A 230,686-nucleotide genomic window follows, 5' to 3' on the forward strand; every position below is an offset into this window, starting at 1 on the left:
TGAATTGCAGCCTTTGGCGGTTCCTACATAGCGCTCTGATAATTCAAAAGATTGAGATTACGGAGAAATTTATCTCTACAAATCAAGATCTTCCGTTCCGTCATAGATGTCCGACTTTTTATAAGCGTCATGAGCATGGCGCACGACAACCATAATCACGGCTGCTACCGGCAGCGCCAGCAACACCCCGGTAAATCCAAATAACTCACCACCCGCCAGAATCGCAAAAATGACCGCAACCGGGTGCAGGCCGATTCGGTCGCCCACCAGCAACGGCGTCAGCACCATGCCTTCGAGCGCCTGCCCTATGAGGAATACCGCAACAATGCCAATCATCGGGTACTGATCGCCGCCAAACTGAAACAACCCGGCAATTATCGCCGCGCCGATCCCAATCACGAACCCCATGTACGGGACGATGGCGGCGAGACCGGCAATCACGCCAATCAATAGCCCCAACTCCAGCCCGACCAACATCAAGCCCGCTGCGTAAATAAATCCCAAGGCGACCATGACCAACAACTGCCCGCGAATAAATGCGCCTAAGACTTCGTGGCATTCGCCGGCCAACTTGACGATTTGTCCTTCGCGATGACGCGGCAACAGGCTACGCACTTTTGCCATCATCACGTCCCAGTCACGCAACAGGTAGAAGCACACCACCGGGATCAGCACCAGATTGGTGAGCAACCCTATCAGCGCCAAGCTTGATGCAGTGGCTTGCGCCAGGACGACACCAACAATGTCGCCGGTCTGGCCCATGTGTTCCGAGATAGCGGACTTGACCTTATCGAACTTCCAGAAACCCTCCGCCAGACCCAACTTGGCCTGCGTCCACGGCAATGCCGTGTGCTGCAACCAATCGAGAATTTGCGGTGCAAGTTGATACAGTCGAAACAGTTGCTTGGCGAGCATGGGTACTAACACCAACAACAAAGTCATGAACACCAAGGTGAACAGCGTAAACACCACTACTACGCCCAGCGTGCGCGATAATCCGACGGTTTCCAGGCGATCGACCAAAGGGTCTGCCATGTACGCCAGAAGTAGCGCGATCAAAAACGGAGTCAGAATCGGGTGCAGCAAAAATACAAATACGCACAGCAGGGCAACCCCACCAATCCAGAACCAACGACGTGTATCAGCCATTACCGCCCCTTAACACCCGAGAATTAAAACGTTATGCAACATTCGTATCTACCAGCGGAAATTTAACTGCTGCGATGAGGACGACGGCTGTGCGGGCACAACAGGCGCTATTGCGCCAGCAACGACAGGCTGGATTGGTGCCAATGGCACTATCTCGCTGGCCGGAACTTCTTGTAACTTAGCCAGTGACAACTGTGACCGCAATTGGTCAGCACTGCCGCTAAGGTCATAGGTAATGGAATCCCCCTCCACGGTTTTCAGCTTCGCACCAAACGGATCCAGCAACCGGCCCAATTGCGCGTAGCGCTCCAGAGTCATGCCTTGCACGTGCAACACCAAACCGGTCGATATTCCGGGCTTGACCACAAAATGCGGGGCAAGGCGCTCGCTCACCGCTAGCATCACCGCGTCGGCCAATGCCGCGGTATCTACACCCGTGGCGGTGCCTTGCTCACGTTGTGACCCCAGCCATAGACGCCATACCCCCTGCCACTTCCCGTTATCTTCACGGGCATGCACGGCAAGCAAGGCATCAGCGCCGTATCGATCGGAGGCGGACTTTAAAGGAGCGGAGTCTGTGCCTTCGAGGTTCTTCGCGGTGGCGACAATTTGCTCACTCAAGTCAGCCAGTGGTAAACGTAGCGGCAGGCCACGGTGCTGCGCAGCGCGGCGCAGGGGTTCAGCCAACGCCTGTCCATCGCCAACCAAATTAGAACCGTCCGATGCATCGTTCAACCACCAGCCTAAAATGGTCGGGCGGTTAGTGCCCCACAATGGAAGGCCTGCTTTGCGTAACGAATTGTCGGCACTGACCGGGTCGAAATCCACCAGCAAGCTTTCCGGCGGGCCTGCTTCATAGCCATATTTGCTAATGATCTGCTGCGGATCTTTGCGCACCTCAGACAAACCGGCACTTTGCGCAGCCTTCGGGTCTCCGGTCAGGCGCAAAACCAGGGTTTCGAGGGCGCGCTGGGTCGCTTGCGTGCGCTCTTCAGGAGATTGCCCGGTAACCGGTTCGCGCACTTGGTACAGATTGCTGACGGTTTCGGCAAAGCCGGGCAGGCTGACAAGCGAGAGGCAGCTGGCAAACAGCAGCTTAGAAAAACACTGGGTAGGAAGACGCATTGAGGATTCCCGAAGGCCAAAAATGACAAAAAATTAAACGCATGAGACAACTAGTGCGGTTGAGACCACGCAGCAGGACGAATCATTCACAAATAATCATAGCCCCACCTTATACAGGCGCCGACGAACGAGCCAGCGCGAGTACATAGATGAATTATTTTCTTCTCAGAAGCCTGTCGGTCGGCCTAAGGATGGCCGCTGCTCTGTAAGCCTGATAAAATCGCGCGCCTTCACAGACTGACGAAGGCTGCGGCCCCTAAAATAAAGCGTTATCTTGCACGCATTGTTTTTTGAACGGCCCTGTTTCGCCAGTCGAATCCCCGAATCCCCCCTAAAGGCCTGGATTATGAGCAAGCAACCCTCCCTGAGCTACAAAGACGCCGGTGTAGACATCGACGCCGGTGAAGCATTGGTTGAGCGCATCAAAAGCGTTGCCAAGCGCACCAAGCGTCCGGAAGTCATGGGCGGCCTGGGTGGTTTCGGCGCCCTTTGCGAAATCCCGGCTGGGTACAAGCAACCGGTATTGGTTTCCGGCACAGATGGCGTGGGCACCAAGCTGCGTCTGGCGCTGAACCTCAATAAACACGACACCATCGGCATTGACCTCGTGGCGATGTGCGTCAACGATCTGATTGTATGTGGTGCCGAGCCGCTGTTCTTCCTTGATTACTACGCCACCGGCAAGCTAAACGTCGAAACGGCGACCCAAGTCGTGACCGGCATTGGCGCAGGCTGCGAACTGGCAGGTTGCTCGCTGGTAGGCGGCGAAACGGCTGAAATGCCAGGCATGTACGAAGGCGAAGATTACGATCTGGCCGGCTTCTGCGTTGGCGTTGTGGAAAAAGCCGACATCATCGATGGCTCGAAGGTCGCGGTTGGTGACGCACTGCTGGCCCTGCCGTCTTCCGGCCCGCACTCGAACGGCTACTCGCTGATCCGCAAGATTATCGAAGTCGCCGGTGCCGATATCGAAGCCATCCAGCTCGACGGCAAGCCGCTGACCGATCTGTTGATGGCGCCGACTCGTATCTACGTCAAGCAGTTGCTCAAGTTGATCAAGGACACAGGCGCAGTCAAGGCGATGGCGCATATCACGGGCGGCGGTCTGCTGGACAACATCCCGCGCGTATTGCCCAAGGGGACTCAGGCCGTGGTCGACGTTGCCAGCTGGCAACGTCCGGCGGTATTCGACTGGTTGCAACAGCAAGGCAATGTCGCTGAAACAGAAATGCACCGTGTCCTCAACTGCGGCGTTGGCATGGTCATCTGCGTTGCTCAAGAACACGTCGACATCGCATTGAACGTGCTGCGTGAAGCAGGAGAGCAGCCATGGGTTATTGGTCAGATCGCGAAAGCCGTTGAAGGCCAAGCGCAGGTCGAGTTAAAAAACCTCAAGGCACACTGATGTCAACGTGTGATGTGGTGGTGCTGTTATCCGGCACCGGCAGTAACTTGCAAGCCATGATCGACCGCCTCCAAGGCGTCGATCAACCGGCCAGGATCTGCGCGGTGATCTCCAACCGTGCAGATGCCTTCGGGCTGCAGCGCGCCAAAGCCGCAGGCATCGAAACCCGTGTTCTGGACCACACGGCATTTGAGTGTCGTGAGGCCTTCGATGCCGCACTGATCGAGTTGATTGACACCTTCGAACCTAAGCTCGTAGTACTGGCCGGCTTCATGCGAATCTTGAGCACCACGTTCGTTCGCCACTATCACGGCCGCTTGATCAATATTCACCCATCCCTGCTTCCACGCTATAAAGGCTTGCACACTCACCAGCGGGTATTGGAAGCTGGCGACAACGAGCACGGCTGCAGCGTGCATTTCGTGACGGAGGAACTCGATGGAGGTCCTCTGGTCGTACAGGCAGTCGTTTCGGTTAAGTCGGATGATTCAACCAGCAGCCTGGCGCTGCGCGTTCATGCTCAGGAACATGAAATTTATCCGCTAGCCATTCGCTGGTTTGCCGAAGGCCGATTGAGGCTTGGCGAACATGGCGTCTCGCTGGACGGCCAGTTACTTGAGGCCCGTGGCCACTTGATTCGAACTTAGGAGATACTATGCGTCGCGCTTTGCTGTTCGCTTTCGCCTTGCTCGCACTGCCTGCTGTTCAGGCCACTGACCTGCAACCCTACTCTGCTTCGTACACTGCTGACTGGAAGCAACTGCCCATTAGCGGCGGCACCGCTCAACGCAGCCTAGTAAAAAATGCCAATGACACTTGGACCTTGAGCTTCAAGGCTTCGATGATGATCGCTAGCCTGACTGAAGGCAGCACGCTGAAAATCGACAAAGACACGCTGCTACCTCAGACCTACAATTTTGAGCGCGGCGGCCTGGGTAAATCCAAGACCATTGAAATGAACTTCGACTGGGCGGCGAAAGTAATCAACGGCACAGACCGCGGCACCGCGTTCACCGTTCCGCTCAACCGCGGCATTCTCGACAAATCGACGTATCAGTTGGCATTGCAGAACGATGTCGCCGCGGGCAAAAAAAGCATGAGCTATCAGGTCGTCGATGGCGATGAGGTCGATACCTATGACTTCCGAGTGCTGGGCTCAGAAAAGGTTTCCACCAAGGCGGGCCAAGTTCAGGCAATCAAAGTTGAGCGCGTGCGTGATCCAACACAAAGCAAACGCACCACGGTGATGTGGTTCGCTAAAGATTGGGACTACCTGCTGGTCCGCTTGCAACAGGTTGAAACCGATGGCAAGGAATACAACATCATGCTGCAAGACGGGACTGTAAACGGCCGGACAGTCAAAGGCAGTTAATTGACTTGAAAACACGCGACTCCAGGGCCCCGCTTTTTAGCGGGGCTTTTTATGACCGCAACTTAAGCACATATTTAGAACATGCCGAAGGCTGACGATTCGTCAGGACCCCGGTGGATGGCTTAAACCGCTGAAGGTCATGCCGAGCTTATCGCGGCCTTCGGCAGCTCGCTAAATGTCCAGGGTTCGCCGCACAACAGCGCGGTGTCGAAAACGGGGCAGCATCTCCCACGTGACTTTGGCCGAAACTGACCGAGAGCTGTTTGAGTAAACTTTTCTTCATACTGACTTCTTCTGCCGCGCGCCCTTACATCGCGCGACCCAGAGCTATTTTTTCATTTTTTGCAAAGGTGAATTGCAAATAAAAGCTATTTACTTAGGCTGCTAACAAAATATATAAAAGACCCCTGCGACGCGTTGTCGCAGACATAAGTGTTAGGAGTCTTCTAGATGACCGTAAAAGTTACTGAACGCGACTTTTCCCACCTTTCCCATGAAAGCCAGGCCTCTGGCCAGCAGGTCTGGGATGTACATCAACAGGACTTGTTGGTTGGGATGTTCCATAACGAGACGGAAGCTCATCAATACAAAGCCGAGTTGGAAGACCTGGAAAGCCAGCGCACATCGTAAGACGTCATTTCGGAATCGCATTAAAAACAAAACCCGCCGCGGCGGGTTTCGTTTATTCGGCACAGAGGCTTACCACATCAGGTCATCAGGCACCTGATAAGCCGCGTACGGGTCATCCGCATCTGGCGCTTCCGTTGGCACGTTAAGCAATACAATTCGGCGTGGATCGCGCTCCTGAATCTTCAGCGCAGCTTCACGAGGGATAATCTCGTAAGCGCCCGCGTGATGAACGATGGCCAACGAACCTGCACTGAGCTTGTTACGCATCAAGGCATTGACCGAGATACGCTTGACCTTCTTATCGTCGACAAAGTTGTAATAGTCTTCGGTGGTCAGCTTCGGCAAGCGCGACACTTCGATCAACTGCTTGACCTGGGCGGCACGAGCTTTTTGCTCGACCTTCTCCTGCTGTTGACGATTGAGCTCCTGATCCCGCTTGGCCTTCTCAGCCATGACCTCCTGGGCCGCACGCTTCTGGGAATCATCAGCGTCTATCTGGCCCTTGTGCACCAGACGCTGTTCTTTCTGCTTATCTTTGCCGACCTGCTTGGCCTGCTTTTGATTGACCAAGCCTGCTTTGAGCAACTGATCGCGAAGGGAAATACTCATGGTGCGTTCTTTTCCTGACGTTTGGCTTCGCCCCACAGAGCGTCCAATTCTTCGAGGGTGCAATTTTCTATGGGACGGTGGGTTTCGCGCAATACCTGTTCGATGAATCGAAAGCGTCTTTCGAATTTAGCGTTGGCTGCACGCAAGGCCGTTTCTGGATCGATTTTGAGGTGACGGGCCAAGTTGACCACCGAAAACAGCAAATCGCCGATCTCTTCGGCAACCCCCTCGGTATCGTCATCAGCCATGGACTCCAGCACTTCGTCGAGCTCTTCGCGAACCTTGTCGAGCACCGGCAAGGCATCGGGCCAGTCGAATCCAACCTGGGCTGCGCGCTTCTGCAATTTTACCGACCGAGACAAAGCTGGCAATGCGTTTGGCACATCGTCCAGCAGCGATAATTGCTCCGGCGCCTCGGCCTTTTCCGCACGCTCTTGAGCCTTGATTTCTTCCCAGCGCTGTTTGACCTGGGCTTCGTCCAAGCGGGGAGCTTCCAGAGGCGCATATATATCGCCCGTGGGGAACACATGCGGATGACGACGTATCAGTTTGCGCGTAATGCTGTCGACCACACCGTCGAATTCGAAGCGACCTTCTTCACGGGCCAGCTGGCTGTAATACACCACCTGAAACAACAAATCGCCCAACTCGCCCTGTAAATGATCAAAGTCACCGCGCTCAATCGCATCGGCAACTTCATATGCTTCTTCCAGGGTATGCGGAACAATGCTGGCGTAAGTCTGTTTGATATCCCACGGACAGCCGAATTGCGGATCACGCAGTCGGGCCATGAGGTGCAGTAAGTCTTGGAGGTTATGCATGAACTTCCCTTCAGTTACTGCCTCAAGCGGCAATCTTCAAGCGGCAAGTTGAGGCTGTTTATTCCTTTCTTGCAGCTTAAAGCTTGCCACTTGATGCTGCTTTTAAGGCGTTCTGTTACGCCGGGTTTCGATGATGTTTGGCAACTGGGAAATTCGCCCCAGCAAACGCCCTAATGCGTCCAGCCCCGGAATCTCGATCGTCAGCGACATGAGTGCCGTGTTGTCTTCCTTGTTTGAACGGGTGTTGACCGCCAATACGTTGATCCGCTCGTTGAGCAGAACCTGGGAAACGTCACGCAGCAAACCGGAGCGATCGTAGGCGCGGATAACGATGTCCACCGGGTAAGTGAGCACTGGCACCGGCCCCCAACTGACCTGAATAATCCGCTCAGGCTCGCGGCCACCCAATTGCAGTACCGACGCACAATCCTGACGGTGAATGCTGACGCCACGGCCTTGTGTAATGTAACCGACGATCGCATCGCCAGGCAGTGGCTGGCAACAACCGGCCATTTGCGTCATCAGGTTGCCGACGCCCTGAATTTGAATATCACCGCGTTTGCCTGGCTTGTATCCGGTGGCCTTGCGGGGGATCAGTTCAATCTGTTCGTTGCCACGTTCCGGCTCGACTAACTGCTGCGCCAAGTTGACCAATTGCGCTAAACGCAGATCGCCAGCCCCCAGAGCGGCAAACATGTCATCGGCAATTTTCAGGTTGGCTTTTTCCGCCAACTTGTCGAAGTCCACTTGCGGCAGCGCCAGTCGCGCGAGTTCACGTTCAAGCAGTGTCTTACCAGCAGCGACGTTTTGATCGCGGGCCTGTAGTTTGAACCAGTGTACGATCTTGGCCCGCGCCCGAGACGTGGTGATGTAACCCAGGTTCGAGTTCAACCAATCACGACTCGGTGTTCCGTGTTTTCTGGTGATAATCTCGACCTGCTCACCAGTCTGCAGGCTGTAGTTGAGCGGCACGATGCGCCCGTTGATCTTCGCCCCGCGACAGTTATGGCCAATCTCGGTGTGCACCCGATAAGCGAAGTCCAGCGGCGTTGAGCCTCTGGGCAAGTCAATGGCGTGGCCATCCGGGGTGAACACATAAACCCGGTCCGGCTCGATATCGACCCGCAACTGGTCTGCCAAGCCACCGATATCGCCCAGCTCTTCATGCCACTCAAGAACCTGACGAAGCCAGGAGATTTTTTCCTCGTAATGATTTGACCCGGATTTGACGTCGGTACCTTTGTAGCGCCAGTGCGCGCAAACTCCCAGCTCCGCCTCCTCATGCATGGCGTGAGTGCGGATTTGCACTTCCAACACCTTACCTTCAGGGCCAATAACCGCCGTGTGCAGCGAGCGGTAGCCATTTTCCTTGGGGTTGGCGATATAGTCGTCGAATTCTTTGGGAATGTGCCGCCACAGCGTATGCACGATACCCAACGCGGTGTAGCAATCGCGCACCTCGGGTACCAGCACCCGTAACGCACGCACGTCATAGATCTGGCTGAATTCCAGCCCTTTGCGCTGCATTTTGCGCCAGATCGAATAAATGTGCTTGGCACGACCGCTAATGTTGGACTTCACACCGGTGGCCAGCAGCTCGTTTTCAAGTTGACCCATAACATCGCTGATAAACCGCTCGCGGTCGAGACGACGTTCATGGAGCAGTTTGGCAATCTGTTTGTACTGATCAGGCTCCAAGTAGCGGAATGACAGATCCTCCAACTCCCACTTGATGTGACCAATGCCTAAACGGTGAGCCAGCGGTGCATAAATATCGAATACTTCCCGGGCAACCCGGTTGCGCTTTTCCTCAGCAGCGTTTTTCACCGCACGAATAGCGCAAGTGCGTTCCGCTAGCTTGATCAGCGCAACACGTACGTCATCGACCATGGCCACAAGCATCTTGCGCAGGTTTTCTACCTGCGCTTGGCTGCCCAGTACCAAAGACTGACGAGGACTGAGACTGGCGCTGATTGCGGCCATACGCAGCACGCCGTCGATCAGTTTCGAGACCGTCGGGCCGAAGCGTTGGGTGACCTCTGGTAGTTGAATCTTGCCTTCACGCACCCCTCGGTAGATGACCGCAGCTATCAAGGAGTCTTGATCCAGTTTGAGGTCCGCGAGGATTTCGGCGATTTCCAGGCCAGCCTGAAAACTTGAGGTGCCTTCTGCCCAAAGATTTTTTGAGGCATTGTCTTGCTGCTCGGCATGACGGGCAAACTCGCACGCTTCCTTCAATGCTTGTCGGTCTAATGCGAGGTCGACGCTGACTACATGATCGAGCCATGCATCGAGATTGATACTGCCATCGGTGTTGATCGGCTGGTGCGCTCTCACCTGTACCATGTTGCTTACCTTCCCTACGGCGCGATGAAAAGCGCCTTTAGTCGCTGACCTTCTTGAGCAAACGCTCCCTGCTAGGCTGGCGGGGGCTGTGCGTTCGCGGGTCAGTCGGATTAAACGAGATTCCCTGTAGACGGTAGACTCATTTCCTTAAGCCGTACTGCTTACTTACTCGTCTCAAATAAAGCCATCGCCTCGACATGTGCCGTCTGCGGAAACATATCGAGGATACCGGCACGTTTTAATCGGTAGCCTTGCTTGATCAATTCGACAGTGTCGCGCGCTAAAGTTGCCGGGTTGCATGACACATAAAGCAACCGTTGGGCACCTAAAGTAGAAACCTTGCGCACGACCTCAAAAGCACCATCGCGCGGCGGGTCCAAGAGTACCGCAGAAAAACGCTCTGCGGCCCAGCTTGCGTCTGCCAGCGGTTGCGATAAATCCGACTGAACGAACATCACGTTATGCAGATCATTACTCACCGCATTGGCACAAGCCCGCTCCACCATGGTCGCAACACCTTCTACCGCCACCACTTGCCGGGCTTGTTTGGCCAGCGGTAAGGCAAAATTACCCAATCCACAGAACAGATCGAGAATACGCTCATCGGCCTTCGGTGCCAGCCATTCCATCGCCTGCGCAATCATCGCCGCGTTAACAGCAGCGTTGACCTGAATGAAGTCGCCAGGCCGGTACGCCAGCTGCAAATCCCACTGTTCGAGTCGATAGCCCAAAGCTTGCGTAGGGTCCACCGGTTGCGGCGCCCCCTCACCGTGCAACCACAGCTGCGATTGATGTGCAGCGCAAAACCTGTGCAACAACGCCAGATCTGCCTCGGCTAGCGGTGCAGTATGGCGTAACAACACGGCCGTCGATGAACCACTGAACAACTCAACGTGACCCAACACCTGAGGCTTGCTGAACTGCCGCAACATGGCCGGTAACTGCGCCATGATCGGCTGCAAAGCGTGTACCAACACCGGACATTCGTCGATACCCACGATGTCTTGACTCGATGCCGCACGGAACCCCACGTCCAATCGCTTTGTTTTAGCGTCCCAACGTACGGCGACTCGCGCCCGGCGACGGTAGGCAAACTCAGGACCGGTCAACGGCAGCGCCCACTCATCGGGCTCGACGCCCGCGACGCGGGTCAATTGCTCGGCGAGCATGCGCTGTTTGAGGGCAAGTTGTTCGTCATGGGATATATGCTGAACGCTGCAACCGCCACAACGACCGAAATGCACGCATGGGGCCAACCGGCGCATGGCGCTGGCTTGAAACACCCGTTCAGTGCGCGCTTCAACGACTTTGCCGTGAGCATTCAGCACACGGGCTTCCACTTCTTCTCCGGCCAGGCTACCGCTAACAAACCAGGTGCGGCCTTCAAAAAAAGCAATGCCACGGCCGTCATTAGCTAATCGCTCAATGGTCAGGCGTTGTTTTTTACCGGTAGGCACTTGCGGCGCTTTGGTGCCGCCAGTGGGCTGAAAACGAAGGCCACGTTCTTGCTTGGCCATCAGTTAGGTTCGTCGTAGACGCCGGTCGACAAGTAACGGTCGCCTCGGTCACAAATAATAGCGACCATGACCGCATTCTCGACTTCACGGGATAACCGCAACATGCCGGCCACCGCTCCGCCTGAAGACACACCGCAAAAAATCCCCTCCTCCCGAGCCAGCTTACGCATAACGTCTTCGGCTTCGGCCTGGGCCATATCGACAATCCGGTCCACGCGATCCGCTTGATAGATGCGCGGTAAATACTCTTGCGGCCAGCGCCGAATACCGGGGATCGACGCACCGTCCATGGGCTGCAAGCCGATGATCTGTACGTCGGGATTTTGCTCCTTGAGGTATCGGGAGACACCCATGATAGTGCCTGTCGTGCCCATGGAACTGATGAAGTGGGTAATGGTGCCACCCGTCTGCTGCCAGATTTCCGGGCCGGTGCTGGTGTAATGCGCTTCGGGGTTATCACCGTTTGCGAATTGATCAAGCACCTTGCCACGGCCTTCGGCCTGCATACGTTCAGCCAAGTCGCGGGCGCCTTCCATGCCCTGCTCCTTACTGACTAAAATTAACTCGGCGCCATAGGCAGTCATTGCAGCTTTACGCTCGGCGCTGGCGTTGCTCGGCATGATCAAAATCATCCGATAGCCTTTGATCGCAGCGGCCATGGCCAATGCGATGCCCGTATTGCCCGAGGTCGCTTCGATTAGCGTATCGCCCTGATGGATCTGCCCGCGTAGTTCGGCGCGGGTAATCATCGACAGCGCCGGGCGGTCTTTCACCGAGCCGGCGGGGTTGTTGCCCTCAAGCTTTAACAGCAGGGTGTTAGAGGTTTCACCGGCCAAACGTTGTAAACGCACCAGTGGGGTGTTGCCGACGCAATCGGCGATGGTTTGATACTGCAAGGTCATGGCGTTTTCGCAATCCAGACTGCGGGGCGCCTATCATAACGGCAAACGTCAAAACCCCATATCACGCAAAATGTGCGGCCTATAACTGAACGCTATAACGCAGCGTAGGTGCTCACTTTCTGTAGGGGATGCCCTAGCGTCTTCGCCGCCGCTCTGTCGCGCAACAAACGCAGGACAACTGTAGAAGCAGGCTTGTCTGCGAAAAGGTCCATCCATCGCGCCGCCGATGTCGACCTGAAACCTGGGTCGCCTGCATGGGTGCCGTCGTTGGCAAGCCACACACAGAGTTCGGCAAAGATTTGCCGAGATAGCGCGCAAGCAACTCGCTACACTGCGGTCTTGAACATGTTGGCTTGGATGCTGGAGAAATAGCGTGCTGAACAAGCTGGGTATTAAAGGCCGTGTATTGCTGTTAACCCTCGTTCCTGCCCTGCTGATGGCGGGGGTTCTTGGCGGTTACTTCACGTGGATGCAACTTTCGGACCTGCAAGCTCAGCTCATGCAGCGCGGCGAAATGATCGCCGAAGAGCTGGCACCGCTGGCCGCCCCTGCATTGGGCCGCAACGACCATGTGTTGCTCGAACGCATTGCGGGACAAGCTTTGGAAATCGGTGACGTGCGATCCGTCTCGTTTCTGGATGCAGACCGCACCTTGCTGTCCCATGCGGGGCCCAGCATGATCAATCAACAACCGGTTGGAAACAGCACACACTTGCTGCAACGCTCAGGCAACGACGCCACGCGATTTTTATTGCCGGTGTTTGGCCGCCAACGCCACCTGACGGGCGAGGTGATCCCCGCGGAGGCTGATCGCCTGCTGGGCTGGGTAGAACTTGAACTGTCCCATAACGGAACATTGCTAAGAGGCTATCGCAGCCTGTTCGCCAGCTTGTTATTGATCGCCACCGGCCTGATGCTGACCGCAATTGTAGCGTTGCGCATGAGCCGCACCATCAGCGTGCCCATTAACCGTATCAAAGTTGCCGTGGCGCAACTCAAGGACGGCAATCTGGAAGTCCGATTGCCCCCATTGGGCAGTTTGGAGCTAGACGAGCTAGCCTCGGGCATTAACCGCATGGCCGCCACCCTGCAAAATGCGCAGGAAGAACTGCAACACAGCATTGATCAGGCCACGGAAGACGTTCGGCAAAATCTGGAAACCATCGAAATCCAGAACATTGAACTGGACTTGGCGCGCAAAGAAGCACTGGAAGCAAGTCGGATCAAATCCGAATTTCTCGCCAACATGAGCCACGAGATTCGCACGCCACTCAACGGGATTCTCGGCTTCACTCATTTGCTGCAGAAAAGTGAGATGACTCCGCGTCAGCTGGACTATCTGGGCACCATCGAAAAATCCGCCGATAGCCTGCTGAGCATTATTAACGAGATTCTCGACTTTTCGAAAATCGAAGCTGGCAAGTTGGTCCTGGACAGCATTCCTTTCAATTTGCGTGATCTGCTCCAGGATACCCTGACCATTCTCGCCCCGGCCGCCCACGCCAAACAGCTGGAGCTGGTGAGTCTGGTTTACCGCGACACGCCTTTGGCGTTGCTGGGTGACCCGCTGCGACTCAAACAAATTCTCACAAACCTGGTCAGCAACGCGATTAAGTTCACTCGGGAAGGCACCATTGTCGCCCGCGCCATGCTCGAAGATGAGCAGGAAGACAGTGTACAACTGCGTATCAGCGTGCAAGACACCGGCATCGGCCTCTCCAGCCAGGACGTGCGTGCGCTGTTCCAGGCATTCAGCCAGGCGGACAACTCGCTGTCCCGACAGCCGGGCGGCACCGGACTCGGACTGGTGATTTCCAAGCGACTAATTGAACAAATGGGCGGAGAAATAGGCGTCGACAGTACGCCGGGTGAAGGGTCGGAATTCTGGATCAGCTTGAACCTGCCGAAAACTCGAGGCGATTTAGAGGACTTACCCTCTGCGCCGTTGTTAGGGCGGCGAGTCGCGGTGCTGGAAAATCACGAATTGGCGCGCCAGGCCTTGCAACATCAACTGGAAGATTGTGGCCTCGAAGCACTCACCTTCAGCAACCTCGAAAGCCTGATTAACGGCGTCACCGCCGCCCACGAAACGCCCCAAGGCATTGACTTGGCCGTCTTGGGCATCACTGCCCATGAATTGCCACCTGAGCGCTTGCGTCAGCATATTTGGGACTTGGAAAACTTGGGCTGCAAGGTTTTGGTGCTTTGCCCAACCACAGAGCAGGCACAGTTCCAGTTGGCCGTGCCCAATGCCCATAGTCAGCTGCAGGCCAAGCCCGCGTGTACGCGTAAATTACGTCGTGCCCTATCTGAATTGATCCAACCGCGACAGCAACGCAGCGATACCTCCGAGCCGTTATCGAGTCGGGCGCCGCGCCTGCTGTGTGTTGACGACAACCCGGCCAATCTGCTGTTAGTGCAAACGTTGCTCGAAGACATGGGCGCTAATGTTGTAGCGGTCGACAGCGGCTACGCAGCGGTATATGCCGTGCAGAAGGAGGCGTTCGACTTGGTGCTGATGGACGTACAAATGCCAGGCATGGACGGGCGCCAAGCCACTGAAGCGATTCGCGCCTGGGAGGTTGAGCGTCAGAGCACTTCGCTGCCGATTGTCGCTCTCACCGCCCACGCCATGGCGAATGAAAAGCGCGCATTGTTGCAAAGCGGTATGGACGACTACCTGACCAAGCCGATCAGTGAGCGGCAACTGGCGCAGGTGGTACTCAAATGGACAGGTCTCGCATTGCGCAACCAAGCGCCTGAGCGCACTAATGAAAACGCACGAAACGGTGTCGACCTGCATGTGCTGGACCATGAGGAAGGTTTGCGCCTGGCGGCGGGAAAAGCCGATCTAGCGGCAGACATGCTGGCCATGCTCCTTGCATCGCTGGACACCGACCGCGAAGCGATTCGCAACGCCCGGGAATCCAACGACAAATCGGCACTGATCGAACGTGTGCATCGACTACACGGTGCGACCCGTTACTGCGGGGTCCCGCAATTGCGCGCCGCGTGTCAACGCAGTGAAACCCTGCTAAAAAAAGACGCCCCCGAAGCCGACGCAGCCCTCGACGAACTGGCCATGGCGATCAATAGGCTGGCCATAGAAGCCCGCGTGAGCGCTTGATCCAAAGCAACAACCGCGTCAAATGAATCGGTTATACCTTGTGCCGAACGAAATACTTGTGTGGCTTGCCGACGAAGGCGGTTTATCAGGCAAATCTCATTAAGCCATTCGCAGGCAAGCCTGCTCCCACCATCGACCGGGTGCCTGCGAAAAAACATCATCGCCAATGAGGTTTAGTTATGCGCACGCTCGTCTTCAGCAGCCAGAACTATGATCGCGAAAGCTTTCTCGCCGCCACGTTACCCAGCGGCGTGGACCTGCACTTTCAACCTGCACGGCTGAACCTGGACACCGTTGCGCTGGCAGACCACCACCCGGTGGTGTGCGCATTCATCAATGATGACCTCAGTGCTCCGGTATTGGAGCAATTGGCCGCAGGCGGCACGCGCTTGATAGCCTTGCGCTCAGCAGGTTTCAACCACGTCGATTTACCGGCCGCGCAAAAGCTGGGCCTCAGCGTGGTGCGAGTTCCGGCGTATTCTCCCCATGCCGTGGCCGAACACGCCGTGGCTTTGATTCTGGCGTTGAATCGACACCTGCACCGCGCCTACAACCGTACCCGCGACGGGGACTTTAGCCTGCATGGGCTGACCGGATTCGACCTGGTGGGTAAAACGGTCGGCATCGTCGGAACAGGTCAGATTGGCGCAACCTTCGCCCGAATCATGGCCGGATTTGGCTGCACCCTGCTCGCCTATGACCCTTATCCAAATCCTGTCGTTATGGCACTGGGCGCCCGATACCTGAGCCTGCCGGAGTTGCTGGGGCAAGCACAGATCATCAGCCTGCATTGCCCGCTGACCCCTCAAAGCAAACATTTGATTAACAGCGCAACATTGGCGCAGGTGCAGCCCGGCGCCATGTTGATCAATACCGGTCGCGGCGCACTGGTCGACACGCCAGCCTTGATCGAAGCACTGAAAAGCGGGCAACTGGGTTACCTGGGGCTGGATGTCTATGAAGAAGAGGCAAAACTGTTCTTCGAAGATCGCTCTGATCAACCGTTGCAAGACGATGTGCTAGCGCGCCTGCTGACATTCCCTAACGTGATTATTACCGCGCATCAAGCGTTCTTGACCCGCGAGGCGTTGGGCGCTATTGCCCAAACAACCTTGGACAACATTGCCCGCTGGGCGGAGGGGTCACCACAGAATCTGGTAGAGGGCTAAAAACTGGTAGGATGCGCGCAGATTTGGAGGACCCATGGTCGAACACGATTTCCGCTACAGCCTGCTTAACCCACAACACACCTTGACCGAAGTCCGTGCACTGGCGCCAGGGCGTTATCAAGTCACCGGCAACGGCGGCTCGATTCACGCCGACGATGTTCTTTTGGTCACGCTTAAAGGCAGCAAGGAGTTGTCCATGCGCCTGACCGTTGAAAAGGTCCGGCACTTGATCAATCCTCGTGGCCAATGGGTCGCGGTGGCTCAAGGTCCGGCATTCGCAGAATTGGCGATCCACCAATGGCAGGTCAACTGCAACGGGTGCCAGGTCGAATTGAAGTTCGAGTTTGCAGTCGACGCCAAGCTGGGCACCAAAGCACAAAAACCGGCAGCCGCTGCTCGCATTGCCGAGTTGGGCTGGAAAACCGAGGGCGATAAGCACCTTTGCCGTAAATGCCAGGAGCAAGCCGCATGAGAGGGGCCGTTTTTCTTGGTTTACTTGGCAGCACGCTGTTGGGCTGCGTTGCCCAGCCTCCAGGCGTGCAGCAAGATCAGAGCTATTTACTGGAATGGATTGGCGACCGTCCTTTGGTCGACCGTAGCCACCTGACCATGACTTTAGGCAAAGATGGCCGCGCCTATGGCAACGCCGGCTGTAACCATTGGTTCGCGCCATACGCGCAAGAAGGCGAGAAGTTTCACTTTGGCATGGTTGGCAGCACCCGTAGAGTCTGCTCACCCGCGGTGATGGAGCAAGAACAACGCTTTCTCGACGCCCTGACCAAAGTTCAACGCTGGGACATTTCCCCTATCGAGCAACTGCGTCTTTGGCCCGAACAAGGCAAACCGCTGCGGTTCTGGTTGGAGGACAGCTGATTCAGCATTGCTTGGTCTGACGCCCTCGCGAACAAGTTCGCGAAGGCCATCTCGCGGTTTACCTGCCAAACATCTCACCCCTCGCCGCGCAACGCCGCTAACCGCTGGCTTACACCTGCCGCCGTCTGCTCACCCAACAACGTTTCGCGCACTTTGCCCTTGTCGTCGATGATGTAGGTCACTGGCAGCGCTTCGCTGTGGGGCAAGTCGTAATGATCCGCCGGATCTAGCGCCAGCACCGTGAATCCAATGCCCAGCGCAGCGCTGGCTGACTTCAAATCTTCGCCCTGCAAGCCATCAAAATTAACTCCGAAAACGCTGACATGCTGATCTTTAAGCTGCTTTGCCAACGCATTGAGCTCAGGAATCTCAGTGCGGCAGGGACCACACCACTCCGCCCAATAGTTAATAACTAACCAATGCTTATCGACCTGCTCGCTAGCGACCTTCTGCCCGTTCTGATCAGGCCCTAGATCCACGCCACATCCGCTAAGCAATACACTACCTAGAAGAGTCATTATTGCTACCCATTGCCTCGCCATATGATCTTCCTTCATCAAGGTATTCACGTTAACTGTGACCAATTAACGCCCCGGCCGCCAGCAAGGTTCAGGAGCGGACGCCACGTATGTAGAATAGCCGCCACCTTACGCAAGATGCGACCCGCCAATGACCGACATGACGCTTTATCACAACCCGCGCTGTTCGAAATCTCGCGGGGCGCTGGAATTGCTCGAAGCGCGCGGCCTCACGCCGACCATCATCCGCTACCTGGACACCCCCCCGGACGCCGCGCAGCTGCGCGATCTACTGCGCAAGCTGGGTCTGAGTGCGAGAGCATTACTGCGTACTGGCGAAGACGACTATAAAACCCTCAACCTGGTCGATTCCAGCCTGACCGACGAGCAGTTGATCGCAGCCATGGCCTCACATCCAAAATTGATCGAACGGCCGATTCTAGTGGTCGGTGATAAAGCAGCAATCGGCCGTCCGCCAGAACGCGTGTTGGAGATTCTCTTGTGATTGCGCCTTATATTTTGGTTTTGTACTACAGCCGCAATGGTTCAACCGGTGAGATGGCCCGGCAGATCGGCCGCGGTGTCGAGTTAGGCGGCATGGAAGCGCGATTGCGTACCGTGCCGGCGATTTCTTCCGAGATAGAGGCCGTTGCACCCAGCATTCCAGAGACGGGCGCGTTATACGCCAGCCTCGACGATCTGAAAAACTGCTCTGGTTTAGCACTGGGCAGCCCGACACGCTTCGGTAACATGGCCGCACCGCTGAAATACTTTATTGACGGCACCAGTACCTTGTGGCTGACCGGCGCGTTGGTGGGTAAACCGGCCAGTGTGTTCACCTCCACCGCCAGCCTGCACGGCGGCCAGGAAACAACGCTGATATCGATGCTGTTGCCGTTGCTGCACCATGGCATGCTCGTGGCCGGTTTGCCTTACAGCGAAGCCGCGCTGCTGGAAACCAACGGCGGCGGCACGCCCTATGGCGCCAGCCACCATGCCGGCGCCGACGGCAAACGCCCGCTGGACCCCCACGAAATAACCTTGTGTCGAGCCTTGGGCCAACGCTTGGCTAAAACCGCCTTACTGCTGGAGAGGCCACGTGGCTAAATCACCAAAAGTACTGCCTGCGCTGGAATGGCTGGAGCCACGGGTTCGATTGACACGGGTTGTCAGCCTGATCTGTTTTTTGGGTCTGATGCTGCTGCTAACGGGGTATTACCTGATCTTTGCCGACCTGCATGGTGCCCGTCCGTGGGTCATCCTGAGCATTGAGCTGGTGCCGTTGCTTCTGCTGTTACCCGGCATGCTCACGGGCAGTGCGCGTGGCCATTCGTGGACATGCTTTGTGGTCAATCTGTACTTCATCAAAGGTGCACTGGCGATTTATGACCCCCATCGCAACGTCTTCGGCGCACTTGAAATGCTCGCCAGCGTGGCCGTGTTCACCAGCGCGTTGCTGTACGTCAGGTGGCGCTTTCAGTACAACCGCAAGTTGGCGGGTGAAGGGGAGGCGTAATGTATTTGGCTCAGAGTGCGGTGATCAATGATTCACCGTATACGCCAGCATCATCGACAACTGACACATCGGCCGCCCACTTTCGGCGTGCCATTGATTGAAGGCGCCCTGCACCGCCGCCAAGTCTTTGAGGCTGGTGGGCACACGGTCGATGATGTCCTGAGCGTTGAGCCCGGCCACCATGTCGTAGGTCGGGATGAAGGTGTCTTTGCCCACCATCCGCAAAAAACTCGGCGCCGACATGCCGCCCAACTGATAGCCGTGTTTGGACAGATACTTCCACAGGCCAACAATATCGGTCACCGGCCAGTTAGCGATGAAGTTACCAAAGCTGCCGTGTTCTTTGCTGATGTCTAGAGTCATTTGGGCATTGCGTGGCACGCTCTTCAGTTTGCCCAAATGCCGAATGATCCGCGCATCTTGCATCAAACGCTCAAGGTGTTCGGCGCCCATCAAGACGACTTTCTCGGGATCGAAACGGAAGAATACTTCTTCGAATGTCGGCCACTTGGCGTCGACCAGACTGTGCTTTAGGCCTGCGCGAAAAACGCGCTGCGCCAATGCAGACAAATAACGGTCGTTGCCGATCTTGCGCAATTGCGAGGGGGTTCTAGGGTGCGGTAGATGCGCTTCAAGGGCAGCAGACGAGCCAAAGCGATTCAGGTTGTATTCAAGTAGCCATTTGTAATCGCGCATGCCGTTCCTAAAGGTTCGTAACGTTGACGAAGCGCGAAGCTGCGGTTTCATCGATACGCAGTTGAGTGAAATCGAACAGGTTACGGTCCGCCAGTTGCGACGGCTGGACGTTTTGTAGCGCCCGAAAAATACTCTCAGTACGTCCGGGAGTTTTGCTTTCCCATTCGGACAGCATGTCTTTGACTACTTGGCGCTGCAGGTGCTCTTGAGATCCGCAGAGGTTGCACGGGATGATCGGAAAATTCTTGAAGTCAGAAAATGCCTGAATGTCCTTTTCAGTGCAGTACGCCAACGGCCGAATCACCACGTTGCGACCATCATCAGCCCGTAGCTTGGGCGGCATAGCCTTGAGTGCACCGTTAAAGAACAGGTTCAGGAAGAAGGTTTCAATGATGTCATCGCGATGATGACCCAGCGCCATCTTTGTCGCGCCAATTTCGTCGGCATAGGTGTAAAGCGTCCCACGCCGCAGGCGTGAGCACAGCGAACAGGTGGTTTTACCTTCCGGGATCAGCTTCTTAACCACCGAATAAGTGTCTTTCTCGATGATATGGTACTCGACGCCCAGCTTCTCGAAATACTCAGGCAGCACGTGCTCGGGAAACCCCGGCTGCTTTTGATCCATGTTCACCGCAACGATGTCGAATGTGATCGGAGCGACTTTCTGAAAATGCATTAGCACATCGAGTAATGTGTAACTGTCTTTACCGCCCGACAGACACACCATCACCTTGTCGCCCTCTTCAATCATCTTGAAGTCAGCCACTGCTTCGCCAGCGAAGCGGCGTAGACGCTTCTGCACTTGATTGTGGTGAACGCACAGCATGCCCATGGTGTTGATATCTCTAATGATCACTCAAAAAAAGTACGCATTTTACGCGACACCTCTAATGGGCGCATGTGGGAATCGTCTTATCCGATATTTGGCTTTAGCCACTTGCGCTGAACTTACTCTCAGACCAGCCACTAAGTTACACACGGCTAAATAGCGTGTCGCGATTAACAGCATCGGTTAGAGCGCGAATTGCTCTAAAGAAGCGCTATTCGCGTCCCTATACTGCGACATAAGGTCGCACACGTTTTTTTGTATGAACGCCGGGCCCTATAACTGTCGAGCGCTTGGCTCGACGGGCGCTCCGCTGGGGGGCGACAGTAAATAATAATAAAAGGAGTAACAGTATGATGAATCACGTTTTGGGATTGTTTACCCATCCTGGTCGCGAGTGGCAACAAATACGCGGTGATAAAGAAGAATCCATCGGCCACATGTACTTGACTCACACGTTGATTCTGGCAGCGATTCCCGCTGTAGCCGCTTACATAGGCACTACACAAGTGGGCTGGGTCATTGGAAGTCGAGCGCCAGTGATGTTGACCCATGAAAGCGCACTATGGATGACCGTTATGTCCTACTTTGCCATGCTGGGAGGAGTGGCGGTCATGGGCGGTTTCATCCACTGGATGGCACGTACGTATGATGCCAATCCGAGCTTGTCTCGTTGCATCGCATTTGCAACCTATACTGCATCACCGCTGTTCGTCGGTGGACTGGCCGCAATTTATCCTCATATGTGGCTGGGAATGCTCATAGGATTGGCTGCGATCTGCTACACGGTCTATCTACTGTATGTTGGATTGCCAACCTTTATGAATATCCACGCCGATGAAGGCTTTATGTTTTCGACGTCAGTACTGGCCGTAGGCCTGGTGGTACTGGTCGCAATCATGGCGTTCACCGTCGTATTGTGGGGTATCGGTGTAGGCCCCGAATACACCAACTGATTTTAATCGCAAGCCCTCACGCACGGTGACGAGCCGCCTCTTTAGGCGGCTCGGCTATTTTTGATGACCATTGGGCAGCTTCAGTTTTCAGCGGACCGGAGCTTTACGGCATACTTGCCACCTCTGGAGAGCCATTAAGAATGCCCGAGCACATCACATCCCGTGTCGAGGTCTGTTATCAGCAAGCCGAAGCCTTTTTCAAGCGAACCTTTAAACGCCCGGTGGTCAGCCTAAAACTGCGTGGTCAAAAAGCCGGCGTGGCCCATTTGCATGAAAATTTGCTGCGCTTCAATCCCCAGCTTTACCGAGAAAACCGTGATGATTTTCTTAAGCAAACGGTGGCCCACGAAGTGGCACATCTGATCGCTCATCAGTTGTTCGGCGAACGTATTCAGCCCCATGGCGAAGAGTGGCAGCTGATCATGCGAGGGGTGTATGAGTTGCCGCCTAATCGCTGTCACACCTACGCCATCCAACGCCGTAGCGTCACTCGCTACATTTACCGCTGTCCCTGCGCCAACAACGATTTTGCGTTTTCCGCGCAACGTCATTCGCTGGTTCGCCAAGGCCGAAGGTATCTGTGTCGGCGCTGTCGCGAAACGTTAGTGTTCAGTGGTGAGATGCGGGTTGAGTGAGAGTGAGACTGACCGAAACCCGTACGTAAAAAACCCATCAAAGATGGGTTTTTTTTATTGCTTGGCTTACTGAGTGTTAAACAGTTTCGCGCGATGCAGCAGATGTCGGGATCTTACCTTCGGCCACACCCAAATCGTCTTCTGGACCGGTATTGGTGATGGGACGACCACCGGAAGCCAACTCAACTTGTAACTGGGTTTCGTCCAGCTCACCGACCCACTTGGCCACGACCAGTGTCGCTACGGCGTTACCAACCAGGTTGGTCAAGGCGCGGGCTTCTGACATGAAGCGGTCGATGCCGAGAATCAGCGCCAGACCGGCAACCGGCAAGGTGCCAACGGCAGACAGCGTTGCAGCCAACACGATAAAGCCGCTCCCGGTTACACCGGCGGCGCCTTTGGACGACAACAAAAGCACAACCAACAACGTGATCTGGTGAGTGATATCCATGTGGGTGTCAGTCGCCTGAGCGATGAACACGGCGGCCATGGTCAGATAAATCGCGGTGCCGTCAAGGTTGAACGAGTAACCCGTCGGAATGACAAGACCTACGACCGACTTCTTGGCGCCCAGGCGCTCCATCTTCACCAACATGCGCGGCAAGGCGGATTCCGAAGAAGAAGTGCCGAGCACAATCAGCAGTTCTTCACGGATGTAACGTATGACCTTGACAACACTGAAGCCGTGCGCACGAGCGATAGCGCCTAGTACGACCAATACGAACACTACGCAGGTGATATAGAAGCACAGCATCAACTGACCGAGCTGCACCAGCGAACCGACACCATAAGCCCCTATGGTGAAGGCCATTGCGCCAAATGCGCCCAGTGGGGCGAGCTTCATGATCATATTGATGATGTTGAACATCACGTGAGCAAAGCGATCAATGAAGTCCAGCAGCGGCTTGCCGTAGGCACCCAGGCGGTGCAGGGCGAAACCGAAGATCACCGAGAACATCAGCACTTGGAGGATATCGCCGGTGGCGAACGCACTGAAAATGGTGTTCGGGATGATGTTCAAGATAAAGCTGATAACGCTTTGATCTGCACCGGCAGCGACATAAGCCGCAACTTTGGAAGCATCGAGCGTTGCGACGTCGATGTGCATACCGGCACCCGGCTGCACCACGTTGACCACGACCAGACCTACAAGCAGGGCAATGGTGGACACAACTTCGAAGTACAGCAACGCGAAACCGCCGGTCTTGCCTACAGACTTCATGGTCTGCATGCCGGCAATACCGCTGACAACCGTACAAAAGATGATCGGGGCGATGATCATTTTGATCAGCTTGATGAACCCGTCACCCAGTGGCTTTAGTGCAACGCCGGTATGAGGGTAAAAATGACCGATTAGAACGCCGATAATTATCGCTACGATCACCTGAAAATACAGGGATTTATACAAGGGCTGACGAGTCGTCATTGCGAAGTTCCTCAGGAGCGCTGCGGGCATCATCCATCTGATGCGCGCGGCACTAAACCGCTTAACCCTCCTGCACTGGAGGGATTTGTTTTGGCGAGTTGCGGGGGCAGGCCGTTCGCAAACCTCTACGCCCTATCGCAAAGCGTGTGCCACCTTTTGAAAATGTCCTGCAAACCAATGAATTCTAGGCAAGTGTTGCCAGAGACCGCAGCTGTCGATTAAAACCGTGGCGGTTTTCCGCCGCTCGCTGCAAATATAGCACTCGCATTGGCGGATATCCGCCTCGGCCACCGCCAGAAATGAGTGATCCCCACGCTTAAGTTTACGTCGCGAGGGTGACTGGTAACGACGGAGCGATCAGAGGCATCGACTTGGCCAGCCGTGATTACTGCGGTCCATATTAAAGTGCAGGACTGTGTTTCTTTGTCTGCTGTTAACGGCACACCTCTAACAAGTTTTACTTGGCTAGAAACTGAATATAAAACGCCGCGCCACCTAATGGGGAGTCGCTCAAGGTTAAACGCGCGTTGTAGCTTTCGATGATGTCTTTGACCACTGCCAGGCCGATACCTTGGCCCGGGTTTTGTCGATCAAGGCGCTCCCCGCGTTGCAGAATTCGCGCCCGCTGACTTTCCGGGACACCAGGACCGTCGTCCTCGATGCACAGTTCATCGCCAATCGTTGATAGACGCAAGCTGATGCGCACCCGGCCGAGGCACAGGCGATAGGCGTTTTCCAACAGATTACCCAGCATTTCCAACAAAGCGCCCTGCTCCATCGGCACAAGGTAGTCGTCAGGCAGGTCCACAACCACATTTACCTGTTTGTCTCGATACACTTTTTCCAAGGTGTTACACAAGCTCTCCACCACTGGTCTAAGGCTGACGTGGTGGCGGACCAACCCACTTTTGCGCAAACTGGCGCGTTGTAATTGGTAGTCGATTTGCTGGCTCATGCGCTCAATCTGGGATTGCAAAATACGCGCTTGCTCCAAATCTTCAGGGCGCTTGGCAATGATTTCACTGACGCCTTGGAGCACCGCCAGCGGCGTCTTCAGACTGTGGGCCAGATCGCCAAGCGAGTCGCGATAACGGATGCGTTGCTCACGCTCGCTGAGCAGCAACCGGTTAAGAGAGCCCGTTAGGCGCAACAATTCTCGCGGGTGTTCTTCACTCAGGCTTTCGCGAGAGCCAGCCTCCACCTGGTCCAACTCCCGACTCAAGCCTTTCAACGCTTTCAGGCCCCAGGTCAAACCGGCCCAGAGCAACACTAGCAACACCAGCAACGCCGCGCCGAAGCCCAAGTAAAGCTTCTCTCGCAGGCCAGCGATGATCACCTGATATTCGCGAACCGGCTGCAAGGCAACGATACTGAAGGCAGCATCGCGCCCGCCCAACAGTTTGATTTCAACGTCGTAGACGAAAAATTCTTCACCATTGGGTTCTTTGATCTTGGCAAACTCGTTACCAGAGCCGTCGTACCGAGGGTGATAGTTGATGTTTTCGTCTTCGGTGGCCCGCGAACGCCAGACCAGCCGACCTTCCCGGTCGTATATATAGCCCAGCAGACGGCTGTCCGGCAGATTGAACTGCTCACCCGGCAACATCAACGGCATCATCAAATGGCCGTCTTCGATTCTGGCGGCGGAAATCAAGGTAGTGACATCTGACGCCAAGCGCTGCTCTATAGCGTCTTCCAATGCAATGCTGTAGGCACCTTGGAGCGCCGGTAATGTAGCGAGCATGAAAATCACGGCCAGCATCGCTGCCGCCAGCATCAATCGCACGCGCAGCGATCGAATCATTTACAGCGCTCTGTGAACAAGTATCCCAAGCCCCGCACGGTTTCGATGGGTCTGAAGCCTGACTTGCCTTCCAATTTGCGGCGTAGGCGACCGACCAGCACTTCGATCACGTTAGGATCGCGTTCGTCATCATCAGGATAGAGTTGCTCCATCAACCGCTCCTTGGCCACCACTTGCTGATGGTGACGCATCAGGTATTCGAGAATTCGATATTCGTAGGCTGTCAGGGGCAAAGGCTGCTCATCAAGGGACGCTTGCTTGCGATTTAAATCCAGCAGCAAAGGCCCGGCAGTAATGGTCGATTGAGTAAAACCACTGGAGCGGCGCAGCAGTGCATTAAGGCGTGCCTCCAGCTCTTCGAACTGGAACGGCTTAACCACGTAATCATCTGCACCTGCAGCGAGTCCTTCAACTTTGTCTTGCCAATTGCCTCGCGCCGTCAGAATCAAGATAGGAAACGCCTTACCTTGGGCGCGAAACTGGCGAATCAGGTCGAGTCCGCCCATACCGGGTAAACCCAGGTCGATTACCGCTAGGTCATGGTTGAACTGCTCTGCTTGGTACAACGCTTCTTCGGCATTGGCCACAGCTTCGACCACATGACCACTTTCGGTCAGGCGTGTCTGCAGGTGATGGCGTAGTAACGCCTCATCCTCTACCACCATCAGTTTCATGAGGCTCTCCCAGGCAAAATCATACCTCTCAAGACTTAGGCTAATTCAACAAAACTATGGTCCTGCGCCCAGGGCGCTGAGTTTGCGGGCTGAGCGTCAAATGTCCAGCAACAGTCTGGTTAACGTTTAAAAGATATACGTCTGGCGGTGCTTGGGATCGAAGCTGCCAAGCAACGCGGACTGATTCACCTTAGTACTGTTAAATGCCAGAAATGTACCGGGAGGTCGACTCCTCTCGCACAAGCGCATTTGGGACGCGTTCAGACTAATCACTGCGCCCTGAACCCATCCTGAACGTGCGCTGAACTTATCTGAAGCAACTCCGGCCCAAACTGTACGTAACGATCGTCTAGGCTGTTTGACGAAGCAAAGCCGGAATAGCGTTATAAAACCACAGGGGAATCAATCATGCGTTTCTGGACAGTGTTAGCAATGATGGGCTTGGCCAGCGTGGCCCAAGCCCAGGTAAAGACCGAAACCATTAACTATCAAAGCAGTGACGGCACCCAGCTTGTCGGTTATTACGCTTACGACGACGCGATCAAGGGTCAGCGCCCCGGCGTGCTGGTGGTACATGAATGGTGGGGGCTGAACGATTACGCCAAAGGTCGCGCTCGCGAGCTTGCCGCGCTGGGCTACAGTGCCATGGCTGTCGACATGTACGGCAAAGGTAAGCACACCGAACACCCTAAAGACGCCATGGCGTTCATGATGGAAGCGATGAATAACAGTACCGGCGCTGCTCAGCGCTTTGACGCCGGGCTTGCTCAGTTGAAAAAACAACCGCAGACCAACCCGGCAAAAATTGCCGCGATCGGTTACTGCTTCGGTGGTGGCGTGGTGCTGGATGCGGCCCGTCGTGGTGAGCCGTTGGTGGGCGTAGTAAGTTTCCACGGCATGCTGGCCACCAAGATACCGGCCACCTCTGGGAGCATCAGAACCAAGATTCTGGTTGAGCACGGCAATAACGACACCATGGTAACGCCGGACAGCGTCGTGGCCTTCAAGTCTGAAATGGACAAAGCCGGGGCAGATTACACATTCGTCGGTATCGATGGCGCTAAACATGGCTTCAGCAACCCTGATGCGGATCGTCTAGGCAAAGGCGATAACGCGCCGGACATCGCCTACGACAAAGCCGCAGACCAAAGTTCTTGGGCCGATATGCAGGCCTTCTTGAAGAAGGTGTTTGGTTAATTCTGTAGAGCCCACTTGTCGGCGAAAAGCTTGGTGCGGTCTGTCTGACACTCTGCTTCGTCAACAGGTTGGCTCTACAGATAGGTGACCTACCCAACTGGCCGCTGACACGGCAAAATGCCGAGCATGACTCAGCCTACGACGCTTCCCGCTTGTTGCCCCGCATTAATCACCCATTGGCCACTACCTAACGCCCTACCTGGGGTAGTGCTGGTCAGCGGAGTGTTTGATTCACTGCGCCTGTCGGAGGACGATTTCCAGCACTGCGCCATTGCCCCACCCGCGAGCATCCAGCGCTCCGTTGCCAAACGGCAGGCCGAATTTCTCGCCGGCCGTCTCTGCGCCCGGGAAGCGTTGCAGCAGCTGGACGGCCGCAATTACGTGCCTGCTATTGGCCAAGACCGCGCGCCTGTCTGGCCGAGTGACATCTGTGGGTCGATCACCCACAGCCACGGCTGGGCGGCGGCAGTGGTCGGGCAACGGCAGCATTGGCGGGGTTTGGGGCTGGATCTGGAAAATGTCCTCGACAGCGAACGCGCTCAACGTCTGGCCGGGGAGATTCTCACTGCTGATGAGCTACAGCGCATGGCCAAAGGCCCCGCCGAGCAGATTGCTTTGCTGGTAACCCTGACGTTTTCGGTGAAAGAAAGCCTGTTCAAAGCGCTCTACCCTCTGGTGCAAAAGCGCTTTTACTTCGAAGACGCTCAATTGTTGGAGTGGTCAACCGACGGCAGCGCTCGCCTGCGTTTGCTGATCGATTTGTCCAACGAATGGCGCAGCGGCAGGGAACTCGACGCCCAATTCAGCCTTCAGGACGGCCAACTGCTGAGCCTGATCAGCATCGCCGCAAATTGAATCAAGGTTTCCCCTGCTGACGGGGCCACGCAAGGCTGAAACAGGCACCGCCCAAGTTAGTACTTTTACCGATTAACGCCCGACCGCCGTGCCAGTGGATAATCCGCCGTACAATCGACAAGCCCAGCCCATGGCCCCCTGATGCTCGGGTACGACTGTCGTCCAGACGCATGAACGGTGTAAAAATTCTCTCCCAAGCGCTTTCAGGAACACCGGGGCCGTCGTCTTCAATATCGATGCGACAACGCAAATTCTCCACGTGATAACTCACACTGACCCTTGAGTCCGCATGGCGCATGGCGTTGCTCACCAGATTCTGCAGGGCGCGGTGCAGATAGCGCGGCTCAGCCTCGACCCAAACGCCGCCACCATCATCATCGGCTACTGCGAGGCATTGCCCGCGACTAACGGTGACGTTGGCGCGCAAGGGCGCCAACTCCGCGATCACTTGATTGACCAAGGCATCCAAATCAATGCGTTGGTAGTGCAAGGTAGGCGAACCTTGCTCAAGTCGAGCGTATGTCAGCATCTCGTCCACTAGCTTATCGAGGTCCTGAATGTCGTTGTCCATGCCGACTCGATATTTATCTCGTGCCTCTTCGGTAGTGGCTTCGCCAATCATCTCCAGGCCGAAACGCAAACGTGCCACCGGCGTACGTAATTCGTGGGAGACCGCGCGCACCAGCTCTCGCTGTATGGCCAATGAACGCTGCAAATGTTCAGCCATGCCGTTAAAAGCCGACGCTAATCGTCCGACCGAGTCCGCGCCCGACGATTGCACACGGGTTTCCAGGCTGCCTTTGGCGATCCGCGTAACGGCGGCTTCCAACCCCAGTAAACGCCGTTCGAGGCGACGCACTAACAAGTACACCACCAGACCGATCAGGCACAGGCCAAGAAAGCCAATCAACACCAGCAACTCAGGGGGATAGGGGTTCATCTGATACAGCGGGCCGATTTCCAGCACCCACGGCGTGTTGACCATGCCAGCGAACACGCGAATAGAATCGCCGCCCTTGCCCAACGCCATCACCGTGTCGCCTTCGTTGACCCGGCGCCGCTGATCGTCGTCGACATCAGCCTTGTCGAGACGAATCAGGCGCATATCAAAGCCAAAACCTTTTTCAGATTTCAGGGCGTCCAAACGCTGCGGTTGTTCTTCAACAGGAACCCGCACCAATTCGTCGATCAATAGGTAAATCGTCGCTCGGGCCAGTTGTTCACTGATTTGCTGCACTTCGCCGCTCAATACCAACGGCTCGGTATCACTGCTAATCAGACGATATACCTTGGCCGAGTGGGGCCCGGTCTGCTCGACCACCACTTGGCCCCGCAACAGGCGGCTTTGATCGCCGCTGTCGAGCTGTGTTTTATTGAGGCTTTGCAGCGCCAACGGAATCCCCATTAACCGCTGCCACGCAAACAATGCGCGCTGGCGATCAATGGCAATCATCGGCTTCAAGTTGTCGGCCATCAGCGTGAACGTACCGTGGGCCAGCTGCTCACGGTATTGCGAGCCGCGTACTTGATTGACCAAATTCAAGGTCAGAACACCCAGCAGGGCCACCAGCACCAACACGCCTAGCATGCCGCCATAAATACGCAGGAAGATTGAATTCATGGCGTCAGGGGTTCATCACGTAACACGTCGGGTCTTGCGCGGCTTCCGGCACGAACAAATAGCCTTTGCTGCGGATGGTTTTTATCAGACGCGGATGAATCGGGTCGTCGCCGATCTTTGGTCGAATCCGCGAGATACGCACATCAATAGACCGATCCTGGCCGTCGTAGCCAAACCCGCGCAGCGCGGTAAAAATTTCTTCCCGGGACAAAATGCGTCCAGCGTTAGCGACCAGAAGCCAGAGCAAGTCGAACTCAGCACTAGTCAATTCGATGCTGTTGTCACGCAGCCAAGCTTCGCGCAAAGCGTCATCGACAACTAGCGGCCCAAACACCAGGCGCCGTGGTTTTTCTTCGGATTTAAGTACCCATTCAGGTTCAAGCGCTTCGCTGCGCCGCAACAGCGCATGAATCCGCGCCAATAACACGCGCGGGTGCACCGGTTTGCAGACAAAATCGTCTGCACCCATGTCCAGGCCCAGTATTTGATCGGTGTCGTCGGTGCGCGCAGTAAGCATCAGGATAGGCCCGTCGTATTGATCGCGGACCCTTCGACAAATGCTCAAGCCGTCTTCCCCAGGCAACATTAGATCGAGAATGACCAAGTCGGGCTGCTCGGCAACGATGCGGGCCACTGCCAAGGCCCCATCACCTTCGATACTGACTCGCAGGCCATTGGACTGGAGGTAGTCACGGGTCAGTTCAGCCAGACGTTGATCGTCCTCGATGATCAGCACCTGCCAGGCTTCTTGCTCCACGGGTAACCTCTTCTGCCATTGTTCTTATTAATTGAGACAGCGTACGAATCTGACGTCAGAACGCCGGTTATCGAAGGCGAGTTTAGCAACACCTCGCGCTAAGCACACGACATGCCAATTTGCACTCCATATCGCTGTTTTATGTGATGAACTTCGCGCTCGCAAAAACCTGCTCAGGACCAAAAAAACAGTGACAGACGGTAGAGTCCAGCAGTTCTGCGGCTTACACGGGCTTTCCCGATTTCATACACGATTTACCCACAGATTTATCCACAGGGGCTCGTTGCAATTAAGCCCCAAAACGCATTATCTTGTAGCTCGGCGCGAAAAAAACCCTACATGTAGGGTTTACCACCTAAAACCAAACACAACTCAATCGAGAATTTCAAGCTATTTTCTTGCGTCAGTTTGGTTGATATTCAGCATTTTTCAGTAGGCAAAACCACTTGTGTGGATGTCAGCCGCTTTACCTCAACATTCGAGCCAATCGGCACACGTGTTGCAACAAATGACGAGCATTCTACATTCGATTTTTGGTAGCGGGCATTGATCCGAAACCTATGACTTCAAGGCCAGGGAATGGCAACAAAAGCCTTCCTTATCCGTTTTGAAGTCTTTGCAGCCGACGCTTGTCGGCTAACTGCCTCAAAACGGAACGGTGGGCACGTAATCAGTGCCCAAACAAACATAAAGAACGTGGAGACACCCATGCAAACAGACACAACTCGCGAGAATTCGCCGACCAATGCGCCGCATGCCGACCAGTCCCATCAGGATTTGTCCGCCACGGCTCCAGGTCAGCTGCGCGTGATCAAGCGCAACGGCACTGTCGTTCCTTATACCGATGACAAAATCACCGTCGCCATCACCAAAGCGTTCCTCGCAGTTGAAGGCGGCACCGCTGCTGCCTCGTCACGTATTCATGACACCGTCGCACGCCTGACCGAACAGGTCAGCACCACGTTCAAGCGTCGCATGCCTTCGGGCGGCACTATCCACATCGAAGAAATCCAGGATCAGGTCGAATTGGCCCTGATGCGCGCCGGCGAACAGAAAGTCGCCCGTGACTACGTGATCTACCGTGATTCTCGCGCTAAAGAGCGTGCCGTTCGCTCCACGGGTGAGCCGGTACAAGCTCACCCATCGATTCGCATTACCCGCGCCGACGGCAGTCTTGCTCCGCTGGACATGGGTCGCTTGAACACGATTGTCACCGAGGCCTGCGAAGGTCTGGCGGAAGTGGACGCGAACCTGATTCAAAGCGAAACCCTGAAAAACCTGTACGACGGCGTCGCGCTCAAAGACGTCAACACCGCCTTGGTGATGACTGCGCGCACCCTGGTAGAACGTGAGCCCAACTACTCGTTCGTCACCGCTCGCCTGCTGATGGACACCTTGCGTGCCGAAGGCTTGAGCTTCCTGGAAGTGGCCGACAGTGCTACTCACCACGAAATGGTCGACCTGTATGCCAAAGCACTACCGTCCTACATCGCCAAAGGCATTCAGTTCGATTTGCTGAACCCGATTCTGGCAACCTTCGACCTGGAGAAGCTGGGCAAGGCGATCAACCACGAGCGCGATCAGCAGTTCACCTACCTGGGCCTGCAAACCCTGTACGACCGTTACTTCATCCACAAGGATGGCGTGCGTTTCGAACTGCCGCAGATCTTCTTCATGCGCGTGGCCATGGGCCTGGCGATTGAAGAGAAGCAAAAAGAAGACCGTGCCATTGAGTTCTACAACCTGTTGTCGTCGTTCGACTACATGTCGTCGACCCCAACCTTGTTCAACGCCGGCACTCAGCGTCCACAGCTTTCCAGCTGCTACCTGACCACTGTTCCAGATGACCTGTCGGGCATTTATCACGCCATCCACGACAACGCCATGCTCTCCAAATTCGCGGGCGGTCTGGGTAACGACTGGACGCCGGTTCGTGCGCTGGGCTCTTACATCAAGGGCACCAACGGTAAATCCCAAGGCGTGGTGCCGTTCCTCAAAGTGGTTAACGACACCGCCGTTGCAGTTAACCAGGGCGGCAAACGCAAAGGCGCGGTCTGTGCCTACCTGGAAACCTGGCACATGGACATTGAAGAGTTCATCGAGCTACGCAAGAACACCGGTGATGATCGTCGTCGTACCCACGACATGAACACCGCCAACTGGATCCCTGACCTGTTCATGAAGCGCGTCTTCGATGACGGCCCGTGGACCCTGTTCTCGCCTTCCGAAGTACCGGATCTGCACGACCTGACCGGCAAGGCGTTCCAAGAGCGTTACGAGTACTACGAAGCGCTGACCCAGTACGGTAACAACATCAAGTTGTTCAAGACCATCCAAGCCAAAGATTTGTGGCGCAAGATGCTCTCAATGCTGTTCGAAACCGGCCACCCTTGGTTGACCTTCAAAGACCCGTGCAACCTGCGCAGCCCGCAGCAGCACGTCGGCGTAGTTCACAGCTCGAACCTGTGCACTGAAATCACCTTGAACACCAACAAGGACGAAATCGCCGTTTGCAACCTGGGCTCGATCAACCTGCCGAACCACATCGTTGACGGCAAGCTGGACACCACCAAACTCAAGCGCACCATCGACACCGCCGTTCGCATGCTCGATAACGTTATCGACATCAACTACTATTCAGTGCCGCAAGCCCGCAACTCGAACCTCAAGCACCGCCCGGTCGGCTTGGGCATCATGGGCTTCCAGGACGCGCTGTACCTGCAACACCTGCCGTATGGTTCCGACGCTGCCGTCGAGTTTGCCGACCGTTCCATGGAAGCTGTCAGCTACTACGCGATCCAGGCGTCTTGCGACTTGGCCGACGAGCGCGGCGCTTATGAGACGTTCCCGGGCTCACTGTGGTCCAAAGGCATTCTGCCGCTGGACTCGCAACAGATCCTGATCGAACAGCGTGGCCAGAAGTACATCGACGTTGACCTGAACGAAACCCTGGATTGGGCGCCAGTACGTGCCCGTGTGCAGAAAGGTATTCGTAACTCCAACATCATGGCCATCGCACCGACCGCGACCATCGCCAACATCACTGGCGTATCGCAGTCCATCGAACCGACGTATCAAAACCTGTACGTGAAATCGAACCTATCCGGCGAGTTCACCGTGATCAACCCGTACCTGGTTCGCGACCTTAAAGCTCGCAACCTGTGGGACTCGGTCATGATCAACGACCTGAAGTACTACGACGGCTCCGTACAGCAAATCGAACGCATCCCGCAGGAACTCAAAGAGCTGTATGCCACTGCGTTCGAAGTGGAAACCAAGTGGATCGTCGACGCGGCCAGCCGCCGTCAAAAGTGGATCGACCAGGCTCAATCACTGAACCTGTATATCGCTGGCGCATCAGGCAAGAAACTCGACGTGACCTACCGCATGGCTTGGTACCGCGGCCTGAAAACCACGTATTACCTCCGTGCCCTGGCCGCGACCAGCACCGAGAAATCGACCATCAGCACCAGCAAGCTCAACGCAGTGTCGAGCGGCAACCACGGTGACGACTCGATTCTGGCGGCACCAAAGCCGTCGGAATTCACCTCCGCCGGTCCAGCGCCAGTACCTAAGGCCTGCGCCATTGATGAGCCCGATTGCGAGGCTTGTCAGTAAGAAAAACGCTGAACCCACAGCTGGCTCCCCTGTAGGAGCCAACTTGTTGGCGAGCTTTACTGAACTGTAGGCTCGCGTAACAACCAACAAAATTTCATGCTTTTTGCGTGCAGCACCGTACCGCAAGCAACGCACCCCATGATCCACCGGCCAGTCCACCCGACTGACCCTCACGCAGGAGACGCATACCATGCTGAACTGGGATGAATTCCATAAAGAAGACGGCGAAACCGCCGCGCGCGCGACCAACGCCGGTCACGCCAACGAAGCCAACATGGACCGCCTCGACAGCGCCGGTGGCGCCGCCGCACTCGAAGCCCGTGCAGTCACCGCCAACGACTCGGCTGCGATCATTCGCGCCAAGGCCGCTCTGGACGGCCTCGACGTAGCCGAAGGTTTGGCTGAACTCGAAGGCGCCAGTGCCCGCGTTGCCGTTGACGAAAAAATGATGATCAACTGCCGCGCCGACCTGAACCAACTCGTGCCGTTCAAGTACGACTGGGCCTGGCAGAAATACCTCGACGGCTGCGCCAACCACTGGATGCCGCAAGAGGTCAACATGACCGCCGACATCGCCGTGTGGCGCGATCCGGAAGGCCTGACTGATGACGAGCGCCGCATCGTCATGCGCAACCTCGGCTTCTTCTCCACCGCCGACTCCTTGGTGGCCAACAACCTGGTACTGGCTGTTTATCGCCTGATCACCAACCCGGAATGCCGTCAGTACATCCTGCGCCAAGCGTTCGAAGAAGCGATCCACACCCACGCCTACCAGTACTGCATCGAGTCACTGGGCATGGACGAAGGCGAGATCTTCAACATGTACCACGAGATTCCATCGGTCGCCAAAAAGGCAGCCTGGGGCCTCAAGTACACCCGCTCGATCTCCGATCCTAAGTTCGAAACCGGCACCGTCGACACCGACAAAGAACTGCTGCGCAACCTGATCGCCTACTACTGCGTACTGGAAGGCATCTTCTTCTACTGCGGCTTCACCCAAATCCTCTCCATGGGCCGCCGCAACAAAATGACCGGCGTCGCCGAGCAGTTCCAATACATCCTGCGCGACGAGTCCATGCACCTGAACTTCGGCATCGACGTGATCAACCAGATCAAAATCGAAAACCCACACCTGTGGGACGCTGAGATGAAGGAAGAAGCGTCGCAGATGATTCTGCAGGGCACGCAGCTTGAGATCGAATACGCTCGCGACACCATGCCTCGCGGAGTATTGGGCATGAACGCGGCGATGATGGAAGACTATCTGAAGTTCATCGCGAACCGTCGTTTGAGCCAGATTGGTTTGAAGGAAGAGTATCCAGGGACGACTAACCCGTTCCCTTGGATGAGCGAGATTATGGATTTGAAGAAAGAGAAGAATTTCTTTGAGACTCGGGTTATTGAGTATCAGACGGGTGGGGCATTGAGCTGGGATTGATTTCTGGGGCTTAATTGCTTAGCTGATGTTTGAAATTGAAAAGCCAGGAGCGTGATGCTTCCTGGCTTTTTTGTTTGGGTTGTCCCGTCCTGATCAGGTGGCTTTGCGGGGACTGTGACCAACATCATAGAGTAGCTCTTAAACTGCTGCCAATAAGGCAGCAGTATTCAAGCACTTCAACTAGTTACCTAGTTCTTCGAAGCTCTTTACCCCGGGCCTCGTTAATAGCCAGACTTATGGAACTACCCTCCCCCGATACCCCTCAATCATCTCCTTCGAAATGTCCTCTTTAAAACAAAGCGGCGCATACCCACCCGGTCGGTTGTAAGCGCTACGTTTACCGCAACGGCTACCATTCTTCGCCGCATTGTAAGGGCACGGACAATTGCCGGGGTACGAAGCGATAGAGTCATTAATAAGAATTTGGACGATGGCTGAATCAGTCAGCCTCGCCTCTTTGCCTGACACAGAAAACGCGCCAAGCAGCGCCAGCATTGCTATGAAACCTATCCCTATTTTTCTCACGGCCTTTCCTTGCGTTCACGGAAGAAATATCAAATCTTCTACCATGATGCCTCAAGGCCATCGTTCAAAGTCGTATTATTATGTAGGCCATGACCTCCCATAGACACCGAATATTCCTACACGTATCGTCACGCTTGTATTCGATATCGGCGGCGTTATGACGAAGAAAGTTTCTGCCTTATGGACTGATGTAGAGCTTGAAGTGGCTGTGGATGCTTACCTCAGCATGCGACAGATGGAGAACGACGGTCGGCCATTTAACAAAACTGAAATCGGCCTGAAGCTGCGGGAAGGCGTGTTGTCTGCTCGAAGCAAATCAGCCATCGAATTGCGGATGCAGAATATTTCCAGTGTGATGGTCGGCTTGGGGCAACAGCGCATCAAAGGCTACGTGCCTGCGAAGAACGTGGGCGTGAACGTCAGCAGTAAGCTTCAAAAAATGCTTAACGATAAAGGTGTTTTCAGAGTAACTGGCGAGGTCGCGACAGCTAGTAATACGTCGATCGGTCAAAAATTCGAAGAATCCACGGCCGACTACCTGGACCCACCGCTGGGAATCAAACATCCAAAGCACTTTAACTCAACAGTCACCACATTTTCCCGTGACGATAAGGTTCGAGAGTGGGTGCTAACGCAAGCGAACGGCACGTGCGAAGGTTGCGGACAAAGTGCGCCGTTTTTAGGTGTGGACGGCAGGCCATTTCTGGAAGTACATCATGTTCATCCGCTCGCGATGGCGGGTAGCGACAGAATCGAGAACGCAGCAGCGCTTTGCCCAAATTGTCATCGTCGCTGCCATTTGGCTGAGGATAAAAATGCCTTTACCGAGTCGCTCTATGCACGGGTCAAGCGCCTCAAAGAAGAACGCCTTGACCTTGTGGTGAAGTGAGCATTTGTTCATTGCTGATGAACGATTTTTTCATTGGGTTTTTCTGGGTTTACAACTGCTGCGCAGTCAATCGCGAACACGTTCGTGCCCTGGTTTTGCGTTTGGCATAAAACCTGTGGAAGCCGCCGAAAGCTGCGATCGGCCGGGAACCGGGCGTCTGCTTTATCGCGACCTTCGGCAGCGCTCACAGGCGCGTTTAGCCTATGGCTACACCATGTGCCTCTGCCAACGGTTTCAAACCGCCGGTGAAGCCTTGTCCAATGGCTTTGAACTTGAACTCTTCGCCGGAACGGTACAGCTCGCCAAAGATCATCGCCGTTTCACTGGAGGCGTCTTCTGAAAGGTCGTAACGAGCGAGTTCTTTGCCGTCGGCTTTGTTCACCACGCGGATGAACGCGTTAGCGACTTGGCCGAAGTTTTGTTTACGCTGATCAGCCGAGTGGATGGTGACGGCGAACACCAGCTTTTTCACCGAAGCGGCCAGGCCACTGAGTTTGACTGTGACTTGTTCATCATCGCCTTCGCCCGCACCGGAGCGGTTGTCGCCCATATGTTCCACTGAACCGTCTGCGCTTTTTTTGTTGTTGTAGAAAATGAAGCTGGCGTCGTCGAGGACTTTTCCACTTTCGCCAACGATGAAGACCGACGCGTCCAGGTCGAACTCGGTGCCGTCGGTAACCCGCGGATCCCAGCCCAAACCTACGACAATCTCCGTAAGCCCAGGGGCTTCTTTGGACAGGGAAACGTTACCGCCTTTGTTCAGACTTACAGCCATCGCTAAATCCTTTTTGCTGATTGAATGTGTAGGTTAGAAGTTCATACCGTAAGAATTTGCCAAGGCTTTAAGGCCTCCGGCAAATCCTTGGCCGACTGCACGAAACTTCCATTCCGAGCCGTTGCGGTAAAGTTCGGCGAAGACCATTGCAGTCTCGACCGATGCATCTTCAGCGAGGTCATAACGAACAATTTCGGTGCTGGAAACGTCATTGACCACGCGGATAAACGAGCCGCTTACTTGACCAAAGTTTTGCTTACGGTCTTCAGCGTCGTGAATGGTGACGATGAACACGACCTTGTCGATATCTACTGAAAGGCGACTAAGATCGACAGTCAGGGACTCATCGTCACCCGCACCTTCGCCTGTGCGGTTATCACCGGTGTGTTCGACCGAACCGTCGACACTTTTCAGTTGATTGTAAAAAACAAAGTCTTTCTCGCTACGGACTTTACCGTTTGCACCCACCAATAGAGCGCTAGCGTCTAAATCAAACTCTTGGCCGTTGGTAGCCCGCGGATCCCAGCCCAACCCAACCAAAATTTTGGTCAAAGTCGGGTCCGTTTTTGATAACGAAAGGTTGCCGCCTTTTTGAAGAGTCAAAGCCATTTTTCATTTACTCCCTTTTTGATGTTTGGGCTTTTTTTCAACCTGCTCTGCCTTCCCGGGTAAGAGCACACTGGCTAAGAGACCGATAGCCAATACCACCATCACAACGAGCAAACTAGTGTTTGCATCAATGTTGTAGCCGTGGTCGAAAAGATGATTAGTTGCGTTCAGACCCAGCTTGGCTGCGATGAAAAACAGCAGGGCAATGACCGCTTTTTCTAGATGAACCAAATACCGTTTCAGTGCTTCAAGAACGAAGTACAGGGTGCGCAAACCCAGGATGGCGAACAGCATTGCGGAATACACAATCAGCGGTTCGCGGCTGACAGCGATCACAGCGGGTACCGAGTCGAAGGCAAACAAGACGTCTGAAATTTCGGCCACCACTAAGCAAAGGAACAATGGCGTAGCGAACAAGGTGCCCTTCGCTGCCAGCGTCATGCCTTTGTTTTCTGGCTTCTGTAATTCATGCTCAAGTTCATGCCGGCGAACGAAGAAGTTATTGCCGTGAAGTTTTGGCCATACCGGGAACAGTTTTTTCGCAAATCGGTAAGCCATGTGTTCCGAATAGTCCGGCTCTGCTTCTTCATCACCACCGCTTCTGAGCATCATGACCGCTGTCCAACCGACGATGACGGCGAAGGCAACTTCGACCCAAGGTCCAAAGGCGAGGAGCCCGGTACCGATAGCGACGAAGACCAAGCGAAAAATGATAGCGCCGATGATGCCCCAGTAGAGAACCCGGTGACGCAGACCATCAGGTACTTTGAACCATGCAAAAATCGCCATGAACACAAACAGATTGTCGACGCTCAGCACTTTTTCCAAGGCATAACCGGTGACGAATAGGCTGGCGATTGTTGGACCATGTTCGACGTATAGAAACCCTGCAAACCCAAGTGATATGAAGACCCAGAACACCGACCAGACGGCTGCCTGTGTAAGCGAAACAGGTTTGTTGCCTCGGTGAGAGAACATATCAATGAGCATTGCCGAGACAGCCAGACCAACAAAGACGGCTGTCGTCAGGGGTGGAAATCCAAGTGAAACGCTCTCCATCGAACTACATTCCTTACGGCCGAAAATTACAGATTGAAATCGGAGGGGCTCAAGCCCGATTCGTTACAAATGGTCCGACATTGCATATTTTTTAGGCCAATCGAACATGCTGAACCCCTGTGAGCTAGATCATGCGCGCAGCGCTCGGACGGCCAATCCCACCAAGTCATCGGCAGTACGGCCATTGGTGACCTCCCCGATGGTGGTGAAGTCCCAACCGGAAGCGGATCGAGTCAGGCAGGCCATCACCACGCCGGTGTGCTGACCTTTCTCAGAGAGATTGAAGCGCGCCAGTTCTTGCCCGTTTTCGGCGTTGAGAACCCGGCAGGTGGCGTTTTCGATGTTTTCGAAATTCTGTCCCGCGAATGAATTCACGGTGAATACCAGGTACTTTACGGTCGCTGGCAACTTATCTAGGTCCACGGCGATGGATTCATCATCCCCGTCTCCCTCGCCGGTGCGATTGTCGCCTGAGTGCCTGATGGAGCCGTCCTTGGATTGAAGCGCGCGGAACCAAACCAGATCGATGGGTTTTTTGTCCTCGTCAAGCACAATGCAGGACGCGTCCAAGTCGATTTCCTGGCTGGCCGTCCCTAATAGTTTTGAAAAAAACCCGGCTGGTTTCGCCGGATCCCAGCCGAGCCCAAGGGTGACTTGCTTGAGGTTGTTGCCGGCGGCTTTCTCAAGAGAGATGGTTTGATTCTTGTCCAAAGTAAGTGTCATGCGACGTTCCTTGTGATGGATCACTGCCCGTTCGAATCATTGGCTTGCTCCGGATATCCGGCTAGCAACCGCTCAAATATTCATGCTTTTGAGCCCCGGAAAACAGGTCTGAAAATCAGGGAAGTAACTCTCTCAGCGAACGGGTAATCGCGATGCCGGGCAAGTCCTCTTTCGGCCGTAAGATCGCTCCGCTACTTCTGTAGGAAAACAACCCATCCGTTGTAGCGAGCTTTAAAATACATATGCGGGGTTCATATGACGCGGGTCATAGACACCCTCATCCGGCACCCGTATCGTCGTCGACGAACTTCTAATATCAGAGCACCATGTCCAGAAAATCCTCGCTTTTTAATGATCTATTTTTTATCGCCAGTAAGCTTCCATGGTGGGTCAGCGTAGCCGTTGCGGTGAGTTCTTATGGCTACCTTCACTCCGTCGCGGCCGCACCTACGCCTCTTTATTCAGACTTAAAAAATTTAAATTCGATGGTCTTTAATACGGCTTTTAAAACGTTCGCCATGTTCGGCCAATACTTACTGCCGCTAATCTTCCTTGGCGGTGCAACGGCCTCGATTTTTGGCCGCCGTAAACGACGCAATCTACTGGCGGCGATGACCATGGCCGGTGGCAACGGCTTGGCCACTATCACTTGGCAGCAGTTCGAGTTATTGGTAGGTGAAGCGCTTCGGCATCAAGGATTTAGCGTGGTCGAAACCGGGGGAAACGGGCCCGACGGTGGTATTGATCTGATTGCGCACAAAGGTGGCGAAAAATACTTGGTGCAGTGCAAGCAATGGCGCTCATTGCAGGTAGGCGTACCGGTGGTTAGGGAGCTGTATGGAGCGATGGCAGCCGAAGGGGCGACGGGCGGATTTGTGATCACAAGCGGCCGATTTACCGGGCCCGCAAAACAGTTCGCTTCGGGACGAAATCTACGCCTTGTGGACGGGGAACAACTGAATAAATGGATCGCAGCAAGCAAACGTTCTGGACCAAAACCAACGTCGGCAGTGGTAGATGCGCAGCCGGGGCCATCGGGTGAAGCGGTGGTTGCAAGCGCGGCCAACGCTGTTCCGGCATCCAAAGCGCTGGTTACACCTGATGCACCCGCATGCCCACATTGCAAACAAAAGATGGTGACCAGGGTTGCCCGCAGTGGGGCCAATGTCGGCGGCGATTTTTGGGGATGCTCTGCTTATCCGAAGTGCCGCGGCATTCGGCCAATATTTAAGACATTGTGACGCGAAAGTTCGCGTGGTTATCACAAAAAAATGTTGGAGCGGGGCCGCAGCAGATTAGGACCGACAGCCTCACTCCCGACCTCAAATTCTGAATTGACGAACCAGCCCACCGAGGCGACTACCCAGTTCCGTCAGGCTCCTTGAAGTCTGTGCGCCGCTTTGTGCATCGCCCGCTACGACGTCTGCTGCTTGGGCGATCTGAGTCATGCTGCGACTCACTTCTTCGGCCACGGCAGTCTGTTCCTCCGATGCACTGGCGATCTGGGCGTTCATGTCATTGATGGTCTCGATCAACGCGCCGATGGCGTCCAGCGACACCCCGGCCTGGTTCGCCAGTTCACCTGTGGTTTTGCCGGTTTCACTTGAGCGACCCATGGCAACCACGGCGTCCAGCGTGCCTTTTTGCAGCAAGCTGATCATCTCGTGAATTTCTTGAGTGCTTTTTTGCGTGCGGCTGGCCAGGGCGCGAACTTCGTCGGCAACGACGGCGAACCCTCGACCGGCGTCGCCCGCGCGTGCGGCTTCAATAGCAGCGTTCAGGGCTAGCAAGTTGGTCTGTTCGGCGATGGATCGAATCACGTCCACTACGCTGGCAATCGACTGCACGTCGTTGCGCAGGTTGTCCAGCGATGAGCTACTTTGCCCGATATCGCCGATCAAGGAGTGGATGCTATGGATACTTTTACTCACGACGTCTTTCGCTTGCGCCCCCACTTCGCTGGTTTTCTTGGCGGCCTGCGAAGCACCCTGTGCGCTGACGGCGACCTGCTGAGCGGCGGCCGACATTTCATGGATGGCCGTGGCGACCTGATCCGTTTCCTGGCGCTGCTGATCCATGGCGTGCTCTGAGCGTTGCGCCTGGGATGACATATTGCCCACCAGCGACGTCAGTTGCTCTGTCATCTCCGCGATCTGGCGCACGAGGCCATGGACCTTTTCGACAAATAGATTAAACGAGTTTGCCAGTGCACCGAGCTCGTCGCTGCTGGTGACCGGCAGGCGGCGGGTCAGGTCACCATCACCTGCGGCGATGTCATCGAGGTTCTTTTTGATCGCGAGGACCGGTTTGACGATGCTGTTGCCTAACCACACGCCAATAACAGCAACCAGTAGCAGCAATCCCGCGGCAATGACCAGAATAAACGCGGTGTATGAGCCAATCCGGCCATGGCGGTCACTGGCAATGGTTTGGACCTGCACGGCGATATCGTCGAGGTTCACTTGGGTGCCAAAAACCAGATCCCACTTGTCCAGGTAAACGGTGTAGCCCAGCTTTGGCACTGGCTTGGCACTGCCTGGCGTCTGCCAGTCATAACGGAAATAATGAGTGCCCGACTTACCCGCCTCCACTAACCCACGGATAACATAAACGCCGTTGGCGTCCTGACTGTCGATAAAACTTTTGCCGATATCGAGGTCTTTGTCGGCCCAAAACACTCGAACACTTGCCGAGTTATAGCCGTAGAAGTAACTCTGCTTGTCATAAATCAACGTCCGAAGAACTTTTACGGCGTTGGCTCGCGCCTCAAGATCGCCGGGTTGCGATGCGTCGTAGATCGGTTGAATCGCCGCCATGGCGATTTCCAAATAATGTTTGAGTGAAACTTTTCGCTCCTCGATCAGCAGCGAGCGCGTCTGCTCAACCTCCTCGGACGCCAGCTTTTGCAGGACCACATAAGTGATGCAACTGATTACCGCGGCCAGTAACAGGCTCGGAATGATCGCAAGAAGGATAACTTTACTGCGTAAATTAAGCGCCACGAGGGGGTTCGCCTCAGTCAGGAGATAGTATTTTATAAGAAGGATTGTCCCCGTTTTTTATGAACGTAAATACGTCCGATACGGTTCTAATAAATAGGGAATTAGACAGGAGGTGAATAATGGTTCCAATCATAAAAGACCGGGTAGATAAGTCAACCAGCCATCATCTTAAGAATGATAAATCGAGCATAAAATTGTTGGAGGGACCCAAGGCCGCGACTCGACGGGAAACGGGGTAGCTAGTTAATGGATAACACCGCCGAAAGTTGCTCGACCAGCCCGTGGACTTTGGGCAACGTTTCGCGGCTGCGCGGCCAAGCCAAATACAGGGTCAACCCTTGCGTCGCGAAGTCGGGGAGAATCTCCACCAGCTCGCCGTTGTGCAACTGTTCTTTTATCAGCCAGGTCGCGAATTGTGCGATTCCGCTGCCCGCCATCACCGCCGAGACCAACGCTTCCGCATTTCCTACAACAATCCGGCCAGCGATGGGCCGAGACAGCGTTTTGCCGGCGCCGTCAGCAAAAAACCAAGGACTGCTACTGCCGTCTGCTTTGCCATATAAGACGCAAGCATGCTCGGCCAAATCCTCAATACTCCGCGGACGGCCACGTTGCGCAATATAAGCAGGAGATGCACAAAAAATGACCCGCTCGGTTCCCAAACCCCGATGGTTCAGCGCTCCGGGCCAAGCATCTGGACCCCCGAGGCGCACCGACAGGTCAATGCGCTCTTCAAGCAAATCGACAAAGCGATCCGTAAACGAGATGTACGCTCGCAGGTTAGGGTAGTGCTCGACGAAGGCCAAAATCAGCGGCATTACATGGAGCCGCCCGTAAGAAGTCGGCAGGTCTATACGTAAGTTGCCAGAAGGTTCGGCACGCTGGGCGGCCAGCTCGGTTTCGGCGTCTTCAAGATCTCCAAGGACTCGCGTGCACACGCTGTAGTAAGTCGTTCCCGCTTCTGTCAGCGCCAAACTACGAGTGGTGCGTTCAAACAGGCGCGTGCCAAGCCGCTCTTCTAACCGAGCGATTCCTTTGCTAACGGCCGAGTTGCTGAGGTTCAAACGTTCGGCGGCCCCCGTAAAACTGCCTGCGTTGGCAACCGCGACGAACATGGCGATGCCTTTGAGTCGTTCAGTCGTGGACATGGTGAGGGAGGGCTATTAGTGAACTGAATTCAACAGTGTACGGAAAAATGACCAGCGATAAGAATTTGATTCTTCAATAGGCTTTCAGCTCTTAATAAACCGGGTGTGTGACATGTCTTCTTTGGATTCGACCGTTTCGCCCACTGCCTTGAACGCCGCGAGCGAGGGCAGCGGTTTGGCGATCCTTATCCTGGCGCTGGCCGGATTCGTCATTGTGACCACCGAATTTTTAATCATCGGTTTGTTGCCCGGTCTGGCCCGCGACCTGCAAATTTCCATCTCCACGGCGGGGCTGCTGGTCACCCTTTTTGCGTTCACGGTGATGCTGTGCGGGCCACCCCTAACCGCGATGCTGTCGCATCTTGACCGCAAACGCATGTTTGTAGCCATCTTGTTGATATTTGCTGCCTCCAGCGCATTGGCTGCGCTTTCAAGCAATATTTGGGTGCTGGCATTGGCGCGGTTCATTCCGGCGTTAGCGCTTCCAGTGTTTTGGGGCACGGCCAGTGAAACCGCTGGGATGTTGGCCGGCCCAGAGCACGCTGGGCGCGCGGTATCACGCATCTACCTGGGTATTTCAGCCGCCATGTTATTTGGCATTCCATTGGGCACCCTGTTTTCCGAAGCGGTAGGCTGGCGTGGAGCGTTCTGGGGCTTGGCCATCCTTTCACTGGTGATGGCGCTGTTGTTGTGGGCGTACATGCCTAAAACGGCATCGACGCAAAAAGTTCGGCTCGCGGAACAAGTCAAGATTCTGGCCGACCCAACGTTCATTGCCCATCTGCTGCTGTCGATTCTGTTGTTCACTTCAATGTTCACGGCCTACACGTACCTGGCCGACACCTTGGAACGCGTCGCCGGTGTCGCTTCTGCGCAAGTGGGCTGGTGGCTGATGGGCTTCGGCGCGGTCGGGTTGATCGGGAATTGGCTGGGAGGACATTTCGTGGATCGCAGTCCGCTAGGCTCGACCTTGGTGTTTGCGCTGTTATTGGGTTTGGGCATGAGCGCAACCGTTCCGGCAGCAGGTTCGTTACCTTTTCTGGGTGTGGTGTTGCTGGTGTGGGGTATAGCCCATACCGCGCTGTTTCCTATTTGCCAGATTCGCGTTATGAAAGCGGCGCCGCAGGCTCAGGCACTGGCAGGTACGCTGAATGTCTCAGCGGCGAATGCAGGTATCGGGCTTGGTTCGATCATCGGCGGTCTCACCATAGAGCAATGGGGGCTGGGCACGATCGGTTATGTCGCGACGGCTGTCGCGGTGTTAGCGCTGATCATGGTCTGGGTCACGTCGCGACTCAGCGAACCCACTCCTGTTGATTTACCCTTTGTTCGTGGGGCTAGCAGGTTATAAATTGGCGGTTAAGTTATCCGAGCATAAAAACCAGTTGGGCATACTAAGTCGCACCGACAGCCTCACCGGCCTGCTCAACCATGGCACTTGGAAAGATCTGTTGCAGCTTGAGTACGGCACCTGCCAGGCAATGAACCGCTCGACTACTATTGCGCTGATTGATATCGACCATTTCAAAACAATTAATGATACCCACGGCCATATTGTCGGCGACAACGTACTCAAACAACTCAGTACCGAACTGGTTAAAAACCTGCGCGACACTGACCTCGCCGGACGTTATGGCGGCGACGAGTTCTGCATCCTTTTGCCCGACACATCTCTCATCCAAGCCACGGAAATCCTTGAACGCTTGCGCCAAACCGTCAACCACCACCATGACCCACTCACCCCCAGCCTGACCATGAGCTTGAGTATCGGCATCGCCGCCTATAAGCCTCACTTCAGTGATGCCGGCGCATGGCTTAACGAAGCTGACAAAGCCCTGTACGCCGCAAAAAGTACCGGGCGCAACAAGATCAACCTCGCGCCGGTTGAATCGATTGTATTTACGTGTGCCCTCGGCACTGAAATAGGTTGATGCCGCATTCCCGGGACGGGTGCATCATTCCTCATATATCGAGCTCGGATTGACACACTCAATAGTGACTATCTGTTCGGATAAAACCGGGGAATAACCCGAACACTTCCACGCCGTCTGAAGTTGCCTGGCCTATGGACACATCAACCCGTCGAGTTTGTTTCTCGGGAGTGCGTCGGTAGTTGACGAAGTGCTGGCCGTTGTCTTCGCTGAGGGCGTCTGGGGGGACGACGATAGCGCTGGGGTTTTGGTAGGTGATGATCGACAATCGGGCGCTCATGCCCAAACGGATGCGTTGTTGCTGCGGCGCGTTCAGGGGAGGCAAGGCAACGGCGAGTTCGTAAGAGGCTCCACTACCTTGCAGCTCGGACTGCAACACTTGTGACCCAACCGAGGTAATCGTGCCGTTGAGAAGGATGCCTGCAAAGCCGTCTCCGACGATGTCCACCGGCTGGCCTTCGCGCAGTTGGTTAATATCGCCCTCATCGACCTTGGCCACCACTTGCAACCGTTCCAGGTTGGCCAGTGCGAACAGCGGCTGACCCGGACTCACGCGGGCGCCTTGTTGCACGGGGCGGGCGTTGGTTTCAGCATCGTTGCCAGGCACACGAACAATGATTCCGGCGAAGGGCGCGCTGACGTCCCGTTGTGCTTCCAATGCCAACAACGCTTGATATTTTGCTGACGCATTGGCCAGTTGCATATCGGCGATCTGGCGATTCTCACCGAGGGCCTTTGCGCTCACATCCTTTAGCTCGGCGTGGGCCGCCTTCAGGTCCAGGCGCTGCGTCTGCGCCTGCTGGGTCAGGGCGTCGACTTCCATGCGCGGCACAATTCCGCGATCCAGCAGCACGCGGGTTTCTTTGAGTTTGCGTTCGGTGTCATCCAGGCTCAGTTGGCTGGTACTCACAGCCCTTCGCGCTCGCGCCATGTCCTGACCGTGAGCCCAATGCTGCAAATCCTGTACCGCTCGCCGGGCTTTGAGCTGCTCTGCCAGTGCGTCTCGCAATTGGATTTGCAACAGCGTGGTGTCGAGGCGCAGTAGCACCTGACCACGCTCGACACGCTGCCCCTCGACGACATTTTTCTCTGCCACGGTGCCGTCGAACGGTGCGGAAAGTGTCAGCAGCGACCCCGGCGCTATGCGCCCGACCATACCAATCCTTTGTACCAAAGGCGCTGTTGCAACGGGTAGCCAATGTCCTGTGTTTGCGGTCGCGGGTTGCGCACTTATGTACGCAAACAGGCCTAGGGCACTTATTAGCATGCTGCCAACAAGCCCTGCGGTTTTTAACGACCGATAGCGGTTAACGGGTCGATCAGTCATTCAGGGCTATCTCCCAGCTGTGCAACGTCATGCCCAGGCTTTCATCGAGCTGGGTTTGGGCGTTGAGGTAAGCAATTTGGGCGTTGAGCGTGGCGTTATCAGCCCGGCGCAAGTCCGCCTCGAAACTGAGCACCTGAAAGTTGCTGGAACGGCCGAGTTGCAGCTTGTCGCGCTCAATGTCCAGCTTGCGTTGCGAGAGTTGTCGAACCCGCTGGGCGATTTCGTATTGCCGCCATCGCGTGCTCATGTCGCGTATTCCGTTGCTGACGCTCTGCTCCAGCACTTGCCGAGCCTTGGCCCGCTCAATGGCGTGACTCTCCACCGCAACCTGCGCGGTCACCGCTCGCTGGCGGGCGGTCAGATCGCCGATGGGCATGCTCAACTGAATACCCGCGTAGCTGCGCCACGCCCTGTCAACATAGCGTTGCTTGGTACCTGGTCGATTACTTGACTGGCTCGCACCGCCGATTAGCGAAACGTCCCACAACCGTGAGTTCTGGGCGACGCGCAGGTTAATTTCGGCCTGCTCGCCGGCAATCATTAGTTGCAAGTACTTCGGTTGCTGGGCCTGCGCCACGCGCAGTGCCTGCTGTCGGTCCATCTCCAGGCGTTCGACCTTGAGCACTTCACTGGCTCTTAGCCGAGTGCCTTGGTCCAAGGCCAATAATTCCAGCAAAGCCAACCGACTTTGATCCAGTTGATTCGCGGTCTCTTCAACACCCAACTCTTGGCTGGCCAGATCCGCCTCGGTTTGCACACTTTCAAATTCGGCCATTCGCCCGGACGCAATCAGGGCCTTGTTAACCTCCAGCAATTGTCGAGAACGGGTCAAAGCAGTCTGGGCAATTCGCTGCTGTTCCTGGGCCTTCAATAACTCTCGGTAAGCCGAGACGATCTGGGTGACAGTTTGGGAAACCGTCGCTTTCAAAAGGAGCTGATTGTGCTGCTCGCTCAAGCGCGCCAAGCGAACAGGCGCGGTGACGATCTCGCGCCCCGCCCCCTTTAGCAGCGGTTGAACCACTTCGAATGCCAGGCCGTTATCCCGTTTCCGTCCATGTTGGTTGGCCTGATTGAAATGCTGAGTCCACGACAGACTGAACTGAGTTCCCCACTCATTGAGCAACTTCGCTGAGGGCGTCAGGCTGTAATCGCGATGACGATCCTCATGCCCACGGTTCGTCACGTATTTGCTGATGATCTCCGCTTGCGGTCTGAAAGCGTCTTGTACCACCCGCAGGTCGAATTTTTGAACCACACGCTGTAGATACGCGCTACGAATGCTGCGGTTATCGCGTAAACCCAGGTAAACAGCGTCTGCCAGAGTAAGGTCAACCGATAACGTGGACACTGATGCCGCGCTGACGAATGCCATACTTGGTTGCGCAGCGTGAACCTGGGTTGACCCGCTCACGCTATTGGGAGTCAATAAAGCCGCCAGTGAAACGACATGCACAAGGGCAGCAACAATCCACCAACGTTTGCACCCCAAAGCGCCATTAGTCTTGCACCGCTCACGCCGCCTCTGCCCATGCGAATTTATGAAAGGGAATCTTCCAGTCATTTGCAGGTTTTCATTTGCGCGCTCCCAGACTTGCCAACAGGCTTTCCGGCGTTTGCTCGGTGAAGATCACGCTCAGCGGCTTACTCAGTTTCAATGGACCGTAAAGCTTTTCTTCTCGGTCTAGATAGCTCTGCTGAACGTCGCGATACCCATCCTGATAAATGCTCTGTTCTATGGGCATCAATGCGTCAAAGTGTTCGAGCAAACCCCGAAATACCAATCGCCTTTCAACGGTGTGATAAGTGGTTGCGATCAATTTGATGAAATAGAGACTGTCCAGGGACCGAAGCGCCTCATTAGCCGCGTAACGCTCAGCAAGGTTAGAGCGACCTGAGTCGTCATAGACCAGGCAACACAACGCCTGCCTAGATAGGTCCGTGAACGGGTTTTCCGCGTAGGCCCTGCGATGATGCCTGGCCAGCGCAAATTCAACCGCTTGATCCGTCTGGGTCCGAGGCGTTGCGGGGTCAGGCTCGGGCAATGCCTGAATATAGGGGGCTTGGCGTCCCTGCTCGGCCACTTGGGTCGAGAATGCCGCGAACAGGCCTGCGGGACCGACAAGATCAGTGTGTAATTTGAGCCGTTGTTTTTTTGAAAGCAGTGCTTGTCGTGCAGCTAACTCCGAACAATCTAACGCCTCCCTTACTTCGGCAGTGCAGGGATGAATCTGCGGATGGGCGGCAACGCATACATCGGTATCGAACATTGAAACAGTCACGTGATTACTCCACTTTTTATTAACAAAGACTTCCAGGTCTTGTGTTTCGATTATTCATCCCGCAGCGCTACAACCGGTGATAACCGAGACGCTGAAATCGCGGGGTACAGTCCAAAAAACAAACCTGTGCATAGAGAGCTGCCCATGCCTAGTGGCAAAGACAACAATGAAAGGCTGAATGGCCAACCGGAAAACAGCGTAAAAACATAAGCCGCCGCCACGCCCAGCACCGCGCCGAGGATTGCCCCGGCGATAGACAGCGTGGTGGCTTCAAGCAGGAACAACGTGCGGATATCACGCGGGCGAGCCCCCAAGGCCATGCGCACTCCAATCTCGCGTCGCCGCTCGGAGACGTTCATCAGCATCACGTTCATCACCCCGACCCCGCCCACCAACAACGAGATACTTCCAAGCCCCGCCAGTAGCCAGGCGAAGGTCTCGGCCTGACGCCGAAGTCCCTCCAGCAGTTGTTGTGCAACTTGCACGTCCACCTGGCGACCGCCGAGCTGCGCGCTCAAAAGGGCCTTTAGCGCCTGGGCCGTAGTGTCTAAATCGATGTCAGGCTTGACCTTGGCCACGAGGTTGCCGATCTCGGCCGATGGCCTGAGACGCTGCATACCTTCAATGGGAATGAAAATGGACTCATCCGCAAGGATGGGCATCAGCGGGTTAGCCGTTTGGCTGCGGGCGATACCGATGACTTGATAAAGGTAATGGTCTATTTGCAGCGCGTCTCCCAGCTGCAACGGTTGGCCCTGGGCACGTAAATCTTCAGCAACCCGCGCCCCGACCACGACAAAGGTGCTGCGCTGATCGAAGGCTGAAATGAAACGCCCAACCTGCAATTCCAAACCCAGGATCTCGGCCAGCCCAGCAGTGGTCCCCACCAGACTCGCATCCAAATGCGCCGCGTCTCGCTTAATACGCACTGAATGTTGAATGATCGGTGCAACTTGGGAAATGCCTAGCACGTCCTGACGAATCCGCTGGGTATCCAGGGTTGGCGCAAGCAAGGGCTTCTTTTGCGCGGAAAATGGAAAGCTGACGACCAGCGTGTCGGTGCCCATGTCGTTGAACGTGCGCAAGGCGTCTTCGGCAGCATTGCGGCCGATGTTAAGCAATGCGATAACCGAGGCGCTACCCACTACGATGCCCAGCAGGGCGAGTAACGACCGTCGCCCAAGGGAGCGCAGACTGTCGATGCACTCAGCGAAGGCCTGTCGCCATGAGGTCGAGGAATGCGCTTCAAGATTAACCATGGGCACCATCCTCGTGCAGCTCGCCGTCGATCACTTGAATTCTTCGATCAAATGGTTTGGCCAGTTCAATGTCGTGGGTCACCATAACCAGCGTCACCCCATGCTCGCGATTGAGCCCCAGCAGCAACGCCATGATGTCTTTCGCGGTTTGGCTGTCCAAATTGCCGGTGGGCTCATCGGCCAACACTAAAGCTGGACGGCCCACCAAAGCACGGGCAATCGCAACCCGCTGACGCTGACCCCCGGACAAATCAGCGGGTTTACAGTCCACTCGGTCGGCAAGACCGACCAAGGCCAATTGTTCCCGCGCCAATAACCGGGCTTCACGACGCGGCAGACCGCGATAGCTCAGCGGCAACGCAACGTTATCGATGACGCTGAGCCGGGGTAGCAAATTGAAGGCCTGGAACACAAACCCTATCTCGCGATTTCGCAGGTAAGCCAGACGGTCAGCATCCGCGCTTTGAACGCACAACCCTGTGAAGGTCAACGCTCCGCAAGTAGGTTGTTCGAGTAATCCCAAGATATTCAAGAGTGTACTTTTACCCGATCCCGATGCCCCGACCAGCGCACACGTATGTCCACGCTTTATGACGAGATTAACGTTATTGAGTACTGTAACAACTTCCTGAGCTCGTCGATAACAGTGACTTACGCCGAATAACGAGAGCAACTCTGGCGTCTCCTTTGGAACGGCTTTTTGTATTAACATACTGTGCGAATTCACCAACCCAAGCCTACCCGCTCGCTAAAAATTAACTATGGATACTGAGTTTACCGCCGGCTGTCACCCATCAAAACTTAACCTTCCAAGGCACTAAATACATGACTGTCCCTGATAATAGGAGCAACGCGACTTTAGGCACAATCCTACAGATGTAGGGGGTATTACAATCAGCGCGACTTTTGTTTGCTCATATATTGGGCCATGAGTGCAGCGCGGGTTTTTGCTCCATTCTTTTTTAACAGCGAAGACACATGATCCCGGGCCGTGTAGTCACTAATACTGAGGGTTTCAGCGATTTGTTTGTTTGTTTTTCCGCACAACAACAGTGCCAGCACTTCGCGCTCTCGGCGTGTTAATCGCATAGCTCCATCCTTAATATGATCGATGTCCTACTTCCGTGTAGGAATTCTCTTACATGCCACACTTTTGCCGCTCAAACAGTAAATCGGCAACCACCTCATTTTATTTAGGCGAGAAATAATAATTATTCACCGGCAGATCATCGCGACCGAATACTTGAAACTGTTCTTACGCGACAACAGGCTTATGGTCAGAGCCGGACACCTTTTGCTGAAGAAACTTCCTACAATAAAATATCTTCGCTCTGTAAGCATTAAGAAAGAGCACCTACATGGCACCCACGTTGATGATGACTTTTTGCAGCGGCACCGATAAGCAGCCTTTAACCACTAGTTGTATAGACAGGCGGCACAATAAACTTCGCGAATGAGAATTACAATCATCTGTTACAAATAACGCGGCATCCCGTTCACGCCGTAACGTGTCTAAAAAAAGACTTGCACGCTGTCTATGACTAGCACCCTGTCCGGGCGACAAGCATAGGCCTTGGATTAGGCCGTCGATCAGCGAGGTGAACCGGCTGCCGCATCATCAACCTCCAGTGCCCGACGCAGGCCAAAGAAGCCAGCGGTCGCTAAACCAACTGCGCCCATGACCGCGCTATAGCCAACGCACACCCAAGGGCTCCACGGCATCAATGCAATCAACATCAACGGTGTGGTGCTGGCCCACAACGCATAAGCGATGTTGTAAGTGAAGGAAATACCGGAGACGCGAATGTGCGCCGGGAACAACCCAACCATCACGGATGGCACAACGCCCACTATGCCGCAGGCTAAACCGGCAATTGCATACGCCAGACCTACAGGCAGCCAGTTACCGACCAGGCTGGTGTACAAAACGCCGATGCCGAAGGGCAGCAACAGGCTATAGACGATAACGCTGCACCATGCGCCCAAGCGATCTACCAGCAGACCAGCTAGCACACAACCGATGTTGAGAAACACGATGCCCACAGCACTTAGCGCAAAGGTGTGGCTGGCACTCATGCCAAAGCGTTGCTGCATTACAGTGGGCGTAATCACCACTAACACCACAACCGCCGAGGTCAGTACGCAGGTCAGCAACACCGCTGGCAACAGCGCTTGACGGTGCTCGCGAAGTACGGCGCGCAGGGGAAATTCTCCCAGCGCTTCTCGCTGAGCCTGTAAAGCCATGAACACCGGGGTCTCGCTTAGCCAACGACGCAACCAAACACCGACTACCCCAAATATGCCGCCCAGCAAAAATGGAATGCGCCAGGCGAAATCGAGAATCTCGGCTTGACTGTAAGCCCGCGCCAACCAGGTCGCGACCAGCGCACCCAGTAAGTAGCCGAAGGTCAGACCTGCTTGCAAGACACCCAGCGCATAACCACGGTGGCCAGTTGGCGCGTGTTCAGCAACAAATACCCAAGCGCTAGGTACTTCGCCACCCACGGCTGCTCCCTGCAAGATACGAAACGCCAGCAAGATTAGCGGCGCCCAATAGCCAATCTGCGCATAGGTCGGCATGAGCCCAATCAATAGGCACGGCAGTGCCATCAACAGAATGCTCAAGCTGAATATTCGCTTGCGACCCAGGCGGTCCGCGAAGTGCGCCATCAGGATACCGCCCAATGGCCGCGCCAGATAACCGGTGACAAATATCCCGAAACTTTGCAGCAGACGCAGCCATTGCGGCATTTGCGGAGGGAAAAACAACTGACTCAGAGTCAGCGCGAAGAAGACAAAAATGATGAAGTCATAGATTTCCAACGCGCCGCCGAGCGCCGCCAAGCCCAGGGTTTTGTAGTCAGCCCTGGACAGCGACTGGGTGCGAGGTTGCTCAATAGCTGTCATGAAAAATCCGAAACAGGGGTACTTGAAACTGTCACAGGCATTGGCATGGGCACCCGGACGCAGACGCCCAGCATACCAAAAGCACAATGCCCGCAAAGCAAGCAGCGGCTAAACCCTTGGCTTCGAGGGAAGTTCTCTGATTAGTGCCTAAGTGGACTGCCTGCGATTGCGCCGCTACCCATCGACCCTCTGAGCCGCCGTTATCGGCCTTTTTATCTTTATTGCACAGTCGTGACAGCGACGACTGTGGCTGGGTCGGCATGATCGGGTTTTCCCATCGGGTGTGTCTTCGAGGTCAGCAATGGCCGAGGAAAGTCTGCGACTTCGTTTTAGCCCAGTGAGGCGCACCTGATAGGCGGCACGCCTTGGGCCCGTGATCAATTGCGTTTAGCGCGACGCTCGGCAACCTGCCCCAACACGGCGAGGTCCATGTGGCCTTCGTCGTGGGCCTGAGCATCCAGCAGGCTTTCGTGGACCAACTCGGCCATGGGCAGTGCAACTGAAACCCGCTCTGCCGCCGCCAATGCCAGCCCGACATCCTTGAGGCCCAGCGACGCTTTAAAGGCGGCGGGTTCATAGCGACGTTCAGCGATCAACGCGCCGTAGCCTTGATAGACCGGGCCGGGAAAAATGCTGCTGGAAATCAGCTCGATCAGCTTTGCCGACTCAATCCCGTATGCGCCCACCAACACCGCCGCTTCACCCATGGACTCGATGGCCGAGGCCAGCATGAAATTGACCGCGAGTTTCATCACATTCGCGCTGGCGGCTTTTTCGCCAAGCGCCCAGGTTTTGCGACCGATCAGGGCGAGCAGCGGTTGTACTTGCTCAATGGCCGACGCGGGGCCCGCCGCCAAAATATTCAGGTTGGCGCTGGCAGCTACATCTGGACGACCCATCACCGGCGCGGCGATATAGGCCACACCTTGGGCCTGGTGCAAAGTCGCCAGCTCTTCGGCAAACGCCACGGCAATGGTGGCCATATTGACGTGAATCAACGGCGCCTTGAGGCTTTTTAGCAGGCCGGAATCCAGCAATACCTCGCGTACGGCCTGGTCGTCTGCGAGCATGCTGAACACGATGTCTACCTCAAACGCCTGTCGCGGCTGACTCGCCGCTTTGGCCCCAAGCTCAACCAACTTTTGTACCGGCGCGGGTGAGCGGTTCCAAACCCATAGTTCGTGACCGCCTTTCAACAGATTGCTGGCCATGGCTTGGCCCATGTTGCCGAGTCCGACAAATCCAATTTTCATGTGTCTGCTCTCCGGTTGAAGAATAAAGTTCTAGTGCGACTAAAAAAATGCGACGAGGGTTGGACACTGGCGCGTAGATTAAACTCCCTGGCGACTTTTCAAGGAATATCGGAATGACCCCTTCCCTGCTGCTAGCTGTTCTTGCCTCCGGCTTCATATACGGCATCACACCCGGTCCAGGAGTATTGGCGGTGTTCGGCATTGGCGCCGCGCAAGGACGACGCGCCGGAGCGGCCTTTCTCAGCGGGCACTTGCTGGGCGATGTGGTCTGGTGCAGCACCGCTTTGGTTGCGATTGTCGGCGCCAAGGTTATCGGCAGTACCGCGTTCGACGTGCTTGGGATACTGAGCGGCATGTACCTGTTCTGGCTCGGCCTTCGTGCCCTTCGTGCCAAACGCAGTCAAAACCATCAGCCTCAAGCCGTGGCGCGTCAGCCGTTCTGGCATGGCGTAACCTTTGGCCTGACCAACCCCAAAGCGTATCCCGTCGCGGTGGCGACCTTTACTGCGTTGATTTCCAGCCGGGCCGAACTGCTGGACTGGTCGATGCTTCCGGGGATGATTCTGCTCAGTTTTGTAGGGGGAATTGCAGCGTACGCCATAGTCGTGGCCATCGTCGGTGCGCGGCATGTGCGAGCCGTGTATGTGCGCCATGAACTAGTAATTACCCGCGTTTGCGGCGTGATGTTCATTGGCTTCGCAATAAATGCGCTGGCGCATTCGGTGCCCGGTTTGCTGTCACGTTTCTCAACCCGATAAATTAAGCATGAGTTAAGCGAAAGAGATCAGTTTGGCTGTCGGAAAAAAATGCCTTCGCAGGCAAGCCTACCCCCGCAGGATTATAGGAGTTGGTTTGCCGATTAAAGTGTCTGTACAGCCAACTCACTGGTTAATCCAATCCAACCTTCAACAGTTCCCCATTCTGCTCGTCCGTCAGCACATACAAGTACCCATCCGGGCTCATCCTCACGTCGCGGATCCGCGCTTTTAATTCGCCTAACAATCGCTCTTCATGAACGATCCTGTCGCCAACGAATTGCAGGCGTATCAGTTCACGCGCCGCTAATGCGCCGATAAACAGGTTGTGATCCCAAGGCTTGAAATGATCCGAATCATAGAATGCCATGCCGCTGATAGCTGGGGATTTCTCCCAAACGTGCCTGGGCGCAACCGTACCCTCTGCTGTTTTACCCTTGGCCTGCGAGATGGGTAAACCGGAGTAATCCACGCCGTCGGTTGCGATAGGCCATCCGTAGTTTTTCCCGGCCTCGATTACATTGACTTCATCCCCACCTTTAGGCCCGTGCTCGTGGGTCCAGAGGGTACCGGTCCATGGGTTCAGTGCCGCGCCCTGTGGATTGCGGTGGCCGTAGGACCAAATTTCAGGCCGAACACCGGCTTGGCCTACGAACGGATTATCGTCCGGCACTCGACCATCCGGAAAAATCCTTACGACCTTGCCTTGCAGCTTGTCCAAGTCCTGAGCCGTTGGGCGGTTGTTATTTTCACCCAAGGTAACGAACAGGTAGCCGTCACGGTCGAAGACCATCCGAGAGCCGAAATGATTGCCTGTGGATAACTTCGGCTCCTGACGAAAGATCACCTTGAAATTCTCAAGCGACGTCATGTCCTGAGAGAGTCGACCACGGCCCACCGCAGTACCAGCTGTTCCCCCTTCGCCACCGCCTTCGGCGTACGACAAATAAACCAGTCGGTCATTGATGAAGTCCGGGGACACCACCACATCAAGCAATCCGCCCTGACCTTGAGCCCAGACTTTGGGCACGCCAGACAGCGGGGGCGAAAGCTTGCCGTCAACTGACACGATTCGCAGATTGCCTGGGCGTTCGGTGACCAAGATCCCTTGGCGGTTTGGCAAGAATGCAAGCGCCCACGGATGGTCTAGGCCCTTGGCTATTTGATCAACAGTGACCGTACCTAACTCGCTGTCAAACGTTTGAATCGGCCCAGCCGAAGCGGTGAGTGTTAACCCTAGCAACGTGCTGGCACAGACGGTGGCGAACAGGGTTTTACGCAATGAAAAAACAGTCGGAAGAACAATACGCAACATGAGCGATTCCTATCTATTCAGGTCTCTGCTTGGGGGGCTCGAAGGCGCCCCGGAAGGTAGCTGGCGAGATTGAGCGCCGTTGCCGATGCCGCCATTTTCAAGGGTTGGCGGCCGAGGGTTAGTCTGCGGGCTGATGCGATTCGACGGAATACTCGACGTAGTGCCCTGTCGACTATTAGGGTTGGCGCGGCGAATGGGGCTGTTGTACGGATTATTGTTGAACGTGCTGTTGCGGTTGGCCCCACCGGCTGGGGTATTTGCGCCAGCCTGAGCTAAACCGACCATGCCCATTCCTAACACCGCGCTGAGCGCAAACCTTGCAATACACCGCTTGAAACTCTCCATCACCTACCTTCTGTTCGAAATGGTAACGACAGAGGTTTGATAACAATTGTCGCGCTAAGTTGCGGCGCTAAGCCATCAACGTTGAGAATGAGCCTGGAAGGCAAACCCAGCCTAGTCCCGCCTGCACCGCAGCGCATTGCTTCACGACCACCCCGTGTTAATTTTTGCCCCGTTGGTGACGAACTCTCGCCACCGCCTCTATTAATTTGAAACACGTGTGCCGTTGTTAAGGCACTCTTTGTCGGTAAGTGCACAATTGTTCCAGACACGCTATTCGGCTACGCGGTAGGTTGTTGCAGGTACGTCCAAACGACGAGTAAAAACAGTTCGGATTGTGTGAGTTGGGCCCGACCCAAAACAGGAGAGATGGCACCCATGACACCGCGTAACTGGATCGATTTGAAGCAGGACGCGGAGTCCGGAATCGAGACTATTCGCGCTCACTTCGAGGGCCACGCCTACGATCCCCATTGGCATGACAGTTATCTGGTCGGTGTTACCGAACAAGGCGTCCAGCAATTCAACTGCCGACGGCAACGGCATCTGAGTACGCCGGGGCGAGTTTTTTTGCTGGAGCCGGGGGAAGTTCACGACGGCGATGCCCCTGCACCGGAAGGTTTCACCTACCGAACCTTATACCTTGACCCGCAATGGCTCGACCGTGAACTGCGCTCGCTGTTCGATGACACGCCTGAACACACCCAGCTAAGCTTCGCCGCCACGTTAGCGGACGATCCGCGTCTGGCTCTTGCCACCGCCAATGCATTCCAAGCCTTACACGGCCAAGAAATACGCATCGTGCGCCAGGCGGGGCTCGATACCCTGCTCGCGAGTCTCACGCACCATTTGCGCTGGCGCACGCAATTGTCCCTCGATCCGCGCCTACCACTAGTAGCCCACAAAGCCCGGGATTACCTGCACAGCCATATGAACCAAGACGTCGGCCTCGACGACTTGGCTCGCGTGGCCGGAGTAGACCGCTTTCGCCTCACCCGCGCGTTTAAGGCAGCGTTCGGATTAGCGCCTCACGCCTACCTGATCCAGCTGCGTCTAGCCAAAGCTCGGCGCCTGTTGGCAGCCGGACAAGCACCGGCCGAGGTTGCCGCAGCCTTGGGATTTGCGGATCAAAGTCACCTTGGTCGCTGGTTTCAGCGGGTCTACCGCATGACTCCGGCCGACTACCGTAAACGTTGCTCAAATCTTCCAGACTGAGGCTTTTAGGAAGGTAATGATTGCTCCACGATCAAACATTTCCGAGCCCCATCATGAGCCCTTTTTTACCCTTTATGCTGTTTGCCTTCGTTGCATCCATTACCCCCGGCCCTACCAATATTCTGGTGCTGACCAACAGTTCACGCTACGGCATGCTAGCGGTACTACCCATTGTATTTGGCGCCTGCACTGGCGCGGCAATGATCGTGATGATTGTGGGCATGGGGTTAGGTGATGTGTTGGTGCGTTACCACGGCGTGCAGACCGCCATGTCTTGGATTGGCATCGCTTGGTTAACGTATTTGGCATGGCAGATTTTCAGCAGCTCAGCGGTCATCGTTGAGTCCCGGGACGCTGCCAACGCCAGCCAACCAAAAGGCCCAAGCCTGGGAATGTTCGGCGGCGCCAGCCTGCAGTTGGTCAACCCCAAGACTTGGATGATGGCACTGGCGGTGGTCAGCGTATTTGCCGGTACCGAGGCTGATCGGACGACGCGGGTGCTCTACCTGTCGTTGGCGTTTTTCCTGATTTCCATTCCCTGCATGAGCGCTTGGGCGTACTTGGGCGCCCGCGCCGCGAGGTTTTGCACATCCGCACGCGCTATGCAGCGCTTCAACCAGACCATGGCCCTGTTGTTGCTGGCCTCAACCTGGTTGACGCTGTGGGTGTGAGTGGCCGCAACTCGGCGCGTTAGACGGGGGATTGCGGAAGGCTAATCGTAAAGGTGGTGCCCACATCTGGTGAGGACACCACGCGAACATCCCCCTGATGGGCGCGAGCGATCTCGCGAACAATGAACAGCCCGAGGCCCACGCTACGCATGTCGTCGCCACCTTTAACGCCGCGAATCATCGGTTCGAACAAATTGCCGAGCAATCGCGCTGGAATTGGCGTACCTCGATTGTGCACGGTAATCGTTACCCGTTCCGCTTCCGACGTAGAGGTGATCGCAACGGTCCCATCAGGGTCGCCATAGGTCATGGCGTTAGCCACCAAGTTGCCGATGGCTTGATACAGGCGATCACCATCAGCGACACACTGCCCTGAGCCGACATGCTGATGGCTCAAGGTGCGGCCGGAAAAGGTCATCGCTAATTCCTCCACGCAGTTGGCAACCACGGCATGCACATCGATGACCTGGGGTTTGACTACAATTCCCCGCCCAACCCGAGCTTGGGTAAAGTCCAGCAAGTCCTCGATCAGACGGTGCGCACGGTCTGCAGATTGGGTGACATGGCCCAAAATGCGAGTGCGCTTTTCATCTTCCTCATTGCAGGCCAGCAAGCCGGCAGCCATCTTTATCGCGGTTAGCGGATTACGCAGATCGTGGCTGACGATGCCCACCATCTGTTCGGCAAACGTCGCACGAATCTCAGCGTCCGCATGCGCCAGACGTAGACGATTTTGTGCCAAAGAAAGCGCCTGCTGCGCCTCAAGCTGTTGCAGTAGCCGCTCTTCGGCAAGCCTGCGTGCGGCGAGCAATTCACGCTCATATCGATTGCGGTCTTCGGCAACAAATATCGCTAGCTCATGAAAGAGCCCTTCGGGATGCTCTCGGCGCAATGCGTTGAGCATGGTGGGGATCGAGTGGCCGTTTTTATGGACCAAATCAAGTTTGACCTCGGCCACCGAACCCTGCATTTGCAACAGAGGCGCCCAATGGGTTTGGTGGAAAATCCGGCCGCCCATGCTCAGCAGCTCTTGAAAGCGCCGCCCGAGCACTTCGTCTCGATCGAAACCCACCCAACTGCAGAACGTTGAGTTCACCCGAACAATTACACCCGCCGTTGTCGTGAGCAGCAACCCGCATGCCGCGGTTTCCCACAACGAATCGCTGTCCGGCAGTGGCCCAAGCCCATCAGACATGGGCACGAGCTTCGAAAGGCATCAGGAATTCGTTCATAGCATCAATGCAAGCGCTGGGAGCACTTAAATGCGGGCAATGACCGACATTCTCGATCACCCGTAAAGTGCTATTGGGTAGAGTATGTTGCAGGTACTCACCGACTAAAAGCGGCGCAATAAAATCATCGCTACATTGAATAATCAGCGTCCGGGTGGTGAGTAGAGCAACGTCTTTACGGTTGTCCGAGGTAAAGGTCACACGGGCAAATTGTTTGGCAATTTCCGGATCGGTTCGGCAGAAGCTATTAGTTAGCTCCACGCCCAACTCAGGTTGCTCGGGCGCGCCCATAATGGCTGGGGCCATGGTGCTAGACCAACCAAGGTAATTGCTTTCCAGGGTGTCGAGCAACGAGTCGATGTCCGAGCGAGTAAAACCACCGGTGTAATCGCCATCGTTGATATAGCAAGGCGACGGGCCGACCATCACATGCCCGACAAAGAGCCCCGGTGCCCGCAGGTCGGCCAGAACCCCAATCATCGCACTCACCGAATGCCCTATATAAATTACGGGGCCGACACCCAGTTCATCAATGATCTCCAGCAGGTCACTCGCATAGCCGTCCAACGAGCTGTATTTATCTTGCCAATACGCCTCCAGTTGCGACGAGCCGCTGCCCACCAGATCGAACAGCACAACCTTGAATCTAGCTGCAAAAATCGGTGCCATAAAACGCCACATGTGCTGGTCACAGCCAAAACCGTGGGCAAAAACCAGTGTCACTGAGCCTTCCCCGGAGACCTGTACGTTATTGCGCTGTTGTACCGACATCCCCACCTCCAGAAAACCACTCTCACTCGACCCTGAAGCACAGAGGAAGTGCCCTTCAGGCGGTGACCAGTACTATTTTTATGAGACTCAAGCGTCATGAAGACGCTCACGTCATCGCACGCAAATGACACCTTAGACCATTTACAAGTATTCGTATGAGTGGATCTGACGAACGAGAAGGCAGTGCCCAGCTACTCGCCGATGTCTTCGTTCCATAGCTGAGGTTTGCTGGCGATAAAATCGCGCATCAGCTCGACACAGCTGTGATTATCTATTACATCGACTTGCACACCTCGTGAACGCAGCAGTTCTTCTTCGCCCATGAACGTTTGATTTTCACCGACCACTACTTTTGGAATCCCGTACAGAAGGATAGCGCCACTGCACATCGCGCAGGGCGACAACGTGGTGTACAGCACTGACTCTCTGTAGGTTTGAGCCGATTGACGACCCGCGTTTTCTAATGCGTCCATTTCACCGTGCTTGATCGCGCTGCCCTCCTGCACGCGCCGATTGTGCCCCCGACCAATAATCTGCCCGTTGTGCACAATAACCGAACCGATAGGAATACCACCCTCGGCCAGCCCTAATTGAGCTTCTTCAAGCGCCGCTTGCATAAATAGATCCATGGAAATCTCCTGACGCTGGAACGATGGCGTGGCTATTGGGATAACTTGGTCTGTGCACTGAGCAGCACTTGGGCGACGAAGGTTTTGAGCAACTCTGCCGATTTGGCTTTCATGCTCATCCCTACGTCTTTCTGTCTCGCCTGAAACTTGGTCGCCAATTCTTTAGGCACATCGTTCTGATTCAAGGTGCGCATCTCGCTGGGGCTAAACGATTCGCGATAGGCCGCCGCCAAGTTACGGTTCCACTGTTCCTGATAGATGGGCTGCAAACGTTGCAGCTCGTTTTGGACTAAGGTTTGCCCCTGAACCTTACCTACTTTCTGCAAAATACCAGCGAAAGTGGCAGTGCGTGAGGCAACTTGAAAGCCCAGCCAAGCGAGGCTATCGCCTAAATGGTGTTGCTGAACAAACACCAAGGCATTGTCATTGCTCTCGGTAGCCAACACGCTGCGCGGCGTATTCATGAGCAACACCGCCAACACCATGAGCATCAGATTAAAGACGCGCAGTACCGCGACTTTACGCGTCCCTGTCATTTCCCCTCCTCAGCCTTGGCAATAAGTGCAACCCAGCGTTGCCGAGTCATGCGGTAAATCTTTACGCCACGTCGATGATACTGACTGTGGATAAATATGTTGAAACCTAGCTTCTCGATGACATTCACCGAGGCGATATTTTCAGGTTCGACAATTGCGATCAATGAATCGACGCCTAACGTACCGAACGCATAATCTCGGGAGGCCATGGCAGCCTCGGTCGCCAATCCTTTACCCCAGAACTCGCGGCTCAAGCGATAGCCGATCTCTACTTCTTCGGCGCCCTCGACCGGCTCAGCGTTCAGACCGCAGAATCCGATAAAGGTCGTGGTCGCCCTATCAATAACTGCCCATGGGCCAAAATTATTGGCTTGGTAGGAAAAAACGCAACCCGCGACGAACTCTCGCGTTTCCTTTTCACTCATTACACCGCCAACTGAATGTCGCATGACCTGCGCGTCGCCCAAAATTGAGGCAAGCACCGGCACATCCTCGATTTTCAGTTCGCGAATCAGCAGCCTTTCTGTAAGGAGTTCAAACCCTGTCCTGCCCATCTACGCCTCGCTCTAAAAGCATGGGAAGGATTTACGCACAACATGTGCACACAAGCGAGTTTCAGGAAGCATGCGCTGCGGTCATCGATAGTGTTAAAAATAAATCTGTAGGAGCGCGGAGCCGTCCCAATCTACACGGTCGTAAACGGTTTACAGACTACCTCTAACCTTTTGCGCAACATCGGCCGGGACCCATGCAGTCCAGACTTCCGGGTGATCGCGCAGGAACGACTGGGCAACCGCATGCGGTTCCAAGCGTTTTTCGCTCATTTGGCCCAAGGTTTTGTTGAGCAGATCGATCGGCAAATCGACCTTCTGGAAAAACGCGACAAGGTCTGGGTATTTGGCGTGGAACGGCGCGGAGACACCAATGGCTAAATGCGCGTCCAAGGAGCGCGAGCCTTTGGGATTAGGGTTATTGGCATCGGACAAGGTTTTCCAGGCATCAGCATCAAACGGCGGCTCTTCAAGCTTCACCAGTTTGAAGCGACCAAGCAACGGCGTCGGCGACCAGTAATAGAACAGTACCGGTTTTGCGCGACGGATTGATGAGGTAACTTCGGCGTCCAATGCTGCACCGGAACCGGTGCGGAAGTTGACGTAGCTGTCGTTCAGGCCATAAGCCTTGAGCTTTTGAGTGTTGACAATTTCAGAGGTCCAGCCCGTAGGGCTGTTGAGGAAACGGCCTTGGGTTGGTGATTCAGGGTCACGAAAAACGTCTTTGTATTTCGGCAGGTCGGCCACTGATTTCAGGTCAGGCGCGACCGCTTTAATGCCGCGCTCGGCATCTCCCTTAATAACGTACTCCGGCACCCACCAGCCTTCCGTTGCACCTTTGACGGTATCACCAAGACCAAATACCTTGCCTTCAGCTTCCGCCTTGATCCATGCAGGGCTGCGCCCTGCCCATTCTTCACCAATGACCTGAACATCGTCCTTGGCCAACGCCGTTTCGAGACTGACGGTACTGCCCGGCAGGGTGTCGGTGGGGTAGCCGTAACCCTTTTCGACAATGGAGCGCAGGATTTCTGTGATCAAGCTACCGCTTTCCCATGTGATATCACCAAAATGAATAGGGGTCGTTTTTTCAACTGCATGCGCCGGCTGCGAGAGAATTCCCAACGCCAATACGGTGCTGCCCAGTAGATGTTTTATTGAAGTCATGGTCGTCTCTTGGTCATTGGGAGGCAGCGGGTAAATGCTTTGTTCATGCAGTGCTGACAGAACGCTGGCAAATACCCCACTCAACTGTTATCTGCGGATACGTCACGCTATTGATCTGTGACAACAAAAAAGTCGCTTTGACCTTGCTCGTCAGCGGTCAAGCAATACATCGACCCATTGCAGGGTTTTAGTCATTAGTGTGGGATTTTCAAGGGAAAGACTGCGCGGTTCAATGCAGAGTATTACCTTGAAATAATTGTTCCTCACATCCAGTCGACGTCAATTACGTAAGCGCTTACGTATTAATAATCCTGCTCAACTATTTTTTTAATTCTTAACATCATTAAAATCATTCTGAAATCAGACGCCGCAATCCCCATCTCTCGGCTTCGCGCCGGTAATCGAGCAGCACTTGATAATCAGCTTCCGTAGCCGGTAAAACTTCATGAATTGCTAATATGGCGGCGACCTCGGGTAGGTCTTGAAGTGCCAAATTCATCGCATTACGGATGCGCTCAGCCGCAACGGCATCGAGCGAAATAGCACAGATGTAAGGCAAGGTCGGACTGGTCGCGGTTTGGGCAAGTATCCGCAGACCATTAAGTTCGCAGCTGGCATCTCGGGCCAAATAGTCATAGGTCACGCCGTCTATGGCAGCCAGGTCTCCCCGTCCATCGCGCAGCCAACGCATGCTCTCCCGGTGACCGCCCGTCAGTGAAACCATCGAAAAGAAGCGCCCATCACGTTGAAGCGGCGCCAGGCGATGGCGCAGCAGGTTCATCCCGGAATTGGAATCTTGGTTATTGATTAGCCCATGACTGCCGCGAAACTGTTCGAGGTCGGCACGCGGATCATCGTCACGCACTAGCAAGAGGCTGCAATGGTTGCCGTCGGCACTGTGCGCAAGTCTGTAATCCGGGCGCCCAATCAACCGCACCTTGCCCCGTAACGAGGTCATCAGCGGATAGCCACAGGTCTGACTCAGGAGCAAATTGGGCGCCAACCACAATGCAATCTCGTGTTCAGCATCGTCTCCAATGACGTCGAGCCGTTGTAGGATTCTCGACAACCAAGCTTCACTGGCCTCTCGCAGCCGGTCCGGCGCGGTATACATTAACAGTGCTGCAAAGCCATGGGTCATGCTCAGGCCCCTAGTGGGTGCAATGGCGCCGCGAAATAATGTAAACCCATGAGTGATGGACTGAGAGCGGTAAAAAAGAAGCGGAGCCTGGGAGGCTCCGCACTGCTAAATCAAAGGCTGAACAACTGATCTCAGCTATCTTTCTTCGCCTTCTTGTCAGCGCGTTTTTCTACGAGGGTTTTCGCCGGTTTTTTCTTGTCAGCTTTCTTTGAATCCATACCTTTGGCCATGATGTGTACTCCGATGTGGGGAATCTGGGCTCAGTTATACACCTAATCTGACATCGCACCGACCCCCAATGCAGCGGGTTATGATGCAGCGCACACCAAACGGTCATTGCGGCTGAACCCACCTTTTTGATCTGCCACCCCTGCGCTATTGAGTATTATGCCTACTACCCTTTTCTGCGTGCTGCCCGAACCGGCCAGACCGTTACTGAACAAATTCTATCGAGACCACAAATCGCCAATGCGATCGCCCACGCAGGCACAGTTGTGGGTGGCGAAAAAACCCGAGATTGTTGGGGCGCTGTGCCTAACCGCCGTCGCAACCGGGCATTGGCTTACCGGATTGTTCGTAGCGCCGTCGCTGCGCGGGCAAAATATTGCAAGTGACTTAATTCAAGAGGCAGTGGCGCACGCGGTGGGACCGGTCTGGTTGTTTTGCAATCCTGGCCTCCTCAACCTCTATCAACGTGGCGGATTTCAACTCAACCCCTCACTGCCTGGGGCTTTGGCGGACCGTTTCGAGCGCTACTGCAGAACCAAATCTCTTATCGCCATGGGCAGGTCCAGCGGCCCGTTTTAGAAAGCAATCATGCTCATCGTTAAAAAGTGTAGTTGTGAGGCTAAATCTGCGTGTTAGCCTTTCGGCCAGTGGCCCTGAATTGGGCCAAACGACAAGGATTGGTATGAAATTTTCGCTTATCGCTTGCTCCCTCGCTGCTCTCCTGGGGCTTGGGCTCAATCAAGTTCAAGCTCAGACTTACGACATCCATGCCCCAGCCTCCACAGTCACTGCCGCGCAGTTTGCCAAAGTGCTCTCAGGATCTTGGCGCTTGCCAGAAAACAGTGCGCGTGATCAATACCGACACCCACAGCAAACCTTGCAGTTTTTTGGCTTGCGCGCCAATCAAACGCTGATTGAAATTACCCCTGGCAACGGCTGGTACAGTGAACTATTGGCACCGCTCCTCAAAGATAAAGGCCGCTACATTGCCGCTGTGCAATCGACCGCCACCGGGGACAATGCGCGCAAGGCGGCTGACCGACTAAAACAAAAATTTGCCGCAGACCCAACCCATTACCGCAAAGCGCAGATCGTCGAGTTCGATCCCCAGGCCCCGGTGTTTGGCAAGCCGGCTTCCGCCGACGCACTGCTGACATTCCGTAACGTGCACAACTGGGTCATGGCGGACGATGCGCCTGGGATGTTCAAAGGGTTCTATAACGTATTGAAACGGGGGGGCACCTTGGGCGTGGTCGACCACCGGGCCAACGAAGATGCATCGCAAGAATCGATTAAAGACAGTGGCTATTTACCCACCGCATACGTCGTAAAACTGGCTACCGATGCGGGGTTCGTGCTGGCGGGTAGCAGCGAAATCAATGCCAACCCCAAGGATACCAAGGACTATGCGCAGGGTGTCTGGACCTTGCCGCCGACGCTAACCATGGGTGATCAGGATCAGGACAAATATGTGGCCATCGGCGAATCTGACCGTCTTACCCTGCGTTTCATAAAGCCCGCTCACCCAAAAAAATTGACCGGCAGCGCCAAACCCTAGTCATTCGTCGGCATTTGGGTCCATGTCTGGAAACAGAACGTCCATATAGCCGAACTTGCTGAAGTCGGTGATTCTTGATGGATAAAGCCGACCGATCAGGTGATCGCATTCATGCTGCACCACGCGCGCGTGAAAACCGCGGGCGGTGCGCTGGATGGGTTGACCATTGGGGTCAAAGCCCTCGTAACGAATATGCTCGTAACGATCTACCATACCGCGTAAACCCGGCACTGACAGGCACCCTTCCCATCCCTCTTCCACCGTAGGGTTCAGCGGAGTGATCAGCGGATTAAGCAATACCGTTTGCGGTACTGCATCGGCTTCAGGGTAACGCTCGCTGTGTTCAAAACCAAAGATCACCAACTGTAGATCAACCCCAATCTGAGGCGCTGCCAAACCAACGCCGCCGACACTGTCCATCGTTTCGAACATGTCAGTGATCAGGGCGTGGAGTTCGGGCGTACCGAACATTGCCTCGGGAACCGGCGGGGCGATACGCAACAAGCGCTCGTCGCCCATTTTCAGAATTTCGTAAATCATAAAAACCTTATCTCTGGGCCAAGTACGTAATCGTGCCACATCAGGCCGACGATTCGTCAGCCTTCACACTGGCCGGTATCGAATTATGGTGCGCTATACCCGAAATATGTTTGGTCATTGGCCTTCGCTGAACGCCACCCCCGGCTTCTTTTTCTCCGGGGTTTTTGCCTTCCGCATGCATGTGCTCAATCACCGCATTCATCTCCGCGCCGAGTAATAGGACCGCCGCTGAAATATAGAAATACAGCAGTAGAACGATGATTGCTCCAATACTGCCGTACATAGCGTTGTAATCGGAAAACGTTTTCACGTAATACCCAAAGCCTAGCGAAGCAACAATCCAGACCACCACCGCCAATACCGAGCCTGCGGTAATGAACCGAAACTCCTGCTTAACGTCAGGCATAACGAAATACATCAGAGCCACCGCCACCATCAGCAACACGACGATTACCGGCCAGCGAAGGATAGTCCACAGCGTGACGATGAACTCCTGCATGCCGATTTGTCCGGCCAACCAACTCATAACTTGCGGCCCGGTGACCATGAGTCCGGCGGCAGCAAGCAACATCCCGGCGATGCCAATGGTGTACAAGATCGACAGCGGAAAACGCTTCCAGATCGGACGCCCTTCGGGAACGTCGTAGGCAGCGTTCATGGCGCTCATCATCAAGCGAACACCGGCCGACGCGGTCCATAATGCGATTACGATACCGATCGATAACAGTCCGCCCTTCGATTGCTGTAACTGATCGATCACGGGATTAACTTGATCAAGGGCTTGCGGTGGCAACACCAACTCTGATTGCAGTCGCAGCCAAGAGAAAAAATCCGGTAAATGCAGGAAACCAATCAGGGCAATCAAAAACAACAAGAATGGGAACAGCGAGAACAGCATCTGATAAGCCAGTGCCGACGCATAGGTCGACATTTCGTCATCCATAAACTCGTTGACGGTTCGCATTAACACCTTCCTCATGGGAAGGTCGCCGAGCTTTGGAAAAATCATGGTGTCTCCTTACGACTTATATCAAGCTGACTTCGCTATTGATCGACAAGCGCTTCAACTTCAAGCTTCCGTTCGAGGGCTGGCGTTTTACTTTAACGTAGCCTGGTTGGCGACCGTAAAGAGGTATCAAAATCTGTCAGCATTCACCTGACCCACATCTCAAGCACAAAAAACAACGGCCATACAAGATGGCCGTCGCGCTTAACAGTATCTAAAGCCCGAGATTTGCTTAGGCTTTATCGACACCCTTCTTCACGGCATCTTTAGCTTTGCCCACGGCTTGCTGGGTATCACCCTTGATTTCCTGGGCTTTTCCTTCAGATTTAAGTTTCGAATTGTCAGTGGCTTTGCCTACGCTTTGTTTGACGTTACCAACTGCTTCGTTGGCCATACCTTTGAATTTATCGCCCGTGCTGCTCATGGTAATTCTCCTTAAACCGAAAATAGGTGTCGTACGCTCGACATAACGATTGACGCGCTCTTTCTGACAGAGTTTCAAAAAAAATCTCGTCTGGGGGCTCCGTTCGTCGCCAGATTAATCAGGGCAAAACAACATCTTTTGCTCTCTGCCTGAAGGTTTAACTTTAAGTTTGCGCGGCAACCCCCGAGAATGCGCCACGCAGTTAGGCTATGGTCGTAAAGGTCATAGCGCTGAACACACGGATACACAGGAACGTTATGAAACTCGACAAAAAACTGGCCATCGCTCGCAGAAACCAAGAGCTGGGCGGTGCCGTGCTCGGTACTAACAACAGCCACTTCACCGCGCTCAACGCCAATAAAAACATCTGGTGGTTCGACCTGCGGATGAGTCGGCTACAAATCGGTCAGTACGAGTGGGTGCATTTACTGTTGCACACTCCAAGCACTGATCAGCTGCTGCACTTAAAAGTGCCGACGGTGTTTCTGCGCGACCACATGCACGGCTTGGTCGTTCGTAACAAAGATAAGCGCAACTGCACCGTTAGCCTGGAGCTCAGCGCGGACAAAGACTCGTTTTTAAAAGACGTGCGCCCTGATGGCGCAAACGTTCAGTTCGCGTCCTTCCTTCAAAAGTAACCCGCTCTCGGCCCGCAATTGGCGTGGCGGACTCCAATCTTTCTCGCTGCGCTGCCCAGTTTAGATATACCCGCGCATTTGCAGCTTGCGGGTTATCAGGTAGCCGCCCGTCCCTGCCAGCCCCGATGCAACCACCCCCCAAGCCAGATCCACTAGGGCCAACTGTGCTGGCCAACCTTGTAATGTGGCCCAATTAGTCAGGTCGTAAGTGGCGTACGCCATCAGCCCTAAAAACGCACTGCCGGCCGTTGCCCTGCCTGCCCGCTCGCGTTGCAAAGCGGGCATGACTCCGAACACCACGATGCCCACCGCGTAAAGCAGATAAAAAGCCAGTGCAGGGCCTAATACGGGTGTGTCGACCATTAAAGCGCCTAACCAAATTCGGTACTTCGGCCCCATGAGCAAGCCGAGCCAAATTCCATCGCACACAAGGAATACCAATAACGTGCTGACATAGGCGGTGAGGTATTTTTTCATTGAGGGTACCTGGACGGTTGGAGCGGCTGGGCGGGCAGATTATACCTGCAGAGTTAAGTAGACCTGTTCTGTCCTGAATTGATCCTCCCAACGGTAGGACTTTTCTTTCGATGCCAGAGTCATTGTTAGATAGCAGTCATGGAGAATTGGATATGAACAGCGACCAACCTTTGAAAGTCGACATCTGGAGCGACTATGTTTGTCCCTTTTGCTACCTGCAACTGTCGATAGTCGATCAGTTGCAGCAGGAATACGGGTCACGTATTACGGTGCAATGGCATGCGTTCGAGCTGCGTCCGGAACCGCTTGCAACACTCGATCCAGGCGCCGACTATCTGCGCGCCACGTGGCTGCAAGCCGTGTATCCAATGGCGCAAAAACGCAAGGTATTGATGAAGTTACCTCCCGTTCAACCGCGTAGCCGCAACGTTTTGGAAGCAGCAGCGTTCGCCAAAGCTCACGGTAAGTTCGAGAGTTTTCACAGAGAAGCGTTTCGAGCATTCTTCGAATTCGGGCGTAACATTGGCGACATTCCGGAGCTGCTTGACGTGGGCAGCCGTGCGGGTCTAGACCCTCAAGCGTTAGGTAGCGCTTTGTCGAATCATCATTACACCGATCAGATAGTCGCTGACGAAGGACTTGCCGATGAATTGGGGTTGCGCGCGGTGCCGGCTTTTTTGATTCGTCGAGCTGATCAGCCCTTAAGCGAGGCGGTGGTGCTGAACGGAACGATGAGTCTCGGCCCGTTCAAACGGGAGATCGACCGGCTTTGCGCGTAATCGATACCCGCTTGATTCGATGGGACGTACCGCACGCCGTCAGCTCATGGAGCCTTATATCAGTTCGATGCGATCCGCATGAATAACGATAAGACCCTGTTTGTACAATGCGCCAATCGCTTTCTTGAAGTTGCCTTTGCTGACGCCGAACAAACTGCTGATGACCTGTGGATCGCTTTTATCGCTGACAGGGAGCACGCCATTGTTGTCGCGCAACTTGGACAGGATCTTCGAATTCAAGCTACCGGCAGCTTCTTCACCGACCGGTTGCAGGCTCAGACTGATGTTGCCATCGGCGCGAATTTCTTTGATGAAGCCTTTTTCTTCTTTGCCGGGACGCAAAAACTTGAACACTTCGTTTTTGTGGATCAGGCCCCAGTGCTTGTTATTGATAATGGCCTTGAAGCCCATATCAGTCGCTTCAGCCACCAGCAAATTAACTTCCTGACCGACCTTGTAATCACCCGGCGTCTTGTCCAGGTAACGGTCTAGCCGAGCGGTTGCAGTGATGCGGCGTGTGTGTTTGTCCAGATAGACGTGGACCACGCAATACTCGCCCGCCTGCATCGTGCGTTTTTCTTCGGAATAAGGCAGCAGCAAATCCTTCGACAGACCCCAATCAAGGAAGATACCAATGCTGTTCACCTCTAGCACTTTCAAGCTGGCAAATTCACCGACTTGAACTTTAGGTTTTTCAGTGGTGGCAATCAGCTTATCGTCGCTGTCCAGATAAACGAAAACATTGAGCCAATCCTCATCTTCACTAGGGATATCTTTTGGGATGTAGCGGTTGGGCAGCAAAATTTCGCCGTCCTGTGCGCCGTCTAGATAGAGGCCAAAGTTGGTGTGTTTAACCACTTGCAGAGTGTTGTAGCGCCCGACTAAAGCCATATCCAAATACCCTAATTACGTGGACAGTATTCTACCCGACTTTGTCGGCTGTGTTCGGGGCGTCAGGAAAATCAAGGTTTTACCCATGGAGACCCAGACAATGGAAATCGAAACTTCATTCCACTCGTCAGGTCAGCCCAGGACGGTTGAGATTTGCGAATGATGTCTGGCGCGCGGCAGTGCATCAACTTCGTTGCAGAACAGCGGGTTAGCCGCTCAACACAACCGTAAAAAATCCAAGAAAAGACGGCAAAATTCACATTATTTTAGCGCTATATTTACCAAGCAATTGTCAAGCAATTCATATACAATTGCTGGCCGTATTAAATTTATATAGGTCCTTGGCAGCCATGCGTGTAAAAGCATCCAATTCAAAACCAAAGGCAGCTCCAGCCGTTGAGACCAGCGAGTCGATCAACGCACAGATTGCAGCTTTCTTGAAAACCGGTGGCGAAATCCAGCAGATCGCCAAAGGCGTCAGCGGCCAAACCTTCGGCCCCTCCAAGCAGATCACCCTCGGTAAAAAGTGATTTTTCTGCGCTTCAGATGTCGATCTCTAGGCGCTTTGACCTCAAAGCGCTAGGGCCATCGATCCCGCGCCACCCGACTCGCCCGTTTATGTTTGTCCCTCAGTGGAATCCAAAATGACTAAATGGATGATGTTCGGCGCGCTGCTATTTTTGGGTGGTTGCACACACCGCTGCGACAACACCACTAATTTCAATTCAAACAGTGATGACTCCCTGAGTGCCAGCCCCTGCCGAGCTCAATATTTGCTGTATCAAAACGATATGATCCAAGCGAAGTTGCTGGTCAGCGCAAGGGGAAATGAAAACACCGAGTTGGCCAAAGCATTGCTGCAACGCGCCGCCCATCAAGATCAAAGTGGTGAGGCTGAATTTTATCAGGCCGTATTATTGATCCGCGCAGAGCACAACCCTTCCGAGTCCAACGACTTGCTTGAGCAAGCAGCCCGGCGCAAACACCCCTTGGCGATTGCGTTGCTTGCACAACGGCTGACCCTCACCGATCCAAAACAAGCGGAACGATTGCGCGCGGAATATGCCGAACTGGATGTCGCCACCAGCGGTTACCCGTCATTCGAGCAAGCCCAGTTCGTCGCTAACGGCTTGATTGCGAAGACGGCAAGGTCAATGCCGTAAAAAAACGCCTGACTCACCTTAACGCAAGTCTGGCAGCGAGGAGCCCCTACTCATGCGTACGCCATCCCAGGTCGTCATCACACTCTTGATAACGGGTTTTCTGATGATGTCTGGATGCACTCGTGTCGGATTAGCCTATCGCCATTTGGACATCATTATTCCCTGGTCGATTAATGACTATTTAGGAATGACCTCGACTCAGAAACGCTGGCTAGATGATCGCCTTAAAGAGCACTTGCGCTGGCACTGCACTACTCAAATCCCCGATTATCTGATTTGGCTGGACCGCTTGCAGAAGATGGTCGAAACCAGACAGATAACCGAGCTCACGCTTAAGGCGCGTGCTGCCGAAGGCCGATTGGCAATAGAACATATCTCCAAGCAGGTTACGCCAACGGCAATTGAACTGCTTAGTCAGTTAGAAGACAAACAGGTACAAACTCTGCAAGAGGCGTTTGCCAACGACCTGCGTGAGCACAAAAAAGAGTTTGTGGACCTGCCGCTAGACAAGCAGATTATTGATCGGACGAAGAGAATGGAAAATCGCCTTGGCCCATGGATGGGTACGTTGACCGCCCCTCAGCACCAACGCGTAGTCGACTGGTCAGTGACGCTCGGCGAGCAGAATCAATTGTGGATCGATAACCGCACACATTGGCAAGGGCTGTTCATCGCAGCCGTTCAGCAACGAAAATCACCCGACTTCTCACAACGCGTCACGCCCTTGTTGCAGGATCGGGAGAGCTTCTGGACACCACAGTACCGCCAGGCATATGAGCATACCGAGCAAGCAGCAATCAGCTTACTGGTTGACCTCATGGCTCAAAGCACCCCCGATCAGCGCCAGCGCCTGACCGAGAAAATCTCTGACGTGCGCAACGACTTCGCCAATTTGAGTTGTCTGAAAGAGGCACCACAGCTAACGCAGTAGCCCATCACCTACCCCGTGGGGGCGCGCTTATCCGCGAGAAATGGCGATGCGGTGCAGGAATGTAAGACGGCCAGGCAACGGGTCGTGAGACAAGCGCGCCTACTCAAGCGATCTGAGCTTTAGATGCCACACTGTCGAAAGTATCCGGATCCAGCGCGTCGGCCTGTTCGTCCAGCACCTGACGCGGGTGGTCATTACCCGGAATGCTACTGTCCAGCAGGGCCAAAAGACTGGCACCACGCGGGGTCAGGATGAAATTTTCACCGCTACCACCCTCTTCTTCTGGGCGGGTTTCGATAAAGCCTCGCTTGAACAACAGTGACTCGTAATCAGCCGCCAACGCTTTGAGCTCATCCAGATTGCCGACCGGCGAGCCTTCCGCGTCCAGTGCAGCAGCGTGTTGCTCCGCATAAGCGCGCGGGGCGAAACTTTTGCCTGAACCATTTTGTACTTCGTGGAGCAGGCGCTCGATAAGACCCCAGTTATAGTCCGTCATGATTTTTTACCTCCATCCGCATGGGTAATGACCCGTGACCACTGGCCATCGGGTTGTGCACTCATGGGTGTGACTCGCTCCTGCGACGGCCGTTCAGCATCAACGACGTATGCGCGCGCTGAACTTTTGTCAGATCAAAACCCTCAATCTGATAAGCACCCAGAACAGAGGCAGACCATGAAGACCCTGCTGAGCATCACCACCGCTCTCGCGTTGCTGTCAGCCATTCCGGCATTGGCGTGCACGCCCGAGGAGGCCACAGCCAAACGTGCGCAACTGGCCGAGGAGATCCATAAACTAACGGAGCAAAACCCTGAGAAGGCTAAGGAAATGAATCAACAGCTTCAGGACATGAATTTGGACACCGCCAGCAAAGACCTGCCGGACAAATGCCAATTGATCGATCAGCGGCTCAAAGACCTGGAGACCGCAGCGAAGAAAGCGGACGGTTGACCTGCCATTCGCTTATAAAAAAACCGGCGCATTTTAAACGCGCCGGTTTTTTAGTCGCGAATTACTTATTCCGCAGCAGGCTCTTGCGGCTTACGTTTCTTCAACGGTGCTTTACCGTCTGCACTGACCAACGACAACGCATCGGTTTTTGGCCGGTTAGTGATCTTGCGTTTGGTCGGCGACTTGGCGCTGCCTTTTTTATCAGCCTTCTTGTCGCCGGCTTTAACCTTCTTCTTGACGCCAACAGCCTTGCCCGATGCCTTGACCTTCTTAGGTCCGCCGTAAGTGCCTTTGACTTCCTTGATGGTGCGACGCTCGAAGCTCTGCTTCAGGTAACGTTCGACGCTGGACATCAGGTTCCAGTCGCCATGGCAGATCAGGGAAATCGCCAGACCTTCGCCACCGGCACGACCGGTACGACCGATACGGTGTACATAATCGTCACCGCTGCGGGGCATGTCGAAGTTGATGACCATGTCCAGACCATCAACGTCCAGACCACGGGCTGCAACATCAGTCGCGACCAGGATCTTCACGCCGCCCTGCTTCAGACGATCGATGGCCAATTTGCGGTCTTTCTGGTCCTTGTCGCCGTGTAGCACGAACGCTTTATATTCCAGCGCCACCAGACGACCGTAAAGGCGATCGGCCATGGCACGGGTATTGGTGAAAATGATCGCTTTCTGGTAAGTCTCATTAGCCAAGAGCCAATGGACGATTTTTTCTTTATGACTATTGTGGTCAGCGGTGATGATTTGCTGACGGGTACCTGGGGCTAATTCACTGATGCTGTTGACCTGCAAGTGCTGCGGATCAGTCAGCACCCGACCAATCATTTCACGCAGACCGGCGCCACCGGTGGTCGCCGAGAACAGCAGGGTTTGCTGACGGTTTTTACATTCACCAGCCAAGCGTTCAACGTCTTCGGCAAACCCCATGTCCAGCATGCGATCCGCTTCGTCGAGAATCAGCAACTCGACTTGGGACAGATCCAGATTACCGGCATTGAGCTGCTCAAGCAGACGCCCCGGGGTACCGATCAAAATGTCCGGTACCTTACGCAGCATAGCGGCCTGGACTTTAAAGTCCTCACCGCCAGTGATCAGGCCGGATTTGATGAAAGTGAACTGAGAGAAACGCTCAACTTCCTTTAGGGTCTGCTGCGCGAGCTCGCGGGTGGGCAACAGGATCACGGCGCGGATATCTACGCGAACCTTGGCCGGGCCCATCAGGCGGTTAAGCATTGGCAATACGAAAGCCGCGGTTTTACCACTACCCGTTTGCGCAGTCACCCGCAGGTCACGCCCTTCGAGTGCCAGCGGAATGGCCGCTGCTTGCACAGGCGTGGGCTCGATAAAATTAAGCTCGGCCACGGCTTTAAGCAGGCGTTCGTGCAGGGCGAATTGGGAAAACACGGGTGTTACCTCGACGAAAAACAAAAAAACAGTCGCATAGATTAACGGTTTCGAGCGACGAGGCCGAGTTTCTTTACTGAAAGAACACTTCTTTGTTGCTAAACGAACCGTCTCGGCCACAAAAATGGGCGCTTAACCGTTCAAAACATCATGCCAAGCAATGCCCCTAAGAGAGCGTGATGCCGGGGAGGAGAAAGGTAGACATGATCACATCGATTAAAAACCGTGAATATTCGCTCCGAATCATCAAAAAATTGTTTTATTAAAAAGGGGGCATTACTCTCGTTAAAGCACCAAACATGCCCCGAACGTGGTTTATTTTGCTACGCAAGTCAGATTAATCCGGAGCTTTATAATACTGCGGGTGAATTTCGCCGAAGCGTCTACGCTCGCTTTCGCGGGGAGTTGCACCCGACGAGTGCGCGGCGACTCCGGGCCGTTGATGAACACCACGGTGCACTCGGCAGCGTTGTCGCCGTAGTTGTTCAGCTTAATGGAGCCCAAGTTGTAATCCGTGTCGTAGCTGGTGTAATCGATACTGACACCCGTGAGGTGTTTTTCTACGTCTATCGGGTACGCAAATGCAGTGATGGGCAGCAGTGCCAACAAAACACAACAGAACTTCTTCATTGGGCATTCTCCGTTTTTGAGGTGCCACTTTAGGGCAATAGGATCGAATCATGAAAGCGCCCCGCGTGACCCTTGATCAATGGCGCATATTACAAGCGGTGGTTGACCATGGCGGCTTCGCTCAAGCCGCCGAAGCCTTGCATCGTTCCCAGTCATCGGTGAGCTACACCGTAGCGCGTATGCAGGATCAGCTTGGCGTTCCGCTATTGCGCATCGAAGGCCGTAAAGCCGTGCTCACAGATGCAGGCGGGGTGCTGCTTCGCCGCTCCCGACAACTGGTCAAACAGGCCAGTCAGCTAGAAGACCTTGCACATCATATGGAGCAGGGCTGGGAAGCAGAAGTGCGACTGGTGGTCGACGCCGCTTACCCCAACGCGCGGTTGGTGCGTGCGCTAACGGCGTTCATGCCGCAAAGTCGGGGCTGCCGCGTGCGGTTGCGTGAGGAAGTGCTGTCCGGCGTGGAAGAAGTGCTACTTGAAGGGGTTGCTGACCTGGCCATCAGTGGCTTTAGTATTCCTGGAAATCTGGGCAGCGAGTTGAGCGCCGTGGAATTCGTCGCGGTAGCCCACCCGGAACATCCGTTGCACCAAATGCACCGCGAGCTGACATTTCAGGACTTGGAGAGCCAACTGCAAGTCGTGATTCGTGACTCCGGCCGCTCTCAACCCCGCGATGTTGGCTGGCTCGGGGCCGAACAACGCTGGACAGTCGGCAGCCTGGCAACCGCCGCAACATTCGTCAGCAGCGGTCTCGGATTTGCCTGGTTGCCACGGCACCTGATCGAACGTGAGCTTAAAGACAGTCTGCTCAAAGCCCTTCCACTCGACCAAGGCGGTAGTCGTCACCCAGTCTTTTACCTTTACGCGAACAAGGACAAACCATCAGGACCAGCGACGCAGATCCTCATTGATCTAATTCGTAATTTCGACACGGGGCCGCTGACTGCGGGGTTCCCCACACCGCTACAGGGTTGACCAGGAGATCACCATGGCCTTTTTTGAGCATGACGGTTGTTCGTTGCACTACGAAGAGTATGGCCAAGGTTCGCCACTGCTGTTGGTGCATGGACTGGGTTCCAGCTGCCTGGACTGGGAATACCAGATCCCGGTACTGTCCGCGCGTTACCGGGTCATCGCAATGGACGTACGCGGTCACGGGCGCTCGGACAAACCCAACGAGCGCTACAGCATCCCCGGCTTTAGCGCTGATCTAGAAGCGTTGATCGAGCATTTGCAGTTGGGACCGGTGCACTTGGTCGGACTGTCCATGGGCGCGATGATCGGTTTTCAACTGGCCGTCGATCAGCCGCAAATGCTCAAAAGCCTGTGTATCGTCAATAGTGGTCCGCAAGTCAAAATCAAATACGCCTCAGACCTGCTGCAATGGGCCAAGCGCTGGGGCTTGGGTCGCTTGCTGAGCATGCGGGTCATCGGCATAGGCCTGGGTAAGAACCTGTTTCCCAACCCCGAACAGGCTGATCTACGACGCAAAATTTCCGAGCGGTGGGCCAAAAACGACAAACGCGCTTACCTGGCGAGCTTTGATGCGATCGTCGGTTGGGGGGTAATGAGCAAGTTATCGCGCATCACTTGCCCGACGTTGGTCATCAGTGCCGATCACGACTACACACCCGTCGCCCTTAAGAAAATCTACGTTCGTTTAATCCGAGGCGCTCGATTGGTTGTGATCAACGATTCGCGCCATGCGACGCCACTGGATCAACCCGAGGTATTTAACCAAACGCTGCTCGAATTTCTCGACGCCGCAGAGGCTCCTTCCCACCCCTGATCACGCTATGGATAGGCGTCGTCATGCACCTATCCGTTACGACTAGCCGCCCGGCACTGTCCAAAAAAAACGAAACGTGCTTACCTTGTGCGCCTGATAACACCCCTGTGCATCGCTGTTGCCCAGTCAAAACCACTACCCGGGATTACTGACACATGTTGAAAAAAATCGCCTTTGCCGCTTGTTCGCTACTGTTTGCCGCCAACTTGATGGCTGCACAACCGACCGGCAAGCCTACTCATGTATTGCTGACCACCGACATGGGGCAGATCGAAATTGAGCTTGAAGACACTAAAGCGCCAATCAGCACCCGGAATTTCCTTGGCTACGTCGACAGCGGCTTCTACAGCAACACCATCTTTCACCGGGTCATCCCAGGGTTCATGATTCAGGGCGGTGGCTTTACCTCATCGATGATGCAAAAGCCGACCAAAGACCCGATTCAAAACGAAGCGGGTAACGGTCTGCATAATGTGCGGGGCACGATTGCCATGGCGCGTACATCGGATGTGAACTCGGCCACTAGCCAGTTTTTTATTAACCACCGTGACAACGATTCCCTGGACAGCACTCCAGGTCGTATCGGTTACGCCGTATTTGGCAAGGTGGTCAAGGGCATGGATGTGGTCGACATGATTGCGCAAACGCCAACTGGCACCAAACAAGGCATGCAGAACGTGCCTAACGTGCCAATACTGATCAAATCCGCTAAACGCATCGACTGAACAAATCCGCATCGAGCTGTGTGAAACCCGCGTGAGTAGACGTGGTTTCATTCGGTTGGATGAGGGCGTTTTCTACCTGTAAGGAGAGCCCGCTGCGGTGGGCGTCAGCCCCAATGTTTTATCGCCGCTTCGAGCAACTAATCGATATTTTCCGTGACGCCCCTACGGTGGCTCCTCCGAGTAAAGTCTTCTCGTTCTATGTCTACTACCTGCGACAGGTCTGGCCCAGCTTTGCGGCATTGCTTATCGTCGGGCTCATTGGTGCGCTGATCGAAGTGGCATTGTTCAGTTACCTGAGTCGCATTATCGACCTGGCCCAAGGCGTACCGGACCCAAACTTCTTTAGCGTGCACCGTAGTGAACTGATCTGGATGATGGTCGTGACGCTCTTGTTCCGTCCGATTTTTGTCGGCCTACACGACCTATTGGTTCATCAAACCATCAGCCCTGGCATGACCAGCATGATTCGCTGGCAAAACCACAGTTACGTTCTCAAGCAGAGCATCAACTTTTTCCAGAACGATTTCGCCGGACGCATTGCCCAGCGGATCATGCAGACTGGCAACTCGTTACGTGACTCGGCGGTGCAAGCGGTGGACGCGTTGTGGCATGTGTTGATCTACGCCATCGGCTCGCTGGTGCTATTCGCCGAAGCTGATTGGAGACTGATGATTCCGTTGCTGACGTGGATCGTTTTGTACATTCTGGCGTTGTGGTACTTCGTACCTCGGGTCAAAGAACGCTCGGTGGTGTCTTCAGAGGCGCGCTCCAAGCTAATGGGGCGCATTGTCGACGGCTACACCAACATCGCGACCCTCAAGCTGTTCGCGCACACCAATTTCGAGCAGCAATACGCCCGCGAAGCAATAAGCGAACAAACGGAAAAAACCCAACTCGCTGGCCGCGTAGTCACAGAGATGGACACGGTGATCACCAGTCTGAACGGCGTCTTGATTGTCACCACCACGGGGCTGGCTCTGTGGTTATGGACGCAATCCTCGATCACCGTAGGCGCCATCGCTTTGGCTACTGGGCTGGCGATTCGTATCGTCAACATGTCGGGATGGATCATGTGGGTGGTCAACGGCATTTTTGAAAACATCGGTATGGTACAGGACGGTCTAAAAACCATCGCCCAGCCCGTCAGTGTGACTGACCGCGATAAAGCGCCAAATCTGAATGTGGAGCGCGGCGGTGTGAAATTTGAAAACGTCGATTTCCACTACGGTAAAAGCAGCGGGATCATTGGCGGCTTGAATTTAAACATCAAGCCTGGGGAAAAAATTGGTTTGATTGGTCCGTCCGGGGCGGGGAAGTCAACACTGGTTAACCTGCTACTGCGTCTGTATGACCTGCAAGGTGGGCGAATCCTGATTGATGGGCAGGATATTTCGCACGTCGCACAGGAAAGCCTGCGTGAACGCGTCGGCATGATTACTCAGGACACCTCGTTGTTGCATCGATCAATCCGCGACAACTTGCTGTATGGCAAACCGGACGCCACCGATGCCGAGTTATGGGAGGCCGCTCGCAAAGCCCGGGCCGATGAATTTATTCCACTGCTGTCCGACGCCGAAGGCCGCACCGGCTTTGATGCCCATGTCGGCGAGCGCGGAGTGAAGCTGTCTGGCGGACAACGTCAGCGCATCGCCATCGCCCGGGTGTTGCTTAAGGACGCGCCGATTCTGATCATGGACGAGGCGACGTCAGCGCTGGACTCGGAAGTTGAAGCAGCGATCCAAGAGAGCCTTGAAACCTTAATGCAGGGCAAGACCGTCATCGCCATTGCGCACCGCCTGTCGACCATCGCCCGAATGGACCGCCTAGTGGTGTTGGAGATGGGACATATTGCTGAAAGCGGCACCCACGCTGAGCTGCTGGCCCACGGCGGTTTGTACGCACGACTGTGGCAACACCAGACGGGTGGGTTTGTCGGGATTGATTGATGCAGGAGCGTTTGCTTCCCGAATAAATTCGGTCCCACAGCAAAACAGCCGTGGGACCGAATTTATTCGGGAAAGCGTCTGACCAGACTCCCTACAAGCCTAAACCTGCCGATAGGGCAATGCCGCCCGAGCCTCTTCTGCGTAGGCCAAAATGCCAACCCGCTCTTGCTTGAGAAAGTCGCTAACCGCCGACTTCAATCCCGGATGCGCCAAATAATGCCAGGAGTGAGTGATAACCGGTTCAAACCCGCGAATCAGCTTGTGCTCACCCTGCGCCCCGGCATCAAAGCGCTGAAAGCCCTTGTCTATGGCGTACTCCATACCTTGGTAGAAACAGGTCTCGAAATGCAGGCGGTCGAATTCCGCCAAGCATCCCCAATACCGCCCGTAAAAGCTGTCACCGCCCACCAGGCTGAAGGCCATCGCCACCGGACGCGTGCCTTGTTTGGCAAGTACCACGCGAATCGCCTCGGGCATGCGTTGCGCCAATAGACTGAAGAATTCTCGGGTCAGGTATGGTGACTGCCGACGAACCGCATAGGTATTGGCATAGCAGGCGTAGATAAAATCCCACTGCACCTCGCTTAGTTGATGGCCTTCGAGCCATTCAAACTCAATACCCTGCCCCGCCACCTGTTCGCGCTCCTTGCGCATTTGCTTGCGCTTACGCGAACTCAAGGCATCCAGAAAATCCTGAAAGTCCCGGTACCCACGGTTTTGCCAATGAAACTGACAGCCCAAACGCTGCATCCAGCCGGGCTCCTGCGCCAGCAACGCGTCAGCCACCGGATCGGTGAAGTTGATATGAACGCTTGAGAGTTCTTCAATTTCGATGTAGCCAGGCAAGCTCTGCAACAGATCTATCGCGGCTTCAGGCGTAGCCGACAGTAATCGTGGCCCGCTCACCGGGCTGAACGGCACCGCCACCAACAGCTTGGGGTAATACGCGATGCCCGCACGCTCACAGGCTTCAGCCCAGCCATGATCGAACACGTACTCACCGTAGGAGTGCCACTTTCGATAGCCGGGCAACGCTGCAATCAGTTGCCCATCTTCGTAATGCAACAGATGCTCTGCACTCCAGCCCGAACGTGGCCCAAGGCTGCCGCTGTCTTCCAGGGCACTGAGAAACGCGTGCCGCAAAAAAGGTTGGCCGTTGGGCACCAAGGCGTCCCATAACGCCGGAGCCAGCGCCGATAAACTGTCCAAACGTTGTAACGGCATTAGCACTCTCCAAACATTATTGCCCGCACGCACAGCGAGTATCGCGCATTGACGCACCAAGCCGAAATAAACCGGGCACAAAAAAGTATGGTGCCGTCGCCGGATTAAAGCGTTGGGCTTACAACCCCTGCGGCATGACGCCTCGCGATCTCCTGAGTCAATTGACGCGCCAATTGGTTAATAGCTTCGGTACGTTCCTTTTGGATCAATTCTATTTGCTGCATATATTCACCAGTACGTAAGGTTGCCGACGCCCGCTCGTCTAGATCGTTAAGACGCTCGTGGAAGGGCGTCTGCACCGGTTCAAAGCGTGTGGCGTAACGCCTCTCCAAATACGCCATCCAAAAGTCTCGGGCTACCATCGCTTGCAAAAACCCCGGTCTCCTCTCCCAATACAAGACACGTTGTTCGGCAGCGTTGATCGCTTCCTCGGTGACCCCAGCCAGACTACTAAACAGCATGCCCCGTGGTTGAAGGGGTAAGTTCAGCCGTCGGGCCAATCCGACTCGATAAGCCAACCGGACCTCCGCCTCATCGAGCAGCGGATTGCTTGCCGACCTTATCTTAATATCGGAAAGAGCAAATCTCTCGACCTCGTCCAGTCGTTCCAGCCCCCTGGCCAGTTCGAATAATTCGGTTTCTTGCGCGCCGACCTGTGCCGACAACATAGCCTTGAAGACCAGCACCCGGATTTCCAGATTGTTGAACACTAACATCGAGCCATCGCTACAGGTTTCCGGGTGTGCCGCCAGGGCAAACAACTCATCACGCAAGGCGCCATGGGCAGTGGCCGCTTGCATGACAGTCCAGACACGTTGAGTCAGCCCTTGCTGGTCGCTGCCATAGTCGGCAGACGCGGTTAGATCAAATAACACTCTAAAAAAATCGTAACTTTCTGGCTCAGCTTGTAACTCATTCCAAATCAAAAACCTGGCGCTCCGGTCGGCACCCGGTAATTCCGCTAACCAGAAGGCTATCGGTGATACCTCACGTTCGACATGAATCCGCTCGTTGCTGAGCCCCATTATCCTTATAGCCTCGTCGCTGAATACACGCCGAGCTCGTTCACGGGTTTGTTCATTGATGGGATTATCGTGCAACTGAATTCGACTGAATATCTCATGCGAGTCATAAAATAAGTTCTCTGGAATATCAACGATTCGATTGTTCCGCGCATCTACAGCGGTTAAATAACCGCAGTCAACTAAACCTACGGGTAATGCGTCGACGCCGGTTCCTCGGATATTGAGTCTGGCCAGACGACGCATCCTACCCACTTCCAACAGGGGTCCAATCGGGCAGTGGTTTAAATCCAGGTTTCTCAAGTGGGTGAGACGTTGCAGCCGCATAACTGAAGCGGCATCCAGGATCAGGGGGTTATCGCGCAAAGACAAATGGTTCAGGCTAGTATTCAAGGTTATCGCTTCTGGAACCGACGTCAGCTCATTACCATGCATGTACAACTCGCGCAGGGTGCTGAATTGCCCTAGGAAGGCATTAGCCTCGCTGGTAGTGAGACCAAGACTGTTTACAAATAATGAACTGACATGATCGAAGCGCGCGGTTAATTGAGGAAGTACTCCCAACGACAGATGACTTAGGTACATCGTGTAACCGACAAACACTCCTTGCTCGGAGAAACGGTTTTCCGTCATCCGTTTCCAACAAAGTTTTATATGCCTGGCGGCGACACGCTTATCTTCCTCCACCGCAGCCTGAACGGTGCGGCCCCTGACACGCGATTCACTGGGCATCTCTACCCATTGATCAAGGGTAGTTTCTAGCTTTTGATATTCCGCTTCAAGTTCACGAATTTTTCCTTGGACATAGGCAGAACGCTCACTGTTAAGCCCCGTGAATTCTAAGCGTAATTCATCGATAAACGTTCGGACCTCAATGTCTGTCATTGCAGGAAACAGAGTTTTGACCGCCAATTGCGCCGAGTGATTTCTCGCACCGCATCCGAGCCTGGAAAACAATTGCCTAATTCTCCCGCTCATGGGATATCCAATGCGGCCGTCAGGTAGTTTATGCGGCCATTTGAGGCCGGGCTTAATGGCTTGCATACCCAAAGTGACAGCCACCTCGTCACGATGGGCAACTGCAACAGCGCCCAAAGCTTCGCGCAGCTCCGACTCTTCGTCCGCACTCGACAAGCCAATAGCCCTGCGCGAATCCGCGGGCAGCGCTTGCAGCAGGGCGCGATAAAAGGAGTCACCGCCACTTTGCGTAGCATTGCCCACACTGTCGAAGGCTTGATAACGCTCCCCGGATTTGAACTGCGCCCCAAATGTTGGACACCCATCCAACTACCGGGGTGTTTTTCATGGGTAAATATTCAACGCAGTTCAAGCGGTCCGCCATCAATGCTTTCCTTGAGCGCGGTCAAGGTTTTCGTCACATAGCCGCTCAATTTCAGATGGACCCTACGTTGCTCCGTCGTTGGGTGGCGGCCTACGAGCTGCACGGGGAAGCCAGCCTGCAGGGGCGTATGAAGGAACATGGTCCCGAGTTCAAACTGTCCGTTGTCCAGCACATGGAGCGTGAGAAGTTGTCATTTCGGCAAACGGCTGCGATTTTCAATCTGGGCAATTCAACGCAGATAGGCAGATGGCAGCAGCAATATTACAGTGGCGGCATCGAAGCCCTGACGTCAGGGAAAAAAGGCCCACGTAACGTTATGCCAAAGCCCCCCGCCAAGCCCCGCAAACCGGCAGTGCTCACCGACGAAGAGCGCGCCCACAAAGAGTTGCTCGACGAACTTCAGTACCTGCGCATGGAGAACGCCTACCTAAAAAAGTTAAAGGTGTTAGGCGAGGAGGCGATGAGGCGGGACAAAGAAGCGAAGAAAAAGCCTGGGTAGTCACTGAGCTGAGGAGCGATTTTCCAATCGACGCCCTGCTCAAGCTGGTCGGCTTGGCACGCAGTACTTACTACTATCAGGTCAAGGTACTGGCTGCCGGGGATAAATTTGCTCCGCTGAAAGCCTCTATTCAGACTATCCAGGACCAGCATAAGGGCCGCTATGGCTATCGCCGGATGACCGCCACGCTGCTCAAGGGCGGGTGGATAGTGAACAGCAAAACGGTACGCAGGCTGATGGCCGAACTAAACCTCAAGTGCACGGTGCGAGCCAAGAAGTATAAATCGTACAAAGGCCCTGAGGGGCAGGTAGCACCTAACACGTTGGCTCGGCAATTCGAGGCCGACCAGCCGAATGAGAAATGGGTGACCGACGTTACCGAGTTCAAGGTAGCCGGTGAAAAGCTCTACCTGTCGCCGATACTGGACTTGTACAACGGAGAGATCGTGGCGTACCAGACAGACACCAGCCCTCGCTACGCCTTGGTGGGCAACATGCTGGAAAAGGCGTTGAAGCGCTTGCCAGAGGGCGCCAAACCGATGGTGCACTCGGATCAGGGCTGGCAGTACCGCTACCACATCTACCGAAATCGTCTGGAAGAAATGAGCTTGGAACAGAGTATGTCGCGCAAGGGTAACTGCCATGACAATGCCACGATGGAGAGCTTTTTCGGCACACTGAAATCAGAGTTTTTCTACCGGGAGCGCTTCGACAGCGTTGCTCAGTTAGAGGCTGGACTGGATGAATACATCCATTACTACAACCACGAACGTATCAAAATGAAGCTCAACGGCTTGAGTCCAGTGGCATACAGAACTCAGGCCGCGTAGCTTATTCAATCACTGTCCAACATTTGGGGCGCAGTTCAATTTCACCAGTACCCAACGCAACGTCGCGGATGGGTCTCCCACGCTGTCGAGTAATTCACCGGAGAACGTGCTTTCGCGGATCTCAAGCGCCACATTTGCAGGCCAGCCAGGCAAACGTGAGAGCAAACGTAAGCCGACTGTATTGATGTCCGGGTGATCGACACCCTTGAAGTAAAACCCCTCGTTGACACGATTCAAGCGCACCTGCTGCTGATACTCGCGCGCCTGCTCTGCAATACGCAGTGGCAACCGCGACGAGGTATTCATTTGAGAAACTTCTTGGGCGCTGGCCGACTCGATAATTTCATTGGCCACGAGCGTAGGTATGGCTGGAAAATCTCGTTGGATCAGCTTTACTGGCGCGGCGTCAGAAAGTGACTGATGTCGGTAAACACTTTCATGCAAAGAGCGCCTTCGCTGGCCTGCGAGTTCGGCGAGTTGCCGGGCCAACCGGCTGCTTTGACTTTGTTCGCGGGTGTTGTATTCGCCTAATAGTGTCTCGATTTCTTCTGATTTGAGAGCCGTCAGAATAGACGTGATGACATCGTCGATTTGCCCTGGCAAATACCTAAGGTCAATCGAAGGCAACGCAGTCTCGGCGCTGCCAAAAACCTTGAGAACGGCGCCCTGTGCATCGAGCAAACGTACCGACCGCTGTTCAGGCCAGCCGGACAATATCGTCAGTAGTTCCACATAAGGATCAATGTGTGGGCACCTGATGTCATGGAGGTTGCCGCTGTTCATAGCCTCTATAAAACCATCGATTTGATTCTCAATCTGGAATCTAAGGATTGAATCACTCAACAAGGCAGGCGGCTTGAGGCTTTCCACATGAATCTGACGTAACAGCGCTTCATCCACTTGGGTGACCGCAAGAATACGGTCGATAGTGAGCTCGGACATTCCATCCAAAGCCGGATGCAATCGTTTGAATGCAGTGTGCACGTCCCAGCCCATTGGGTTCTCACCCTCATGGCGCCAAGCGCCAGTGTTGTTATGGCTGAGAACAGGCGAATAGGCGTTGGCGTCGATAGGGTGATGCAGACGCCATTTGTTTAACGCGGTATCGAATTTGACTTGATAAAGTTTGCCTGCCAAAGGCAAATAGTTTTTGCCATTGACCTCAACCCGCGCTTCCGCATTCGCCATCACCCAATTAGGTAAGGTTACGTCTTGCTGAAACGGGGCCAGATCGGGTTTCCACAGTCGAGTTTGGCCATTTTTCAGCTTTATTGGCACAAGGTGTTCTATAAATGCTGAAGGAACGCTTGCAACGGAGGCCGCGTTAGCACCAACCGCCATCGCACCCGCAAATGCAATATTTTCAGCGGCCTCGAAGAGATGAGTAAGGGCTTCATCAATTTCGCCGTCTTGCCAGTCGATAACTCCGACGAAGATATCGGACAATACTTGCTCTACCGCCACTACGGCCATCGCAGCACCCAGCACCGGAATAAAAAACGAGGCGATATTGAGCAAATCCATACCTGACGACTCAAAGGCCTGCAGCCTTCGCATGCGAGTTTTTTGATCCTCGTCATTGGTGGGAACTGCCAGTACCCGTGAATCTCCATACGTTTTGGTCAGCAGATGTTCATACAACATTTGGAACGGCGCCCCAGAGTGCGCAAACTTTTCCAGCGACATTTTGGCTTGCGGGTCGAATACTCGCTCGCGCAGACCGCTACTCAGGAGATTGCCATCCAATGGACGCAGCGGCTTAAGGCGCTCGTTAAGCCGTTGAAAAAACCGCTGGCTTTCGCCCAAACTGATGAAGCGCCTAAAATACTCCTGATAGGCTTCGCCCGAGAGTTTGCGGCGTAGCGCGTCAGTGAATGCCCTGAACGACACATACTCTTTGAGCGGATGGTCAGGCTCCCCTGGCATGTACACCACGCATGGCAAGGTGCCATCGTCTTTTTTGTCAGGCTCAATCAACAGGGCGCCAAATAACATACTCCCATGCTCGTCAATCGACTCCAGCAATCGCAACCAACAATGGCGCACCGGTTCCGCACCCCACATTGGCGTGCTTCCCGACGTGGTCAATGCCAACATCATTTCGTAGGCGGACTGAGAAATCTGGTTTTTCATCCGTGCGATATGAGCCAGAACTTGAACATTGTCTTGTTCGTTGCATTGAAACTTGCTTGCAACCTCAGACGCCAACTCCTCAGCCGATTGGCCTGGCAAAGCCGCCGGCTTGAAAATGCTGTCTAGATGGCGTTGATAACGGGCGCCTAAATCAAGGGTGCGGCACATCTGGGCAAATTTCGCGGCCTTGATATCGATAACTCCGGAATAGGTATAACGAAACCGTGGATAGCTGCCATTCACGCCGGTGCCCGTAACCAATTGCATTTGCAAGCCGTCATGAGGGAGTAACGCGGCACCGCGCTCAAATCCACCCTCTTGTACTTCGAACAACTCAAAGTTCTGCAGCGCGGCTTGAAGCAAACTTTGCCTGAACGGGCGACGTCGATCCACACCCAAGAACGTTTGACTGTGTACCGTTACCAAATCGTTCTCGTGCAGATCCAGACGAAGATCGAAGGTATCAATCAACGCCTTTTCCAGCAACGGCTCGGCAAAGGCTTTAACGGAAGATATTTTTTGTCGCAGTGGCTTAAGGTCGCGCCGTGAAAACAGGCTGAACAACTGACTTTTGCGCAATGCCGCCCTAAGTTCCGTAGAAGCGGCGCTGTACCAAACAGGCAGGCGACTTTTTACCAATGCATGGTTGGCTCGATGCTGCTTCCACGGTTCAAAAACATCATCGTCATGAGAAGTTGCAGGAGTAATGCTGGAGGTATCTGACATCGAAAATAGCCTTATTACAACTTAGGAAGTCGTTAAGGTTATGTTTTCGAAAGTGTGAACAAGCTATAACAAGATAGCACCCGGGCTTTTTATGTCCGGGTGCCGCTCAGCAGATTTTAATTAGTGTTTGCGCAAAATGACGCTGCCGATGGAGTACCCCGCGCCAAACGAACTGAGTACCGCCAGTGCGCCAGTCGGCAGGTCGTCTTGGTAGGTGTGAAACGCGATGACTGAACCCGCCGAACTGGTGTTGGCGTAAGTGTCGAGAATCACCGGCGCCTCTTGCACCGTAGCTTCGCGGCCCAGCAGCTTCTTCACGATCAAGTGATTCATGCTGAGGTTGGCCTGATGCAGCCAAAAACGCTTGATATCACCAACGTTCAGATTGTTTTCCTGCAGATGGGTAGCGATCAGCTCAGCGACCATGGGGCACACGTCGCGGAACACTTTGCGGCCTTCCTGCACAAACAGCTTGTCTGGCGCACCAATCCCTTCTTCCGCTGCCCGGTTGAGGAAGCCAAAGTTGTTGCGAATGGTGTTGGAGAATTTGGTCAACAGTTTGGTGCTGACAATATCGAACTGGTGGGGCGAAGTTGCCAGATCGGCTCGCTCAACCAGTACGGCAGTCGCCCCATCGCCAAAAATAAAGTGGCTGTCGCGGTCGCGAAAATTCAAATGACCTGTGCAGATTTCCGGGCTGATCACCAATATTGCACGGGCCTGACCCAGTTGCACGGTGTTGCACGCTTGTTGGATGCCGAACGTAGCTGAGGAACAGGCCACGTTCATATCGAAGCCGAAACCGTGAACACCCAGCGCTTCCTGAATTTCGATGGAGATCGCCGGGTAAGCACGTTGCAGGTTGGAGCAAGCAACGATCACACCGTCGATATCAGCAGCGGTCTTGCCAGCGCGCTGGAGCGCTTGTTCGGCGGCAGCGACACCCATCTGACAGAGGATTGACCACTCGTCATTGGAGCGTTCCGGCAATCGCGGGGCCATACGTTTTGGGTCGAGAATACCTTCCTTGTCCATAACGAAGCGACTTTTGATACCGGACGCCTTCTCGATGAAGGCCGCGTTAGACTCAGTCAAGGCTTGCAAGTCGCCACTTTCGATTGCGGCCGCGTTCTCGGAATTAAACAGTGCAACATAGGCATTAAACGACTGCACCAGCTCATCGTTGGAAATGCTGTTGGCTGGGGTAAAAAGACCAGTGCCACTGATGACGACGTTATACACGGTCGTTCCTCTCTTATTTGATCGTCGCGGACAACGACCTGCGGGTCATGAGCACTGGCACCAACGTACCAATGCAGAAATTAGGCGCGAAGTGTGCCATAACGGGCCGATTTCCGCGCTATCGAGGCGCATTAATGGCACAAAGTCCCCGACACCTATCAACTGTCGACCTGGCCCCACTGCTTGCTCAGTCGCTTATCGGAAATCGGCACTTTAGTGCCCAGTTGCTGAGCGAACAGCGACACCCGATATTCCTCCATCCACCAGCGATAGATCACCAACTCATCGTCACGTTTACCTTCCTGTGCATGCTTTCTGGCGCGGGTTTGATACTGGTCCCATAGCCCTGCGAGCTCGCCACTCCAGACGCGGTCTTTCTGCGCCTGAGTGGAAAGTTTTTCCAGGCGCATTTCGACGGACTTCAAATAACGCGGCAATTCCTTTAGCCACTGCATAGGGGTCTCGCGGACAAAGCCTGGATACACCAGATGACTCAGCTGGGATTTGATGTCATTGAGCGCCACGGCTTGGGCCAAGTCGATCTTGCCCTTGAAGCGCTTCTGCAAACCGTGCCACAGGGTCAGGATCTCCAGCGTCAGCTTCGCCAAACGCTCGGCGTGCTCGGTCCAGCCGCCGCGTTTGCGTTCTGCCAACCCTGCCAGCCCGGCACCATCGCGGGGCAGGTTGGCTTCGCCGTCAAGAATGCAGCTGTCGAGACTGGCGAGCAGAATGTCCTCAATCAAGCCATCGACCCGGCCTAGATCCCGATGCAGCAGCGCCAACTCGGTTTGTCCCGGCAACTTGCCGCGCAGAAATTTGGCCGGTTCGGCGAGCTGCTGTAGCAACAACCGCTGCAGGGCGCGGCGGTGTTGGAATTCGGCTTCGGCAGGTGTTGAGAACCGCCCTTCTTTGACCGTGCCCGACTCTTCAACCAACGCGGGGTAGACCGTCATCGACAGCCCGGCAATGTTCTGCTGAGTTTTTTGCGCTACCGGGGCGAAGACCTTGGCTTCCACCGGGAGCTGACTTTTGGCTGTCTGCGGCACGGCAAGCGCGGCTTGGCTGGCTTCGGCGAAGCGTGCCGTCAAGGCATCCAGTTCACGCCCTTCACCGAGGAATTTACCGTTGCCGTCGAGGATTTCCAGATTCATCTTCAGATGGTTTTCGAGCTGCTGAGCCGCCTCGCCCCACGCTTCGTCCGCCACCCGTGCGCCAGTCATGCGCAGCAATTCGCGGCCTAACGCTTGGGGCAACGAACCTTCGCCGAAGGTAATGCGCTCCAGCGCAGCCTTAATGAAGTCCGGCACCGGCACGAAATTTTTGCGGGTGGCTTTGGGCAGGTTGCGCACCAGTGCAATGCACTTGGTTTCCAGCAACCCCGGCACCAACCACTCCAGCCGCTCGGCGGGCAACATCGGCAGTAGCGGCGCAGGAACGCGCAACGTTACGCCGTCTCGGGGGTGGTTCGGCTCAAAGTGGTAACTCAACGCCAGTGTCAGGTCACCCAACCGCAGCGTGTCCGGGTAATACGCCGCTGTGATTTCGCTGGCTTCGCGGGCCAGCACGTCTTCCTCGCGCATGATCAATAGCTGAGGATTTTTTTGGCTTTCAACCTTGTACCAACTGTCGAAGGTCGCGGTTTGATGAATCTCTGCTGGAACACGTGCCTCGTAGAAGCTGAACAGCGTGTCTTCGTCGGCCAAGATGTCACGGCGACGGGCCTTGGCTTCCAACTCGTCAAGGGTCTCCAGCAGTCTGGTGTTGGCGGTCAGGCACTTGGCGCGAGATAGAATTTCACCGCGCACCAGGCCTTCGCGAATGAACAATTCCCGTGAAACCGCAGGGTCGATCGGGCCGTAGTGCACCGGCCGCCGAGCGACCACGATCAGGCCGAACAAGGTAATTTGCTCGAACGCGACCACCTGCCCGCGCTTTTTCTCCCAATGCGGCTCGAAATGATTTTTCTTGATCAAATGCCCGGCCAGCGGCTCGATCCAGTCCGCATCGATCTTGGCTACCATGCGCGCATACAACTTGGTGGTCTCGACCAACTCAGCGGCCATCAGCCATTGCGGGCGCTTCTTGCCCAACCCGGACGAGGGGTGAATCCAGAAACGCCGTTGCCGGGCGCCAAGGTAGTCACCCTCTTCGGCTTTCTGCCCGATCTGACTGAGCAAACCGGAGAGCACTGCCTTGTGCAGCTTGGCGTAATCGGCCGGTTCTTTGTTGACCGTGAGCTGCAAGTCGCGGCAGATCAGGCTCAACTGCCGATGAGAGTCGCGCCACTCGCGCAGGCGCAAGTAGTTCAGGAAGTTTTTTCGGCACCAGTTGCGTAGCGGGCTGGCGGTCAAGGCCAGGCGCTGCTCTTCAAAGCCGCGCCATAGATTGACCAGCCCGGCAAAGTCGGAATCGATGTCTTTCCATTGCGCATGGGCCTGATCGGCCGCCTGCTGCCGCTCAGGCGGACGTTCGCGGACGTCTTGCACGGACATAGCGCTGGCGACGATCAATATCTCTTGCAAGCTGCCTTGGTGGGCGGCTTCGAGCAACATGCGACCCATGCGCGGGTCCACCGGCAACCGCGCCAACTGGCGACCCAGCGGCGTCAGCTGGTTGTCGCGGTTGACCGCTGACAGCTCTTGCAGCAGGTTGAAACCGTCGGTAATGGCTTTGCCGTCAGGGGGTTCAATGAACGGGAAGTCGGTGATCTCGCCCAGACGCAAATGCAGCATTTGCAGGATCACGGCGGCGAGGTTGGTCCGCAAGATTTCCGGATCGGTGAATTGCGGCCGACCGTTGAAATCTTCTTCGCTGTACAAGCGTACGCACAAACCCGGCTCGACCCGGCCGCAACGGCCTTTGCGCTGGTTGGCGCTGGCCTGGGAAACGGCCTCGATCGGCAAGCGCTGAACTTTGGAGCGATAGCTGTAGCGACTGATCCGCGCTGTACCGCTGTCAATCACGTAACGAATGCCTGGCACGGTCAGCGAAGTTTCGGCCACGTTGGTCGCCAACACCACACGACGCCCCGGATGGGACTGAAATATTCGCTGTTGCTCGGCCGGCGACAGGCGTGCGTACAACGGCAAAATCTCGGTGTGGCGCAGTTGCGCCTTGCGCAGCATTTCTGCCGCGTCGCGGATTTCTCGCTCTCCGGGCAAAAATACCAGTACGTCGCCGGGACTTTTGCGCTCGCTGCGTTCGAAGTCTGCCAGCTCTTCCAGAGTCGCCAGAATCGCCTGATCGACAGTCAGGTCATCTTCAATCGCATTACCCTCCTCGTCCTGTTGCGAGGTCAGGGGGCGATACCAGGTGTCCACTGGGAACGTACGGCCAGAGACTTCGACAATCGGTGCATTGTCGAAATGCTCGGAGAAGCGCTGCAAGTCGATGGTCGCCGAGGTAATGATCAGCTTCAGGTCCGGGCGGCGCGGCAATAGGGTTTTCAAGTAGCCCAGCAAAAAATCGATGTTCAGGCTACGTTCGTGGGCTTCGTCGACGATGATCGTGTCGTAACGTTCCAGGTAGCGATCGTGCTGGGTTTCGGCCAGCAGGATGCCGTCGGTCATCAACTTGATCAGGGTGTTGCTGTCGCTTTGGTCTTCGAAACGGACCTGATAACCCACCAACGCGCCCAAGGGCGTACCGAGTTCTTCGGCCACCCGGCTGGCGACGCTGCGGGCGGCAATCCGACGCGGCTGTGTATGCCCAATCAAGCCATGCTGGCCGCGACCGATTTCCAGGCAAATCTTCGGCAACTGGGTGGTCTTACCCGAACCGGTTTCGCCGGCAATGATCAACACCTGATGCTTGAGCAGCGCCGCCTTGATTTCATCGCGCTTGGCGGCAATCGGTAGGCTGTCGTCATACCGAATCACCGGCAGACTTTCACGCCGCGCCGTGACCTGGGCGATAGAAGCTTGCGCACGCCCGGCCCATTGCGCCAGCTTGAGGTCATCAGGCTTCTTGCGCAGCTCATGCAACTGACGGCGCAAGCGATGACGATCAGAAATCATCGCGTGGTCGAGGTTTTTAAACAGTTGGTCGATAGAAGGCGATTCGTCGGTCATCAGGTGCGCAAAGTCTTTTGATGGTGCAAAGGCGAGGATTGTCGCAGATTTGAGGGGAGCAATGCAGTACGTCGCCGCGCTGTCGCGTTGCATGCAGTGGTTGGGAGAGCGGCGGCCTCGTTCGCGGGAGTTGCACGCATCTATAGAGGAATATTTGAAATTTGCAATGACCGCTCTTGGTCTACGGGCTTGCTCAGCTCCGACTTCTCGGCGACCGGCATGCTTTGCGCGATTGCGAACGCAATCTCAAATACCGTAAACCCAAGAATTAGAAAGCTTGCGCCGCTGGCGACCGCAAAGAGCTGCCATACAGCGAAGAGGATTCTGGTCAACACATCGTAGAGCCCCACCGTGCGGCTCGGATGCCTGAGGCGCCATAGCGACCAGATGACCACGACACTGCCCAGTAAGTTGGCAAAGAGCATCGCCGTGACGTCCAGCGTCGGCACCGAACGGTCGAGTGCCAAGGCCTCTGATAACGTTGCGAAGCCTTTGAGGCAAAGCGACGCCGTCCAGGGTGTAATGAAAGCCGTGGTGGCTATCAGGTCGTACCAGGCGCTAGCCCGAACGATGTTCAGATTTTGATTTGCGTTGATCATGGTCATCCCTCACAGTTTGGACCCGTAGGTTAAAGCCTGGAGTTAGGTCCAGAGTCAATGCGAGCATTTATGAGCATGAAAATTGGAGAGGTCGCAAAGCGCACGGGCGTTTCCTTAGACGCATTACGGTTTTATGAAGAGAAGGGGTTGATCCAGCCTCGGCGAACCGCGAATGGCTACCGACTATACTCGCAGGAAACTCTACAGCTGCTGGGGTATATCAAGCTGGCGCAACAGCTCGGTTTTTCCTTGGCGGAGATTGGCAAGAATATGCCGTTGCTTTGGAGCGACGAAGGTGCGTCCAAAGACCTGTTGGGGAAGTTGTTTGCGCAGAAAATCGCGTTGCTGGATGAGCGTGTCGCTCAAATCCAGGCTCTGCGCAATGCGCTAGCCGAACGGGCGGTGCAGGTATGTCCCCTGCTCGGTAACGGCATGAACAACGTGTCTTGAGCCCAAAGACACCAGCATGGCCACAATAGCCAAACTGGTTTCGCTAGCAAGTCAACGAAAAGCGCCAACATAGCAGTCAGTGCTTGTAAGTCAGGCTTTTTTATTTCACCTGTCCCACTATGTGCCATTAGGGTCAAACGCCCTCTGGTGGGGTTTTTGAGTACATATACTCCAATTGGACCGGTCGGTTAACAGAGGTACATGGGTTTCCCTATTTGAATATCCTCACCGCTACAGACCTCATTGGCAGCGCTTGGGGGTGTAAAGTCTAGACCTTACTTGGTCAAACCCAACTTTTTCAGTTCTTCAGCACGTAGTTCGCGACGCAGGATTTTGCCGACGTTTGTAGTCGGTAGTACGTCGCGAAATTCCAGCATTCTCGGCACTTTGTATGCAGTGACGTTGGCACGCATGTGCTCCGTAACCTGCTCTTTGGTCAGGCTCATGCCTGGCTTGACGACGATGAACATCTTGATCGCCTCGCCCGATTTTTCATCAGGTATACCAATGGCAGCGCACTGCAAGACCCCGGGCAGAAGGGCCAGCACGTCTTCCAGTTCGTTGGGGTAAACATTGAAACCGGAGATTAAAATCATGTCTTTTTTACGATCGACTATGCGCAGGTAGCCGTCCGGTTGGATGATCGCGATGTCACCGGTCTTCAGCCAACCGTCAGCGTCAAGCATTTCATCCGTAGCTTCTTTGCGCTGCCAATAACCCTTCATCACTTGCGGGCCTTTGACGCACAATTCACCAGTGGCACCCAGCGCCAGTTCGTTGCCGGCATCATCAATCACCTTGCACAGCGTTGATGGCACTGGAATACCGATGGTGCCAATCTGGATTTTCTGAATCGGATTGACCGTCGCCACCGGGCTGGTTTCAGTCATGCCATAACCTTCGCAAATCTCGCATCCGGTCACTTCCTTCCAACGCTCAGCCGCTGCTGATTGCAAGGCCATACCGCCAGACAAAGTGACTTTCAATGCGCAGAAGTCCAGCTTGCGAAACTCTTCGCTGTGACACAGGGCTACGAAGAGGGTATTAAGGCCAACGAATCCGCTGAACTTCCACTTTGACAGTTCCTTGACCATCGCCGACAGATCGCGCGGGTTGCTGATCAGGATGTTGTGATTGCCGATGAGCATCATCGCCATGCAATGAAAAGTGAACGCATAGATGTGGTAAAGCGGAAGCGGCGTAATCAGAATCTCGCAACCTTCGTTGAGGTTGGAGCCCATCAACGCCTTGCATTGCAGCATGTTCGCAATCAAGTTGCGGTGCGTCAGCATCGCGCCTTTAGCCACGCCAGTGGTACCGCCGGTGTATTGCAACACGGCAACATCATTAGCAGCAGGTGAGGCATCTTTAACCCGTAGGCCACGGCCCTTGCTCAGCACATCGTTGAATTTGATCGCCTTAGGCAAGTAGTACGCCGGGACCATTTTCTTCACGTACTTGATAACGCAGTTGATCAGCAGCCGTTTGAGTGGCGGCAACAGGTCAGCCACTTCGGTGATGATGACGTATTCGATTTTGGTCTTGGGCAGTACAGTCTCGGCCAGATGCGCCATGTTCGCCAAACACACCAACGCCTTGGCGCCAGAGTCGTTGAACTGGTGCTCCATCTCCCGCGCAGTGTAAAGCGGATTGGTGTTTACCACGATCAAGCCGGCGCGGATGGCTCCAAACACAGCGATCGGGTATTGCAACAGATTGGGCAGTTGCAAGGCGATACGATCACCTGGCTGTAGCGAGGTGTGCTGCTGCAGGTAGGCGGCAAACGCACCGGACAATTGGTACAGCTCACCGTATGTGATCGTCTTGCCTAAATTGCTGAAAGCGGGTTTGTCGGCGAACCGTTGGCATGACTGTTCCAACACCGCCTGGATGTTTGGATACTCGTCAGGATTGATCTGGGCAGCAATGCCAGACGGGTATTTATCCTTCCAAAAATTTTCGATCATGGAAGCCGACTCCTCAACGACAGCGAATTCTACACACCGCTTTAATGCAGTGATTTTTTGTTTGGGTTACAGGTTTTTTTGCTTACGGATAGGTCAAAAAGCGGGCCGAGAGTACCAGCTTTGCCAGGTGCCGCCTAGAGCCAAGTCAGGCCCGCACAGTCATAAAAGTGACCGATGATCATGTATCGGTCACATTTAGATCGGATGGTTTGTTAGGTATACGGGAGGATTACATAGCATCAAAAAAGAGATCATTGCATTAAAACTGCTCCCTAAGGCCGTTCTTATCCCATGGGAGCAGCGCACAGACCAATACTTTAAGCGAAGGGATGAATCAGGCGATATCCCGAAGCTCTCGGCGCAGGATCTTTCCTACTGGCGTCATGGGCAATGACTCACGTAACACAATTTGCTTTGGCACCTTATAACCGGTGAAATTTTCTTTGCAGTAAGCTTTCAGTTCCTCAATGCTGACGCCCATCTCTCGGGCCACTACGAATAATTTCACCGCCTCACCGGTGCGGTCATCCGGAATACCAATGACTGCGCAGTTGGCGACTTTCGGGTGAGCCATTACCACATCTTCGATTTCATTCGGGTACACATTGAAGCCCGAGACAATGATCATGTCTTTCTTGCGATCAACAATGCGCACAAATCCGTCCAATTCGATGACCGCGATGTCACCGGTTTTTAACCAACCTTCAGCGTCAAATACCTCAGCAGTAGCGTCGGCACGATGCCAATAGCCCTTCATCACCTGCGGACCTTTGATGCACAGTTCGCCGCGCTCACCCAAGCCCAACTCTAATCCGCTGTCATCGATGACTTTAAATGCAGTGCCAGGCACTGGAAAACCGACCGTACCCAACCGGGCCTTGTCACCATGCGGGTTAGTCGAGGCAACTGGAGAAGTTTCGGTCAAGCCATAACCTTCAACGATCCCGCACCCGGTCAATTGCTGCCAGCGTTCGGCGGTGGCCTTGACCAGCGCGGTGCCCCCTGAGTTGGTTAACTTCAAGTTGGAGAAGTCCAGGTTCTTAAATTCAGGGTGATCCATTAGCGCCACGAACAGCGTATTCAGCCCGATCACCGCCGAGAAACGCCAGTTCTTCAGTTCTTTGATAAAGCCACCAATGTCCCGCGGATTGGTGATCAGCACGTTGTGATTGCCGGTAACCATCATGCACATGCAGTTCGCTGTAAAAGCGTAGATGTGATAAAGCGGCAGCGGCGCAATCATTACCTCTTGGCCTTCCTTGAACATCGGGGCGCCATCTGGCCCGTGCTGCAAGAAGCAGGCATGCACCTGCTGCATGTTCGCGACCAAATTGCCATGACTGAGCATTGCGCCTTTTGGCAAACCGGTGGTACCCCCGGTGTACTGCAGCACGGCGATGTCGTCGAGGCTGCGCTTGACGCTTTTTAGCGGGTGACCACGCCCTAGTTTCAGCACACTTTTAAACGAGATGGCCTGAGGCAGATTAAACGCCGGGACCATTTTCTTGACCTTATCGACGATGGTATTGACCAACCAGCCTTTAGCCGCCGATTGCATATCGCCCATTTTCACTTCGATCAGGTACTGAATGTCGGTATCGGGCAGCACTTCCTGCACCAGCTTGCCGAAAATATTCAGGTAGACCAGCGCCCGAGCGCCTGAATCCTTGAACTGAAGGCGCATCTCACGGGCGGTGTAGAGCGGATTGGTGTTAACCACAATCAGCCCGGCACGTAGCGCACCGAATACGGCGATGGGGTATTGCAGCAAGTTAGGCATTTGCACGGCAATGCGATCGCCGGGCTGCAGATCAGTCTGCTGTTGCAGGTAAGCGGTGAAGGCGGCCGAGTGACGCTCAAGCTCGGCATACGTCATTGTGACCCCCATATTGCTGAAAGCCGGACGGTCCGCAAACTTCTTGCAACAACGTTCGAACACCTCGACCACCGATTTGTAGGCGTTTAGGTCTATCTCAGGCAGCACGCCGGCGGGGCGTTTATCGTTCCAGAAATCAGGTTGCATTGTTTTTTTGTCCTCTTACCTGAGTATGTCTGGCCCGCCGTATTCAAGCGCGGGGCTTGCCGGACGTTAGCAGTTAACGCCAACAAGGCAAATAGCCGGCGGCGCGTCATCAACCGCGTGAATCTTGCAGGTGATCGGACTGCGAATTGTCCATCAGCCTACACTGCTCAATAGCTGTCACTTGAGGCATAAGGAATCGCCATGAACCACACTGCTTTCTGGCTTGACGCCAGTGACCATAGCCGACTCTACATAAATCACTGGCATCCGCAGCTCGCTCCCAAAGCGGTGGTAATGTTGTCTCACGGCATGGCCGAGCACAGTGGCCGCTATGCGCGGTTGGGCCAAGCGTTGAGCGCCAAAGGTTTCGCACTCTTTGCGCCCGACCAGCGCGGCCATGGCGAAACGTCCGCCCACGGCACCTTGGGGCACTACGCCGATGACCAAGGTTGGAGCAAAGTGGTCGGCGATTTAGCGAGCCTGAACCAATACATTCGACAAAAACACCCTGGGGTGCCGATCTTCCTGATGGGCCACAGCATGGGCAGCTATATTGCTCAGGCTTATCTGCTGCACCACAGCACCAGCCTGCAGGGGGCAATTCTCAGTGGATCGAACTTTCAGCCGGTAGCGCTCTATCGCAGCGCCAGCCTGCTTGCTCGGATTGAGCGCTGGCGCCAAGGTGGTATGGGACGCAGCGCCCTGATTGAATGGTTGGCGTTTGGCGCATTTAATAAGAAATTCAAGCCCACGCGCACGACTTTTGATTGGCTGACCCGCGACTTCGTAGAAGTTGACCACTACATTAATGACCCGTTATGTGGCTTTCGCTGCACCAACCAGCTCTGGATCGACATGCTGGCGGGCCTCCAACAAATCAGTAAACCGGGAAATCTCGCGCAAATCGATCCCAACCTTCCGCTTCTTATAATAGGTGGCGAATGTGATCCGGTGAGCGAGGGCAAGCGTCTCAAAGACCTTGCGCACGCCTTGAGCCATGCGGGCCACCGTATGTTGCAGTTGAACATTTACCCACAGGCCCGCCATGAACTACTTAATGAAACCAACCGGGACGAAGTCACTCGTGATTTACTCGCATGGCTCGATCAAGCGCTGGCCTATCCTCGACCACCGCACGTTGAATAAACCAGGCTTCACCTTATCAACACGCTGATCGTCAATTATCACGCCACAGGAACACTTATGACCCAAGTTACCAACACCCCTTACGAAGCGCTCGAAGTCGGCCAGACCGCCAGCTTTAGCAAAACCGTTGAGGAGCGCGACATCCAACTTTTTGCTGCCATGTCAGGCGATCACAACCCGGTGCATCTTGATCCTGAGTTTGCCGCGCAGACGATGTTCAAAGAGCGTATCGCCCATGGGATGTTCAGCGGAGCGTTGATCAGCGCTGCGGTGGCCTGCGAGTTGCCAGGACCGGGGACTATTTATATTGGCCAGCAAATGAGTTTTCAAAAGCCGGTGAAGATTGGTGACACACTCACCGTACGCCTGGAAATTCTGGAAAAACTGCCAAAGTTTCGTGTACGTATCGCGACTCGCGTATTCAACCAGCGTGATGAATTAGTGGTAGACGGCGAAGCCGAGATCCTTGCGCCCCGCAAGCAACAGACAGTCACACTACCGACGCTGCCAGCCATTACCATTGGTTGATTAGCGCTATGTACTGACACCTGTGCAGGCTGTGCAGCCTGCGTGGGACCGAATTTATTCGGGAAGAATACGACGCGGTTTGTCAGGCCAACAGCGTCACGGCGTTCGCGAATGAATTCGCTCCCACAAAACACTTTCACTTTTCAGCAAACGAAAAAAAGGCGACCGAAGTCGCCCAAAGTGCCTTGCGTGCTCGTGTACCGGACCGACCCCAGCGTTATTTACGCTTTTTTGAATCCTTCCAGATAAATAGTCCAAACCCTGCGAAAAACAGAACCATCAAGCCGACGGTACAGACACCCGCGACAACCACATTATCGAGAAACATAACCGCCCCCCCTGATGAACTCTGTTCGATAGGGCAAGGTTAACCAGGGTGTTGGGGGGAGAAGTTGACGCAGATCAACGGCGACCACTGCAGGTCGGGACGCACAGCGATTAACTGATCTGCATCAAAAAACAGGGCTGGGGAAGCGGGCAATCAAGGCTTTTTCGGTTTGCCTTTAGGTTTTTTCTTACCTTTGCCCATAGGCAAAGCTTGCTCAAAAGCCTGACGGACTTCATTCAAACGCTTGTCGTTCAGGTCGTGTGTACGCTTAGCGCGCTCGGCGCCCAGGTCGATCAATTTATCGTCTTCGCTCATGGCCTATACGTCGTGAACACGGGAGTGCTGACAATAATGCGGGCAGACGACGGCCGTGACTAGCGATGAACGACATTGTCACGCGACAAAATGTTGTCGACCGCTGAACTGCCGCGCTCTACTGAGCGAATCAAACCTCAACGTCCACCCATAATCCCTGCCTCGGTTCATCATCAATCAACGGTACAACCGGCACCGTGTTATCAGCGTTCAGCAAATCTCCCGGCTCGGCCAAGTGGTCCTGCGGATTTTGCGGCTCTTGGCGGCGTTTTTCCTGGCGACGCCGCTGCTCTTCACGCAGCATCAGCGTGCTTTGCTCAGGGTCACGATTGCGCAGATCAATGGTGCTCTCGTTGGATGGCGGTTGCACGGGGACCACAGGTGGAATATCAGGCCGTTGCTTGACCGGATCGAGCTGCGAGGTCACGGGGACGACGCTCAGCGGAAGCATGGGTGGCAGCATGAATTTGATCTCCTGTGGCAGGCTGTCGGCTGCCGGTTCGTCGACTTGAGACCCCGGGCACGAAACTTTCGACTATGTTCTTGCCAGCAAGTGCCTGGGCAACCAAATCAACAGCACATATCTAATGAATACGGCCGTTTTAACGGTGCCCTTTGGTTTGAGTGACATGATCCGTTAATATAGTCGGCTTTTTCACGGCGGGAGTCAGGCAGCATGGCGCAGCAGTATCAACCGGGGCAACGCTGGATTAGTGACAGCGAAGCTGAGCTGGGTTTAGGCACCGTTCTGGCACAGGACGGCCGCTTGTTGACCGTGCTCTATCCGGCCACTGGCGACACTCGCCAGTATGCGCTGCGTAATGCACCGCTCACTCGCGTACGCTTTTCCCCCGGCGACACGATTACCCACTTTGAAAACTGGAAAATGACCGTCCGTGAAGTCGAAGACGTCGACGGTCTGCTGGTCTATCACGGACTCAACGCTCAGAACGAAGCCGTTACGCTGCCGGAAACCCAGCTGTCGAACTTCATTCAGTTCCGTCTGGCCACCGATCGCCTGTTTGCCGGACAGATCGACCCACTGCCGTGGTTCTCCCTGCGCTATCACACCCTTGAACACACCAGCCGCCAATTGCAGTCCTCACTGTGGGGATTGGGCGGCGTTCGTGCGCAACCTATCGCGCACCAACTGCATATAGCTCGCGAAGTCGCTGACCGAATAGCCCCGCGGGTGCTGCTGGCCGACGAGGTAGGCTTGGGTAAAACCATTGAAGCCGGCCTGATCATCCACCGCCAGATGCTGTCTGGCCGGGCAAATCGGGTATTGATTTTGGTGCCGGAAAACCTTCAGCACCAATGGCTGGTCGAGATGCGCCGTCGTTTCAACCTTCAAGTGGCGCTGTTTGACGCCGAACGTTTCATCGAAAGCGATGCCAGTAACCCGTTTGAAGACACCCAGTTGGCATTGGTCGCACTGGAATGGCTTGTCGATGATGAAAAAGCTCAGGACGCGCTGTTTGCTGCGGGCTGGGATCTGTTGGTGGTTGACGAAGCCCACCACCTGGTATGGCACGAAAAGCAAGCAAGCCCGGAATATCTGCTGGTAGAGCAACTGGCTGAAGTCATCCCTGGCGTGTTGCTGTTGACTGCGACCCCCGAGCAACTTGGTCAAGACAGCCACTTCGCCCGCTTGCGCCTGCTGGACCCCAACCGGTTCCACGATCTGCACGCGTTCCGTGCCGAGAGCGAGAACTATCGCCCGGTGGCTGAGGCTGTTCAGGAGTTGTTGGATAAGGGCCGGCTTTCGCCTCAAGCCCACAAAACCATTCACGGCTTTCTCGGTGAAGCGGGCGAAGCGCTGCTGGCGGCTGTCAACGATGGCGACACCGAAGCCAGCGCGCGACTGATACGTGAACTGCTCGACCGTCACGGCACAGGCCGCGTGCTGTTCCGTAATACTCGGGCGGCAGTACAAGGCTTCCCCGAGCGTAAACTGCACCCCTATGCCCTGCCCTGCCCGGTTCAATACCTGGAGTTGCCGGTTGGCGAACATGCCGACCTGTACCCGGAAGTCAGCTTCCAGTCGCAGCCCGACCTCGCCGAAGAACAACGCTGGTGGCGCTTCGACCCGCGTGTCGATTGGCTGATCGACACGCTGAAAATGCTCAAGCGTGTCAAGGTGCTGGTGATCTGCGCTCATGCCGAAACCGCGATGGACCTGGAAGACGCCTTGCGAGTGCGCTCCGGCATCCCCGCTACGGTGTTTCACGAAGGCATGAACATTCTTGAGCGTGACCGCGCCGCCGCGTATTTCGCCGATGAAGAGTTCGGTGCGCAAGTGCTGATTTGCTCGGAAATCGGTAGTGAAGGCCGCAACTTCCAGTTCGCCCATCACTTGGTGCTATTCGATCTGCCGGCACACCCGGACCTGCTGGAGCAACGCATTGGCCGCCTCGACCGTATCGGCCAGAAACATATCATCGAACTGCACGTTCCTTATCTGGAAACAAGCCCGCAACAGCGCCTGTTCCAGTGGTACCACGAGGCGCTAAACGCGTTTCTTAACACCTGCCCCACCGGCAACGCCCTGCAACACCGTTTCGGCCCGCGCCTGCTGCCGCTGCTGGAAAGTGGCGACGACACGGAGTGGCAAGCGCTGGTCGACGAAGCCCGCGAAGAACGAGTTCGTCTCGAAGGCGAACTGCACAGCGGCCGCGACCGCTTGCTGGAGTTGAACTCCGGCGGTGCGGGTGAAGGCGAAGCGCTGGTCGAAGATATTCTTGAGCAAGACGACCAATTCGCGTTGCCGATTTACATGGAAACCCTGTTTGACGCGTTCGGCATCGACAGCGAAGACCATTCGGAAAACGCGCTGATCCTGCGCCCTAGCGAAAAGATGCTTGATGCCAGCTTCCCCCTGGGCGACGACGAAGGCGTGACCATTACCTACGACCGCAACCAGGCGCTTGCCCGTGAAGATATGCAGTTCATCACGTGGGAACATCCGATGGTTCAGGGTGGCATGGACCTGGTGCTGTCTGGCTCCATGGGTAACACCGCCGTGGCCTTGATCAAAAACAAGGCGCTGAAGCCCGGCACCGTGCTGCTTGAGCTGTTGTACGTGAGTGAAGTGGTTGCACCGCGTTCGTTGCAGCTGGGCCGCTATCTTCCGCCTGCCGCCCTGCGCTGCTTGTTGGACGCCAATGGCAACGACCTGTCGGGAAGGGTCTCGTTCGTGACCCTGAACGAGCAACTGGAAAGCGTGCCCCGTGCCAGCGCCAACAAGTTCATCCAGTCACAGCGGGATGTACTCAATCCGCAGATCAATGCCGGCGAAGCCAGAATCGCGCCAAAGCATGCTGAACGAGTAGCAGAAGCGCAACGTCGTCTGGCGGCAGATACCGACGAAGAGCTCGCGCGCTTAACCGCATTGCAAGCGGTCAACCCAACCGTACGTGATAGCGAGCTGATCGCCCTGCGCAAACAGCGCGAACAAGGCCTGGCGATGCTCGACAAAGCGGCTTTGCGCCTGGAAGCCATTCGGGTGTTGGTCGCTGGGTGATGGGCTGAAGCGGTGTACCTGACGCGCCGCCTTCCCGAATGGCCTGATTCGCTGCATCAGGCCGTCACTGCGGGCATGTGTGGCTCGTTCTCAGCCAATGCCGCTTTCATCCGCTCAGCATCCCTGGCGAAGCTTCGTGACGCCTGGAGCAAGAATAATAATGTCAGGAACAACGCTACTGGAATCAACAGCATGGCGTCGTGCAACCCGTCAGCCTTGAACACTTCGGTCATTTGCCCAACCCCCGCTGCAACCATCACTGCATGTGAAAAATAGTCGGACAACAACCCAACCACCACCGGCCCCAAACCTCCACCCAGTAGATAGAGTCCCGCAAAAAATACCGCCATGGCCGTCGCGCGCAAACGCGGCTCCACCACGTCTTGGATTGCGGTATAGACGCACGTGTAAAAGTTGTAGGAAAACAGCCAGCCCACACTGAAGATGCCAACGAACAGCCCAATTTCAATTCGCCCGGCTTGCAGCGCGTACCCCGTAGTAACCGTCGATACGATCAAACTGAGCGCGGCGAATATCAAACGTCCGCTGGCGTAACGCTGATGAACCTTGTCTGCGATCCAGCCCCCGAGAGTCAGGCCTATCAAACCGGTCACACCGACAATCAAACCGGTGGCCACTGCAGCCTGCTGCAACGGCAACAAAAAGTAGCGTTGCAACATCGGCACCATGAAGGAGTTGCAAGCGTACGTGGCAAAGTTAAAGCTAAGGCCCGCCAAAACCAACCAGCCAAAGGTTGGAATCGCTAAAACCCGTCGGATAGGCTTGTCGATTTTTTCCTGAGAGATGCGCACGCTTTCGGCAGCGCCACGCATCGGTTCGCGGATAAAAAACATGAATATCGCCAGCAGCAAACCGGGTGCGGCTGCGATGAAAAAGGGCGCACGCCAAGAGTCGAATGCCTTGACCATCGCCCCGGTGGTAAAAAACGCCAACAACAACCCCAACGGCAGACCCAGCATAAAAATGCCCATGGCCCTGGCACGGCGGTGTGCCGGGAATAAATCACCAATCAAAGAGTTGGCCGCCGGAGCGTAACTGGCTTCGCCGATGCCAATGCCCATGCGCACCAGCAGAAACCCCCAAAAGCTGCTGACCAAACCGTTTGCCGCTGTCAGGCCACTCCAGACCGCTAAGCCCCAGCCCATCAGTTTGCGGCGCGAGCCAGTATCAGCCATTCGACCCAGAGGCAAACCGGCAATGGCGTAAACAATGGTGAAGGCGGTGCCAATGATTCCAATCTGAAAGTCGCTAAGGCTCCACTCCAACCGAATCGGCTCGATGATAATGGCGGGAATAGCACGGTCGTAGAAGTTGAAAAGATTTGCCAGGAACAGCAGGAACAGAATGCGCCAGGCATTCTCCGCTTGGGTCGAGTTCTGCATGGGGTCCGTCTCTTTTATTGTTATTCGGTGTCCTGTGCACCCGAATGAGACCGTGCGCGCAAACGCCGGGTTCGTCGAGCCTAGAGGTGCAATCTAAATCTCGCCAGATAATCTGTCTGTAAACATTCGTTGCGCTGATAACGGGTGATCGACAGCGGTTTACATGGGCTGTATCTATCCAGACAGACGGTACAACGCTATATACGACACGCTATCGGGTGATCGAAAAAGAATAATTGATTTTTTGACGTTAAATACCGCCTAACAAATTAAAGGCGGCTGTTTTGCGGCCGACAAATCGGAGGATTGCACGGAGAAATACCCATTTTAACGTAGGGTTCGAAGCTACCGCGCAAGCATATGACGCACTGAGGGTGTCGTCATTTTTCACTTCGCGATGGCGCAATAGCATTAGTCATGCAGCCATCGACTCCAAGCATATGGCGAACGATGACTCATAAAAATGAAACGGCCAGCGCGGTCTCAGGATTACTGTTAACCGCCTCTAACGCCCCCGTCATCCGCGGTGCTTATAGTCCGCAACCGATGCCCGCGCACCAGTACCTGTACTTCACCGAGACCGACACCGATCGCATCCTCGACAATCTCGATCACCTGCGTGACATCGTGTTTCCGCTTTCGGTTCATATCGAAGACCCAGAAGAACTGCGTCGCGACCAACAGTTCCCGTCGGTTTGCCTGATTGGCTTGGGTCGCTGCGGATCGAACATTGCGCTAGACGTTGCCGAACTGGTGTACAACGCGCGCAAGTTCTATCTAAATCAGTTCAGTAGCGAGGACCGCCTGGCTGATGAGAAGGGTTACAGCCCTGCCCGCTGGATTCGCAATAACCTGCGTTTAGTGCAAAACAAGTCGGCGAAACCGGTGTTTCTGGTGGAACCGCTAGTGATGCTCGGCGATCTGGACAAAGATATTGCTGGCCGTGTCCGCTTCTCTGGCAAGGGTGAAAAGCGCGGTTTCATCAACGACTACAGCAAAATGAAAATCATGGACCTCTCCGAGGTACATGCCGGAGGGGCAGGTAACGCACCCATTCTCGGTCAGTATCTGGCCAAGATCATCCTGAATAAAGACCCTCAAAAATTCTCCAGCTCCGATTGGAAACTGATTCACTCGTACCTGATCGACTCGTGTGGGATCAAAGCCAACCAATCGCGCCTGTATTTCTACATTTTCAGTGCGGGCGGCGGCACCGGTTCGGGCATGGCGTCCGAGTTCGGCCTTGCGCAACAATACTCCTACATGAACAAGACGTTCGATACCAAGCCCATGGGCGAAAACGACGGCAAGCGCGGCCGGTCCTTTGTGTTCGAGCCAATCTTCACCAGCGGTATCTGCATCCTGCCGAACATATCCGACCACCGCAGTGAAATGTCCGAAGCACTGCACATCAACGCCGGACGGCTACTATGTAAATATCTGGCAGAAGAGTGGGATTTCTCCTACAACCTCGAAAATGAGGACAGCAGTGAAGCCAGCGTGATGGGGCGTATTCGGCCTTGGAACGCGATGATGTTGATCTCCAACGACATCATGCGTTACGCCAAGGAAAGCGATGACAGCGGCAATATCGACAACATTGACGTCAACGCCATGGAACGTCATGCCAACCAGTACATTTCGCAGCAAATCTTCAACATCTTGACCGCACAGGCGGTTACCACCGACTACGACCAAAACTATTTCCGGCGTGCAGGTATCGATATCGGCGAAACCATCCGGTTGGACGCAAATGACCTGTTCATGAGTCTGGCGGGGCCGGTGGCCATTGCTTATGCCGAATCAGTCGTGCCCGAACAATCGGCGCCGAGCTCGGACAAGTTCAAAGTATTTGAGAAAGAGGCGCCACGGCTCAATATCGACGACCTGTTTTTCCGCTCGATTGATTTGCCCCACTTCAACAAAACGACTCAGGCCATCGAAGGCATCAGCCTGCTGCCGATCGAGTCCAATCGTTATCGCGCGTCGCTGGAACAGTACAAGTCTTCCGGCTACGATGCTGCGGCGCTGCACGACCTGCACTTCTTCAAAAACTGCTCGTCAGTGGTGTCGATAGTGTCGCTGCCTAAGGATTACAAACTTTCCTACATGGACCTGAACCGGCTCAAGACCCACCTCAATAGCTTATTCCCCAACACAACACTGAAACGTTATGCCTTGGTCATCGGCGCATCGGCCAATCTATCACTCACCACCCTCATCGCGAAAAGCCCATGCCTTTCGGACGACTTTCTAACGCTGATTGTGGCCTTTATAAAACGGTGTTTTGCCCGTACCGAATACCGTTTCGACGACACGTTGGATAACGCCATTCTTGACTTCATCGTCCGCGATAATTTCGATGAAGGCCGTATTGATGATCTGCTAAACGAATACGAAAACCCGGCCAAGATCCTCGACACCAACTGGTACGCGATCAAGCCAATGTACGAGAAGAAATACCGAGAGCTGATCGACGATAAATCCAAGTTTGTGTCAATCAACGATATTCGTATTTCCCGCGACAGCGTTAAAAAGGCCGTCAAATACCTGAGAGAAATTTACCGTCACAGGATTGGTAAGACCAAGGTCATCTCGCTGAACCAGCACACCGGAAAAACCTCACACTGAGGTATCAAACGGTTTGAGACAGATGGGATTTTTCGCTACTGCATTCGCCATCGTCATCGATGGCGGTTACCAGGCTACCCACCCGCCTGATTCGTCGCACCTTTCATGGGCGAAAAATCAGGCCTGCGCCCTGTCTTGAATCAGCACCCAGGGGGCAACGACCACTGCCCAAAGAGGCGGATCCCGCTCAAATAGATCCAACGCCCGTGGCTCAGCGACCTTGCTGACCTCGCCAGAGGCGAGCCACACAGCGACTTTGTCTGCTTTGTTTACGGCCACTGCCTCTGCAACTTCGATCAAATCAAGCTGAGCCTCGACCCACAACAGGGCACCCCTTGCAAAGAATGGTTGCAATTCATTCCACGTAATAGAAGCTGTTTCGCCGAGCAGTTTGGCATAGAGGGTGCTAGGTTCTTTCGTCATGGGTTTTACCAAAGAAAAAATTGGCGCAATCATAGCGCTGGTGTTTCTTCAAACAAACCCGGATTTAAGTGATTGATTGCATGGGAAGTTCAGAATCGCTGGGGTGCTAACTCAATTGTGTGAACTCTTGGCGCAAGAAGTTGCTGCGATTCTGTATCTTTCTGTCGATTAAGCGACATCAACCGGTTTTGCCCCCAGTAGCCCGCTTTTCAAGCAGCAAACCGGCGCTCTACACTGTACCGGTACAGTTGCCGGGGGGATGATCGGACGTTTTTTATCTGGTCCTGCAGCCTTGGCCGCCAGGATAAAAAAAATTAAAAACAGAAGAGTGGAGCATCATGACTAAGGGTATTAAGCAGGTTTCCAAGCTATTTGCCGCACTGGTTCTGGCCGGGGTTGCCAGCCATTCGTTCGCAGCTGACACCATTAAAATCGGCATTGCCGGTCCTAAAACTGGCGCAGTCGCTCAGTACGGCGACATGCAGTTCAGCGGCGCGAAAATGGCCATTGAGCAAATCAACGCCAAAGGCGGCGTGAACGGCAAGAAACTTGAAGCCGTTGAGTACGACGATGCTTGCGATCCGAAACAAGCGGTAGCGGTTGCTAACAAAATCGTCAATGACGGCGTGAAGTTCGTAGTCGGACACCTGTGCTCCAGCTCGACTCAACCGGCTTCTGATATTTACGAAGACGAAGGCATTGTTATGGTGACTCCAGCGGCCACCAGCCCTGAAATCACTGCTCGCGGCTACAAGATGATTTTCCGCACCATCGGTCTGGACAGCGCTCAGGGTCCAACCGCTGCCAACTACATCGCCGATGTGATTAAACCGAAAGTGGTTGCGGTCATCCATGACAAGCAGCAGTACGGTGAAGGCATCGCCACCGCGGTGAAGAAAACCCTTGAAAGCAAAGGCGTGAAAGTTGCCGTGTTCGAAGGCATCAACGCTGGCGACAAAGACTTCTCCTCGCTGATTGCCAAACTGAAACAAGCCAACGTTGACTTCGTTTACTACGGCGGCTACCACCCGGAACTCGGTCTGATCTTGCGTCAGGCAAAAGAGAAAGGCCTGACTGCCGGATTCATGGGCCCAGAAGGCGTGGGTAACGCTTCAATTTCGCAGATTGCTCAGGACGCTTCCGAAGGACTGCTGGTAACCCTTCCGAAGTCGTTTGACCAAGACCCCTCCAACAAGGCTCTGGTCGCAGCATTTGCCGCGAAGAAAGAAGATCCAAGTGGTCCGTTCGTTTTCCCGGCCTACGCCGCAGTTGAAGTGATCGCTGATGCCATCACCACTACTAAAAGCGAAGACCCAGCGAAAGTGGCAGCAGCTATCCACGCTGGCACGTTCAAGACCCCGACCGGCGACCTCAGCTACGACGCCAAAGGCGACCTGAAAGACTTCAAATTCGTGGTCTACACCTGGCACAAAGACGGCACCAAAACCGAAGCCCCACTGAAATAAGCTTCGAGTGTTGTGACTTACCCAAAGCCCACTGCATCCACAGTGGGCTTTGTTTTACTAGGTAAACGGGACGAGACCTGCGCAACAGCAACTCTTCCCCCCTGAAAATCTTGAAACCGTCACCAGTGCCCACTGAACTCACGTCAAACGTGGACGAATACCATGACGCGCGAGCGGCAAACGACTTCACCAGTGGACACTCGTAGGTTTTTAGGAGCGCTGTAATGCCTGAGATAGACTTCTATCACTTTTTCCAACAGCTGATTAACGGCCTGACCGTTGGCAGCACTTATGCCTTGATCGCCATTGGCTACACCATGGTTTACGGCATCATCGGCATGATCAACTTCGCCCACGGCGAGGTATACATGATCGGTTCATATGTCGCTTTCATCGCCCTGGCCGGTTTGAGCGCTATGGGTCTGGACAGTTTGCCGCTGCTTATCACTGCCGCGTTCGTTGCCAGTATCGTTGTGACCAGCGCCTATGGTTACGCCATTGAGCGCGTTGCCTACCGCCCTTTACGTGGCAGCAATCGTTTGATTCCGTTGATCTCGGCCATTGGTATGTCGATCTTTCTGCAGAACACGGTGTTGCTCGCTCAAGATTCCAAAGACAAATCGATCCCCAACCTGATTCCGGGAAACTTTGTGTTCGGCACCTCCAGCAGTCATGAGGTGGTGATTTCGTACATGCAGATTCTGATTTTCCTCGTCACCCTGGTCGCCATGCTCGCGCTGACCTGGTTCATCTCTCGCTCTCGCCTGGGCCGCGCCTGCCGCGCCTGTGCTGAAGACATCAAGATGGCCAACCTGCTCGGCATCAACACCAACAACATCATCGCCCTGACCTTTGTCATTGGTGCCGCGTTGGCTGCGGTCGCTGCAGTGTTGCTGAGCATGCAATACGGCGTGATCAACCCCAACGCCGGCTTCCTCGTCGGTATCAAGGCGTTTACCGCTGCGGTACTCGGCGGCATCGGCAGCATTCCCGGCGCCATGCTCGGCGGCCTGGTATTGGGTGTGGCCGAAGCCTTTGGTGCCGACGTGTTCGGCGATCAATACAAGGACGTGGTGGCATTCGCGCTGTTGGTTCTGGTGTTGCTGTTCCGGCCGACCGGCCTGCTTGGCCGCCCGGAGGTTGAAAAAGTATGAAGAAGAATCTCAAATCGGCGCTGTTCAGTGCCTTGCTGGTGCTGGCTGTTGCCTACCCGATCCTGGGCCTCAAGCTGGAAATCGTCGGCGTTAACCTGACAGTTATCGGTGCCAGCCACGCGATGTTAGCGGCGATCTTTGGCTGTTCCATTGCGATGTTTTTCCGGGTGCTGTTTCGGGACCAGATCAATACCGCGTGGCATGCCACACCGAGCCTGCCAAAGGTTCCCGCCAAGACCACCCGCTTTCTAACCCTGCCCTCCACGCAACGCTGGATCGTTCTTGGCCTGGTACTTGTGGCACTGGTGTGGCCGTTCTTCGGCTCACGCGGCGCAGTGGATATCGCCACACTGATCCTGATCTACATCATGCTCGGCCTGGGGCTGAACATCGTGGTTGGCTTGGCCGGGTTGCTCGACTTGGGTTACGTCGGTTTCTACGCCGTCGGCGCTTACAGCTACGCGCTGTTGTCGCATTACTACGGGTTTGGCTTTTGGATCTGTCTGCCAATCGCGGGATTGATGTCGGCATTGTTCGGCTTTCTGCTGGGCTTCCCGGTACTGCGTTTACGCGGCGACTATTTGGCAATCGTGACCCTGGGTTTCGGTGAAATCATTCGTTTGCTGCTGCGCAACATGACGGACCTCACCGGGGGTCCGAACGGCATCAGTAATATCCCGAAACCGACGTTGTTCGGACTGTCGTTCGAACGTGTGGCGGCTGAAGGGTCGCAGACTTTCCACGAGTATTTCGGCATTGACTACAACTCGGTGAACAAGGTCATTTTCCTGTACCTGATTGCGTTGCTGTTGGCGCTGCTGGCCTTGTTTGTTATCAACCGCTTGCTGCGCATGCCCATCGGCCGAGCGTGGGAAGCATTGCGCGAAGACGAAATTGCCTGCCGTGCGTTAGGGCTGAACCCGACCATCATCAAGCTCTCGGCGTTTACTTTGGGTGCTGCGTTCGCCGGTTTCGCCGGGAGCTTTTTCGCCGCTCGCCAAGGCCTGGTGACGCCTGAGTCGTTCACGTTCATCGAGTCGGCGATCATCCTCGCCATCGTTGTATTAGGCGGCATGGGCTCGCAACTGGGGGTCATCCTCGCTGCGGTGGTGCTGATTCTGATGCCTGAGCTAATGCGTGAATTCAGCGAGTACCGCATGTTGATGTTCGGCGCCTTGATGGTGCTGATGATGATCTGGCGACCACAAGGTTTGCTGCCCATGCAACGTCCCGAAATGAAACTCAAAGCGGAGCCGCATTCATGAGCCGTCCGCTTCTGCAAGTCAGCGGCCTGAGCATGCGCTTTGGTGGCTTGTTAGCCGTCAATGGCGTAGGCCTGACCGTTAACGAAAAACAAGTGGTGTCGATGATCGGCCCTAACGGCGCGGGTAAAACCACCGTTTTCAACTGCCTGACCGGTTTCTACAAGCCAACGGCGGGCACCATTCTTCTGGACGGCGAACCCATTCAAGGGCTTGCCGGCCACCAGATCGCCCGAAAGGGCGTGGTGCGCACCTTTCAGAACGTGCGTCTGTTCAAGGACATGACCGCGGTGGAGAACCTGCTGGTCGCCCAGCATCGTCACCTCAACACCAACTTCCTGGCCGGCCTGTTCAAAACCCCCGCGTTTCGCAAAAGCGAGCGCGAGGCAATGGAATACGCCGAGCATTGGCTGGAACGGGTCAACCTCAAAGAGTTCGCCAATCGCCCGGCTGGCACGCTGGCTTACGGTCAGCAACGCCGCCTGGAAATAGCTCGCTGCATGATGACGCGCCCGCGCATCTTGATGCTCGACGAACCGGCAGCCGGTCTGAACCCACGTGAAACTGAAGACCTTAAAGCGTTGATTAGTATGTTGCGCAACGAACACAACGCCACGGTGCTGCTGATCGAGCACGACATGAAACTAGTCATGAGCATTTCCGACCACATCGTCGTGATCAACCAAGGCACACCGTTGGCCGACGGTACGCCAGAACAAATCCGCGATAATCCTGAAGTGATCAAAGCCTATCTGGGGGAAGCGTAAATGCTGCAATTCGAAAACGTTTCCACCTTCTACGGCAAGATCCAGGCGCTGCATTCGATCAACGTCGATATTCGCCAAGGCGAAATCGTCACCCTGATCGGCGCCAACGGTGCAGGCAAATCCACCCTGCTGATGACCTTGTGTGGCTCGCCACGCGCCCATGCCGGCAGCATTCGCTACATGGGCGAAGAATTGGTCGGGCTCGAATCCTCGCAAATCATGCGCAAAAGCATCGCTGTGGTGCCCGAAGGCCGTCGCGTGTTTGCCCGTTTGACCGTGGAAGAAAACCTGGCCATGGGCGGGTTCTTCACTGAAAAGCACGATTACCAAGAGCAGATGGACAAGGTCTTGCACCTGTTCCCTCGGCTCAAGGAACGCTTCCATCAACGTGGCGGCACCATGTCGGGCGGCGAACAACAGATGCTCGCCATCGGCCGCGCATTGATGAGCAAACCCAAGCTGCTGTTGCTCGATGAGCCGTCGCTGGGGCTGGCCCCGATCATCATTCAGCAGATATTCGAAATCGTCGAACAACTGCGCCGTGACGGTGTCACGGTGTTTTTGGTTGAACAAAACGCCAACCAGGCCCTGAAAATCGCCGACCGAGCCTACGTATTGGAAAACGGCCGGGTGGTGATGCAGGGAACGGGCGAAGAGTTACTGCATGACCCGAAAGTGCGGGATGCGTATTTGGGGGGTTGAGAAAGTGTTGTGATTTGAAAACGGCCTGAGGGCCGTTTTTTTATGGCGTTTATTAAGCACTGGAGAATCGGTAGAAAGCTTCGTCGAAATGACAGGAAATTTCCTACGCAACCTATCTGACGCGCCCGATATACATCTTCGACATCGCCTCGCAAAGTTGCCGCATCTTTTCGACACGAAGAAATGCGTATGTCCCAGGCCACCGCTCCAACCTTCACCCTAAGCATCAAAGGTCTTGAAGATCCTCGCTTGCAGGTGCTTGCGTTCGAGGGCGCCGAGGCCGTCAGCACGCCCTACGCCGTTACCGTCGAACTGGTCAGCCGGGCGGGGGATATTGAGCTTTCGGACCTGCTGCACAAGGCGGCTTTTCTCAGTTTCGGCCCGGACGGCGAAGGTCTGCATGGGCACATCCACTCGATCCATAAAAGCAACTCCGGCGCGCGGCTGACACACTACGTCGCGGTGCTGAAACCCTATCTGGCGTATTTGGAACACAGCAGCCACCGCCGCTCGTTCCAACAGATGAGCGTGCCCGCGATCATCCTTGAGGTATTGAAGGAGCATGGGCTGTTTGACGGCCTGGATGTGCAGTTCCACGGTGACGTGAGCCGCGCCACGCCACGTGAATACTGCGTTCAGTACGACGAAAGCGACCTGCACTTCGTGAATCGACTGTGCGAAGAAGACGGCTGGTTTTATCGTTTCGAGCATTCGGCCGACGGCCATCGGTTGATTTTCGCCGATGACGAAGGGATGTTTCCCCATAAAGCAAAGGTGGCGCTGCCGTTCAAACCGTTGAACGGCATGGTGCCCGAAACGTATTCGATCCATGAGTTTGGCGTGCGCTTGGCGGCGCGCACCAGCCATGTGGTGCATCGGGATTACGATTTCCAGAAAGCCGGTTCTCTACTGGAAATTTCGAGAAAGCCCTGGCCAACCCAAGCCCAAGCGCAAAGGGGTGAAGTCCTGCGTGTCGAGCCGAAACTTGAGCATTACGTCTATCCGGGGCATTTTCTGGAGGACGATCACGGCAAAAAACTATCCACCCACGACCTGCAACGGCATCGCACTGATTTTCAACTGGCTGATGGCACCAGCGATCAACCGCTGTTGCGCAGCGGGACGGTGATCCAGCTAGAAAAGCATCCGCAGTTCAAATGGAATAACCCGTGGGTGCTGATTTCGATCCGACACGAAGGACGCCAGCCGCAGGTGTTGGAGGAATTGGGCGCGGATGTTCCGGTCGCCGCCGGAAAAATCCCTCAGGGGTATCGGAATTCCTTTACCGCCATTCCGGAAACGATCCAGTTTCGTCCCGCCCTGCGCCACCCCAAGCCGCTGATCCACAGCACCCAAACCGCCAAGGTCACGGGTCCTGAAGGCGAAGAAATTCACTGCGATAAATTCGGCCGGGTGAAGGTCAAGTTTCACTGGGATCGTCTTGAACCGGATGACGAAACCAGCAGTTGCTGGGTTCGGGTGGCATCCAGCTGGGCAGGCAACAGTCATGGCGCAGTGACCTTGCCTCGGGTCGGCATGGAAGTGTTGATTTCCTACCTGGAAGGCGACGCGGATCGGCCAATTGTCATGGGCTGTTTGCCGAACAGCCGAAATCCAGTGCCTTACGAGTTACCGGCGAACAAAACCAAAAGCGTGTTCCGTAGCCGCAGCTCCAAGGCCAGTCAGGGCTTTAACGAAGTCTCCTTTGAAGACCGCAACGGCGCTGAGTTGGTCTACCTGCGTGCCCAGCGCGACATGCAGCAACTGGTCCAGAACGACAGCCGCTTGGAAGTACGTGGCCAGCGCTTGGAAACGATCAAGGGCAACAGCGTTTCAGTGCTCGAAGCCGAACACCACCAAACCATCAGCGGCGACCGCAAAGTGCAGTTGTCCGCGGGGGATCATTTGCAAGTCGCAGGCTCCAGCCATACCCGCGTGGCCAGCGCCTTGGTGATCGAAGCCGGGCAAGACGTGCACTACAAATCCAGCGCGAACTTCATCGTCAACGCTGGCGTCACCCTGACCTTGGCGGCGGGTGGGCAACATCTGGTTATTACGCCTGCGGGGATATTTTCCAGCGTACCGGTCTTGCTGGGAGGTGCGCCGCTGCCGGGTATGCCCGCGATGCCGCTGGCACCGGCCGGTGTTGATGGGCTGGAGGCTGAAATGCTCGCCCCAGTCGCTACGCCCGATCCGGCTATTCAGCAAAAGCTGTCTGGCACAGACACGATGATCGAATTGTGCCAAAAGCCCAAAGACGGCACGCCGATGGACTGCCCGCTTGCAGACTGTCCTTGCCGAGAAGCCATGAGCAAGGGGGCGCACGCATGAGCATCTGGATGCTGCTGGAACCTAGAAAATCGCTGCTGGCCGAGCTATTTCGGCAGGTCGACCATCCGCAATTAACGCCACTATTTGCTTCGACAGAGATGGCTGCATACGTGGATTCAAGCCCACTGTTAGTAACGGACGACGCTAAACAGGCACTCTCGCACTCAGTGCGGCAGGCGCCTTGTGATTGGCCAGGGCTGATTATCGAAAGCGAAAATTCCCACGACGCGTTGCTGGCGCACTTGCGACACCTCCTCATCGTCCGCTTTGAGCAGACCCGCATAGGCATGTTGCGCTACTGGCATCCCGCTGTTGCCGAGCGGCTCTTTTCAGCCTGTACCGATGAAAATATTGCCGACTGGCTCGGCCCAATTGACCGTGTGCATTGGTACTCGGCCGACGCGACCAAATGGCAAACCCGCAACAACCCTCATGCCGCTCATTGGCTCCCCGCCAACACCCCCTCCTGGTTATCGATCAGCGTCGAGCAAAGCCAATCTTTGAATCAGCCACTTCAATCAACGATTTCCAACGGACAGGAGTCCTGACATGACGCAGAGCACACTGAGCAGCGGCCCTTGCTGCGAAGTCAACAAGCTGATCGTGCAGGTCACCGGCAACGGCCATCCCGATACCCAGCGGCTGGCGTTTTATGAGCACGACAGTTTGAAACGACTGGATGCCCTGACTGATTCGGACCGCCCCGAAACCCTCACCGGCGAGTATTTACTGAACAGCGCTCTGCACGTCTGGAGCTGGTCCAGCACCTTCAAACACCGCGTGTGGCTGGAGATCGCCAGCGTCGAAGGCGCACCGATTCGGGTGCCGCTGCCCCCGGTCTCAATCACTCCACGTCAGTTCGACGGCCAGTGGAATCAGATCGTCCCGGTGGTGCCCTTCGTCGCGCTGCCCGGTGTCAACAGCACCCACGATAACGGCACCCCGGTGTTGTGCCGCGCGGGTTTCATCTACGTGTTCCTCAACGGTCGAGTGTGGCGCGAGCTGGAAGTGCGGGTCGACGATGAACGGACCACCTACCACGACGTCGATTTCAATGAATACCGCATGGGGGACGAAATCGAACCCCGTTCACGGCTCGCGACTGGGCAAGCGCTTGAAGATATCTGGCTGCCGTCTAGCTGGAATAACCTGCCGGTAGCGCCTCAACTGTGCTTCAGCGAAATCCAATTGTCCGGACCGCGATTGCGCTGTCTGGAGAACGACTCGGCGCTGCGCAGACAACGCTGCCAAAGCCCGAACCTGCGAAGTTCTCTTGCCACGTTCGAGCGGCTTTTTCACAACAAACCTGATGGCACTGCAATGCTTGAGGCATTTGGTGCACTTGACGCTCACGATAAAGTGCTCCCTCAAGCCGCCGCCGATGCTCACGTCAGTTGGCTAAATTACGACACTCACGCATTTCCGGTCAGCAGGGTCGCGCCACAACGAGCACGCCAGCCAGGTTATGAGTGGCTGCTGGACCAACCGGCCCGTTATCTGTGTGACTTGAGTGGACAGTTTCCGGTTCAGGCGCTGAGCGAAGCGCATGCCCACGTCACCCGCTCTGAGCGCGGCGAGACGGCCTACCAAGCGACGTCCCTCGAAACCGGCGCGTGGGCGCATTGGATAGGAGAACTGTGTACGCCGCAGCTTGGCGACGAGCTCTGGCACGAACAGCCCGAAGTCCCGGACGTGCTGCACCGCGCACGCCAACGCAATCTGTACGGCGTTATGCTGCAAGACTCACATTATCGGCTGCGCCACCTGCACACCCGGGTCAATGATCAACAGAACCTGCTGCAACTTTGCGCCGCCCGCGCCAGCCGCCACGCGCATCACGCCAGTGCCTTGCTGGTGCAACAACTGGTCGTACCAAGCACCTTGGGCGGCGGTATCAATCCGCTGCATAAACAGCTCAATGCACTGAAGCTTCAAGGTCGGATCGACGTCAATCGGTTCACCGCCAGCGGTGAACGCCAGCAGCTCTGGCGGTCGCTGGAGATGAGCCAGGCACTGCTGAGCGAATGCCTGACAACCCGACGAACCCAACAGACCCTTGCCGATCACCTGAGCTTGGAAGGCTTCGATTATGTCGCCGCGCTGCATTTTGTCAGCCAACTGTTTGCCAGCTTGGCGACCCGGCCCTCTCAGACCGACCCCCTGGCAGTCAATGGTGAGGTCGGCGACGCCGTGACGGGTCTGAGTAAAAGCGGCTCAGACCCCAGCGACGGCCAACGGCTAATCCAACACATTGCCAACGATGAGACCCATCCGCTGCATCGGATGTTATGGCCAGCGCTTGAGTCCCAGGATACGAACGCACCCTATGTTCAATCCGCCGTCCCAGACATCAACAGTGGCGATGGGCTGTTTCGGCCCAATGCACTGCTGGCCGCTGTCAGTTGTGAGGTCATTGACCCGAAGCAACTCAATACGCTCGACGCTTATTTACTGGCCGGTCTGGTGGAAAGCGGCAGCCTCAATAACACCTTCACAGGCACCCTGAAGGCGGTGGCCGCAACCCTGATGAGTCTTCACGAAAACCTGCAAGGCGCGGTTGATGTGGCGGAGAAAGCGGTGCAGGCGGCGAAAAACACGCCGAGACCAGGCACTAAGCCTCCGGCTCCAGCGCTGAATATGGGCCAACAACGACGCGCCGTGGCACAACTGCGCAGCATGCTGCCGGGCGGCCTTGGCGCCATCCAATTCATTACCTATGCAGAGGCCCGGAGCAAGAATCTCTACATATTTGGTTTGAGCGACCTGCCGGACCTGCCGGAGCGCCTGCGCAGGCCTGCCCTTGATTATCGATCCACGTCCGACAGATCGATGGTTGGCCCTCAGCACTATCGCAATGGCAGCGAACCGCACGCGAACACCCTCGTCATCGCCATGCCCCGCGACCATCGCACTGCACAGCTGATCAGCCGCGTGAACCAGCAGGTCAATACCGCCTGGCAAGCACACACGGCCGAGCAGGAAAAGGTCAGAGGCAACGCGATACAAGATGCCGTGAAGAATCGGACGGCGTTGCAGAGCCAGTGGATGTACAAGGCGCTGAACTCGACACCGTTTGCGGCGGCGGTAGGGATGTTGGAGTTGTGGAATTTGAGGAGTGAGTTGGAGGCGCGGAACGCTGCCATACGAGAGAAGGGGCGCATGAGAGCAGTTGGTGGAGTCACAGGGGCTGGTGTGGATCTGGTGATAGCGATGGAAGCATTAACCGTAAAACTGGCTGGAAGTCAGTCAATTTTGGCTGGCGCCCGTAAAACACTTTTTGTCATCCCCGAAGCGTTTAGCACCCGAGTCTTTGGAGAGCGACTAGCCAAGCGGCTTGTCAACATCGTCACTGCCCGCCTGCTCGGTCAACTTGCAGCCGGATCAATTTTTGTCGGCCTCAACCTATACGACGCCTGGCATGCCTATCAATGGGGCGACGATGCCCTGTGGGGCCATCTGCTGATGGCGGCAGGCGGCCTAACCGGTATCGCAGGCACGCTATTGGTCGGGGGATCCACTCTTCTGGGCTTGGGGCCTTTGGGTTGGATCAGCCTGATTCTAATCAGTATCGGCTTGGGCGTCGTTTACTGGCTGAGCTCTACGCCCATTGAAGACTGGCTAAGCGCAGGGCCTTTCGGCTCTAACAGTGACCGAGCGCCTCATCTGCAAGCCCCGGAAAACGCGTTTTACTACTTGGTCAGCCTGTTTGCCAACATTCGCATCACCATTGAAGCCAACCCGGAATACAGCCTCCCGGCCTGCATCGAGAACTATAATCCGGTGCCCATGGATATACGCGCATCCGATACCCGCATCCGAATCGAGAGCAACCTGCCCGGCCTATTGACCGGACTGGGCGACCTCAGCACCAAAGCCTCGTGCGCGCTGTTGAAAGTTCGCCGATCCCGCGTGCGCGATGACGGACCGCCTCGGGAAGAAACCCATCTATTTCCCGAGGCCAAGCCTATGGCGTACCGGCCGAAGCCCGATGGGATGGAAATATTCTTGCAAACACCTTGGGAAACGCTGGTTGAAGTTTCACGCTCAAACGACACCGTGTCGGTCCACACAGCATGGCAAGTCCGCGCCCAATTGACACTAAGCGATGGTAGTTCATCCTGGGTATTTCCCGCACCAAGACCCAGAGACCCAACCCTTTTTGGCGCGGCCCACGCCACACCGAACTTCAAAGAAATTGAACAACCATTCTGGGCAGATGAAACCACCCATAAAGCGCAGGGCGACCAATGACTGCGATAAATTCGTCTTATTACGCCGCCACCGCATACCGATCTGACCGTATGCCCGACCAACCACCGTCGGCAGAACGCTCGTGGATACGACGCTTTGCCAAATTTCGCCTCCCCTGGGGACTAACCCAAGAAGTTGCGCTGGACGATTTTTTGAGCGAAGCCGCGCCGGAAAAATTACGTCGGGTGGAAAAAGCCGAGCAGGTAAAAAAGGAACAATTAACCCTTGGTACCTATGTGCCAGCGCCTTATGAGCATGTAGATTTTCATGATTGGCACGACCACGAGCGTTTCAGGTTTTCGTTATGGTCAAAACGATCACAGTTTTGGATCTATCTATTCATCTTCGGCAAATGGGGATTTATTTTACTGGCCCCCATATATGTATTTGCCGCATTAGTTGTAGCTTCGACACCATACAAGCCTTACTTAGAGGAATTGGTCAGCGTAGTACTGGAGACCTATTACGTATTTCTTTTGCCGCAGCTCGTATGCTGGGGTGTCGGGGCGTTTGTGATCCGCTACCTCCCCCACCTCTGGGTCAAACCCTCCCGAGGCCCGATCTGGGAAATCAACCGCCGCACCGGCCTCGTTACCCTTTTCGATTACGACAACAACGGCGAGTACAAAAAGAACGGCACCATCGGTGAACTCACCGCACCGTTTTACGAATTCGACGCCTACATCGCGACCATCCCGGATCGTCAGGGTTTAGTGACGAACGTGTTGTACATCGCCCACCGCTACCGCGATATCGTCATCAACTTCCGGCCCTTATTCGCTCCCGGTGAAGGCCAGCTGTGCTGTGCCCTGTGGGATTTTCTGCAGAACTACATGGACACCAGCCGCCCGCTACCAGACTTGCCGCGCTACGAACAATACCGACATCTCGACCCGACAACGGCTGAATACGACCGCAAGATTGGCCGCAATCCAAGGTTCTGGATCGATATGGACGATGCTACTTTCGAGCAAGAACTCTACGACATGCGCGGCAAGATTGATCAAATCGACACCTTCCAGCGCCCGAACCTGATGGCGCGGTATGTGGAGTATGTGGATTGAGTCCCTGGAATACCGTGTGGGAAGAAACCCATCTATTTCCCGAAGCCAAGCCTATGGCGTACCGGCCGAAGCCCGATGGGATGGAAATATTCTTGCAAACACCTTGGGAAACGCTGGTTGAAGTTTCACGCTCAAACGACACCGTGTCGGTCCACACAGCATGGCAAGTCCGCGCCCAACTGACACTAAGCGATGGCAGTTCATCGTGGGTATTTCCCGCACCAAGGCCCAAAGACCCGACCCTTTTTGGAGCGGCCCACGCTACACCCAACTTCAAAGAAATTGAACAACCGTTCTGGGCAGATGAAACCACCCATAAAGCGCAGGACGACCAATGACTGCAATTAATTCGTCTTATTACGCCAGCACCGCATACTGCTCTGACCGTATCCCCAACCAACCACCTTCGGCAGAACGGTCGTGGATACGGCGCTTCGCGAAAACGCGTTTGCCATGGGGGAGCGCGCAAGAAGTCGCGCCCGATGACTTTTTAATTCGGCGCAAACCCAGCAGCTTGCGATTTCAGGAGGAAATGAACAAAGAGCGTGAAGAAAAACAAAAGCTTGGTACTTACATTCCAGCTCCATATGAGCATGTAGACTTTCACGATCGACACGACCACGAACGCTTCAGGTTTTCGTTATGGTCAAAACAATCACAATTTTGGATATACACGCTACTGTTCGGAAAGTGGGGGGCGATAATGCTATCGCCGCTTATTGTTTTGGTGTGTATTTTTGCCGAAACCAAATCGAATTCTGCCTCGCTCATAAGCTTTTTCAGCGGGATATGGGATATGGCGTATATAAGCGTAGTCCCCCTTAGCATTGCCTGGGGGGTAAGTTCGGTCGTAATCAATTACATTCCTAAGCTCTGGGTCAAACCCTCCCGAGGCCCGATCTGGGAAATCAACCGCCGCACCGGCCTTATCACCCTTTTCGATTACGACAACAACGGCGAGTACAAAAAGAACGGCACCATCGGTGAACTCACCGCACCGTTTTACGAGTTCGATGCCTACATCGCCACCATCCCGGATCGTCAGGGCTTAGTGACGAACGTGTTGTACATCGCCCACCGCTACCGCGACATCGTCATCAACTTCCGGCCCTTATTCGCTCCCGGCGAAGGTCAGCTGTGCTGCGCGCTGTGGGACTTCATACAAAACTACATGGACACCAGCCGCCCACTGCCAGACTTGCCGCGCTACGAACAATACCGACATCTCGACCCAACAACGGCTGAATACGACCGCAAGATTGGCCGCAATCCAAGGTTCTGGATCGATATGGACGACGCTACCTTCGACCAAGAACTCTACGACATGCGCGGCAAGATCGATCAAATCGACACCTTCCAACGCCCGAACCTGATGACGCGGTATGTGGAGTATGTGGATTGATCATCCGTTTCAGGCCGTAGAACTTGTGCTGGCTGCCTTGGCGCTTTGCGTTGGCAAGGCAACTCCCCCACGGTTGATTTTTATTCGGTTGAACGTATGCGCCGGTCCGCGCTTCTGTAGCCAACATGTTGGCAGGAATCCGGTCTTGCTCGGTCAGCTCAAAGCCTCTCAAACGCCGTACTACTGCGAGCGAACCAACTCAACAGGTAGTCGGCTAACACCTGCGTGCGTAGTGGCAAGCCGGCTTCGTAAGGGTGGACCAGGAACAGCGGCAAACTGGGCGTTTGATAGTCACGCATTAGCCAGCGAAGACGACCGTCGATGATTTCGGCGTGAACCATATAGGACGGTAACCGGGCGATGCCTGCACCCACCAGCGCGGCTTTTTTCAACAAGCTGTAATGGTTACTGGCAAACGGACCCGCAACCCGCACGCGTATCAGTTGATGATTTTGGTGGTAAGTCCACTCCTCGCGGCCGCTGTAGTGACTGTTGAGCAAGCATTGATGGTCACTCAACGACAGCGGCCGAGTCGGTTCGCCGTGGCGTTCCAGATAATCAGGGCTGGCACAGGTCAGCTCTTGCATATTGAGCAGCGGCTTGGACACCAATCGCTCATCGCTTGCGACGCGACTGCGTATTGCCAGGTCATACCCGTCCCGGTGCAGGTCACGAAAACCATTATTCAAGTCCAGTTCAATCTGGACCAGCGGATATTCTTTCGAAAACTCCATCAGCAAACCGTCGAAAAATGTCTCGCCCATGGACACTGGAACGGTGATCCGCACCGAGCCGGATATCTCATCATGTAATCGGGCTAATGCTTGCTTGGCGCGCTCGGCTTGATTAATCAGCGCCCTCGCTTGGGGCAATATTGCTGCGCCCGCCGCCGTCAGGCTTAAGCGACGAGTACTACGGTGCAGTAGCGTCACCGAATAGCTGGTTTCCAAAAATTTGATGCGCTTGGACAACTGGCCCTTGCTGCACCCCAGTCGCTGGGAGGCCAAGGTAAAGCTCCCGGCCTCGACCAGGATCGCAAAGGCGACCAAGTCATCCATTTCGCTCATCCGATTGTTTCCTGTTGAAAACCAAAGATTGCCAATTAGCATGTTTATCGACCGCAACGCGGCACTTTACACTGAGTCCCTGTTAATTCATTTCAAGGAAACGCAATGAAAATTCTTCTGATTGGCGCCACTGGGACTTTAGGATCGGCCATCGAAAAGGAGTTGGCTCCCCGCCATGAGATTGTCCGCATTGGCCGCAAGAGTGGTGACTTCCAAGTGGATATTAGTGACAGCGCGTCCATCAGAAAACTGTTCGAACGGGTAGGCATGTTCGATGCGTTGGTGTGCGCGGCAGGCAACGTGAATTTTGCGCCATTGGCCGACATGACTGAACTCGACTTTGCGTTGGGCCTCCAGGACAAACTCATGGGCCAGGTTAACTTGCTACTGATAGGGCGTGAATTTGCCAATGACGGCGCCTCGTTCACGTTCACCACCGGCATCACCAGCCATGACCCGATTCGAACCGGAGCCTCGGCCAGCCTGGTGAACGCAGCCATCGATGCGTTTGTTCGTGCGGCCGCCATCGAGTTGCCTCGCGGTTTGCGAGTGAACTCGGTGAGTCCAAATGTTTTGGTAGAGTCCATGGGCGCCTATGCGTCCTATTTCCGAGGCTTCAAGCCGCTGCTTGCGTCAGAAGCAGCGCTGGCATACGCGAAAAGCGTCGAAGGTTTACAAACCGGTCAGACGTATCACGTCGGCTGAGCCCTTGTGATCGGACAGCAGCCTGAGTAACGTGGCGCCACTTGTTTGGAGACCGACCACCATGTTCGCTGCCCGCACCCTGTTGATGATTGCCCTGCTGCCTGTGATTGCCGGATGTCAGATGTTTAACGCTAAACCTGCTTCGTCCACGGCGGGCCTGACTCGCATGCAAGGCGACCTCACCGGTGAAGGCGGCCAGCTTTGGTTTCAGCCTTGCAACGAACAACGCCGGTTTATGATTCAGGACAGCGGCAACACCAGCGTGCTGCAAGAGGCCGCAGCGCTTGCCGCCAAAAAAGGCAAACTGTTCGCTGACTTACGTGGCAATTTCGATGCCAGCAAAACGTCGGGCACCGATGGGGTAGTCAACTTGCAGCAGCTTTACCGGGTTGAACGGTCCGCCAACGCCTGCAACGACGCCAACTTCAAGCAGTTGATCGTGCAAGCCAGCGGCAATAGCCCTGCTTGGAGCATCAATGTCAACGGCAAAGGCCTGATCCTTAACCGTGACGGCAAAGACCCCGTTGCTCTGCCATATGTTGAAGAACAACTGCCTGGTGGCCGCCTCAATCTGAGTACCGAAGCCAATGGCCAGCGCATTGAATTGTGGGTCGCACCCCAGCGCTGCGTAGACCCGGTCAGCGGTGCCGTCCAGCACTTGACAGCCGAATTGCGCGTCAATGATCAGGTGCAGCGGGGCTGCGGCTATTACGGCGGCGCCCGTAACGACTGAGTTCACTTACAGCCTTTTCTGGCTTACGGATTTAAATGCCTGAAGCGAACGGGACCGAAGCGGCATATAATTGCCGGTTCGCGTAAAGCTGGCCCGGATACTGGACCCTGTCATGTTACGAATCACCGAACTCAAGCTGCCAATCGATCACCCGGAAGACGACCTGCGCCCTGCCCTGCTGCTGCGTCTGGGGATCGACAGTGATGAGCTGCTCGACTTCACGCTATTCAAACGTAGCTACGACGCACGGAAAAAATCATCGGAACTGTGTTTCATCTACACCGTCGATTTTGAGGTGCGGGATGAAGCCGAGCTATTGCGCAAGTTCGCCGATGATCGCCACATCGGCGTGGCGCCCGATATCAGCTATAACGTTGTCGGGCACGCACCTGAAGGGTTGAGGGAGCGCCCGATAGTGGTCGGCTTTGGTCCATGTGGGATTTTCGCCGGTTTACTCTTGGCACAAATGGGCTTTAAACCGATCATCCTCGAACGCGGCACTGAAGTTCGCCAGCGTACCAAGGACACTTGGGGGTTGTGGCGCAAAAACGTGTTGAATCCGGAGTCTAACGTGCAGTTTGGCGAAGGCGGCGCCGGAACATTTTCCGACGGCAAGCTTTATAGCCAGATCAAAGATCCGAAATTTCACGGGCGCAAAGTGCTGCATGAGTTCGTCAAAGCGGGTGCGCCAGAAGAGATTCTTTACGTCAGCAAACCGCACATCGGTACGTTTCGCCTAACCGGTGTAGTGGAGAACATGCGTCACCAGATAGAAGCGTTGGGTGGCGAAGTCCGCTTCCAGCAGCGCGTTACTGACGTGTTGATCGATAACGGCCAGTTGCAGGGTGTTGTCTTGAGCAGCGGTGAGCAGATCGAATCGAAGCACGTAATTCTCGCGTTGGGCCACAGCGCTCGCGACACCTTTCGCATGCTCCATGGGCGGGGCGTATACATGGAAGCCAAACCGTTCTCCGTGGGCTTTCGTATAGAACACCCGCAATCGCTGATCGACCGCGCACGCTTGGGTAAATATGCCGGCCACCCCAAATTGGGCTCGGCTGATTACAAACTGGTATACCACGCGAAAAACGGTCGATCGGTATACAGCTTTTGTATGTGCCCCGGCGGCACAGTGGTGGCCGCGACATCCGAACTTCACCGGGTGGTTACCAACGGCATGAGCCAATACTCGCGTAACGAGCGCAATGCCAACTCCGGCATCGTCGTCGGCATCACGCCTGAGGATTATCCGGGTGGCCCATTGGCCGGTATCGAATTGCAGGAACGGCTGGAGTCGCGGGCCTACGTGCTGGGCGGCAGCAACTATGAAGCGCCCGCGCAGCTGGTGGGTGACTTTATTGCTGGCAAGGCGTCGAGCGCACTGGGCAGCGTCGAGCCGTCGTACAAACCTGGGGTGAAACTGGTAGATCTGGCGGACGCCCTGCCCGCGTACGCGATTGAGGCGATCAGAGAAGCGTTGCCAGCGTTCGATAAACAGATCAAAGGTTTCGCCCAGCACGATGCGATTCTGACGGGCATCGAAACCCGCACCTCGTCGCCGCTGCGCATCACCCGCGATAACACCCTGCAAAGCCTGAACGTCAAAGGCCTGTTTCCGGCCGGTGAAGGCGCCGGATACGCAGGCGGAATCTTGTCTGCCGGCGTCGACGGCATTCGGGTGGCCGAGGCGTTAGCTCGGGATATGTTGGGGATTGAGGGTTAATCCAGAGACGATCTAGAGGAGACAACTCGTTGCCGAGGCGGTGTGTCAGATAATCAGCCTAGCCAACAAGTTGTCTCCTACAAGGTTTTCATCGCTTCAAATACCGGCGCGCAACACGCCTTCTGGCAGTGCCTCACCTTTTTCAGCACAATCGGCGATGCTGTCGATTAGCCCGCTCAGTTCATACCCCTGCGTCGTCAGCCACGCTTGATCGTAATAGGTGGTCGCGTATCGTTCGCCGCCGTCACACAAAATCGCCACGATGGACCCCGACTCACCTGCGGCAACCATCTCGCTCGCGACCAATAGCGCGCCGATCAAATTGGTTCCGCTAGAGCCGCCCACTCGGCGACCCAAGCGCTGCGCCAAGTAATGCATGGCGGCCAGCGACAATGCGTCGGGCACCTTGACCATCGCATCGATCACTTTCGGCAAAAACGAGGCCTCTACCCTGGGCCGACCGATACCTTCAATGCGTGAACCACAGTCCAGGCGTAAACTCGCGTCGCCGCTCTGGTAATAGTCAAAAAAAACTGAACGCTCAGCATCAGCGCACAACACCCGCGTGCTGTGTTGGCGATAGCGCACGTAGCGACCTAGCGTCGCCGTCGTCCCGCCGGTGCCAGGGCTTGAAACCAGCCAACTCGGCTCCGGGTAACGCTCGAAACGCAGTTGTTGGAAGATCGATTCAGCGATGTTGTTATTGGCTCGCCAATCAGTCGCGCGCTCGGCATAAGTGAACTGGTCCATGAAATGACCACCGCTTTCTCGGGCGAGGCGCTCGGACTCAGCGTAGATCTGAGTTGGGTCTTGAACCAGATGGCTTTTGCCCCCGTAAAACGCGATTTGCGCGATTTTCTCCTGAGAGGTTGTGGCAGGCATTACCGCGACAAACTGCAAACCCAACAAACGGGCGAAATAAGCTTCGGATATCGCTGTCGAACCGCTAGACGCCTCAATCACTGGCGCGCCTGCCCTAAGCCAGCCATTGCACAACGCATAGAGAAACAGCGACCGCGCCAAGCGATGCTTGAGGCTGCCAGTGGGGTGACTGGACTCATCCTTGAAGTACAACTCGACGCCCGGCAAGCCGGGTAGTTCCAAGGGGATCAAATGGGTATCGGCGCTACGCTGGAAGTCCGCTTCGATGATTCGAATCGCTTCACGGGCCCACTGCCTGGTATCGCTCATCATCACTTCTCAATCAAATTTAGGAACTTTCCCAAAGCGCAAAACAATCACTGCGAGACATAGTTGTTACGCGCATGAAGTCATGAAACTTGGCGAATAATCGCTTTTAACGAAAAACCGACTCATAAAAAACCCGGTTCATTGGACCGGGTTTTTTTATTACAACTTGTTACAATCACTCTCAAATCATTAAATAACGATGTGAAGCTTAGTGAGCAACTCGGCTTGTACCGTTCACAGTCATGATGCGAACTCGTTCGCCCACACGGAAAATTTCATTTTCCTGCACTTGCTGGACATAGGCGCGCATCGTGCCATCGTCTTCACGCACGGTAATCTCTACGCCCTGCGCACGGGTCAAACCTTCTTCCGTGGCCGAACCCAACAGACCGCCCGCGACCGCACCAATCACCGCAGTGATGATGCTGCCGCGACCGCCACCAATAGCGCTCCCGGCCACACCACCAACTACCGCACCAGCGCCAGCGCCAATGGGCGTTTTAGTACCTTCGATTTTAACGGGACGCAAAGAGTCGATGGTGCCCATGCGTACGGTCTGTACTGTCCGAGCCTCATCTCGGGAATACGAGTCCCCGGTAAGACTTGAGGTACAGCCGCCCAGTGTCAATGCCATCGCAGTGAACGAAGCAACCAGCAGAACAGACTTACGCATAAGATCAATCTCCAAAAGAACAAACAACCATTAAACTCCGTGACAAGAAACCTGTCACGGTCTCCACTGAAAACTTGTTTCATTGAACGGGTAAATTAACTACAACTTTGCCCTCACCTCATAGACGTTGGGGCAGGAAAATAATTCAAAGGTTTTCTATCAAACACCTTGACCATCCATCAGGGGGCAAGTCGCTCACAGACCCACGCTTCGTTTTCAACGCGATAGTTCAAGCGATCATGCAGACGGCTTGGGCGCCCTTGCCAGAATTCGATTCGTTCCGGTAACAGGCGATATCCGCCCCAATGCTCTGGGCAGTGGGGTTGTGAGTCGCTGAACCGCTGTTCGGTATTCTTGAGCATCGCTTCAAGTTCGGCACGATCGGCAATCACTCGGCTTTGCGGAGACGCCCATGCGCCCAGACGGCTACCTAGGGGGCGAACCTGAAAATAAGCGTCCGACTCTTGCGCGCTGACTTTAACCACACGCCCCTCAATCCGTACCTGACGCTCCAGAGAGGGCCAGAAGAACGTCATGGCCGCATGAGGGCGCGCAGCCAACTGCTGACCTTTGGCGCTCTCGTAGTTTGTGAAGAACGTGAAGCCCTGATCGTCGAGCCCCTTTAGCAGTAAAATCCGGCAATGAGGGCGGCCTTCTTCATCAACGGTTGCCACGGTCATGGCATTGGCTTCGACCGGCGCTTGCTCGGTTTTCACCGCCTGCGCGAACCACTCATGAAACAAGGCAAAAGGCTCGTCCGGCGCCTGAGTTTCGTTCAAACCATCTCGGGTGTAATCACGACGCATATCGGCCAAAACTTGGGTCATCACGTGCTTCCTTCGCTGCAATTCCTGAGAAAGGTCCTTGGCTCGGTCAGGCTTAGTTGGCTTTGGCCTGATCTTCCGGTATGTCTTTCTTTGCTGGTGCGTCAGTTTTGGCTGGAGTCGCCTTCTTCGCTGGCGCAGCTTTTTTGGCAACTGGTTTTTTGGCGGCCGCTTTCTTCACCGGAGCCGTTTTTTTGGAGCTCGCGACGGTTTTAGCCCCAGGTGCGGGCGTGGCGGCAACCGGCGCCGGCGTCTGAATGGCGACCAGCGTCGCTGGGCCTGGCGCTGGCATGCTGTACTTGCTAAGCAAGGCGACCATCGTGACCTGCGGCGTCATCACGATCTCAATCCGACGGTTCAACTTGCGGCCCTCGGCGCTGTCGTTTGCCGCACGCGGCATGATCGAACCCATGCCACGCATGCCCAAGCGGTTACGTTCCAAGCCGCTCATGCGGAAAATAGCAGCGACCGAAGACGCCCGCTCCTGGGTCAACTTTTGACTGTCTGTTATTAAGCCAGTGGTGTCGGCATGACCCAGCACGAGCACAGCGGTTTTCGGATCAGCTTCGACAATTTTTGCCAGTCTGGAGATTGGACCAAGAGTGACCGGCAATAGCATGGTCGGGCGGTCGTGGTTGAACGAGCTGTCCGCAGGGGCGGTGATGACCAGTAGGTTCTCGCGGCGCTCGAGCTCGAACGGGCTGTCTTTAATTGCTAAACGCAACCGCGGCTCGTAATCATCGAGCCACGCTTGGGTGATTTTCGGGTCTGGCATCGGCACAGGTTCTGCGCGGACGGCGAGGAGCGGCCTGGCTGCTTCCTTTTGTTGTTTGGTCTCGAACGGCCACCACCAATGAGTCTCAGTAGCAGGCGTGGCAGCGGCAACTACCGGCGCAACTGCGGCAGGCGCCGGAATAGAGGCAGAGTTCTTGACGTCAACTTTAGCGGCAGCGGCCTCAGCTTTCACAGCAGTAGGCGCAGACGGGGCGGTGCCCTTCGCATCGGGCTTGGCCGCAGATGCCTGGTCCGGCGCCTTGTCCGAAGCTTGATGAGCGCCAAAGGGCCACCAGTTGATACCACCTTCGGCGACGCCATTCTGCGGCGTTTGGGCACAACCAGTGACAGCCAGACACAACGCAAACGCGAGAGTTTTGTTAGATGACATCGTTAATCCATACCATGAAAAAGCAGAAATAAAGCTTTGAATAAGCTCGTATAAACCGACACTTCGAGAACAAAATACGCCACTCGGTTCCTTTGGCGCGAAGTTAACAGACAATCGGCTAAAAACAATTCGCCAATACGCGCACCAGTGATTGTGCGCGTGGATCCATTAATACGTAAGGCCCTAGCGTGTTGGTGACAAAACCAAATGCCACCTCGCGCTCGGGATCAGCAAATCCTGTAGAGCCGCCGGCGCCAGGATGGCCAAAAGCTTTAGGCCCAAGACCGTAGGTCGCATTAGGCACTTGCGGCTGATCGAGCATACAGCCGAGCCCAAACCGGGTGGGGGTCAGCAAGGTTTTATCGGGCCCCACGCTGTGCTCGCGCGTCAGCTCACCTAGCAACTCGGCTTCAAGCAAACGACCGTCAAGTAACGCGGTGTAAAAGCCTGCGAGGCTACGAGCGTTGCCGTGACCATTGGCCGCAGGTTGTTGCATGCGCCGCCACTCAGGTTTGTTGGTGCTGGTCATGATCGATGGCGGATTGGTAAACGCCCGTGCGGTCATGGAAGACGGTTCGCGCATTGTCGTTTGCAACAGACGCTGTGCGGCTGCGTCACCCGGATTACCCTTGCCGCGAGCGATATGCGCAACACGGTAAAACGCTTCATCCGCCAGCCCAACGTGAAAATCGAGACCTAAGGGTTGTGCTATACGGGCCGAGATTGATTCTCCCGGACCTCGTCCGTCAGCGCGGCGCAGCATCTCCCCGACCAACCAGCCATAAGTCATGGCGGCGTAGCCGTGACCCTGGCCAGGCGTCCACCATGGTTCTTCAGCGGCTAGCGCATCGGTCATTGTTTGCCAGTTATATAGCGCTTCGGCAGGCAACATCTGTCGCAACGCCGGTAATCCCGCCTGATGGCAAAGCAACTGACGTAACGTAATTTTATCTTTGCCGGCAGTAGCAAACGCTGGCCAAAGGTTGGCGACCGGATCGTCCAAGTGCAACTTACCTTCACCCACCAATTGCAACGCAGTGACGGCAGTAAAGGGTTTCGTGCAGGAAAACACATTGGCAATGGTATCGCTGTGCCAAACCTCGGTGCCGTCCTTGTCCGCCGTCCCAGCCCAAAGGTCGACTACAGTTTCGCCGCCAATCTGGATGCACACCGCGCCACCGCGCTCTTGAGGGTCATCGAAGAGCGCAGCGAAGGCTTCGCGCACTGCTTCAAATTTAAGTTCGTAATGACCCTGAATCTGCACGCGCCCGCTCCCCCAAAAATGACTGTTTCAATTGTTGACGTGCATTGTTCCAGCGATTGCGCTCTTTGGGAACAGACTCAAGCCTGATTACGACGATTAACGAGTCCCACCGGTATCGCCACCAGCACCTTGCGCACCTTTGACATCGCCGCTTTCCGGCGCACGATCCCGCTTGCCGCCCTTACCGTTTTCAGGTGTGCCGGGGAGCGCTTTCGGTTTAGTTTTCTTGGCGTCATTCGCCCGCGCCTCTTTGTTTAGCGTGTCAGGAACTTGAAGGTTGCTTTTGCGAACCGCTTCAACAAACCCCTGAAATGGCACATCAGTGATGCTGACAAGCCCGACGTGACCATTTTCTCCATCAAGTAAACGCCCGTGGCAGGCTGGTCGAGGTATTCGAACCAGTGCACGCCGACGACCGAAGGTTCAGCCAGAGCTTGTTTCAAGAAATTGGGCCTTTTGAAAGTATTTGAAGTCGGCTTCGATCTCAGGGTGATCAGCACTTGGCACTGGGGCCTGAAAGCCTGCTCATGATGCCCGCGTGGCTTCAGGAAATTTCGCGACGGAACGGTGGTAGCGCGTTAAGGATTGCTTTGCCGTAACGCTGGGTGACCACCCGTCGGTCGAGCAGTGTGATGGTGCCGCGATCTTCTTCTGTGCGCAGCAATCGCCCGCATGCCTGGACCAGACGAAGCGAGGCATCCGGTACCGCAATTTCCATGAACGGGTTACCGCCGCGAGCTTCGATCCACTCCGCCAGCGCAGCTTCGACAGGATCATCAGGCACGGCAAACGGGATTTTAGCGATCACTACGTGTTCACAATAAGCGCCGGGTAAATCGACCCCCTCGGCAAAACTGGCCAAGCCGAACAGTACGCTGGACTCACCGCTGTCAACCCGTGCCTTGTGCTTGTTCAAGGTTTCCTGCTTGGACAGATTGCCCTGAATGAACACTTGTTTGCGCCAGTCGCGCTCAAGGCCGTCGAAGACGTCTTGCATCTGTTTGCGCGAGGAAAACAAGACCAACGTACCTCGTGAACCCTCTACCAGCCTTGGCAGCTCACGGATGATCGCGGCCGTATGCGCCACGGCGTCGCGAGGATCAGCCTTGAGGTCTGGCACGCGCAGCACGCCGGCGTCGGCATGGTGAAACGGGCTCGGCACAACCGCTGTGACGGAGCCTTTGGGCAATCCGGCCCGCATACGGTACCGGTCGAACTTGCCCAACGCGGTCAAAGTCGCCGAGGTCACCAGCGCGCCATAGGCGATGTTCCACAGATTACGCCGAAGCATTTCAGCGGCCAGAATGGGGCTGGCGTTGACCTCGATGTCGAACAACGAGCCGCTGTCAGCCAAGGTCAGCCAGCGCGCCATGGGTGGACTGTCTTCTGGGTCTTCAACTGTAAATGCGGTCCACAACTCCCAGTTACCGTGGGCCCGGGCCAGCAGACTGCCGAATAACGGATACCACTCTTCGGCCTGATGACTGGCGATGCCGATGTTCACTTCGCCGTCCATACCGGTCTTGAGCAGTTCGGTCAGGCGCGTAAACAGATCATCAAGTCGGGCAAATCCTTTTTTCAGCTCGGCGCCCATCTCTCGCATGTGCTCGGGCACCAACCCACCGATGAAACGATGGCGCGGGCGCTCGCGGCCCTGCATGTCTTCGCCGGGTTTGAAGTCGGCCAGCTGTTCGCAGGCGGCGAACATGAACTGTTGTTGCGTCTTAATCTCCCGCGCCAGCTCTGGGACCTGTTCGATCAGTTTGCCCAGATCGCCCGGCAAAGGATGTTGAGCCAACAACTTGGCCAGGTTTTTAGCGGTTTGTTCCAGCCAATCCGAAGTTGAGCGCAGACGTGTGTAATGGGCAAAATGGCCGATGGCCTTGTCTGGCAGGTGATGCCCTTCGTCGAACACGTAAAGCGTTTCACGCGGATCAGGCAATACCGCCCCGCCACCCAGCGCCAGGTCAGCAAGAACCATATCGTGGTTGGTGACGATGACATCGACCTTGCCCATGCCTTCACGTGCCTTGTAAAAGGCGCACTGCTGAAAGTTCGGGCAATGCCGGTTGGTGCATTGACTGTGGTCGGTGGTGACTCGCGCCCAGTCCTGATCTTCCAGCGCCTGAGGCCAGCTGTCGCGGTCACCGTCCCACTTATTGCCAGCGAGCTTTTCGATCATGCTGGTGAATAGTTTCTGGCTGGCCTCGTCAACTTCGATCTTGAAGCCTTCTTCTTCGAACAGCTGAGCGGTGGCGGTTTGTGCGTTACCTTCTTGCAATAGCACGTCGAGTTTGGACAGGCACATGTAACGGCCGCGCCCCTTGGCCAGGGCAAACGTGAAGTTAAGCCCGCTGTTGCGCATCAGGTCTGGCAGATCCTTGTAAACGATCTGCTCTTGCAGCGCGACGGTGGCCGTGGCAATAACCAGACGCTTGCCGGCCGCTTTCGCCGTGGGGATTGCTGCAATCGCGTAGGCAACAGTTTTACCGGTACCGGTGCCCGCTTCGACCGCGACCACAGCGGGATCACCCGAGCGTCGACCTTCTTCATCAGTGTCGATATCGCCGAGCACTTTGGCGATCTCGGCGATCATCAAGCGCTGGCCATAACGCGGCTTCAGGCTCTTGGCTTCGAGGAAACGCGAATAAGCGCCCTGAATTTGGGATTTGAGTTCGTTACTGATCATGGGCTTCAGGGCGCTACGAATCGGGTTAAAAGTGCTGGATAAATTTTCAGTGTTTCTAAGAGGCGGCTATCATACCTCGCTAAATCATCCCGCGCAGATCGGAGTACCGAATGACAGCTTTTGCCCTTGTTTACACGCTGCATGTGCTGGCGGCCTTGGTCTGGGTCGGCGGCATGTTCTTCGCTTGGATGGTCCTGCGCCCAGCGGTCGGTGCGGCATTGGAGGGTCCCAATCGCCTTAAATTGTGGGTCCAGGTTTTTCCACGGTTCTTTTTCTGGGTCTGGGTGGCGGTAGTGGTGCTGCCAATTACTGGCGTAGGCATGATCGGCCAACGGTTTTCAGGTTTTGAAACCGCACCGCGTTACGTGCAAATCATGATGGGGTTGTACGTGGTGATGGTGGCACTGTTTATCCGCATCCACTCGCTGCAGTTGCCCGAGCTGCGTCGTGCGGTTGAGGCTGAACAATGGCAGGAAGGTGCCGCAACGCTGGGACGCATACGCCGACTGGTGGGAATAAATTTAATTGTCGGGTTGGTATTGGTGGGCGTAGCTGCCAGTCGGCCAGGATTTTGATGGCCCAGATGAACATCTTTGCCAACAGGTTCGCTTACACCAGGACTGGGGTATGTTTGATCCACACCGGTAGGCGCAGCCGAAGGCTGCGATGAGATCTGGAGGCTTTCGCCACCTTAGCAACTTCAGGCTACCGTGGATTAAACCTACAGCCGCTGTACCGTTAACGAACCATCGCGTCCCGGCGCGCCGGACTGGCCCGGTTGGCCTGGCGTGCCTGATTTGGCGCCGCTTGCGCGGTAGACCAGGCACCCTTTGGAAGCGCCGCCCTTGCCTGCCAATCCAGCAGCACCGGCAAGCCCTCCAGCTCCGCCGTTGACCAGCACTTTGATGCGTTCGGCAGGGAATGCGGCGGGCAACTCGAGATGTACCACTGCACCTGGCGCGCCATCGTGACCGTTGCTGCCGTTGTCGCCGTTGTAACCACGACTTGCTTCACCCCATAGACAACCAGGGTCTTCGCCATTGGCGCCATCTAAACCGAAAAAGCCAGGGGCTCCAGAACCGCCACGGGCGTCGACTGAGAGCTCATCAGCGGTCAGGTTTTCCAGACGCAAGGTCAAATTACGACCAGGCAGCGCAGGCTTGAGAAACGTGCCGGGCGCACCGCGCGCAGTGATTTGACTACCGGATGCTAATTGGCCACGGCCGATGACCATGTTAAACACCTGTCCGCTGGGGATAATCGCGATACGCGCTTCATGGCCCAGCACCAACTCACCGACTCTGACTTCGTCGACACCTGCGGGGATTAGCAACGTACCGTAATCAGCAACTTCCAGGCGATCCAACTGCAAGACGCTGGTTTGAGTTGGCAGACGCATTAGTGAATGCGCCTCGACCATTACCACTTGGGCCAAGACCATCGGGGTGAACATTGCGACGCTGCATGCCACTGCCAGAAGCCGAAGGTTACGCATGAGCGACCTCCACCGACAAGCGGGAAAAAGATTGCAGATGGAAAATACCAAACAGCAGGATCTGCCCACGATCCCTCCAAGGCCGCGCTCGCCCACGCAGGCTGCCGTTGAACAAAACCAGTTCCATCAAGTGGATCAGCACCAGCAGGCTTGCGACCATGTTGATCAATAAATCAAAAGGATTTGGTAATGCAATAACCATATTAACCAGCACCACCAGCCAGAAACCCGATGTCAACATTTTCCCCAATCCCCAAAACAACTTCATACGTACCCCTGGCGGTTATTCTTTTGCGCACAGTAACGGCAACAGCGCGAATTTTGCCAGCGACCATTGAAAAATGTTCGGGTGCGCCGATTAGAGGGCTGCTCGCAACACCATGAAACCGGGCGGCGTTCAACCATGGCCCGGTTTCTCAAATGTGGTGTCAATGTCAGCGGTTTAGGTGTATTTCCACCCGGCGGTTCTTCGCTCGCCCCTCATCAGTCGCGTTGTCCGCCACCGGCTGACTTTTGCCCATGCCTTGGGTGGACAATTTGGCAGGCGCAAGCCCCTGACTGATCAAAAACGTTGCCACGCTGGCGGCTCGACGTTCGGAGAGTTTCTGGTTATAAGGACCGGAACCCCTGCTATCGGTATGGCCTATCACCTTAATGCTCACTACATCGGCGCTTTTCAGGCTATCCATTATTGCGATCAGCTTATCCCGCGCTTCGCTTGTTAGGTCGGCCTTGTTATACGCAAACAGCACGGCACCCTCATCGCTAAGGGTAATAATTTGCTCGGTAGGGGGTGCGGGTTCTGCGGGTTTGACGCTCGCAGGGTATTGAGGAAGGGGGCAACCATTATTGTCGACGGGGGTATTGGGGGGCGTATTCGGACAGGTATCGCGACGATCAAACACACCATCCCCATCCTCGTCACCATCCTGGGCAAAACAGATAAGGCCACCGGCAATCACGCCAAGTGCCGCACCACCACCGGCCCAGGCACCACTTTCAATGGCGCCCAGTCCTCCACCGACCAAGCCACCTATAACACTACAGATGGGCCAGTTCTTTTGATTGAGCGGCGCCGTACCATCGCTGGTGGTCGCACAACCTGAAAGGACACCGCTGACCAAAAATAAAGGAAGTACCGCTCTTGCGCATACGCTCATAAGTCAATGCTCCTGAGTTACCGGCCCATGCCGGCACTCAGGAGTAAAGACGCACAACCTTAACTCCACAAGCCACGCAACACGGGCTTTATCGGTTAATTTTGATCTCTACACGACGATTCAAGGCACGCCCTTCGGCCGTTTTGTTATCCGCGACGGGACGACCTTCACCTTCGCCAACTACTGCCACAAAACTGCTGCGCGGGATACCAGAGCTGACCAGATAGTCGGTCACCGACGTTGCACGCTTTTGCGAAAGCTTTTTGTTGTACTTGTCGCTACCAACACTGTCGGTATGTCCGCTGACGCGTAACTGAGCGCTAGGAGCTTCGCGTTTCAGACGGCTACTGATCAGGTCAAGCTTTTGTTTGTCCGCCGCCGTCAATTGCGCCGAATCAAACTTGAAATAGACGTCGTTGATCACGATCGTCTCTTCTTTGACCATGACCACCTTTTCAACCACTGCGGGTTCGGCGGCAGGTGCCACAACCGGTGGACAACCATTGGCATCTACACTTACCCCTTTAGGCGTACCTGGACACTTGTCGCGGCTGTCCGGCACGCCGTCGCCATCTTCGTCGCCGTCGCCGTGTACCCAGCAATACGCTGCCGCTACACCGCCGCCGATCAACACACCCCAACCGGCATAGGTGGCGTTGTGAATCGCCCCCAGTCCCGCACCCGTCAAACCGCCGACTGCGGCACATTTAGGCCAATCGGTCTTTTGCAAACCTGCACAACCCGTCAACAGGCTGGTCAGCAGGATCAAAGGTAACGCCACCCGAATCATACTCATTGACTTCATCTCCTATGGGATCGGTCCAAACCGATGCAATGGGAGTAAAGACGTCAGTTTCACAGTCCGCCAATTAGCCATCATAAAAGCTGCGAATTGAAGCAGCGCCCTAAGGGCTAGGCCATTGCGTCTTGGCAAGCTAGTCTTGCAACTCAATTGAGGAATTTCGATGACTGATGGCTTTTCTACGCGCACGCCGCAGCAGGCGCTGGCCGCCTTGCTGGATCGATACGCCCCTAAACGCCTGCTATTGATCGGTGCCGCAAGTTTCCCTGCGCTCGAGGCATTCCTGACCGCTCATCCGGGTACCGAATTAGCCCATGCCATGCCCGGCCCTTTGCCTACAGCGCTTGGCGCACAACGTTTTGACCTGGCACTGGCGGTGGATTGCCTGGAGCATTTGCCCAAACGCACCGGGCTTGAATTGCTGGGCGGGATTCGTAATTTGAACGCGAGTCGTATTGCCGTGCTGGCGGATTTACACGCATGTGGCTGGCAAGACACCGATTTCTATTCGTTGGCACTGCAAGCCAGTGAACGCTTTGCCCGAGACGAGCAAGTCCTGACGTTGTTTACCTACGACCTGCGTGACTATAAACAAGTCCCCGATTGGCTCAACGCGAAATTTTGGGCCAACCCGGAGAATTTCGGCAAATACTGGTGGTAGCCATGACAGGTACGATCTGCCCCTGCGGCAGCGGAAATTTCCTGGATGCCTGCTGCGGGCACTATCACGCCGGGCTGGCAGCCCCCTGCGCAGAAGCGCTGATGCGCTCGCGTTACAGCGCCTACGTACTGGGGCTGATCGATTATTTGGTGGATACGACGCTGCCTGCGCAACAAGTCAGCCTGGACCGCCAATCCATCGGTGATTGGAGTGCGCGAAGCACCTGGCTGGGGTTGGGCGTGGAGCACGTCGAAGTGTTTGGCGGCAAACCTGAGCACGCCTTCGTCACATTCATCGCTCGCTGGCACGACGGCGATGGCGAACACAGCCATCGCGAGCGCTCGGCATTCGTCCAGAATCAAGGCCGCTGGTATTTCATCGACCCGACGGTACCGCTCAAGGTAGGCCGTAACGATGCGTGCCCATGTGGCAGTGGGCAAAAATTCAAAAAATGCTGTGCAGGTTATCTCGCATAAGCCAATGGGCTCAACTGAGTTTTAAATGCGACGTGTCGGGCGCCGGGCCCGCGGGTGGCTTTTTGAGCTCATGCATATCGCTTCCTACCGGTGCCAAACTAAGCTGCGAAAGGTCCAGCCGGGGCGCGGGCGCGGGCGCTTTTGGCTCTTGCAGTGCGCTACCCACCTGTGCCACCGAAAAATCAGGTGCATCCACGTCCACGAACGCGGCCATGTAAGCGTCGCGCGGGGCGATCTGCAGTCGACCTTTAGCCTTGGGAGGACGATAAAATCCTGGCGCATCGGGCGGCGGCGCCAGCTCCACCTCTTCCATGTCGAGTTGCATGTCGACCATCTCGACCAACGCCCCGGCGCGCTCCAGGGTCGCGCGATACTTCATGGCGGCGGCTTCCTCGAGATTGTTTTTGAGCACCAGACGCCGCCCTGAAAACAATATGGCGATGCGCTGCTCATCGGCCTGGAACAATTTGGTCAGATTTGCCTCGACTCGCTCGCGCGACGCCCCGGGTACTGTCTGACCAGTAAAGACGATTTCATAGAGGTTCATCGGACAAACTCCAACGGCACGAGGCGCAAGTATGGCTGATTATTGTGGTTTGAATGCGTGCACCAGACACGTATTGGCGAGATAATTCGCGCCAACTTATTCCGGAGAGACCTAGATGAACCAGGAAAACCACGTTCACGGCCCTGACTGCGCTCATGACCACGAGCATCAGCACCACGACCATCAGCACGCTCACGTTCACGGTCCAGACTGCGGCCACGCGCCACAAGAACCCGTGCGCAACACCTTGAAGGACGTAGGCCGTAACGATCCTTGCCCATGCGGCAGCGAGAAAAAATTCAAAAAGTGCCACGGCGCTTAATCTACCTAATCCCCGTAGATGCCAACTTGTTACCGAGAAGCTTGACGCCGCGTTTCAGGTATAACGCCTCGCCAACAAGTTAGCGCCTACAGAGCTCTTGCTGCTTGCGTGTGGCGTGTCTGCTCACTAACGTAGCGCCATCAAAAAATGTCACCCCCGCAGGAGCTTTGCCATGGCCTCGCCAGCCTTTTTAGATTTTCTTCCCCGGTTCGGCGTTGCCGCAGCAGTGGTCAGTGTCCTGAGTTTGAGCGGTTGCCAGCTCGGAGGCGCCAGTAGCGATACGCTTCCACCGTCCACCGGTGTGTTTGCGATCAAAGGGTTGGCGCAGAACGTTTCAGTACGCCGCAACAGCCTCGGCATGCCGCTGATCGAGAGCAATACGTTTCATGACGCGCTGTTCACCCTGGGTTATGTGCACGCCAGCGACCGCATCAGCCAAATGGTCAGCATGCGTTTGCTCGCCCAAGGCCGATTGGCCGAACTGGAAGGCCCCAGCGCCTTGGAAATCGACCGATTCATGCGTTCGATCAATCTGAAGAAAAGCGCAAGCGAGCTTTACAACAGTTCATCGCCACGGCTTAAACGTTTCTTCGAAGTCTACGCACGCGGCGTCAACGCTTACCTGTTCCGCTATCGCGACAAGCTGCCAGCCGATTTGACGGCGGCCGGTTACCACCCTGAATACTGGAAGCCGGAAGACTCGGCGCTGATCTTCAGCCTGCTGAACTTCGGCATGTCGGTGAACCTGCAACAAGAGCTTTCTTCTCTGGTATTGGCGCAAAAAGTCGGTGCAGAGAAGCTCGCTTGGCTGATCCCGACCTACCCTGATGAAGAACTGCCTATGGCCGAAGCCGACAAACTCAAAGGCCTGAATTTGAGCCAAATCCCAGGTCTCGGCGATTTGAATAAAGTGGCTCTGCAACTGTCCGACCTGAACATGCTTGGTGTCGCGGCCTCGAACAACTGGGTGGTCGCTCCCCAACGCAGCCGCAGCGGTAAAAGTTTGCTGGCCAACGACATGCACCTGCCCGCCACCTTGCCTTCGGCTTGGAGCTTTGTGCAGATCCGCGCACCTAAATTTGAGGCAGCCGGGATGTCCATCGCCGGTCTACCGCTAGTATTGTCCGGCTTTAATGGCAAGCTGGCGTGGGGCATGACCACCGCCATGGGCGACAATCAGGACCTGTTCCTCGAGAAACTCAAGCGTGAAAACAATAAGTTGCTCTACTTGGTCGATGGCAAGTGGCAACCGGCCTCGGTGCGCAACGAAACGTTCTTTATCAAAGGCGAGCGTGCTGTTCGCGAAACCATTTACGAAACCCGCCACGGCACTCTCCTCAACAGCGCGCTGGGCGAACGCAGCAGCCCAGAGCAACCCGTCCAACTCAGTAACGGCTTGGGTCTGGCCCTGCAAACACCCGACTTCAAAGACGACAAAAGCATGGACGCGTTCTTCAACCTGTCCCGCGCTCAAAACGTCGAGAAAGCCTCGGACGCCGTTCGTGAAATTCGCGCCATGGCCCTGAACATTGTGTTTGCCGACTCCCAACATGTTGGCTGGCAGGTCACAGGACGCTTCCCGAACCGCCGCGAGGGTCTAGGGTTGCTCCCATCGCCGGGCTGGGACAGCCACTATGACTGGGACGGTTACGCCGATTCGATGCTGCACCCATATGATCAAGACCCAAGGCAAGGCTGGATCGGCACCGCCAACCAACGCACCCTGCAAAAAGGTTACGGCATGCAACTGTCTAACTCCTGGAACTACCCGGAGCGCGCCGAACGCATAGCCGTTTTGTTAAATGGCGATAAACAGGACAGCCGCAGCATGATCGCCATGCAATACGATCAAACCACGACCTTTGCTGCCAAGCTGAAGAAGATGTTTCAAGCACCCGGTATGGCCCAACCGCTGAATCTGGCTATTAATGCGTTACCTGCGGCGGATCGTGGCAAGGCTCAAGAAGCCTTGGCACGCCTGATAGCGTTTGACGGCAAGTTGTCCGCGAGTTCCTCCGACGCCGCGATTTATGAGCTTTTCCTGCAAGAAAGCGCTAAGCAGATCTTCCTTGACGAACTGGGGCCGGAAACCAGCCCGGCCTGGAAAGCGCTAGTTGAAAACGCCAACTTCACCTACTCCGCTCAAGCCGATCACCTACTTGGCCGCGAAGACAGCCCGTATTGGGATGACATCAAAACCCCGCAAAAAGAAGACAAACCGACGATTCTCGCCCGCAGCCTGGCTGCCGCGATAACTGCAGGCGACAGCCAATTAGGTGGCGATCACAAAGCCTGGCAGTGGGGCAAACTGCACCGCTACACCTGGACCGCGAAAAACGGCCAGATGGCTAATCGCAGCCCCACTCCAGCCGGAGGTGATCACAGCACTCTCAATGCGGCTGGTTACGCGTGGGGTGAAAACTTCGACACTGCACTGACGCCTGCGATGCGGATAATCGTCGACTTCGGTCAACCTGAACCAATGATGAGTCAGAACAATGCAGGCCAATCCGGCAATCCAGTCAGCCCGCATTACGCTGATGGCATTGAACCTTGGCTAAAAGCGCAATACACGACAATCCCGATGCAACCGCAGAACCTGGAACGGGCCTACGGCAAGGCACGACTGACGCTGACGCCAGGGAAGTAATGGTCTGATATCAACCCCGTAACCCTGTGGAACCTGATTTATTCGAGAACTGAGCAACGCGGTCCGCACGTCAGACCGTGTTGGTCGCTTCCCGATGAATGAGCTTGTCACACCGGGTTGCGCTGGATAACGAGCCTGTGATAGAGCGCCTGCCATCCACTTCGAACTTCCACCCGCGCACCGCCTCATAACTAACAAGCCCATCCTTCTGGTCATCCTATGGATCTTGTTATCGCACGGCCCGAAGGGCTGTACTGCCCGCAGGGAGATTTTTATATCGACCCATGGCGCCCGGTTGAGCGGGCCGTTATTACCCACGGTCATGGCGATCACGCGCGTACCGGCAATCAACATTACCTGGCGGCAGCTCCCGGCGAAGGCATTTTACGGGCGCGACTGGGGCAGGACTTAAACCTGCAAACCCTGAATTACGGCGAAAACATCAATCATCATGGTGTGACGCTGAGCTTGCACCCGGCCGGCCATGTACTCGGATCGGCGCAAGTTCGGCTCGAATATCGAGGCAAAATATGGGTAGCCTCAGGGGATTACAAAGTTGAACCCGACGGCACCTGTGCGCCTTTCGAGCCAGTGCGTTGCCATACCTTCATCACTGAATCCACGTTCGGTCTGCCTATTTATCGCTGGCAACCTCAGGCTGATATCTTCGCTGACGTTAATCAATGGTGGCGAGGCAATATTGAGCAAGGCAAAGCCAGTGTGCTGTTTTGCTATTCCTTCGGCAAAGCCCAGCGAATCCTCCACGGTATTGATCCCGACATCGGTCCAATTCTGGTCCATGGCGCCATCGAACCGCTGAACCGGGTGTACCGCGAAGCCGGTGTTCGTATCCCCGAGACCCATTACGCAAGCGACTTTAAAAAGACCGACCCACTATTGCGCCAAGCGTTGATTCTTGCCCCACCTTCTGCGGGCGGCAGCACCTGGATGCGACGTTTTGGTGACCTCAGCGATGCATTTGCCAGCGGCTGGATGATGTTGCGCGGCACTCGCCGCCGGCGCGGAGTAGATCGCGGCTTTGTACTTTCGGATCATGCCGACTGGCCAGGGCTGCTATGGGCTATTGAGCAAACCGGCGCTGAGCGAGTGATGGTGACCCATGGTTCGGTCAACGTACTGGTGCGCTATCTTCGCGAGAAAGGGTTGGATGCTCAGGGCTTCAGCACCGAATACGGCGACGACGAAGATCTTGCGCTGGGTACCTCGCCACCTCACGAGGTTCCAGCATGAGAGCCTTCGCCGCGCTTTATTCGCGTTTAGACGCCACAACGTCGAGCAACGCCAAGCTCGCCGCATTACGCGACTACTTTATCGCTGCAGCACCTGAGGATGCAGCCTGGGCCGTTTATTTTTTGTCCGGCGGACGACCTCGGCAATTGGTCCCCACCCGATTGTTGCGCGAACAGGCGATGGCGCTTTCCGGGTTGCCAGAATGGCTGTTCGAAGAAAGTTATCAAGCCGTGGGGGATTTGGCAGAGACGCTTTCATTGATTCTTCCCGAGGTTCAGCAAAGCTCCGATGCGGGTCTGGCGACTTGGATGGAAGACTATTTGTTGCCATTGCGCGGCCTGCCGCCAGAGGAATTGACCGAACGACTGGAAAGTTATTGGGCGCAGCTCGACCGCCTTAGCCTGATGGTCTGCATCAAGTTGATTACCGGCAGTTTCAGAGTGGGGGTTTCTAAATTGCTGGTTACCCGTGCACTTGCCTCCCTGGCTGACATCGACAGCAAGCGCGTGGCGCAACGTTTAGTGGGCTACACCGACCTTTCCCATCGGCCCAGCGCCGAGGGTTACCTCAAGTTGATCGCGGCTGAGTCCGACGATGAACACGCCCAGCGCGGCGGCCAGCCTTATCCGTTCTTCCTTGCACACGCTTTGCAGCAGCCCGTGGATCAATTCGAAACGCTGCTCGGTCCGTGTGAAGAGTGGCAAGTGGAATGGAAGTGGGACGGTATCCGGGCGCAATTGGTCAAACGTGAAGGTCGTTTATGGATCTGGTCACGTGGCGAAGAATTAGTCACTGATCGTTTCCCTGAGTTGCACAGCCTGAGCCAGTGTTTACCGGACGGCACGGTGATCGACGGCGAAATCGTGGTTTGGAAACCCCCCGTCGTCGGGCCGAAAGACGACGACGTTTTCGCGCTGGCAACATCAGAAGACTCAAACGCTGCTCAACCTTCGGTTCAGCCTTTCGCATTGCTGCAGCAGCGTATCGGCCGCAAAACGTTGGGTAAGAAAATTCTAAACGACGTACCGGTGGTGGTACTCGCCTACGACCTGCTGGAATGGCGAGGTCGCGATTGGCGCAGCCGTCCTCAGCACGAACGGCGCGCCCAGCTCGAAGTATTGCTCCATTGCAGCCAAAGTCCGGTTTTGCTGCCGTCGCCCATACTAAGCGCAACCGATTGGATAGACCTCGGCCGACAGCGCGAAGCGTCCCGCAGCCTCGGCGTCGAGGGCATGATGCTCAAAGCCCGCGACGCGCTTTATGGCGTAGGCCGCACCAAAGACATGGGCGTTTGGTGGAAATGGAAAGTCGATCCATTCAGCGTCGACGCGGTGTTGATTTATGCCCAGCGCGGCCACGGTCGACGCGCCAGCCTGTACAGCGATTACACTTTCGCAGTCTGGGACGGGCCACCCGACGCTAGCGAACGAACTTTGGTGCCGTTTGCCAAGGCCTATTCCGGGTTGACCGACGAAGAGATGCGCAAGGTCGATGCGATTGTCCGTAAAACTACAGTGGAAAAATTCGGCCCGGTACGCAGCGTCACCCCAAGCTTGGTGTTCGAGCTTGGCTTTGAGGGCATCGCCCTGTCCAAGCGGCACAAAAGCGGAATTGCGGTGCGTTTCCCGAGAATGCTGCGCTGGCGCCAGGACAAACCGGTAGCCGAGGCAGACAGCTTATCGACGCTGCAAGATTTGCTCAGCTGAACGTGATGCGCTATTTTTGTGCGCTTATTTTCGAGCGGGCCTTTTCTGTGCATGAGGGGCTTTCTATAGGACCAAACATATTGGCGAATTAGCTAATGCAAAATGCTTGACGCATAGCTTGGCGAGTAGGTTAGCTCCTGCAGCATTGTTTTGCGCTTAGCCTTGGGGCATTCCCTGCTCCAGCAGGGCGTTTCAGCACTAAAGTCATCATTGCGACAACTCTGTACATTTAAAACGCACGTTCGTCTCTTTGGTTCAAATATTGCTATCTTCTTACCGTCTGGCGCTTGCCGGTAGCAAGAGATCCGCGTGTTCCCAACGCTCATTTTGGTTTTAAGGACTGATCAATGAAAAAAGCATGGCTGACCCTTTCCGCATTGGCTATTTGTCTGGCCGCTGGCAGTGCAATGGCCAAGGAATACAAGGAATTGCGCTTCGGCGTCGATCCTTCTTATGCACCTTTCGAATCAAAAGCAGCCGATGGCAGCCTGGTAGGCTTCGATATCGATCTGGGCAATGCGATTTGCGCCGAGCTGAAAGTGAAATGCAAATGGGTTGAAAGCGATTTCGACGGCATGATCCCTGGCTTGAAAGCCAATAAATTCGACGGTGTTATCTCGTCGATGACCGTTACAGAGGCTCGTGAGAAGGTTATCGACTTCTCAAGCGAACTGTTTTCCGGTCCAACGTCGTTGGTTTTCAAGAAAGGTTCTGGCGTCACTTCCGACCCGGCAACCCTGAAAGGCAAAACGGTTGGTTATGAGCAAGGCACGATTCAGGAGGCCTATGCCAAAGCCGTTTTGGACAAAGCAGGTGTGACCACCAAGGCTTACGCCAACCAGGATCAGGTTTACGCTGACCTGACTTCGGGTCGTCTTGATGCTTCGGTACAAGACATGCTGCAAGCCGAGCTGGGCTTTTTGAAATCGCCAGGAGGTGCTGGTTTTGAAGTTTCCAAGCCAATCACAGATCCACTGTTGCCAGCAAAAACGGCAGTTGGTATCTCGAAAGGTAACAAAGACCTCAAAGCACTGTTGGATAAAGGTATCAAAGCGTTACACGCTGACGGTAAATACGAAGAAATCCAGAAAAAACACTTTGGCGATCTGAACCTGTATAGCGGTAAATAAACATCCCAACGCCCATCGACTTCAGGTGAGTACCGTCACCCGTTTCGATGGGCGTTTTTTTGACCGTAAAAGGCTTGATTCATGCTCGACGAATGGCTGCAATACCTTGGTTTATCTGCCCTCAGCTTGAAAGGCTTTGGGCCCCTGCTGCTTCAAGGGACGTGGATGACCATCCAATTAGGAATTTTGTCGCTGTTGGTCGCCGTTATCCTCGGCTTGATCGGCGCCAGCTGCAAATTGTCCAGTTTGCGTGCGCTGCGCATTCCAGCGCAGATTTACACCACCTTGATCCGCGGCGTGCCCGACCTGGTGCTGATGCTGCTGATTTTCTACAGCCTGCAAACCTGGCTGACCAGCTTCACTGAAATAATGGACTGGGACTACATCGAAATCGATCCGTTCGCCGCTGGGGTAATCACCCTGGGGTTTATCTACGGAGCTTATTTCACCGAAACCTTCCGCGGCGCCATTCTATCTGTGCCTCGCGGCCAGATTGAAGCCGCCACTGCGTATGGCTTGACCCGTGCCCAGCGATTTCGCCTTGTGGTATTTCCGCAAATGATGCGTTTCGCATTGCCGGGCATCGGTAACAACTGGATGGTGATCCTCAAGGCCACTGCCCTGGTCTCAATCATCGGCCTGGCCGATCTGGTCAAGGCCTCCCAAGACGCAGGCAAAAGCACCTACGAGCTTTTCTACTTTCTGGTGGTGGCGGCGTTGATCTACTTACTGATTACCAGCGTTTCCAACATTGTCTTGCGCTGGGCTGAACGACGTTATGCCGCTGGTAGCCGGGAGGCACAACGATGATTGAACTTCTTCAAGAATATTGGCGGCCCTTCCTTTATAGCGACGGTCAACACATCACCGGTCTGGCGATGACCATGTGGCTGCTTAGCGCCTCAATCGCCATTGGCTTTGTAGTGTCGATCCCACTCTCTATCGCCAGGGTTTCGCCTAAGTTCTGGATTCGCTTGCCAGTACAGTTCTACACCTACCTGTTTCGTGGAACCCCGCTTTATATCCAACTGTTAATTTGCTACACCGGCATCTACAGCATTGCGGCGATTCGCGCACAACCGTTGCTTGATGCCTTTTTCCGCGACGCCATGAACTGTACGATTCTCGCGTTTGCGTTAAACACCTGTGCTTACACCACCGAAATTTTTGCCGGGTCGATCCGAAGCATGGCCCATGGCGAAGTCGAAGCGGCCAAGGCGTTCGGGCTCACCGGCTGGAAGCTTTATGCCTACGTCATCATGCCGTCGGCACTGCGACGCTCACTGCCGTTCTACAGCAATGAAGTGATCTTGATGCTGCATTCGACCACCGTCGCATTTACCGCCACCGTTCCGGATATTCTCAAGGTCGCCAGAGACGCCAACTCAGCTACATTCATGACGTTTCAATCTTTCGGTATCGCCGCACTGATCTATTTGACGGTTACTTTTGCCTTGGTTGGCCTGTTCCGGTTGGCTGAACGCCGCTGGCTGGCCTTTCTCGGCCCGGCTCATTAGGACACTTTATGCGCCATCAAGCCCACAATGTGCTAGCCCCCCTGCCGGGAACCGCGCGGCAGATTCACAGCTTTTATTACGGCCCAGAAAATGCGGGTCGCAAAGTCTATATTCAGGCCTCGCTGCACGCGGACGAATTGCCCGGCATGTTGGTGGCCTGGCATTTAAAACAGCGACTGGCCGAACTGGAAAGGGCCGGAAGGCTGCTGGGCGAAATCGTTTTGGTCCCGGTGGCTAATCCCATTGGCCTTGAACAGGTGCTAATGGACATCCCGCTGGGCCGCTATGAACTGGAAAGTGGGCACAATTTTAACCGTCGATTCCTCGACCTTAGTCAACAGGTCGGGGACGACGTCGAAGCCCTGCTCGGTGATAATCCACAGCGAAATCTTGAACTAATCCGCGCCAGCCTACGCGCGGCATTGGTCGCGCAGGTGCCCGGCACTCAGTTGCAGTCGCAGCGGCTGATCCTGCAAACGCTGGCGTGTGACGCTGACATGGTGCTGGACCTGCATTGCGATTTCGAAGCCGTGGAACATCTTTACACCACCCCCGAAGCCTGGTCGCTGGTCGAACCGCTGTCGCGCTATCTCGGCGCTCAGGCCAGTCTGTTGGCCACCGACTCTGGCGGTCAGTCGTTCGATGAATGTTTCACGCTGCTCTGGTGGCAGTTGCAACAGCGCTTCGATGGGCGCTTCGAAATTCCGATGGGCAGTTTTTCGGTGACCCTAGAGCTTCGTGGTCAGTGTGATGTCAGTCACGCGCTGGCCAGTCGCGATTGTCAGGCACTGATCAATTACCTCATGCACTTGGGCGTGATTGCCGGGGAACCTACACCGTTGCCGGAGTTGCTGTATCCGGCAACGCCGCTAGCAGCCGTTGAACCGGTGGAAACGGCGGTGGGCGGCTTGCTGGTGTTTTGTGCGTTGCCCGGTGAATACCTGGTAGCCGGGCAGCTCATTGCTGAAATCATAGATCCGATCACCGATCTGGTAACGCCGATCCACACTCTTAATCCCGGTTTGTTGTATGCGCGCTCAGTGCGCCGCATGGCAACCGCCGGCATGGTCATCGCTCACGTTGCAGGCACCGAAGCCTACCGTAGCGGTTACCTGCTCTCTCCTTAAGGACCGCACGGCAATGTACAAACTGACCATTGATAGCCTGCACAAAAGCTACGGCGATAACGAAGTGCTCAAAGGCGTATCCCTCAAGGCCAATACCGGCGATGTTATCAGCCTTATCGGCGCCAGCGGGTCGGGTAAAAGCACGTTCTTGCGCTGCATCAACTTTCTCGAAACGCCGAACGATGGCGCCATGAGCCTGGACGGCCAACAAATTCGCATGGTCTGCGACCGGCATGGCATGCGCGTCGCCGACCCGGCTGAATTGCAGCGCATCCGCACACGGCTGGCGATGGTGTTCCAGCATTTTAATTTGTGGAGCCACATGACCGTATTGGAAAACGTCGCCATGGCCCCGCGTCGTGTACTGGGCGTCAGCAAACGCGACGCTGAAGAACGTGCGCGCAAGTACCTCGACAAAGTGGGGCTGCCGGCTCGCGTCGCCGAGCAATACCCCGCTTTCCTTTCTGGTGGCCAACAACAGCGCGTCGCGATTGCACGGGCATTGGCGATGGAACCCGAGGTGATGCTGTTCGACGAACCCACCTCGGCGCTGGACCCGGAGCTGGTGGGCGAAGTGCTCAAAGTGATTCAGGGCCTGGCTGAAGAAGGCCGAACCATGATCATGGTGACCCACGAAATGAGCTTTGCGCGCAAAGTATCCAATCAGGTGATGTTCCTGCACCAGGGTTTGGTGGAAGAACAAGGACACCCGGACGAAGTCTTGGGCAACCCGCAAAGTGATCGACTGCGCCAGTTTTTGAGTGGAAATTTGAAGTAACAGCAGCTGATACCGCGTCGCGACATTCCCGAATGAATTCGGTCCCACAGGCAAATATCGATTCCCTGTGAGACCGAATTCATTCGCAAAGCGGTTTATCGGCCTTCCAGGCACAAAACTAATCCCCAATCCTCGCTGTCTCTGAATTAAGCCATTCAGAGCATTCAGCGCGGCATGAGCAAAACTCCCAGCGACTTCGCTCGACGATGGTTCTCTGCTCGCGGCTGGACACCTTTTGCGTTTCAAAAAGAAGTGTGGGCAGCGGTTAAACGCGGTGAATCGGGTTTGCTGCATGCTAGTACCGGCGCGGGTAAAACCTATGCGGTGTGGTTTGCTGCGCTGAACCGCTTCGCAAACGCCGCGATGCCACTCACTGCCGATAAGCCGAGCAAGCGCAAACCGCCTGCGGCGCCCTTGAGTGTGCTGTGGATCACACCGATGCGCGCCCTCGCCGCCGACACTGCCCGCGCCCTGCAAGCGCCGCTGCTGGATTTGAACATTCCCTGGAGTGTCGGCCTGCGCACCGGTGACACCAGCGGCAGTGAACGCGCCAAGCAAGCGCGTCGACTGCCCAGTGCACTGATCACGACGCCAGAAAGCTTGACCCTGCTGCTGACCCGCGAAGACGCCCGCGCTACGCTGTCCACATTGCGCATGGTGGTAGTAGATGAATGGCACGAACTGATTGGCAACAAGCGCGGCGTGCAAGTGCAACTGGCGCTGGCGCGACTCCGGCGCTGGAATCCACAACTGATCGTGTGGGGTGTTTCGGCAACACTAGGTAATCAAGTTCATGCACAGCAGGCGTTGCTAGGCGAGACCGGAATCAGCGTGCAAGGCAACGTCGCCAAAGACTTGCGCGTTGACACGTTACTGCCGCTGTCCATTGAACGCTTTCCCTGGGCGGGACACATGGGATTAAGCATGCTGCCGCAGGTGGTTGCCGAAGTAGACAGCAGCGCAACTTGTCTGTTGTTTACCAACACCCGTGCGCAATCAGAGATCTGGTATCAGGCGCTGCTTGAGGCTCGCCCTGATTGGGCGGGGCTGATCGCGTTGCATCATGGATCTCTGGCTCGGGAAGTGCGCGACTGGGTTGAGATGAGCCTCAAGGAAGGCCACCTCAAAGCCGTGGTGTGCACCTCCAGTCTGGATCTGGGGGTGGACTTTCTGCCGGTGGAACGGGTTCTGCAGATCGGCTCGGCCAAAGGTGTTGCGCGCTTAATGCAGCGTGCCGGACGTTCGGGCCATGCGCCTGGGCGCCCGTCGCGTGTAACCTTGGTGCCGACCCACAGCTTGGAATTGGTGGAGGCCGCTGCGGCTCGCAGTGCCGTAGCCGCGAGGCGAATCGAACCTCGGGAATCACCCCACAAGCCACTGGACGTTCTGGTTCAACATTTGGTGAGCATGGCCCTCGGAGGTGGTTTTCGCCCTGATGAGTTGCTGATTGAAGTGCGCAGTGCCTGGGCTTACCGCGAACTTACCGAGGACCAATGGCAATGGGCGCTGGCTTTCGTTCGGCATGGCGGCCACTCCCTGACCGCCTACCCCGATTACCGCCGCGCTGAACCGGACGAGCATGGCGTTTGGCGCGTACCTGACGCACGCCTGGCCCGGCGCCATCGCATGAGCATCGGTACCATCGTCAGCGATGCCAGTATTAATGTGAAGTATTGGAGCAAAGGTGGCGGTGGCCGCGCCTTGGGCACCGTCGAGGAAGGCTTTATTGCACGCTTGAAATCGGGGGACGGCTTTTTGTTCGGTGGTCGACTGCTGGAGCTCGTGCGGGTAGAAAATATGACCGCCTATGTACGCCGTGCCACCAGTAAAAAAGCCGCCGTACCGCGCTGGAACGGGGGTCGAATGCCCTTGTCCAGCGAGCTGGCAGATGCGGTGGTCACTCAATTCGACGAAGCGTCCAAAGGCGAGTTCGGCAGCCCGGAAATGCAAGCCGTGCGCCCGCTATTGCAAGTGCAGCAAAAGTGGTCCGGCCTACCCCGACAAAACACGTTGTTGGCGGAGATACTTAAGTCCCGGGAGGGGTGGCATCTTTTTCTCTACCCTTTCGCCGGACGCCACGTGCATCTGGGATTGGCGAGTTTGCTGGCTTGGCGCTTGAGCCGCAATCGACCGCTGACGTTTTCAATTGCCGTCAATGATTATGGTTTCGAACTGCTCAGTGCAACACAAGTGAACTGGGCTGAAGAGCTGAAGGCCGATTTGTTCAGTCAAGACCACCTGCTGGAAGACATACTTGCCAGCTTGAATGCCGGAGAACTGGCCCTTCGGCGTTTCCGGGAAATCGCCCGGATAGCTGGACTAGTGTTCTCCGGCTATCCCGGTGCACCTAAAAGCGCGCGCCAATTACAAGCATCCAGCGGGTTGTTTTTTGAGGTCTTCAAGCAATACGACTCGAGTAATTTGTTGCTGACCCAAGCCCAAGAGGAAGTCTTGCGCCAGGAACTGGATGTCGACCGGCTTGAACGCTCATTGGAGCAAATCAATCACCGCACACTGGACGTGCATCAGATCAAACGCCCGACCCCGCTGGCTTTTCCGCTATTGGTAGAGCGTTTTCGTGAAAGTCTCACCTCGGAAAAACTCGCTGACCGTATCGCCCGAATGGTGCGCGATCTGGAAAAAGCCGCTGGGGCTGAGTTAAATCCATGACCCCCCATTACTCTATAGAACTGGCAGGTGCGCAGCTGTGGCTGCTGGCGGAAAAGGCTGTCTATTACCCGGCCTTGCGGGTGTTGATGATTGCCGATGCGCATTTCGGCAAAGCCGCGGCGTATCGAAAACTTGGGCAGCCGGTGCCCCATGGCACGACACACAGCAACCTGCAACGCCTTGATGTACTTCTAAAATGTTACCCGTGTGAATGCCTGATTTTCTTGGGTGACTTCTTCCATGCACCAGGTTCACGAGCGGTAACCACGCTGGCAGCGTTACGAGAATGGCGGCAGCGCCATGAGAATTTGCGCGTTATTCTCATTCGCGGAAACCACGATTTGCGTGCTGGAGACCCACCTATCGATTGGCAATTTGAAGTGGTGTCGGAACCCTTGTTGCTCGGTCCGTTCGCGTTACAACATGAGCCTCATGAGCACGAAACTCACACTGTGCTCGCTGGCCACGTCCACCCGGTTTATCGACTAAATGGCATTGGTCGACAGAGCCTGCGTTTGCCGTGTTTTTACTTGAAGGAACGACTCGCGCTATTGCCTGCCTTCGGGGCCTTTACAGGCGGCATGGAAATATATCCCGAAGTGGGAAGCCGTATTTTTATCGTCGGCGACGGGACCGTGTGGCGCGCGCAATAAGCTGCCCGCAGATCAAGCGACTGGCGCAGGTGGCGGCTGATCCGGGAGTGTTGGCTCGCCGGGTTCTGTAGGCTGAGGTGTGTCTGGGCCAGGCTGACCAGGAATTCCGCCAACCATGTTGAGCTGTGGAGATGCGAGAAGCGACCAGGCAAGAAGCCCTACATGATTGTCATGTGAGTCCGTCGGAGGAACAATGGGCTTCAAATACGTTTTCATAGGCACTCCTGAAAGTAGTATGGCTCGTTGGCGTCGGGTCCAAACAGTTCAGTCAATAGAGTGCCGATCGGGAGACTAATTCCCTCGCTGCCGGATCAGTGGTGATCAGGTACGTGGCAAGGTCACGCCGCGCTGGCCCTGATATTTGCCGCCGCGGTCTTTGTAGGAGATTTCGCACTCTTCGTCGGATTCCAGAAAAAGCATCTGTGCCACTCCCTCGTTTGCGTAGATTTTCGCTGGCAGGGTCGTGGTATTCGAAAATTCCAGAGTCACGTGACCTTCCCACTCAGGCTCAAGTGGCGTCACATTGACAATGATTCCGCAGCGGGCATAAGTACTTTTTCCCAGACAAATGGTCAGTACATTGCGAGGAATGCGAAAGTATTCGACGGTGCGCGCAAGTGCAAAAGAGTTTGGCGGGATGATGCAGACATCGCTGGTCACGTCGACAAAGCTCTTTTCATCGAAATTCTTGGGGTCTACAGTCGCCGAGTTAATGTTGGTGAATACCTTAAACTCAGCAGCGCAGCGCACGTCGTAACCGTAGCTCGATACACCGTAGGAGATCAGTCGGTTGGCGCCTTCGCCCCGTACTTGACGCTCTACGAACGGCTCGATCATGCCGTGCTCTTGCGCCATGCGGCGAATCCATTTATCCGATTTGATACTCATGGCGGTGTCCTGAATAGCGAGCTAGAAAAATCTGTCCGGCATCTTACCGGGCTGGACCGTTGGGTTCAAAGACTCTGGCGGTGAACCGCCTGTCTCCCATAGCTCATTAGTCACGAAAGTAAATAATCGTGATCAGACCATTGGCACGTTCCGAAAAACACGTTAAGGTGGCGCCACTGTGTTGCTTGTGTCACTGAGAATCTCTACACGATGTTGAATTTCGATCCAACCATCTCCAAGAATTTTTCCTGCTCTTTGCACTCAGTCTCGGCCAGGGCTTTTCCTGAGTCGCAGTCAACTTTGTCCAAGGAGATACACCATGTCTAATCGCCAAACTGGTACCGTTAAGTGGTTCAACGATGAAAAAGGCTTCGGCTTCATCACTCCACAGTCCGGTGACGACCTGTTCGTTCACTTCAAAGCAATCCAATCTGACGGCTTCAAAAGCCTGAAAGAAGGCCAGCAGGTCTCTTTCATCGCTACCCGCGGTCAGAAAGGCATGCAAGCTGAAGAAGTTCAAGTTATCTAACTTGTACTTATTCGCTTAAAAAGAACCTCGCCCTTAAAAGCGAGGTTTTTTTACGCCTGAAATTTACTCGGGTGTAAAGACCGGTAGGAGCTGCCGAAGGCTGCGATCATCATCAAGACGCGCAGCCTTCGGCAGCTTCTACCGGTTTTTCCATTGTTCGAAGTCAATCTTCGCTCACGGTAATGCTCGGCATTGCTTGTGACCGAGCCTCTTGCAAGACGATCCGCGCACCTACGTGCCGCGCAAGCTCCTGGTAAACCATCGCGATCTGACTTTCAGGCTCGGCGATGACCGTGGGCTTGCCGCCGTCCGCCTGCTCGCGAATCAACATGGACAACGGCAACGACGCCAATAACTCGACATCGTATTGCGCGGCCAGCTTTTCGCCGCCGCCCTCACCGAACAAGTGCTCTGCGTGGCCGCAGCTAGAGCAAATGTGAATTGCCATGTTTTCAACCACGCCCAACACCGGAATGTTGACCTTGCGGAACATCTCCACGCCTTTCTTCGCATCTAGCAATGCTAGATCCTGCGGTGTAGTGACAATCACGGCACCTGCTACCGGAACTTTTTGCGCCAGCGTCAGCTGAATATCACCGGTGCCTGGCGGCATATCGATGACCAAGTAATCCAGATCATCCCATGCAGTCTGAGTAATCAACTGCAACAAAGCACCGGAAACCATCGGGCCACGCCAGACCATCGGCGTGTTGTCGTCCGTCAGAAACGCCATGGACATCACCTGTATCCCGTGGGATTCGATGGGCACAAACCACTTCTGATCCTTGATCTTGGGCCGCGTACCTTCAGCAATGCCGAACATCACACCCTGACTCGGGCCATAGATATCAGCGTCAAGCATACCGACGCGAGCGCCTTCCCGAGACAACGCCAGCGCCAGATTGGCAGCTGTAGTGGATTTGCCCACACCGCCCTTACCCGATGCCACGGCCACAATGTTTTTCACATTTGCCAGGGCCGGTATTTGTTCTTGGGCCTTGTGTGCTGAAATCACACAGCGGACATCGACCTTGGCTGACGACACGCCGTCGAGACCCTCAAGCGCAATTTGCAGCATTTGCGCCCAACCCTTCTGGAATAAAGCGGCGGCGTAACCTAACTCAAGTTTTACACTGACGCGATCACCCTGAATGTCGATAGCGCTGACACAACCTGCGCTGACAGGATCCTGATTCAAATATGGGTCGGTATATTGGCGAAGAACGGCTTCCACCGTTGCGCGATTAACAGCGCTCATGGCTACTCCCGATAGTAATGACTGAGTAAAACAGGCGGCTATCCTACGCTTTATGCTGCACCTCGGCATGCTTTCGCCGCATGCTGAGCCGCCCGGTAAAGACGAGCAATTTGTGTCCGCTGGGTGAAAAATATCGCCCAGCCCTTTATAGTGGCCGACCTCCGTTCCACTTCAAGTAGCCGAGCCCCATGTCCGAGCCACGCAAGATACTCGTCACCAGCGCCCTGCCCTATGCTAATGGCTCAATCCACCTTGGCCATATGCTTGAGTACATCCAGACCGATATGTGGGTGCGTTTTCAGAAGCACCGCGGCAATCAGTGCATATACGTCTGCGCGGACGATGCTCACGGCTCGGCTATCATGCTGCGTGCTGAAAAAGAAGGTATCACCCCAGAGCAACTGATCGCCAACGTAAAGGCTGAACACAGCGCCGACTTTGCCGACTTCCTGGTGGACTTCGATAATTTCCACTCGACGCACTCGGATGAAAACCGCGAGCTGTCGAGCATGATCTATACCCGACTACGTGATGCTGGGCACATCGCCACGCGCTCGATCACCCAGTATTTCGACCCTGAAAAGCTGATGTTCCTGGCAGACCGGTTCATTAAAGGCACCTGCCCGAAGTGCGGCACCGAAGATCAATACGGTGACAACTGCGAAAAATGCGGTGCGACCTATGCGCCAACGGACCTGAAAAATCCAAAATCGGCGATTTCAGGTGCTACGCCGGTCTTGAAAGAGTCGCAGCATTTTTTCTTCAAACTGCCCGACTTCGACGCCATGCTGAAAAGCTGGACCCGCAGTGGCACACTACAAGAGGCGGTTGCGAACAAAATTTCCGAATGGCTGGATGCAGGCCTGCAACAGTGGGACATTTCCCGCGACGCACCCTATTTCGGCTTCGAGATTCCAGGTGAGCCGGGCAAATATTTCTATGTTTGGCTGGATGCGCCGATTGGTTATATGGCCAGCTTCAAGAATCTTTGCGCACGCCGTCCTGATCTGGACTTCGACGCCTATTGGGCCAAGGACTCCACGACTGAGCTGTACCATTTCATCGGTAAGGACATCGTCAACTTCCACGCCCTGTTCTGGCCGGCCATGCTCGAAGGCGCGGGGTTGCGTAAGCCAACAGCGATCAACGTTCACGGGTACCTAACCGTCAACGGTCAGAAAATGTCGAAATCGCGCGGAACATTTATTAAAGCGCGAACGTATCTGGATAACCTGACGCCGGAATACCTGCGTTACTACTATGCGGCCAAGCTCAGCCGTGGCGTTGATGACCTGGATCTAAACCTTGAGGACTTCGTACAGAAGGTCAACTCGGACCTGATCGGTAAAGTGGTCAATATCGCCAGTCGCTGTGCCGGTTTCATCCACAAAGGCAACGCTGGAGTGATGGTCGCAGGAAATGCCGCGCCAGAACTGACCGACGCGTTCCTCGCGGCCGCGCCGGGGATTGCCGAAGCGTATGAAGCGCGGGACTTTGCCAGGGCCATGCGCGAAATCATGGGGCTGGCTGATCGCGCCAATGCCTATATCGCCGACAAAGCGCCGTGGTCACTGGCCAAGCAAGAAGGCAAACAAGATGAAGTCCAGGCCGTTTGCGCCTTGGGCATCAATCTGTTCCGCCAACTGGTGATTTTCCTCAAGCCGGTGCTACCGCTGCTGGCTGCCGATGCAGAGAAATTCCTCAACGTCGCGCCGCTGACCTGGGACGATCACCTGACGCTGCTGAGTAATCATCAGCTCAACCCGTTCCTGCCGCTGATGACCCGCATCGATCCGGTAAAAGTACAAGCCATGAGCGACGCCTCGAAAGAAGACCTGACTGCCACCGAAATCCTGATTGTTCCGCAAGGCAACGGGGAGTTGATAAAAGACCCGCTGGCTGCCGAAATCGATTTTGATGCATTCGCTGCTGTAGACCTTCGAGTAGCCCTGATTCTCAAGGCTGAACACGTTGAAGGCGCTGACAAACTGCTGCGTTTGACCTTGGACATTGGTGACGAACAGCGCAATGTCTTCTCCGGAATCAAGAGCGCCTACCCGAATCCAGCGGAATTGGAAGGGCGCCTCACGATGATGATTGCCAACCTCAAACCACGGAAAATGCGCTTTGGTATATCCGAAGGCATGGTAATGGCAGCTGGTCCCGGCGGCGAAGAGATCTACCTGCTCAGCCCGGACAGCGGAGCCAAGCCGGGTCAGCGAATCAAGTAACCCTGACGCAAAGCCCACGAACATAGCTGTTCGTGGGCTTTTTCGCGCAAGAATTATCCATGCTAGTTTGCTGGCGACTATCTTCTTTAAAGACCCTCTGGCCTGTTCGTTGACCCCGGCACACCCATGACCGATTTCATTCTCACGCTCATCAGCGCCGCCCTGATCAATAACGTCGTATTGCAGTGGCCGCTGGGCGTCAATCCAGTACTCAATGCCAGCCGCAAACCCCGAGTTACCAGGTTGCAACTTCATGCGCTGGGAATGGCGACAGTGTGGGTGATGTTTTGCAGTACGCTTCTCAGTTACCTGCTGTACCACGCTGTACTGGTGCCGCTGGAGCTGACTTATTTGCGGTTGTTCGTGTTCTTGCCGATCAGTGTAATGGTCATCAAGCCCTGCGTATCCGTGCTGTCGCGATTACTGCCCAAGGTGTCGTTCGACGGACTGTTGCTGCTACTGCTAAGCAACTCCGGCATTCTTGGGTTAGCGCTGTTAGCCACGCTGCCTGACAGGGGTATTTTCTTCGCGCTGGCATTGAGTCTCGGCTCCGGGCTGGGATTTTGGTTGGTTTTGAGCCTGTTTCATGATCTTCAACAGCGGATTCAAACCCAAGACGTGCCGCTGCCTTTTCGTGGTTTACCGATACAGCTAATCAGCGCGGGCTTGATGGGCGTGGCCTTTATTGGATTCAGTGGGCTGACCAACCTATGAACCTAATCCAAACCATTGACGCGCTGCTTCCACAGACGCAATGCGGCAAGTGCGGCCACCCAGGTTGCAAACCCTACGCCGAAGGCATCGCACGCGGCGAAGCGATTAACAAATGCCCTCCCGGGGGCGACGAAACCGTCGCCGAGCTCGCCCGACTGCTAAAGGTTCCGGCCTTGCAACTGGACCTTGAACGTGGCCCAGCGCCGCCACAGATCGCATTCATTCGCGAAGCGGAATGCATCGGCTGTACCAAATGTATTCAGGCCTGCCCGGTGGACGCCATCCTCGGCGCGGCAAAGCTGATGCACACCGTAATTATTGATGAATGCACCGGTTGCGACTTGTGCGTGGCGCCATGTCCGGTGGACTGCATCGAGATGCATCCCCTGCCGCTGTCCGGCGTCGTCGCTATCGTGGGCGGTCTGGCGGTTAGCAATGAACAACAGCACGCTCGACTTGCGAAGCGCAATCGCGCCCGCCACCGCTTTGAAGCACGTAATGATCGACTACACCGCGAAGAGGAGCATCGGCAAGCAGAACGCATGGCCCGCCTGCAGCGCGCCGTTCAGGTCAGTGCAGCCCCAGAAACAGCACTGAACCCAGTGCTGTGCGCCATTGAACGTATTCGCGCACAGAAAGCGGCGGTCGCTGATCAAGCACTGAAAAAAGCCAAGATCATGATGGCGATGAGCCGCGCGCAATTGAATAAATCATTGAAAGCCTTTGGCCATCCGCCCACCCGTGAACAACAAGAGCAACTCGTGGTGTTGCAGCGCGAATTCGAAGCCGCCGAGCAGGCCTTGAACCTTCTGGAAACATCGGCGCAGGCACACCCCCAGGTTAGCGCGCATGCCAACGCCTGAGACTTTGCCCCACACCGTCGAGAAGGTCGGCACGAACCTGCAAAAAACCATGACACTGGTATTGCTTGCGACATTACCCGGAGCGCTGGCGCTAGTCTGGTTTTACGGCTGGGGGATAGTTATTAACTGGCTGCTGGCAATAAGCACAGCGCTGGTCGTAGAAGCAGCGGTACTTAAGCTTCGTCAACTGCCGCTCACGCCGAGCCTGAGCGATGGCAGCGCGCTGGTAAGCGCAACCCTCCTGGTGCTTGCTCTGCCGCCTTATTTACCTTGGTGGTTGACGCTACTGGCCACTAGTTTTGCCCTGCTGTGCGGAAAGCATCTGTTTGGTGGAATAGGGAAAAATCCGTTTAACCCGGCCATGCTCGGTTACGCGATGGCGCTGGTATCTTTTCCCCAACACATGAGCCACTGGCCCTCCTCCCACGGACTAAACTTACTGGGCGGCCTGCAACAGACGTTCGGTTTGAACCTGGGCTCGACACCGCCACCCGACGCATGGGCCCAAGCCACAGCACTTGATGCGTTGCGGATCAACAAAAGCCTTACTGTCGACGAGCTGTTCGCCGGCAACCCGTCGTTCGGCCGATTCGGGGGGCGGGGTGCCGAATGGTTTAATCTGGCGTTTCTCGCAGGCGGCGCCTTCCTGCTATGGCAACGCGTATTTACATGGCATGCGCCTGTAGGAATGCTGGGCAGCTTGTTTGTTATCAGCCTGCTGTGTTGGAACGGTTCAGGCTCCGATTCTCATGGGTCGCCACTGTTCCACCTGCTGACCGGCGCTAGCATGCTCGGGGCATTTTTTATCGTCACAGAACCCGTGTCCGGACCCAAAAGCCCGCAGGCAAGGCTGTTGTTTGGCAGCGGAGTAGGTTTGATTACGTACGTGATCCGCACATGGGGTGGCTATCCCGACGGGGTCGCGTTCGCAGTGCTGCTCATGAATCTGGCCGTTCCCGCGTTGGAGCGTCTGGAACGAATAAAACCCGGTGGCGAGACCGAAAAAACCGGAGCCGTCCCATGACCATAAGAGCAAGATTGCTGAGTGCGTCAGTTATCGTCTTACTCGCATGCCTTGGTGTGGGGTTGACGATTGCGCTGCAGCACGGAGCTGCGTTGCAAATCAGCGCAGCGCAAGAGGCGGCTCAATCTCAAGCATTTTTATCGGTCATGCCTCCATTCAGTTACGACAATCAACCTATGCAGCACCCACTGTCGTTGCCTGAGCGCACCGCAGACACCCAGGCGGTGATTGCCGGTTATCTTGCAACACGAGGGGGCAAGCCCAGTGCGGTGCTGTTTCGTAGCCAGGCTCAAGGTTATTCGGGCCCCATCGAGTTGCTGATCGCGGTGTCGATAGAGGGTCAACTGCTCGGTGTCAAAGCCCTCAAACACAACGAAACGCCCGGCATTGGTGCTCGCCTTATGACTGAGCCGGCTTGGCTGAAGCGATTTATCGGCCGGTCGCTCGGCGATCCACCCGAATCCGCATGGTCGGTAAAGAAAGACAACGGCGAGTTTGATCAAATCGCTGGCGCGACCATCACCTCAAGGGCAACCGTTGGCGCAATACGCACCACATTACGTTTCTTCGACGCTTACCGGGCGCAACTGATGGCGCTCCCCTCAGGTAGGCACCCATGAATAACCCTACGCAACACTTCGACCGCCCTCGCTGTAACGCCCTGCTCGGCCCTCTAAGTCTGACGCCTATTTTGGGCGTTACGGACTCGCTTACCCGCGCAGTTGGGCTATTAACGGTGCTGTGGGTCGTTGCTGGTGCGCACGCCGTGCTGATGCAACCAATACGCCGCCTATTGACGCCAGCCGCCGAACTCCTCGCCAGCGCGTTGCTGGCTGCTTTGCTAGTCAGCTGCATTGAGTTGGCGATACAAGCGCGCGCATTGGCGCTTTATCAGGGATTGGGGATATATCTGCCACTGGTAAGCATTTATTGCGTACTGAGCAACCACTCACACAAGGCAATGGACTTGCGACGTAGCTGCACACTCGTTGCTCGATTCTGTGCACTGATGCTGACTCTTGCACTGCTGCGTGAACTACTGGGCAATGGCACGCTGTTCAGCCAGGCTCAATGGTTATTTGGCAACCGCGCGGCGCACTGGGAAATCCGAGTGGCGCCAGGGGGAGCGCATCTTGCTCTGTTAACCCCCGGTGGATTTATTCTGCTCGGGTTGCTTCTTGCCGCGAACAACTATCGGACTGATCGACGGGCTGGTCGCCGACCGACCCATAACGAGAACACCCATCAACACTCCACAGTCAAGGAAATGCTGCATCCATGAACGCCGCAAAACGCCTGGAAATTTTCCGTCGCCTGCGTGAGGACACTCCGGAACCCAAAACCGAGCTAGCGTATAACTCGGCATTTGAACTACTGATTTCCGTGATTCTCTCGGCCCAAGCGACAGATGTCAGCGTCAACAAGGCAACAGCACGCCTTTATCAAGTGGCCAACACCCCACAAGCTATTTACGACCTAGGGGTAGCCGGGCTTTGCGAATACATAAAAACCATTGGTCTCTACAACGCTAAGGCGAAAAACGTCGTCGAGACGTGTCGCCTCCTAATGGAACGGCATGGCAGCCAAGTACCGCAAACGCGCGAAGCCCTAGAGGCGTTGCCGGGCGTAGGCCGTAAAACAGCGAACGTTGTGCTCAATACTGCATTTCGCCAGCTGACCATGGCTGTGGACACGCATATTTATCGGGTAAGCAATCGTACGGGCATAGCCCCAGGCAAAAATGTGGTCGAAGTAGAGAGGCAGCTAATGAAATTTGTGCCTAAAGATTTCCTGCTCGACGCCCACCACTGGCTGATCCTCCACGGACGCTATGTGTGCCAGGCTCGCAAGCCCCGCTGTGGCAGTTGCAGGATCGAAGACTTGTGCGATTTTAAAGAAAAAACGTCTGACGATTGAGTAATAGTGAAGTTCAGGGGTAATCGATTGAAAAAAACCTTTTTACCCAGCCGACAATTATCGCTATAAGGTCCGCCAATGACAGCCTAAGCCTGGAGTCACTTTATGAGCACTGGCAAAGAGCAGCTGGACGAGGATGACGATTTCGTCGCAGTTGAAGCGGACGATGACACACCTCCACCTGTGGAAAGCGCAAAAACCAATTTGAGCAAACGTCGCACGATCGACAATATGCTGGAGGAACGACGCTTGCGGCGGCGATTGGCCGATTACGACTTCGATCTGTAAGGCAAAGGGCTACCCGCTGGCTGCGACCTCACGACGAACGCCACGTAAGCCTCTCATCCTCGAGAAGCTTTACATGGCGGGGGACCAGAATTTGCTATTCATCATTTGCCCCCATTCGAAATGGGTCAGACCAAGCCGTTGCGCTGAGCAAGCTCAATCAAGTCAACCAATGAGTGAGCGTTGAGTTTTAGTAACAGACGCGTTTTGTACGTACTGACTGTTTTATTACTTAGAAACATCCCATCAGCGATTTCCTTGTTGGTCTTCCCACACGCCAACTGCTGAAGAACCATCATCTCCCGGCCAGAAAGCCGATCAACCATATCTGCCTCACTGGCATTCCCCATGCTGGAGCGCACGGTATGCAATGCCTGGTTAGGGAAATAACTGTATCCCGATAGTACTGCCTTTATCGCACTCAGCAATTCAGTTAAATCCTGCTGCTTGCAGACATATCCCGCTGCCCCCGCTTGCATACATCGCATGGAAAAATGACCTGGGGCCTGAGAGGTCAGTATTAAAACTCTGAAGGGGAGCGTCATTGCTGATAGTCGGGCTATAACCTCCAAACCGTCCAGTTTTGGTATTCCAATGTCAAGAATGACGATATCGGGTAAATGTTCGCGAGCAAGTTGCAAGGCGTCCACGCCATTATCCGTTTCCGCGACGACTTCATAGCCGTGACGCTCCATTAGCATGCGTACAGCAAGTCTAATGACGGGGTGATCATCCACGATCAGCACTTTATTCATGAGCAAGTCCAATTTTCGCTGTTCGATTTTTCAGAGCCCGCACAATAGCCTAGTCGTTTAGTGCTTTGCATAGCGCACCCCTCCGAGGACCAACAGACAGAGACCTTTCCTACAAAGACGACAGACATACCCTACAAAAACCCCTATATGCATGACGTTTTTTTGATTTTCTGACGGCTGATTTACTCCAACGCCACTTACTCCAACAACGTAAGAAATGATTGCAGCCCCTTTTGATGACTCATTGCCTTCTGATTCAACCAATAGAATTTTTATCGTTCCGTCAAGCATATCCGCAACTCCCTTTAGACTATTCCGCACTAGCCGCGATTCCTGTTGAGAACATAGGCACGGCAAGCGCATGGCCATTGGCCGATTTTTTTAGTACTCCAGCCTCAATTTTCTCGTATCCAAATCAAAACTGACCGACGCTACATCGGCACGATTAGACACTCATGGTCTGATCGCTCTCTTGCACGAAGAATAAGTCGGATCGTCCGACATACCACAGAATAACGTTCAGAGAATTATTACTAATTCCATCCGAGCCTCTGCGCATCCAGAGCGCAAACTATACATTTAAACGTGGCTATATTAATCTTTTCGGTAACTACAAGAGAATCCCTACCTATCAATACGACTTTTCCTACATCGTAAACAACGCATTCCGGTTAAAGAGCCGATAAAAACGGACCATCCACCCGCTGAAAAATTGCTAAAAAGATCAATCAAGCATCTATAGAAAGTACACGCCGAATACTAAAAAATCAAAAACTCTGCCCGCTTGCTCGCGTCAATCTATTTATTGGCGAATAGTAATGATGCTGAATAGGGCTGCTGCAGGCTCGTCCGGCGATGAGTTAATGCTATTCGCTACATTCTAGCTAGCCTAAACTGAACAAAAAGGAAATGGACTACGACACATGAAGAAGACTTACTAGCTTCATGTAAGAAACTCAAGACAACCGCACTACAATTTACTTAATCCATCTTTTTTACTTGCAAATCCTATTACCACTCGTTACTTTTTATCGACAGCCTCTTCAACAACTTAATTTCAAGTGCTGATCAGAACCTCTGATACGTTATTGACTCGCCGCTTGCTGACAGAAAATCGCCTTCTGCTCGGGTTTAATTGAGCCAATAGACCTCGCCCAGTTAATTTGACCAGTCGAGAGATTCACTATTATCGCCTCTGAGCGGGTCGATGCTGCGTGCACTTTATCCAGTGAATTCGCTCATCCCTAAACTTAAACAGGTACATGTTCATGACTAATAAAAAAGACTCACGTTCCTCGATGCCGTCAAAATCCAAGCCTACACTTGATTTGGACACGGCGGTGGAACAGTACATTCATCAAGGAGGTATTATCCATGTAGTGCCACTGGGAGAAACTGCTGAATTTTCAGCAGAACCATTGGCGCAAAAAAACACACACATCGAGTCAGAAGAAGAGATATATAAAAAAGTCGAATTATTAAAAACCCTGGCAGCCAAGGGTGCAGGAGTTAGCTCATTGCAATACTCACTGCGGATGACTAGAAGAGACGTCCGTAGAATGGCAGGGGAACAAGGGATTAAAATCTCTCATAGTCGGCCTATTCGCGGCACCAGGAGTGAAGAACTCCAAGATCCAGAGGCGGTGGACGACAGGGTGGCCGGCCACGCGATGCATTACTCTAGCCTAGGGTACAACGCAATGGAGATTGCACAAAAACTGAATTTGAGCGTCCGCCAAGTCTGGAAAATCGGTCGAGACTATCGTTTTGAATTCAAGCAAATCAAAGAACAGGCAGCGCCCGACGAACTATTGGACAAGTGATGAACGGTGTAATAAAGCGCACCTTTAACTCACTGTTTATCGCGTTTTTACATTTACGCTTACGGAGTCTAGCCCCTCACCTATTCGCTAATGAGCATTCAACATGATCAACGCTCAATCATAGGCATGAGCCCTGTCAAGGTTATAGCGTTGTTTACAGCACTGTCAGAGGCGTCAGCAGCCACTGCGCTGCCTTTTTTGGATGAACGCAATTAAAGGATCTACGCTTGGTTCTTGATTGCTTTCCGTCAGTGCTAACTTTTTATTTTTTTGACATTGAATCTTAACGATAGGGTTTTGTATAACCCCTCAGACTTTACTAATGAAAAAAATTTTTAAAATAGTCAACGATGATCTTATCCACTTGATGAACGCGCTGCATACTGACAACACGCGCAGGCTGGATAACGTAAGACCGGTGCAGTTAATTGGAGTAACAGCCACAGAAGCAAGTTCGCGAACAATGTAGATATGCTCGCCTTGGCGAGTCATTTTCCAAGACTCTCAAACATGATCATACCTTTGTGCTTATTTCAATAAGTACAAATGAAGTGCTATTTATTTGAGTCAATACTCGAAACGCCCTCCCCTCACGTGCTTAGAGACGCCTGAGGGGAGGTCGCGTAGGTGTTAAAACAACTTGCGACCTTTGTTGGCCGCGATACGCATACGTAGAGCGTTCAGCTTGATGAACCCAGCTGCGTCCGCCTGGTTATAGGCACCGCCGTCTTCTTCAAACGTTGCAATAGTTGCGTCGAACAACGACTCCTCGGACTTGCGGCCCGTCACGATAACGTTGCCTTTATAGAGCTTCAGACGAACTACACCATTCACATGCGCCTGAGACGCGTCGATCATCTGTTGCAACATCAGACGCTCAGGGCTCCACCAATAGCCGGTGTAGATCAGGCTGGCGTACTTGGGCATCAGTTCGTCCTTGAGGTGAGCCACTTCGCGATCCAAGGTGATTGATTCAATAGCACGGTGAGCGCGCAGCATAATCGTGCCACCTGGAGTCTCGTAGCAACCACGGGACTTCATGCCCACATAGCGATTTTCAACGATGTCCAAACGACCGATACCATTTTCGCCGCCAATGCGGTTCAGAGTCGCCAGAACGGTCGCAGGCGACATTTCCACGTCATCGAGCGCCACGATGTCGCCGTTGCGGTAAGTCAGCTCAAGGTATGTGGCGACGTTCGGCGCGTCCTCAGGAGACTTGGTCCAACGCCACATGTCATCTTCGTGCTCGGTCCAAGTGTCTTCCAACACGCCGCCTTCATAGGAGATGTGCAGCAAGTTAGCATCCATCGAGTAGGGCGACTTCTTCTTTCCATGGCGCTCAATCGGGATGTTGTGTTTCTCCGCGTAATCCATGAGTTTTTCCCGCGACAGCAGGTCCCACTCACGCCAAGGGGCGATGACTTTAACGCCTGGTTTAAGCGCATAAGCACCCAATTCGAAACGAACTTGATCGTTGCCTTTGCCCGTGGCGCCGTGGGAAATCGCATCCGCACCGGTTTCGTTAGCGATTTCAATCAGACGCTTGGCGATCAGCGGTCGCGCAATGGATGTCCCCAGCAGGTATTCGCCTTCGTAGACAGTGTTCGCGCGGAACATTGGAAACACGAAATCGCGCACAAACTCTTCGCGCAGGTCATCGATATAAATTTCTTTGACGCCCATGGCTTGTGCCTTGGCGCGTGCCGGCTCGACTTCTTCACCTTGACCCAAGTCAGCGGTGAATGTCACTACCTCGCAGTTATACGTGTCCTGAAGCCACTTTAGGATTACCGAAGTATCCAGGCCACCGGAATACGCGAGAACTACCTTGTTTACGTCCGCCATGCCATCACTCCACCGGGTTGTACGGAAAGCGAGGGATTCTACCGCTCAAGCCGATGGTTTTACAGGGGCGCGACAGCTTGTGACGACCAAGCGACAGTTAAAGTCGAGCAGGGCATTAATTGAAGCTGATTACGTCGCGGAGCCAGCAGATCCTGCTGCAACCACGGCCGGAGCTTTGTCATCCGGCGGCAGCCGCTCCAACTGAACATTAACTCGTCGATTGCGCGAACGATTGGCTGCGTTAGTGTTAGGTGCCAAGGGATAGCGTTCGCCATGAAATCGCATAGTGATCTGCTTTTCAGGAATGCCTTGGGCTTTAAAAAAGTCCATCACGGCCAGCGCCCTGCGCCGTGACATATCTCGATTGGTCAGTCGATTGCCACTGTTGTCAGAATGGCCGTCGAGCTCAATGTGATTTACCGTCGGATCGGCCTTGAGGAAGTCAGCAATGACTTGCAGCTTAGCTCGCGCCTGGACGTCAAGATCGGCATCACTGCGCGGAAAATTGACTTGCGCTTGCTTGACCTGCTCATAATTCTTCGAAAGCAACTTAGCGGTACAGGCTTGATAATCGCTGAACGCTTTAGCGAACCGGACGGGCAACAAGCGAATTTCCAGTACGTTTCCCTCCTGCCCCTGACGGCGGATTAACGGACTGCGACCTTCCAATAGCCCTGCAATCAGGCCTCCCGCTTGTCCCTGCGAGGAGTTAAATGGAATCGCGCTGTTGTTCATTCTGACCGCGCCGAGGTTGACGTCTCCGCGGCCGGGCTGCCACGGCGCTGCCGCAGCCAATAGGGTTGCCGAACCTGAACCCAGCGACGCGCTATTTGCTTTCAGGCGGAATGTGGCTTGCTCTCCCGCACGACGGACGAATTCGCCCGCACCGAAGTCAGTGATAGGTTGGGTCAGGCGGCACTCAAATTTATCGCCTTCGACTTTCCATTCGATACTTTCCAAGCGAGTCTGGAAAGTGATGGCCACCGCCGGCAAACTGGCAAACACGCTGAGGAAGGCTAAATATCGCTGGCGCACAGGAGGCTCCACTAGAAGAACTGCATACGTCTAGCTATCGGTTAGTTCCCCAATAACTTGATAGCGAGTGCCTGTATGAGTGTTTTCCGGTAGCATTCCCTGCGAGTTTGACCCGCCTGGAATCCCAATGTCTGATCGCCTGATCCTCCTGCGTCCCGACGACTGGCACATTCATCTCCGCGATGGAGCTGTTTTGCCTCACACCGTTGCTGACGTAGCGCGCACTTTTGGCCGCGCCATCATTATGCCCAACCTGGTACCCCCGGTTCGCACTGCTCAGGAAGCTGATGCCTATCGCCAGCGCATCCTTGCCGCGCGACCAGCGGGTAGCCGCTTTGAGCCATTGATGGTGCTTTATCTAACTGACCTGACTCAACCGCAGGAAATACACGCCGCCAAAGCCAGTGGTTTTGTTCACGCTGCAAAGCTGTATCCGGCCGGTGCAACCACTAATTCCGATTCAGGCGTCACCAGCATCGACAAAATTTTCCCAGCGCTGGAAGCCATGGCTGAGGTCGGTCTGCCTCTCTTGGTCCACGGCGAGGTGACGCGCGCTGAAATAGATGTTTTCGACCGAGAAAAAATCTTCATTGATGAACATTTGCGTCGTGTTGTGGAGCGCTTTCCTACATTGAAAGTCGTCTTCGAGCACATCACTACCCGTGAAGCCGTACAGTTCGTTGAAGCAGCTCCGGCCAATGTCGGTGCAACCATTACGGCCCATCACTTGCTTTACAACCGCAATCACATGTTGGTCGGTGGTATTCGCCCTCATCTCTATTGCTTGCCGGTTCTCAAGCGAAATAGCCACCAGGAAGCATTGCTCGACGCCGCTACCCACGGCAGCACGAAGTTTTTTCTGGGTACTGATTCTGCTCCACATGCCCAGCACGCTAAAGAAGCCGCTTGCGGCTGCGCCGGTTGCTACACCGCTTATGCCGCAATTGAGCTTTACGCCGAGGCATTTGAGATGCGCAATGCGCTAGACAAGCTGGAAGGTTTCGCCAGTGTTCACGGTCCGGCGTTTTACGGCTTGGCAAGCAACCGCGACACCATAACCCTGGTCCGTGATGAATGGACCGCACCCACCAGCCTGCCCTTTGGCGAGCTGTCCGTAATTCCGCTGCGCGCCGGTGAAAAGCTGCGCTGGCGCCTGCTGGAGGAAAACGCGTGAGCGAAGATCATTTCGACGACGAACAGGAAGGTCATGGCGGCGGCGGAAGCAATTCCAGGCATCCTATGGCGGCCCGCTTCCGCGGCTATCTGCCGGTCGTTATCGATGTAGAAACCGGTGGATTCAATTCGGCGACCGACGCTCTGCTTGAAATAGCAGCTGTTACCATCGGCATGGATGAGAAAGGATTTGTGTTCCCTGAACACACCTACTTCTTCCGGGTTGAGCCATTCAAAGGCGCAAATGTCGAAGCGGCAGCGCTGGAGTTCACCGGCATCAAGTTGGATCACCCCCTGCGCATGGCCGTTAGCGAAGAAGTCGCCTTGACCGACATTTTCCGGGGCGTGCGTAAAGCGTTAAAGGCGAACGGTTGCAAGCGCGCCATTTTGGTTGGTCACAACGCAAGCTTCGACCTTGGCTTTTTGAACGCGGCCGTCACGCGTATAGACATGAAACGCAACCCATTTCATCCGTTTTCCAGCTTCGACACGGCGACGCTTGCTGGCTTGGCATATGGCCAAACCGTATTAGCAAAAGCGTGCCAGGCCGCCGACATCGACTTTGACGGTCGGGAAGCGCACTCCGCGCGCTACGACACTGAAAAGACGGCTGACCTATTCTGCGGAATCGTCAATCGCTGGAAACAGATGGGTGGCTGGGAAGACTTTAACGACTGATACCGTTCCAGTACTTACTAACCGGCCTCTGTGGCCGGTTTTTTTGTAGTGGCCATTGACGATCCCCCCCTTTCGTCGGTGACTTAAAACAAACAGCTCCTCCAATTTAAAGTGCTTTGACAAGCATTCTCATTACGATTAGTATCTTGCGAATTGAGTCACCACCAACGACGGTTCTCACTTTATGTATGTATGCCTCTGCCAAGGTGTCACTGATGGACAAATCCGAGACGCGATACTGGACGGCTGTTGCAGCTACCGCGATGTTCGTCAAACTTTAGGTGTTGCCAGCAAATGTGGAAAATGCGCATCTTTTGCCAAGGAAGTTGTGCGTGACACGCTGACCGCATTGCAAACGAGCCAAGTAGTCATGGCCTATCCGGCGGAACATTCAGTCCCTTAGAAATTCCAGCATTTTTCAGAACCGGACCTTGTGTCCGGTTTTTTTATGTCTGTAATTCAATTGCTTGCAATCAAGATGCGGAACTCAAACATTCTTATTTGTATTTAAACAACTTATTATTCAACAACTTAGATTTGACACCATTTGCGGTGCAGCCCAAGCTTGCTGCTTATTCAGATCTAGCAATGGCAGGCACCCACATGAAAGGCGACATTACAGTCATCCAGCATCTCAATAAGATCCTCGGAAACGAGCTGGTCGCCATCAATCAGTACTTCCTGCATGCCCGCATGTACCAGGATTGGGGCCTGAAAAAACTTGGCGAGCACGAATATCACGAATCTATCGACGAAATGAAGCACGCAGATAAATTGATCAAACGCATTCTGTTCCTTGAAGGCCTCCCAAACCTGCAAGATTTAGGCAAAATATTGATTGGTGAAAACACCAAAGAAATGATCGAGTGCGATCTCAAAATCGAACAGAAAGCCCTGATTGATCTTAAAACCGCCATTGCACACTTTGAGGTCGTCGGCGATTTCGGCAGCCGAGATTTACTCGAAGACATTCTCGAGTCCGAGGAAGAGCACATCGACTGGCTGGAAACCCAACTGGGCCTGATCGATAAAGTCGGTATTGAAAACTACCTGCAATCGCAGATGGGCGAGTGATAAACCTTCGACTTAATGGGGTCAGTTCACTCTCGATACTGAGAGCAGGGCTTTTCCATTCTTGCTGACTAAGCTTGACGTATCGACTACACCCCTTCGGGCCAATCAAGCAAACCTTCCCGGAACCGGGGAAGGCTATTAACAACCGGTTATCAAGCGTCTGCTTTTTCAGCGGCCGCTTTGACCGTTGCATCCTTGATTTGCGTCTGCAGATCACCGCTGGCAAACAGCTCAGTAATGATGTCGCTGCCGCCGACCAATTCACCACCGACCCACAGCTGTGGAAAGGTTGGCCAGTTGGCATATTTAGGCAGGTTTGCGCGAATTTCCGGGTTTTGCAGGATATCGACGTAAGCGAACTTCTCGCCACACGCCATCAATGCCTGCGAAGCCTTTGCCGAAAAACCACACTGTGGCGCATTCGGAGAGCCTTTCATGTAAAGCAGAACGGTGTTGGCGTTGATCTGCTCTTTAATCGTTTCGATGATATCCATGGAACACCTCGGCTGAACTTTCCGACTCAGATGTCGGCATGGTCGCGCATTGTAGCGGAAACCCGAGCGCTACGCTCGGCCTCTCCCTGTCGACCATCGACTGATAAAGCTCACGCTGCAGCAACCTTAACCGGTACACCATTCAGCACAGCGTTGCCGGACAGCGTGTCCAATTGACGCTCGTCGGTCAAGTCATTGGCGCTTACGCCGGGCTGTTTACCGGCTATCGCCATCTGTACCCCAGGGCGAGCGTGCCCCCAACCGTGGGGCAAGCTGACTACGCCCGGCATCATTTCTGCACTGCCGAGAACTTGCACTTCAACCGCTCCGACCCGCGAGCTGACTCGAACCCACTGCCCATCGCTTAAGCCACGACTGCTCAAATCATCAGGATGCATGAGCAGTTGATGCCGCGGCTTACCTTTCACTAAGCGATGGTAATTGTGCATCCAGGAATTGTTACTGCGCACGTGCCGACGCCCAATCAGCAGCAACTCTGAGGCCTGTGGTGCCTCGGCCGCAGCAAACCTCGCCAGATCGGCAAGAATTACGTCTGGCGCCGCCTGAATACGCTGGTTGGCGGTGTTCAAACGCAACGTCAAATTCGGTTTAAGCGGCCCCAAATCCAACCCGTGGGGGTGACCGCGCAATGTTTCCAAGGAAAGTTTGTGTTCGGAGGCGTCGCCGTACAATCCGCTACGCAAGCCTATGTCAATCATCTGTGACGGCGATATTGTAGGCTTCAGCTCACGCGCGGCTTTAGCGGCGAACGCCTTGGCCAAACCGACAAAAATCTCCCAGTCATGAAGCGCGCCGTCCGGCTTTGCCAAGATGGCGCGGTTGAAACGGGTGACATTACGCACGGCGAACATATTAAAGGTCGTGTCGTAATGGTCATTTTCCAATGCCGATGTGGACGGCAGTATCAAATCGGCGTAACGCGTGGTTTCGTTGATGTACAAGTCAATGCTAAGCATAAACTCCAAACCATCGAGTGCCTGTTCCAGTTTTCGCCCATTAGGTGTCGACAGCACAGGGTTGCCGGCCACGGTGATCAGTGCGCGGACCTGCCCATCCCCTTCGCTCAACATTTCTTCGGCCAACGCGGACACCGGTAACTCACCGGCATACTCAGGCAACCCCGACACGCGACTTTGCCACCGATTGAAATGCCCACCGGATGTCGACGCGACGAGATCCACTGCAGGTTCCGTACACAGGGCGCCGCCTACTCGGTCGAGATTGTCCGTCACCAGATTGATCAGTTGCACTAACCAATGACACAGCGTGCCAAACGTTTGTGTGGAAATCCCCATTCGCCCATAACATACCGCTTTGTCTGCGGCAGCGAAGTCCCGCGCTAATTGGCGAATCTTCTCGGCGGGTACACCGCAGCGCGGGCTCATTGCCTCAGCATTTAAAAGGCTGACAGACTGACGCACGACGTCCAGCCCATCTACCGGTAAGTGGCTGGTGCGGGTCAGGTTTTCTTCAAACAAGGTGTTGAGCATGCCAAACAACAATGCCGCATCGCCTCCAGGACGCACAAACAAGTGTTGATCGGCAATCGCTGCTGTTTCGCTGCGACGAGGGTCGACCACTACCACCTTACCGCCCCGCGCCTGAATTGCTTTCAACCGCTTCTCGACGTCCGGGACGGTCATGATGCTGCCGTTTGAGGCCAATGGATTACCGCCAAGGATCAGCATGAAATTCGTGTGATCAATGTCGGGAATCGGCAGCAAAAGGCCGTGACCGTACATCAAGTGACTGCTCAGGTGATGCGGCAACTGGTCAATGGATGTGGCAGAGAATCGGTTTCGAGTCTTCAACAACCCGAGAAAATAATTGCTGTGGGTCATCAGTCCATAGTTGTGCACGCTGGGGTTGCCCTGATACACCGCCACCGCGTTTTGACCATGACGCTGCTGTATGGAAAACAGACGCTCGGCCACCATTTCGAATGCTGCCTGCCACTCAATGGGCTGCCATTGCGTGCCTACACGAAGCATGGGCTGCCGGAGGCGGTCAGGGTCATTTTGTATGTCTTGCAGGGCCACCGCTTTGGGGCAAATGTGACCACGACTAAAACTGTCCAAGGGGTCACCCTTGATTGACGTAATCCGGGCACCAACGCCTTCATCGGTGGTGGTTTCGATCGTCAAGCCACAAATGGCTTCACACAGATGGCAGGCACGGTGGTGGAGAGTCTTGGTCATCGCCAGCCTCATTTTGTTTTGAACGACCTCGACGATCGCGGAAACAAAACTATGGCGTTTGAAGGAGGACTACGCCAGAGACGTTTGTCGTGTGAATCGGGCGGCATCAGGCGGGCCAATGCTGCCCCTTGGCATTCAGCCAAGCGTCACGACAGTCTTGAACGTATTTTGCAGCTCATGAACGGTTTCGATCTGCTCCTGAGCAATATGGACACCGGTGATTTCGCCGATCAAACGCCAATGCTCATCAAGCTCGGCGCTGATCGTCGCCATGCGATCAATCATGTGTTTGCCGGCTGTTCGGGTGACTTCGTCCTTGCTGCGCAACAACTCAAACGACATCGAAGTCATAGATGCGGTGAGATGGGTCAAAGTGCGGGCTGTGTGCCCAAGTAATTCCGTTAGTTGCTGTTCTTTAGAATCCATTCCCATAGCCCCCTGTGAGCAAGCAACCTTTATAACCCAGCACGGCTGTTTAGGAAACGGTACCTACCGGGGCAACGCTCTAGACTTAGCGGAGTTACGGAATGTCACTATTACAAGATATGCATGAATTGCCAAAGCGCCAACCGGCAGTGTACAAATGCGCGCAACATATTGAAGTTAGCTCGCTATTGGCAATACGCGACATTTGCTTATACCATCGCGCCTTCCCTATTCGTCGCCCCGTGCGGCTTTCGCCGCAGGTCTCGCCCGTTTTCCCGATAAAACCCGGCTTTGAGTATCTGCGGTCTGTTGCAAAAAGGTAGTTAATGATGAGCGCAAGGCACTTTCTCTCGATGATGGATTACACGCAGCAAGAGCTGGTCAGTGTTATTCGTCGCGGCATAGAGCTGAAGGACCTGCGAAATCGCGGCGTACTTTTCGAGCCGTTAAAAAATCGGGTTCTCGGAATGATCTTCGAGAAATCTTCGACTCGGACGCGCGTTTCGTTTGAAGCGGGCATGATCCAACTAGGTGGGCAGGCAATCTTTTTGTCCCCGCGAGACACCCAATTGGGTCGCGGTGAGCCTATCGGCGATGGTGCTCGGGTCATGTCTCGCATGGTAGATGCCGTCATGATTCGCACCTTTGCCCACAGTAACCTGACCGAATTCGCCGCACATTCCATCGTCCCGGTCATCAACGGACTTTCCGATGACCTGCACCCCTGCCAATTGCTGGCGGACATGCAAACCTTCCTGGAGCATCGAGGTTCAATCCAAGGCAAGATCGTTGCGTGGATCGGCGACGGCAATAACATGTGCAATAGCTATATAGAGGCCGCGATCAAGTTTGACTTCCAATTACGTATCGCCTGCCCCGCAGGTTATGAACCTGGCGTTGAGTTTCTGGCGTTGGCCGGGGATCGGGTCAGCGTTATGCGTGATCCTCGGCAAGCCGTGGCAGGTGCGCATCTGGTAAGCACCGACGTTTGGACCTCCATGGGTCAAGAAGAAGAGACTGCCAACCGCCTGGCCCTATTCGCGCCCTATCAAGTCACACGTGGATTACTGGATCTCGCCGCCAAAGACGTGTTGTTTATGCATTGCTTGCCTGCGCATCGAGGGGAAGAGATCAGCCTTGACCTACTCGATGACCCGCGAGCCGTGCCGTGGGACCAGGCTGAAAACCGCCTGCACGCGCAAAAAGCGCTGCTTGAGTTCTTGGTCAAGCCAGCCTATCGCAACGAATGAGTCAGCTCGCACTGTTGAACCTGAATAACATGGCCTGTGGCTATCAGGATCAGTCCGTGGTGAAGGCGCTCAACCTGCACCTAAACGCTGGTGATATCGGATGACTGCTTGGCGCTTACGGTTGCGGAAAGACCACGGCACTGTGACTATTGTCCGGGACAAGAAGTAGGGATTCGAGTAAAGAAACAGACGTTGGTGGTGTTTCCAGGCGAAACACCACCCCCTGTAGCTGTCCTATTTGCTAGACATGGATTACTTGGCACAACGCAGCGCTACTCATGGCAACAACAAGTTGGCTTGTTAAAGACGTCGCGAACATTACCCCAGCAACAGTTTTCCGCTGGCGATCAATCTTGCATGCCCAGCAATCTTCACCCGGTCGCCATCCAGACGGCAAAACAGCTCGCCGCCACGGGCTGAGCATTGGTAGGCGATCAGGCTGAGTTTGCCGAGTCGGTTCGACCAATACGGGATTAACGAGCAGTGCGTTGACCCGGTCACCGGATCTTCGGAAACGCCAATGGCCGGCGCAAAATAGCGAGAAACAAAATCATAGGTTTCGCCCCTCGCGGTAACAATCACTCCCGGCCAAGGCAGACGGACCAGAGCCGCCATGTCCGGCTGACACTCACGAACCGCCTGCTCGGACTCCAGCACAACCATCAATTCGACTGAGCCGTAGACATCCACGATGTCCACTCCCAGCGCCCGCTCAAGCTCGACAGTCACCGCAGCGCTGGTCGGGACCATCGCGGGAAAATCCAATACCAGGCGGTTATTTTCCCGCGTGACGCTCAGCGCCCCAGCCCTGCCGACAAAGTCGATGCGCTCGGCGGGATCGCTGTAAACCTCGAACAGCACATGGGCCGCCGCCAACGTGGCATGGCCGCACAAAGGCACCTCCGTGGATGGCGTAAACCAGCGAATGTGCCAACCCTGACCTTCACGAACCAGAAACGCGGTTTCTGCGAGGTTGTGTTCGGCAGCGATCTTTTGCATCAGCTCATCCGACAGCCAGCTATCTAGCCGATAAACCATCGCAGGGTTACCACTGAACGGGTGCTCGCTAAACGCGTCGACTTGATGAAATTCAAGCTGCATACCGACCCCTTCCATGATGTATTCGAATCGTTGGTTGGCACCAAGCATGCACTTCAACTGAGTGTGCCGCCAGCCCGTCAAATGTGTGGTCGTCTACGATGCGGCGCGTTACGCACGACCAATCTCGGCAAAAACTGCTTGGGTAAATTCGGCTAACACCGCAGATGAAAGTTCCACCTCAAGGCCACGACGACCGGCACTGACAAATACCGTGGTAAATAGCTGCGCAGATAGGTCAATAAACGTACGCAAACGCTTTTTCTGCCCAAGCGGGCTGATGCCGCCTAACAAATAGCCGGTCGAACGTTGAGCTGAAGCCGGATCTGCCATTTCGGTTTTTTTTGCACCGGCAGCGTGGGCCAGTGCTTTGAGGTCTAACGTACCTGCCACCGGCACCACGGCAACCAGTAGCTCGCCCTTTTCAGTGGCGGCTAAAAGCGTCTTGAATACACGAGCAGGCTCCAATCCAAGCTTTTCCGCCGCTTCTAGCCCGTAAGACGCCGCCTTGGGGTCGTGCTCGTAACTATGAACATGGTGATCAGCCCTAACTTTTTTTAATAAATCTAATGCGGGTGTCATGCAGCTCTCCATAGGGGGCAAAGCGCTAAGGTTGTCGTGCACACTTTAAGACATATGCAGCTAAAACACTGCATCAACGGCGAATTTCAGCCTATATCCTTATAACTTCGCAAATAATCTGCCGGGTTAAACGGTGACGACGAGACATTTCCTACTCGATTTACAGCAATGCCGGCAAAACGGCCAAGAAAAAAACAACGAAAGGTTCACTTCCGACCTTTGACAGGGTTCTTTATTGTCTATATTTTTTCGTTAACGAATAAATCAGACTTAGTCTGGTCCAACTTCGTAACTTGAGAGGAGCGGGGTTTCTCCCTTCAGGATAAAAATGAATGTTGCTGATCGTCTGACAACGTTCGAGAAAAACAAAAATAAGGGGGTTCCAATGACTACGGCCAATCAGCCACCGCTTCAAGCACCTACGCTAACAGGGCAATGCATCGCAGAATTTATGGGCACTGCGCTCCTGATATTTTTCGGAACAGGCTGTGTTGCGGCGCTCAAAGTCGCGGGAGCAACCTTCGGCCTGTGGGAAATTAGCATCATCTGGGGAGTGGGCGTCAGCTTGGCGATCTATATGACCGCTGGTGTTTCCGGTGCCCATCTCAATCCTGCGGTCAGCATTGCGCTGTGTATCTTTGGGGATTTTCAAAAGCGAAAACTGCCGTTTTACATATTTGCCCAAGTGGCAGGGGCCTTCTGTGCTGCCGCGTTGGTCTATGGGCTATATGTCAGCCTTTTTTTCGATTTCGAACACACCCATCACATGATTCGCGGCAGTCAAGCTAGCCTCGAACTAGCCTCGATTTTCTCAACGTACCCTAACCCTGCCATTTCCACCGGACAGGCGTTTCTGGTCGAGCTCGTTATTACCGCAATCCTGATGTGCGTGATCATGTCGCTGACCGACGACAATAACGGCTTGCCCAAAGGCCCAATGGCGCCCTTGCTAATCGGTCTATTGATTGCGGTGATCGGCAGCTCCATGGGGCCGCTCACCGGATTTGCGATGAACCCGGCGCGGGATTTCGGGCCTAAATTGATGACATTCTTCGCTGGCTGGGGCGAGATGGCATTTACCGGTGGCCGTGAAATTCCATACTTTCTGATTCCTATAGTGGCGCCGATCCTGGGTGCCTGCCTGGGCGCTGCGGGTTATCGCGGCCTGATCGCTCGCTATCTTCCCCACGAGTCGGTCGCTTTGAAACCAAAGGCATCCAAGGCAGTTGTGGATAACGTTCCAGCCAGTTTTTGAAAACCCATTCATTAGTGCAAGGCAATCGACATGACTGACTCAAAGAATAAGAACTACATCATTGCTCTTGATCAAGGTACGACCAGTTCACGGGCGATGATTTTCGACCGCGACGCCAATGTCGTCAGTACCGCGCAAAGCGAGTTCACCCAGCATTACCCGCAACCGGGCTGGGTTGAACACGACCCCATGGAAATTTTCGCCACCCAGACCGCATGCATGACCAAAGCCTTGGCCCAAGCCGATCTGCACCATGATCAGATTGCCGCCATCGGTATTACCAACCAACGTGAAACTACCGTGGTCTGGGAGCGCGACACTGGGCGCCCGGTGTACAACGCTATTGTCTGGCAATGCCGTCGCAGCACTGAGATCTGTCAGCAGCTCAAGCGCGACGGACACGAAGACTACATTCGTGCAACCACTGGTTTGGTCACCGACCCCTACTTCTCCGGCACAAAGCTGAAGTGGATTCTCGATAACGTCGAAGGCAGCCGCGAACGCGCACGCAAAGGCGAGCTCCTGTTCGGCACCATCGATAGCTGGCTGATCTGGAAATTCACGGGTGGCAAGGTCCATGTCACCGATTACACCAACGCCTCACGCACCATGCTCTTCAACATCCATACCCTGGAATGGGACGAAAAGATGTTGCAGGTGTTGGATATTCCTCGCGAGATGCTGCCTGAAGTCCGCTCGTCGTCGGAAGTCTATGGCCACAGCAAAAGTGGCATCCCTATCGCCGGTATCGCCGGTGATCAGCAGGCTGCCTTGTTTGGGCAAATGTGCGTGGAGCCAGGTCAGGCCAAAAACACCTACGGCACCGGCTGTTTTCTACTAATGAATACCGGTAATAAAGCCGTGCAATCGGCGCATGGCATGCTCACCACTATTGCCTGCGGCCCACGCGGCGAAGTTGCCTATGCGCTGGAAGGCGCCGTGTTCAATGGTGGGTCAACCATTCAGTGGCTGCGTGACGAACTGAAATTGATCAATGATGCACTCGACACCGAGTATTTCGCCGGCAAGGTCAAAGACAGTCATGGTGTTTATCTCGTGCCTGCCTTTACCGGGCTGGGCGCGCCGTACTGGGACCCATATGCACGGGGCGCACTGTTCGGCCTGACCCGAGGGGTAAAAGTCGATCACATCATTCGCGCTGCCTTGGAATCCATCGCCTACCAGACACGCGACGTACTCGACGCCATGCAGCAAGACTCTGGCGAACGCCTCAAGTCTCTGCGCGTTGACGGCGGCGCAGTCGCCAACAACTTTCTCATGCAGTTTCAGGCAGACATCCTGGGCACCATGGTTGAACGCCCGCAAATGCGCGAAACCACCGCGCTGGGCGCTGCGTACCTGGCGGGCCTGGCGATTGGCTTTTGGGGCAGCCTGGATGAGTTACGCAGCAAGGCCGTCATTGAGCGCGAATTCGAACCTCAACTCCCGGATGCCGATAAAGAAAAACTCTATGCGGGCTGGAAGAAAGCGGTAAGCCGTACCCGCGACTGGGAACCTCACGAAGAAAACACCGACTGATTAAGACCCTTGCGGGGAGCAGGTTGAGTTTCCGGCTGACAGGCAGTAGTTGCCTGCGGCATCATGGGCGCCATTTGTATGGCAGCCAGACAGGAAAATCAAAACAATGAATCTGCCTCCCCGTCAGCGGCAAATCCTCGAATTGGTTCGGGAGCGCGGCTACGTCAGCATCGAAGAAATGGCCCAACTGTTTGTCGTGACCCCGCAAACCATTCGCCGTGACATCAATCAATTGGCGGATATGAACTTGTTGCGCCGCTACCACGGCGGCGCGGCCTATGATTCAAGCATCGAGAATACGGCCTACGCAATGCGCGCAGACCAGATGCGCGACGAGAAACAGCGGATCGCCGAAGCGATTGCCTCACAAATACCAGACCACGCCTCGCTGTTTATCAATATTGGTACCACCACCGAATCCATCGCCAGAGCGCTGTTGAGTCACAACCATCTGAAAATCATCACCAATAACCTACACGTTGCCTCAATCCTCAGTGCCAAGGACGACTTTGAAGTCCTGTTGGCAGGCGGGAACGTACGTCGCGACGGAGGTGTGGTGGGCCAAGCAAGTGTCGATTTCATCAACCAGTTCAAGGTCGACTTCGCCTTGGTAGGCATCAGTGGCATTGATGAAGACGGCAGCCTGCTCGACTTCGACTATCAGGAGGTACGTGTATCCCAAGCGATTATCGCCAACGCTCGGCAAGTAATCTTGGCCGCCGACTCCAGTAAATTCGGACGCAATGCCATGGTCCGCCTGGGGCCGATCAGTCTGATTGACTGCCTAGTGACAGACCACGCGCCAGTCCCGGCGCTGATGCAACTGTTGACCCAGTACAAGATTCGACTTGAGGTGGTTTGAACGCGTAATTTTCGGCGCAAACAAATAGGGTCCAGCGCTCACACAGTCATTTGACGCCCCTCGCCACCGCCGCCTCCTTCAGCGAAGGTGTGTGGGGCGCTCGGAACATCCCCGCCTCATAAATGTTCGACTTTGTTCCTTTCTCGTCCCTTCCAATCGTCACTTTCAGTAAATAACGACTGGCCGACCCATATTTATTACGTTACTATTTTTCGAAATCGAACATAAATGTTCGGATTCGCCGTTTAGCCACGTTTTAAAATCCAGAACAAAGAGGCCGCCAGATGCCCAAGTCTTCATTGCCCGTGCTACCGTTTTCCCAGGTTTATGATATCGCCGTGATTGGCGGTGGGATCAATGGCGTCGGGATTGCAGCAGACGCAGCCGGTCGCGGTCTATCCGTGTTCCTTTGCGAAAAAGACGACTTGGCCAGCCATACGTCTTCGGCCAGCAGCAAGCTGATCCATGGTGGTTTACGCTACCTGGAACATTACGAATTCCGTTTGGTACGCGAATCTCTCGCCGAACGCGAAGTACTTTTGACTAAAGCCCCGCACATCGTCAAAGCAATGCGCTTCGTACTGCCACACCGTCCTCATTTACGCCCGGCATGGATGATTCGTGCCGGTCTGTTTCTGTATGACCATTTGGGCAAGCGGGAAAAATTGCCAGCTTCCCGCAGCCTGCGCTTTGGTGCAGACAGCCCATTAAAAGCCAACATCACGCGGGGCTTTGAATATTCTGATTGCTGGGTCGATGATGCGCGGCTTGTCGTGCTCAACGCCATGGCCGCCCGGGAAAATGGCGCTCATGTTCACACTCAAACCCGGTGCATCAATGCGCGTCGTGACAATGGCGTCTGGCAGTTGAACATGGAACGTGCCGATGGCGGTCTGTTTTCAATCCGGGCGAAAGCGCTGGTTAACGCGGCAGGGCCATGGGTGGCCAAGTTTATTCGAGACGACCTGAAACTGGATTCCCCATATGGCATTCGCCTGATTCAGGGCAGTCATTTGATCTTCCCTCGCCTATACGAAGGTGAAAACGCGTTTATTCTGCAAAACGAAGATCAACGTATCGTCTTCGCGATTCCGTATCTTGAACGGTTCACGATCATTGGCACTACTGACCGTGAATATCAGGGAGACCCAAGTACAGTTTCCATCACCGAAGGCGAAATTGAGTACCTCCTTAACGTGGTCAATGAGCATTTCAAAAAACAATTGAGCCGCAACGATATCCTGCATACGTATTCCGGCGTTCGCCCACTGTGTAACGATGAGTCTGACAATCCGTCCGCAATCACGCGTGATTACACGCTGTCATTGTCGGGCAGTAAAGACGAAGCGCCCATCCTCTCGGTGTTTGGCGGTAAGTTGACGACCTACCGCAAGCTAGCCGAGTCGGCCATGGCGCAACTTGCACCGTTTTTCCCGCAGATGAAGGCCAACTGGACAGCCACTTCCAGCCTCCCAGGCGCAGAAGACTTAAGCTCACCCAAAGCGTTGGCAAGCGAATTAAAAACGCGATGTGACTGGCTACCCACCGACGTTGCAAGGCGCTGGGCTCGAACCTATGGCACCCGCAGCTGGCGTTTGGTCGAAGGTGCACGCAACCTTGCCGATATGGGTGAACACCTTGGTGGCGGGCTTTACACCCGCGAAGTGGACTATCTGTGCAGCGAGGAATGGGCGCTGAGTGCCGAAGACATCCTCTGGCGCCGTAGCAAATTGGGCCTGTTCACGACGCCGGACGAACAGCAGCGCGTGAAGAAATACCTCACTACGGTTGCCAGCCATAAAAGCAATATAGAAGCCGCATAATCTCTGCTGACGGCCTTGCCCTGCAGGGGAAGGCCGCATCCGCCCCTCTGCGCAGTGCTATTCGGTTTTCCGAACAATCCACACAGACTGGTTCGGTTTTCCGGACACCTGCCAACCCCCCGCCTGCAAAAAAATAAAATAAATTCTTATAAATCATATAGATAAATAAAATCATGCATTTGGCATGAGTCATGCTCTAAACCTCATGTTGAATACATTAACGTCGCGTGCGCCTGATGGTCCACCGTTGAGGTATTTGCTCTGTAAGCGGACCGCCCCTGTCTGTCGGTCCCACAAAAAAAACAAAGTCGAGGATTAACTGATGCGCATCGTTCCCCATCTTTTGGGCGCAGCAATCGCTGCCGCTCTGATTAGCACTCCAGTTTTCGCCGCCGAACTAACGGGCACACTGAAGAAAATCAAAGAGTCCGGCACCATCACCCTCGGACACCGCGATAGTTCAATTCCTTTTTCGTACTTGGCGGATGCTTCCGGTGTCCCGGTTGGCTACTCCCACGACATCCAACTGAAGATTGTTGAAGCCATTAAGAAAGACCTGAACATGCCGGATCTGAAGGTCAAGTACAACCTGGTCACGTCGCAAACCCGTATCCCACTTGTGCAAAACGGCACGGTAGACATTGAATGTGGTTCCACCACCAACAACGCCGAACGTGGGCAGCAGGTTGACTTTTCGGTAGGCATTTTCGAAATCGGTACGCGCCTGCTGTCTAAAAAAGACTCTGCTTATAAGGACTTCGCTGACCTGAAAGGCAAAAACGTAGTAACCACTGCAGGCACTACGTCCGAGCGCATTATCAAAGCGATGAACGCCGACAAGCAGATGGGCATGAACGTTATCTCCGCCAAAGACCATGGCGAATCGTTCCAGATGCTGGAGTCGGGTCGTGCAGTCGCTTTCATGATGGACGACGCGCTGCTGGCCGGCGAAATGGCCAAAGCCCGGACACCAGGGGATTGGGCGGTAACCGGCACGCCACAATCTTATGAAATCTACGGCTGCATGGTCCGCAAAGAAGACGCCCCGTTCAAGAAAGCCGTGGATGACGCTATCAAGGCCACCTTCGCTTCTGGCGAAATCAACACCATCTACGCCAAGTGGTTCACTCAGCCTATTCCACCGAAGGGTTTGAACCTGATGTTCCCCATGAGCGACCAACTGAAAGCGCTAATCGCCGCCCCTACCGACAAGCCTGCGCCAGACGTAAAAATCTAAGTACTGGCTCATCCAATACCCGAGGGCGCCAACGCGCTCGGGTATTGAATCGTTCGAACGGAGGGGAAACCTGAATGAATTACAACTGGGACTGGGGCGTCTTCCTCAAGTCCACCGGCATCGGCAACGAGATCTATCTGGACTGGTACTTAACTGGCCTAGGCTGGACTATCGCAATCGCCGTCGTCGCCTGGATCATCGCGCTGCTGCTGGGCTCTGTACTCGGCGTCATGCGAACTGTGCCGAACCGTTGGGTATCGGGCATTGCCACGGTCTACGTGGAACTATTTCGCAACGTTCCTCTGCTGGTGCAGCTGTTCATCTGGTACTTCCTAGTCCCGGATCTGCTGCCCGCCAATCTGCAGGAATGGTACAAACAGGACCTGAACCCAACGACCTCTGCCTTTCTAAGCGTCGTCGTGTGTCTGGGTCTTTTCACCGCTGCACGGGTCTGCGAACAAGTACGCACCGGCATTCAAGCGCTGCCGCGCGGCCAGGAGTCCGCCGCCCGGGCCATGGGTTTCAAGCTGCCGCAGATCTACTGGAATGTGCTGCTACCCCAGGCTTATCGGATCATTATTCCGCCGCTGACCTCTGAATTCCTTAACGTGTTCAAAAACTCGTCCGTGGCTTCATTGATCGGACTGATGGAGCTGCTCGCGCAGACCAAACAGACTGCCGAATTTTCGGCCAACTTGTTTGAAGCGTTCACATTGGCGACCCTGATCTACTTCACCTTGAACATGAGCTTGATGCTGCTGATGCGCTTGATCGAGAAGAAAGTCGCGGTACCCGGACTGATCTCTCTGGGGGGTAAATAATGGATTTCAGTGGAATTATTCCCGCGCTGCCTGGCATGTGGAACGGCATGATCATGACCCTGCAACTGATGGTGCTGGGGGTTATAGGTGGTGTTGCGCTGGGCACGATTCTGGCGCTGATGCGGTTATCGTCAAGCAAACTGGCGGCGCGATTCGCCGGCGCTTACGTGAACTACTTTCGCTCGATCCCGCTGCTGTTGGTGATCACTTGGTTTTATCTGGCCGTGCCGTTCGTGCTGCGCTGGATCACCGGCCAAGACACCCCCATCGGCGCGTTCACCTCATGCTTAATCGCTTTCATGATGTTCGAGGCCGCGTACTTCTGCGAAATCGTTCGCGCCGGGGTTCAAGCCATTCCCAAGGGACAAATGGGTGCAGCCCAGGCGCTAGGCATGAACTACGGGCAAATGATGCGTTTGATCATCCTGCCTCAGGCGTTTCGCAAGATGACCCCGCTACTGTTACAGCAGAGCATCATTTTGTTTCAGGACACCTCATTGGTGTACACCGTCGGCCTGGTCGACTTCCTGAACGCCTCGCGCTCCAGTGGCGACATCATTGGCCGCTCCAATGAATTCCTGATCTTCGCCGGTCTGGTGTATTTCGTGATCAGCTTTGCCGCCTCGCAATTGGTGAAGCGTCTGCAAAAAAGGTTCGCCGTATGATTTCAATCAAAAATATCAACAAGTGGTATGGCGACTTTCAAGTGCTCACCGATTGCAGCACTGAAGTCAAAAAGGGCGAAGTGGTGGTGGTTTGCGGCCCCTCGGGCTCCGGCAAATCGACCCTGATCAAGTGCGTGAACGCGCTTGAGCCGTTCCAGAAGGGTGACGTGATTGTCGACGGTACCTCCATCGCTGATCCTAAGACCAATTTGCCAAAACTGCGTTCGCGGGTCGGCATGGTGTTCCAGCATTTCGAGCTGTTCCCGCACTTGTCCATCGTTGAAAACCTGACCATCGCGCAGATCAAAGTCCTTGGCCGCAGTAAAGAAGAGGCTACCGACAAAGGCCTGAAGCTGTTGGAAAGAGTTGGTCTGTCTGCCCACGCCAATAAGCATCCGGGACAATTGTCCGGCGGCCAACAACAGCGCGTGGCAATTGCCCGGGCGTTGGCGATGGACCCGGTGGTAATGCTGTTCGACGAACCCACCTCGGCGCTTGATCCAGAAATGGTCAACGAAGTGCTCGACGTCATGGTGCAACTGGCCCAAGAAGGTATGACTATGATGTGCGTGACCCACGAAATGGGCTTCGCCCGGAAAGTGGCAAATCGGGTGATCTTCATGGACCAAGGATTAATCGTTGAAGACTGTGAAAAAGAAGAATTCTTTGGTGATGTGACCGCGCGTTCCGAGCGCGCCCAGCAATTTCTCGCCAAAATTCTGCAGCACTAAGCAATTCTGGCTGTCCGCGCCCGCGTAGATTGCGGCGCGGACGCTGGTCGGTCCTGGACGACTGTGATGAAATGCGACCCCGAATCCTATCGCGCGCCCCCGCCATCACTTGCCGTGAAACCCCGCCTGATACGCCATCTGTTCATTCCCCCGCTGATCATCCTGCTGATGATTGCGCTCGGTTACGTCAGCTATTTGGTCAGCGAGCGCAATGGCGTAAAGGCTTTAAGTGAAAATGGCCAGCGTCAGTTGGAACTTCACGCTCGTACGGTCGAAAGCGAAATAAACCGCTACACCTACCTGCCGAGCGTGCTTGAACTTGAAGCCAACGTCTCGCGCTTGCTCAATGACCCGACGCCGGAGCTGAGACAGAACGTCAACAACTACCTTGAAGGGCTGAATCGACGCAGCCGCAGTCGGGCTATTTATGTCCTCGACACCACCGGCCGGGTACTGGCCACCAGTAACTGGCGCGACGCTGACAGTTATCTGGGTGAAGATCTGTCGTTTCGTGCCTACTTTCAAGATGCCGTACGCGGTCTGCCTGGGCGCTTTTACGGGATCGGAAGCACCACTGGCGAAGCGGGATATTACCTGGCCCACGGACTGGAAGAGCAAGGCAAAATCATTGGAGTAGCCGTCATCAAGGTTCGCCTTGAGGCGCTAGAAGAACGTTGGCAGCGCGCACGCCTGGAAGCTTACGTCACCGACGAAAACGGCATCATTATTCTGTCGAGTGACCCGGCGCGCAAGCTCAAATCGGTTCGCCCGCTGACGCCCGAAATCAAAGAGCGCCTCGCCCGCAGCCTGCAATATTACTGGTGGCCGCTCAACGAACTGGTGCCATTGGCCCGTGAGCCGCTGGCTGAAGGTGCAGAGAAACTGACGTTCCCTGCTAATAGTAGCGTCGACCACGACCACAGCCAGGTCAGCTACCTGGCGCAAACCACACAACTAAGCGATACGCCTTGGCACCTGACCTTGCTGACGCCGCTGGAAGAGCTGAGCAGCGAAGCAACCCGTCAAGGGATGCTGGTGGCGGTAGCCTGTGCGCTTGTAGCGTTTCTGCTGATTGCCTGGAACGAACGGCGCAAAATGCTCTCAACCCGACTGGCCGCCCGCGAGGCCTTGCAAGCCGCCAACGACGAACTTGAACGCAAGATTGCTGAACGCACGGCGGATTTACGTGCCAGCAACGAACGCCTGAAAAGTCAGATTCGAGAGCGACGCCAAGCGGAAGACACCTTGCGCCGAGCTCAAGACGAACTGGTTCAGGCAGGCAAGCTCGCGGCCATCGGCCAGATGTCCACCAGCATCGCCCATGAACTCAATCAACCCTTGGCTGCCCTGCGCACCTTGTCCGGCAACACCGTCCGGTTCATTGAGCGCGGTGCGCTAGACACGGCCAGCACCAATTTGCGGACTATTAACGATCTGGTAGATCGCATGGGCCGAATAACCGCTAGCCTGCGCGCCTTTGCTCGACGTGGCGATGACCAGGGCCAAGCGTCCCTCGGCCTGGCGGTCGCCGCCGCGCTGCAAATCCTCAGTGGCCGGCTGGAAAACTTCCATCTGCAATTGCATGAACACTTCGACAACGTGGCATTGAAAATCGACCAAACGCGTCTGGAGCAAATTTTGGTCAACTTGATCGGCAACGCGCTGGATGCCATGCATGACAAACCGCAGCCTGAATTGTGGCTAGAAGGCGAAGTGGCTGACAGCCGTTACCGCTTGTACGTGCGGGACAATGGCCACGGCATCGACTCCGAAGCACGTAAACATTTGTTCGAACCGTTCTTTACGACCAAACCGGGCGAGCACGGTCTCGGGCTGGGATTGACCCTTTCCGCCAGCCTTGCCGCCGCCGCCGGGGGAACCCTCAGCGCGGAGCACCCACCCGGAGGTGGCACGGCCTTTGTCCTTAGCCTGCCACTGCTGACTGCGCCCAAGCCTCGTGGAACCGAACCGACATGAATGAGCCAGCAAGTATGAATAGCGATCTGACCGTTCTGATCGTCGAAGATGACCCACACGTGCTACTGGGCTGTCAGCAAGCACTGGCCCTAGAAGATATCCTCAGCGAAGGTGTCGGCAGTGCCGAGGAAGCGCTTGCGCGAATCGGCGACAATTTTGCCGGTATTGTCATCAGCGATGTTCGCTTGCCCGGCATCGACGGCTTGGAGTTATTGACCCGCCTCAAAGCCCGCGATCGAAGCCTGCCGGTGGTGCTGATCACCGGACACGGCGATATTTCCATGGCCGTCAACGCGATGCGCGATGGCGCTTACGACTTCATGGAAAAACCCTTTTCTCCCGAACGTTTGGTTGAAGTGGCACGACGCGCTTTAGAGCAGCGCGGCCTGGCTCGCGAGGTGTCGTCACTGCGCCGGCAACTGGCTGAGCGTAGCTCGCTTGAGGGCCGTATTATTGGTCGCTCCCCCGCCATGCAGAATCTACGGGCGCTAATCGTCAACGTCGCCGACACGTCGGCTAATGTGCTGATTGAAGGCGAAACCGGCACTGGCAAGGAGCTGGTTGCCCGCTGCTTACATGACTTCAGTCGCCGCCATTCCCATCAGTTCGTCGCGCTCAATTGCGGAGGTCTGCCAGAAAGCCTCTTCGAAAGCGAAATTTTTGGCCATGAAGCAAACGCATTTACCGGCGCTGGCAAACGGCGGATTGGCAAGATCGAACACGCCCACAACGGCACGCTGTTTCTCGATGAAGTAGAGAGCATGCCACTGAACCTGCAAATCAAACTGCTGCGAGTCCTGCAAGAACGGACCTTGGAGCGTCTGGGCTCGAATCAAAGCGTTGCGGTGGATTGCCGGGTCATTGCAGCAACTAAATCCGACTTGGATGAGCTGAGCAAGGCCAGCCAGTTTCGAAGCGACCTTTATTACCGACTGAATGTGGTGACGCTTGAATTGCCACCCTTGCGCGAGCGGCGTGAAGATATCTTGGAGTTGTTCGAGCATTTTCTACAGCTATCGTCGTTACGCTTCGACCGCCAAACTCCGGAACTGGATCGCCAGACATTGTCGAGCTTGATGACCCACGAATGGCCGGGCAACGTCAGGGAATTGCGCAATGTTGCTGAACGTTATGCACTGGGACTTCCAGCGTTCAAAAAATCGGGCGCCAATCCCTCCAGCAGCAGCCTGGACTTTGCCGAAGCGGTAGAGACTTTCGAAAAAAATCTGCTCACCGAGGCCTTGCAACGTAACGGTGGCAACCTTAGCCAAGCGAGCCAAGAACTGGGCATGGCTAAGACCACGCTGTTCGATAAGGTAAAAAAGTACGGACTGAGTTGATCACGGGAAACTCCGAAAAATTTCAAACCAGGCAAAACCTATCGAATGGCACAAATGGCTTTGCCGGAGCACCCGAAAGTTACGATGGATTTCAAACACTCACCCCTTCAACGTTAAAAATCGCGGGGGGGCGTAACGGCTTACCTGCCCTTGACGGCTTCTACAACCTCCTGAGTATTCCTTCTCGAAGAAGCAAGCACTGGCCCACCCCTTGCATCACCTCCGTCCAACTTTCTGGAGCTGTTCCCTTGACCCCTTCTGTGGTGCTGCTGATCGCGCTGTGCATTACCCTTGATGTCATTGGCCAAATTGCTTTTAAGCTTGGCCTTGATCGCTTACCGGAACACGTTGGCGGCTTTCGCTTGAGTATTTTTTGGCGACAAATCGCTGGAGCCCCGCTGCTGTGGTGCGGGGTTAGTTGCTACGCGGTGCTATTTGTTGCCTGGCTGGACGTGCTGTCACTGGCGCCCCTGAGTTTGGTATTTCCCGCCCTCAGTCTTAGCTATTGTGGCGTGGTGCTAGGCGGTCGCCTAGTGCTGGGCGAGGCTGTCAGCCGAAGACGCTGGCTGGGCACGCTGGTTATCACTGCCGGCGTCATGCTGGTTTGCGGCACAGGAGCATGAGGTCGTTATGACAAACAGCTGGATTGAAGGACGCGGCGCGAGCCTGATGCTCTGGGTGCTGCTGATTGCGTTCGAAAGCGGCGCGCAACTATCGTTAAAGCTAGGTGGCGATGGCCTTGCCTCCATTCCGTTCGGCCTTAACTGGCTTCTGACAGCCATCAGTAGCTTGGCGGTGATGGTGGCGATTTTCTGCTATATCGGCTCGTTTTTAACCTGGATGCTGATTTTACGCAGCAGCAAGCTTTCGCTCGCCTTTCCGCTAAGTTCGCTGGTTTTTGTGGTGGTGCTGCTAGGTTCCTGGGTAGGCCTGGGCGAAAGCATCAGCGCCCTGCATTGGCTGGGCGTGTGCGTGATCATTGGTGGGATAGTGCTGCTGGCGGAGGGGAAACAAGACGCGTGAATAACAGTCATGCCCCGTGCGTAGTGCGGGTTGTGTTCACAGCCCTTTGAAGTGATACGCCACGGCGATGTTGACCTCGCCTTGATTGCTATCACCTTTTTCTTTGACGATTGAGCTGTCAGCAGCGGATTGAGTCAGGTGAGTCCATGTAGCACTGGTCAACAGCGACCAACCGTCCGCCAACGGAATTCTTAGACTTTGGGTCAGCGCGACTTTTTGTAGGCCACCGCTGGCGTTATACGCCTGAAATCCCGAAGCCTGAGCTTCTTGGGCGCTTACGCCAAAAAACGTTTGCGCTTGGCGACCATTTGAGTAATGAGCGGTGATCTCGGTGTCGCCAATAACACCAAAGCCCATCGGGTAACCGAGCTCGCCGCCAATACGACCCAACACGCCACCCTGACCATTGCTGCCGCCCACGGCTCGGCCCATTTCAGCGAACACGCGCCAGAAATCAGCAGGGCTGTACTGTACGAAACCACCGAACTCACCCATATCAGACACATCACGCAACCCACGTAATGAACCGTTAGAGGTACGCCCGGGCAAATAATTGGCAAACGGACCAACGCTCCACCCATTAAACTTTATTGCCTTCCAGTTAAGCCCCTCATCGGAGCTTAAACTGACGTCCCCCCAATTTAGATCCAGGTAGGGAAACGGCGCTACATCATAGTTGACACCCGTTGGATCGCTTGCCCTATAGCCAACCCCTATGCCTAAATCGCCGATAATGGCCTCGGCATAGCTCTGCGGACTAAAGCTGAAAGCACATGAAAACACTGCCAGACCCGTAAGCACTGAGCGAGTGAAGCGGTTAAAGGGGAGTAAGGCCATAAACTATCTCGAACTAATTGAGCATACGCGAATCAATCCTTACACGAATCTTTCACGCAAGCACTTATGTTGTTTGTAGCAAGCTACAAAAATTGTAGCTTGCCCACCGACGCATTTCAGATCTATGTCGCTAAGCCTCATAAAGGAGGCCTTGGGCGACTATTGTAAATATTGGCACAGTCTATGCTCTACCTCAGTGCAAGCGCAAAGAGCGCTCTCACTTAAGTAGGCACCTGCAGATGATGCATTGGCATATCGTGTGTGATTTCGATGGGACCGTCACCCGGACTGACGCGATAGATAACATCCTAGAGCTTTTCGCCGACCCGAGTTGGGAGGTCATTGAAGATGAATGGCTGTCTGGCAAGATCGGTTCTCGAGAATGCCTGAGCCGTCAGTTGGCGATGGTTAAAGCCACGCCCAATGAGCTTCTGGGATATTTCGATACCATCGGTATTGATCCGGCGTTTCCCGACTTTGTTGAATTGGTTATGGGCCTAGGCGCCACGCTGGACATCGTTAGCGACGGCATTGAGCAGGGCATCGCCCGAATTTTGTCGCGTAATAACGCGCCGCTACTGCCGATTATTGCCAACCGCTTGCGTCAGGTCGGTCCTGACAGCTGGCGCATAGAGTTTCCTTATTCCAGCGACGCTTGCCGCGCAGCATCCGGCAACTGCAAATGCAAATCCGCTCCCGATGGTAAACGCATTTTGGTGATCGGCGACGGTCAATCCGATATGTGCGTTGCTGGGACTGCTGATTTCGTATTTGCCAAAGATCGCTTGGCCGAACATTGCGAACGCAATGGCATTCCATATGCCCGCTTCGACTCCTTTGCCGATTTACCGGCCCTGCTCGATCGCTTACCTCACAGCGAACCGGTCCGCACGCACAGTCTCCCTATTGAACAGCAGGAACTCTTCCACCATGTCTGAAATCCGTATCGCAACTCCCGAAGACCAGATTCTTCTGGAAAAAGAAGCGAAGTATTGCTCCTTTGGCGACACCGTTCACTACATTGATCCACCACGCATCTTTAACCGCTGTGAGGGTTCGTATGTTTACGACACCAGCGATCAGGCCTACCTTGACCTGCAAATGTGGTACTCGGCCGTTAACTTCGGTTACGCCAACCCACGCTTGAACAATGCTCTCAAGGCACAGATCGATTCGATGCCGCAGATTGCCAGCCAATATCTGCACCGCGGAAAAATTGAGCTGTCTGAAATGATAGCTGTCGACGCCAAGAAAAAATTCGGCATGGACGGCCGCGTTCACTTCAACGTTGGTGGTTCGCAGTCCATCGAAGATTCGTTAAAAGTAGTGCGTAACGCCAGCAACGGCAAAAGCCTGATGTTTGCTTTCGAAGGCGGCTACCACGGCCGCACGCTGGGCGCTTCGTCGATCACCTCAAGCTACCGCTACCGTCGCCGTTACGGCCATTTCGGTGAGCGCGCGCAGTTCGTTCCTTTCCCGTACCATTTCCGTGGTCCGAAAGGCATGACTAAAGAAGAATATGGCAGCTATTGCGTTCAGCAGTTCGCCCGCCTGTTCGAAACTGAATACAACGGCGTTTGGGATCCTAAAACCAATCAGTGCGAATACGCAGCATTTTACGTTGAGCCTATTCAGGGCACCGGCGGCTACGTCATTCCGCCTATGAACTTCTATAAAGAACTGAAGCAAGTCCTGGATCAGCACGGCATCTTGATGGTCGTCGACGAAATCCAAATGGGTTTCTACCGCACCGGTAAGCTATGGTCCATTGAGCACTTCGACGTCAAACCAGACGTAATCGTCTTCGGTAAGGCGCTGACCAACGGCCTCAACCCGCTGGGCGGTATTTGGGCGCGTGAAGAGTTGATCAACCCAACGATCTTCCCACCTGGTTCGACCCACTCCACCTTCGCCTCCAACCCACTGGGTACAGCGGTAGGTTTGGAAATGTTCAAGATGACCTCTGAAGTCGATTACGGCGCGATGGTCATGGAAAAGGGCAAGTATTTCCTGGCTGGCCTGCAAGATCTGCAAAAACGCTACCCAATCATCGGCGACGTTGACGGCTTGGGCTTGGCACTGCGTGCAGAAATCTGTGGTCCGGATGGCTTCACCCCGGACAAAGCAACCCTGGACTTCATGGTTGATGAAGGCATGAAGGGCGACATCGAAATCGACGGTAAAAAACTTGGCCTGATTCTCGACGTTGGCGGTTACTACAAAAACGTTATTACCCTGGCTCCGTCGCTGGAAATCAGCTACGCCGAAATCGACCTGGGCATCGCCCTTCTCGACCGTCTGCTGTGGCGGGCAATGCAGCGATGATCCTGGCGCAGATGGATGTCGAGATCGATATGGGCGAAGGTGACGCCAGTTTCGTTCTCGGCACTGGCCCGGTCGCGGTGTTGTTAATCCACGGCCTGACCGGCACTCCGACGGAACTCCGTCGGGTGGCCCAAGGCTTGGCCAAGCGGGGGTACACCGTCTATGTGCCCACGCTTGCCGGGCACTGCGGCGACAACGCCGACCTGCAAGCTACTGGCTGGAAAGACTGGTACGAAAGTGCACGCAAAACGTTTGTCGGCATTCGCCAACGGCACGAACAGGTTTTTGTCGGTGGGTTGTCGATGGGCGCAGTATTGTCCATGCACATGGCGGCCGAGCATCCCGGACAAGTCGCCGGTTTATTGCTCTACTCGACCACTTTGCGCTACGACGGCTGGAACATGCCAAAAGCAGCGGTGCTGACACCGTTACTTATGGCCATTCCTTTTGGCGTGCATTTGTGCCGTTTTAACGAAACCTCGCCCTATGGCATCAAAGACGCACGTTTGCGGGCCATTGTTGAACGTCAGATGAAAGCCGGTGAAAGCAGCAATGCCGGGCTGTTGACCATGTCGGGTATTAACGTGCGCGAACTTCATCGGCTCGTGGCGGTGGTAAAGAAAGGCATGCGTTCAGTCAAAGCGCCTGCGCTGGTCTTGCATTCAATCGAAGACGACATCACCAGTCGCTGGAACGCAGATTATTGCGAGAAGCATTTAGGCGGCCCCGTCACAAAAGTGTTGCTCAATGACTGCTACCACATGATCACCGTGGATCTGCAATATCGGAAAGTAATTACATTGAGCGCAGACTTCATTGACCGCGTGATAGAACAATTACCTGCTGAACCGATCCCTATGAACAATCAGCGACAAATAGCCTGAATTTTCCATGCTTATTGCCCCTGTGTTTTTCAGTTTCCCGGGCAGTCATTACGATGACTGCTTAGCAGGCACGCTGAAGGATTGGGAAACCGATGGCAACGCTCGCCGTTCTTCGCAACGATCACACTCTGGCATGACTGCTCCGACAAGCGAACGTTGATGATCAATAACCAATGACCGAAGAATTCCGCTCCCCCCAGCAACCTTTTTCCCTGTCGCGTTGGAGCTGGCAGCGCAAGCTGGTATTGGCATTCTGGCTGGTCAGCGTGATTCCAACCATGATCGCGGCAGAACTCGCAGCGACCACTCTGTCACAGATTTTCGAGGGTAACTTTCGGGTTTGGCTGCAAGAATCAACCAGGATCGTCCAGGACGAAATCCGCGAAATCCAGCGCGGCAACGCCAGGGTCTCGCAATTGTTTCTGCAAAATACCCGCCCCTCCGCACCTTCGTCACCTCGGCACAACAAATTAACCTCCGACCTCGCCAGTGCCATGGGCATCGACGTGGTCGCCTTGATTCGCATCAAAGATCATAAAGTGGTGTTTTCCACTGTTTCCGACAATATCATCGACCAAATCAGCCTCTCCCCCAACGCAGTGCTACAAACTATCCACAACGGCAGCGTATTTACCGGAGTGGTGGTCTCCACTTATCAGTCCACTCAGGACGGCGTCGATTATGAGTTGCTGATAGGGACTTATCTAGACAGCAGTTTTCTTACCAGTGTGGCCGATGTGCACTCCCTCGACCTGCGCTTGTACATGAACGACGCTGGTGGTTTCAGCGAGATCTTCTCGACCCAGCGCTTCATGAATCACCCGGCCGTTGTGCCCCGCCGAATCGAACAGATCCTACGTGACACCAAAGAGCCAAGCGAACAATCCACCAGCGCCTACTCCGGTCTGTATACGCCTATATTCAATGACAATGGTGAGCTGCAAGGCATCGTTTTCAGTGGTTTGCTGCGACATACGTCGCTGGTAGGGCTAGTCAACCAGACCAACCTGTTCTTGGCGATATTGCTACTGGGGTCGCTGCTATCCCTTAGCGTCGGCTGGTTAATATCCAGGCGCCTGACAGGGCCGCTGCGCCAATTATCCGAAGGCGTTAGAGCGGTCACGGCCGGTGATTACCGGCAGCGGGTGGAAGTAGTAGGCAGTGACGAAATCGCCGAGCTAAGCGCAACCTTCAACCACATGACGGAACGTCTGAAAGAGCTTCAACATCTTGAAGCCCAGCTGCGCCGTCGTGACCGGCTGCATGCATTGGGCGAAGTGGCAATGGGCTTGGCACATGAAATCCGTAACCCGCTGGGGATAATCAAAACAGCCACCCAGTTACTGCACCGTCGCGCGCTGTTGCCGGAAACGGATATGCGCCACCTGGAATACGTAATTTCGGAAGTCACCCGTATCAACGACCTGATTACCGAATTTCTTGATTTCGCCAAACCTAGCGCTCCATTGCGCTCCACCCAGCTGGCCAAGCCGCTGATGGAGGATCTGCTAGGGTTCTGTGCACCGGAGTTGTCGACTCATCAGGTCGACGCTGAAATTATTGAGCACGACCCTCACTCAATGATTTATGCCGACTCCCGCCAGTTGACTCAAGCATGTCTAAATCTGATCCTCAACGCGATTGATGCCATGCCAGGCGGCGGAACCCTCACGATTGATATCTCCTCCGACCAGGAAACTACAATCATCAGTATTTCCGACAGCGGTCAAGGCGTTGAACCCGACATGATTGAACGCATTTTCAATCCTTTCGTCACCACCAAGGCATCTGGTACTGGCTTGGGCTTGGCAAAGGTTTACTCGATCATGGAGAACCATGACGGTCGAGTAGAATGCGTCAGTAGCGTGGGAGCCGGTGCAACATTCAATCTTTACTTGCCTGCCCATGACAGAGGCCTGACATGAGTCATAACGTGTTGGTGGTCGACGATGAGCCTAAGCTCTGCGATTTGTTAGCTTCAGCCTTGAGCCAAGGCGAGATTCAAGTATTCACCGCTGGCAATGGCTTGCATGCCCTGGCGGTACTCGAACGCGAAGCAATCGATCTGGTGATCAGCGATTGGCGAATGCCTGGCATGGACGGCCCGCAGTTATTGGCTGAAATCAAAGTTCGCTATCCAGACTTGCCGGTTATCGTCATGACCGCCTACAGCACGGTAAAAAATGCCGTGCAGTCGATGCGTAACGGGGCTTTTGATTACATCAGTAAACCGTTCGATATCGACGAACTGGATATCACCGTCAATAAAGCGCTGCAATTTCGCGACATCCTGCGTGACAACGCGCGCCTGCGTGCCGAATTGGATCAACACCAGCAAATCGACAGTTTAGTGGGCGAGAGCCCGGCCTTTCGTCTCGTACTGCAAGCGGTGGACTCGGTCCGCGACAGCAACGCCACGATTCTGCTGACCGGTGAAAGTGGCACCGGTAAAGAGATGGTTGCCCGAGCGATTCACAAGCACGGCAACCGTGTCGGCAAACCTTTTGTTGCGGTCAACTGTGCAGCAATACCCGAAGGCCTGCTCGAAAGCGAAATGTTCGGCCATCGCAAAGGAGCTTTTACTGGCGCCGTAGCTGATCGCGTCGGGCGTTTTATGCAAGCGGACAAGGGCACGTTATTTTTGGATGAGGTGGGTGACATGCCCCTCGCGCTGCAAGCAAAGATTTTGCGCGCATTGCAAGAACGCGTGATTGAGCCAGTGGGCGACTCTCGCGAACGCAAGGTGGATGTTCGGGTGATTGCCGCCACCAACAAGAATTTGCTGGAAGCGGTGGCGAATAAAGAATTTCGCGAAGACCTTTATTACCGTCTGAATGTATTCCCGATTCCGCTACCAGCCTTGCGTGAACGACCGGAAGACATCGCTCCGCTGGCGCTACATTTCGCCCATGTGCTAGGCGCAACCGCAGGCAAACGTATTACTGGATTTAGCGCCGAAGCTTTGCAGGCCATGGCCAATTACCCATGGCCTGGCAATATTCGGGAGTTACAGAATTGTGTTGAACGCGCCACTATCGTTGCGTCCAGCAATACCATCGAAGAAAGCGATCTGCCAGCCTACCTGTTTGGCTCACGTCCCATCGACAACGGCATCAGCCAATTCCCGGCGGACGGTGTAGGCATCCCCGAGGACTTGGAGGCGGCTTTAGCCAACGTTGAAAAATCCTACATCCTCGCCGCGCTTCAAGAAACCAATGGCGTTCAGGCCGCCGCCGCGCAACTGATCGGCATATCTGAACGCAGCTTATGGTATCGACTGAAAAAGCTTGAGATTCATGTAGACAAAATTGTTCGATAAATGAGCCGCCGTACGAGCGCGCAGGTTTATTCGGTCGTTACAGACTCGCTAATGACCTGCCCAATAGCGCTGGCAAATGCTTCTACTGGCTGCCCGCCCGACACCGCATAACGATCATTGAAGACGATGGTTGGCACTGAGCTAATACCGCGCGAAATCCATAGTTGCTCGATTTCACGCACTTGCGCGCTGTATTGATCGGTAGTCAAAATCGACTCGGCCCGCTGACGATCTAGCCCAACCTGCTCAGCCACATTTGCCAATACCTGATGATTCGAAGGGTCGGCGTGGTCAGTGAAATATGCCGTGAACAAGGCTTCTTTAAGCGCTTGCTGCTTGCCTTCCAACCCTGCCCAATGCAACAGACGGTGTGCGTCGAAGGTGTTGTAGATGCGTCGGTCGCCTTGGGAAAACGTGAAACCCAACTCAGCGCCACGCTGACGAATCATTTCGCGATTCTGCTTTGATTGTTCTGGCGTAGAGCCATATTTCTCAAAGATGTGCTCGTTAAGGTCTTGGCCTTCAGCGGGCATTTTCGGATTAAGCTCGAACGGTTGGAAATGGATCTCGGCCTTGACCTCATCACCCAAGTCCGCCAATGCCTGATTCAGCGCCCGCAAGCCAACAACACACCAGGGGCAAGAGACATCGGAAACGAAATCGATTTTCAGCGTAGTGCTCATGGAACCCTCGCTCACGCTTGGCAGTGACAAAGTGAGCACTTTACACCCTCGTAGCCGCCCCTTCATCAGAACTACAACTGCGCGATGTGGCTGCCATCCAGCCGATGGGCTTTCAAATAGGGTAAAACTGCTCCTAGCAACGGGGCCTTGAAAGCTTCTTGAAAACGATGGGCCAAGCCGGGAATCAGGCGCAGCTGGCTACCTTGGATATGGGCAGCAACGTGGATGCCGTGCATCACTGGCAGTAATGGATCGGCGGTGCCATGCACCACTAGCGTCGGCACTCGCAATCGGTCTAGCAGTTCGACGCGACTTGGCTCCGCTAGTATGGCCAGAATCTGCCGCTTTACGCCGTCAGGGTTAAACGCTCGATCGTAGGATACTGCCGCCTGTTGCAGCAGCATCTTGCGATCATCCACCACCTGCGGACTGCCTAATGCGGCCAGCAGATCTGCTTGCTGTTCGATGGCTACTTCACGGCTGGGCGCGCTGCGACGACTGAGTAATTGCAGCAATGCCGGGGCAGGCATAGGTAAGCCGGGGGCGCCGGAACTCGTCATGATCAGGGTCAAGCTTTCGACGCGATCAGGCGCGATATCAGCCAGATGCTGAGCAATCATGCCGCCCATACTCGCCCCAAGCACATGGAATTGATGGACGTGCAACGCGTCCATCAACCCCAAAGTGTCATTGGCCATGTCCGTCAATGAATAAGGCGCCGAAACCGTTAGGCCTAGTTTGTAGCGCAGCACCTCAAAGGTCAGGTTCGGGCTGGCAGGCACTTGCGCCCATGTCGATAAGCCTACATCGCGGTTGTCGTAGCGAATCACCCGAAAACCTTGTTGGCAGAGCGCAACCACTACCTCATCCGGCCAATGAATCAACTGGCCACCCAAGCCCATGACCAACACCAAAGCAGGATCGGAATCGCGCCCGATGCTTTGGTAAGCCAAGTGAACCTCTTTAAGGTCGGCCATTTGAGTAGGGACGTTTACGTCACACCGAGACGCCGCAAAAGTCGGCAGGCCGCACAACAGCGCGACCAAAAAAATTAACACCCGCATGAAAACACCAAGCCACAAATCCCCAATAGCTGATCAGTGTGAGGATATTTTCAAAAGCGCGCTGCCACAGTTACGTGACAATTTGATGAAGGAAGCTGAGTGGTAGATTTAGCAACCGGCCCTGCTCGCGAATGGCAACGCAAAAAACTCAACAAACAGCGAACAGTGCTACATGTCAGGCTCCAAATGGCGACCATCGAGCTAGGATTTAAGGTTTATGGATAACTGCCACGGACGACGCGACTTTCAGCCAGGGCCGCCTGCACGGCGGCCACTTTCGGATGATTTAACGCAGCCTTAAGCGCTGCAATTTCCTTGCACTTTTGTACGGCAAACGCTAGCCAGCTTTTTAACTCGGCATCCACCTGACCTTCGCGCTGAAGATTCGCCGAGCCGTGCAGCAACGAGCATGAACTGGCTACCCACAGGTTTTCGCCAAACCGCTGTTGCGCTTTCTGCAGTTGCTTCAATGCTTCATCCAAATCACAGCGCCAAACGTCGCGTCCATTGACAACACTCAGCGACAGCACTTTATAGGGCGGCACACGACTGAGCACATTGGAAAGCTGTTCTGGCGCACTAATCAGGTCGACGTGCAGACCGTCAACCGGAAGCGAGGCCGCTAGCCCGAGGTTGCTTTCCAGGCCGCCAGAGTATGTCGCTACCAGCTTTTTCAACGGCGAAAATTGCAGGATGTGATAAGCACGCTCAAAAGCGTTTTTCCATTCCTGCGGCAGATCAAGGGTCAGAATCGGTTCGTCAATCTGTACCCATTCCACGCCCTTCGCCGCCAAACGACCGAGAATTTCGCCGTACACCGGCAGTAACCGCTCCAGCAGATCGAGCCGGTCGAAACTGTTACCTTCGGCTTTGCCCAACCACAGGTAAGTCAGTGGGCCAATCACTACCGGTTTGACGGTATGGCCGAGGGTTTTGGCTTCTTCGACCTCTTCGAACAGCTGTTCCCAGCTCAGTTGGAAACGCTGGTCTTCAGTAAATTCTGGCACCAGATAGTGGCCAGTGGTATCGAACCATTGGGTCAACTCATGGACGTACTGCGCTTCGTTTTGAGCATGATTATCGCAGCTGCCTTCACTAGCATCACTGGCCATGGCAAACAGGGTATCAAGGGTGGGCAGGCCCCTGTAGTCAGTGGTTGAGGCGAAGCGTTGCGCAATGACACCGAACGTAAGCGAGTGGGTAAGTACTCGATCGTGCCAGGCAAAATCCCCTACCGGTAGTAGATCGATACCAGCGTCTCTCTGCACCTGCCAGTGCGTAGCACGCAGCTTGCGGCCGGTCTTGCGTAGCCCCGCCTCGTCGAGATCGCCTTTGCAAAAAGCGTCCAACGCTTTTTTTAACTCACGATCACCACTATTGCGCGGAAATCCTAGGGTATGGGCCACGGCCATATCAATGTCCTCCATAAAAGATGACGCTATTGTCGACAGCCCAAGCAACATGAGACAAACTCATTGTATTCGCGTTGATGACAAAATAATTTCATGGAGCATTTCGTGCTAGAAATTCGCCATCTAAAGACCCTTCAGGCCTTGCGCGAGGCTGACAGCTTGGTGGAAGCCGCCGAGCGCTTGCACCTGACACAATCGGCCTTGTCCCATCAGTTCAAAGAACTTGAAGAGCGTGTCGGCTTGTCGTTGTTTGCGCGTAAGACCAAACCGGTGCGCTTTACCAGCGCCGGGCTTCGTCTCCTACAATTGGCTGATTCGATGCTGCCGCAATTGCGCAGTGCCGAGCGTGATATTGCACGACTGGCTGGCGGCACTGCGGGACGCCTGCACATGGCCATCGAATGCCACAGCTGCTTTCAGTGGCTGATGCCGACCATCGACCAGTTTCGCGATGCCTGGCCAGAGGTCGAGCTGGACCTTGCGTCAGGCTTTGCTTTCGCTCCGCTTCCTGCCTTGGCCCGTGGCGACCTGGATTTAGTGGTGACGTCCGATCCGCTGGAGCTGGTGGGCATCACTTACGTGCCGCTGTTCACCTACGAAGCCATGCTCGCGGTCGCCAACCAACACCTGTTGGCTAACAAGCCTTACGTGATCCCGGAAGACTTGCTCAAGGAGACCTTGATTACCTACCCGGTAGAGCGTGACCGGCTGGACATTTTCACCCGATTCCTGGAGCCCGCCGACGTTGAACCGGCGCACGTGCGCACCTCGGAACTGACCGTGATGATGATGCAGTTAGTTGCCAGCGGACGCGGGGTTTGTGGCATGCCCCATTGGGCGCTGCATGAATACAGCTCGCGCGGCTACGTGAAGGCCAAGCGACTTGGGGAAAAAGGCTTATTTGCAACGCTGTACGCAGGCATCCGCGCCGACATGCTCGATGCGCCGTACATGCGCGATTTTCTGCTGACCGCGAAAGACACGTCTTTTTCGACGCTCAATGGGGTAAGTGCGGTTAGGTAGAAGGCAGACTCTCTTTGGGAGAGCCCGCCCTGTCTCCGACGCCGCGCTGTTGCGCAGCAAACACCAGACAATAAGAGCGGGTTTGCTCGCGATCGGCTGCGAAGCAGACGTAAAATCAGCAACTCAGTTTTGCAGTTGGAACCGAGTCGGCCTGTTGGGACCGCTTCGAGCTCCGTCGAGCAAGCCCGCTCTTACCATTTCAATATCTACCATTCAAGCGGTTATGCGTTGTTTGGTAAGAGCTCCCACCGTAGTTTTGATAGGAGCCAGAGGACTGATCAGCTTTCCTGAAAATCCATCTCAGGTGGTTGGCGACGGAAGCCGCCGGTCAGCCATGCCAGGTAAACCAAGCCTACTGCCAACCAGCTCAGGCCGAGAATGATTGCCAGTTTGTCGAGGCTGATCATCAGCCACAGGTCTGCAACCAAGCCAATCAGCGGAAACACCAGGAACAGCACCAGCTCACGAAGTCCGCGTTGTTTGCCGCCGATCCAGTAGTGAAAGATCACCGACAAGTTCACCAGACTGAACGCCAGAAACGCGCCGAAGTTGATGAACGAGGTGGACGTGGTGACGTCCAGTTTCAACGCCAGCAGCGCTACGACACCGCAGAGCAGAATGCTGTTAATCGGGGTACCGAAGCGTTCGCTCAGACGACCAAAGAATGAATTCGACAACACACCATCACGGCCCATGGCGTACAGCAGACGTGAGCCGCTGGCCTGTGCCGCCAGCCCCGAGGCGAACTGGCCGACGATCAAACCAATCAAGAAGATTGAGACAAACAGGTCGCCGCCAATGTTTTTGGCAATTTCATACGCGGCAGAATCAGCGTTATCAAACACGAACGACGGATGCGCCAACTGCACGAAATAAGACACGCCGACGAAGATCACGCCGCCAATCAGCGTAATCAACATGATTGCCCGTGGAATGGTACGCACCGGGTCTTTGGTTTCTTCGGTCAAGGTGCTGACCGCATCAAAGCCGAGGAATGAATAGCAGGCAATCGCCGCGCCACTCATGATCAGCGGCATCTGCATATCGCCACTGAAGAACGGCGAGAGGGTCCACAACGGCTTGCTGGCATCGCCACCAATGTAGTGAATACTCAGCGCAACAAAAGCGATCAGCACCAGAAACTGCACCAGCATCAGCGCGGCGTTAATGGTGTTGGCCAGTTTCAGGCCGACGATGTTGATCAGGGTGGTGATCACGATAAACGCCAATACCCAAACTGGCTGAGGGATCGCAGGAAAAGCCGAGCCCAGGTACGCCGCGCCGATCAGCCAAATGGCCATAGGCAGGAACAGGTAATCAAGCAATACCGCCCAACCGGCAATGAAGCCAAGTTTCGGGCTGATGGCCTTGCGCACATAGCTATAAGCCGAGCCCGCAACCGGGTAGGCCGCGGCCATGCGTCCATAACTTAGTGCGGTGAAGATCATCGCAACCAGTGCCGCCAGGTAAGCTGCTGGCACCATGCCATTGGTAGACTGGGCGAGAATACCAAACGTGCCAAGCACGATAATCGGTGTCATATAAGCGATGCCAAACAGCACCACCGACCCTAGTGAAAGGGTACGTTGCAAACGAGCCATGAGCGATTACTCCGGGATTATTAGTTTTATGGCAGGAGAAAAGTTCGGAAAAAACACAATCGTTTTTTGTTATAAAAATCGGTGTAACCAGCGCTCAGAAAACCTCGCCGTTCCAGGTCTATATCAAGCAATCAACAGCTCACGCCGACCGTCAGCGTGCTCAATCACTTCGCCTGGCAAATGCAGGCGCAGGTCAGTCAAATAGCGGTAATCACTGCGGGCCGCGGTCAGTTGGGCCAGATCCAGCTCGACGCTGAACTGGCACTCTTCGCGCCCTGCTTCGTGCAACAACGTGCCAAACGGATCGACCACGGCGCTGCCCCCCGCGAATCGCAGACCCCCATCGCCCTCGCCCACCCGGTTAACCATCAGCGCGAACGCCTGGTTTTCTTGAGCGCGAGCCATGATCGCGGTGTGATGCGTCGGGCCGTAAGGGTCCATGTTGCCGTTGGTGACAATGATCAGGTCCGCTCCCAAGAGCGCAACCGCGCGGGCGGTTTCCGGGAATTCGATGTCGTAGCAAATCAACAGGCCGACGCGTAGGCCGTTCCACTCACAGGTAGCAAAGCGGTCGCCAGGGCTGAACACCCCACGGTCAGAAGCCCACAAGTGAGTTTTGCGATAGCGCAGGGCAATGCCGTATCGGGTGATTAACAACGTGGTGTTGTAGTACCGACCGTTGTCGTTCTCGGCAACGCCGATGACGACGGCAATATCATGCGCTTTGGCCGCCAGCTGCACTGCTTGCACGGTGGGGCCGTCCAGCGGTTCAGCCACCTCGGCTACCGTATGCGCCGAAGGAAAGCCCATCAGGTGGGTTTCCGGGAAAACAATCAGCTGGGTGTCACTGGCGCACGCGGCAATGGCCGCCAACGCACGCTGCAGGTTGTACGCGGTGCCGTTATCCTGGCCTGCCAGTTGGGCAAGTTCGACCTTCATGGGTTCTCCTTATTCGATGTCGAGGCCGACCCGGCACAATAAGTGCTGGATGGTCGTCGGCTGTGCGGGCAGTATGCGCATCAGCAACGAGTGCAGGGAATTACGCAGCTGTGGTAACCCAATAGGGGTAGGAGTATGACAATCGCACTGCAGGACATCGCGTGGCATCGCTCGGTCGCGCAATTGATCGAAGCCTTGGACAAGCCGAATTTCTGGGCACAATTGGTGCGCCTGCTGAATCAGTACGTGAGTTTCGATAGTTGGGTCGCGCTGCAATTCAGTTCTCAGCAGCGGCCGTTGGTGTTTGCCGAGTCTCCCGCTGAAGACGGCACGCCCGATCAGTTGTTTCAGGATTACCTCAAAGGTCTGTACCTGCTTGACCCGTTCTACATCGCCAGTCGCGAACACTCCCATACCGGACTGTTCCGCTTGGCTGAGGTCGCCCCGGAACACTTTGAGCTGACCGAGTATTATCAACGCTACTTTCGCTTGAACGTAGTGGCGGACGAAATTCAGTTCAATTGTCCGCTGGGTGCCGAACATACCGTGTGCTTGTCCTTGGGTTCGACCCAAAGGTTCACCACAGAACAGATTGCGTTGTTGTCACTGATTCAGCCGTGGGTGGTGGCGCTACTTCGACAGCGCATGCCGTTCGAATTGCAGGAGCCAAGGGCCGAGGTGCCGGCCCAACCGTCGCCAACCGGTAATGATTGGCGCAGTCAACTTGAAGCCTCGGTGCAGCAGAGCAGAGGTGCCCAACTGACCGCACGAGAATTGGATGTTGGTCGATTGATGCTCAGCGGCTGCTCCGGCAAAGAGATCGCCCGCAAGTTGGAAATCTCCGTAGAGACCGTCCGGGTGCACAAAAAACACATGTACAGCAAGCTGGGCATCAAGTCTCAGTCCGAGCTGTTTTCGATTTTTCTTCAGGCGCAAAGTGCCTGAACCGAGGGACGGTTGCAGCCTACCAATACAGGCATGCGACCACCAATTACCAGGCGCGAAACAGCGCCAGTGTTCGCCTCATTAACCGTCATTGAGCCCCAGGATTCCGTATGAGCTTGTCCCTACTCAGCCGTTATGCGTTTTTTGTACTTTGCGTGCTATTTACCCTCATCAGTCTTCCATTCTTGCAACACGAGTGGCTTTGGCCCTTCACCCTAGTCACCGGTTTGCTCAGTTTGATCGGCATCGGCGACCTGATTCAAACGCCCCACGCCGTACGGCGTAATTACCCGGTGCTGGGCAATATTCGCTACCTGGTTGAACGTATTCGCCCGGAGATTCGTCAGTATTTGCTGGAATCCGACAGCGACGCCCTGCCCTTCTCCCGCTCTCAGCGCTCATTGGTGTATTCCCGAGCCAAAAACGAGTCGGCGGAAAAACCCTTCGGTACGCTGATCGACGTCTACCAGACCGGATTTGAATTTATCAGCCACTCCATGCGCCCGGCGCCATTGAGCGATCCAACCGCCTTCCGTGTGATTATCGGCGGCCCGCAATGCAGCCAACCCTATTCAGCGTCAGTATTTAATATTTCGGCCATGAGCTTTGGCTCGCTAAGCGCCAACGCGATTCGCGCGTTGAACCAGGGCGCCAAGCTCGGCAATTTCTCCCATGACACCGGGGAAGGCAGTATCAGCTCGTATCACCGAGAAAACGGTGGCGATCTAACGTGGGAATTGGGCAGTGGCTACTTTGGTTGCCGCACCTCAGACGGCCGTTTCGACCCTGAGCGTTTCAAAGTGCAGGCGCTGGACCCGCAAGTGCGGATGATCGAAATCAAGTTGAGTCAAGGCGCCAAACCGGGCCACGGCGGCATTCTGCCCAAGGGCAAAGTCACCAAGGAAATCGCTGAAACCCGCGGCATCATGATGGGTGAAGACTGTATCTCGCCATCCCGCCATAGCGCGTTTTCGACCCCGATCGAGCTCATGCAATTCGTCGCGCAGTTGCGTGAGTTGTCGGGTGGCAAACCGGTAGGTTTCAAGTTCTGCCTCGGTCACCCTTGGGAGTTCATGGGCATCGCCAAGGCCATGCTGGAAACTGAAACCTACCCGGACTTCATTGTCATTGATGGTACTGAAGGTGGCACTGGCGCGGCGCCAGTAGAATTCACCGACCACATTGGCGTGCCATTGCGCGAAGGCTTGTTGTTTGTGCACAACACTCTGGTCGGTCTGGGCTTGCGTGACAAAATCAAATTGGGTGCCAGCGGCAAGATCGTCAGTGCGTTCGACATCGCCAGCATATTGGCCATTGGTGCCGATTGGGCCAACTCAGCCCGTGGCTTCATGTTTGCCATCGGTTGCATCCAGTCGCAAAGCTGCCACACCAACCGATGCCCCACCGGCGTCGCGACCCAAGACCCGCTGCGCCAAAGGGCGCTGGTGGTCCCGGACAAAGCGCAACGCGTCTACAACTTTCACCGCAGCACCTTGCACGCGCTTGCCGAAATGCTCGCGGCAGCCGGTCTCGATCACCCTTCCCAACTGGAAGCCAAACATCTGGTACGGCGCATGTCTGCCACCGAGATCAAGCTGTTCTCTCAGTCCCATGTGTTTCTCAAAGCGGGTCAACTGATCACCGGCGAAGTGGACGGCAGCTTCTACTCGAACATGTGGCAGATGGCGCGGGCCGACAGCTTCGAGCCGAACGAGATCTAATGCTGCATGCGGCGAGTACGCTTGGTGGCAGAGTGGCGGGCCGTAGCTCTAAGGGACCGGTTGATTGCCCTCTAGTCGCCGGTCGTCAGGGATAGGTTTTTTAAATCCATCATTCCTTCGTCTGCGTTTAATTCGCGACGTCATTTGATGTCTCGCCCAACAGCATAAAGCCGCAACTGCGTATTGCCCAAGGTGTATACGCTGACTGCGTGCCACGTCGAGGGAACAGGCACATAATCTTTTACGGCGCTGCCGTACAACAGCCAGACTCGCTTCGCCCTACTGTCCAAGTCCGAAAGTCTGTCCAGATAATAGGTATTTTGCTGTTGGTAAAACAACGTGCCTGCTCCATTCATACCGGGGCGTGCGGCAAGGCCAGCCAAGGTCGGCGGTGTGTACAGCAGGGGCTGGACCTGGTTTTTGTTGTAATAGAGCACGCTTAGATACCAGTACAGTCCGTACACCACAACTTGGTCTCCCGGTCTAAATCGCAGATTTAGCTCCTCGACCATCGTCGCGAGGCGGTTATTGAGCACACCGATGGAATCATTCAATTTGTTGTTCTGGGTATAACAGTTATAAAGCCCGACGCCTTCCAGCGCGACAAGCGCCATCAAACACCCCACCGCAATCCGTCGGTAACGTTGAGCCAAGTGGTCGAGTGCAATCGCCAAAATGATCGGTAAGCCTAGAGCCGAAAAAACGAAATAGCGCGTCGCAAACAGCGGTAGCTTGAAGGAAATCAGAAGCACCGCACACAACGGTGCAACGGTATAAAGTGCGATCAGCGAATGAAACTTAAGCGGCCCGTTTTCCTTTATGACAATCCCTAATGTCGCCACCACTACCATCAACGGCAACCCTAAGAACAACGGCCACGGTAATCCCAGCCCGTCGTTTAGCGTCAGAAACTGCCAGATCACCGAGGGCAACGTATTGAGGGTAGGCGGTGGGATCCAGTCGACGCCCGCCGTGTGCGAGAGCTGGCCAATCAACCGCGTAATCCATGGCAGGAAGCAGACCACGATGGCGGCATTCGCCACCCACCAATTCAAACGCAGTACCAAGCGGCCCTGCTTTGAGCCTACCGACACATACAACCAATGGGACAACACACACAGCGCGGCAAAATAATGGGTATAAAACGCTGCAGTCATCAGTACCACGTAGATCACCGAATAGCGCTGCCGCAACGGGTTCTGAACCCAGTAAACCAAGGCAATCGTTGCGCCCATTAACCAAACACCCATCAGTGCGTACATTCGCACTTCCTGGCTGTAACGCACCGCAATTGGCAGCAATGCCAATAGCAGACCCGCCCAAATGGCGGCTCGTTGGGTGGCGATCAAGCGGACCAGCCAGTGCGCCAATGCAACCGACACCACACCCGCCAGTACGCTCATCGCTCGAATCGCAAAGACCCCATTTCCAAAGGCCACGATCCAACCATGCAACAGCAGGTAGTAAAGCGGCGGATGAACATCTTGTCCGCTGTAATGCCAAATAAGCGTCGGGGAATAAGCACTGATTAATGCGCTAAACGCCTCGTCGTACCACACCGTCGGCGACGTGAGATTGTAGAGCCGTGCCAGCAAGGCAAGCATCAATATGGGCAGCAACCCATGCTCCCGGACGAACACCGTAACGCGTCGCGTATTGAATGCCTTGTGTGGAAGAAGTAGCTCCATCAAGCCCTCTAGCGGCGGCTGACAAGTAAACTAGTGGGGGTCATCATGATGGCGCACAACATTCTTCACCACATACCTTGGCCGGTGTTTGGCTTCCATGTAAATCCGACCGATGTATTCCCCCAAGATGCCAATACCGATTAATTGCACGCCGCCCAATAACAGAATCGCGGTCATCAACGACGTATAGCCTGGAACGTCATTACCGAAAACGATTTTATCCAGCACTCGGTAGGCGGCATATAACAGCGAGAATACCGAAACGGCGCCACCGACATAGGTCCAGACTCTTAAGGGAACGGTGCTGAACGAAGTGATGCCATCCAACGCCAGGTTCCATAACTTCCAGCCATTAAACTTAGTGCTGCCCGTGGCTCGCGCGGCGCGGTCGTATTCAATAATAACGGTCTTGAACAGGACAGCACGCCTTTCATGAACAGCTGTTGCTCCGGCAACGTTCTTACAACATCAACCACCTTGCGATCCATCAGGCGAAAGTCACCGACGTTTTCTTCGATCTTAGTGCTGGCGATGACGTTAAGTACCTGATAAAACATTGAAGCGGCGTGGCGTTTGAGGTAGCTGTCCGAAGAGCGATCGTGTCGTTTCGCCAACACCACATCGGCGCCGTTTTCCCATTCTCGAATCAGTAACGGCAGCACGTTGACCGGATCCTGAAGGTCGACGTCCATGGGAATCATCGCCGCCCCAGTGGCGTATTCAAGACCGGCAAATAGTGCTGCCTCTTTGCCAAAATTACGGGAAAAATCTACCAACAGAACATTGTCATCTGCCATCGCCAACGCCTGAGCAAACTCGCCTGTGAGGTCTGAGCTCCCATCATTCACAAAAACAATTTCAACGGTATAGCCAGCTAAAAGAGGCTCCTGCCGGACCGTTTGATAGAACAGCGCAATCGCTTGCTCTTCGTTGAACACCGGGACGATCAATGAAATCTTCAAGGGCTGCTCTCTCGAAAGATAACGCGCTTGGAATAGAGGAAGCCGCACACAAGGCTAATTGCCGAGAACAGCATCCAGGTAGCTAATGGAGGGAACAGATAAAGGTCGCCGACATAACCGACACCTAAGCTTAGCAGCCCCATGAAGGCGACGAATTTCAGATAGCGTGACCACGTTTTCTGGGCGTTGAAGGTGTACTGGGCGTTGGCATAGAACGAAAATGACACAGCGACAGCAAAACCACACAGGTTGCTGTATGCCTGACTGACGCCCATGCCTACGTGAAATGTCAGAAACACAACGCCATGAATTAGCGTGTTGATCAGCCCTATGACTACGTAGCTCGCGAACTGTTTTTCTTGTAGTTTCATGTTCGACCCGCAACTTCAGGCCAAGAGGGCCTATTCCAAAACAGCTAACTTGAACATCTTGTTACTTCATTATCTGTCAGAGCGAAATGTTAGACCCTACTAAGCAGTAGTATCGAAAACTGTTGGCCCAGTTCCTATTCATCCGACCAACAGCCCGTGGGACATTCTCCAATACCCTTTTTTGCGTCCAGTTAGCCATCAAGCGCAACCAGCGCGCTGCCCAATACCAAGCTCGCAGCATTGGGCCACTGTGCTTGCATCGCGACAGCGCGGGCCGAAGACGGGACGGCCCCCTATAGGGTTAGCGAATGAAGCGACGCAGCTTTTCTGATGCATCACGTCGCCTCTTATTTCAATCAAGCCCTAAACTGCAGCCCCCACCGCACCCGCCACTGGAACTTTCGGCGCCAGCTTGAACACGTAGAACAACACCGTCAGCACCACGAGGAATGCGGGGCCGAAGTAGAGGGCAATGCGGGTTTCTTCGAAGTACGCCATCAACCCCACAACAAACAACAGAAACGCTAGCGCCAAGTAGGAGCTAAGTGGCCATAGCCACATGCGAAATTTCAGCTGACTGACTTCGGTTTTGCTCAGGCTGCGACGGAATTTGATTTGCGCCAGCAGAATCATGGCCCAAGTCCAGATGGCGCCAAAGGTAGCGATGGCGGTGACCCAGACGAAGACTTTTTCTGGTGCCAAGTAATTTAGGAACACGCCGATCAGCAGCGCAAAAATCGACAGCAGCAGCGCACGCCGGGGTACGCCGTTGGGGGCCGTGTGGGCAAAACCACGGGGGGCCTGGCCATTTTGCGCAAGGCTATAAAGCATGCGCCCAGTGCTGAAAATCCCGCCATTGCAAGATGACAAGGCGGCGGTCACCACCACGAAATTGATGATCCCTGCTGCAGTCTTGATGCCTAGCCGTTCGAACGTCATCACGAACGGACTGCCTTGGGTACCGATATCGCTCCACGGATAAATCGACAAGATCACGAACAGTGCACCGACGTAGAACAGCAAAATCCGCCAGAACACCGAGCCGATGGCGCTAGGAATAGTTTTCTGGGGGTTCTTGGCTTCGCCAGCGGTGAGGCCAATCATTTCGACGCCCAGGTAAGCGAACATGACCATCTGCAGAGACATAAAAATGCCCTGCACGCCGTGAGGCATGAAGCCACCGTGGCTCCAAAGGTTGGAGATGCCCAGCGCAACGCCATTATTGCCGAAGCCAAACGCGATCACGCCGATGCCGCCAACGACCATGGCAATAATAGTGACGATCTTGATCAGGGCGAACCAGAACTCAAACTCCCCGAAGGCTTTGACGGCGATCAAGTTGACGGTGCCCATGCTCATCAAGGCGGCCAGCGCCCAGATCCAGCGTGGCGTGTCGGGAAACCACACGCCCATGTAAACAGCGACGGCGGTAATTTCCGCGATGCAGGTCACCAGCCACAGAAACCAGTAGTTCCACCCCGTGAGAAAGCCTGCCAGCGGACCCAAGTAATCTTGCGCATAACGGCTGAACGAACCGGCGACCGGATTGTGTACGGCCATTTCACCCAGGGCGCGCATGATCACTAGAATTGCTAAACCACCAATAATGTAGGACAGCATGATCGCCGGTCCCGCCATTTGAATCGCCTTGGCAGACCCCAGAAACAGCCCGACCCCAATACAGGCACCTAACGCCATAAGGCGGATATGCCGCTCACCCAAGTCTCGTTTAAGCGGACCGTCCTGGACAGTTTCTGCCTGCAAAGCGTGCTTGCCGACTGGCATAAATTACAACCTCGTATTGTTATTGGATGTAGTCAGTCAACAGCTCAAGCATGGCCGGGCAAACCCGACCAATGCATCTGAACGCCCCGACCAACAACAACGCCGATTCAGGTGCGGTTAACACTCACGACATTGGGTGCGCAGTATAAAAATCTGAAGCCAGTTGTTTTAACTGTAAAAACATTTCTATTCAGCGATAACTCATGACGTAGACAGGTTTAGCAGGCAGATATATCAGCGCCTTGGTTTTGGACGCTTAAATTCACCGCTTTCCTCACATTGCCTTGTGCAAAACCGCTAATAGCGTATTGATATCAAACGTTTTTACAAGAGTCGGCCGCTACAAATTTTTCGGCGGCGGCAGCCAGCGTCTACGCTTGTATGAGGTGCGATTAACATGATTAACCGGGCCAATCGATATGGGCGCTTTGTGGCATTCCGATTCGAAGAAGACTCCAGTCGCCGCTGATAGTCTTGATGACGCTTCATTGCCAAAACGTCCTCGTGTTAAACGGTACGGATGGCGTCTGTTTTGGCTGCTATTGCTGGTTGGCTTGGTCGCGCTGGGTATCGCGGTTTCTTCAGAAATCCACAGCTCCAGGCTGCAAGCACGAGAGTTCAGCCGTTTCGGCAGCGAACTGGGCTACTCCATGCAAAAAGGTCCGAGCAACGCGATCGCCTATCCTGGAGATGGCCCTTTCGACAAACGCCTGGGTTATTCCGCGATGGGGGAGTTTCTGCCGCGCTTGCTCAAGCGCGACTACCTGATCACCCAGCAAGTACGCTTCTCATCCGAGCTTCTGGGCTACAGTCAGCGCGGCTTTTTCACGCCCTATCAGGAGAAGATTCAGGCCGGTTTATCGATTACCGATTGCCAAGGATCGCCGCTCTATCAGTTTGTGTATCCGCAGCAGCTTTACCCTGATTTCTCGAGCATCCCGCCGTTGGTGGTGAACAGCTTGTTGTTTATCGAGAACCGGGACTTGCTTGACCCAAACCAACCGCAGGCAAATCCCGCTGTCGATTGGCCACGATTTGCCAAAGCAGCGGCCTCGCAGGTGGCCAAGCTGTTCGCCTTGGGCGGCCAATCTGCAGGCGGCAGCACCTTGGCCACGCAGCTAGAAAAGTACCGTCATTCCCCCGATGGCCTGACCCAGTCGGGCGCTGAGAAACTTCGACAAATGATTTCCGCGAGTGTCCGCGCCTATCAAGCCGGCACGCAAACGATGGATGCCCGGCAACGGGTAGTCCGGGATTATCTCAACAGCGTGCCGTTGTCTGCGGTGCCCGGGCATGGTGAGGTGCATGGCTTGGCTGAAGGTTTACGCGTGTGGTACGGGGCTGATTTTGATGAAATAAATCAGCAACTACGTGCCACCACGCAGGATACGAAAAACCTTGCCAGGCGCGGTCTCGCTTTGCGCCAAGTGTTGTCGCTGGTCATTGCGCAACGCCGACCGTCGCATTACCTGTCCCGCGGCCGCGAGGAGTTGGCCCAGTTGACCGACAGCCACATTCGCCTGCTGGCGCGCAATGGCGTGATTGATCAAGCGCTGGCAGGGGCCGCATTGGACAGCGTGGTGACTTACCGCGATTGGACGCAGCAACCGACGATCCAGCTCATCGAAACCGACAAAGGCATCAGCGTCGCCCGTAGCCGATTGTCGACGTTGCTAAACCGCCCACTGTACGACCTCGACCGACTCGACCTGGCGGCGACCAGCACGTTGCAAAACAGCCTGCAAACCCGCGTCAGTCAGTACCTTCAAGACTTGGCGGACCCTGCGTTGGCGGCAACGCTAGGTTTGATCGGCGACCACCTGCTGACCCCGACCAACACCGCGCAGGTTCGTTATAGCTTCACCTTGTTCGAGCGCGACCCAGACGGCTCAAGGGTCCGGGTGCAGACCGACAGCACCGACCAGCCGTTCGACATCAACGAGGGCAGCAAGCTGGAACTGGGTTCTACGGCCAAGATGCGCGTACTAACAACCTACCTGGAAATAATCTCTGAGTTGCACCAACGCTACGCCGGACAAAGCCTTTCGGCATTGAACAAAGTCCCGGTGGAGGAACCTGATCGACTGACCCGTTGGTCTGTCGACTACTTGAAACAGAACAAGGACCAAGACCTGTCGAAAATGCTTTCAGCCGCGCTGGATCGGCAATATTCGGCCAGTCCCAACGAAGGTTTTTTCACTGGCGGCGGCATGCATCATTTCCATAACTTCCGTAACGAAGATAACGGCCGCAGCCCGAGTTTGCGCGATGCACTGCGCGAGTCGATCAACTTGCCGTTCATTCGTTTGATGCGTGATCTGGTGCGTTACAGCATCTATCAATCACCTAACAGCAGCGCGCAATTGCTTAAAGATGATGACGATCCTCATCGCCAGGAATACCTCAGTCAATTCGCTGACCGCGAAGGCACGGTGTACCTGCTGCGCTTCTGGAAACGCTACAAGAACAAGTCGACTCAAGAGCGTCTAGAAACGTTCCTGGACAGCATTCATCCCACCGCTATTCGAATGGCTGCGGTACATCGCTATCTGTTACCGGAAGCCCATCAGGACACCTTCAACGCTTTCGTCCGCGCGCACTTGGCCGAGAGCAAAGTCCCCATCGACAAATTGACCGATACGCGCCTGGACGCGCTGTATAAAAGCTACGGGCCCGGCGCTTATGACCTGCCGGATCAGGGTTTTATCGCCAAAGTCCACCCACTGGACCTATGGTTAGTGGGCTACTTGTTGAAACATCCAGATGCGCAGTTCAAAGAGGTGGTGGCTGCCAGCGAAATGGAGCGTCAGGAGGTTTACAGCTGGCTATTTAAAAGTCGTCACAAGAGCGCGCGTGATAGCCGGATTAGGACCATGTTGGAGATCGAAGCCTTTACCGACATTCACAAACGCTGGCAGCGCGTAGGGTATCCATTCGACCACCTGGTGCCATCTTTGGCGACGGCCATTGGCAGCTCTGGCGACCGCCCGGCAGCTTTGGCTGAACTGATCGGGATCATTCAAAACGACGGCGTGCGCCTGCCGGTGTTACGCGTTGACAGCCTGCACTTTGCTGCTGGAACGCCTTACGAAACGCAACTGATCAGCAATCCCGATCTAGGTAAACGTGTGCTGCCATCGGAAGTGGCGACGGCCATGCGTGAAGCGCTGTCGCAAGTGGTGGACGCTGGAACCGCGAAGCGTGTGCAAGGGAGTTTCAAACTCCCGGACGGCAGCACGCTAGCCATGGGCGGCAAAACCGGCACCGGCGATAACCGACTCGAAAGCATCGGCGCACGCGGTAGAATCTTGGGCTCGAAGTCCATCAACCGCACCGCCACCTTCGTGTTTTATATCGGCGACAACCACTTCGGCACTTTGACCGCATTCGTCCCGGGGCGAGCTGCGGAGGCCTTTAAATTCACCTCCGCGCTGCCGGTCCAGGTGCTTAAGGGTATGGCACCGATTCTTAATCCTTACCTGACGCCCGGCACCCGCACCGAATGCCAAGTGCCAAGCCCTCCTTTGCAAACCAGCGCCCGATAAAAACCATTTCGTCTCTGCCTCTTGCAAAACCATTAAGATATATCTTAAGTTACATCTAACTGATGCAAGAGACAGAAAAAATGAGAGACCCAAGTGATCACCCCCACCACCATTTCCAGCACCGCGAACACGGTGATGGCCGAGATGGTTTCGAAAAACGTCCAGGACGCGAACGCGGCGGCCGTGGCCCTCGCGTCTTCGCCCCTGGAGACCTTAAATTATTGCTGTTGGCATTGATCGCGGAGCAACCATGCCATGGCTACGACCTGATCCGTCAGATCGAAGGCATGTTCGACGGCGCCTACAGCCCCAGCCCCGGTGTGATTTATCCGACACTAACGTTTCTTGAGGAAAGCGAGTTAATCCTCGGGGACGCCATTGCCGGCAAGAAGCACTACACCGTGACCGAGGCAGGCCGCCAATCATTGGCTGATCAGGCCATTGCCCTGGACGGCGTGCGAATGCGCATCGACGTTAGCAAACGCTCGCTGCGTGGTCATGACCGGCCACCGGAAATACACGAGGCTGTGCATAACCTTCGGCACGCGCTGCAACTGCATCACGGACGCTGGAGCGCGGAAGAAATCCTGCGGGTACGCGACCTGCTGAACAACACCGCCAAAGCCATTGTCGATGGCCCGCTGGACACCTCGGAGAAGTCTCAATGAATTCACAAACATCGCTTGCTTCACAAGCCGCGCAGCCGCAAGGTATTCACCGTGTCAGTCATGACATCAAACGGCGCAAACTGGAAGTCATCCGGGTCTTTGACCTGACGCCCCGGATGCGCCGCGTGACCTTTAGCGGTCCGCAACTCGAGGGTTTCATCAGCTTGGGCACTGATGATCATGTGAAATTAATCTTCGCCCAAACCCCGGAGGAACAGGCAACGCTCGATACCTTTGTTCCCGGAGCGTCCGATGACGGCCCGCGTCCCACCATGCGCGATTACACGCCTCGCCGTTACGACCCGAAGGCTGGCGAACTGGACATTGATTTTGTGCTACACGGCGAAGGCCCTGCAGCTACCTGGGCAACCCAGGCGGCACCAGGACAGTTTCTGCACATCGCTGGCCCGCGTGGCTCGATGATCGTGCCGGATATCTTCGACAGCTACTTGTTGATCGGCGATGAAACCGCACTGCCGGCCATCGCCCGTCGCGTAGAAAGCCTGCCGGCTAACCGTGCAGCGTTGGTCGTCATGGAAATCGAAGACCCGGCTGAACAGCAGGCATTCAACAGCGTTGCGCAGGTCGACGTGATTTGGGTGGTTCGCAGCGAGCAAAACCTGGTGGATGTCGTTCGCAGGCTGGAAATGCCAGAGGGCGAACTGTACGCCTGGGTCGCCACCGAAGCGGCCTTGTCCCGCAAAATCCGGCGGGTGTTGCTGAACGAGTTTGGTCTCAGTGAAGCGCTGGTGAAGACGTCGGGGTACTGGCGGGTGGAAGGTGAGGATGAGTGAACGCACGATAAAAATTTACGTGTTGGCGAGAGGTTCGCCCCCTCCCAACACTTTGGCTCTACCGGTGGGTCTGCATTCGGCCTTTCAATCTATCAACCGCCAGCAACACACCTGAAATAAGCAGAAAGCCCACCAACACCCCCAGCGCGTTAAAAAACGTCTGTGGATAACCCAAGCTGCTGACATCAATAAACGGGTACATGTAGTCGCTGATCAAATAGCCGCGAAGCAAGGCATAGGCAAAATACGCCAGCGGATAGATGACCCAAAGCAGCACATGCTTTATGCGCAGTGTCCCTTTTGGAACGTAAACCCACCAATAAAACAGAAACAGAACCGGCAGGATGTCGTGCAGTAACTCATCGGCAACCCGCTGCAAACCGTGGGGTTGCCATAAAGGGCGTAGCAACAGGTTATACGCGATGCTTACCAATACGATGTTCGCAGCGACGCCGCTGCTGACCCAAGGCGTGCGAAAAAATCGATGAGCGCATGAGCCCCTGGAGGTGATTGCGCAGGTCAATACGGTCGCTACCAACGTGTTGGTAGTGACGGTGAAAAAACTGAAAAAACGTACCACTCCGGCCGATAGGCTGGCTTGGTCAACCCAGCGAGCGAACAAGACCAAGTAGAGCTGAAGGGCCAACGCCGACCAGCCCAGAATGGCGGCGATGAGGGTGTAACGCCGCGGCCCTCGCGCCATCTGAGTATGTTGACTGAGTATCATGGTTGTCCTTGAATTCGGGTAACACCAAGCACGAGCACTTAGCCCTTGCTGCGTTGCAATTTTAGGTACAAACCTTCGACTTTTTCGCGCGCCCAAGGAGTTTTGCGCAGAAATGTCAGGCTCGACTTAATGCTTGGGTCACTTTTAAAGCAGCGGATATCAATTTTTTCAGCCAATCCTGACCATTCGTAATGGGCAACCAGCGCGGTAAGAATCTGCTCAAGCGTTACGCCATGCAGGGGATTACTGTTGGATGTCATCATGCGGAACCTTCGACCTGACCTTTAATATGGACGGGACTGCGTCCCTTAGGTGCGCACCTTAGCTGAGGGCTTAGGCTGCGCAAAGCGACAAATGTGCCCTGCGCCGTTTACCACTGCCACTGAACCAGCCCGTTACCACATCCCTGATTTTTCTCCCAAGATGAGATCTCTAACTCATCAACGGTGAGTAATCAATTAATACGCTTCAAGGAGCTGCCATTCAGGGCCAACCTGAACTCTGCGCACCTTGCGATGCCTATGAACAAACCCCCCGAGAATCCTGATCAAGGTGCCGTGTTCCCGAGCGATTCAAATCGGCGGTTTTTACTAGAGCGAATCTGACTGAGCCAAGTTCGTAAGCAAAGCAATATCAAATGCAGCGGCGACCCTTAATTTTCATGGAGAAACACACTATGAGCACTGATGGTGCTTTAAGCAGAAACCGGTTGTTACCGACATTGCTAGGGCTGGTGTTCCTGCTAATGGGCTTGGCCATGTTGGCGGGCGGTATAAAACTGACCCAGTTGGGCGGTTCTCTGTATTACCTGATAGCAGGTATCGGCATTGCCATTACCGGCGTGCTGCTGATGATGGGGCGTCGCTCTGCATTGGGCTTGTACGCACTGGTACTGTTCGCCAGTACATTGTGGTCATTATGGGAAGTGGGCCTGGATTGGTGGCAATTGGTCCCACGCCTGGCACTGTGGTTCGCTATGGGTGTTGTGCTGTTGTTGCCCTGGTTTCGCCGTCCATTGCTTGAGCGTGGGCAGCAGCCTTCAGCGACAGGCACCCGGGCACTGAGCCTGGCGGTGATCCTTGCAGGCCTGGCCGCGCTGGCCAGCCAATTCACCAACCCAGGTGAAATCAAAGGTCAACTGGACCGTGAAACCGCAGGCACTACCAGCGCCGCGCCGGCCATGCCCGACGGCGACTGGCAGTCCTACGGTCGCACTGCGTTCGGTGACCGCTACTCACCTCTGGCGCAAATCACCCCGGAAAACGCGAGCAAGCTGGTACCAGCCTGGACTGACCGGACCGGGGATATTCCTGGGCCCAACGATCCAGGTGAGACCACCGCTGAGAACACCCCGCTGAAGGTCAACGGCATGTTGTACGTCTGCACGCCGCACAGCATGGTAATCGCGCTTGACCCGGATACCGGCAAGGAGTTGTGGCGTTTCGATCCGAAGATTAGTACGCAAAAAGCGGCCAACTTCAAAGGTTGGGCGCACATGACTTGCCGTGGCGTGGCCTATCACGATGACGCCGCTTACACGACTGCAACGGCTCCGGCACAAAGTCCGAAGGCAGCAGCAGCTGTCGCCGCCACTATAAGTTCGTGCCCTCGTCGTCTATTTTTGCCAACGGCTGACACCCGTCTGATTGCATTAAATGCCGACACCGGCAAACTGTGCGAAGACTTCGGCGACAAAGGCTCCATTGACTTAGGCGCTAACATTGGCACCTTCGCCCCAGGGGGTTACTACTCCACATCGCCACCCGCTGTGACGCAGAACTTGGTGGTGATCGGTGGTCACGTGACTGACAACGTCTCCACGGACGAGCCTTCCGGCGTTATTCGTGCGTTCGACGTCCACACCGGTCGCCTGGTGTGGAACTGGGACAGCGGCAATCCGAACGACACGACCCCAATTGCACCAGGCAAAACCTACACCCGCAACTCGCCCAACATGTGGTCAATGTTCGCAGTCGATGAAAAGCTCGGCATGCTCTATCTGCCAATGGGCAACCAGATGCCTGACCAATGGGGCGGCAATCGTACCCCTGAATCAGAGGTATTCAGCGCAGGCTTGACCGCGCTGGATATCAAAACCGGTCATGTTCGCTGGACCTTCCAGTTCACGCACCACGATCTGTGGGACATGGACGTTGGCGGCCAGCCAACGCTGATGGATATCAAAACCGCAGGGGGTATGAAGCAAGCGGTACTCGCTTCAACTAAGCAGGGCAGCATCTATGTGCTGGACCGGACAAACGGTCAGCCGGTCGTGCCTATCAATGAAATTCCGGTTCCACAAGGCGCAGTGGCTGGCGATCATACTTCACCGACTCAACCCAAGTCGGACCTGAACTTCATGCCTCCACCGCTGAAAGAGCGCGACATGTGGGGCGTGACACCGTTTGACCAAATGCTGTGCCGAATTGATTTTAAGTCAATGCGCTATGACGGACCCTTCACCCCGCCATCACTGCAAGGCTCGATCGTTTATCCGGGTAACTTTGGCGTGTTCGATTGGGGCGGTATTTCGGTCGACCCGGTCCGTCAGATAGCCTTTGTCAATCCGGACTACATGGCCTTCACATCACGGTTGGTCCCGGCAGCGGACATTGCGGGGGGGCCAGGCCGGAAAAGTGAAACCGAAGGTGTGCAGCCAAACACCGGCGCGCCGTATGGCGTGATCCTCCAAGCAATGCTGTCGCCATTGGGTTTGCCATGCCAAGCGCCAGCATGGGGTTATGTGGCTGCTGTGGACCTGACCAACCACACCACAATCTGGAAACACAAGAACGGTACCGTGCGTGATAGCTCGCCAATTCCGATTCCACTGACCTTGGGCGTACCCAGTTTGGGCGGCACCTTCATCACCAAAAGTGGCGTAGCGTTCCTTAGCGCAACCCTTGACCAGTACTTGCGTGCGTACGACGTTCGAAACGGCAAGCAGTTGTGGGAAGGTCGCTTGCCAGCGGGCGGCCAGACGACGCCAATGACCTACACCGGCAAGGACGGCAAGCAATACGTGCTGGTCATGGCCGGTGGTCATGGCTCGTTAGGAACTAAACAAGGCGATTACATTTTGGCGTTCAAACTGCCAAATTGATGCGTTCTAGCGGTCAATAAGAAGGCGACTACCAGCAGGTAGCCGCCTTTTTTTGACGAATTCAGTTCGACCGCTGTACTTTCGCCGAAATAGGAAGTTGATCCGGAATCTGTCTGCTGCGCCTGCCGAAAAAGATTCGCCTGCGGTGTCACTTCTCAATAACTTCGCCACGCAACGGCGCCAGCTTGGCGATTAAGCGATTTTGGGTGGGTACCGGAATGTGCTGAGTGTCCATGGCATCGATCAGATCTTCAACCAAGGCGTTGAAATCGCTGCGGGTCAAGTGCTGGCCTTTATGGACTTCAGCCATGCTATCGCCGGTGTAGCGACAAGGGCCGCCGGCTTCCTCGCAGAACTTCTCAACCAATTTATCGCGCAGACGGACCACATCGACTCGCTTGAAATGCTCGACGATGCGCGGGTCTCGAGCAATGTTCAGCAACATGCCTTCTACGATGCGTTGAAGCCCGGCACGCTGACCAAGGGCGAGGTAAAGACTGTCATCGTGCGACGGCGTTTGCGCACAACCAGCCAGCACGGCAATCAAAAACCCCAACAGCAGACGCATGTTAAAAACTTCCTTGCACGGACAAATACGTGCCGTTCTGACTCTTCAAGGTGGCGATCTCGCCCAGCCGCGCATAGGCCAACACGAACGACAGGTGCTTGTTCGGAAAATAACCAACGAACAAATCTTTCCAGTCGCTCTCACCGGAGAACGACAGGTTGTCCGGCTTCTCGCGGTATTCCATGCCCATCGCCCAGTGTGGGTTAAATAGCACGGCGACCGAGCCTTCCTTGAGTAAGCTGCGGGTGTCATTAAGGTCTCCGCCAAAACCAAGCAACCCCAACTCGTTAGCGCGACTGTAACGCACACCACCATTGAGCAGCAGGTTGTAACCAAACGCCGCACCAATGAACATACGGCTCGCCGTCAAATAACCCTCGACGTCGGATGCACGTCTGGCGCCCGCCAGTTGCGAAACTAAAAAGTCGTCTTGATGTTTGTATTCCAGGCCCAACGAGACTTGTGGCAGGTCATCGTAAATAACGTCCCCGAACAACCGCACTTTTAGCCCAAAAATGTCTTGGCTCAAGCTGTCTCGGGGAAGATGCAACTTGCCCGCCAGCGACCCAATGTCCAACCGCTGGTGCGCGTACGACATCTCGACGCGGTTATCAAACGCTACAGCCATGCCTGCCACATCCAGGGCGTAGTCCGGCAAGTCAATATGGGTGGCGAACACAGAACTGCCCCACTCGCCCGCCTCGCCGTACCCGGCCAAAACCGCCCACGGCGTGACCCCTCCGCCAGCGGCGCCCTCGATGCTGCTGGCACCCCCGGTGGCAATCAACCGACCTTGATCACCTTCGGCGCTCGTACAGAACAAAATGGCCAAACCGCTTAACACCAAGCACAGACGACAACCCATAAATCAGTGCACCATCAGGCTTAGTGGACTTAACGGCTGTGCAATCCACACCTCAAACGCCGCGGCGGTCAGCGGACGACTGATCAGGTAACCCTGAGCAGTGTCGCAGTGCCAACGTTCAAGGAGGCGCAGGCTGCGTTCATACTCGACGCCTTCGGCCACCACTTTGAGCCCCAGGTTATGACTCATCTCAATGGTCGAGCGGACGATGACCGCGTCTTCACTGGTCTCGTCCAGGTCACGGACAAACGACTGATCTATTTTGAGTTCCTGCACCGGTAGACGCTTGAGGTGCGCCAATGACGAATAGCCCGTGCCGAAGTCATCTACCGACAGGCTGATGCCACATTCACGCAAAAGGTGCAGCACTTTCAATGCGTGTTCGGGTTCGCGCATGACGGCGCTTTCGGTGATTTCAAAGATCAATTGATCGGCCGGAACCTGGTACTGGTGAAGCAAAGCCGACACACGCCCGACGAGTTCGTCGCTGAGCAAATCGTCTGCTGAAATGTTCAGGGATATCTGCACCTGCAAGCCGCGGCGGTTCCATTGAGCCCACTGGCGCATGACTTCTTCAATGACCCAATGGGTCAACAAATGAATGCTGCCAGTGCGCTCGGCAAGAACGATAAACTCCAGCGGAGAAACCAAACCGAATTGGGGATGCTGCCAACGTAACAGTGCTTCGGCCTGGCGCACCCGCCCCTGACGGATGTCCAGCTTGGGCTGGTAATGCAAAACCAACTCGTTATTGGCCGCTGCATGACGCAAATCGCGAATCAGGCTGATCTGGCGTTGGTGGGCCACATCGCGCCCCTGTTGATAGATTTGCAAACGACCCGGCAGAAGGGCGGCATCTTGTCGTGCAATGGCAGCTCGGCTGAGCAACTCCTGCGGCGCGGCACCGTCGGCTGGATATACCGCAATACCCACACAGCAATCCAGCGACAAGTCATGACTTCCTATCCGCTGGGGCTTAAGCAAGAGTTGCTGCAATTTGTCGGCCATAGCGACGGCGCCATCACTGCTGGTATTTTCCAGCAACAGCAAAAACTCATTGGCAGTGAGTCTCGCCACTGTGTCGCCAGGACGTAGAACTGCCTGCACCCGAGCACTCACTCCTTGCAGCATATGATCAACACCTTCAGCGCCGATGCTTTCATTGATCGCCCTGAAGTTGACAATATCTAGATACAGCAACGCCACTGGCCGCTCAGCAGCAATCGAACTGCCCAGACGCTCCATGGCCAATGCTCGGTTAGGCAAGCCGGTGAGAGTATCGTGAAGGGCGTTGTGTGCCAGTTGCTGTTCGCGCTCAGCGATGCCGCTTTGCATCAAGTTAAAAGCACTCGCGAGTCGACCTAATTCATCGCTGCGCTCGAGAACCAGCGGCGTTTGATAATCGCCTTCACCAATGCGTTCTGCCGCTTGCGCCAATGCACGCACCGGTAATGAAACGTTGCGCGCCAGTAGCAGAGCTCCGGCCAGCGACGCCAATAGGGCAGCGAGGGCGATCCAGATAATTTTTTCGTCTAGCGAAGCGAACGCTTGCATGGCCCGATCCACCGGACTTTGCAGCAGGGCGATCACTTGTCCGTCTTCAGGATTACCTGAATTGACCAAGGCCAGCGACTGACTGAGAAAGCGTTGATTCATATGCTGGGTCAGGTGCATTTGCCGACCTTGAGACGTGTCGAGCATCACGCTGTTGAGGCTGCTATAAAGTGAATCGGGCTGGGTGCTGACCATTTGCCCTGATTGCTGACTATCAACGGCAAGAAACGAAACTTCCAGACCGCTTAGAGAGCGCAGTTCTTGGGCAAAATCGATGTCAATTGCAAAGCCCATCACCACCCGGCCAATGGGCAACGGCGCTAGAACAGTACTTTCCACCAAGAGATGCGGCTTGCCATCTAGCGGCACGATCAGTGCCGAGGGACTGTTGCGAATTTGGCGCAACGCCTCGTCAAAACGGAACTGGCTGCCTTCAGGGATCTGATCCACGGTGCTAGCCAAGACTTTGCCATCCATGCTCAGCAGGAACATGTCACTGGCGTTGATCCGTGCGCCATGATTAAGCAGGACCGAGCGGATGGTCGCTGAATCGCCGCTGGCTACAGCGTCCCGAAAACCGAAATCTGCTGCCACCAATTGCACGCCATCGCGCAATTGTCGGCCACGTATATCCAGCAAACTCTGGAATACGCGGGTACCCACTTCCAACTGTTCTTCGGCCTGAATCCGCACCGCATTATCGGTGGCCACCTTGACCGCAAAATACACGGCGCCAATCACCACCAGCATTAACAGGATCAATACGCAAGCGATGCGCGCCTGAAAACTACTGCGAAGGTTCATTCATGTGCGGCCTTATTAAAGGCGTCGCCAAAGGCACTCGACGCCGGGGGGCGGTCCGTACCCGTGTCTTTGGGTTGTACCGTCAGCGTGAATCGTTGGCGCAACCCTTTGACCGGGACGTCGATCTCGCCACCCGATGTTGATTGCATATCGGGCGAATCAGGATGCCAGAGCGTTACTTTGTAATGCCCAGCAGGCAGTTGGTCGAATTTAATCGCACCGTCACCACCGCTCACGGCAAACCATGGATCGTCAGTGACATAAATGTAGCCCAGCATAGAGTCGTGAATATTGCAGCCCAGCACCACCACACCCGGTTTGTCGAACAGCACCGGTAATGAGGGCGTTCCTCCGTATAGCCTTAGTTCAAAACGTTTGGCAGGGGAGAACGAATACACTTGATGGCGGACGTTATCGCTGTTGGGAAAGGCGACTTGCGTGCCGGAATGGACGGCTAGCACATGCGGTTCGAATTGCTGGTCGCGTTGGTCCATATCGGCTTTAAGTGCCAGCGCCAGGTTGCCTGATGGACCCTGCAGCGTCAGCACTGCAAAGTGCAACGGCTTGCCACTCTGGTCCACGATATCTGCATCGAAATTGGCGGCGGACGCGCCCATCGTGAAAATGACCGAATACATCACCAGGACAACTGTAGAAAAAACGCGAGGCATACCTGTATCCATTCCGTAGCTACAAAGCCGATTAACTGTACGCCTGCATTGGCAACGAAAGAACTAGCAGGACAGATTAGTGACATGCATTGAGAAGGTCACGCTTTTAAAAAGGCATTTAGCTACTACTGTCGTCGAGCCGTCTTAATCGTATCGGCATTTCAGACAGCAACCTAAGCCTGGTGAATCAATTTTATCAGGCCATTGAAACCTGCTATGGCGTGCCCCATTTAAACAGCATATCCAATAATGCAGGTGCCCCATGAGCGACCAGCAAAACGACTCAGCGACTGTGTCAGATGACGTTAATGCAGAACACGAAGTAGCTTCAGGCTCCACCAGCACCAGTTTGGCTTTGCCGGGACAAAGTCTTCCTGACAAGGTATACATCATTCCGATTCACAACCGACCATTCTTTCCGGCCCAAGTATTGCCGGTGATAGTCAACGAAGAGCCTTGGGCCGAGACCCTTGAGCTGGTCAGCAAGTCTGACCATCATTCCCTGGCCCTGTTTTTCATGGACGCGCCAGCTGACGATACCCGCCATTTCGATACCCAAGCCTTGCCCGAATACGGGACTCTGGTGAAGGTCCATCATGCCAGTCGCGAGAATGGCAAGTTGCAGTTCGTGGCTCAAGGGCTAAACCGCGTCCGCATCCGAACCTGGCTCAAACACCATCGCCCACCGTACCTGGTTGAGGTTGAATACCCGCAGACGTCCGTCGAAGCGACTGACGAAGTTAAGGCGTATGGCATGGCCCTGATCAATGCGATCAAGGAATTGTTGCCGCTGAACCCGCTATACAGCGAAGAATTAAAAAACTACCTGAACCGCTTCAGCCCCAACGACCCTTCGCCGCTCACCGATTTCGCCGCCGCACTGACCTCGGCCACCGGGGTTGAGTTACAACAAGTGCTCGATTGCGTGCCCATGCTCAAGCGCATGGAAAAAGTCCTGCCAATGCTGCGCAAAGAAGTCGAAGTGGCGCGACTGCAAAAAGAAATTTCCGCCGAAGTGAATCGTAAGATCGGCGAACATCAACGCGAGTTCTTTCTTAAGGAACAACTAAAAGTCATTCAGCAAGAGCTGGGCTTAAGCAAAGACGACCGCAGCGCCGACATCGAACAGTTTGAACAGCGACTGGAAGGCAAAACATTGCCGCCGCAGGCCCGCAAGCGCATCGACGAAGAGATGAGCAAACTCTCGATCCTCGAAACCGGCTCACCAGAATATGCGGTCACGCGCAATTACCTTGACTGGGCCAGTTCGGTGCCATGGGGTGTTTACGGTAAAGACAAGCTGGACCTCAAGCATGCGCGCAAGGTACTCGACCAGCACCATGCCGGGCTGGATGACATCAAGAGTCGCATTCTCGAATTCCTTGCGGTAGGCGCTTACAAAGGCGAGATCAGCGGCTCAATTGTGTTGCTGGTTGGCCCCCCCGGGGTCGGCAAAACCAGCGTCGGCCGCTCGATTGCAGAATCACTGGGGCGCCCGTTCTATCGTTTCAGCGTCGGCGGCATGCGCGACGAAGCAGAAATCAAAGGTCACCGTCGAACTTACATCGGCGCGCAGCCGGGCAAGTTGGTCCAAGCGCTGAAAGAAGTCGAAGTCATGAACCCGGTGATAATGCTCGACGAGATCGACAAAATGGGCCAAAGCTACCAAGGCGACCCGGCCTCAGCGCTGCTGGAAACCCTCGATCCAGAACAAAACGTCGAATTCCTCGATCACTACCTGGATTTGCGTCTGGACCTGTCGAAGGTGCTGTTCGTCTGCACCGCCAACACCCTGGATTCGATTCCCGGCCCGCTATTGGACCGGATGGAAGTGATTCGCCTATCGGGCTACATCACTGAAGAAAAGCTCGCCATCGCCAAACGTCACTTGTGGCCAAAGCAATTGGCAAAAGCCGGCGTGTCGAAAACCAGCCTGAGCATCAGCGACAGCGCGTTGCGTCAGGTCATCGACGGCTACGCACGAGAAGCTGGCGTTCGGCAGTTGGAAAAACAACTTGGCAAACTGGTGCGCAAAGCGGTGGTCAAGCTGATCGACAGCCCGAACCTGGTGATCAAACTCGGACCCAAAGACCTCGAAGCATCGCTGGGGACGGTGGTCTTCCGTAACGAACAAGTGCTATCCGGTACTGGCGTCATCACCGGCTTGGCCTGGACCAGCATGGGCGGCGCAACTTTGCCTATCGAAGCCACCCGTATCCACACGCTCAATCGCGGTTTCAAACTCACCGGGCAGTTGGGCGATGTGATGAAAGAGTCTGCGGAAATCGCTTACAGCTACGTCAGCGCCAACCTTGCGCAATTCGGCGGTGATCCACGATTCTTTGATGAGGCATTTGTGCATTTACACGTGCCCGAGGGCGCGACACCGAAAGACGGCCCGAGCGCTGGCGTAACCATGGCCAGCGCGCTGCTTTCGTTGGCGCGCAACCAGGCGCCTAAAAGGGGGGTGGCTATGACGGGAGAACTGACGCTGACTGGGCATGTACTGCCGATTGGCGGGGTACGTGAGAAAGTCATCGCCGCACGTCGGCAAAAGATCCACGAATTAATCCTGCCGGAACCCAATCGTGGCAACTTCGACGAGCTGCCGGACTACCTTAAGGAAGGTATTACCGTGCACTTTGCCAAGCGCTTTGCCGATGTGGCGAAGATATTGTTTTAAGGGTTAATCGCTTCGCCAACAAGTTGACTCCTACAGATCCAGTCCAACTTGTTGGCGAGAAAGGCTATGCTTTGTGTTCGTTGCATACGACTGGAGCCTCCATGACTGCCCGCCTGCTCGTCCCCCTGAGCCTCGCCCTGCTTGCTGCTTGCGTGCAACAACCCCGTCAAATCGTTAGCCTTGATAAGCAAAGTGATTGTCCGCTGAAGTTGAAATCAGGACAAA

General features: G+C 55.0%; 205 protein-coding genes and 8 pseudogenes (1 of these 213 running past the window's edge). 112 read left to right on the plus strand and 101 right to left on the minus strand.

Annotation, left to right across the window (positions count from 1 at the left end):
* Positions 1-75 precede the first annotated feature (75 nt).
* Together RGW60_RS13175 and RGW60_RS13180 are read right to left on the minus strand one after the other, a co-directional pair.
* Entirely contained in the window at positions 76-1,149 is a 1,074-nt protein-coding gene (locus tag RGW60_RS13175) for an AI-2E family transporter (RefSeq protein WP_322205012.1), read from the minus strand.
* A gap of 48 nt (positions 1,150-1,197) precedes the next feature.
* Positions 1,198-2,274, minus strand: coding sequence for a DUF2066 domain-containing protein (locus RGW60_RS13180; protein ID WP_322205013.1), 1,077 nt, complete (start codon positions 2,272-2,274; stop codon positions 1,198-1,200).
* 346 nt (positions 2,275-2,620) lie between these two features.
* Here RGW60_RS13180 and purM point away from each other — a divergent pair, with 346 nt between their 5' ends.
* From purM to RGW60_RS13200, 4 genes are all read left to right on the plus strand, one after another.
* The gene (gene purM / locus RGW60_RS13185) at positions 2,621-3,679 is read left to right on the plus strand and encodes a phosphoribosylformylglycinamidine cyclo-ligase (protein WP_322205014.1); all 1,059 of its coding nucleotides are present in this window, start codon (positions 2,621-2,623) and stop codon (positions 3,677-3,679) included.
* Complete coding sequence (gene purN / locus RGW60_RS13190; RefSeq protein ID WP_322206913.1) at positions 3,676-4,326, plus strand: phosphoribosylglycinamide formyltransferase; 651 nt, start codon at positions 3,676-3,678, stop codon at positions 4,324-4,326. Before purM ends, purN begins: the two co-directional genes overlap by 4 nt.
* 8 nt (positions 4,327-4,334) lie before the next feature.
* Complete coding sequence (locus RGW60_RS13195; RefSeq protein WP_322205015.1) at positions 4,335-5,051, plus strand: DUF3108 domain-containing protein; 717 nt, start codon at positions 4,335-4,337, stop codon at positions 5,049-5,051.
* Positions 5,052-5,501: 450 nt separating this feature from the next.
* Positions 5,502-5,681 carry a hypothetical protein gene (locus RGW60_RS13200; protein ID WP_322165636.1) on the plus strand — a complete coding sequence of 60 codons (180 nt, stop codon included), beginning with the start codon at positions 5,502-5,504 and terminating at the stop codon, positions 5,679-5,681.
* Positions 5,682-5,750: 69 nt separating this feature from the next.
* On the opposite strand, the gene RGW60_RS13205 is transcribed toward RGW60_RS13200, so the two are convergent.
* From RGW60_RS13205 to cysM, 5 genes are all read right to left on the minus strand, one after another.
* Complete coding sequence (locus RGW60_RS13205) at positions 5,751-6,290, minus strand: DUF2058 domain-containing protein (protein WP_322205016.1); 540 nt, start codon at positions 6,288-6,290, stop codon at positions 5,751-5,753.
* Positions 6,287-7,111, minus strand: coding sequence for a nucleoside triphosphate pyrophosphohydrolase (gene mazG, locus RGW60_RS13210; RefSeq protein ID WP_322205017.1), 825 nt, complete (start codon positions 7,109-7,111; stop codon positions 6,287-6,289). The genes RGW60_RS13205 and mazG overlap by 4 nt, the downstream gene beginning before the upstream one ends.
* A gap of 102 nt (positions 7,112-7,213) precedes the next feature.
* Positions 7,214-9,457 (minus strand): GTP diphosphokinase, encoded by a 2,244-nt coding sequence (relA, locus tag RGW60_RS13215; RefSeq protein ID WP_322205018.1) that lies wholly within the window; start codon positions 9,455-9,457, stop codon positions 7,214-7,216.
* Between the two features lie 161 nt (positions 9,458-9,618).
* The gene (gene rlmD / locus RGW60_RS13220; RefSeq protein WP_322205019.1) at positions 9,619-10,974 is read right to left on the minus strand and encodes a 23S rRNA (uracil(1939)-C(5))-methyltransferase RlmD; all 1,356 of its coding nucleotides are present in this window, start codon (positions 10,972-10,974) and stop codon (positions 9,619-9,621) included.
* A complete protein-coding gene (gene cysM, locus RGW60_RS13225) occupies positions 10,974-11,876 on the minus strand; it encodes a cysteine synthase CysM (RefSeq protein ID WP_322205020.1) in 903 nt (300 codons plus the stop codon). The genes rlmD and cysM overlap by 1 nt, the downstream gene beginning before the upstream one ends.
* A 373-nt stretch (positions 11,877-12,249) precedes the next feature.
* Here cysM and RGW60_RS13230 point away from each other — a divergent pair, with 373 nt between their 5' ends.
* The 4 genes from RGW60_RS13230 (at position 12,250) to RGW60_RS13245 (ending at position 17,045) form a co-directional block, all read left to right on the plus strand.
* Entirely contained in the window at positions 12,250-15,003 is a 2,754-nt protein-coding gene (locus RGW60_RS13230; RefSeq protein ID WP_322205021.1) for a response regulator, read from the plus strand.
* Between the two features lie 179 nt (positions 15,004-15,182).
* Positions 15,183-16,172, plus strand: coding sequence for a 2-hydroxyacid dehydrogenase (locus RGW60_RS13235; protein ID WP_322205022.1), 990 nt, complete (start codon positions 15,183-15,185; stop codon positions 16,170-16,172).
* A 34-nt stretch (positions 16,173-16,206) separates the two neighbouring features.
* Positions 16,207-16,644: a hypothetical protein gene (locus RGW60_RS13240; protein WP_322205023.1), complete on the plus strand. Its 438-nt coding sequence runs from the start codon at positions 16,207-16,209 to the stop codon at positions 16,642-16,644.
* Entirely contained in the window at positions 16,641-17,045 is a 405-nt protein-coding gene (locus RGW60_RS13245; protein WP_322205024.1) for an META domain-containing protein, read from the plus strand. The genes RGW60_RS13240 and RGW60_RS13245 overlap by 4 nt, the downstream gene beginning before the upstream one ends.
* Positions 17,046-17,119: 74 nt before the next feature.
* Here the strand turns inward: RGW60_RS13245 and RGW60_RS13250 are convergent, their stop codons facing one another.
* The gene (locus RGW60_RS13250) at positions 17,120-17,587 is read right to left on the minus strand and encodes a TlpA disulfide reductase family protein (protein WP_322205025.1); all 468 of its coding nucleotides are present in this window, start codon (positions 17,585-17,587) and stop codon (positions 17,120-17,122) included.
* Between the two features lie 127 nt (positions 17,588-17,714).
* On the opposite strand from RGW60_RS13250, the gene arsC reads away from it, so the two are divergent.
* From arsC to RGW60_RS13265, 3 genes are read left to right on the plus strand one after another with little or no spacing between them, the layout of a single operon-like run.
* Positions 17,715-18,068: an arsenate reductase (glutaredoxin) gene (gene arsC / locus RGW60_RS13255; RefSeq protein ID WP_322205026.1), complete on the plus strand. Its 354-nt coding sequence runs from the start codon at positions 17,715-17,717 to the stop codon at positions 18,066-18,068.
* The gene (gene wrbA, locus RGW60_RS13260; RefSeq protein ID WP_322205027.1) at positions 18,065-18,670 is read left to right on the plus strand and encodes an NAD(P)H:quinone oxidoreductase; all 606 of its coding nucleotides are present in this window, start codon (positions 18,065-18,067) and stop codon (positions 18,668-18,670) included. The genes arsC and wrbA overlap by 4 nt, the downstream gene beginning before the upstream one ends.
* Positions 18,663-19,079: a DUF2069 domain-containing protein gene (locus RGW60_RS13265; protein ID WP_322205028.1), complete on the plus strand. Its 417-nt coding sequence runs from the start codon at positions 18,663-18,665 to the stop codon at positions 19,077-19,079. The genes wrbA and RGW60_RS13265 overlap by 8 nt, the downstream gene beginning before the upstream one ends.
* 24 nt (positions 19,080-19,103) lie before the next feature.
* On the opposite strand, the gene RGW60_RS13270 is transcribed toward RGW60_RS13265, so the two are convergent.
* Positions 19,104-19,775: a DNA-3-methyladenine glycosylase I gene (locus RGW60_RS13270; RefSeq protein WP_322205029.1), complete on the minus strand. Its 672-nt coding sequence runs from the start codon at positions 19,773-19,775 to the stop codon at positions 19,104-19,106.
* A 7-nt stretch (positions 19,776-19,782) separates the two neighbouring features.
* Complete coding sequence (ttcA, locus tag RGW60_RS13275; protein WP_322206914.1) at positions 19,783-20,607, minus strand: tRNA 2-thiocytidine(32) synthetase TtcA; 825 nt, start codon at positions 20,605-20,607, stop codon at positions 19,783-19,785.
* Between the two features lie 347 nt (positions 20,608-20,954).
* Here ttcA and RGW60_RS13280 point away from each other — a divergent pair, with 347 nt between their 5' ends.
* Together RGW60_RS13280 and RGW60_RS13285 are read left to right on the plus strand one after the other, a co-directional pair.
* Positions 20,955-21,557, plus strand: a complete 603-nt coding sequence (locus tag RGW60_RS13280; RefSeq protein ID WP_322205030.1) for a Yip1 family protein — start codon at positions 20,955-20,957, stop codon at positions 21,555-21,557.
* 140 nt (positions 21,558-21,697) lie between these two features.
* Positions 21,698-22,192, plus strand: a complete 495-nt coding sequence (locus tag RGW60_RS13285) for a SprT family zinc-dependent metalloprotease (RefSeq protein ID WP_322205031.1) — start codon at positions 21,698-21,700, stop codon at positions 22,190-22,192.
* A gap of 76 nt (positions 22,193-22,268) precedes the next feature.
* Here the strand turns inward: RGW60_RS13285 and RGW60_RS13290 are convergent, their stop codons facing one another.
* The 3 genes from RGW60_RS13290 to RGW60_RS13300 form a co-directional block, all read right to left on the minus strand.
* Positions 22,269-23,618 (minus strand): dicarboxylate/amino acid:cation symporter, encoded by a 1,350-nt coding sequence (locus tag RGW60_RS13290; protein ID WP_322205032.1) that lies wholly within the window; start codon positions 23,616-23,618, stop codon positions 22,269-22,271.
* Between the two features lie 457 nt (positions 23,619-24,075).
* A complete protein-coding gene (locus RGW60_RS13295) occupies positions 24,076-25,422 on the minus strand; it encodes an ATP-binding protein (RefSeq protein WP_322205033.1) in 1,347 nt (448 codons plus the stop codon).
* Positions 25,419-26,096, minus strand: a complete 678-nt coding sequence (locus RGW60_RS13300) for a response regulator (protein ID WP_322205034.1) — start codon at positions 26,094-26,096, stop codon at positions 25,419-25,421. Before RGW60_RS13300 ends, RGW60_RS13295 begins: the two co-directional genes overlap by 4 nt.
* Positions 26,097-26,504: 408 nt before the next feature.
* On the opposite strand from RGW60_RS13300, the gene RGW60_RS13305 reads away from it, so the two are divergent.
* Complete coding sequence (locus RGW60_RS13305) at positions 26,505-27,293, plus strand: dienelactone hydrolase family protein (protein WP_322205035.1); 789 nt, start codon at positions 26,505-26,507, stop codon at positions 27,291-27,293.
* A 126-nt stretch (positions 27,294-27,419) separates the two neighbouring features.
* Complete coding sequence (locus RGW60_RS13310; RefSeq protein WP_322205036.1) at positions 27,420-28,148, plus strand: 4'-phosphopantetheinyl transferase; 729 nt, start codon at positions 27,420-27,422, stop codon at positions 28,146-28,148.
* Position 28,149: 1 nt separating this feature from the next.
* Here the strand turns inward: RGW60_RS13310 and RGW60_RS13315 are convergent, their stop codons facing one another.
* Together RGW60_RS13315 and RGW60_RS13320 are read right to left on the minus strand one after the other, a co-directional pair.
* Entirely contained in the window at positions 28,150-29,769 is a 1,620-nt protein-coding gene (locus RGW60_RS13315) for an ATP-binding protein (RefSeq protein WP_322205037.1), read from the minus strand.
* Positions 29,770-29,773: 4 nt separating this feature from the next.
* The gene (locus RGW60_RS13320) at positions 29,774-30,526 is read right to left on the minus strand and encodes a response regulator (protein ID WP_322205038.1); all 753 of its coding nucleotides are present in this window, start codon (positions 30,524-30,526) and stop codon (positions 29,774-29,776) included.
* Between the two features lie 708 nt (positions 30,527-31,234).
* Between RGW60_RS13320 and RGW60_RS13325 the strand changes: the two genes are divergently transcribed.
* Complete coding sequence (locus tag RGW60_RS13325) at positions 31,235-34,144, plus strand: ribonucleoside-diphosphate reductase subunit alpha (protein WP_322205039.1); 2,910 nt, start codon at positions 31,235-31,237, stop codon at positions 34,142-34,144.
* A gap of 190 nt (positions 34,145-34,334) precedes the next feature.
* Positions 34,335-35,582: a ribonucleotide-diphosphate reductase subunit beta gene (locus RGW60_RS13330; protein WP_322205040.1), complete on the plus strand. Its 1,248-nt coding sequence runs from the start codon at positions 34,335-34,337 to the stop codon at positions 35,580-35,582.
* Between the two features lie 234 nt (positions 35,583-35,816).
* Here RGW60_RS13330 and RGW60_RS13335 read toward each other — a convergent pair whose 3' ends face one another.
* Complete coding sequence (locus RGW60_RS13335) at positions 35,817-36,107, minus strand: hypothetical protein (RefSeq protein ID WP_322205041.1); 291 nt, start codon at positions 36,105-36,107, stop codon at positions 35,817-35,819.
* Positions 36,108-36,342: 235 nt separating this feature from the next.
* On the opposite strand from RGW60_RS13335, the gene RGW60_RS13340 reads away from it, so the two are divergent.
* Positions 36,343-36,996, plus strand: coding sequence for an HNH endonuclease (locus tag RGW60_RS13340; protein WP_322205042.1), 654 nt, complete (start codon positions 36,343-36,345; stop codon positions 36,994-36,996).
* 196 nt (positions 36,997-37,192) lie between these two features.
* Here the strand turns inward: RGW60_RS13340 and RGW60_RS13345 are convergent, their stop codons facing one another.
* The 4 genes from RGW60_RS13345 to RGW60_RS13360 all read right to left on the minus strand — a co-directional run bounded on the left by RGW60_RS13345 (position 37,193) and on the right by RGW60_RS13360 (position 40,162).
* Complete coding sequence (locus RGW60_RS13345; RefSeq protein WP_322205043.1) at positions 37,193-37,771, minus strand: TerD family protein; 579 nt, start codon at positions 37,769-37,771, stop codon at positions 37,193-37,195.
* A 33-nt stretch (positions 37,772-37,804) separates the two neighbouring features.
* Positions 37,805-38,380 carry a TerD family protein gene (locus RGW60_RS13350; RefSeq protein ID WP_322205044.1) on the minus strand — a complete coding sequence of 192 codons (576 nt, stop codon included), beginning with the start codon at positions 38,378-38,380 and terminating at the stop codon, positions 37,805-37,807.
* A gap of 3 nt (positions 38,381-38,383) precedes the next feature.
* Positions 38,384-39,439 (minus strand): TerC/Alx family metal homeostasis membrane protein, encoded by a 1,056-nt coding sequence (locus RGW60_RS13355; RefSeq protein WP_322205045.1) that lies wholly within the window; start codon positions 39,437-39,439, stop codon positions 38,384-38,386.
* Positions 39,440-39,568: 129 nt separating this feature from the next.
* Complete coding sequence (locus RGW60_RS13360) at positions 39,569-40,162, minus strand: TerD family protein (protein WP_322205046.1); 594 nt, start codon at positions 40,160-40,162, stop codon at positions 39,569-39,571.
* A 326-nt stretch (positions 40,163-40,488) separates the two neighbouring features.
* On the opposite strand from RGW60_RS13360, the gene RGW60_RS13365 reads away from it, so the two are divergent.
* The gene (locus RGW60_RS13365; RefSeq protein WP_322205047.1) at positions 40,489-41,403 is read left to right on the plus strand and encodes a restriction endonuclease; all 915 of its coding nucleotides are present in this window, start codon (positions 40,489-40,491) and stop codon (positions 41,401-41,403) included.
* A gap of 81 nt (positions 41,404-41,484) precedes the next feature.
* Here the strand turns inward: RGW60_RS13365 and RGW60_RS23825 are convergent.
* The 3 genes and pseudogenes from RGW60_RS23825 to RGW60_RS13375 all read right to left on the minus strand — a co-directional run.
* Positions 41,485-41,991: pseudogene (locus tag RGW60_RS23825) on the minus strand (methyl-accepting chemotaxis protein); the annotation flags it as partial.
* 351 nt (positions 41,992-42,342) lie between these two features.
* Positions 42,343-43,164: pseudogene (locus RGW60_RS23830) on the minus strand (cache domain-containing protein); the annotation flags it as partial.
* 239 nt (positions 43,165-43,403) lie between these two features.
* Complete coding sequence (locus tag RGW60_RS13375) at positions 43,404-44,312, minus strand: LysR family transcriptional regulator (RefSeq protein ID WP_322205049.1); 909 nt, start codon at positions 44,310-44,312, stop codon at positions 43,404-43,406.
* A 112-nt stretch (positions 44,313-44,424) separates the two neighbouring features.
* Here RGW60_RS13375 and RGW60_RS13380 point away from each other — a divergent pair, with 112 nt between their 5' ends.
* Both RGW60_RS13380 and RGW60_RS13385 read left to right on the plus strand, forming a co-directional pair.
* The gene (locus tag RGW60_RS13380; protein WP_322205050.1) at positions 44,425-45,663 is read left to right on the plus strand and encodes an MFS transporter; all 1,239 of its coding nucleotides are present in this window, start codon (positions 44,425-44,427) and stop codon (positions 45,661-45,663) included.
* Positions 45,617-46,243: pseudogene (locus RGW60_RS13385) on the plus strand (GGDEF domain-containing protein); the annotation flags it as partial. The gene RGW60_RS13380 and the pseudogene RGW60_RS13385, both read left to right, overlap by 47 nt.
* Before the next feature lie 58 nt (positions 46,244-46,301).
* Here RGW60_RS13385 and RGW60_RS13390 read toward each other — a convergent pair.
* The 8 genes and pseudogenes from RGW60_RS13390 to RGW60_RS13425 form a co-directional block, all read right to left on the minus strand.
* Entirely contained in the window at positions 46,302-47,570 is a 1,269-nt protein-coding gene (locus tag RGW60_RS13390; protein WP_322205051.1) for an efflux RND transporter periplasmic adaptor subunit, read from the minus strand.
* A complete protein-coding gene (locus tag RGW60_RS13395) occupies positions 47,563-48,942 on the minus strand; it encodes a TolC family protein (protein WP_322205052.1) in 1,380 nt (459 codons plus the stop codon). The genes RGW60_RS13390 and RGW60_RS13395 overlap by 8 nt, the downstream gene beginning before the upstream one ends.
* Before the next feature lie 199 nt (positions 48,943-49,141).
* Complete coding sequence (locus RGW60_RS13400) at positions 49,142-49,849, minus strand: hypothetical protein (RefSeq protein WP_322205053.1); 708 nt, start codon at positions 49,847-49,849, stop codon at positions 49,142-49,144.
* Between the two features lie 50 nt (positions 49,850-49,899).
* Positions 49,900-51,108 carry an ABC transporter permease gene (locus tag RGW60_RS13405; RefSeq protein WP_322205054.1) on the minus strand — a complete coding sequence of 403 codons (1,209 nt, stop codon included), beginning with the start codon at positions 51,106-51,108 and terminating at the stop codon, positions 49,900-49,902.
* Positions 51,101-51,820 (minus strand): ABC transporter ATP-binding protein, encoded by a 720-nt coding sequence (locus RGW60_RS13410; RefSeq protein WP_322205055.1) that lies wholly within the window; start codon positions 51,818-51,820, stop codon positions 51,101-51,103. The genes RGW60_RS13405 and RGW60_RS13410 overlap by 8 nt, the downstream gene beginning before the upstream one ends.
* Positions 51,821-51,925: 105 nt before the next feature.
* Positions 51,926-52,197, minus strand: a pseudogene (locus tag RGW60_RS13415) (LuxR C-terminal-related transcriptional regulator).
* A gap of 501 nt (positions 52,198-52,698) precedes the next feature.
* Positions 52,699-54,015, minus strand: coding sequence for an MFS transporter (locus tag RGW60_RS13420; RefSeq protein WP_322205057.1), 1,317 nt, complete (start codon positions 54,013-54,015; stop codon positions 52,699-52,701).
* Between the two features lie 377 nt (positions 54,016-54,392).
* Positions 54,393-55,292 carry an NAD(P)-dependent oxidoreductase gene (locus RGW60_RS13425; protein WP_322206915.1) on the minus strand — a complete coding sequence of 300 codons (900 nt, stop codon included), beginning with the start codon at positions 55,290-55,292 and terminating at the stop codon, positions 54,393-54,395.
* An 89-nt stretch (positions 55,293-55,381) separates the two neighbouring features.
* Here RGW60_RS13425 and RGW60_RS13430 point away from each other — a divergent pair, with 89 nt between their 5' ends.
* Entirely contained in the window at positions 55,382-56,026 is a 645-nt protein-coding gene (locus RGW60_RS13430) for a LysE family translocator (RefSeq protein WP_322205058.1), read from the plus strand.
* Positions 56,027-56,156: 130 nt separating this feature from the next.
* Here RGW60_RS13430 and RGW60_RS13435 read toward each other — a convergent pair whose 3' ends face one another.
* The gene (locus tag RGW60_RS13435) at positions 56,157-57,338 is read right to left on the minus strand and encodes a PQQ-dependent sugar dehydrogenase (protein WP_322205059.1); all 1,182 of its coding nucleotides are present in this window, start codon (positions 57,336-57,338) and stop codon (positions 56,157-56,159) included.
* A 9-nt stretch (positions 57,339-57,347) separates the two neighbouring features.
* Positions 57,348-57,683 carry a hypothetical protein gene (locus RGW60_RS13440; protein WP_407074052.1) on the minus strand — a complete coding sequence of 112 codons (336 nt, stop codon included), beginning with the start codon at positions 57,681-57,683 and terminating at the stop codon, positions 57,348-57,350.
* Positions 57,684-58,058: 375 nt separating this feature from the next.
* Between RGW60_RS13440 and RGW60_RS13445 the strand changes: the two genes are divergently transcribed.
* Together RGW60_RS13445 and RGW60_RS13450 are read left to right on the plus strand one after the other, a co-directional pair.
* Complete coding sequence (locus RGW60_RS13445; protein WP_322205060.1) at positions 58,059-58,895, plus strand: AraC family transcriptional regulator; 837 nt, start codon at positions 58,059-58,061, stop codon at positions 58,893-58,895.
* 53 nt (positions 58,896-58,948) lie between these two features.
* On the plus strand, positions 58,949-59,566 hold the full coding sequence (locus RGW60_RS13450; protein WP_322205061.1) for a LysE family translocator: 618 nt from the start codon (positions 58,949-58,951) through the stop codon (positions 59,564-59,566).
* Positions 59,567-59,585: 19 nt separating this feature from the next.
* Here the strand turns inward: RGW60_RS13450 and RGW60_RS13455 are convergent, their stop codons facing one another.
* The 7 genes from RGW60_RS13455 to RGW60_RS13490 all read right to left on the minus strand — a co-directional run bounded on the left by RGW60_RS13455 (position 59,586) and on the right by RGW60_RS13490 (position 65,593).
* On the minus strand, positions 59,586-60,761 hold the full coding sequence (locus RGW60_RS13455) for a PAS domain-containing sensor histidine kinase (RefSeq protein ID WP_322205062.1): 1,176 nt from the start codon (positions 60,759-60,761) through the stop codon (positions 59,586-59,588).
* Positions 60,754-61,569, minus strand: a complete 816-nt coding sequence (locus RGW60_RS13460) for an alpha/beta hydrolase (protein ID WP_322205063.1) — start codon at positions 61,567-61,569, stop codon at positions 60,754-60,756. The genes RGW60_RS13455 and RGW60_RS13460 overlap by 8 nt, the downstream gene beginning before the upstream one ends.
* A 191-nt stretch (positions 61,570-61,760) precedes the next feature.
* Positions 61,761-62,198 (minus strand): nucleoside deaminase, encoded by a 438-nt coding sequence (locus RGW60_RS13465; protein WP_322205064.1) that lies wholly within the window; start codon positions 62,196-62,198, stop codon positions 61,761-61,763.
* Between the two features lie 32 nt (positions 62,199-62,230).
* Positions 62,231-62,734, minus strand: a complete 504-nt coding sequence (locus tag RGW60_RS13470; protein WP_322205065.1) for a hypothetical protein — start codon at positions 62,732-62,734, stop codon at positions 62,231-62,233.
* Positions 62,731-63,288 carry a GNAT family N-acetyltransferase gene (locus RGW60_RS13475; RefSeq protein ID WP_322205066.1) on the minus strand — a complete coding sequence of 186 codons (558 nt, stop codon included), beginning with the start codon at positions 63,286-63,288 and terminating at the stop codon, positions 62,731-62,733. The genes RGW60_RS13470 and RGW60_RS13475 overlap by 4 nt, the downstream gene beginning before the upstream one ends.
* Before the next feature lie 150 nt (positions 63,289-63,438).
* Complete coding sequence (locus RGW60_RS13480; protein ID WP_322205067.1) at positions 63,439-64,452, minus strand: ABC transporter substrate-binding protein; 1,014 nt, start codon at positions 64,450-64,452, stop codon at positions 63,439-63,441.
* A 349-nt stretch (positions 64,453-64,801) separates the two neighbouring features.
* Positions 64,802-65,593, minus strand: coding sequence for a phosphate/phosphite/phosphonate ABC transporter substrate-binding protein (locus tag RGW60_RS13490; RefSeq protein WP_322205068.1), 792 nt, complete (start codon positions 65,591-65,593; stop codon positions 64,802-64,804).
* 468 nt (positions 65,594-66,061) lie between these two features.
* Between RGW60_RS13490 and RGW60_RS13495 the strand changes: the two genes are divergently transcribed.
* Together RGW60_RS13495 and RGW60_RS13500 are read left to right on the plus strand one after the other, a co-directional pair.
* On the plus strand, positions 66,062-66,400 hold the full coding sequence (locus tag RGW60_RS13495; protein WP_407074053.1) for a GNAT family N-acetyltransferase: 339 nt from the start codon (positions 66,062-66,064) through the stop codon (positions 66,398-66,400).
* Positions 66,401-66,503: 103 nt separating this feature from the next.
* Positions 66,504-67,379, plus strand: coding sequence for a methyltransferase (locus RGW60_RS13500; RefSeq protein WP_322205070.1), 876 nt, complete (start codon positions 66,504-66,506; stop codon positions 67,377-67,379).
* Here the strand turns inward: RGW60_RS13500 and def are convergent, their stop codons facing one another.
* The 3 genes from def to RGW60_RS13515 all read right to left on the minus strand — a co-directional run bounded on the left by def (position 67,380) and on the right by RGW60_RS13515 (position 69,349).
* Entirely contained in the window at positions 67,380-67,919 is a 540-nt protein-coding gene (def, locus tag RGW60_RS13505; protein WP_322205071.1) for a peptide deformylase, read from the minus strand.
* 40 nt (positions 67,920-67,959) lie between these two features.
* On the minus strand, positions 67,960-68,928 hold the full coding sequence (locus RGW60_RS13510) for a YihY/virulence factor BrkB family protein (protein ID WP_322205072.1): 969 nt from the start codon (positions 68,926-68,928) through the stop codon (positions 67,960-67,962).
* 229 nt (positions 68,929-69,157) lie between these two features.
* Positions 69,158-69,349 carry a CsbD family protein gene (locus RGW60_RS13515; protein ID WP_322205073.1) on the minus strand — a complete coding sequence of 64 codons (192 nt, stop codon included), beginning with the start codon at positions 69,347-69,349 and terminating at the stop codon, positions 69,158-69,160.
* Positions 69,350-69,606: 257 nt separating this feature from the next.
* On the opposite strand from RGW60_RS13515, the gene RGW60_RS13520 reads away from it, so the two are divergent.
* Complete coding sequence (locus RGW60_RS13520; RefSeq protein WP_322205074.1) at positions 69,607-69,987, plus strand: hypothetical protein; 381 nt, start codon at positions 69,607-69,609, stop codon at positions 69,985-69,987.
* A gap of 60 nt (positions 69,988-70,047) precedes the next feature.
* Here RGW60_RS13520 and RGW60_RS13525 read toward each other — a convergent pair whose 3' ends face one another.
* Positions 70,048-70,464 carry a DUF2177 family protein gene (locus tag RGW60_RS13525; protein ID WP_322205075.1) on the minus strand — a complete coding sequence of 139 codons (417 nt, stop codon included), beginning with the start codon at positions 70,462-70,464 and terminating at the stop codon, positions 70,048-70,050.
* 152 nt (positions 70,465-70,616) lie between these two features.
* Between RGW60_RS13525 and RGW60_RS13530 the strand changes: the two genes are divergently transcribed.
* Positions 70,617-71,243, plus strand: coding sequence for a DsbA family oxidoreductase (locus tag RGW60_RS13530; RefSeq protein WP_322205076.1), 627 nt, complete (start codon positions 70,617-70,619; stop codon positions 71,241-71,243).
* 54 nt (positions 71,244-71,297) lie between these two features.
* On the opposite strand, the gene RGW60_RS13535 is transcribed toward RGW60_RS13530, so the two are convergent.
* Positions 71,298-72,134: a S1 RNA-binding domain-containing protein gene (locus RGW60_RS13535; RefSeq protein WP_322205077.1), complete on the minus strand. Its 837-nt coding sequence runs from the start codon at positions 72,132-72,134 to the stop codon at positions 71,298-71,300.
* A gap of 350 nt (positions 72,135-72,484) precedes the next feature.
* Here RGW60_RS13535 and RGW60_RS13540 point away from each other — a divergent pair, with 350 nt between their 5' ends.
* The 3 genes from RGW60_RS13540 to RGW60_RS13550 all read left to right on the plus strand — a co-directional run bounded on the left by RGW60_RS13540 (position 72,485) and on the right by RGW60_RS13550 (position 74,228).
* The gene (locus RGW60_RS13540) at positions 72,485-72,664 is read left to right on the plus strand and encodes a hypothetical protein (protein ID WP_297833192.1); all 180 of its coding nucleotides are present in this window, start codon (positions 72,485-72,487) and stop codon (positions 72,662-72,664) included.
* A gap of 114 nt (positions 72,665-72,778) precedes the next feature.
* The gene (locus RGW60_RS13545; RefSeq protein ID WP_322205078.1) at positions 72,779-73,297 is read left to right on the plus strand and encodes a hypothetical protein; all 519 of its coding nucleotides are present in this window, start codon (positions 72,779-72,781) and stop codon (positions 73,295-73,297) included.
* Between the two features lie 52 nt (positions 73,298-73,349).
* Entirely contained in the window at positions 73,350-74,228 is an 879-nt protein-coding gene (locus tag RGW60_RS13550) for a DUF6279 family lipoprotein (RefSeq protein WP_322205079.1), read from the plus strand.
* A 103-nt stretch (positions 74,229-74,331) separates the two neighbouring features.
* Here RGW60_RS13550 and RGW60_RS13555 read toward each other — a convergent pair whose 3' ends face one another.
* Positions 74,332-74,724, minus strand: coding sequence for a transcriptional regulator (locus RGW60_RS13555; protein WP_322205080.1), 393 nt, complete (start codon positions 74,722-74,724; stop codon positions 74,332-74,334).
* A 177-nt stretch (positions 74,725-74,901) separates the two neighbouring features.
* Here RGW60_RS13555 and RGW60_RS13560 point away from each other — a divergent pair, with 177 nt between their 5' ends.
* Positions 74,902-75,177 (plus strand): hypothetical protein, encoded by a 276-nt coding sequence (locus RGW60_RS13560; RefSeq protein WP_322205081.1) that lies wholly within the window; start codon positions 74,902-74,904, stop codon positions 75,175-75,177.
* A 65-nt stretch (positions 75,178-75,242) separates the two neighbouring features.
* Here the strand turns inward: RGW60_RS13560 and RGW60_RS13565 are convergent, their stop codons facing one another.
* Together RGW60_RS13565 and RGW60_RS13570 are read right to left on the minus strand one after the other, a co-directional pair.
* The gene (locus RGW60_RS13565; RefSeq protein ID WP_322205082.1) at positions 75,243-76,592 is read right to left on the minus strand and encodes a DEAD/DEAH box helicase; all 1,350 of its coding nucleotides are present in this window, start codon (positions 76,590-76,592) and stop codon (positions 75,243-75,245) included.
* A gap of 315 nt (positions 76,593-76,907) precedes the next feature.
* Positions 76,908-77,222: a 3-phosphoglycerate kinase gene (locus RGW60_RS13570; protein WP_322205083.1), complete on the minus strand. Its 315-nt coding sequence runs from the start codon at positions 77,220-77,222 to the stop codon at positions 76,908-76,910.
* Positions 77,223-77,272: 50 nt separating this feature from the next.
* Between RGW60_RS13570 and RGW60_RS13575 the strand changes: the two genes are divergently transcribed.
* From RGW60_RS13575 to RGW60_RS13590, 4 genes are all read left to right on the plus strand, one after another.
* Complete coding sequence (locus RGW60_RS13575) at positions 77,273-78,196, plus strand: LysR family transcriptional regulator (RefSeq protein WP_322205084.1); 924 nt, start codon at positions 77,273-77,275, stop codon at positions 78,194-78,196.
* Between the two features lie 13 nt (positions 78,197-78,209).
* Complete coding sequence (locus tag RGW60_RS13580) at positions 78,210-79,010, plus strand: alpha/beta hydrolase (RefSeq protein WP_322205085.1); 801 nt, start codon at positions 78,210-78,212, stop codon at positions 79,008-79,010.
* 155 nt (positions 79,011-79,165) lie between these two features.
* Positions 79,166-79,735 carry a peptidylprolyl isomerase gene (locus RGW60_RS13585; protein WP_322205086.1) on the plus strand — a complete coding sequence of 190 codons (570 nt, stop codon included), beginning with the start codon at positions 79,166-79,168 and terminating at the stop codon, positions 79,733-79,735.
* A 113-nt stretch (positions 79,736-79,848) separates the two neighbouring features.
* Positions 79,849-81,681, plus strand: coding sequence for an ABC transporter ATP-binding protein (locus RGW60_RS13590; protein WP_322205087.1), 1,833 nt, complete (start codon positions 79,849-79,851; stop codon positions 81,679-81,681).
* Between the two features lie 99 nt (positions 81,682-81,780).
* Here the strand turns inward: RGW60_RS13590 and RGW60_RS13595 are convergent, their stop codons facing one another.
* Positions 81,781-82,905: a GNAT family N-acetyltransferase gene (locus RGW60_RS13595; RefSeq protein ID WP_322205088.1), complete on the minus strand. Its 1,125-nt coding sequence runs from the start codon at positions 82,903-82,905 to the stop codon at positions 81,781-81,783.
* Between the two features lie 104 nt (positions 82,906-83,009).
* Positions 83,010-84,971 carry an NEL-type E3 ubiquitin ligase domain-containing protein gene (locus RGW60_RS13600; protein ID WP_322205089.1) on the minus strand — a complete coding sequence of 654 codons (1,962 nt, stop codon included), beginning with the start codon at positions 84,969-84,971 and terminating at the stop codon, positions 83,010-83,012.
* Between the two features lie 260 nt (positions 84,972-85,231).
* Here RGW60_RS13600 and RGW60_RS13605 point away from each other — a divergent pair.
* A protein-coding gene (locus tag RGW60_RS13605) for an IS3 family transposase (RefSeq protein WP_416194835.1) occupies positions 85,232-86,598 on the plus strand; the annotation gives its coding sequence in 2 pieces (ribosomal slippage) (positions 85,232-85,708 and positions 85,711-86,598; 1,365 coding nt in all).
* Positions 86,599-86,607: 9 nt separating this feature from the next.
* Here RGW60_RS13605 and RGW60_RS13610 read toward each other — a convergent pair.
* From RGW60_RS13610 to RGW60_RS13625, 4 genes are all read right to left on the minus strand, one after another.
* The gene (locus RGW60_RS13610; RefSeq protein WP_322205090.1) at positions 86,608-89,457 is read right to left on the minus strand and encodes a dermonecrotic toxin domain-containing protein; all 2,850 of its coding nucleotides are present in this window, start codon (positions 89,455-89,457) and stop codon (positions 86,608-86,610) included.
* A gap of 120 nt (positions 89,458-89,577) precedes the next feature.
* Positions 89,578-90,699, minus strand: a complete 1,122-nt coding sequence (locus RGW60_RS13615) for a beta-ketoacyl-ACP synthase III (protein ID WP_322205091.1) — start codon at positions 90,697-90,699, stop codon at positions 89,578-89,580.
* A gap of 158 nt (positions 90,700-90,857) precedes the next feature.
* On the minus strand, positions 90,858-94,769 hold the full coding sequence (gene hrpA, locus RGW60_RS13620) for an ATP-dependent RNA helicase HrpA (protein WP_322205092.1): 3,912 nt from the start codon (positions 94,767-94,769) through the stop codon (positions 90,858-90,860).
* 140 nt (positions 94,770-94,909) lie between these two features.
* Positions 94,910-95,368: a hypothetical protein gene (locus RGW60_RS13625; protein WP_322205093.1), complete on the minus strand. Its 459-nt coding sequence runs from the start codon at positions 95,366-95,368 to the stop codon at positions 94,910-94,912.
* Between the two features lie 69 nt (positions 95,369-95,437).
* On the opposite strand from RGW60_RS13625, the gene RGW60_RS13630 reads away from it, so the two are divergent.
* Entirely contained in the window at positions 95,438-95,818 is a 381-nt protein-coding gene (locus RGW60_RS13630) for a MerR family transcriptional regulator (protein ID WP_322205094.1), read from the plus strand.
* Positions 95,819-96,093: 275 nt separating this feature from the next.
* On the opposite strand, the gene fadD1 is transcribed toward RGW60_RS13630, so the two are convergent.
* Together fadD1 and fadD2 are read right to left on the minus strand one after the other, a co-directional pair.
* Entirely contained in the window at positions 96,094-97,785 is a 1,692-nt protein-coding gene (fadD1, locus tag RGW60_RS13635; protein ID WP_322205095.1) for a long-chain-fatty-acid--CoA ligase FadD1, read from the minus strand.
* Positions 97,786-98,119: 334 nt separating this feature from the next.
* Positions 98,120-99,808 (minus strand): long-chain-fatty-acid--CoA ligase FadD2, encoded by a 1,689-nt coding sequence (fadD2, locus tag RGW60_RS13640; RefSeq protein WP_322205096.1) that lies wholly within the window; start codon positions 99,806-99,808, stop codon positions 98,120-98,122.
* A 201-nt stretch (positions 99,809-100,009) separates the two neighbouring features.
* Here fadD2 and RGW60_RS13645 point away from each other — a divergent pair, with 201 nt between their 5' ends.
* Together RGW60_RS13645 and RGW60_RS13650 are read left to right on the plus strand one after the other, a co-directional pair.
* On the plus strand, positions 100,010-100,954 hold the full coding sequence (locus tag RGW60_RS13645; RefSeq protein ID WP_322205097.1) for an alpha/beta hydrolase: 945 nt from the start codon (positions 100,010-100,012) through the stop codon (positions 100,952-100,954).
* Positions 100,955-101,011: 57 nt separating this feature from the next.
* On the plus strand, positions 101,012-101,482 hold the full coding sequence (locus RGW60_RS13650; protein WP_322205098.1) for a MaoC family dehydratase: 471 nt from the start codon (positions 101,012-101,014) through the stop codon (positions 101,480-101,482).
* 217 nt (positions 101,483-101,699) lie between these two features.
* Here RGW60_RS13650 and ccoM read toward each other — a convergent pair whose 3' ends face one another.
* The 3 genes from ccoM to RGW60_RS13665 all read right to left on the minus strand — a co-directional run bounded on the left by ccoM (position 101,700) and on the right by RGW60_RS13665 (position 102,588).
* Entirely contained in the window at positions 101,700-101,810 is a 111-nt protein-coding gene (ccoM, locus tag RGW60_RS13655) for a cytochrome c oxidase subunit CcoM (RefSeq protein ID WP_322205099.1), read from the minus strand.
* A gap of 153 nt (positions 101,811-101,963) precedes the next feature.
* Positions 101,964-102,125, minus strand: a complete 162-nt coding sequence (locus tag RGW60_RS13660; RefSeq protein WP_322165741.1) for a hypothetical protein — start codon at positions 102,123-102,125, stop codon at positions 101,964-101,966.
* Between the two features lie 130 nt (positions 102,126-102,255).
* Positions 102,256-102,588 carry an aspartate-semialdehyde dehydrogenase gene (locus tag RGW60_RS13665; protein ID WP_322205100.1) on the minus strand — a complete coding sequence of 111 codons (333 nt, stop codon included), beginning with the start codon at positions 102,586-102,588 and terminating at the stop codon, positions 102,256-102,258.
* Between the two features lie 213 nt (positions 102,589-102,801).
* Between RGW60_RS13665 and rapA the strand changes: the two genes are divergently transcribed.
* Positions 102,802-105,648, plus strand: a complete 2,847-nt coding sequence (gene rapA / locus RGW60_RS13670) for an RNA polymerase-associated protein RapA (protein ID WP_322205101.1) — start codon at positions 102,802-102,804, stop codon at positions 105,646-105,648.
* A gap of 56 nt (positions 105,649-105,704) precedes the next feature.
* Here the strand turns inward: rapA and RGW60_RS13675 are convergent, their stop codons facing one another.
* Positions 105,705-107,051, minus strand: a complete 1,347-nt coding sequence (locus RGW60_RS13675) for an MFS transporter (protein WP_322205102.1) — start codon at positions 107,049-107,051, stop codon at positions 105,705-105,707.
* A 450-nt stretch (positions 107,052-107,501) separates the two neighbouring features.
* On the opposite strand from RGW60_RS13675, the gene RGW60_RS13680 reads away from it, so the two are divergent.
* A complete protein-coding gene (locus RGW60_RS13680) occupies positions 107,502-109,682 on the plus strand; it encodes a hypothetical protein (protein WP_322205103.1) in 2,181 nt (726 codons plus the stop codon).
* 117 nt (positions 109,683-109,799) lie between these two features.
* Here RGW60_RS13680 and RGW60_RS13685 read toward each other — a convergent pair whose 3' ends face one another.
* Positions 109,800-110,105 carry a DUF2288 domain-containing protein gene (locus RGW60_RS13685; protein ID WP_322205104.1) on the minus strand — a complete coding sequence of 102 codons (306 nt, stop codon included), beginning with the start codon at positions 110,103-110,105 and terminating at the stop codon, positions 109,800-109,802.
* A gap of 338 nt (positions 110,106-110,443) precedes the next feature.
* Between RGW60_RS13685 and RGW60_RS13690 the strand changes: the two genes are divergently transcribed.
* From RGW60_RS13690 to RGW60_RS13740, 11 genes are all read left to right on the plus strand, one after another.
* A complete protein-coding gene (locus tag RGW60_RS13690; protein WP_322205105.1) occupies positions 110,444-111,571 on the plus strand; it encodes a branched-chain amino acid ABC transporter substrate-binding protein in 1,128 nt (375 codons plus the stop codon).
* A 224-nt stretch (positions 111,572-111,795) separates the two neighbouring features.
* Positions 111,796-112,725: a high-affinity branched-chain amino acid ABC transporter permease LivH gene (livH, locus tag RGW60_RS13695; protein ID WP_297837571.1), complete on the plus strand. Its 930-nt coding sequence runs from the start codon at positions 111,796-111,798 to the stop codon at positions 112,723-112,725.
* A complete protein-coding gene (locus RGW60_RS13700) occupies positions 112,722-113,990 on the plus strand; it encodes a high-affinity branched-chain amino acid ABC transporter permease LivM (protein WP_322205106.1) in 1,269 nt (422 codons plus the stop codon). Before livH ends, RGW60_RS13700 begins: the two co-directional genes overlap by 4 nt.
* Positions 113,987-114,754, plus strand: a complete 768-nt coding sequence (gene livG, locus RGW60_RS13705) for a high-affinity branched-chain amino acid ABC transporter ATP-binding protein LivG (RefSeq protein WP_322205107.1) — start codon at positions 113,987-113,989, stop codon at positions 114,752-114,754. The genes RGW60_RS13700 and livG overlap by 4 nt, the downstream gene beginning before the upstream one ends.
* Complete coding sequence (locus tag RGW60_RS13710; protein ID WP_322205108.1) at positions 114,755-115,456, plus strand: ABC transporter ATP-binding protein; 702 nt, start codon at positions 114,755-114,757, stop codon at positions 115,454-115,456.
* A gap of 189 nt (positions 115,457-115,645) precedes the next feature.
* Complete coding sequence (gene tssI / locus RGW60_RS13715; protein ID WP_322205109.1) at positions 115,646-117,787, plus strand: type VI secretion system tip protein TssI/VgrG; 2,142 nt, start codon at positions 115,646-115,648, stop codon at positions 117,785-117,787.
* A complete protein-coding gene (locus RGW60_RS13720; RefSeq protein WP_322205110.1) occupies positions 117,784-118,335 on the plus strand; it encodes a DUF4123 domain-containing protein in 552 nt (183 codons plus the stop codon). Before tssI ends, RGW60_RS13720 begins: the two co-directional genes overlap by 4 nt.
* 1 nt (position 118,336) lies before the next feature.
* A complete protein-coding gene (locus RGW60_RS13725; RefSeq protein WP_322205111.1) occupies positions 118,337-122,038 on the plus strand; it encodes a hypothetical protein in 3,702 nt (1,233 codons plus the stop codon).
* Between the two features lie 50 nt (positions 122,039-122,088).
* The gene (locus RGW60_RS13730; protein WP_322205112.1) at positions 122,089-123,102 is read left to right on the plus strand and encodes a hypothetical protein; all 1,014 of its coding nucleotides are present in this window, start codon (positions 122,089-122,091) and stop codon (positions 123,100-123,102) included.
* Positions 123,099-123,440 carry a hypothetical protein gene (locus tag RGW60_RS13735; RefSeq protein ID WP_322205113.1) on the plus strand — a complete coding sequence of 114 codons (342 nt, stop codon included), beginning with the start codon at positions 123,099-123,101 and terminating at the stop codon, positions 123,438-123,440. The genes RGW60_RS13730 and RGW60_RS13735 overlap by 4 nt, the downstream gene beginning before the upstream one ends.
* Positions 123,441-123,898: 458 nt before the next feature.
* Positions 123,899-124,504, plus strand: coding sequence for a hypothetical protein (locus tag RGW60_RS13740; RefSeq protein ID WP_322205114.1), 606 nt, complete (start codon positions 123,899-123,901; stop codon positions 124,502-124,504).
* Between the two features lie 158 nt (positions 124,505-124,662).
* Here the strand turns inward: RGW60_RS13740 and RGW60_RS13745 are convergent, their stop codons facing one another.
* Positions 124,663-125,571 (minus strand): LysR family transcriptional regulator, encoded by a 909-nt coding sequence (locus RGW60_RS13745; protein WP_322205115.1) that lies wholly within the window; start codon positions 125,569-125,571, stop codon positions 124,663-124,665.
* Positions 125,572-125,676: 105 nt separating this feature from the next.
* Here RGW60_RS13745 and RGW60_RS13750 point away from each other — a divergent pair, with 105 nt between their 5' ends.
* From RGW60_RS13750 to RGW60_RS13760, 3 genes are all read left to right on the plus strand, one after another.
* Positions 125,677-126,276, plus strand: a complete 600-nt coding sequence (locus tag RGW60_RS13750) for a short chain dehydrogenase (protein ID WP_322205116.1) — start codon at positions 125,677-125,679, stop codon at positions 126,274-126,276.
* A 61-nt stretch (positions 126,277-126,337) separates the two neighbouring features.
* On the plus strand, positions 126,338-127,009 hold the full coding sequence (locus tag RGW60_RS13755; RefSeq protein WP_322205117.1) for a hypothetical protein: 672 nt from the start codon (positions 126,338-126,340) through the stop codon (positions 127,007-127,009).
* Positions 127,010-127,121: 112 nt separating this feature from the next.
* On the plus strand, positions 127,122-128,732 hold the full coding sequence (locus tag RGW60_RS13760) for an NAD(P)/FAD-dependent oxidoreductase (RefSeq protein ID WP_322205118.1): 1,611 nt from the start codon (positions 127,122-127,124) through the stop codon (positions 128,730-128,732).
* Between the two features lie 96 nt (positions 128,733-128,828).
* Here the strand turns inward: RGW60_RS13760 and RGW60_RS13765 are convergent, their stop codons facing one another.
* From RGW60_RS13765 to dinG, 7 genes and pseudogenes are all read right to left on the minus strand, one after another.
* Complete coding sequence (locus tag RGW60_RS13765; RefSeq protein ID WP_322205119.1) at positions 128,829-129,926, minus strand: PLP-dependent cysteine synthase family protein; 1,098 nt, start codon at positions 129,924-129,926, stop codon at positions 128,829-128,831.
* A 205-nt stretch (positions 129,927-130,131) separates the two neighbouring features.
* The gene (locus RGW60_RS13770) at positions 130,132-130,596 is read right to left on the minus strand and encodes a glycine zipper 2TM domain-containing protein (RefSeq protein WP_322205120.1); all 465 of its coding nucleotides are present in this window, start codon (positions 130,594-130,596) and stop codon (positions 130,132-130,134) included.
* A gap of 179 nt (positions 130,597-130,775) precedes the next feature.
* Complete coding sequence (pdxH, locus tag RGW60_RS13775) at positions 130,776-131,423, minus strand: pyridoxamine 5'-phosphate oxidase (protein ID WP_322205121.1); 648 nt, start codon at positions 131,421-131,423, stop codon at positions 130,776-130,778.
* 52 nt (positions 131,424-131,475) lie between these two features.
* Entirely contained in the window at positions 131,476-132,585 is a 1,110-nt protein-coding gene (locus RGW60_RS13780) for an OmpA family protein (protein WP_322205122.1), read from the minus strand.
* 118 nt (positions 132,586-132,703) lie between these two features.
* Positions 132,704-133,849 carry a serine hydrolase domain-containing protein gene (locus RGW60_RS13785; protein ID WP_322205123.1) on the minus strand — a complete coding sequence of 382 codons (1,146 nt, stop codon included), beginning with the start codon at positions 133,847-133,849 and terminating at the stop codon, positions 132,704-132,706.
* 96 nt (positions 133,850-133,945) lie between these two features.
* Positions 133,946-134,298 (minus strand): annotated as a pseudogene (locus tag RGW60_RS13790) (beta-agarase); the annotation flags it as partial.
* Positions 134,299-134,393: 95 nt separating this feature from the next.
* A complete protein-coding gene (dinG, locus tag RGW60_RS13795; RefSeq protein WP_322205124.1) occupies positions 134,394-136,538 on the minus strand; it encodes an ATP-dependent DNA helicase DinG in 2,145 nt (714 codons plus the stop codon).
* Between the two features lie 110 nt (positions 136,539-136,648).
* Between dinG and RGW60_RS13800 the strand changes: the two genes are divergently transcribed.
* Entirely contained in the window at positions 136,649-137,113 is a 465-nt protein-coding gene (locus RGW60_RS13800; protein WP_322205125.1) for a CopD family protein, read from the plus strand.
* Between the two features lie 146 nt (positions 137,114-137,259).
* Here the strand turns inward: RGW60_RS13800 and RGW60_RS13805 are convergent, their stop codons facing one another.
* The 4 genes from RGW60_RS13805 to RGW60_RS13820 all read right to left on the minus strand — a co-directional run bounded on the left by RGW60_RS13805 (position 137,260) and on the right by RGW60_RS13820 (position 139,989).
* Positions 137,260-138,033 carry a collagen-like protein gene (locus RGW60_RS13805; RefSeq protein ID WP_322205126.1) on the minus strand — a complete coding sequence of 258 codons (774 nt, stop codon included), beginning with the start codon at positions 138,031-138,033 and terminating at the stop codon, positions 137,260-137,262.
* On the minus strand, positions 138,026-138,301 hold the full coding sequence (locus RGW60_RS13810) for a DUF1145 domain-containing protein (RefSeq protein ID WP_322205127.1): 276 nt from the start codon (positions 138,299-138,301) through the stop codon (positions 138,026-138,028). Before RGW60_RS13810 ends, RGW60_RS13805 begins: the two co-directional genes overlap by 8 nt.
* A 166-nt stretch (positions 138,302-138,467) precedes the next feature.
* Positions 138,468-139,193 carry an OmpA family protein gene (locus tag RGW60_RS13815; protein ID WP_322205128.1) on the minus strand — a complete coding sequence of 242 codons (726 nt, stop codon included), beginning with the start codon at positions 139,191-139,193 and terminating at the stop codon, positions 138,468-138,470.
* Between the two features lie 88 nt (positions 139,194-139,281).
* Positions 139,282-139,989, minus strand: a complete 708-nt coding sequence (locus tag RGW60_RS13820) for an OmpA family protein (protein ID WP_322205129.1) — start codon at positions 139,987-139,989, stop codon at positions 139,282-139,284.
* A gap of 169 nt (positions 139,990-140,158) precedes the next feature.
* Here RGW60_RS13820 and RGW60_RS13825 point away from each other — a divergent pair, with 169 nt between their 5' ends.
* Together RGW60_RS13825 and RGW60_RS13830 are read left to right on the plus strand one after the other, a co-directional pair.
* On the plus strand, positions 140,159-140,656 hold the full coding sequence (locus tag RGW60_RS13825; protein WP_322205130.1) for a DUF6231 family protein: 498 nt from the start codon (positions 140,159-140,161) through the stop codon (positions 140,654-140,656).
* A gap of 2 nt (positions 140,657-140,658) precedes the next feature.
* Positions 140,659-141,132 (plus strand): YchJ family protein, encoded by a 474-nt coding sequence (locus RGW60_RS13830; protein WP_322205131.1) that lies wholly within the window; start codon positions 140,659-140,661, stop codon positions 141,130-141,132.
* A 10-nt stretch (positions 141,133-141,142) separates the two neighbouring features.
* Here RGW60_RS13830 and RGW60_RS13835 read toward each other — a convergent pair whose 3' ends face one another.
* Entirely contained in the window at positions 141,143-141,679 is a 537-nt protein-coding gene (locus RGW60_RS13835; RefSeq protein WP_322205132.1) for a hypothetical protein, read from the minus strand.
* A 115-nt stretch (positions 141,680-141,794) separates the two neighbouring features.
* Here RGW60_RS13835 and RGW60_RS13840 point away from each other — a divergent pair, with 115 nt between their 5' ends.
* From RGW60_RS13840 to pdeM, 11 genes are all read left to right on the plus strand, one after another.
* Positions 141,795-142,001 (plus strand): SEC-C metal-binding domain-containing protein, encoded by a 207-nt coding sequence (locus RGW60_RS13840; RefSeq protein WP_322205133.1) that lies wholly within the window; start codon positions 141,795-141,797, stop codon positions 141,999-142,001.
* A gap of 172 nt (positions 142,002-142,173) precedes the next feature.
* A complete protein-coding gene (locus RGW60_RS13845) occupies positions 142,174-144,651 on the plus strand; it encodes a penicillin acylase family protein (RefSeq protein WP_322205134.1) in 2,478 nt (825 codons plus the stop codon).
* Positions 144,652-144,870: 219 nt separating this feature from the next.
* Positions 144,871-145,902, plus strand: a complete 1,032-nt coding sequence (locus RGW60_RS13850; protein WP_322205135.1) for a ligase-associated DNA damage response exonuclease — start codon at positions 144,871-144,873, stop codon at positions 145,900-145,902.
* Entirely contained in the window at positions 145,899-147,608 is a 1,710-nt protein-coding gene (locus RGW60_RS13855) for an ATP-dependent DNA ligase (RefSeq protein ID WP_322205136.1), read from the plus strand. Before RGW60_RS13850 ends, RGW60_RS13855 begins: the two co-directional genes overlap by 4 nt.
* A 347-nt stretch (positions 147,609-147,955) precedes the next feature.
* Positions 147,956-148,738, plus strand: a complete 783-nt coding sequence (locus RGW60_RS13860; RefSeq protein WP_322205137.1) for a transporter substrate-binding domain-containing protein — start codon at positions 147,956-147,958, stop codon at positions 148,736-148,738.
* Positions 148,739-148,819: 81 nt separating this feature from the next.
* Positions 148,820-149,548 carry an ABC transporter permease gene (locus RGW60_RS13865; RefSeq protein WP_322205138.1) on the plus strand — a complete coding sequence of 243 codons (729 nt, stop codon included), beginning with the start codon at positions 148,820-148,822 and terminating at the stop codon, positions 149,546-149,548.
* Positions 149,545-150,255, plus strand: coding sequence for an ABC transporter permease (locus RGW60_RS13870; protein ID WP_322205139.1), 711 nt, complete (start codon positions 149,545-149,547; stop codon positions 150,253-150,255). The genes RGW60_RS13865 and RGW60_RS13870 overlap by 4 nt, the downstream gene beginning before the upstream one ends.
* An 8-nt stretch (positions 150,256-150,263) precedes the next feature.
* Positions 150,264-151,382, plus strand: a complete 1,119-nt coding sequence (locus tag RGW60_RS13875; RefSeq protein WP_322205140.1) for a succinylglutamate desuccinylase/aspartoacylase family protein — start codon at positions 150,264-150,266, stop codon at positions 151,380-151,382.
* A 13-nt stretch (positions 151,383-151,395) separates the two neighbouring features.
* Entirely contained in the window at positions 151,396-152,160 is a 765-nt protein-coding gene (locus RGW60_RS13880; RefSeq protein ID WP_322205141.1) for an ABC transporter ATP-binding protein, read from the plus strand.
* Positions 152,161-152,334: 174 nt separating this feature from the next.
* Positions 152,335-154,830, plus strand: a complete 2,496-nt coding sequence (locus RGW60_RS13885; RefSeq protein WP_322205142.1) for a ligase-associated DNA damage response DEXH box helicase — start codon at positions 152,335-152,337, stop codon at positions 154,828-154,830.
* Positions 154,827-155,483 (plus strand): ligase-associated DNA damage response endonuclease PdeM, encoded by a 657-nt coding sequence (pdeM, locus tag RGW60_RS13890; protein ID WP_322205143.1) that lies wholly within the window; start codon positions 154,827-154,829, stop codon positions 155,481-155,483. The genes RGW60_RS13885 and pdeM overlap by 4 nt, the downstream gene beginning before the upstream one ends.
* Before the next feature lie 12 nt (positions 155,484-155,495).
* Here the strand turns inward: pdeM and RGW60_RS13895 are convergent, their stop codons facing one another.
* Both RGW60_RS13895 and dcd read right to left on the minus strand, forming a co-directional pair.
* Positions 155,496-155,699 carry a hypothetical protein gene (locus RGW60_RS13895; RefSeq protein WP_322205144.1) on the minus strand — a complete coding sequence of 68 codons (204 nt, stop codon included), beginning with the start codon at positions 155,697-155,699 and terminating at the stop codon, positions 155,496-155,498.
* Between the two features lie 105 nt (positions 155,700-155,804).
* Positions 155,805-156,371 (minus strand): dCTP deaminase, encoded by a 567-nt coding sequence (gene dcd, locus RGW60_RS13900; RefSeq protein WP_322205145.1) that lies wholly within the window; start codon positions 156,369-156,371, stop codon positions 155,805-155,807.
* A 319-nt stretch (positions 156,372-156,690) separates the two neighbouring features.
* On the opposite strand from dcd, the gene RGW60_RS13905 reads away from it, so the two are divergent.
* A complete protein-coding gene (locus tag RGW60_RS13905) occupies positions 156,691-156,900 on the plus strand; it encodes a cold-shock protein (RefSeq protein WP_002554837.1) in 210 nt (69 codons plus the stop codon).
* 163 nt (positions 156,901-157,063) lie between these two features.
* On the opposite strand, the gene apbC is transcribed toward RGW60_RS13905, so the two are convergent.
* Positions 157,064-158,158: an iron-sulfur cluster carrier protein ApbC gene (gene apbC / locus RGW60_RS13910; protein WP_322205146.1), complete on the minus strand. Its 1,095-nt coding sequence runs from the start codon at positions 158,156-158,158 to the stop codon at positions 157,064-157,066.
* A 188-nt stretch (positions 158,159-158,346) separates the two neighbouring features.
* Between apbC and metG the strand changes: the two genes are divergently transcribed.
* From metG to RGW60_RS13950, 8 genes are all read left to right on the plus strand, one after another.
* Entirely contained in the window at positions 158,347-160,389 is a 2,043-nt protein-coding gene (metG, locus tag RGW60_RS13915) for a methionine--tRNA ligase (protein WP_322205147.1), read from the plus strand.
* Between the two features lie 126 nt (positions 160,390-160,515).
* Entirely contained in the window at positions 160,516-161,103 is a 588-nt protein-coding gene (locus tag RGW60_RS13920) for an electron transport complex protein RnfA (RefSeq protein ID WP_322205148.1), read from the plus strand.
* Positions 161,100-161,966 carry an electron transport complex subunit RsxB gene (rsxB, locus tag RGW60_RS13925; protein WP_322205149.1) on the plus strand — a complete coding sequence of 289 codons (867 nt, stop codon included), beginning with the start codon at positions 161,100-161,102 and terminating at the stop codon, positions 161,964-161,966. Before RGW60_RS13920 ends, rsxB begins: the two co-directional genes overlap by 4 nt.
* Positions 161,953-162,990: an RnfABCDGE type electron transport complex subunit D gene (locus RGW60_RS13930; protein ID WP_322205150.1), complete on the plus strand. Its 1,038-nt coding sequence runs from the start codon at positions 161,953-161,955 to the stop codon at positions 162,988-162,990. Before rsxB ends, RGW60_RS13930 begins: the two co-directional genes overlap by 14 nt.
* Positions 162,987-163,610 (plus strand): RnfABCDGE type electron transport complex subunit G, encoded by a 624-nt coding sequence (locus RGW60_RS13935; RefSeq protein ID WP_322205151.1) that lies wholly within the window; start codon positions 162,987-162,989, stop codon positions 163,608-163,610. The genes RGW60_RS13930 and RGW60_RS13935 overlap by 4 nt, the downstream gene beginning before the upstream one ends.
* Positions 163,607-164,272 (plus strand): Rnf-Nqr domain containing protein, encoded by a 666-nt coding sequence (locus RGW60_RS13940; RefSeq protein WP_322205152.1) that lies wholly within the window; start codon positions 163,607-163,609, stop codon positions 164,270-164,272. Before RGW60_RS13935 ends, RGW60_RS13940 begins: the two co-directional genes overlap by 4 nt.
* The gene (nth, locus tag RGW60_RS13945) at positions 164,269-164,907 is read left to right on the plus strand and encodes an endonuclease III (RefSeq protein WP_322205153.1); all 639 of its coding nucleotides are present in this window, start codon (positions 164,269-164,271) and stop codon (positions 164,905-164,907) included. The genes RGW60_RS13940 and nth overlap by 4 nt, the downstream gene beginning before the upstream one ends.
* A gap of 105 nt (positions 164,908-165,012) precedes the next feature.
* Positions 165,013-165,195 carry a PA3496 family putative envelope integrity protein gene (locus RGW60_RS13950; RefSeq protein ID WP_322205154.1) on the plus strand — a complete coding sequence of 61 codons (183 nt, stop codon included), beginning with the start codon at positions 165,013-165,015 and terminating at the stop codon, positions 165,193-165,195.
* 125 nt (positions 165,196-165,320) lie between these two features.
* Here RGW60_RS13950 and RGW60_RS13955 read toward each other — a convergent pair whose 3' ends face one another.
* Positions 165,321-165,947: a response regulator transcription factor gene (locus RGW60_RS13955; protein WP_322205155.1), complete on the minus strand. Its 627-nt coding sequence runs from the start codon at positions 165,945-165,947 to the stop codon at positions 165,321-165,323.
* Positions 165,948-167,215: 1,268 nt separating this feature from the next.
* Between RGW60_RS13955 and RGW60_RS13960 the strand changes: the two genes are divergently transcribed.
* On the plus strand, positions 167,216-167,770 hold the full coding sequence (locus RGW60_RS13960) for a hypothetical protein (RefSeq protein WP_322205156.1): 555 nt from the start codon (positions 167,216-167,218) through the stop codon (positions 167,768-167,770).
* Positions 167,771-168,400: 630 nt separating this feature from the next.
* Here the strand turns inward: RGW60_RS13960 and RGW60_RS13965 are convergent.
* Entirely contained in the window at positions 168,401-169,618 is a 1,218-nt protein-coding gene (locus RGW60_RS13965; RefSeq protein ID WP_322205157.1) for an argininosuccinate synthase, read from the minus strand.
* A gap of 129 nt (positions 169,619-169,747) precedes the next feature.
* Positions 169,748-170,653: a flagellar protein MotY gene (locus RGW60_RS13970; protein WP_322205158.1), complete on the minus strand. Its 906-nt coding sequence runs from the start codon at positions 170,651-170,653 to the stop codon at positions 169,748-169,750.
* 127 nt (positions 170,654-170,780) lie between these two features.
* Here RGW60_RS13970 and pyrC point away from each other — a divergent pair, with 127 nt between their 5' ends.
* The 4 genes from pyrC (at position 170,781) to bfr (ending at position 173,578) form a co-directional block, all read left to right on the plus strand.
* Positions 170,781-171,827 carry a dihydroorotase gene (gene pyrC / locus RGW60_RS13975; RefSeq protein WP_322205159.1) on the plus strand — a complete coding sequence of 349 codons (1,047 nt, stop codon included), beginning with the start codon at positions 170,781-170,783 and terminating at the stop codon, positions 171,825-171,827.
* The gene (rnt, locus tag RGW60_RS13980) at positions 171,824-172,504 is read left to right on the plus strand and encodes a ribonuclease T (RefSeq protein WP_322205160.1); all 681 of its coding nucleotides are present in this window, start codon (positions 171,824-171,826) and stop codon (positions 172,502-172,504) included. Before pyrC ends, rnt begins: the two co-directional genes overlap by 4 nt.
* Before the next feature lie 184 nt (positions 172,505-172,688).
* On the plus strand, positions 172,689-172,907 hold the full coding sequence (locus tag RGW60_RS13985; RefSeq protein ID WP_322205161.1) for a bacterioferritin-associated ferredoxin: 219 nt from the start codon (positions 172,689-172,691) through the stop codon (positions 172,905-172,907).
* Between the two features lie 200 nt (positions 172,908-173,107).
* On the plus strand, positions 173,108-173,578 hold the full coding sequence (bfr, locus tag RGW60_RS13990; RefSeq protein ID WP_322205162.1) for a bacterioferritin: 471 nt from the start codon (positions 173,108-173,110) through the stop codon (positions 173,576-173,578).
* A gap of 152 nt (positions 173,579-173,730) precedes the next feature.
* Here the strand turns inward: bfr and grxD are convergent, their stop codons facing one another.
* The 3 genes from grxD to RGW60_RS14005 all read right to left on the minus strand — a co-directional run bounded on the left by grxD (position 173,731) and on the right by RGW60_RS14005 (position 176,717).
* Positions 173,731-174,072, minus strand: a complete 342-nt coding sequence (gene grxD, locus RGW60_RS13995; RefSeq protein WP_322165812.1) for a Grx4 family monothiol glutaredoxin — start codon at positions 174,070-174,072, stop codon at positions 173,731-173,733.
* Positions 174,073-174,182: 110 nt separating this feature from the next.
* Entirely contained in the window at positions 174,183-176,291 is a 2,109-nt protein-coding gene (locus tag RGW60_RS14000) for a molybdopterin oxidoreductase family protein (RefSeq protein ID WP_322205163.1), read from the minus strand.
* A gap of 135 nt (positions 176,292-176,426) precedes the next feature.
* Entirely contained in the window at positions 176,427-176,717 is a 291-nt protein-coding gene (locus RGW60_RS14005) for a hypothetical protein (protein WP_322205164.1), read from the minus strand.
* 329 nt (positions 176,718-177,046) lie between these two features.
* Here RGW60_RS14005 and argF point away from each other — a divergent pair, with 329 nt between their 5' ends.
* Entirely contained in the window at positions 177,047-177,967 is a 921-nt protein-coding gene (gene argF, locus RGW60_RS14010; RefSeq protein ID WP_322205165.1) for an ornithine carbamoyltransferase, read from the plus strand.
* A pseudogene (locus RGW60_RS14015) lies at positions 177,964-178,068 on the plus strand (iron ABC transporter ATP-binding protein); the annotation flags it as partial. The gene argF and the pseudogene RGW60_RS14015, both read left to right, overlap by 4 nt.
* Before the next feature lie 217 nt (positions 178,069-178,285).
* Here the strand turns inward: RGW60_RS14015 and RGW60_RS14020 are convergent.
* Together RGW60_RS14020 and ybaK are read right to left on the minus strand one after the other, a co-directional pair.
* The gene (locus RGW60_RS14020; RefSeq protein WP_322206917.1) at positions 178,286-179,068 is read right to left on the minus strand and encodes a PhzF family phenazine biosynthesis protein; all 783 of its coding nucleotides are present in this window, start codon (positions 179,066-179,068) and stop codon (positions 178,286-178,288) included.
* 108 nt (positions 179,069-179,176) lie between these two features.
* Positions 179,177-179,647 (minus strand): Cys-tRNA(Pro) deacylase, encoded by a 471-nt coding sequence (gene ybaK / locus RGW60_RS14025; protein WP_322205166.1) that lies wholly within the window; start codon positions 179,645-179,647, stop codon positions 179,177-179,179.
* A 385-nt stretch (positions 179,648-180,032) separates the two neighbouring features.
* Here ybaK and RGW60_RS14030 point away from each other — a divergent pair, with 385 nt between their 5' ends.
* The 12 genes from RGW60_RS14030 to RGW60_RS14085 all read left to right on the plus strand — a co-directional run bounded on the left by RGW60_RS14030 (position 180,033) and on the right by RGW60_RS14085 (position 192,920).
* Positions 180,033-180,902 (plus strand): MIP/aquaporin family protein, encoded by an 870-nt coding sequence (locus RGW60_RS14030; RefSeq protein ID WP_322205167.1) that lies wholly within the window; start codon positions 180,033-180,035, stop codon positions 180,900-180,902.
* A 30-nt stretch (positions 180,903-180,932) separates the two neighbouring features.
* Positions 180,933-182,441, plus strand: coding sequence for a glycerol kinase GlpK (gene glpK, locus RGW60_RS14035; RefSeq protein WP_322205168.1), 1,509 nt, complete (start codon positions 180,933-180,935; stop codon positions 182,439-182,441).
* 106 nt (positions 182,442-182,547) lie between these two features.
* Positions 182,548-183,303 (plus strand): DeoR/GlpR family transcriptional regulator, encoded by a 756-nt coding sequence (locus RGW60_RS14040; RefSeq protein ID WP_322205169.1) that lies wholly within the window; start codon positions 182,548-182,550, stop codon positions 183,301-183,303.
* Between the two features lie 284 nt (positions 183,304-183,587).
* On the plus strand, positions 183,588-185,126 hold the full coding sequence (glpD, locus tag RGW60_RS14045; protein WP_322205170.1) for a glycerol-3-phosphate dehydrogenase: 1,539 nt from the start codon (positions 183,588-183,590) through the stop codon (positions 185,124-185,126).
* Positions 185,127-185,448: 322 nt separating this feature from the next.
* Positions 185,449-186,363: a glutamate/aspartate ABC transporter substrate-binding protein gene (locus RGW60_RS14050; protein ID WP_322205171.1), complete on the plus strand. Its 915-nt coding sequence runs from the start codon at positions 185,449-185,451 to the stop codon at positions 186,361-186,363.
* A 74-nt stretch (positions 186,364-186,437) separates the two neighbouring features.
* Entirely contained in the window at positions 186,438-187,184 is a 747-nt protein-coding gene (locus RGW60_RS14055; RefSeq protein WP_322205172.1) for an amino acid ABC transporter permease, read from the plus strand.
* Positions 187,181-187,849 (plus strand): amino acid ABC transporter permease, encoded by a 669-nt coding sequence (locus tag RGW60_RS14060; RefSeq protein ID WP_322185320.1) that lies wholly within the window; start codon positions 187,181-187,183, stop codon positions 187,847-187,849. Before RGW60_RS14055 ends, RGW60_RS14060 begins: the two co-directional genes overlap by 4 nt.
* Positions 187,846-188,580, plus strand: coding sequence for an amino acid ABC transporter ATP-binding protein (locus tag RGW60_RS14065; protein ID WP_322205173.1), 735 nt, complete (start codon positions 187,846-187,848; stop codon positions 188,578-188,580). The genes RGW60_RS14060 and RGW60_RS14065 overlap by 4 nt, the downstream gene beginning before the upstream one ends.
* A 66-nt stretch (positions 188,581-188,646) precedes the next feature.
* Positions 188,647-190,557 carry a sensor histidine kinase gene (locus tag RGW60_RS14070; protein ID WP_322205174.1) on the plus strand — a complete coding sequence of 637 codons (1,911 nt, stop codon included), beginning with the start codon at positions 188,647-188,649 and terminating at the stop codon, positions 190,555-190,557.
* Between the two features lie 14 nt (positions 190,558-190,571).
* Entirely contained in the window at positions 190,572-191,897 is a 1,326-nt protein-coding gene (locus RGW60_RS14075; RefSeq protein WP_322205175.1) for a sigma-54 dependent transcriptional regulator, read from the plus strand.
* 248 nt (positions 191,898-192,145) lie between these two features.
* Positions 192,146-192,520, plus strand: coding sequence for a transporter (locus RGW60_RS14080; protein ID WP_322205176.1), 375 nt, complete (start codon positions 192,146-192,148; stop codon positions 192,518-192,520).
* Between the two features lie 7 nt (positions 192,521-192,527).
* A complete protein-coding gene (locus RGW60_RS14085; RefSeq protein ID WP_322205177.1) occupies positions 192,528-192,920 on the plus strand; it encodes a transporter in 393 nt (130 codons plus the stop codon).
* Between the two features lie 36 nt (positions 192,921-192,956).
* Here the strand turns inward: RGW60_RS14085 and RGW60_RS14090 are convergent, their stop codons facing one another.
* Positions 192,957-193,757, minus strand: coding sequence for a MipA/OmpV family protein (locus tag RGW60_RS14090; RefSeq protein ID WP_322205178.1), 801 nt, complete (start codon positions 193,755-193,757; stop codon positions 192,957-192,959).
* A gap of 239 nt (positions 193,758-193,996) precedes the next feature.
* On the opposite strand from RGW60_RS14090, the gene RGW60_RS14095 reads away from it, so the two are divergent.
* From RGW60_RS14095 to RGW60_RS14115, 5 genes are all read left to right on the plus strand, one after another.
* Positions 193,997-194,695 (plus strand): haloacid dehalogenase-like hydrolase, encoded by a 699-nt coding sequence (locus RGW60_RS14095; protein ID WP_322205179.1) that lies wholly within the window; start codon positions 193,997-193,999, stop codon positions 194,693-194,695.
* Positions 194,688-196,082 (plus strand): aspartate aminotransferase family protein, encoded by a 1,395-nt coding sequence (locus RGW60_RS14100; protein ID WP_322205180.1) that lies wholly within the window; start codon positions 194,688-194,690, stop codon positions 196,080-196,082. Before RGW60_RS14095 ends, RGW60_RS14100 begins: the two co-directional genes overlap by 8 nt.
* Before the next feature lie 29 nt (positions 196,083-196,111).
* Complete coding sequence (locus tag RGW60_RS14105) at positions 196,112-196,966, plus strand: alpha/beta hydrolase (RefSeq protein ID WP_322206918.1); 855 nt, start codon at positions 196,112-196,114, stop codon at positions 196,964-196,966.
* A gap of 173 nt (positions 196,967-197,139) precedes the next feature.
* Positions 197,140-198,891: a sensor histidine kinase gene (locus RGW60_RS14110; RefSeq protein ID WP_322205181.1), complete on the plus strand. Its 1,752-nt coding sequence runs from the start codon at positions 197,140-197,142 to the stop codon at positions 198,889-198,891.
* Entirely contained in the window at positions 198,888-200,285 is a 1,398-nt protein-coding gene (locus RGW60_RS14115; RefSeq protein ID WP_322205182.1) for a sigma-54 dependent transcriptional regulator, read from the plus strand. The genes RGW60_RS14110 and RGW60_RS14115 overlap by 4 nt, the downstream gene beginning before the upstream one ends.
* A gap of 26 nt (positions 200,286-200,311) precedes the next feature.
* On the opposite strand, the gene RGW60_RS14120 is transcribed toward RGW60_RS14115, so the two are convergent.
* From RGW60_RS14120 to RGW60_RS14130, 3 genes and pseudogenes are all read right to left on the minus strand, one after another.
* On the minus strand, positions 200,312-200,968 hold the full coding sequence (locus RGW60_RS14120; protein ID WP_322205183.1) for a DsbA family oxidoreductase: 657 nt from the start codon (positions 200,966-200,968) through the stop codon (positions 200,312-200,314).
* A gap of 71 nt (positions 200,969-201,039) precedes the next feature.
* Positions 201,040-202,032: an alpha/beta hydrolase gene (locus RGW60_RS14125; protein WP_322205184.1), complete on the minus strand. Its 993-nt coding sequence runs from the start codon at positions 202,030-202,032 to the stop codon at positions 201,040-201,042.
* A 224-nt stretch (positions 202,033-202,256) separates the two neighbouring features.
* Positions 202,257-203,444 (minus strand): annotated as a pseudogene (locus tag RGW60_RS14130) (5-methyltetrahydropteroyltriglutamate--homocysteine S-methyltransferase); the annotation flags it as partial.
* 105 nt (positions 203,445-203,549) lie between these two features.
* Here RGW60_RS14130 and metR point away from each other — a divergent pair.
* Positions 203,550-204,467 (plus strand): transcriptional regulator MetR, encoded by a 918-nt coding sequence (metR, locus tag RGW60_RS14135; RefSeq protein ID WP_322205185.1) that lies wholly within the window; start codon positions 203,550-203,552, stop codon positions 204,465-204,467.
* A gap of 278 nt (positions 204,468-204,745) precedes the next feature.
* Here metR and RGW60_RS14140 read toward each other — a convergent pair whose 3' ends face one another.
* Both RGW60_RS14140 and RGW60_RS14145 read right to left on the minus strand, forming a co-directional pair.
* Positions 204,746-206,068, minus strand: coding sequence for an APC family permease (locus tag RGW60_RS14140; protein ID WP_322205186.1), 1,323 nt, complete (start codon positions 206,066-206,068; stop codon positions 204,746-204,748).
* 123 nt (positions 206,069-206,191) lie between these two features.
* On the minus strand, positions 206,192-207,007 hold the full coding sequence (locus RGW60_RS14145) for a carbon-nitrogen hydrolase family protein (protein ID WP_322205187.1): 816 nt from the start codon (positions 207,005-207,007) through the stop codon (positions 206,192-206,194).
* 135 nt (positions 207,008-207,142) lie between these two features.
* Here RGW60_RS14145 and RGW60_RS14150 point away from each other — a divergent pair, with 135 nt between their 5' ends.
* Together RGW60_RS14150 and RGW60_RS14155 are read left to right on the plus strand one after the other, a co-directional pair.
* Entirely contained in the window at positions 207,143-207,952 is an 810-nt protein-coding gene (locus RGW60_RS14150) for a helix-turn-helix transcriptional regulator (RefSeq protein ID WP_322205188.1), read from the plus strand.
* A 110-nt stretch (positions 207,953-208,062) separates the two neighbouring features.
* The gene (locus RGW60_RS14155) at positions 208,063-209,673 is read left to right on the plus strand and encodes an FMN-binding glutamate synthase family protein (protein ID WP_322205189.1); all 1,611 of its coding nucleotides are present in this window, start codon (positions 208,063-208,065) and stop codon (positions 209,671-209,673) included.
* A 140-nt stretch (positions 209,674-209,813) separates the two neighbouring features.
* Here the strand turns inward: RGW60_RS14155 and RGW60_RS14160 are convergent, their stop codons facing one another.
* The 4 genes and pseudogenes from RGW60_RS14160 to RGW60_RS14175 form a co-directional block, all read right to left on the minus strand.
* Positions 209,814-211,361, minus strand: a complete 1,548-nt coding sequence (locus tag RGW60_RS14160) for a glycosyltransferase family 39 protein (protein ID WP_322205190.1) — start codon at positions 211,359-211,361, stop codon at positions 209,814-209,816.
* A 30-nt stretch (positions 211,362-211,391) separates the two neighbouring features.
* Positions 211,392-212,323: pseudogene (locus RGW60_RS14165) on the minus strand (glycosyltransferase family 2 protein).
* Positions 212,320-212,694: a GtrA family protein gene (locus tag RGW60_RS14170; RefSeq protein ID WP_322205191.1), complete on the minus strand. Its 375-nt coding sequence runs from the start codon at positions 212,692-212,694 to the stop codon at positions 212,320-212,322. The pseudogene RGW60_RS14165 and the gene RGW60_RS14170 overlap by 4 nt, the downstream one beginning before the upstream one ends.
* Positions 212,695-213,057: 363 nt before the next feature.
* Positions 213,058-214,479, minus strand: a complete 1,422-nt coding sequence (locus RGW60_RS14175) for an amino acid permease (protein ID WP_322205192.1) — start codon at positions 214,477-214,479, stop codon at positions 213,058-213,060.
* 419 nt (positions 214,480-214,898) lie between these two features.
* Here RGW60_RS14175 and RGW60_RS14180 point away from each other — a divergent pair, with 419 nt between their 5' ends.
* The 3 genes from RGW60_RS14180 (at position 214,899) to RGW60_RS14190 (ending at position 219,486) form a co-directional block, all read left to right on the plus strand.
* The gene (locus RGW60_RS14180; RefSeq protein WP_322205193.1) at positions 214,899-218,024 is read left to right on the plus strand and encodes a transglycosylase domain-containing protein; all 3,126 of its coding nucleotides are present in this window, start codon (positions 214,899-214,901) and stop codon (positions 218,022-218,024) included.
* Between the two features lie 80 nt (positions 218,025-218,104).
* Complete coding sequence (locus RGW60_RS14185) at positions 218,105-218,692, plus strand: PadR family transcriptional regulator (RefSeq protein WP_322205194.1); 588 nt, start codon at positions 218,105-218,107, stop codon at positions 218,690-218,692.
* Positions 218,689-219,486, plus strand: a complete 798-nt coding sequence (locus tag RGW60_RS14190) for a siderophore-interacting protein (RefSeq protein ID WP_322205195.1) — start codon at positions 218,689-218,691, stop codon at positions 219,484-219,486. The genes RGW60_RS14185 and RGW60_RS14190 overlap by 4 nt, the downstream gene beginning before the upstream one ends.
* Positions 219,487-219,544: 58 nt before the next feature.
* Here RGW60_RS14190 and RGW60_RS14195 read toward each other — a convergent pair whose 3' ends face one another.
* The gene (locus RGW60_RS14195) at positions 219,545-220,210 is read right to left on the minus strand and encodes a Pr6Pr family membrane protein (RefSeq protein ID WP_322206919.1); all 666 of its coding nucleotides are present in this window, start codon (positions 220,208-220,210) and stop codon (positions 219,545-219,547) included.
* Between the two features lie 41 nt (positions 220,211-220,251).
* Positions 220,252-220,476, minus strand: coding sequence for a VF530 family protein (locus RGW60_RS14200; protein ID WP_322205196.1), 225 nt, complete (start codon positions 220,474-220,476; stop codon positions 220,252-220,254).
* Positions 220,477-220,889: 413 nt separating this feature from the next.
* Between RGW60_RS14200 and RGW60_RS14205 the strand changes: the two genes are divergently transcribed.
* Positions 220,890-223,316 (plus strand): glucose/quinate/shikimate family membrane-bound PQQ-dependent dehydrogenase, encoded by a 2,427-nt coding sequence (locus RGW60_RS14205; RefSeq protein WP_322205197.1) that lies wholly within the window; start codon positions 220,890-220,892, stop codon positions 223,314-223,316.
* A gap of 148 nt (positions 223,317-223,464) precedes the next feature.
* On the opposite strand, the gene RGW60_RS14210 is transcribed toward RGW60_RS14205, so the two are convergent.
* From RGW60_RS14210 to RGW60_RS14225, 4 genes are read right to left on the minus strand one after another with little or no spacing between them, the layout of a single operon-like run.
* Positions 223,465-223,884, minus strand: a complete 420-nt coding sequence (locus RGW60_RS14210; RefSeq protein WP_322205198.1) for a group 1 truncated hemoglobin — start codon at positions 223,882-223,884, stop codon at positions 223,465-223,467.
* A 1-nt stretch (position 223,885) separates the two neighbouring features.
* Entirely contained in the window at positions 223,886-224,749 is an 864-nt protein-coding gene (locus tag RGW60_RS14215; RefSeq protein WP_322205199.1) for a DUF3034 family protein, read from the minus strand.
* Positions 224,750-224,752: 3 nt separating this feature from the next.
* Positions 224,753-227,107 (minus strand): putative bifunctional diguanylate cyclase/phosphodiesterase, encoded by a 2,355-nt coding sequence (locus RGW60_RS14220; protein ID WP_322205200.1) that lies wholly within the window; start codon positions 227,105-227,107, stop codon positions 224,753-224,755.
* Positions 227,104-227,778: a methylamine utilization protein gene (locus RGW60_RS14225; protein ID WP_322205201.1), complete on the minus strand. Its 675-nt coding sequence runs from the start codon at positions 227,776-227,778 to the stop codon at positions 227,104-227,106. Before RGW60_RS14225 ends, RGW60_RS14220 begins: the two co-directional genes overlap by 4 nt.
* 292 nt (positions 227,779-228,070) lie before the next feature.
* Here RGW60_RS14225 and lon point away from each other — a divergent pair, with 292 nt between their 5' ends.
* Together lon and RGW60_RS14235 are read left to right on the plus strand one after the other, a co-directional pair.
* The gene (gene lon, locus RGW60_RS14230) at positions 228,071-230,461 is read left to right on the plus strand and encodes an endopeptidase La (protein ID WP_407074063.1); all 2,391 of its coding nucleotides are present in this window, start codon (positions 228,071-228,073) and stop codon (positions 230,459-230,461) included.
* A gap of 101 nt (positions 230,462-230,562) precedes the next feature.
* A protein-coding gene (locus RGW60_RS14235) for a protease inhibitor I42 family protein (protein WP_322205203.1) crosses the window boundary here: on the plus strand, positions 230,563-230,686 show its 5' portion. It continues 266 nt past the right edge of the window; the window shows 124 of its 390 coding nt (coding positions 1-124); it begins with the start codon at positions 230,563-230,565; its stop codon lies off the right edge, out of view.

It is taken from the genome of Pseudomonas sp. AB6 (assembly GCF_034314105.1).
Classification (GTDB): Bacteria; Pseudomonadota; Gammaproteobacteria; order Pseudomonadales; family Pseudomonadaceae; genus Aquipseudomonas.

Coding starts and splice junctions, on each gene's coding strand:
- RGW60_RS13175 (WP_322205012.1), bottom strand. CDS start 1,149: ATGGCTGATACACGTCGTTGGTTCTGGATTGGTGGGGTTGCCCTGCTG.
- RGW60_RS13180 (WP_322205013.1), bottom strand. CDS start 2,274: ATGCGTCTTCCTACCCAGTGTTTTTCTAAGCTGCTGTTTGCCAGCTGC.
- purM (WP_322205014.1), top strand. CDS start 2,621: ATGAGCAAGCAACCCTCCCTGAGCTACAAAGACGCCGGTGTAGACATC.
- RGW60_RS13195 (WP_322205015.1), top strand. CDS start 4,335: ATGCGTCGCGCTTTGCTGTTCGCTTTCGCCTTGCTCGCACTGCCTGCT.
- RGW60_RS13200 (WP_322165636.1), top strand. CDS start 5,502: ATGACCGTAAAAGTTACTGAACGCGACTTTTCCCACCTTTCCCATGAA.
- RGW60_RS13205 (WP_322205016.1), bottom strand. CDS start 6,290: ATGAGTATTTCCCTTCGCGATCAGTTGCTCAAAGCAGGCTTGGTCAAT.
- mazG (WP_322205017.1), bottom strand. CDS start 7,111: ATGCATAACCTCCAAGACTTACTGCACCTCATGGCCCGACTGCGTGAT.
- relA (WP_322205018.1), bottom strand. CDS start 9,457: ATGGTACAGGTGAGAGCGCACCAGCCGATCAACACCGATGGCAGTATC.
- rlmD (WP_322205019.1), bottom strand. CDS start 10,974: ATGGCCAAGCAAGAACGTGGCCTTCGTTTTCAGCCCACTGGCGGCACC.
- cysM (WP_322205020.1), bottom strand. CDS start 11,876: ATGACCTTGCAGTATCAAACCATCGCCGATTGCGTCGGCAACACCCCA.
- RGW60_RS13235 (WP_322205022.1), top strand. CDS start 15,183: ATGCGCACGCTCGTCTTCAGCAGCCAGAACTATGATCGCGAAAGCTTT.
- RGW60_RS13240 (WP_322205023.1), top strand. CDS start 16,207: ATGGTCGAACACGATTTCCGCTACAGCCTGCTTAACCCACAACACACC.
- RGW60_RS13245 (WP_322205024.1), top strand. CDS start 16,641: ATGAGAGGGGCCGTTTTTCTTGGTTTACTTGGCAGCACGCTGTTGGGC.
- RGW60_RS13250 (WP_322205025.1), bottom strand. CDS start 17,587: ATGGCGAGGCAATGGGTAGCAATAATGACTCTTCTAGGTAGTGTATTG.
- arsC (WP_322205026.1), top strand. CDS start 17,715: ATGACCGACATGACGCTTTATCACAACCCGCGCTGTTCGAAATCTCGC.
- RGW60_RS13270 (WP_322205029.1), bottom strand. CDS start 19,775: ATGCGCGATTACAAATGGCTACTTGAATACAACCTGAATCGCTTTGGC.
- ttcA (WP_322206914.1), bottom strand. CDS start 20,607: ATGGGCATGCTGTGCGTTCACCACAATCAAGTGCAGAAGCGTCTACGC.
- RGW60_RS13280 (WP_322205030.1), top strand. CDS start 20,955: ATGATGAATCACGTTTTGGGATTGTTTACCCATCCTGGTCGCGAGTGG.
- RGW60_RS13285 (WP_322205031.1), top strand. CDS start 21,698: ATGCCCGAGCACATCACATCCCGTGTCGAGGTCTGTTATCAGCAAGCC.
- RGW60_RS13290 (WP_322205032.1), bottom strand. CDS start 23,618: ATGACGACTCGTCAGCCCTTGTATAAATCCCTGTATTTTCAGGTGATC.
- RGW60_RS13295 (WP_322205033.1), bottom strand. CDS start 25,422: ATGATTCGATCGCTGCGCGTGCGATTGATGCTGGCGGCAGCGATGCTG.
- RGW60_RS13300 (WP_322205034.1), bottom strand. CDS start 26,096: ATGAAACTGATGGTGGTAGAGGATGAGGCGTTACTACGCCATCACCTG.
- RGW60_RS13305 (WP_322205035.1), top strand. CDS start 26,505: ATGCGTTTCTGGACAGTGTTAGCAATGATGGGCTTGGCCAGCGTGGCC.
- RGW60_RS13310 (WP_322205036.1), top strand. CDS start 27,420: ATGACTCAGCCTACGACGCTTCCCGCTTGTTGCCCCGCATTAATCACC.
- RGW60_RS13315 (WP_322205037.1), bottom strand. CDS start 29,769: ATGAATTCAATCTTCCTGCGTATTTATGGCGGCATGCTAGGCGTGTTG.
- RGW60_RS13325 (WP_322205039.1), top strand. CDS start 31,235: ATGCAAACAGACACAACTCGCGAGAATTCGCCGACCAATGCGCCGCAT.
- RGW60_RS13330 (WP_322205040.1), top strand. CDS start 34,335: ATGCTGAACTGGGATGAATTCCATAAAGAAGACGGCGAAACCGCCGCG.
- RGW60_RS13340 (WP_322205042.1), top strand. CDS start 36,343: ATGGAGAACGACGGTCGGCCATTTAACAAAACTGAAATCGGCCTGAAG.
- RGW60_RS13345 (WP_322205043.1), bottom strand. CDS start 37,771: ATGGCTGTAAGTCTGAACAAAGGCGGTAACGTTTCCCTGTCCAAAGAA.
- RGW60_RS13350 (WP_322205044.1), bottom strand. CDS start 38,380: ATGGCTTTGACTCTTCAAAAAGGCGGCAACCTTTCGTTATCAAAAACG.
- RGW60_RS13355 (WP_322205045.1), bottom strand. CDS start 39,439: ATGGAGAGCGTTTCACTTGGATTTCCACCCCTGACGACAGCCGTCTTT.
- RGW60_RS13360 (WP_322205046.1), bottom strand. CDS start 40,162: ATGACACTTACTTTGGACAAGAATCAAACCATCTCTCTTGAGAAAGCC.
- RGW60_RS13365 (WP_322205047.1), top strand. CDS start 40,489: ATGTCCAGAAAATCCTCGCTTTTTAATGATCTATTTTTTATCGCCAGT.
- RGW60_RS13375 (WP_322205049.1), bottom strand. CDS start 44,312: ATGTCCACGACTGAACGACTCAAAGGCATCGCCATGTTCGTCGCGGTT.
- RGW60_RS13380 (WP_322205050.1), top strand. CDS start 44,425: ATGTCTTCTTTGGATTCGACCGTTTCGCCCACTGCCTTGAACGCCGCG.
- RGW60_RS13390 (WP_322205051.1), bottom strand. CDS start 47,570: ATGACTGATCGACCCGTTAACCGCTATCGGTCGTTAAAAACCGCAGGG.
- RGW60_RS13395 (WP_322205052.1), bottom strand. CDS start 48,942: ATGGCATTCGTCAGCGCGGCATCAGTGTCCACGTTATCGGTTGACCTT.
- RGW60_RS13405 (WP_322205054.1), bottom strand. CDS start 51,108: ATGGTTAATCTTGAAGCGCATTCCTCGACCTCATGGCGACAGGCCTTC.
- RGW60_RS13410 (WP_322205055.1), bottom strand. CDS start 51,820: ATGTTAATACAAAAAGCCGTTCCAAAGGAGACGCCAGAGTTGCTCTCG.
- RGW60_RS13420 (WP_322205057.1), bottom strand. CDS start 54,015: ATGACAGCTATTGAGCAACCTCGCACCCAGTCGCTGTCCAGGGCTGAC.
- RGW60_RS13430 (WP_322205058.1), top strand. CDS start 55,382: ATGACCCCTTCCCTGCTGCTAGCTGTTCTTGCCTCCGGCTTCATATAC.
- RGW60_RS13435 (WP_322205059.1), bottom strand. CDS start 57,338: ATGTTGCGTATTGTTCTTCCGACTGTTTTTTCATTGCGTAAAACCCTG.
- RGW60_RS13440 (WP_407074052.1), bottom strand. CDS start 57,683: ATGGAGAGTTTCAAGCGGTGTATTGCAAGGTTTGCGCTCAGCGCGGTG.
- RGW60_RS13445 (WP_322205060.1), top strand. CDS start 58,059: ATGACACCGCGTAACTGGATCGATTTGAAGCAGGACGCGGAGTCCGGA.
- RGW60_RS13450 (WP_322205061.1), top strand. CDS start 58,949: ATGAGCCCTTTTTTACCCTTTATGCTGTTTGCCTTCGTTGCATCCATT.
- RGW60_RS13455 (WP_322205062.1), bottom strand. CDS start 60,761: ATGTCTGATGGGCTTGGGCCACTGCCGGACAGCGATTCGTTGTGGGAA.
- RGW60_RS13460 (WP_322205063.1), bottom strand. CDS start 61,569: ATGTCGGTACAACAGCGCAATAACGTACAGGTCTCCGGGGAAGGCTCA.
- RGW60_RS13465 (WP_322205064.1), bottom strand. CDS start 62,198: ATGGATCTATTTATGCAAGCGGCGCTTGAAGAAGCTCAATTAGGGCTG.
- RGW60_RS13470 (WP_322205065.1), bottom strand. CDS start 62,734: ATGACAGGGACGCGTAAAGTCGCGGTACTGCGCGTCTTTAATCTGATG.
- RGW60_RS13475 (WP_322205066.1), bottom strand. CDS start 63,288: ATGGGCAGGACAGGGTTTGAACTCCTTACAGAAAGGCTGCTGATTCGC.
- RGW60_RS13480 (WP_322205067.1), bottom strand. CDS start 64,452: ATGACTTCAATAAAACATCTACTGGGCAGCACCGTATTGGCGTTGGGA.
- RGW60_RS13490 (WP_322205068.1), bottom strand. CDS start 65,593: ATGACCCATGGCTTTGCAGCACTGTTAATGTATACCGCGCCGGACCGG.
- RGW60_RS13495 (WP_407074053.1), top strand. CDS start 66,062: ATGCGATCGCCCACGCAGGCACAGTTGTGGGTGGCGAAAAAACCCGAG.
- RGW60_RS13500 (WP_322205070.1), top strand. CDS start 66,504: ATGAAATTTTCGCTTATCGCTTGCTCCCTCGCTGCTCTCCTGGGGCTT.
- def (WP_322205071.1), bottom strand. CDS start 67,919: ATGATTTACGAAATTCTGAAAATGGGCGACGAGCGCTTGTTGCGTATC.
- RGW60_RS13510 (WP_322205072.1), bottom strand. CDS start 68,928: ATGATTTTTCCAAAGCTCGGCGACCTTCCCATGAGGAAGGTGTTAATG.
- RGW60_RS13515 (WP_322205073.1), bottom strand. CDS start 69,349: ATGAGCAGCACGGGCGATAAATTCAAAGGTATGGCCAACGAAGCAGTT.
- RGW60_RS13520 (WP_322205074.1), top strand. CDS start 69,607: ATGAAACTCGACAAAAAACTGGCCATCGCTCGCAGAAACCAAGAGCTG.
- RGW60_RS13525 (WP_322205075.1), bottom strand. CDS start 70,464: ATGAAAAAATACCTCACCGCCTATGTCAGCACGTTATTGGTATTCCTT.
- RGW60_RS13530 (WP_322205076.1), top strand. CDS start 70,617: ATGAACAGCGACCAACCTTTGAAAGTCGACATCTGGAGCGACTATGTT.
- RGW60_RS13535 (WP_322205077.1), bottom strand. CDS start 72,134: ATGGCTTTAGTCGGGCGCTACAACACTCTGCAAGTGGTTAAACACACC.
- RGW60_RS13540 (WP_297833192.1), top strand. CDS start 72,485: ATGCGTGTAAAAGCATCCAATTCAAAACCAAAGGCAGCTCCAGCCGTT.
- RGW60_RS13545 (WP_322205078.1), top strand. CDS start 72,779: ATGACTAAATGGATGATGTTCGGCGCGCTGCTATTTTTGGGTGGTTGC.
- RGW60_RS13550 (WP_322205079.1), top strand. CDS start 73,350: ATGCGTACGCCATCCCAGGTCGTCATCACACTCTTGATAACGGGTTTT.
- RGW60_RS13555 (WP_322205080.1), bottom strand. CDS start 74,724: ATGACGGACTATAACTGGGGTCTTATCGAGCGCCTGCTCCACGAAGTA.
- RGW60_RS13560 (WP_322205081.1), top strand. CDS start 74,902: ATGAAGACCCTGCTGAGCATCACCACCGCTCTCGCGTTGCTGTCAGCC.
- RGW60_RS13570 (WP_322205083.1), bottom strand. CDS start 77,222: ATGAAGAAGTTCTGTTGTGTTTTGTTGGCACTGCTGCCCATCACTGCA.
- RGW60_RS13575 (WP_322205084.1), top strand. CDS start 77,273: ATGAAAGCGCCCCGCGTGACCCTTGATCAATGGCGCATATTACAAGCG.
- RGW60_RS13580 (WP_322205085.1), top strand. CDS start 78,210: ATGGCCTTTTTTGAGCATGACGGTTGTTCGTTGCACTACGAAGAGTAT.
- RGW60_RS13585 (WP_322205086.1), top strand. CDS start 79,166: ATGTTGAAAAAAATCGCCTTTGCCGCTTGTTCGCTACTGTTTGCCGCC.
- RGW60_RS13590 (WP_322205087.1), top strand. CDS start 79,849: ATGTTTTATCGCCGCTTCGAGCAACTAATCGATATTTTCCGTGACGCC.
- RGW60_RS13595 (WP_322205088.1), bottom strand. CDS start 82,905: ATGCCGTTACAACGTTTGGACAGTTTATCGGCGCTGGCTCCGGCGTTA.
- RGW60_RS13600 (WP_322205089.1), bottom strand. CDS start 84,971: ATGCAAGCCATTAAGCCCGGCCTCAAATGGCCGCATAAACTACCTGAC.
- RGW60_RS13610 (WP_322205090.1), bottom strand. CDS start 89,457: ATGTCAGATACCTCCAGCATTACTCCTGCAACTTCTCATGACGATGAT.
- hrpA (WP_322205092.1), bottom strand. CDS start 94,769: ATGACCGACGAATCGCCTTCTATCGACCAACTGTTTAAAAACCTCGAC.
- RGW60_RS13625 (WP_322205093.1), bottom strand. CDS start 95,368: ATGATCAACGCAAATCAAAATCTGAACATCGTTCGGGCTAGCGCCTGG.
- RGW60_RS13630 (WP_322205094.1), top strand. CDS start 95,438: ATGAGCATGAAAATTGGAGAGGTCGCAAAGCGCACGGGCGTTTCCTTA.
- fadD1 (WP_322205095.1), bottom strand. CDS start 97,785: ATGATCGAAAATTTTTGGAAGGATAAATACCCGTCTGGCATTGCTGCC.
- fadD2 (WP_322205096.1), bottom strand. CDS start 99,808: ATGCAACCTGATTTCTGGAACGATAAACGCCCCGCCGGCGTGCTGCCT.
- RGW60_RS13645 (WP_322205097.1), top strand. CDS start 100,010: ATGAACCACACTGCTTTCTGGCTTGACGCCAGTGACCATAGCCGACTC.
- RGW60_RS13650 (WP_322205098.1), top strand. CDS start 101,012: ATGACCCAAGTTACCAACACCCCTTACGAAGCGCTCGAAGTCGGCCAG.
- ccoM (WP_322205099.1), bottom strand. CDS start 101,810: ATGTTTCTCGATAATGTGGTTGTCGCGGGTGTCTGTACCGTCGGCTTG.
- RGW60_RS13660 (WP_322165741.1), bottom strand. CDS start 102,125: ATGAGCGAAGACGATAAATTGATCGACCTGGGCGCCGAGCGCGCTAAG.
- RGW60_RS13665 (WP_322205100.1), bottom strand. CDS start 102,588: ATGCTGCCACCCATGCTTCCGCTGAGCGTCGTCCCCGTGACCTCGCAG.
- rapA (WP_322205101.1), top strand. CDS start 102,802: ATGGCGCAGCAGTATCAACCGGGGCAACGCTGGATTAGTGACAGCGAA.
- RGW60_RS13675 (WP_322205102.1), bottom strand. CDS start 107,051: ATGCAGAACTCGACCCAAGCGGAGAATGCCTGGCGCATTCTGTTCCTG.
- RGW60_RS13680 (WP_322205103.1), top strand. CDS start 107,502: ATGACTCATAAAAATGAAACGGCCAGCGCGGTCTCAGGATTACTGTTA.
- RGW60_RS13685 (WP_322205104.1), bottom strand. CDS start 110,105: ATGACGAAAGAACCTAGCACCCTCTATGCCAAACTGCTCGGCGAAACA.
- RGW60_RS13690 (WP_322205105.1), top strand. CDS start 110,444: ATGACTAAGGGTATTAAGCAGGTTTCCAAGCTATTTGCCGCACTGGTT.
- livH (WP_297837571.1), top strand. CDS start 111,796: ATGCCTGAGATAGACTTCTATCACTTTTTCCAACAGCTGATTAACGGC.
- RGW60_RS13700 (WP_322205106.1), top strand. CDS start 112,722: ATGAAGAAGAATCTCAAATCGGCGCTGTTCAGTGCCTTGCTGGTGCTG.
- livG (WP_322205107.1), top strand. CDS start 113,987: ATGAGCCGTCCGCTTCTGCAAGTCAGCGGCCTGAGCATGCGCTTTGGT.
- RGW60_RS13710 (WP_322205108.1), top strand. CDS start 114,755: ATGCTGCAATTCGAAAACGTTTCCACCTTCTACGGCAAGATCCAGGCG.
- tssI (WP_322205109.1), top strand. CDS start 115,646: ATGTCCCAGGCCACCGCTCCAACCTTCACCCTAAGCATCAAAGGTCTT.
- RGW60_RS13720 (WP_322205110.1), top strand. CDS start 117,784: ATGAGCATCTGGATGCTGCTGGAACCTAGAAAATCGCTGCTGGCCGAG.
- RGW60_RS13725 (WP_322205111.1), top strand. CDS start 118,337: ATGACGCAGAGCACACTGAGCAGCGGCCCTTGCTGCGAAGTCAACAAG.
- RGW60_RS13730 (WP_322205112.1), top strand. CDS start 122,089: ATGCCCGACCAACCACCGTCGGCAGAACGCTCGTGGATACGACGCTTT.
- RGW60_RS13740 (WP_322205114.1), top strand. CDS start 123,899: ATGGCGTATATAAGCGTAGTCCCCCTTAGCATTGCCTGGGGGGTAAGT.
- RGW60_RS13745 (WP_322205115.1), bottom strand. CDS start 125,571: ATGAGCGAAATGGATGACTTGGTCGCCTTTGCGATCCTGGTCGAGGCC.
- RGW60_RS13750 (WP_322205116.1), top strand. CDS start 125,677: ATGAAAATTCTTCTGATTGGCGCCACTGGGACTTTAGGATCGGCCATC.
- RGW60_RS13755 (WP_322205117.1), top strand. CDS start 126,338: ATGTTCGCTGCCCGCACCCTGTTGATGATTGCCCTGCTGCCTGTGATT.
- RGW60_RS13760 (WP_322205118.1), top strand. CDS start 127,122: ATGTTACGAATCACCGAACTCAAGCTGCCAATCGATCACCCGGAAGAC.
- RGW60_RS13765 (WP_322205119.1), bottom strand. CDS start 129,926: ATGATGAGCGATACCAGGCAGTGGGCCCGTGAAGCGATTCGAATCATC.
- RGW60_RS13770 (WP_322205120.1), bottom strand. CDS start 130,596: ATGCGTAAGTCTGTTCTGCTGGTTGCTTCGTTCACTGCGATGGCATTG.
- pdxH (WP_322205121.1), bottom strand. CDS start 131,423: ATGACCCAAGTTTTGGCCGATATGCGTCGTGATTACACCCGAGATGGT.
- RGW60_RS13780 (WP_322205122.1), bottom strand. CDS start 132,585: ATGTCATCTAACAAAACTCTCGCGTTTGCGTTGTGTCTGGCTGTCACT.
- dinG (WP_322205124.1), bottom strand. CDS start 136,538: ATGATCAGTAACGAACTCAAATCCCAAATTCAGGGCGCTTATTCGCGT.
- RGW60_RS13800 (WP_322205125.1), top strand. CDS start 136,649: ATGACAGCTTTTGCCCTTGTTTACACGCTGCATGTGCTGGCGGCCTTG.
- RGW60_RS13805 (WP_322205126.1), bottom strand. CDS start 138,033: ATGCGTAACCTTCGGCTTCTGGCAGTGGCATGCAGCGTCGCAATGTTC.
- RGW60_RS13810 (WP_322205127.1), bottom strand. CDS start 138,301: ATGAAGTTGTTTTGGGGATTGGGGAAAATGTTGACATCGGGTTTCTGG.
- RGW60_RS13815 (WP_322205128.1), bottom strand. CDS start 139,193: ATGAGCGTATGCGCAAGAGCGGTACTTCCTTTATTTTTGGTCAGCGGT.
- RGW60_RS13820 (WP_322205129.1), bottom strand. CDS start 139,989: ATGAGTATGATTCGGGTGGCGTTACCTTTGATCCTGCTGACCAGCCTG.
- RGW60_RS13825 (WP_322205130.1), top strand. CDS start 140,159: ATGACTGATGGCTTTTCTACGCGCACGCCGCAGCAGGCGCTGGCCGCC.
- RGW60_RS13830 (WP_322205131.1), top strand. CDS start 140,659: ATGACAGGTACGATCTGCCCCTGCGGCAGCGGAAATTTCCTGGATGCC.
- RGW60_RS13835 (WP_322205132.1), bottom strand. CDS start 141,679: ATGAACCTCTATGAAATCGTCTTTACTGGTCAGACAGTACCCGGGGCG.
- RGW60_RS13840 (WP_322205133.1), top strand. CDS start 141,795: ATGAACCAGGAAAACCACGTTCACGGCCCTGACTGCGCTCATGACCAC.
- RGW60_RS13845 (WP_322205134.1), top strand. CDS start 142,174: ATGGCCTCGCCAGCCTTTTTAGATTTTCTTCCCCGGTTCGGCGTTGCC.
- RGW60_RS13850 (WP_322205135.1), top strand. CDS start 144,871: ATGGATCTTGTTATCGCACGGCCCGAAGGGCTGTACTGCCCGCAGGGA.
- RGW60_RS13855 (WP_322205136.1), top strand. CDS start 145,899: ATGAGAGCCTTCGCCGCGCTTTATTCGCGTTTAGACGCCACAACGTCG.
- RGW60_RS13860 (WP_322205137.1), top strand. CDS start 147,956: ATGAAAAAAGCATGGCTGACCCTTTCCGCATTGGCTATTTGTCTGGCC.
- RGW60_RS13865 (WP_322205138.1), top strand. CDS start 148,820: ATGCTCGACGAATGGCTGCAATACCTTGGTTTATCTGCCCTCAGCTTG.
- RGW60_RS13870 (WP_322205139.1), top strand. CDS start 149,545: ATGATTGAACTTCTTCAAGAATATTGGCGGCCCTTCCTTTATAGCGAC.
- RGW60_RS13875 (WP_322205140.1), top strand. CDS start 150,264: ATGCGCCATCAAGCCCACAATGTGCTAGCCCCCCTGCCGGGAACCGCG.
- RGW60_RS13880 (WP_322205141.1), top strand. CDS start 151,396: ATGTACAAACTGACCATTGATAGCCTGCACAAAAGCTACGGCGATAAC.
- RGW60_RS13885 (WP_322205142.1), top strand. CDS start 152,335: ATGAGCAAAACTCCCAGCGACTTCGCTCGACGATGGTTCTCTGCTCGC.
- pdeM (WP_322205143.1), top strand. CDS start 154,827: ATGACCCCCCATTACTCTATAGAACTGGCAGGTGCGCAGCTGTGGCTG.
- RGW60_RS13895 (WP_322205144.1), bottom strand. CDS start 155,699: ATGAAAACGTATTTGAAGCCCATTGTTCCTCCGACGGACTCACATGAC.
- dcd (WP_322205145.1), bottom strand. CDS start 156,371: ATGAGTATCAAATCGGATAAATGGATTCGCCGCATGGCGCAAGAGCAC.
- RGW60_RS13905 (WP_002554837.1), top strand. CDS start 156,691: ATGTCTAATCGCCAAACTGGTACCGTTAAGTGGTTCAACGATGAAAAA.
- apbC (WP_322205146.1), bottom strand. CDS start 158,158: ATGAGCGCTGTTAATCGCGCAACGGTGGAAGCCGTTCTTCGCCAATAT.
- metG (WP_322205147.1), top strand. CDS start 158,347: ATGTCCGAGCCACGCAAGATACTCGTCACCAGCGCCCTGCCCTATGCT.
- RGW60_RS13920 (WP_322205148.1), top strand. CDS start 160,516: ATGACCGATTTCATTCTCACGCTCATCAGCGCCGCCCTGATCAATAAC.
- rsxB (WP_322205149.1), top strand. CDS start 161,100: ATGAACCTAATCCAAACCATTGACGCGCTGCTTCCACAGACGCAATGC.
- RGW60_RS13930 (WP_322205150.1), top strand. CDS start 161,953: ATGCCAACGCCTGAGACTTTGCCCCACACCGTCGAGAAGGTCGGCACG.
- RGW60_RS13935 (WP_322205151.1), top strand. CDS start 162,987: ATGACCATAAGAGCAAGATTGCTGAGTGCGTCAGTTATCGTCTTACTC.
- RGW60_RS13940 (WP_322205152.1), top strand. CDS start 163,607: ATGAATAACCCTACGCAACACTTCGACCGCCCTCGCTGTAACGCCCTG.
- nth (WP_322205153.1), top strand. CDS start 164,269: ATGAACGCCGCAAAACGCCTGGAAATTTTCCGTCGCCTGCGTGAGGAC.
- RGW60_RS13950 (WP_322205154.1), top strand. CDS start 165,013: ATGAGCACTGGCAAAGAGCAGCTGGACGAGGATGACGATTTCGTCGCA.
- RGW60_RS13955 (WP_322205155.1), bottom strand. CDS start 165,947: ATGAATAAAGTGCTGATCGTGGATGATCACCCCGTCATTAGACTTGCT.
- RGW60_RS13960 (WP_322205156.1), top strand. CDS start 167,216: ATGACTAATAAAAAAGACTCACGTTCCTCGATGCCGTCAAAATCCAAG.
- RGW60_RS13965 (WP_322205157.1), bottom strand. CDS start 169,618: ATGGCGGACGTAAACAAGGTAGTTCTCGCGTATTCCGGTGGCCTGGAT.
- pyrC (WP_322205159.1), top strand. CDS start 170,781: ATGTCTGATCGCCTGATCCTCCTGCGTCCCGACGACTGGCACATTCAT.
- RGW60_RS13985 (WP_322205161.1), top strand. CDS start 172,689: ATGTATGTATGCCTCTGCCAAGGTGTCACTGATGGACAAATCCGAGAC.
- bfr (WP_322205162.1), top strand. CDS start 173,108: ATGAAAGGCGACATTACAGTCATCCAGCATCTCAATAAGATCCTCGGA.
- grxD (WP_322165812.1), bottom strand. CDS start 174,072: ATGGATATCATCGAAACGATTAAAGAGCAGATCAACGCCAACACCGTT.
- RGW60_RS14000 (WP_322205163.1), bottom strand. CDS start 176,291: ATGACCAAGACTCTCCACCACCGTGCCTGCCATCTGTGTGAAGCCATT.
- RGW60_RS14005 (WP_322205164.1), bottom strand. CDS start 176,717: ATGGATTCTAAAGAACAGCAACTAACGGAATTACTTGGGCACACAGCC.
- argF (WP_322205165.1), top strand. CDS start 177,047: ATGAGCGCAAGGCACTTTCTCTCGATGATGGATTACACGCAGCAAGAG.
- RGW60_RS14020 (WP_322206917.1), bottom strand. CDS start 179,068: ATGCAGCTTGAATTTCATCAAGTCGACGCGTTTAGCGAGCACCCGTTC.
- ybaK (WP_322205166.1), bottom strand. CDS start 179,647: ATGACACCCGCATTAGATTTATTAAAAAAAGTTAGGGCTGATCACCAT.
- RGW60_RS14030 (WP_322205167.1), top strand. CDS start 180,033: ATGACTACGGCCAATCAGCCACCGCTTCAAGCACCTACGCTAACAGGG.
- glpK (WP_322205168.1), top strand. CDS start 180,933: ATGACTGACTCAAAGAATAAGAACTACATCATTGCTCTTGATCAAGGT.
- RGW60_RS14040 (WP_322205169.1), top strand. CDS start 182,548: ATGAATCTGCCTCCCCGTCAGCGGCAAATCCTCGAATTGGTTCGGGAG.
- glpD (WP_322205170.1), top strand. CDS start 183,588: ATGCCCAAGTCTTCATTGCCCGTGCTACCGTTTTCCCAGGTTTATGAT.
- RGW60_RS14050 (WP_322205171.1), top strand. CDS start 185,449: ATGCGCATCGTTCCCCATCTTTTGGGCGCAGCAATCGCTGCCGCTCTG.
- RGW60_RS14055 (WP_322205172.1), top strand. CDS start 186,438: ATGAATTACAACTGGGACTGGGGCGTCTTCCTCAAGTCCACCGGCATC.
- RGW60_RS14065 (WP_322205173.1), top strand. CDS start 187,846: ATGATTTCAATCAAAAATATCAACAAGTGGTATGGCGACTTTCAAGTG.
- RGW60_RS14070 (WP_322205174.1), top strand. CDS start 188,647: ATGAAATGCGACCCCGAATCCTATCGCGCGCCCCCGCCATCACTTGCC.
- RGW60_RS14075 (WP_322205175.1), top strand. CDS start 190,572: ATGAATAGCGATCTGACCGTTCTGATCGTCGAAGATGACCCACACGTG.
- RGW60_RS14085 (WP_322205177.1), top strand. CDS start 192,528: ATGACAAACAGCTGGATTGAAGGACGCGGCGCGAGCCTGATGCTCTGG.
- RGW60_RS14090 (WP_322205178.1), bottom strand. CDS start 193,757: ATGGCCTTACTCCCCTTTAACCGCTTCACTCGCTCAGTGCTTACGGGT.
- RGW60_RS14095 (WP_322205179.1), top strand. CDS start 193,997: ATGATGCATTGGCATATCGTGTGTGATTTCGATGGGACCGTCACCCGG.
- RGW60_RS14100 (WP_322205180.1), top strand. CDS start 194,688: ATGTCTGAAATCCGTATCGCAACTCCCGAAGACCAGATTCTTCTGGAA.
- RGW60_RS14105 (WP_322206918.1), top strand. CDS start 196,112: ATGGGCGAAGGTGACGCCAGTTTCGTTCTCGGCACTGGCCCGGTCGCG.
- RGW60_RS14110 (WP_322205181.1), top strand. CDS start 197,140: ATGACCGAAGAATTCCGCTCCCCCCAGCAACCTTTTTCCCTGTCGCGT.
- RGW60_RS14115 (WP_322205182.1), top strand. CDS start 198,888: ATGAGTCATAACGTGTTGGTGGTCGACGATGAGCCTAAGCTCTGCGAT.
- RGW60_RS14120 (WP_322205183.1), bottom strand. CDS start 200,968: ATGAGCACTACGCTGAAAATCGATTTCGTTTCCGATGTCTCTTGCCCC.
- RGW60_RS14125 (WP_322205184.1), bottom strand. CDS start 202,032: ATGCGGGTGTTAATTTTTTTGGTCGCGCTGTTGTGCGGCCTGCCGACT.
- RGW60_RS14140 (WP_322205186.1), bottom strand. CDS start 206,068: ATGGCTCGTTTGCAACGTACCCTTTCACTAGGGTCGGTGGTGCTGTTT.
- RGW60_RS14145 (WP_322205187.1), bottom strand. CDS start 207,007: ATGAAGGTCGAACTTGCCCAACTGGCAGGCCAGGATAACGGCACCGCG.
- RGW60_RS14150 (WP_322205188.1), top strand. CDS start 207,143: ATGACAATCGCACTGCAGGACATCGCGTGGCATCGCTCGGTCGCGCAA.
- RGW60_RS14155 (WP_322205189.1), top strand. CDS start 208,063: ATGAGCTTGTCCCTACTCAGCCGTTATGCGTTTTTTGTACTTTGCGTG.
- RGW60_RS14160 (WP_322205190.1), bottom strand. CDS start 211,361: ATGGAGCTACTTCTTCCACACAAGGCATTCAATACGCGACGCGTTACG.
- RGW60_RS14170 (WP_322205191.1), bottom strand. CDS start 212,694: ATGAAACTACAAGAAAAACAGTTCGCGAGCTACGTAGTCATAGGGCTG.
- RGW60_RS14175 (WP_322205192.1), bottom strand. CDS start 214,479: ATGCCAGTCGGCAAGCACGCTTTGCAGGCAGAAACTGTCCAGGACGGT.
- RGW60_RS14180 (WP_322205193.1), top strand. CDS start 214,899: ATGGGCGCTTTGTGGCATTCCGATTCGAAGAAGACTCCAGTCGCCGCT.
- RGW60_RS14185 (WP_322205194.1), top strand. CDS start 218,105: ATGAGAGACCCAAGTGATCACCCCCACCACCATTTCCAGCACCGCGAA.
- RGW60_RS14190 (WP_322205195.1), top strand. CDS start 218,689: ATGAATTCACAAACATCGCTTGCTTCACAAGCCGCGCAGCCGCAAGGT.
- RGW60_RS14200 (WP_322205196.1), bottom strand. CDS start 220,476: ATGATGACATCCAACAGTAATCCCCTGCATGGCGTAACGCTTGAGCAG.
- RGW60_RS14205 (WP_322205197.1), top strand. CDS start 220,890: ATGAGCACTGATGGTGCTTTAAGCAGAAACCGGTTGTTACCGACATTG.
- RGW60_RS14210 (WP_322205198.1), bottom strand. CDS start 223,884: ATGCGTCTGCTGTTGGGGTTTTTGATTGCCGTGCTGGCTGGTTGTGCG.
- RGW60_RS14215 (WP_322205199.1), bottom strand. CDS start 224,749: ATGGGTTGTCGTCTGTGCTTGGTGTTAAGCGGTTTGGCCATTTTGTTC.
- RGW60_RS14220 (WP_322205200.1), bottom strand. CDS start 227,107: ATGAACCTTCGCAGTAGTTTTCAGGCGCGCATCGCTTGCGTATTGATC.
- RGW60_RS14225 (WP_322205201.1), bottom strand. CDS start 227,778: ATGCCTCGCGTTTTTTCTACAGTTGTCCTGGTGATGTATTCGGTCATT.